A 229,047-nucleotide genomic window follows, 5' to 3' on the forward strand; every position below is an offset into this window, starting at 1 on the left:
TTAATCTCTGCGGGTCAAATTCCCCGCCGCTCTGCGGCGTAAAATGTGAGGAATGAGCGAATATATTCATAAAAGTCATAACGTTACGGTGTTGCTTTACCATTTGGTGTTTCCCGCAAAGTATAGACGAGCTGTGTTCGACGAACAGGTAGATGCAGTTTTGAGGGAGGTGTGTTTAGAGATTGAGAAACGCTATGAAATCAAGTTTGTCGAAATTGGTGTGGACAAAGACCATGTGCATTTCTTAGTACAGTCAGTGCCAACTTATAGTGTGACCAAGCTGGTAACAATGCTCAAAAGTCTCACAGCCAGAGAAGTATTTAAACGCTGTCCGCAAGTGAAACAACAGCTGTGGGGCGGCGAGTTTTGGAGTGATGGGTATTTTGCGAGTACAGTTGGAAAACATGGTGATGAAGGGATGATTGCCAGGTATGTGAAAAAACAGGGGAATGACTATCTCAAATTGCATCGAGATGAGCAATTATCTCTCTTTTGATTCTGATACCCCGTCCGCTTGCGGCGGGGTAGTTCATTTCAATGAGACTTTGTTGTTCGCCAGCTAGATTTACCTTACCAATAGCATTGCGTGGTAAAGATAGCTGTTTAGCCAAAGATTCAATTCGGTCAGCTCGTTTCTGCGTCCGTGTTTTCTTGAAACTACGGTAGCGATGTAAGGGAATTGGACCATCTACCGGAAGAAAAGGACCATAGCGGCGTTCAAGATATTCTACGTATAGTTCGTTATCGAACAATCCCCACCAAAGAACTACAGTTTCACCTGCCAAATCCGGCTCGACTTCATAAGCCACCCCTTCAACCGTAACGCGAGCATCAATGCCAACCTTGCGACGTTCGGGCGAACGTGCAAATGTACAAAACCGCTCCCAGCTACACATTTGCCGGATTCCTACTTTTGGTAGGTTAGCCATCCAGTCCTCACTGCGGGAATGGGGTTCGCTGCGATGCGGTTGACTATTGTAGTGCAGCAAAAACCGCATCAACCAAGCATTCGCTTCGGCTTCTGTCTCCGGCGCGTGCAGGTGGTAAAGAGTTTTGTGCATTTCCTTGACAGTGCGAAACGGGCGCTCTACTTTGCCTTTGGCGCGAGCCGTCACTCTTCGTCCGTCTTTCCCATTCGGCAGGTGGGTGCGTACCTCCACGCCCAAGTATTCCATTACATGAGTGAAACACCAGGCTACGGGCAATCGGTCCGTTATCCATATACAGCATCTGAGGAATACCTTGAAAGGGGAAGTCTGGACTCGACTTCGGCGACATGGCGGCAAACATAAACCGCAATGCTGCTTCGACATCTTCGCCATAAACACCGTGGTATTCCTGATATGCAACACCACTACGGTCATCCACGACACTATAAAGCATCAATAGGGGATGTCCGCGTCCTGGCTCTATCCAAGCAGGTGCTTTGACGTGCTTGAGATCGCTGGGGCTGAGGTCAAAATGCCAGCAAGAGTTGCTATACTCTGCTTGGAAGCGAACGGCAGGTGGTTGCCGCAGGAGAGTATCGTAGTCATAGCCCCACTTTTTGAGGTAACGGTTGACGGTGGTTGCTTTGAGTAAACCGACTGGAACCGTAACGTGACCGTCGGGAGTGTCAATCCCATCTTCTTCCAATAGCCGGATTGCTTGTACGGTAGATAAATGGCGACCTTTGCGGTTGGAGGTCCGGATTTTAATTGCCGCAATGATTTCACAGTAGCGTTCTAGTCTGGCTTTGGGGATAATACGCGGGACATCATAATCGACGCGGCGCACTGACCGGACACAATTAGGCTCTCGTAGCGCCCGATACACAGTATCTTCAGAAATTCCGTACAGTTGTGCTATTTCCTGGACTAACGCTCGACGAGATGAGCTGCGTGGTGGTAGTTGGTCGAGGCGACGGCGCAAGTCTACGATGGCATCAATTGGTATTTGTTTCTTTGGCATCCGCTTCACCTTCCCACGGCTTTCTCGTGGCGTGGGTGGAGATGTTTGCGTGACAACCAGTCGTAGAGAGTGGAAAGAGAGCAATCGACGAGTTTGGCAATTGAGCGTTTGCTGATCCCTTTGGCTAAATAGCTGCGAATTTCTGCTTCCCTTATGTCTAGTTTCAAATGTGCAGATTGCCGTCCTTTGGGTCGCCCTAACGCTTTCCCCTCAGCTTTACGCTTGGCTAGTGCTTCAGTGGTTTTCAGGACAATCAATTCCCGCTCGATTTCTGCTGCCAAGCCCAAAACCGTTGCTGTAATTCGGCAAGGCAATTGAGTCATCCAATACCATTCCTTGTTTGGCAATATGGACGTTGATTCCCCGACGCACGCAGCACTCTAGCATTTCTAATACTTGTAGGGTGGAGCGTGCCATCCGACTGACTTCTGAGAAGATGACTACATCTTAGGCTTGCGCTGTTTGAGTCAGTAGTAGTCCCACACCCCGCGACTCCCATTTTTCCCGTCCAGAAACGGTATCTTCTATGAACTGGATAGGACTCAAAGCATGTATGTTGGCATACTCTAAAATGCCATGTCGTTGATTGTGCAGGTCTTGTTTGTCGCTAGAAACTCTCAAATAAGCATAAATCACCATAGCCACATGGGCTGTTGGGTTTAACAGCTTTGGGGGTTTAATCAAACGGTATTAGTTCAAATTAAACCACAAAAAGCGTACATATATGTCTGGTTAAAAAGTTCGTATTTCTTGGACACTTTTGCCGCTATAAATACTGCAACTTTGACTCTAATTGGGTTACAGCCTATTTGCAGTGAATGTGGTTTGATTTGCAGTGATTGTGGTTTGTATGAGCGCGATTGTGGTTTCATTTGCAAATATTGTGGTTTTGAAACCCCCTTTATTTGCAGTGAATGTGGTTTCAAAATTGCCTTGTTTGCAGTTTTATCTCTCGATGTTTGCAGTTCGCTACATCTAACCCTACCCTGAATGACTTTCCAAGGGTTATCCGGTTGCTTCGTCCAACTCCAACACGCAGGCAGCTAGCAAACCCAATCTCTCCTTGTACACGCGCTCTGACAGCTTGGGCTTCAGGAATGCTGCAAACTCTCTAGCAGCATCGACACCAATAGTAGGTACTAACTTGTTACCTATGGCGTGTCCTTTGATGTGTCCCAGAGTAGACTTGTACTTGCTCAACGTACTAGCTGCTACATCCTCTACCTTGCTATCGATAAATTGCTCGAATAAAGTAGCTACAGTAATGTTTTGAATTAGCGGTGGTTTTTGGGGGCTAGGACGGTACTTCTCTAGCGTGTGGTCAAACGTACCACCCAGTAGGTCTAATTCAATTTGACGGGCTACTAGTGAAGCTCTAATGCGATTTTCTTTGGAGTCGTCTAGGTTAACTGCCAGCGTCTTTTGAATGCCGTCGATTCTAAATCTCAGCCTTAACCTACCCCGAAAACTTTCAACTGAAACAGTGCCTTTTGAGGCTTTCTTCTTGATACTCATTGCGATACTCAAACTAGGCGTATCGCATCGCAAACACAAAAATGGAGGTACGATAGCACCTCCTAGAAAGGGTTTCCGCCGATGGAGAATAGGAGACTCGAACCCCTGACCTCTGCGGTGCGATCGCAGCGCTCTACCAACTGAGCTAATTCCCCGTACTAATTTGGCAGTTTAGCTTTAAGATTTTGGACTGCTAGTCTCAAATTTCTATATGCCACTTGGTATTTTAACATTCAGCGACGGTGGCTTGTGAGTCTGCTTTGGAAAGTACTTGTTGCACCCATTCCAAATCTAACTGGTTGAGGTAATCTACAGCCCAGTTTGCTTGACGTTGCATCATGTGAAATGGATAGGTATTTGCAACTCCAACAACCGGAATTTTTGCTGTCTTCGCTGCTTGGACTCCTGCTGGAGTATCTTCGATCGCAATACACTCCCCAGGCTGTAATCCTAATTCAGGATAGAGTTGGTTAAGGCGTTCTACTGCCAACAAGTAGCCATCTGGTTCTGGTTTACTAGTAGTAATATCATCGCCACCAACTAATACAGAAAAGTATTGTGTCAAATTCAAACGCTGCAAAACTAATTCAATTTCCGATCGCATTGCACCACTAACTACAGCTAACTTTAATTGGTGGCTGCGGGTTTGAAAAATCAAATCTTCTAACCCTGAATAAGTAGGTAAGTTGATGATTTTTTCTAATTCTTGCTGGTATGCTTGCGCCTTGCGCTGCATTAATTGGAGTAAATATGTCTCACTCACAAATCGACCTCGACGTTTGAGCAATTCAGCTAAACAAACGCGATCGCTTCTCCCTAGACAAACTTCCTCAAATTCGCCAGGAATTGGACGTAAATTTTCTTCAATTAATAACTGTTCGATCAGTTGTTTATGAATTGGTTCGTCATTAATAATAACGCCATTAAAATCAAATAAAACTGCCTTTAACGCCATATGATGTTATTACCTTAATACCCAGGAGCCGGAATCCATTCTTCTGTTATTACCATATCTTCTTCTGTCTCCTGTCTCCTAACTCTCGACTCCTGCGTTAAAGGCTTAATTCCGCGAGTGACTTGATTGACTAACCACACATCATCAGTCTGCACTGCTGCAAAGCCTGCTTTAACCATCCAGGCATCTAAATTGCCTTGCGCAAATTCTCGAATATATGGTTCCTCAAACACATTATTCAACCAATCGAGATGGCGTAAAGTCTGCTGATTGCCGTCCAAAACGATCGCCTCGCCGCCTGCTTTTAGCAACCGAAAGCTTTCTTGCAAGATTGCTTGAGTTACCTGTGCTGGTGTTTCGTGAAATAACAAGGATATCGTCACCAGATCGAAACTTGCAGCGGGCAGTTTTGTGTCTTCAGCATTACCATGCAGCCATTGAATCGCTAATCCAGCAGTTTTGGCTTTGTCTTCTGCTCTGACTAACATATAGGGAGATAAATCTAAGCCAATGACTTCTGCTTGGGGAAAAGCCTGTTTTAACATCAGCGTCGTGGAACCAGTACCGCAGCCTAAATCTATAATTCTCGTCGGCTGGACGCGGATGCGTTCTAACAATCCTTGACGGACTGTAGTTTCATTCGGTGGTAAAACATATTGAGTAATCGGATCGTAAGAAACAGCTGCACCAGAATTGAGATATCCGCCCTTAATGCCGTGAAAATTTTGACTGCTGTAGTATGCAGGAATTTCTACCTCCCGACGGCGAAAGCGATCGCTTTCTTTCTCCCAATCTATACTACGGGCGTATCGCCTTAACTCCTCTTCATCAATGAAGAGGCGCGCAACGGGCGCTAAGAACTTTTCCCAAATTGTATCTTGACGCGCTGCCATAAGTCTGCCTTGCTTGGGGATAACTGCGATCGCTATTTCTATTTACAAATTTTAATACATTGTTTCAGTTGTCAGTGGCTAGTGGTTAGTGGCTGGTGGCTAGATTCTTATTTCTAGTCACTAGTCGCCAGCCACTCGCTTTTGACTTATTTATCCAGCTAACAAAACTAAATCGGGAACTTGAAAGAGTGACTGATAGGCAAGTACAGCCCCGCCAATTGCTGCCGCATCTTCGCCAAAGACTGATACGTCAAAACGGGCTTTCGGATCGCTGAAAAACCCACCACCACCATTACCAGGGACGTAGTTTCGCAACATCGAATCCAATTGCTCTTTGACGTGAGGAACCAATACAGTTAGCGGTCCGCCGATCGCGATTCGTTCGGGATTGAGAATATTTGCTAAGTTAATTAATCCCCAGCCCAATACCTGCGCCCATTCAGAGACAATTGCACGGGCGAGGGGTTCGTCTTGGTGGAAATCTGCAACTAAGTCGCTCAGTTCTCCTGCTTGTCCTCCCCGCTGGCGATAGTTTTGCAGCAATGCCTCTCTACCAACAAATGTACCTAAATCGCCGCAGCCAGTTGGCATTGGTAAGATTGCCCCGACTTCCCCCGCAGTGCCGTAAGCGCCGCGAAAGATGCGATTGTTTAACACGATTCCCGCCCCAATTCCTTTATTAATTAATAGATAGAGCAAACTATGACAGTGCATGGCACTACCTAGATACACCTCTGCTAAAGCGGCGGCGTTCGCGTCGTTATCTACAAATAAAGGCAATTGAATGTGAGGTTGAAGATAGCGGCGTAGATCGACACCTACCCACTGCAAAAACGGCGAGTAGATGACCACACCTGCTAAGTTTATGGTTGCTTGGATGGCTAGCCCAATTCCGCGCGATCGCTCTTGTTTGGTCGGCTCGGACTGCTGCACTTGCCCAATTAATTGTACGAGTTGGCTGAGGACAACTTCTGGTTCTCGACTACCTATGAGTGGTGCTTGAATACGGTTGACAACTTGGGCAGCTAAATTCAACTGCACTACCGTTAGCTGTTCGTACTCGATCGCCGCACCGATAAAAAATGCCCCGTCGGGATTCAAACTCAATCCAACTCCTGGTCTTCCCCCTCCAGTAGGCGCGATAATTTCACCGCTTTCTCGAATTAAGCCCTGCGAGATCAATTCGGCTGTAATTACAGTCACAGTCGATCGCGTCAGTCCTGTGGAACGGGCAATCTCAGCCCGAGTCATTGGCGCACGGCATCTGAGTAGTTCCAAAATGCGGGCATAGTTGATTTGTTTTAACAGTGTTGTATTGGTGGCGATCGATGCTGAATGTCGATCTGCGGTCATTTTTCTAACCTTCAGTAAGTTTGTTTTTCTAACAAACAAATTAGCATTATAGAGACGTTACATGTAACGTCTGTACAGGAGGAAAACAACATGAAAAGCTTCGACTGTGAGGCAGTCCTATTTGACCTTGATGGTGTATTGGTCAATTCAAACGTGGCTGTAGAAGGACATTGGCGTAGATGGGCGCAGCAGCACGGTTTGGATGCAGAGGCAATTTTGAAAATCTCTCACGGTCGTCCGGCGACAGAGACAATTCGCGAAGTTGCGCCGCACTTGATAGCAGAGGCAGAAGGTAGGGCGTTTCTGCAACGGGAGGCGGAGGATTTAGCTGGTGTGGTGGAAGTGGAAGGAGTCGCAAATTTACTTGATTCTTTACCAGATCGGCAATGGGCAATTGTCACCTCAGGAACGCAGGCGATCGCAACTAACCGCCTGCGTCATGTTGGTTTATCTGTTCCCAAAGTCATGATTACGGCAGATGATATTAGCCGTGGCAAGCCCGATCCTGAAGGATATCTCAAAGCAGCAGCAAGGTTGGGTGTCGCGCCAGAACGCTGTCTGGTGGTTGAGGATGCTGTAGCTGGAATTAAAGCGGCACGGGCAGCAGGAATGAGTGTGGTGGCGGTAGCGACGACTTATCAGCCAGCAGATTTAATTGAGGCGGATGCGATCGTACCTGCTTTGGTGGGGATGGCGATCGAGCAACAGGTGATGGATGGCGATCGGGTTGGGTTAAGGGTGTTGTTAGCAGCGTGAGGAAGTCAGAAGTTGTAGGGGCGGGTTTAGCAAATAGATCGACAACTCCAACAGTGAGTCTTTGGTTAAAACCCGCCCGTATCCAAGCCAAATAAATTCAGGGGAGTTATGGGTGAGAAGCAAGGATTACGGGAAGGTGTGAAGCGATCGCATTTTGGAAATGGGGCGGTTTGGTTTGGGGTGGCGATCGCGTTTTATGCTTTTGTGGCGATCGCGGTGGCAGAGGCGGGATTGGGGGTTTTGTTGCCTTCGATTCTGGAGGCATACAATTTAAATCCGGCAACTGTGACGCTGCTGTTTATCAGTCAGACGGGTGGTTATGTTGTGGCAGCGTTCTCTAGTAGTCTGATTAGCAGCCGTTTGGGATTGGCGCGGATGCTGTTGGTAGCGGCAATGTTGCTGATGGGGGCGCTGATCATATATGCGTTGAATCCATTTTGGTCGGTGATGGTGGCGGCTGGTGTGCTTTTGGGGTTGGGAATTGCCCTAATTGATGCTGGAATTAATACTTTTATTGTGGATAACCAACGGACTAATCATTTAGTTGGGATGTTGCACGCTTTTTATGGAGTTGGGGCGCTGTTGGGTCCCACGATCGCAACTTCTCTTTTAGCTTTTGGGTTAAATTGGCGATCGATCTATTTAGTATTTGCGGGAGTAGTGGGGCTGTTGGTGGTGGCGGTTGGTTGGGCGATCGTCCAAAACTATCGACCGATGACGCAGAAAATCAAAGCTTCTGGAACGAGTGCTAGGGCTAATCTGCGTGTCGCTTTACGGACACCTGCTGTCCTACTGACGGGTTTGCTGTTGATGGTTTACGTGGGTGCAGAGGTTTGTGTAGGTAACTGGGCTTATGCCGTGCAAAATCTCAGTCGTGGTATCTCGCCAATAGTTGCTGGATATAGTATCAGTGCTTACTGGCTGGGGCTGACAATTGGGCGTTTGAGTTTGGGATATTTCATGCGGCGACTCGGTGCAGTCCGCACTTTGGATATCTCTCTAGTGGTTTTGAGTCTTGGTTTACTAGTTTGGTGGCTAGTACCAAACCTATCTTTGAGCTTACCGCTGATTGGTTTTGGCTTTGCGGCAATTTATCCGGCAACAATTGCCTTATTACCACAGAGGATATCTCCTGCATTAGTCCCAGCTGCGATCGGTTTCGTGTCGAGTGTCGCTAGTTTGGGTGCAGCCAGTTTGCCAAGTGCAGTCGGCTGGATCGCCTCTCGTACTAGTTTGGAAATTATTCCTGTGTTGATGATACCTTTAGCCTTAGTGATGGTAATTGTACATCGATGGTTAGTAGGAACAGGGAGCAGGGAGCAGGGAGCAGGGAGCAGCGAATAGCGATCGATGTAGGGGCGGGTTTCACCCAAGATTGATGTCAGAAACGAAGCGGTTTCACAAACCCGCCCTAACCGCCATATTCGCACAGCAGAGGTTTGACGAGGTGATTTAACAAACCCGCCACGATCGCCATATTCGTCAGGATTGTCTTATTGTATTTTTTGTAGTACGTTGTAATATGTACGGCGAACTTGCATAAGCTAAGTTAGTATTCTCCCCTGTAGAAATAGCAGATCTGGGAATCAAAAACCCAAGTATTCTGTAGGGGCAGCCGTGCGCCCTGGGTCATGTTTCTGTAGGGGCAGCCGTGCGCCCTGGGTCATGTTTCTGTAGGGGCAGCCGTGCGCCCTAGCTGATACATCAGTCATTTTTCCTTAATTTTTAACTAAAAATATGCCATACGAAAAACTAGAAATTAATACACCAGCGCCCGTACTTTCTTGGGCAAATCATGCTTTAGGACATGAAGAAACCCAGATGGCGAAAAATGTGGCATCTCTACCATTTGTATTTAAACATGTCGCATTGATGCCCGATGTCCACTTGGGTAAAGGTGCTTTAGTTGGCTCGGTTGTAGCAACTAAAGATGCAATTTTGCCTGCGGCTGTGGGGGTAGATATTGGTTGTGGCATGGCTGCAATTCAAACTCCATATCATGCCGAACAATTAGAAGGTAAGTTGAAAAAAATTCGCTTAGATATTGAAGCATCAATTCCGGTTGGTTTTAACGAAAATCAAGATGTAGAAAAATCTGTCACAAACTGGCAACGGTGGAATGATTTTAAAGATCTACATCGCGGGGTGCAAGACTTGCAAGGAAAAGCCATGAAACAAATGGGTTCTCTTGGCGGTGGCAACCACTTCTTAGAAGTTTGTCTCGATACTGAAGATCGAGTTTGGTTGATGTTGCATTCTGGTTCTCGAAATATCGGCAACAAGTTGGCACAGTGCCATATTAATACTGCTAAAGAATTAGCAAAATTAGCAGGCGATCGCTTGCCCGATCCTGACTTAGCTTACTTTATTTCCGGTACGCCAGAGTTTGCTGCATATTGGCGAGACTTGCAGTGGGCGCAAAACTATGCCCGTGTCAATCGTGACGTAATGATGGCACGCTTCAAGCGAGTCGTGGAAAAACATATAGCTGGTGGTAAGCCATTCAAGCCTCTGTTAGAGGTGAATTGCCATCACAACTATGCCGAAAAGGAAGTGCATTTTGGCGAAGATGTTTACGTGACTCGTAAGGGTGCGGTAAGGGCGCGGACTGAAGATTATGGGATTATCCCTGGTTCAATGGGTGCGAAATCATTCATTGTTAGAGGTAAAGGTCATGCTGAAAGTTACTGTTCTTGCAGTCACGGTGCGGGGCGTTTGATGTCTCGGAATAAGGCAAAAAATGTCTATACGCTTGACGATTTGATCGAGCAAACTAAGGGTGTAGAATGTCGCAAAGATACGGGAGTCTTAGATGAAATTCCAGGGGCATATAAGCCGATAGATGAGGTGATGAATAATCAGTCAGATCTCGTGGAAATTGTAGCAACCTTGAAGCAAGTTGTTTGCGTCAAAGGATAATGTAGGGTGGGCAATGCCCACCTGACTGTATTTCATTGAATTTATATTATTTAAACAATTTATTCAAACTAGGAAACCATATAAATGTACTGGCGATCGCTGTAATTATAGTTAACACTAAAAGAAAAATACCTCCCTGTATGGCAAGCTCGTTTTGAGTTGCAATTAAATTCCAAGCTTCGGAAAGGGTCAGTGATAAAAGGAATGCCTCTAAAGCCATACCAAATAACTTTAAGGCAGATAACATAACATTTTTAACAAAAAGATTGAAAATTTAAAATTACTCCATTATTTAAACTACCAAACCGGAAAGAGCTAATTCACGAAATACTAAATTTCTTAATATTTATGTTTCGACAGCGACCTAAAATTAGTTAAAAAGTTTAGTTAAAAAGTGCGATCGCAGAAGGCAAACTGCCTCCCACGACTTCTAAGCTCAGTTTAAACTGAAACTGCAACACCTATTTCATGACGATTGTGGGGAGCCTCAAAATCAACTATCGGTCCTTTTGGTACGATGCGAGTAGGATTAACCTTGGGATGACTTCGATAGTAATGTCTTTTAATATGATCCAGGTTGCACGTTTCTTTGACTCCTGGTTGTTGATACAAGTCTTTCAAGTAGTTCCACAAGTTAGGATAATCTACAATTCGGCGTAAGTTGCATTTGAAATGGACGTAATAAACAGCATCGAATCGTAGTAAGGTTGTAAACATACACCAATCGGCTTCGGTGATGATATCGCCACATAAATAACGCTGCTTAGCTAAAACATTTTCCCAACGGTCTAAAGCCTCAAATAACTCCGTTACAGCCTCTTCATAAGCTACTTGTTGAGTGGCAAATCCGGCTCGATAGACACCATTATTAATTGGTTGATAAATCTCATCGATAGTTTTGTCTATTTGTGCCTGTAAATCTTTGGGGTAGAAATTGACATTATTATTAGCAATTTCGTTAAACTCAGTATCAAACATGCGAATAATTTCGCGCGATTCATTATTCACGATTGACTGAGTTTGCTTATCCCACAACACGGGAACTGTCACCCGTCCACTATAATTTGGTTCGGCTTTTAGATAAAGTTGCCAAAGATATTGCGTCCCGTTAACAGTATCGGGAATTGCTCCAGGTTCGCTATTAAACTCCCAACTATTTTGGTCAATCTCTGCTGCTACTACTGATAAGCCAATTGCATCTTCTAGTCCCTTCAGACGACGCATAATTGCTGTTCGATGCGCCCAGGGACAAGCCCAAGAAATATATAAGTGATAGCGTCCTGCTTCTGCTTTAAAACCACTCGAACCATCAGCAGTAATTTTATTGCGAAAGGTAGTAGAAGGGCGGATAAATTTCCCTTGGTTATCTTCTTGTTCCCGTTCGGAAATCCATTTACCGTCAGCTAGAATACCTAAACCCATCGATCGCACCTCTTGCAAATTTGTATTTGTGAGTTTCTAAGTTCGCTCTTCATACATGCTAAACCAATAAAGCAAAGTCAAAAATCAAAAGGCAAAAGTCAAAAGTCTATTTTTATTTTTCAGTAACTATCAAGGCATGAAAATGCATCTATCTTATGGTATAAACATTGAGATTGAAATGAAGCAAAGTTGAAATTTAAGTGTATGGTGGGCAATGTCCACCTAAATGTTCAAATTGCGATCGCCATTCACCTTCTAACCAAATCAGGTGTTGATTTTCACTTTCACTCAGAAGCAGGATGTCCTAAGATGTAACAAAAAGTAAATTTATCTGCATCAGCAACCACCGATCGCCGATCGCTGACTACTGTACGGGCGGGTTTAGTAAATAGATTAACCGCCTCAGCAAGTAAATGTGCTATCAAAATCCGCCCCTACGATAACTGATAACTGATAACTGATAACTGATAACTGATAACTGATAACTGATAACTGATAACTGATAAATCTATGAGCGATCGCATATTTATTGCAGCTACTTTCATTGTTTTTCTAGCTCTGATTATTGGCGTTGGCATCTACTCGTCAACTCATAAGAAAAATACAACTGCTGACTACATCCTCGCTAGTCGCGGGGTAAGTCCTTGGCTGACGGCACTTTCTGCCATGTCAACGGGTCAGAGTGGTTTGTTATTTCTCGGTCAAGTTGGCTTTGCCTACACAGCTGGAATTTCTGCGATTTGGTTAGTTATTGGTTGGGCAATTGGAGACTATCTCGCTTGGTTGTTATTTTTCAAACGTTTAAGAAAAAGATCTGAAGAAACAGCATCGGATACTGTTTCTGATTTCTTAGCGCAAAACACTTCCGGCGCTCGTTGGATCTCGATTGTCTCAGGCATAATTATTGTGGCTTTTCTCGGTGCGTATGCAGCATCGCAACTCGTAGCAGGTAGCAAAGCACTGAATGTCGTCTTCGGCTGGGATTATCGTCTAGGAATTATTCTCGGAGCAGTAATAGTTGTTATCTACTGTTTTTCTGGCGGCGTGCGTGCGGAGATTTGGACGGATGCAGTCCAAGGGATAATTATGATTGGTTCGTTGCTGCTACTACTATCCGTAGCAATTACAGACTGTGGTGGATTTGGGCAACTTTGGACAAGATTGGGCGCAATTGATGCAAAACTAATTAATTTGAGTCCATCTAATCTACCATTGGGCTTTTTGCCCTTTTTTATTGGTTGGATTGTGGCTGGATTTGGTGTAGTCGGTCAACCGCATATTTTAGTCCGAGCGATGGCAATTGACTCGCCCGATAATGTCAATAGGGCGCTGAATATCAAAACCCTGGCTAGTTTAACCACATCTTTTTCTTCCATTACCATCGGCTTAGCAGCACGGGTGTTGTTACCCGACTTGATATCAGGTGGCGATCCTGAGTTAGCATTGCCGTATTTAGCAGAAGAATTGCTACCTGCTGGCTTTGTCGGACTGATGCTAGCCGGAGTTTTTGCTGCTACTATGTCTACTGCCGATTCTCAAATTCTGTGCTGTTCGGCGGCGTTGACTCAAGACATCGCGCCTCAATTTGCTAATTCCTATCGAATTGTCAAGTTAGGCACTTTAACTGTCACTGCGATCGTTTTGAGTATTGCTTTAGTAGGCGATGATAACGTGTTTCTCTTAATTACATTTTCTTGGTCGGCTTTAGCTTCGGGTTTAGGTCCACTGTTACTATTGCGAGTTGGGCAATTGCCCGTCAGTACGCCTGTAGCACTATCAATGATGGCTGTCGGAATTGTCACCGCTATTAGTTGGAACCTGGTATTTAAGTTATCTTCTGTAGTTTACGAAGTCCTACCAGGAATGATTGCAGGTAGCTTAGTCTATGTCATAGCGCGATTGCTGGCTTCTAAGTCTAGATTTAACCAGCATAGATGATGAGAGAATTAGCCTTCGTTGAGGATCTTGGGAACTTTGAAAAATTCCCCATCCTGTTCTGGAGCGCTTTCGAGTATAGCTTGGCGATCGCTATATGGTTCTAGTTTATCCGCGCGGGTGATGTTACTAGCATCAATTGCCCTCATGGTTGGAGGTACGTCAGTTACGTCAAGTTCGCTCAACTGCTCGAAATAATCTAGAATACTACTCAATTGAGTGGTAAATTGTTCCTCCTCTTCGGGAGTGAGTGCTAGGCGTGCGAGATGGGCAACTTTATGAACTTGTTCTTTGTCGAGCATGGATGGTAATTGGTAATTGGTAGTTGGTAATTGGTAGTAGACGCTGGCGCTACACTGCGTGAAGGTAGTTGGTCATCTATAGTTTTTGACTTTTAACTTTTCACTTTTGACTTCCCCATTACCCATTCCCATTAAAAGTAAATATCTTTTGATAAACGTCCGGTGGTTTTGAGCCAGTTTTGCGCTTCGAGATAGTTGTTGGGATCTATTTGGATAGCGCGTTTCCAGTAGTCAGCGGCGAGATCGAATAAACTATCGGCGCGATCGCTATCTCCTTCTTCTTTGGCTTTTTCCCCTTGGAAGTGATAGATCACAGCCATGTTATTCAAGGCTTGCGTCATGTTGGGGTAACATTCGAGTGCCTTTTCGTAGTACTCCAAAGCTATCTCGTGTTCGCCATTATTTGTATAAATTAATCCCATGTTGTAGAGAACGTAGCTGCGATCGTAGGGATCTTCTTCTAGTTCCAAAGCCTGTCTGTAGTTGTCTAAAGCTTCGGCATACTCTCCAGCCCCCTGAGCAGACATACCATCGCGGTAATAGACAAAAGCTTCTTTAGCTTTTTTATTGGTAGGCAGAATCTTCAGAATGATATCTGCCATGACGGTAAATGTTTTATCTACAAAGTTGTCATTACGCTGGCTTCTTGGCATATCGAGTCCGAGCTACCGTTTGGTGTATCGCTTTTGCGATCTATCTTAACGTGAGTGCGACAATTTAAAACAGGACGAGACGCATCGCCGATCTTCAACTCAGTCGCACTCAGCTGGATGGTTGAGAGGATGTCCGATTTCTAACTTATAGCGTTTCCTAATAGGGGTGAAATACATTCGTAGGGGCGCACAGCTGTGCGCCCCTACTACGACAGATCTTATATACCTCATCTAATTGAGAATAGCTAGATCTCATTGCAATAAAACAGCAAAAAATCTTCTTTGATTCCACAACATTGATAAACCGCTAATAGTTATCAGTACAGTTACAAACTTGTGAAACTGCTCGTCGCTCATTTTCTGTAAAATTTGCTGTCCTATCCAGTTCGCCGGAATTGCTGCCATCCCAATGACTAATCCATACCAGAGATACGATTGTGTAAATGCTCCCAAGCTAGCATAGGTACACATTTTGGCTATATGTACTACTAAAACGTGGGCGGATTTCGTGCCGATCATTTTTTCTTTAAATAAACCGTAATTTAAATACAATGGATTTAAGATTGGACCAATACTACCGAGTAAGCCAGAGAGAAAAGCGTGAATAAAACCAGCAGGCAAGAAAACCCAACCCGAGACTTGAAAAGATGGTTTGCTCTCGCCCACAAACAAACTAAAAGCAGAACTCACTAAAAATAGCCCTAGCAGAGTTTGAATCCACTCTAGATGGGTTTGAGTAAACGCGATCGCACCCAAAATCGCCCCTGTCACTGCACCAGGCAAATACCACCAAGTTAGCCGCCAATCTATATCTCGCCAAAAAACAAAAACTCGCTGTAAGTTCCCCAATAACATTCCTGTGGTCACGACTGGCGGAATAGCTGGCGTTTCCAGCAGGAAGTTTACCATCGGAATAATAATAAACGGACTTCCCCCACCAGCTAAGCTACTAATAACCCAAGCAATAAAGCTCGACACTGCCAACAGGAGAACCGTCATAGAGGCGATCGCCTTTAATAAATCTTTATAATCTTAGGTATTTACTTTACCTCTTTACTTGCAGCCATTGCTACTAGAATTTGCACTCTTTACGTTGCTATAGCCAGAACGAGACACAGACATCCGTTAAAGGCTCAATACTTCTCGGTTAGAGTCCATAGTCCTTGGAGATCCCCCTTAGTCCCCCTTAAAAAGGGGGAAACCAAGCCATTCTTAGCCCCCCCTTTTTAAGGGGGTTGGGGGGATCGAATCAAGACCTACGAAGTATTGGTTAAAGGCTTGTCCCCTCTTAAATTTTGACTTTTGACTTTTGACTTTTGACTTTTGATACCTGTACGGGCGGGTTTACCAATTGTCTTTGACTTTAACCAGTATTTCTGGTGAACCCGCCCCGACAATTTTTGACTTTTGACTTTTGACTTTTGACTTTTGACTTTTGACTTTTGACTTTTGAATTGTTCCGGTCACACTGAAATAGGAGAGGGTGCAGGATCGTATTGCTCTACTTCTTGAGCAGAAAACAGACTGCTGCTGAGGGGTACGAGTTGTACCGCACAAGCCTTGAGTTCTGGCTGTCCAGAGTCAGGACAGGCTTCGGGATGGGTGAGGGCATTGGCTTCAGCTTGTTCTGCCCACAAAGCCCCCCAGTGCATCGGGACAAACACCGTCCCAGGAGCGATCGCTTTTGTCACTTTAGCAGGAAACTTAGCTTTACCACGCCGCGATCGCACTTCTACCCAGTCGTCATTGTTAATTCTCAAAGTCGCAGCATCGCGGGGATGAATTTCAATAAACGGGTTGGGATGCATCTGTTGAATTTTTTCAATTCTGCCCGTGCGGGTTTGAGTGTGCCAATGACCATATAATCGCCCGTTTGTCAAGACATAAGGATATTTCGGATCGGGTGGTTCTGCTAATCCCCGCGAGTGGTAGGCGGCGAACTTCGCCCTCCCGTCAGGGGTATGGAATTTAAAATCTGTATACAACCGTTTGGCTTTTTCGTGACGATCCGATTTCCCTAACTCAGATTCAGGACAGGGCCATTGTTGCGGTCCTTCCGCGCGGAGGCGTTCGTGACTCAGGCCTGACATGTCGCAAGGGCGATCGCGCGTAATTTTGGTAAATTCAGCGTAGACTTGGGTAGCAGCAGAAAAAGCAAACTGTTCGGTAAAGCCCAACCTTCTCCCAACTTCAGCAAAGATTTCCCAGTCTGCTTTGGCTTCTCCTGGTGGCTGACGAAAGGCACTACACAGAGTCACGCACCGTTCGGAATTTGTCATTACACCCGTCTTTTCACTCCACTGTGCGGCGGGCAGCAAGACGTGGGCGTAGGCAGCAGTTTCGGTAGGATAATAGGCATCTTGGTAAATGGTAAAAGGCGATCGCAATAGTGCTGCTTTCGTCCTTTCCAAATCTGGCATACTTACAGCTGGGTTAGTTGCTGCAATCCACAATACGCCGACTTCCTCTGACTCTAATCCTGTAATCATTTCCCAAGCCGTGCGACCCATGTAGGGTGAAATACTGCCAGCTGGCACGCCCCAAACTCCCTCTAATTCGGCGCGGTGTTGTGGATTTTTGACGCTGCGGTAGCCTGGAAGCAGATGTGCCAATCCCCCTGCTTCTCGTCCACCCATTGCATTTGGTTGTCCTGTCAGAGAAAATGGACCCGCACCAGGCTTGCCAATTTGCCCTGTCATGAGGTGCAAGTTGATAATGGTTCTTACCTTTGCCGTACCTTCCGAAGACTGGTTTACGCCCATCGACCACATAGATAGGACGCGCTTCGATTCTTTCCAGTATCGCGCCGCCGTCTCTAAATCGGCAGCAGAGATCCCGCATTTTTGCGCCACCATCTCTGGGGTGTAGTGTTGGATCGTCTCTGCATAAGCAGGAAAATTACTCGTACAATCTTCAATAAAATCTAAGTCGATACAGCCCCAACGCATTAACAAATGGGCGATCCCGTTAAGTAAGTCGATATCCGTCCCAGGATGAATGGCAAGATGCAAGTCAGCAGCTTCCGCCGTAGTTGTGTGGCGCGGATCGACGACTACCATTTTGACGTTGCGGTTCTGCTTGCAGTATTTATTGAGGCGGTTGAAAATGATTGGGTGACACTCAGCAGTATTCGTACCGATTAAAAAAGCGCAATCGGTTTGTTCCAAGTCCTCGTAGCAACAGGGAGGACCGTCAGCACCAAAACTTTGTATATAACCAGATACCGCGGACGACATGCACAGGCGAGAGTTGGCATCAAAGTTATTCGTCCCCAAACACCCCTTCATGAGTTTTTGGGCGATGTAATAGTCTTCGGTCTGAAACTGACCGGAACCATACATGCAAATTGCGTCAGCCCCTTGAGTCTGGCGAACTGCTTGAATGCGATTGACAATTTTTTCAAATGCTTCTTCCCAGCTTACTTGGCGGAACTCTTCATTGAGCGCGTCTCTCACCATCGGATAGCGTAAGCGGCTTTTGGCGATCGCTTCTGCTATTGTCGCGCCTTTGACGCACACCATTCCTTGACTGGAAGGATGGGCTTTGTCCCCTCTCACTTTCCAGACTGGATTCCCTTGACTGTCTCGATTGGTAGCTTTGCCAGCAGCGGCTGGGGGTGAGACTTCTAAGCCGCAGCCGACACCACAATAAGGACACAGGGTTTTGGTGGAGTCAGTCATGACAGTGTTACCGCAATTTTTTCGTTAATGGGCTTCAAGTTTAAAGTTGGAGAATTAGGAGAAGATATTCCAGTAAATTTGACAGTTTTTCACCACTTTAAACCACGATTCTACATTACCAGATAACTTACCTACGTTCGGAATTTTAGTCTGTAGAAAATGTTACACAAATACCGTTTTCAGGAGTAAAATTGTCTGAGAGTTCTGACATAATCACAATCGAAATAGATCGAACAGATCCTATTTAATTTTGCTATCAGATGTAGTATTTCCCTCAGTCACTTCCAGTAAAAATTATAACCGTAGAGAGAGGCAAACGAAGTAGTATTTTTCAAAACTTTTGGCGATCGCTGTTATTGGTCATTGGTTGACGGTTGACGGTTGACGGTTGACAGTTGACGGTTAACTGATAACTGATAACTTTGTACAGACGTTACATGTAACATCTCTACACTGATAACTGATAACTGTTCGCTTTCTTTTCTAAGTGTCATTGGTTAATAATAGAAAAATAGGATAATGCAGTTTCAGATTTATCTGCGTTATCCCATGTAAAGATTAGGTAGGTGGAATGCAATAGAAGATTTTACTCTAATTCTTCTGCCAACATAGAACTACTTGGTAGCGAATTTTCTGCTGTCGCAGTAGTTTCGTAATCTTCAGCAAAAGAGCCTTTTGGTTCCTTCAAGCAGAAGGCGCATAAGCTAGCACAAACTAGAGCAGCAATTCCCATTGTGGCAAACAAAGTACGGGCATTGGTCAGGCTAAGAATTGTTAAATAAATTACTCCACCAAAGTTACCATATGCTCCGACGTTACCAGAAATTTGTCCGGTAATTTCTTTTTTAATCAGAGGTACGATCCCATAAGTTGCACCACAACCAGCTTGGGCAAAGTAGGCAGAGAGCATTGTCACGGCGATCGCTAGCGGTAAAGCCCAGCTACCGTTAATTTCATAAGCGAGTAAGTAGCTAATCCCAATTCCAACCGAAATAACTGTCATCGTCCATTTGCGCGAACCTAATTTATCGGAAATTAAACCACCGCTAGGACGAGAAACTAAGTTTAAGAATGGATAGGATGAGGCAAGGGTACTTGCCATATGATGATCTAATCCAAAAGTTGTTTCAAAGAAGATTGGGAGCATAGAAACTGCTGCCAATTCCGAACCAAAATTGGTGACGTAAGTGAATTCGAGTAAAGCAACTTGACGAAATTGATAGCGTTCGGATGGAGCGTAAATTTTTTGTCCGGTTAATAACTCTTTATTGACGCGCCAACCTTGATAAGTTTGGTAAGCATACAACCCTAATAGCCCAATCCAAACAATATACATTTGGCTTTGGCTGAGGAAGTGAATTTTAGGTTGAGCCAAACGCCAAGCTAACAAACCCAGAGCGAAAATCAGACCGAAATTTGACAGCAGCATGGCATAAAAACTGCCTTTGCTGGTGACTTCCATCGCACCATTTTTCTTAGGACGCTTGTAAACTTTACCGCTAGGAGTATCTTGGACAGTATTGAAGTAGATAACACCGTAAATTGCAGCAACAATACCTGTAAGGGCGATCGCTAAGCGCCAGTTAGATGCACCACCTGCAACAAAGCCAGTAGCTACTGCAAGAATTGGGAGAGCAAATTCAGCACCAAAAGCCCCAAAGTTACCCCAGCCGCCATAGACACCTTGAGCAATACCAATATCCTTGGGTGGAAACCACTCAGACACCATGCGAATGCCAATCACGAACCCAGAACCGACAATCCCCATCAGCAAACGACTCCATACCAACTGGTTGAAATCGTGAGACATTGCTGTTGCCATACAAGGAACTACGGCAAACATCAACAGACAAGAGTAGGTAATTCTCGGACCAAACCGATCCAGCAGCATACCGATAATAATACGGGCTGGAATTGTCAGTGCTACGTTGCAGATGAGGAGAGTTGTTTTTTGCGGATCGCTTAAATGAAGTTCTTTCTGAATTAATCCGGCGAACGGCGCAAAGTTAAACCAACAAACAAACGTTAGAAAGAAAGCAAACCACGTTTGATGTAAGATACGGTAGCGACCCTGAAAAGAAATTAAGCCTTTGAGCATGAGATGACTTCCTAAGTCAAAAGAGTAGGAATTGCAAAAGTTGCACTATTGGCAATTCTGAAATTGCCTCAAGAGAAGGTGTACGAGCTATTGGGATTTATGCGTCTGAATTAGGCTATCTTTTACCAGTTTGAAAACGTTCTATCAGCGTCAAACCATATCGGCAAACCATATCGTAAAAATCTGCTAGCTTGAGTTTTTTCTCATCACAAGAATTGCATTCATCGCACTGATAGAAAATTTATTGCATCTGAACTTTTAATTGTCACTTTCAATACTGGTTACTACTCTAGATTGGATTACTAAAGCCAGAAGTTTCGTATATTTTGTAACGGAATTGCATTAATCATGAAATAAACGCATAATAATCATGCATTTTCATACATATTTACCACCCAAAGACAGATTGCAAAAAAAATCGCGATCGCCTAAAGAGCGGGGCGATCGCGATTTCAGTTATCAGTGATGAGTCACTAGTAGCTAGTGACTAGAAAAGAGTCCAGCCACTAGCCACCAGCCACCAGCCACTATCTACTCCACATGAGCATGACGATGATACAAGAAGTCGAGAATGTGGTTGCGCAGTTCGTAATAACGGGGATCTTCGATGATGCGGGCGCGCTCGCGGGGACGGGCGAAGGGAATCTCCACAACTTCGCCAATCGTTGCCGAAGGACCGTTGGTCATCAAGATCGTTCGGTCGGATAAAAATAGGGCTTCGTCAATGTCATGCGTAATCATTAGCACGGTGACGCGGTGTTCTCGCCAAATTGTTAGCAGTTCTTCTTGGAGTTCCTCTTTGGTAATGGCATCCAGCGCCCCGAAAGGTTCGTCGAGGATCAGGATTTGGGGACGAATAGCTAAAGCACGGGCGATCGCGACTCGTTGTTTCATCCCACCAGATAGCTGGCGGGGCTTTTTATCGGCAGCTTCCGTCAGTCCTACCATTGCCAAATGCTCTTTAGCGATCGCTTTTTTCTGCGCCGCTGGCATATTGGGATGAACGGCATCAATTGATAGATAGACGTTATCAAACGCCGTCATCCAGGGCAGCAAAGAGTAATTTTGAAACACCATCATCCGTTCCGGTCCTGGTTCGGTGACGCGATCGTTTTGCAGCCTGACTTCCCCTGTAGTCGGTTTGTTAAATCCTGCCACCATGTTCAACAGGGTAGTCTTACCGCAACCAGAGTGACCGATCAGACAGATAAACTCACCTTCATAAGCAGTGAAATTGACATCTTTTAAAACTGTGTAAGAACCATTTTTCGTCGGATAGACCTTGGAAACATCCTCGATAACTAGAAATGGGTCGCGATGTGAGGAGTGAGGAGTGAGGAGTGAGGGGTGAGTTTCTCTAATTTGCATTGTTTTGTTTAGGGGAGTCGGGAGTGGTAGGGGCGGATTTACCAAGCGGCTTTACTACTAGCAGAGATTTCTGGTGAACCCGCCCGTACAGGAGTAGGGAGTAGGGGTAAAAGGCAAGAGGCGAAAGCTAGATTTTGACTTCTTCTTTGTCTCCCTTGTCCTCCTTGTCCCCCTTGTCTCTCTTATCCTTCTTTCAAACAGTGACTACAGGATCGATCGCGACTTCTTCTACGCGGATTTGATGTTTGATTTCCAAACTGTTGAGGTAGTCGATCGGGCGATCGGGATAGAGGATTTTGCCGTCAAATAGTTTGATGGGTTGGGGATCGTGTCCGATGTCCATGAATCCTAGTTCGCGGGCGGCGATGCCGAATACATCGGTACGGCTGACGCGATCGAGGACTTCCACCCAGTTTTTCGGGAATGGGATCAGTCCCCAGCGTGCCAACTGAGTCAAGATCCACAGCAAATCGGTGCGATCGCGATAGTTGGCTTTGTCTACGTGGAATTGGTTGAAATGCAATAGTTGTTGGGGTGCGGAACCGTCGCCGCGATTGTAGGGATCGAGGAACCCAGGACGGGTGTAAGCGGGATCGGAACCGACGTATTCCGGTCGGCAGAGTAATTCGAGAATCTCTTCCCGATGGCGGCGATCGTCGCAGTAGTCGCAAGCTTCTAGTAATGCTTTAACTAGGGCAACGTGAGTTTGGGGATACTGGTTCGCCCATTCTTCCCGCACGCCTAAAACTTTTTCTGGATGTCCCGCCCACAAATCTAGGTCGGTGGCAACGACAAATCCTAATTCTTCGTAAACGGCGCGGGAATTCCAAGGTTCGCCGACACAATAACCGTCAATGTTACCAGCTCTGAGATTAGCTACCATTTGTGGTGGCGGAATCACGGTTAGGCTAACATCTTCATCGGGGTGGATGCCTCCCGCAGCCAGCCAGTAGCGTAACAGCAGGTTGTGCATTGAGGCTGGGTGTACCATCCCGAAGGTGTGGACGGTATCGGAGTCAGAGGCGATCGCGGCTTTTAAGTCAGCTAGGGTTTTGACTCCTTGCTCAAAAAACTTTTTGCTCAGCGTAATCGCGTTACCGTTACGGGACAGGGTAAGAGCGCTGACAATGGGAACTGGAGTTTTACCACCCGCCCCTAAAGTCATGGCTAAGGGCATCGCTGCAACCATTTGGGCTGCATCTAAGCGTCCCGTACCGACACCTTTAGCGATCTCCTTCCAACTCGGTTCGCGGCTGAGGTGGACATCGGTTAAGCCGTATTTGGCAAAGAAGCCTTTCTCTTTAGCTACTACCAATGGGGCGCAGTCGGTGAGGGGGATAAAACCGATTTCTAAATTGACTTTTTCTAAACCGTTGCCAGCAATGACGACGTGTTGTTTTGCTTTGCGTTGCTTGATGCGTTTTTGTTGGTTGAGGAAGTAGATCAGCTCGTTACGCATGGCGTAGTAGCTGGGATGATTCACGACTTCCATCCGCTGGCGGGGACGGGGAATGTTGACATCCAGAATTTGTCCGATTTGCGCTTCGGGACCGTTGGTGAGCATGACAATGCGATCGCTCAGCAATAAGGCTTCGTCTACGTCATGCGTTACCATCACGCAGGTAACGTGACTTTCTTCGCAGATCTTCATCAACTGTTCCTGCAAGCCGCCTCGCGTCAGAGCATCTAATGCCCCGAAGGGTTCGTCGAGGAGCAGCAACTTGGGGCGAATTGCTAAAGCACGGGCGATCGCTACCCGTTGTTTCATCCCTCCAGAGAGTTCGCCTGGACGCTTATCTCTGGCGTGACGCAAGCCGACTAAATCGATGTGATGTTCGACAGTCGAGCGTCTTTCTGCCTTGGTTTGATTTTTGTAAACTTCATCAACTGCCAGCGAGATATTCTCGTACACTGTCATCCAGGGCAGTAGAGAGTAGTTTTGAAATACCACCATGCGATCGGGTCCAGGTTCTTTCACCTGCCGTCCTTCTAGGATTACGCCGCCACGACTGGCACGGTCTAGACCAGCAATAATATTTAGTAGCGTCGATTTGCCACAACCAGAGTGACCGACTAAGGAAATAAACTCACCCTGTTTAATTTTTAATTCAATATTTTTCAGTGCCGTGTAGGTACTACCATTCGGCAGCGTGAATATTCTGTCAACGTGATCGACTTCAACAAAAACTGACATGGTAATTGGTAGTTGGTGATTGGTAGTTGGTAGTTGGTGATTGGTAGTTGGTAGTTGGTAATTGGTAGTCAGCCACTAGCCACTAGCCACCAGCCACTAGCCACTAGTTCTGTTCTTCTGGAACGACTTTACTAGCAATGAAAGCAACGATTCTGTCTAATAGCAGACCGACAACACCGACATAAATCAGGGCGATGATGATTTGACTTAATAAAGAGCTGTTATAAGCGTCCCAGATAAAGAAGCCGATTCCGACACCACCAACTAACATTTCTGCGGCAACAATTGCTAACCAAGATAAGCCGATCCCGATTCTCAAACCTGTAAAGATGTAAGGCACGGTGGCGGGAAACAGAATTTTAAAGAAATATTTGCTTCCCCTGAGTTTGAGAACTCTGGCGACGTTGCGATAATCTTGAGGCAGCTGTTGTACGCCCACTGTCGTGTTGATGATAATGGGCCAAATTGCTGTGATGAAAATGACAAAAATTGCGGAGGGATTGGATTGTTGTAATGCTGCCAACGATAAAGGCAACCATGCCAAAGGTGGAACGGTTCTGAGGACTTGAAAAATTGGGTCTACAGCGTTGTAAACAAATTCATTCGAGCCAATCAGAATTCCCAGAGTAATTCCGACAATGGCTGAGAGGGAAAAACCGATAGCGACCCGTCCCAAACTAGCAATGATTTGTAATGCTAATCCTTTATCCGTCCCACCATTATCAAAAAAGGGATTGATGATGTAAGGGTCCCATGTTTCTTGAATTACCGCGATCGGGGAAGGTAGAGCGAGGATACCGCTCATTGTAAGTAACTGCCAAATCACTGCAAAAATAGCGATCGCCACGATGGGTGGAATCACTTTTTTAGCGATAAACTTGGCGATCGCTTTCTGCTGTAAACTTTTTCTCGAACGACTCTCTAGCGTTGCGGTCATGCTCCTCCGATTCTGCTGTGGTTGCTAAGAATATTGTGGGAGTCGGGAGTCGAGAAAGTGGTTAGTGGCGCTTTGGCTGGTGGAACTAGAATTGCTTCCTCAGCTCCCCCAGCTTCCCTAGCTCTCTTCTTCCCCTCACTCCTCGCTCCTCACTCCTCACCCCTCATTAAGCTTTCTTAATCTTTAGACTCTTCAAATATGCTGCGGGATTTTCTGGATCGAATTTGACTCCATCAAAGAAAGTTTCCACACCACGGGAAGAACTCTTAGGAATTTCTGCGTCTGGTACACCAATCGCTTTAGCAGCTTCTTTCCATAGATCTTCCCGGTTTACTTGGTCTACGAGTTTCTTCGTGTCTGTATTTGCCGGAATATAACCCCAGCGAATATTTTCCGTCAAAAACCACAAGTCATGACTCTTATAGGGGTAAGAAGCATTGTCTGCCCAAAACTTCATTTTGTAGGCATAGTTTTCTTCTGTACGACCGTCGCCGTAGTCAATGTTGCCCTTAGCTCGCTCGATAATATCTTTAGCTGGGACTCTAAACCACTTCTGCTGGGAGACAATCTGCACCATCTCCTCTTTGTTTTCTGCTTTTTCGCACCATTGCTGGGCTTCTTGTACTGCCATCAATAATGCTTTCGCCGCATTGGGGTTTTTATCTACCCAGTCAGCCCGCATTGCAAAAGCTTTTTCTGGATGGTCGTTCCACAACTCTCCAGTTACCAAAGCCGTGTATCCTCGCTTTTGGTTCACCAGTTGGGCATTCCAAGGTTCTCCTACGCAGAAAGCTTCCATGTTGCCTACTTTCATGTTGGCTACCATTTGCGGTGGTGGAACGGGAACGACTGAAACATCAGAGTTAGGATTAACACCACCAGCTGCTAGCCAGTAACGAATCCATAAGTCGTGTGTCCCGCCAGGAAAAGTCATGGCTACTTTGAGATCTTTGCCAGCAGCTTTAGATTTAGCAAAAGCTTCCTTGAGTGGCGTGCTTTCCTTCGCTACCTTTAACTCCTTGTAAGTTTCAGCAACAGAAATTGCCTGACCGTTGGTATTCAGCCTTGCCAAAATGTACATGGGAATCTTTTTACCCTCAGTAATCGTTCCCAAGCTCATTAAGTAAGGCATTGGCGTGAGGATATGCGCCCCATCAATCCCGCCACCACTAGAACCCAGTGCCAAGTTATCGCGGGTGACGGGCCAAGAGGCTTGCTTTTCCACCTTCACATCAGTCATGCCGTATTTGGCAAACAGTCCCTTTTCCGCAGCAATAATCAAGGGTGCAGAATCAGTCAGGGCGATAAAGCCTAACTTTGCTGTAGTTGTCTCTACTTTGGGAGCGTCGGCGACGGGACTAACATTAGCTGTCGAACTAGTATTCGTAGTAGAAGTATTGTTACTTGCCGTGTTGCTTGAACTGCAACCGTGAACGAAAGCTGAACCTGCCGCTGCTGCACCTGTAGTAATGATGAATTGCCGTCTTGTAAACTTGGTCATTCTGGATTGGTAGTTGGTAGTTGGTAATTGGTAGTTGGTAGTTGGTGAAAGAGTGGTGCGTGGAAGAGAGTTTTGAATGTTGAATGTTGAATTGAACTCAAAACTCAAAACTCAAAACCTTGGTCACTGGTCACTGATAACCGATCGCTGTCCCTAGCTTCTAGCTCCTAATACGGCTTCTTGCCTGGGTCTAGCGCCGAAATGCTCGATGAGTAAATTTCGCAACACTGGCTGCAAATCGTCGCAGGGAATTCCCTTTGTAATGCAGCTACCTAAATGAGCATCCTTGCCGACTTTGCCACCCATATAGATGTCAACGCCTTCTACAGGTTTGCCATCTTTACGGGCTTTGGTTCCCATCAGCCCAATGTCCGCTACCTGGGGTTGTCCGCAGGAGTTAGGGCATCCCGTCCAGTGAATGCGGACTGGTTGAGTAAATGTTAGTTCTGCCTCTAGCGCCTTAATTGTTGCCAGCGCTCGATTTTTGGTTTCAATCAGGGCAAAGTTGCAGAACTGAGCGCCCGTACAGGATACGAGTCCTCGGGTGAGTGTCTCGGGTTCTATAGAGAAGCGTTGTAAGAGTGGTTCTGCCAGGAAGGTTCTAAGACGCGAATCGGGAATGTTAGGAATAATTATGTTTTGTTCTACAGTCAGGCGAATCTCGCCACTGCCATAAACTTCTGCTAACCGCGCTACTTCAAACATATCTTGAGCGTAGAGCCGTCCGATAGGAACGTGTAAGCCGACGTAGTGCAGTCCTGGCTGTTTTTGAGGGTAGATTCCAATATGGTCGCGTTTTTCCCAGTCGATTTCGTCTTTAGCAGCTGCCGATCGCAGAGATTTACCTAATTGGGTTTCTACAGCTAGACGGAATTTTTCCATGCCCCACTCGTCAATCAGCCACATTAAACGCGCTTTTTGTCGATTGGCTCGCAGTCCGTTATCTCTATAGACTTCCAAAACTGCTCTGCATACAGCAACCACATCTTCTGGTGCTACCCAAGCATCAAGAGGAACTGCCGCCTCGCAACGTTTGGCAGAAAAGAAACCTCCTACGAGGATATTAAAACCAAACTCTTTTTCCCGACTCCCGACTCCCGACTCCCGACTCCCTTCCTGAAACGCGGGAACAAAAGCAAGATCGTTGATCTCTGCATGGACTGAGTTATCGCGACCGCCAGTAATGGCAATATTAAACTTTCGCGGTAAGTTGGTGAATTCTGGGTTTCCCTCACCGTAATTGGTGATTGCGTTCTGCACTTGATGCACTAAGTCTCGCGTGTCAAATAACTCTTCGGCATCGAGTCCTGCTAGCGGATCGCCAGTGATGTTACGGACGTTATCCATCCCCGATTGAACGCTGGTTAATCCCACAGCAGCAAACTTGTGAAAGATTTCTAGCAAGTCTTCCATCCGAATGCCCCGCAACTGAATATTCTGTCTGGTCGTGATGTCTGCGCTACCGTCATCGCCATAGCGTTGCAAGACTTCACCTAACACTCGCATCTGCTGGGTGGTGATAATGCCGTTAGGCATCCGCAGCCGCATCATGAATTTACCTGGAGTGACCGGACGAAAGAACACGCCTAGCCACTTAAGGCGATGGTCGCGATCTGTTTCATCCATTGCTTCCCAGCCAATGGATGCAAATTGTTCGATCTCTGCTTTAACCGCAAGACCATCTTTTTCTGCCTTAAATTTTTCAAATTTATTCAGACTTGCCTTGGAGGTTGCTGCGTCCGTCATATGGCTTTATCCCTGTTATCTGCTGTTGTCGTGCTACTACCAGCACTTAAGTTGAAAAAATTAAAAATTCCGCTAGTGCTAAAGTTCCGGATCGGCTCTCAGATTTTGTGACAATCTGCTGCCCGTTGTCTTCCTTGGCAAAATCTTCTTTTCATTGTATGATGGAGCGTTTGCGACGCACCTTCAGTTTGTTTGGGACTGGAATCAAACAAGACACCACGCAGCTGTTTTAAAATGGCATCATATGAAAAGTCATCCCTGTATTTTTGATACATTCGATACTTCGCGATCGCCTTCTTTACTATTAACCCTCCGAATTGAAGCAACAACCTCAGTCCTCGCAGTCTGAATAATAATTTGATAGATCGCAGTTCGATCCAGTGCCGACTCGCGTTGCTTGCTTGCTAAAAACTAAATTACGCGGATTTTTCCTACCAATTCGTAACTTAAGTAACAAATCATTGCTTTTATTGAACTTTTTGCATCACTTCTATGCAGATATGACATGGAAATCGGTACAAAGACGGATGCAGCATGTCTCAATTAGGTCAGACTGAAATCAGTTATCAGTTATCAGTTGTCAGGTGTCGGTGGAGAGACGTTACATGTAACGTCTTGATAAAGTTGTCAGTTGTTAGTTTTTAGCGTATACAAGCGATATGTTGCTCTTGGCATAATTAGCTAGCAGCTAGCGATCGCCACCAGATTTTTCGTACAGAGATTGAGACTTTGTTTTACTAGCACTTTTTATCGCTGCTCCCTACTCCCTACTCCCTACTCCCTGCTCCCTGCTCCCTGATAACTGACAATCATCTAATTCAAATCGCAGTCATTTAACCGTGAATTTACAAACTGCTAATTTGTTAGAACAGGCACGACTCGCCCATGCTGCTTCTAACTGGGCGTTGCTACTCCAATGCCTTCAGCAACTCATCTCAGAATTCGGAATTCGGAATGCGGAATTCGGAATTAAGCCTACATCGAGTTCCCGACTCCCAACTCCCGACTCCCGACTCCCGATTTCGCTGAGCTGGGCAATCGATATTTTGACTTGGGGAGATTTTCATCAACGGTGGGATGTGGCGAAGTTACTGCCTAAATTTGGACGAGAGGCGATCGCATCTTTATTGGAGATTTTGGCAGATGAAGATGCGGATGAAGAATTGCGCTGGTTTGCCGTGCGGAGTTTGGGGACTTTTGACAATCCAGAAGCGATCGCAGCTTTGGTAGAGCTGTTGCAAACATCAGCAAATCCAGAAGAACAGGGAATAGCAGCCGCAGCTTTAGCAGAAATTGGCTCAAATGCTGTATCTGCAATTACAAAGTTGTTAGAGCCAGAGCATACAAGAGCGCTAGCCACGCGATCGCTTGCCTATATTCGTACCAAAGAAACAATCGAGCCTTTACTTAGCGTTGTTCGAGACTCAGATGTGGAAATTAGAGCGATCGCGATCGAAGCTTTAAGTAGCTTTCACGATCCTAAAATTCCGCCCATTCTGGTTGAAGCTTTAAGCGATTTGGGGGCAAAAGTGAGAAAAGAAGCTGTTACTGGCTTGAGTTTTCGCCCCGATTTACGTGAAGAATTGAATTTAGTCGATCTCTTGCTGCTGAGATTATATGACTTCAGCATAGATGTTTGTCTGGCTGCTGCAAATGGTTTAGGTAGATTGGGAACGGATCGAGCTGCAACAGGTTTGTTCCGAGTCTTGCAGTCTCCCCATACGCCGAGCGCTTTACAAATAGAAATTGTCCTGGCTCTGGGCAGAATTGGAACCTCAGCCAGTCTGGAATATTTACGACAAATTTTCGAGCAAATGACTTCCATCGCAATTTGGCAAGAAACAATTCATGCTTTAGGACGAGTCGAACAGTTAAGTTTAAAGCCACAAGCAGCAGAAATTTTACTCGAATTGCTACGGACCGATCGCTTAGCAGCAGAACACGTCAAACTCAAGCAAGCGATCGCTTTGTCTTTAGGTCAATTAGGTGAAATGCAAGCAATTCCATCGCTGATTCAATTACTGGCGGACTCAGATCTTGCCGTTAAATTGCACGCGATCGCTGCTCTCAAACAGTTGAATTCCACTGCTGCCTATCAGCAGTTAATTCAACTTGCTGCTGATGCTAACATTTCACCACAACTACAACAGGGAGTTGCGATCGCTTTGCGAGAATGGGATCTCAATTCTTCTTTTTAAGTAAATATTGACCCCACTCTACAGCAATGGGGATCTCTGTAAAAGGGATTCGCACGGTATCTTGTGAATCTTGCATGATAAATTCTAGCGCGATCGCTTTACCTTTATTTGGTGGTGTCTCCAACGCTACTGGCTTTTCCTCTACTAGTAAGCGGATTTCTCGCACCCGTTCCAAAGAAAAAGTTTTCAGGTCAATGGGTCCTGTGCGTGTTGGTTTTCCCCAAGTTAATTCCTTGCCGTTCTGCCCCAAAACCGCATAAAGATCGTATTTAGATTTTTCAAACTGTTGCGCCCAATTTTGGTAGGCTTCTACTTTTTGAAATTCGTTTCGTCCCTGCCAAGCTAACCAAAAAAATAATCCTAGCAGTGGCAACCAAATCAAACCGCGTTCCATTGTTTTACTGAGTAGCTATCTCTCTCTAATTATAGAAATTGCTATGGTAGTTCTATTTAATCAGTAGGTGCGCTACTTGATTTTGCCCGAGGTTTTTGCTAATATCTACTTTATAATGGAGTTATTTTTGATTTTTAAAAAGTAGTAAATATTCCCATTATAATATAAGTATTATAAAACCAAATTAGGAAAAAATAAAGTGGTTTGCACTCACTACACTTAATTCTTCGCAATTCGCAACTACAACAATCATGACAGAGCAATAATTACGAATTACGAATTACGAATTAACCATGCAATGCCTTAAACAGAGCATCTGTCAGTTCAACCGCTTGCTTGGCTCGTTCCTGGGCGGTTGCACTAGCATCAGTTGCGGCTAGGGCGATCGCAGCAATGTATTCGCGTTTGGTCAATCCCTTATCCAACATGGTTGGGTCTGTAGGATGGGCAGGTGCGTTAGCATCATGAGCAGACATAAATCGAACCCTCCAGTATTACAGGTAGCACGAAGTCAATATATACTGCGTTGGCTACCATTTGTACTCATAGCAATTCTCGATTGCGTACGTGACATCTTTAGGGGCGCACAGCCGTGCGCCCCTACGGTCGTGTGTTTTATCCAATTGAAAATCGCTATCAAGGGAATTGGGGCGTTGCCGATTTTCGCGATCGGACGAGGTTGCTGCCAACCGATCGCCTACAGCTTTTCTAAAAGAGCAAATACAACCCGCGCTTGATTTTCCGCCGCGATCGCAAAAAACGTGCCGATTTGCGTTGCGGCTGCTTCTTCGCCACCCCCAGCTAAATCAGAAACGCTTCTGACAGCAATGAAGGGGACATTGTTGGAATAGGCTACCATTGCCGAAGCGGTGGTTTCCATATCGACAACCAATACATCCGTGTCGGCGTTGCGGTTGCCCTGTTCGTCAAAATTGAGGGTTGTTGCTAGAAATCTCCGATATTGGGCGTTGTCAACGAATGTAGGTCCAGCGACCCCATTTTGACCGACGATGAGTTGAGGTGGTGGATCGATCGGCGTAGTAGCGCAATTTCCCGCCTGGTCAACTTGGGGACAATCTAATAATTTAACTTCCAGCTGACTTGCTTTTTCAAACATTGCCTCATCAACCGCAAACCAGAATTTTAAGTCCTGGTCTGTCTCTGGGTTGACAGACGCACCTGGGAATGGCACTTGACGGATGATTTGTTCGTTATTCTGGTTGAAATAAAATTGCGGTGCGCGATCGGAACTGACATTTGTATTGCGTAAAAAAGCATTCTTAGCATCGGGTTGAAAGATTCCTTCTTGGTTAGCTTGCCCTGGTTCAGATGCTTGTCCTAGTAAAAAATTGCAAGTCTTGGCTTCCTCCAAGGGATCTTGCAAGACGTGATTGAGTTGAAGTCCAGGCGAGAACGCACACGGGACAATTTCTGCCGTGTTATTGAAATACGTTTCTTGGGGGAAACCCCAACGTTTGGGGATCGTCACCGAACCGATGGGTGTCTCGTTCGGGGTGTTAGGGTCGTCGTCGTTTGCCCCAACCCCACCAACTCCACCAGCGATCCCGCTAAAAATTACTTTTGAGACGTTAAATTTGTCTAGCGTTAATTGCGTCACCATTGTAGCGTTGACAATACTGATATTAGTCAGCACGACAACGACGTTCTTACCGCGCAATTTTCCCTTACTAAAGCGATGTCCGTTAATATTGACGCAACCATCGAATTTATTTTTACCGTCATTCAAGCGCATTTCATCAATAAATCGATCTGCCTCACCAGAGAATGCAGAAACGAGAGCAATTCTGGGGACTGCATCAGTATTAGCTTTACACTCCCCCTGGAGCGGTGCGGCTTGAGTGCTGCTGACGGGTAACTGAAACGCAAAAGAGAGCAAAACTGACAGTTGCCACCAACGCGAACTGCCAATGGTCGTATTTCTACTCAATTTCATGGTTTTGCTCTCCTACCCTCTTGTTTTAACGCTCGGTCATTAGGATAGTAGTATTGGAACCCACTCAAAATGGTAGTATTTGCAACTTAACTATGACTTAGGAATTAAACATTGGATTTTGTTGTGAAACTATCGAAAAGTTGACTTATTTGCCAGTGTTTGCTGTCAGAAGCGGGAGTCGGTAGGGGCGCACAGCCGTGCGCCCATACATGCGTACCCGTACATGCCTATCGAGCGGGGGCGTTGCAACGATTGACGATCGCAGGATTCGCGCGACTCCCTTTAGTTTGCAGATCTGCTAGCGTACTTCCGAGTAGATACAGTACACCACAAAGCATGGGTAAACCGATGAGTACAGTTAGCCCAAAAACGAGTACGTGACTCGAATTTGATTCAGTGACAACTTGCCGATTGCTAGGAGTTCGATCGTTACTCAATGGTTTCCCACAGACACTACAGCAATTAGAATGAGTTCCTGCATGGCGAGAGCGTCGTACAGTCACTGCTAAAAGCTGTTCTCCTAGAGTTTTTGCCATGACATGGGGGTAAGTAATAAGTCGTAAGTCGTAAGTCGTAAGTCGTAAGTGAAAAACACGCTTACGGCTTACGATAACTGATAACTGACAACTGATAACTGATTAAGTTATTACCGTCGGTTTTGACATTCCAGTATGTTCGCGGATTTGAGCAACTTCCTGAGCGATCGCAATTGGTTCGGCTAGCGCTTGTTGTACCTCTAGATCTTGTTTGCTAGAGTCACCTTCATAGCTTTCAAAGTAAACCCGCAATGTTGCTCCTTGGGTTCCCGTACCGGAAAGGCGGAAGACGATCCGAGAACCGTCAACAAAACCAATCCGCACGCCTTGTTTGCTGCTGATACTACCATCAATTGGGTCGGTGTAGCTGAAATCATCTCCATATTCGACTTCATATTGCCCGTACCGCTTTCCTTTGAGTGTGGGGACAACGGAACGCAACTTTTCCATTAAGGTGTTGGCGCGATCGCTATCTACTCCTTCATAGTCGTGGCGCGAGTAATAATTACGTCCGTATGTCTGCCAGTGTTCGCGGACGATTTGTTCTACCGATTGTTGGCGCACGGCAAGGATATTCAACCAAAATAACACCGCCCACAGCCCATCTTTTTCGCGAATGTGGTTGGAACCCGTACCAAAACTCTCTTCCCCGCACAAGGTTGCTTTGCCTGCATCGAGGAGATTGCCGAAAAACTTCCATCCCGTCGGAGTTTCGTAACAATCGATCCCCAACTTAGCCGCCACGCGATCCGCTGCTTGACTTGTGGGCATAGATCTGGCAACTCCAGCAATTCCTGAAGCATAACCAGGGACCAATTTAGCGTTGGCTGTCAGCACTGCTAAACTATCGCTAGGGGTGACGAAGAAATGCTTGCCCAAGATCATATTGCGATCGCCATCTCCATCGGAAGCCGCACCAAAGTCAGGTGCATTGTCTCCAAACAGAATTTCTACGAGATCGTGGGCATAAACTAAATTCGGGTCTGGGTGTCCGCCGCCAAAATCTTCTAAAGGCGTACCGTTGACTACCGTACCTTGCGGTGCGCCCAAGCTTTGCTCGAAAATTGCCCGGGCATAGGGACCCGTGACTGCGTGCATGGAATCAATGCAGATGCGTTTGCCAGAGGTGAGAAATTGACGAATGCGATCGAAATCAAATAGCGACTCCATTAGTTTTTGGTAGTCTTGAACTGAGTCGATAACTTCAACCGTCATCTCTCCCAAACGAGACTCGCCTAACGTGTCTAAATCTATATCTGGCGCATCTAGAATTTTGTAGCGATCGATTGTTTTACTACGGGCGTAGATTGCCTCAGTCACCTTTTCCGGTGCGGGTCCACCATTGCCAGTGTTATATTTTACGCCAAAGTCCCCATCTACCCCACCTGGGTTATGGCTGGCAGAGAGAATAATTCCCCCCAAAGTTTTGTATTGGCGAATAATACAGGAAGTAGCAGGAGTAGAGAGAATACCGCGATGTCCGACCTTGATCCGGCTAAAACCATTCGCAGCAGCCATTTTCAAAATAATTTGGATCGCTTTTCTGTTGTAGTAACGACCGTCACCACCCAAAGCTAAAGTTTGTCCCTGACAACCTTCGAGACTATCGAAGATGGATTGGACGAAGTTTTCTAAATAGTGGGGTTGCTGAAACACTTTGACCGCTTTTCGCAAACCAGAAGTACCTGGCTTCTGGTCGGTAAAGGGAGTAGTGGAGACTTCAAGGATATTCATGGAATAGGTTATTGTTCCTGACCGAGCGTTTGCAACTGTAAACTTCTCAAAAAGGGCGATCGCGCTATTTTGAATTTTCGATCTACATTCATTACTGCACTTAGCGCTATGACACTCTGCTTGGAATCGCAATATGTCTGGCGCTATTTTCACATTACCATCCTCCCTTGCCATCACTCTCAAGTCAGTTATCAGTTATCAGTTATCAGTTATCAGTGACTCCTGACCAGTGACTCCTGACCAGTTATCAGTGAATTGCGAATTGCGGATTGTGTGGTGCGATGAAAGCAGTTTGCAATTGGATAAAACACATGACTGTAGGGGCGCACGGCTGTGCGTCCCTACGGATGTCGCGCACGCAATCGAGAACTGCTATTAAATCTACTATTAAAGACATAAATCCAAATATAGCCTGTCTAAACCAATTGTGAAATACCTTCTATCTGTCTATTACCTGCTATTTGTGCTTTCACAAATGACATAGGGCGAAGCCCTTCCCGTAGGCTATGACAAATGACAAATGACACTCCCAAAGAGTGGTTCACAACTCAAATAGACCCGCTATAAAAGTTGTTATTTTGATAAATCGCATCTTGTATTATTATTATGACGAACTATTCAACCTTAGAACTTCAAGGTAAGCTTCTAAATACACAATTTGCCATAGTTTTTGGTAAAGAATCTATGCTAAAGAATGCTAAAAGTAGGTTGAATCTTTTCGTGTTCCTCAGTCTAATTGTTATTATTTTTACACTAAGAACGATTGTTTTTAATGCTCAGTCTCAGGGTTCGACCAGTTTATTTGAACCATTTAAAATCGTAGTTAACTCTAGCTTTATTAGTCCGTTAGATGAGTTTTTCGGTGATGTTTCGATCGGTCGTAAAGTTTTTATTGCTAGTAACACTATCATCCGAGCGGAACCTAACACTCGCATTTGTATTGGCGATCGCACTAATTTTCAAGACAATATTTTATTTCTAGCCCTCCGTAGAAATACGGCTCCCCCAAGTGCTTGTGGGGCAAAATCAAGTAGTACTGGCGAACGAGTGAGTATTGCTCATCAAGCAAATATTGAGAATTCACAAATTGGCAACTTCACTTTTATTGGTTTTCATACTCGCTTGCGCAACGTAGTGTTAGAAGATGGCGCTTTTGTACTGCATGGTGCGATTCTGTCAAACGTGCGGATTGGCAAAAACCGCCTAGTCCCAATTGGGGCAGTTATTACAACTCAAGCGCAGGCTGATGCTCTCCCACTCAAAACAGAAGCTAATTCTAAGTTCCAAGAAGAAGTATTAGAAGTCAATGTCGAGTTTGCTGAAAACTACAGCCACCTATACGAAGAAGCAGGATTTGATGCTGTAACAGGTGTAAGTACAGCCCCAAAAACATCTTGGAATCCGAAACCAGTCAAACCCACGATCGGTCAGAATGTGAAACTTGATGAGTTTGCTCGCATCGTTGGAGATGTCAGGCTTGGCAATAATAGCACCGTGGGACAGAGAACTTCAATTCGTGCTGATGAAGGCACGCCAATTATTATTGGGGAGAATGCTCAAGTTGAGGATCGAGTCACGTTTCATGCGCTCAGAGGTACGAGCATCCGTATCGGTAAAAACTTAGATACGAGCGATAACATTGTTTTTCACGGACCTCTCGAAGTTGGAGATAATCTCACAATTGGAGATGATACTGTATTATTTCGCTCTAAAGTTGGTAACGATGTGACAATTGGTAGCGAGGCTATTGTGGTGGACGTAACGCTGCAAAACGGTGTCAAAGTTCCCGATCGCGCTATTATCACCACCCAAAAGCAAGCAGATGCCTTAGTGCGATAGCCAAGGCTGCAAATCTGACAGCGCAGAAATTGTCCTATGTTGCAAATTCTTTCCCAGTTATTCTCGCAGTGGCGAAAGCAATTTTGGTTATCCATAGCCACGCTCATCGTATTTGCGATCGCCATTGGTTCGATGCGGATCTCTCTAGCTCGAATCGTCACCCCTACTCATCCGCTCGATGCATTAACGGCAAAAGAGATTACAGCAGCAGTTGCAGTCATTAAACAGAAAATACCCCAACGGGAAATTAACTTTCCCATCATTGCTCTGAACGAACCAGATAAAACAGAAGTCTTGAATTTCCAGCCAGGGCAACCCTTCAAACGCGAAGTTTTTACCGTGGTTTACGATCGCTCTCAAAACAAAACCTACGAAGCTGTTGTAACTTTAAAACCGAAAACTAAGGCTGCGGTTTTGTCATCCTGGCAAGAGATTCCTGGCGTGCAGCCAGCCATCATGGGACCAGAATATGAAATAGCAGCGGCAGTCACCAAAGCCGATCCCCGTTGGCAAGCAGCTATGAGGAAGCGAGGCATTACTGACTTCAAACAAGTTGTCGTTGAAGGTTGGGCAGTAGGGCTGGTATCTGAAGCAGAAAAGTCAAGTGGGGCGCGTCTGTGTAGAACGTTATCTTACTTCAAAGGCGATCGCTGGAACTATTACGGCACGCCGATAGAGGGAGTCGTTGCAACTGTCGATCTCAATGCTAAAAAACTGGTTAGTTTTAGCGATACAGGTGTCGTAGCTCTCTCCCAGGAAAATTGGGACTACGATTCGCGATCGCTCGTTCCCCTGAGAACGGCAGCCAAGTTACTCAAAGTTTTGCAACCAAACGGTCACACCTTCAAACTCAATGGTAATGAAGTGAGTTGGCAAGGGTGGAAATTCCGCTACATGATGCATCCACGGGATGGCTTGATCCTTTACCAAGTGCAGCATGAAGACGGTCGCAAATTTCGTCCGCTCATGTATCGTGCCAGTTTATCTGAAATGGTCGTTCCCTATGGCGATCCCAATCCGCAGTGGTCGTTTCGCAATGCCTTTGATATCGGAGAATACAATTTCGGTACGCTAAGTAATACCCAGGAACGAGGTAAGGAAGTTCCAGAAAATGGGGTATTGCTAGATGCAGTGCTAGCAGACTCGCAGGGGAAACCTTATGTCATGCCTGATGTTATCGGGATCTACGAGAAAGATGATGGCGTATTGTGGAAGCACTACGATTATAGATCCGAACGCAAGGATGTCCGACGCGATCGCCAGCTCATCGTCACAACGACAGCAACAATCGGTAATTACGACTATGCCATCAACTGGATCTTTCACCAAGACGGATCGTTAGACGTGCGGATTGATTTGCACGGACTTGTTTTAGCTCAAGGCTCGGATTCTGTCACCACTACAAATCGAGATACCTACGGCAAGTTAATCGCCAAAAATATTGTCGGTGTCAATCACCAGCACTTTTTTAACTTTCGCTTAGACCTGGATGTAGACGGCGAAGCAAACATGCCGATGGAAATGACGGTTCAATCCCTACCCGCTAATGCGAATAATCCTCAAGGGAATGCATTTGTTGCCAAACACGTACCCTTAAGATCGGAGAAAAGCGCCGTTCGGGATTTAAATATAGCAGAACACCGAGAATGGGCGATCGCCAGTACGACTCGCAAAAATCAACTCGGCGCACTCACAAGTTACATGTTAATGCCATCTGGAAATACAGTCTTTTTCCCCAGCCAAGATGCGACAATTCGCGATCGCGCGGGCTTCGCTACTCACCATTTCTGGGTGACTAAGTATAAACCTAAAGAACTTCACGCTGGAGGAGAATACCCCAACCAAAGCAACTCCCAACGGGGATTACCTACCCTTGTTGCGAATGATGAGCCGCTTATAGGTCAAGACTTGGTAGCTTGGTACACGTTCGGTACTACCCACGTTCCTCGCCCTGAAGACTGGCCCGTTATGCCCGTTCACCATGCTGGTTTTAAGTTGATGCCTGTAGGATTCTTCACGCGCAACCCTGCGATCTACCTACCAGAATCAACACCGGTCAAACACTCTTCCTAAAGTGAATAATTATGGGTTGCTAGCAATTTCTCACCTTTATAACAGAGAGCGGATAGATTCGGGACATTTCAATTGTCTACGAGCAATATTAGCCAAGTTTTTTTCTCTGCTCCCTGCTCCCTGCTATATCTAGCAACCTTAAATTACCTCTTGCATTGCATCTGAGGTACGAATATCTATTGTCCTAAAGCAGCTAAATACCCAAAAATACCGTGACCTGTCAATACTTCCATGACAATCAAAGCCACAAAACCAATCGCTGCTAACCGCCCGTTGAGTAGTTCGGCATACTCAGTAAAGCCAATGCGAGGGGTTTCATCTACATACATTTTGGGTTCGACTGCGAAATTGTTGAGCTTTTCGCCTTCGCCAGGTGAAGTAATATATCCAGAGCGTGTCATGAGATTGTTTTTTCTATTTGTTACTTTGTCTTAAACAAACTTAACAAAATTTATTAAGTTTTGCAACATTTATGAACGAGAAACACACGGTCTTTGTCTGTACAACCTGCGCCAGTACTTGGCAGGACGGTAAACGAGTGGGAGTGAGTGGCGGTCAAATCCTGTTCGATCGCTTAACCCAACTTTACGAAGAGTGGCAACTCGCACCAGAATTTTCTTTACAAGCAGTGGAGTGCATGAGTGCGTGTAACTCTCCCTGCGTTGTGACGTTTGCGGCAGCAGGAAAGTGTACTTATGTATTTGGGACAATACCCGCTGAAGATAGTGCTGCTGCCATACTCGACTGTGCCAGCAAATATTATGCTAAGAGCGACGGTCTGCTGCCTTGGTCGGAGCGACCGGAACCACTAAAAAAAGGTATTGTAGCGCGAATTCCGCCAATTACCATGTGAACTGCGTGGTTTTGAATTCTGAGGCTGGTCTTACTCCAGCCAAAGCGCCACTATCCACCCGCCATCTGTCAACTATCAATTAATCATTGATTTTGTAGTCAAAACTACAGTTGAAATGCGATCGATATTCTATTTGGTAAGGTAATTCAACATTAACGACAGACAAACTGCGATCGCTAAAAAGTAGCAAGTCGTCAGCAACTTCTGACTTACGACTTACGACTTACAAATTACGACTTTTCCCCTTACCCCTACCCTTTCTATTGTGCGATTCGACAATTACGAACCAGGAGACTTTTACGACGAGCTATTCGTCGCTAAAGATAAACCTCGTGCGGAGGCAATTCCACTGCTAGAAAGAATTAATTCTCTCCCAGCAGGAGAATTACAACGGCGACATCAAGCAGCGCAAATTGCTTTGATGAACATGGGAGTCACCTTTAATGTCTACAGTGAGGGTGAAGGTACAGAAAGGATTTTTCCCTTTGACATCATTCCCCGCATTGTCTCAGCCGAGGAATGGCAGTCTCTAGAAAAGGGACTGAAGCAACGGATCTTTGCCCTGAATTTGTTTATTAACGATATTTATAACGAACAGAAAATTATACGAGATAGCGTGATTCCGACTGAGTTAATCGAATCGGCTACGGGATTTTTAAAGCCTTGTATTGGACTCAAACCACCTGGTGGGATCTGGTGTCATATTACCGGAACCGACCTAGTGCGCGATCGCGATGGTCGCTGGTACGTGTTAGAAGATAATATGCGCTGTCCCTCTGGCGTTTCCTACGTACTGGAAAATCGTCGCGTCATGAAAAGCACTTTTCCCAAGGTCTTTGAGTCGATGACAATTCAGCCCGTTGAAGAATACCCCAGTCATTTATTAGAAACTTTACTCAACCTAGCTCCTCCTCAACTCTACGATCCAACGGTAGTTGTTTTAACACCAGGAATTTATAACTCAGCTTACTTCGAGCATTCCTTCTTGGCGCAGCAGATGGGTGTGGAGTTGGTAGAAGGACGAGACTTGGTAGTGGCGGATGGCTACCTACAAATGCGAACTACCAAAGGCTTAAAGCGCGTTGATGCCGTTTATCGCCGGATTGACGACGATTTTATCGATCCATTAGCATTTCGTCCTGATTCATTGTTAGGCATACCTGGACTAATGGAAGTCTATCGTGCGGGTAGAGTTGGGCTGGCTAACGCACTAGGAACTGGTGTAGCCGATGATAAAGTCATCTACGCTTACGTTCCAGCCATGATTCGTTACTATTTAGGCGAAGAACCGATTTTATCTAATGTTCCTACATACCTTTGTTGGGAACCAAATCAACAAGCTCATGTTTTGGCAAATCTCGATAAGTTAGTTGTCAAAGCCGCGAATGAATCTGGTGGTTACGGAATGCTGATTGGTTCTTCTGCTACTCCAGAACAAAGACAAGAATTTGCCGAGAAAATTAAGGCTAGTCCGCGCAACTACATCGCCCAACCAACTTTGTGTTTGTCTCGCGTGCCTACTCTTCTGGAAAATCAATTTGAAGGTTGTCACGTAGACTTGCGACCGTATATCCTCTACGGCAAAGACATCTATGTTAACCCAGGCGGACTAACCCGCGTCGCCCTCAGAAGAGGTTCCTTAGTCGTAAACTCCTCCCAGGGTGGTGGTAGTAAGGATACTTGGGTGGTGTGTAAATGAGTTGTCATTTGTTGACGGTTGACGGTTGACGGTTGACGGTAAACCTGCGCTACACTACCCCTTCGGGGAAGCAAGCTACGTGAAGACGGTTGGCTGACAACTGCTAACTGATAACTGCTAACTGCTAACTGATAACTGATAACTGATAACTGATTATGCTAAGCAGAGTTGCTGATTCAATTTACTGGTTAAATCGTTATGTAGAAAGGGCAGAAAATGTTGCTCGTTTTATTGATGTGAATTTAACTCTATTGTTGGACGCTCCTACTGGAGAAGCGCAGCAGTGGAAACCTTTGATTTTGACTACAGGAGATTTATCGTTATTTCAAGAACGCTACGGTGAAGCGACCGCAGAAAATGTGATTCAGTTCTTGACTTTCGATCGCGAATATCCTAATTCGATCGCTTCTTGCTTGTTTGCTGCCAGAGAGAACGCGCGATCGATCCGGGAAATTATTTCTTCGGAAATGTGGGAACGGGTGAATGCATTTTATTTCATGGTTAAAGAAGCGGCTCAATCTCATACCGTCCCTGAATGGTCGAATTTTTTTGCTGAAGTCAAGCTAGCCAGTCACTTGTTTGCTGGGGTGATGAATGCAACCATGACTCACAACGAAGGTTGGCATTTCGGACAAATTGGACGTTTATTAGAACGGGCTGATAAAACTGCTCGAATTTTAGATGTAAAATACTATATTTTGCTACCTTCAGCTAAAGATGTGGGGACGACTCTAGACCAGTTGCAATGGATAGCACTGTTAAAATCTGCGAGTGCTTATGAGATGTATCGTAAATGGGGACGACATCGGATTGCGCCTACAGCTGTAGCGGAATTTTTGATTCTCAACCGCGAATTTCCCCGTTCGATTCAATTTTGCTTACTCCAAGCAGAGCAATCGCTACATCAAATTACTGGAACTCCCATCGGTACTTGGCAAAACCCCGCCGAACGCGCGCTCGGTCGATCGCGATCTGAATTGGAATACATCACGATTGAGGAAATTGTCAATATTGGACTGCATGAATTTCTCGATCGCATTCAGCATCAAATTAATGATGTGGGTGACAAGATTTTTACAACTTTTGTAGCGGTCGATCCTGTTTAACGAGTAGCAAGTAGTGAATCATAGAGTTGAATTTTTAGCATAACCCTTGGCAAGCGCGATCGCCTCGCTCCTCACTCCTCGCTATCCCATTCAAATCGTAAAAGGCTCGATCGCGTATCTGTGCCACCGCTTTTGATATCGTTCGGTAACAAAAGGACGGATAACAAATTTGGGGGGACAACCATCTTGCACGTCAATCCGCAAACAAGTGTAGGGACGACGCTTTTCAGTAGCGTAACCGTTGCGACCGATAAAAAGATGCGATCGCGCTACTAACTTTTCTTCTTCTCCTTCTATTAAATCTGTCCCTTCTTCACGCTGGCGGCGCAAGCTGTACCCGCTTCCACCACAAACAATCCAATTGATATTGGAGTCAGCGTGTCCCGTGTCTGTAGTTTTTAGGTATTCTAAACAGTGCGCGTGACCGTTTAAAACCAAATCGACAATGGGACGACCTTGGGGAAGAGAACCCACAGCCTCAGCCACGCCGTTGAGTACGCTACGCAAGCGATCGCGAATTGCCAGAGTTTGTGCTTGATGCCATTTCGTTGCCTCAGTCACGTAGGGGGGATGATGAAAGTAAAGCACTCTTCCCCGTACCTCATCTGTATGCCACGATTCAATCAATCGCTGTTGCAACCAATCGAGTTGTTCGGTATCGGTCACTACTGTTTTGTTAGTATCTAACTGCTTTTCGAGATCGACGATAATTTCTTCAATCTGGGACAGTTTGACTTGCAAATCGTCCAATTGTTCTGCATCGTCGGGATCGTCGGGATTCAGTTTATCCGCTGCGTCAAGAATTTCTAGCTTTTCTTGTTCGAGGCGATCGCGGCGTTGTAATACCTGCTGACGACGTGCTTCTCCTTCTGGGGTGGTTGATATTGGTAGCGGGTCGTTAAACGTGTTGGAATCTAAAGCAAAGAAATCGATTCCGCCATAGCGAAAAGTATAGTAGCGATTGGGCAAGCGAGTAAAATGCCCGGGTTCGTAGCGCAAGCAATAACCCGTATCCGTTTTCGCCGTGTAGTGCTTATTTAAGTGGCGATCTAATTCACCTGGTAACTTCAATGCTTTAAGATAATCCAGAAATGCCCGTGCATAAGCATCACCCTGTTTCGATCCGTGCCAACCTACATCAAAGTCTCTTCTAAATTTAAGCAGACGGCGCACGGGCAAGGTTGTCAAAGAGATCGCGCCAAATAGTAATGGCAAGTTGTAATAATCGTGATTCCCCAGAACTGGTAAGATGGGTCGGCTAAAGGTCATTTGGTCGTAGGCGATCGCTTTGGGGTTTTCGCCACCGACTAAAAACTCTCGATAAGGCTTGATGAAATTATCCAGGTAGAACTCGCTCGATCCAACTAGATAAATCACATCGCCTGTATGTAGCATAAAACTACTGTCGGCAAGATGCGGCTGTAATAGTCCAGCTACCTCGCGTTGGGGATTATTATATCGGTGCGAACCAGTGCCAGTATCGCCTATAACCAGAAACGAAAACTCTGGATCGTCCGCTCGTTCGTCTTCCAGCACCAGCCGAGTTTGGTCAATTCCTCGGCGCTGAATGACAGGATCTTGCCAGCGCACTCGTTCCTTCATTCTGCTAATTTTGTCAGCGATCGCGGGATCGGACACGAGTTTCAAGGCTGCTACCTCTGGATGCTCAACTACAAACCACAACAATCGTAATTGTAGGTCTAGTTGTAGGACATCTATCAATATGGGAATTTGGTAAGTCATTAGCCGTCTTAGTCTTTATGGTATGCTGATTGAGAACATGTGTTCTATATAAAATGGTTAGCCTTCCTCATCCGGTTCAATATCAAGGCAGTAAAAGAAATCTTGCTTCAGAGATTTTGAAATTTCTACCTGAAACTGTACATAGGCTGGTTGAGCCGTTTGCCGGAACGGCTGCAATTAGTATTGCAGCCTCTTCTAAGAAAATTTCTCAAAATTTTTGGATCAATGACTTAAATCAACCGCTAGTTAAATTACTACAGGCGATCGTAGAAACCCCTGAAGAAATAGCAACTGCTTATACAGATATATGGAACGAACAGCATAGCGATTCTGTAGGGCATTACTATCAAGTTAGAGAGCAGTTTAATAAGACTAATGAGCCGCAACTTTTTCTCTATTTGTTAGCTCGATGCGTAAAAGGGGCTGTACGGTATAACTCTGAAGGTTTTTTTAACCAAAGCCCTGATAAAAGGCGAAAGGGAACTCAGCCTGACAAGATGAGAAAAAATATAGAAGGCGTATCTCAACTGCTGAAAAATAAGTGCAAATTCACCTGTTGGGATTATAAAGACGTACTAGCTGAAGTTAGACAAAGTGATTTCGTCTACATAGATCCGCCTTATCAAGGTGTGTGCGGCGATCGCGATTCAAGATATTTTGCTGGAATCAGTTTTAATGATTTTGTTCTTTCTCTTACAGATCTCAACCAGAAAGAAGTAGCGTTTGTAGTTAGCTACGACGGTAAACGAGGGAACAAAACTTTTGGCAACTCGCTCCCTGAAGAACTAGGGTTAAAAAAAATTGAAATTGAGGTTGGGCGATCGTCTCAAGCAACACTGTTGGGCAGAGACGAAATAACAATAGAGTCTTTATATTTGTCGCCATCTTTACTTGGCAATTACATTTCAGGAATAGAGAGCTATATTAGCAGGACGCATAAACAGCTTACTCTATTAGAAATGCATGGACAGTTCTCAGCCACTACCCTATGATTTCATTCAGCTATGTTAGTCAGTGACTGCAAAAAGACCAAAAGCTGTTATTAATCACATTTTGCAACATGGTTTTGTAACTACGGAAGAACTTAAGAACGTATACGGCTATAATCATCCTCCAAGAGCAGCAAGAGATGTTCGAGAACGTGGAATTCCCCTTGACACTTTCTGGGTTACAGGAAGCGACGGTAGAAGGATTGCTGCTTATAGATTTGGAGATGTTAACAAGGCTCGGTTTTCTAGATTTTCTGGTAGAACTGGTTTATCGAAGCAGCTAAAGGATGAACTGATTAAGAGTTATGGCTGTAAGTGTTTCATTTATTTAGAACAAGTAGATAAACGTGAATTGCAGATCGATCATCGTATTCCTTTTGAAATTGATGGAGAACCGGAACTTTCATCTGAACGCTTTATGTTGCTTTGTGGCTCCGCTAACCGAGCAAAGTCTTGGTCGTGCGAACATTGTGAAAATTGGAAGAGTATTAAAGACAAATCTATCTGCTTATCATGTTACTGGGCTTATCCAGAAAACTATACACATATCGCCATGCGACAAGTAAGGAGAATAGATCTGATGTGGCAGGAAGAAGAAATTAATATATACGAAAATCTAAAGCAACAAGCTGTCGAATTGAATAAAGAAATTCCTGAATTTATTAAGGAAATTATCGAACGAGGAATTACTCAAAATAATGAAAATCGGTAATTATTTCTCTGAATTAACAAAGCTCAAAATCATTGATTTCGTACTCTCTATTAATCGTTTCCATTTTCACAATTCGATCGCAAAACTATCGCGCAGATGAAAGTCAGCTTGCGTACCGCAATGAGTTAATGCCCAATATGTCATTTCACCAGCTTTTGACTGAACTACAGACGCGATCGCAATTTCTATTTTCTGCTCTATTTCTACAACTTTATCTAAATTGAGTTCGAGGTTTAATAACAAATAATTCGGTCGATTATGCACGACAAATGGTAGTGACGTGAAGGCTGCTTCTGGTTGCATTCCTTGACGATAATCTTCAAAATAATAAATATTCCAATCACCAGTAGGCGAGAGATTAAATTCCCAATATTGAGGAGAACCTTCAATTCCTAGAAAGAACTCTAAGCACGTTTGTTGCCATAATTCATCTTTACGAGTAGGCGAATCTGTTACGGCTGGAATGGCTAATTCTGCCAACTGTCCTAAAATTTGATATTGAATGGAAAGTCGATTGAACTGCCGATCTACACTACCTGAGATTTCGATCTGAGGCGCTGGAGTTTGTGAAGGAAAAGGCTTGAGGAAAAAAGTGCGATCGCTCATTGTAAATCTCGTTTTAAATCTCGCACGATCGCGCAAATAGTTGACTCTTGAGTTTCAATACTTTGGGTAAGTTGAAATTGCACTAGCGCTCTAATGAGATTGTGTTCTACATATTTTACCTTAGAAAAATGAACGTTACCTACTAAATAGTCGGTAAAAAAACGCAATCCTAATTCAAAAGCCAAAAGCCGAATTGAGTCGTATATATATTCGTAATCTTTTTCAGTTAAAAAATCTTTTGCTTGTGAAACATAGCCCTGTAAAATAGCTTGAGCAAATTCCGTTTCAAAGCGTACTTCTTGCCATTGTTGAGTTTCTTCACCCAAAAAATTACAACTCGATCGCAGGCAATCACCGATATCGTAGTGAATTAAACCAGGCATGAGCGTATCGAGATCGATAACACTGACGGCTCGCCCGGTATTATTGTCAAATAAGACGTTGTTAATTTTGGGATCGCCGTGCATTAAACGCAAAGGTAATTCTCCCTTTGCTTTTGCATCTTCTAAAACGCTTACCCAATTTCTCCGAGTCTGAATAAACTGCAAGCAGAAATCTATTTCAGGAGATGTGTTTTTGTCATATTTTGCCAGCGCTGCATCAAATTGCTGAAGGTAGCGCGGTGTAATGTGAAATCCTTCTAACGTGACGGCTAGCTTTTCAGGGGGTAAATCGTTAATCAGGTTGTGGAACGCACCAAGGGCGCAACCAGCCTCTCTAGCGCGATCGCTATCTGTAATAATGTCAAAAGATTGTGCGGCTTCGATAAAGCTAATTGCCCGCCAGAATGCTCCTTCAGCAGTCACCCAATATTCCCGATGATCCTGCGTTAGAATGACACTCGGTATTTCCCAACGGCGATCGCTATTCCAATCATGCAAGCGCTGGGTCGCATGGTCGGTAAAGACGCGCATATTCTGCATTACCAGTTCTGGCTGACGAAATACATGCGTGTTAATGCGTTGTAGAATAACGTGTTTTTGAGTTGAGTTCTTCAGCGTGACGAGAAAAGTATCGTTGATATTGCCGTTACCAAAACCTTGAATATCTGTAATTTGACCTGGTACGTTAAATTGGTTGGCGATCGCCACCAAGCTATCTATAGTTTTGCTTTTTAGATCGATCTCTTTTATCATATGTGTTCCGATTGTAGGTGCGTTTCGCCGATCGGTCGAATCACACCATTTGCCTTGCACTAAGACAAGCTGACAACCGGATATTATGCATCTATCTATAGGCTGAAGCGGGTAGCTTTTACTAAACTTTGCAATGTCAGTTATCAGTGGCTAGTGGCTGGTGGCTGGTGACTAGTCACTCAAAAACTACTAACCCAATACAGGTAAGATTATGGGTTCCCCTGAATACAAATGGCTGGAATGGGCAAAAAAGCTAGAGGCGATCGCGCAAACTGGTTTGACTTATACCGAAGGAGTGTTTGACAAAGAACGTTACAAATCCCTCCGGGCGATCGCGGCGGAGATTATGGCAACCTATAGTCATGTCGAATCTAGCTACGTTCTCGACTTATTTTCTCAAGAGGTTGGTTATGCTACTCCAAAAGTAGACGTGCGGGCAGCGGTTTTTCAGGAAGATAAATTATTACTGGTAAAGGAAAAAGTAGATGGTTGCTGGTCGCTACCAGGAGGTTATGCTGACATTGGTAACTCTCCAAGTGAAGTCGTGGTGCGCGAAGTTCAGGAAGAATCGGGATATCTCACCCGCGCCGTCAAATTACTCGCTGTTTACGATCGCGATAAACAGGGACATCCACCTTTCCCTTATGCTGTTTACAAGTTACATTTCTTGTGCGAACTCATTGGTGGTTCTCCAGCTTCTAGTATTGAAACTGATGAGGTAGCCTTTTTTGGCGAAGATGAAATTCCCCCATTGTCTCTGACACGGGTAATGCCTACTCAGATTACTAGAATTTTTCACTACCACCGCCATCCAGATTTACCGACTTATTTTGATTGAAATTGGTTGACGGTTGACGGTTGACTGTTAACTGTCAACCGTCAACTGTTAACTGTTAACTGTTTTTCCATCCACTCAATGCCTTCTTTGAGTTTATGCCGCATTGTTACTACATCTGCATGATAGCGGCGACCGTGACCGGGTAATACCCATTCAAATGAGTAATCTAATAAGCGATAGGTAGACTTAATCAGTTCTGACCATGAATACCAACAAACACCTGGAAAACCTGCCAAGATTTGGTCGTCGTCATCCCAAGCAATATGATCGCCTGTAAATAGAAACTTGTCTTTGTAGAGTAAAACTGTGTGACCTTTGGTATGACCGGGGACGGGAATAATTAGCAAATCTGGTGCTAATTGATAAGGTTCCGTACCAGTTAGCTTGATTTCTACACTGCGGGTACTGCCAGAAATTTCGTCAGCATGAAGGATGCGAAGTGCGCCTCCGCGCCCCGCTTCGCTATCGCACTGAAATTTATCGCGATATTTCTGATGATCGGCAATATCATCGCGGTGGGTGAGATACATATATCGAATTCCCCCCATCTCTTCGATTCGTTTTACCAACGGTGGCGTAAAACGGGGCGAATCTACTAACACGTTGCCCTCTGGACGCACAATCAAATAACTCGCTGCACCATAGGAATTCTCAGCATGATAGCCGCAGTGATAAACATTTTCGGCGACAAGAATGGGAAAACTTTCCTGTGCAGATTTGATATCTTTTGGCTTTTCTACCGTACCAATTGAACTGGTAGGACAAGCAAGTAAGGCTTGTAGCGCCCGCAATCTTTCTGTTTCATTTGTGGGTTGGTGGTAGACTGCCGATTGTTCGCCAGTACGGCTAAATACTTCTGGTGTCATCCAACGACAAGTATCGCAGTCAATACAGGTGGTATCGACATAAAAATCTCCATCTGTATTTTGAGGGCGACGCAAGTTTATATGAGCCATATCAAACCTCTTTACCTATAGCCCAATTCCTAGCTAGGTCATGGCAGTTAGTTATATCATAGTCATTACGAGTATGAATTAACAACGATTTGTAGGGGCGCGCAGCTGCGCGCCCCTACAAATCGATCGCGATCGCAGAGAATTGCTAGTAACTACTAACTCACCAAATCAGGAAATACCTGCTGCACGGCGGGATGGACTAGGCGATGATTTTGAACGTTGACACCAGCCGCTAAGAAAGGATTAACTTCTATAGCCTTCAGAGCTAAATTCGCCAATTGCAACACGTATGGTAGGGTACTGTTATTTAACGCTTGCGTTGCCGTCCAAGGGACAGCCCCAGGCATATTAGGAACGCCATAATGAACGACTCCCTCTTCTACATAAACTGGATTAGTGTGAGAAGTTGGGCGTAAAGTTTCGATACAGCCACCTTGATCGACAGCAACATCGACAATCACCGCACCAGGATGCATCTGTTTGACTAAGTTGCGCGGGACGAGGATCGGTGCTTTGCGTCCAGGGACTAAGACAGCACCGATGAGTAAGTCAGCTTGAGAAACAACAGCTTCAATGTGAGCGGAGTTACTGTAAAGTAGTTCTACCCTAGAACCAAATATAGTTTCTAGATAGGATAGGCGATCGACGTTGACATCTAAAATTTGTACGGCTGCACCCATTCCAACGGCAATTCGCGCCGCTTCCGTACCGACAACACCACCACCTAGGATGACAACTTTACCTGGTCTTACGCCTGGTACGCCACCCAACAGCACACCCCGTCCTCCCTGCTGGCGTTCGAGAAACCGAGCGCCAAACTGTACAGAGAGGCGACCTGCAATAATACTCATGGGAGTGAGTAAAGGAAGTTTATTATTACCAGGTTGTTCTACAGTTTCATATGCGATCGCCGTTACGCCACAATCAATTAAATGCTCAGTTAAAGCGCGATCGGCTGCTAAATGCAAGTAGGTAAATAATAACTGCTCTTTTTGCAAAAATTTATATTCCGGCTGGAGTGGTTCTTTCACCTTCACGACTAATTCTCGATTCCACGCACCCTCTGGAGTAGAAACGATCTGCGCTCCGGCGAGCTTATAGTCTGTATCGGTAAAGCCAGCCCCCGTTCCAGCTTCAGTTTCAACAAAGATAGCGTGTCCATTTTCGTGCAGTACCCGCACGCTAGAAGGACTTAACCCCACCCGAAATTCTTGGTCTTTTGTTTCCTTAGGAACGCCTATTTCCATTTGCTTTTCTTTTTACTTTTCTTTTGGTTGGATACTCCTCTCTCTAGCTTATGCTTGACAACTCTCATCTTGTGTGTAAAACATTGCGATCGGCTTTATCAGTTATCAGTTATCAGTTATCAGTCAACTGTCAACCGTCTTCACGGAGTGTAGCGAGCGCGTTTACTGTCAACTAAGAACCAACTACCCATTACCAATTTCAAATTCCAAACTCTAAGTTACGATTTTCTTAACACTAGCTTGCAGAAAAAAGTGTCAAAATATATGTAATATGGTTAAAAATTGTAAACGAACATCGCGCTAGCTTCTCCAGAAGTTGTTAGACTTTCGAGGCTATTATCAACAGTAAACTTTAATAAATTCGCGTAATTCAAAGGATAAAAACATGACTGCCCAACCTCAACCAACAACTACACCTAGACTAGAAGAACCGAAGTTTGGCTTCAATGAGTATGCCGAGCGCTTGAACGGACGAGCGGCGATGATCGGTTTTTTATTGATGGTGGCGATCGAAGTTGTTACCGGACACGGCGTACTAGCTTGGCTGGGCTTGAAATAACGATTTAGCAGAAGTGCCGCTTGTATTGCTAGATATACCGTTGACAGCAATAAGTTATGTGGGTGAGGTATATTGGTAGTACCTACAGAGCAAGACAGTACCTTACAATACAAGCGGCTTTGAGCAGTAGGTCTTAGAATTGTATCCAATCTGAGATAATAGCTGAAATAAAAGTAACCATATTGAAATGAACGCCGCACTACCTAGATTTTTGAAGTCAGCATATAGGAAAGAGCCGCTACCTGCCTTTTTGATCACAATTGGGGTAGTTGATGCAGTTATCGGCGGGTTTGGCGATCGCTGGTCGCTATTCACGATCGGATTGGGAACTGTAGGAGTTGCGATCGCCCTCCGATGGTGGATAATTTCGCAGAAGCGGCAGCCAGAAGCACCCCAAGCCGTGCCTCAGCATTACTTACCCTACCACTCTTCTAATTCAGAACTACCACCATTAACTGTTTCTAAGCAGAGAAGACGGAGAGAATAAGTCGTAAGTCGGAATTAACTGATAACTGACAACTGATAACTGGTCACTGTCTCAGCGCTGCTTTCAATATTTGCCGCACGCTGTCAAAACCACGTTGTAAGCGATTGGGATGATTATATAAGCGTCCCAGTAGTAAAGTTCCTTCGATCGCGTTCATCAGTTGTTCGGCTAAATTATCGGGATCGATATCAGACCGCAACTGAGTTTGTCCTTGACGCAGTAATTGGGCGATCGCGAAATGCCATTGGTCAAACACCTCGATCAAATGTGTTTGAAATGAGGTATCGTATTTTGCTAAATCGACAATTAAGTTACCTAAGAAACAGCCACCACAATCTGGTTCGGTCAGATGTTTTGCTTCTAGGCGATCGATTATCCAAATTAGTTGTGCGATCGGATCGGTACTATATTCGGCAGCAGGCTCGATAATATGAGTCTTGATTTGCTGCCATTTATAATCAATCAGTGCGTGAGCTAATTCATCTTTGGACTGAAAGTAATTGTAGAAACTGCCAGACGAAGTACCGCTGACACTAAATAGTTCTTTGAGTCCCGTAGATTGAAACCCTTGATGATGAATCAGAGCTAAAACCGAGGCTAAAATATCCTCGCGAGTACGTTTCAGGTTAACCATTGAATCAGTTATCAGTTATCAGTTATCAGTTATCAGTGACTAGTGGAACCAGTGGAACCAGAATTACTCCCTTGTCTTCCTTGTCCTCCTTGTCTGTTCATAACCCTACACCCGCAACTCTTCAACGGCGCGGGTTTCGCGGGATAGGTGTAACTCTAATTCGGCTTTGAGTTCGTGATAGGCAGGGTGGCGATCGAGACTTTCGCGCTTGCGGGGACGAGGGAAGGGAATGTCAAGTACTTCGACAATTTGCGCGGCGGGACCCCGACTCATCATCACAATTTTATCTGATAGTAACAAAGCCTCTTCAATACTGTGGGTGATGAGAATTGCAGTTTTGTGTTGTTGCTCCCAAATTCGCGCGATTTCATCTTGCAAAAAACCCCGCGTCAATGCATCTAAAGCACCAAATGGCTCATCCATTAAGAGAATTTGCGGATTGATTGCTAAAGCTCTTGCGATACCGACTCTTTGCTTCATTCCTCCCGATAGTTCGTGGGGATGTTTGTGTTCTGCACCCCGTAGTCCGACTAAATCGATATATTCGCGCACGATCTGTTTTTGCCGATCGCGAGACAATTTGGGATAAACCGTTTCAATCGCAAAGCGGATATTTTCTGCTACAGTCATCCAAGGCATCAGAGAATAATTTTGGAAGACAACACCGCGATCGGGACCTGGATGATGAATTTCTGTCCCATTCAGCATGACTACACCGCTGGTAGGTGGAGTCAAACCAGCGATGATGTTTAGCAGAGTCGATTTACCGCATCCAGAAGGACCGATAATTGAAACAAAGGTATTAGCCGAAATTTCTAAATTAATCTCAGCGATCGCAATATAATCCGGCGAAGTACGATGCAATAGCCGATCTACTAAGCTCTGTCTCCCAGGAAAGACCTTAAACACATCCTTCAGCACCAACTGAGTCGTGTCTTTTTGAATAGAGTCGAGCGTATGTGTATAGGAAATCATATTGGTAATTGGTAATGGGTGGTTGACGGTAAACGCGCTCGCTACACTCCGTGAAGATGGTTGACGGTTGACAGTTGACAGTTGACTGATAACTGATAACTGATAACTGTTCACTGACCAAAAGACACCCAACTGTGTAGTAGTCCCAAGAGGCGATCGAGGAGAATTCCTACGAGTCCGATAACGACGATCGCGGTAATGATGCTGGTGACATTGAGGTTGTTCCACTCGTTCCAAACAAAGCTGCCAATACCCGTACCACCGACAATCATCTCGGCGGCGACTATCACTAACCAGGAAATACCGATACTAATTCGCAATCCTGCTACGATCTGGGGTGCAGCTGCTGGTAAGATGACTTTGGCGATCGTTCGCCAGCGAGATGCTCCCAGAGTTCGCGCTACGTTGAGGTAGTCGCGAGAAACGTGGCTGACACCAAATTTGGTATTAATTAATGTAGGCGAAATGCTCGTAATTGCAATTACGAACAAGGCTGTTGCTTCAGAACTTTTGAGTATTGCTAGTCCTAATGGCAACCACGCCAAGGGAGAAACGGGACGCAGCAGTTGAATAAACGGATCGACGGCTTTGGAAACGACTTCTGATAATCCGATCGCAATACCTAGAGGAATGGCGATCGCCGAGCCGATGAAAAACCCGATCGCGACTCGTTGTAAGCTTGCGAGTAGGTGCAGACCAATGCCTTTATCGTTGGGACCATTATCGTAAAACGGATCGACGATCCAACTCCAAAAGTCGGCGATCGTCCGACTGGCAGCAGGCATCACAGGAGAAAATAGCTTCAATTGCACTCCCAATTCCCATACGAGTAACAGCGCAGCTAGGAGCAAAAAGAATAAAATTGTGGCTTGTAAATTGGGATTTTGGAGCCAAGGATAAGCTGAGAAATGCGATCGCTGCTTGGATAATCGTCGGGAGTTGTCCACTATTACCTCTAAACCTTGAACTGTTTTTTCTGTTCTTGTAAATAGGCTTCAACTTTACCAGGGTCAAAGTCACCATTTTTCAGTTTTTCGATCCGCGTAGACTCCGCAGGTGGATTTTGTCCTAATTCTTTTGCTAGTTCCCGTGCTAAGTCTGTCATGTAGACTTGGGTGGCAATTTCTTCATATTTTGCCTTTTCTGTCGGCATTAAATCCCAGCGTACCATTTGAGAAGAAATCCACTTGGCAAAGCTTTTCCACGGATAAGGATCGAAGCCGATCCGATCTGGTACGTCTAGAGTTTGCCCTAAACCATTGTCAAATTTACCTGTCAGCACTGCTGTCAGAACTGGTTCCGGCTGGTTGAGATACTTGCGTTCGGACATTGCCTTGGCGACTTCCTGACGGTTTTCGGCGGCGTTGGCATGTCCGGCGCTATCAATAATCGCTTTGTTGACAGCACGAAAGGTATTCGGATGGCGATCGATCCAACTTTGGCTAGCGGCGAAAGCACAACACGGGTGTCCTTGCCAAAGATCTTTGGTGAGTAGGTGAATGAAACCAATTTTCTCAAAGATCGCCCGTTGCCCAAAGTTATCAGGCATGAGGAAAGCGTCAATTTGTCCTGCTGCCATCTTTGCGACTGAATCCGGCGGGGGAACGATTTCAATTTTTACGTCTTTGTCTGGGTTCAATCCCCCCGATGCGAGGTAGTAGCGTAGTAATAAATTATGCATCGAGTAGGGAAAAGGCAACCCGATAGTCATGCCTTTAAAATCTGCCGCAGTTTTGACTTTATCTTGATGTTTGCTGGCAACTGCGATCGATTGTCCGTTAATGTTTTCAATACTGGCAAGTCGAATCGGGAAGGCAGAGGAACCCAAACCCAAAGTCATCGCGATCGGCATCGGAGACAGCATATGGTAGGCATCGAGTTCGCCGGCGATCGCAGATTCTCTTACTGCTGCCCAGTTTGGCATTTTCTTCAGGGTTACGTTTAACCCATGCTTTTGAAAAAATCCCAGTGGTTCGGCGGCGACGATGGGAATCGAACAGGCGATGGGAATAAAACCAATTGTTAAATCTGTTTTTTCTAACTTACTCGTATCTGCGGCATTCGTAGAAGTTGCGGTTGGTGCTTGCGAGTTATTGTTACCGACGCAACTTGCAGCCGTTACGACTGCGGCGGCAGCTGCAACTTTAATTAAAAAATCGCGGCGGCGAAACTTGCTGAGACGGAGTGCATCATTAAAAAACTGGGTTGAGCGATCGCCAAAAGCTGCTGCAAAAGCCTCTTCTAATCCTCCGGCAAGCTGAATCAAATCGTAGCAGATCTGGCGTTGTCCTGGTTCGGCGCGATCGAGCATCTGGAGTACCAGAGTCTTTCTGATTTCGGCTTGAGTTAATGCCCGGGCAAATTCTAGAGTTTCTCCTGAGTAGTGTCCCATTTTACAGAGGTCGTCCACCAAATCTGCTGGATCTTGGGGCATTCCTTCCAGAAAATTTTGATGATCTGCGGCAACGTGCGAACCACCACAGGGACAGTTGGCGATCGCATTTAGTGAATATATAGCATTCTCGCTTGGAGACTCTAGTAGAGCCGTCATATTTGTTTCTACGTTCGGTTAGTTAATGTTATGAATCTATCAAGTATTGGCAAACTTTTTGTATGTTTTAATACAGCAAAGTTTTTGCATTTTTTGTGTCGCGCAAAGACGCAAAGAAAAGACGCAAAAGTTAGGTGGTTGGTAATTCCGAATTCCGAATTCCGAATTCCGAATTCTCTATGTCGTGTAACATTTTTTTTAGTTGTTTTAATGCTGGGGTGACGATCGCGACGAAGTATGATTCGCGTAGTTTTCTTTCGGCTATTCCACCGTGTAAGTAGCCTCTTGCGCCTACGTGTAGCATGGCAGCGTTTGCTGCCCGTAATGAGAGTTCTGAGGCATCAATTCGGGCTTGAATGATTTGTTTTAGTAAGGGGCGATCGCATCCTTGCTGGCTCATCTGGGTGGCGATCGCGTAGGTTTTCTCGCGGGTCGTTGCTAGACTAGCGGCTAGGTCTTCTACTTGGTCGTCTAGAAAGCAGTTAACGTGTCCGTAGCGTTGATTTGCCCGTTCCATAATTTGGATACAGCTAGCGACTAGACCTAAGCCCATACCAACTTGCGTCAAAATAAACCCAGGACGGATACGATTGACGTATTCTTCGCAGGGGGCGGCGAGAATTAATTCATCGGGTACAAAGACATCCCGGAAGATGCAGCTGTAAGTATTGCTACCTTCTAAGGCGATGAAATGGGCATTGCAACGCAGAGTTAATCCTGTGAGTTCGTCGGAAACGATCGCCATGAGGTAATCATCGCTATCTGCTAGTCTTGCAGCAATGCCAAAGTGATGTCCTGCACCTAAGTTGGAAACCCAAGGTAACATCCCGTTGAGTACGTAACCTCCAGGTTGACGTTCGGCGACGAGGGCGATTTTCTCAATTCCAGCAAAGTGTTTCATGGGGTTGGATAAACCCGTACCTCCTAAAACTTTGCCTGTAGCGACTAAGGGTAGAAGGTGCTGTTTGAGGTAGGCATTGTCACTATTCTGCATGTACCAGGTGCAGGCTATCTGACACCAAGTCATAAACCCAGTACACAAACATTCTTGGGAAATAGCTTCGATCGCTTGGACTGCTGTTTTTAAGCCGTTGCCAGCACCGCCATATTCTACCGCAACTGCCTGCTGATAACCGCCTAATTCCCCTACTAGGTGCATGAAGTCACGGGGATATTGTCCTTTGAGATCGATATCTGCAACTTGCGGTGCTAATTGGGTAGCGATCGCTTTTTGCAATTCTGCCAGCATGGTTTCGGGTGCTTGCGTCCTTGCTACTGCGCGATCGGATAGATTTGAAACTGCTTGCATACTAGATACTAGAATTCCTGAGCGACAACACAAACTCATGTATATTTAAATTTCTTAACATTATGGCTTGCTGAGACTAGCAAGTCTGTCTTCTCAGTATCAATTTGCGCTCAATTCAGAGTAGAGACGCAATAACTTACGTATGCATCTCTACACAAATATCTGCTGCCTCTCTGACTGTCCTCTGTCTTCTAATGCTCACTTAAGAGAAACATCTACATTTACAGGCAAGCGAAATGTGTTGGCAACTGGCGACCAGAAATTTGCATGAGCCACTAGATCTTCTAGTTCCTCTTTGCTGGCATCTCCTTCTAAATCCACTTTGACGCGGACATCGGTGAACCCCAACCGCTTTTCTGCTAAGTCACCAATTCCCCAGACACCCGTGATATTGATGTCGCCTTCTAGTTCCAGTTCTAGCTTGGTAAGAGTAATTCCCCGCATGACTGCATTGGCATGAATACCTACAGATAGGCACGAACCCAGACAGGCTAACATTGCTTCTGATGGATTTGGTGCTGTGTCTTGCCCTAGCAGGGTGGGAGGTTCGTCAATGACGTGTTCTGGAAGATCCCGAACGTAGGTTAAATTGCGAAATTGCCCTTCACAAACCGTCTTCACCTTCAAGGACTTGACAACATGAGGATTTGCCTTAGCAGTCGCCGCTAATTTCTCTAGCCCTTCTTTACTCACCGGACGCAGCGGCGCTTTTATCTCTGCCTTGACAGTAGTTTCAGTCATAGCCCTGACTCAATTAGAATGTTCTATCTAATTCAACCAGACTTTGTTTGGTAATGCAGTACACTAAGTTACCAAATGTCAGCGGTCATTTGTCATTCGTCATTTGTCAGTAACTAGCGATCGGTCAACCGTCAACCGCCAACTGTCAACCAATTACTGTAAAATCTTAGAGTTAAAAATGACCCAATCTTAAAGCTATTGTGACTTACTGCCTGGGCATCATTACCAAACACGGTTTAGTCATGGCGGCAGATTCGCGCACGAATGCCGGGGTAGACTACGTATCTACATATCAAAAGCTATTTGATTTTTCCCAGTCAGGGGAACGGGTCATTCTGCTGTGTACGGCGGGGAATCTTTCTGTGACACAAGGCGCGATCGCGCAAATGCATAGGGATATTAGAATCCCAGAAGAGGCGAACCTACACACTCTGCCGACACTCTACGATGTTGCCCGCTACATCGGGGCTAAAATCCGGCAAATTCAAGAACAAGACCGCGTATGGCTGAAGCAAGACGGTATTGATGTCCAATGTACTTTACTTTTGGGGGGACAAATTCAGGGACAACCGCCAGAACTATACATGATTTACAGTCAAGGCAACTGCATTCATGCAACTTCAGAAACCCCATTTATGCAAGTTGGCGAAACTAAGTACGGAAAGCCCATTTTAGACCGCATACTGGATTTTAACACGACATTGGAGGCAGCAGCTAAATGCGCGTTGCTGTCGATTGACTCTACGATGAAGTCAAATATTTCCGTGGGACCGCCAATTAATCTGGTGGTGTACGAGAAAGACTCTTTCAAAGTCCAACACGATCTGCGGTTGCGGTTGGGCGCGCCGTATTTAACCAAAATTCGCAAGCAGTGGGAAATTTCGTTGCGGGAAGCCTTTGAGCGAATGCCCGATATTGACTGGGAACGCGATGCGGGTGGAGATGGAGAAGATTTTCCCGATACTTAAATCGGTATTACGTTTACGGAATCAGGAGATACTATACTGTTGTTAATTTCTAGAGAATGAGTTGGCGATCGCAATTTAATCTACGTCACCAATTCCTCATATTTTCACAAACTATTCATCGAAAGTTTCTACTTCCTTCACAAACTATTCACCTTTTTGGTTTAACTTCAAAATTAATCAACAACAGAGGAGATTTACGCCATGACTTCCTACATTCCTTTTGAAAATGCCCTGCAATTCCTTGCTGCTGCTTATCTAGCTTCTGTTTTCGGAATTATGGCTATTTCTCAATTCTGCTTGGCAGTTATTGAAACTTCAGAACAATCAGTCAAGTAATTTGATAAATAGTATGTCTTGATACAGTATTTTTTGAATTACCGTGCATACTGCGATCGAGAGAAATTAGGCTCTACAATTGCTGGAAAGCTAGCATAGTTGCGCCGCACCCAATCCATACCCACCTCGTTATTGAGTTTAATATGTTGAGGTGTGTTGACATAGATTTTACTCAAGGTATATGCATCTTGCTCGGTGACGACTTCAACTAGTCGCAAAAGGTTTCGTTTAATTGCATGAGCAATCGGGTGATTTGCTTTCACGAACATCAGAACGTAGACGCGAGAGTGAGTTTCTGATTCGGGAAGGTAAAAATGGCACTCTTTTAAGCTCAACAGCGGACTCTCACCGTGTACCATGCCCATAAATGGAAAGAAGTTTTCTAAATGTGCTTCTAGTACTTGAGGCATTGCCAATAGTCCGGGGTTTTTGAGAAAATCTTGCAGATTTGGTTTTTTGCGTACTTGTGCAATGTAAGCATGGGAATGCAACCCATTGTCGATAAATTGTTTGAACGGACATGCGATCGCGCTACTACCATCAGACTTTTTTACACACCATCCTGCTGATAGCATTGCACCCATGTGCGGACAAGCATTCGGTAAGCAACTAATATTACCCGTACTATCTTGCCACAGCACGTAGTCTTTGCCGTAAAGCGACACCTTCATCGGCAGGTTAGGCTTAAGCATAGAACGATGTGCTAACAGCCAAGGTGCGCCTTATAGCATGATAAAAATTGCCTCAAAAATAACTTACTAATTAATTAGTAAGTCTAAAAGAATGAGGAGGCGATCGTCAAGCAATTAGCTATTTTAATAACAGCTTGACAATTGGGAGAGCGGCATAAGCAGCACGAATATCTTCTGAATTACTATGATTATATGTATCTTGCCACGAAAATAAGAAACGAGAACCTATTGTTCTCAAGTTTGCTGGAATAGAAGCTGTGGGGATATCCCAAAACCAATGTCCGTCCAACATTCCTAATCCCACTAGACGCTCAAGAATGACTCGCGTGTAGCCACCATTTCAATGAAAATCAACTCTGACGGGTTCAAACCACCAACATAGGCTCATATGATAAGTTAGGCTCAGCCAATACCTTATGATAAGGGGAAACAAAAACAGTCAGCATGAATATCACCTTAAAACCAGAGCAAGAAAAGACAGTCCAGACGTTGCTAGCATCAGGTAAATTTAAGAATGTTGATGAAGTCATTCAAGCAGCACTGCACTTGCTAGAAGAAGATAATCGTGAATATCAGCAGTGGGTGATTGAAACTCGCGCTAAGGTTGAGGAAGGAATCGCATCGCTCGAACGCGGGGAAGGAATCGATGGTGAAACATTTGTCAACCAGTTGTTAGCAAAATTCAAGCAGGCAAGAGAAACTCAGCAATGAGTCAGTATATTATCTCTCAACCTGCTGTTCGCGATTTGCAAGACATTATTAGCTATTTTGCAGTAGAAAATGTAAATGCTGGTGAGCGTCTTCTACAGTCGTTCAATCAGAAATGTCAGCAACTTGTTAGTTTTCCTAATATGGGACGACAGTATGAGAATTTACGTCTCGGCTTGCGAGGACTACCGTTAGATGGGTATATTATCCTCTATCAAGTTGGGAAAGATAGAATTGAAATTGTCAGAGTTGTGAGTGGTAAGCGCAATTTAAAATCTCTGTTTGCAAGTCCAGAAGAGGAATAGCAAACATGGCTCGATCGCCCTCTATGAAAAAACAGTTTCGAGATGCAGAAGCGACTCAAAAACAGATTCTTGATGCTGCTGAATTAGAGTTTGCGAAGCATGGGATTAAAGGCGCTCGAATGAGCGATATTGCCGATCGCGCTCAAATTACAACTGCAACAATTCACTACTATTTTGAAAATAAAGAAGGTTTATATAAAGCAGTTTTGCAACGTCCAGTAAATGAAGTTCAGGCGATGGTAAGTCAGCTCAAACTTGACGATTTATCACCTGAAGATGCACTCAAACAAATTATTCGAGTTGCGATCGCCTACGAAGCAAAAAATCCTCGTCGTCAGATGCTTTGGTTTCAAGAAGCCAGCCAAAATCAAGGTTTTTATTTTAAACAAAGTAACGTAGAAAGCTTACACGAACATTTAATTAAAGTCCTCAATCGCGGCATGGAAGCAGGCTGTTTTCGTTCCCTCGATCCAGTATTAACATTAACTCATATTTTAAGCGTTTGTATTTTTTACTTTACCGTACACGAAAATTGGAAACATTTAAATTCGGGGAGCGATCGCCTCAGTAAGGAAATGGTAGAAAAACATACTGAGGCAGCAATTAAATTTATTTTGGCAGCGGTAAAAAATTCTACTTAAAATCTAATTTTTTTGAATTGGATCTTCTTGAGGTGGATGTCTTCCAATCTGTCTATCTGCGGCTCGAATTCCAATGACTCTCTCTCTATTTAAAGCTAATGCTTCAACTGTTATTCGTCCAACTTGCGTCACTCCAATAATCAGTAATCCATCTGCAGACCAAATAAAATGTTGGCTCTAATTATCTTATCGAGGATTAAATAGAGGTACTTCTTCTGATGTTTCTGGCAATACTATTGTGACACGATTTGTTTTCCGACGATTGCAATGGAAGCAAGCCAGTGCCAAGTTCTCTAAATTATTGTTGCCACCCAGCGATAGAGGAATTATATGGTCTACCGTAAACTTCACGTACTGCCATTGCTCTGAAGCGTGGCAATATTCACAGAGGTATTTTGCTCGTTGTCGTACCTGTGCTTGAATTGATTCAGGAAACTTACGCCCAGCCAACTTTATTCACTCTGCTGACTTAAATACATATTGCGAACTACTCAATTTACAAAACTTAAGTAATCGTCAATTTCTTCATAAAAATCTAACTCTTGTTCTTCTTCTAAACTTATGTTTGCTTCTTGCTGTTTTACTAGCAGTTTTTCAATTCTTGTTTGAACGGTTGCTGATGCCCGAAAAATCGGAACCCCTTCTTCTAGCTCTATTCGCACAGCCCCTTCCCCTGGTAAACTTGTAGGAAAATCTTTTAGTTTAGGCAGCAACCAACTATTCATCCTTCTTGATCCTGCAAAATAGTTTTTGACACGATCCGTGTTTTCTTGCGATCGCTTTCCGATAATTCCTCTCCTGACTGCAAGCGCGTGGCGTTATCTTGTAAAACAGTAGCGGCACTGCGATCGCCCATTTGCAAGGCAGTTTTAGCCGCAGTTTGTAACATTGTCGCTGCACCTGCGCGATCGCCTTGTTGTAATTTCAGTTCGGCTAGCTGTGTTTGACGATATTTAGCTAATGCCAAAACATATTGCTGTACTTGCGGATTGTTGACAGGTTTATAATCCCGTACCACGTTAATTTCTACCGGAATATTGTCAGAAAGTAAATTAGTTTGGTCAATCGATGGATCGTCGTAACAGATTTGAACGCTAGCAATAGTGTGCCTGCCTTCCGGTAACTGACTGATATACATATTTGCTAACACCACCCGTTCGGAGTCCTTCATCAAGTCTCCCAGGCGTACGGTGTAACGTCCGTAGGTATCTTGTTGTATGGGTAATTCAATTGCATCTGGCGCAACTTGGGCAATTGGCTTGAGTTCTGCAAGTCGCACTTTAGGAATGAACGATAACAGCAGGTAAGCGTTTGTCAATTCCACAGCTTGAATGCGATCGAATAACCGCCCAAACTCTTCTAGAATTTGTTCTGGATGTTGAATGTAAGATAAACCGCCACCGCCCGCATCGGCAATTTTTTCTAAAATATCTTGGTTCCAATAATCGCCAAAGCCTAGAGTGTTGAGGGTTAAGTTGTAGCTAGCTGCCAGTTGTGCCAATTTCAGACAGCGATCGTTGTCGCCGTGTTCGTTTTCTCCATCCGTCAGTAAAAACGCCTGGGAAATGGCTTCTTTTTTGCCTTTTCCTAGTTCCTCAATCCCTAATTTCAGCCCTTCATCGATCGCCGTGCCACCTTCAGCATATAAGCGGTCGATTTGCCGTTTAATGTAGTCAGGATTGTTAACCGTTTGGTTGGGAACGATTACCTTGGCACGGTGATCGAACACGACAATCGAGAGGCGATCGTCTGGCTGGAGGCGATCGACTAGTGTTTGTGCTGCTTGTTTCACCGTTTCAATCGGTTGTCCCTTCATCGAACCACTTTGGTCGAGTATTAAACAAAGATTAAGCGGAACTTGCCGCTGCGAATTATTTGCGAGCGCAGAAATTGACACCGCCAACTGTCGCTGACTTGTAGCTTGATGTGCGTCTAAATTGACATCGTTCAGGGTAGGCTGCAAGCTAACCTTCATACCATTCGTCCTATCTAACCAGATGTGATATCAACTGCTCCACAGCCCCATACTGTTGCTACGGAAAAGTTATGTTAAGTCCATCTCTATTGTCAATTACAGAATATCCTATGTGCTTCTATCTCGGATGCGATCGCCACCTCAAATCCATACCTTAAATTTCCGGGTGAGGAATCCGTACCCCTTTTCAACTCATCCTCAAGCTAGGATTACACTATCAGATAATGTCATTATCGCATTATTGTAACCGTCTGGATTTGCTATGGTTTCACCGATTAAAGCCGTTCAAGCCCCCTACTATGGCGATAACTTCTACCGCACGCCACCGCCAGACTTACCCTCTCTACTACTCAAAGAGCGGATTGTCTATCTTGGTATGCCCCTCGTACCCGCCGTTACCGAGTTAATTATTGCCGAATTACTCTATTTGCAATCTGACGATCCAGACAAGCCGATCAAAATCTACATCAACTCTACAGGGACTTCTAGCTACAATGGCGAACCCATCGGCTTTGAAACCGAAGCCTTTGCCATTTACGACACGCTGAGATACATCAAACCTCCCGTTCACACCATTTGTATCGGCTCGGCGATGGGAATGGCAGCAATGCTGCTTTCTGCTGGAACTCCAGGTTGTCGTGCTAGTCTGCCCAATGCCAACATTATTTTGCACCAACCCAAAAGCTACGCCCAAGGACAAGCTACGGATATTCAAATTCGGGCTAAGGAAGTGTTGGCAAATAAAGCAACGCTGTTAGATATTCTCGCTAAGACGACAGGACAGCCACTCGAAAAAATTGCTAAAGACATGGATCGGTTATTTTACTTGACTCCTCAGCAGGCGAAAGAATACGGTCTGATCGATCGCGTCTTGGAGAAACAAGACTTAGCCAATCCTCCCCTACCAGCTGGAGTCATCTAATTTGTCATTTGTCATTTGTACAGTTTTAACCAATGACCAATGACGACTAACTAGTCACCTAATTTTAAGAACGGAGTCGGAAAAATGCCTATCGGTGTACCAAAGGTTCCCTATCGGATGCCAGGGGAACAATACACTCAGTGGATTGATATTTACAACCGCCTTTACAGAGAACGGATCATTTTCTTGGGGCGAGATGTGGATGATGAAATTGCCAACCAAATCATTGCAGTTATGCTTTATTTGGATTCAGAAGATCCAGGCAAAGATATTTCCTTATACATCAATTCCCCTGGTGGAATGGTGACATCTGGAATGGCAATTTATGACACGATGCAACACATCAAGTCTGATGTAATTACAATTTGTGTTGGCTTAGCTGCATCAATGGGTTCCTTCCTACTTGCTGCGGGTACAAAAGGCAAGCGTCTTGCCTTACCTCACTCGCGAATTATGATTCACCAACCATCAGGTGGGACTCGCGGACAAGCATCAGATATTGAAATTGAAGCGCGGGAAATCTTGCGAATTCGCGGTCAATTAAACCAGATTTATGCTAACAACACAGGTCAACCTCTAGAAAAAATTGAAAAAGACATGGATCGTGACTTCTTCATGTCAGCAGAGGAAGCTAAAGCATACGGTCTAATCGATCACGTAGTCGAAGAACGTCCTTAGTAGTTAGCAATTAGCCATTAGCAATTAGCTGTTAGCAATTCACTAATGGCTACTCTTTTTTTTGCACCTTTGCGTCCTACTCTACGAGCAGCCGCTTCGCGTCTATGCGTGACATTATCCATATGACTAACACCGTCAAAGTCACAATTAAACTTTTCGCTGCCTATCAAGAGGCATACGGCAAATCGGAAATTGCATTAGAATTTCCTCAGAATACACCAGTTGCAGCAGTGCGCGATCGCCTGATCTCCGAACATCCACAACTCTCTCAGTGGCAGGATTTGACTCGCTTTGGTGTAAATTTACAATTCGTCGAACCCGATACTCTCCTTCAAGACGGCGATGAGGTGGTGTTGATTCCTCCCGTCAGCGGTGGCTAGTAAGAGAAGTCAAAAGTTAAAAGTTAAAAGTCAAAATTTGTAGGGGTGGATTCACCAGAGATCTCTATACATATTTGAGTAACTCAATAAACATGCCCTTACAGGATTTGCAATTTTAAATTGATATATAGTGATTCTCATTATGATGCGATATATTTGTAGGGGCGCACAGCTGTGCGCCCCTACAGATCTTGTATTTTATCCAATTGAAAACGGCTATATTTAAATTAAAATAATTTTATTTGTTGCCTGTCCGGTGTTATCCACATCATAAATAATTGGTACACCTGTAGCGAGTTCTAGATTTGGAATGACTTCAGGACTGAGGCGATCGAGTTGCATAATAATAGAGCGTAAAGAATTGCCGTGAGCTGCAACTAAAACATTATCTCCTTGTTTTAACTGGGTAAGAATGCGGCTATGAAAAAAAGGGAGAGTACGCTTCATTGTATCCTCTAAACTCTCGCCACCCGGAGGGCGAATTGAAAAAGATCTTCGCCATGCTTGTACCACATCCGCACCGTATTTCTCGGCTGTCTGCGCTTTATTTAATCCCTGCAAATCGCCATAGAAACGCTCATCTAGTGCCATGCTAGGAATGATGGGAAGTTCGCAACTTGAATCGCCTTGATATTTATCCCAACCGTGCCAATAAGGATCGTCAGCTTCATGTTTTAGCACGGGATTTTTCCCAGCACAAATTTCTTCAAATTCTGTCAGGCAAATAATCGCGGTTTCAATAGCCCGAATTAATAAGCTAGTAAAGCAAATATCAACTCGATAATCTCTTAGTTTATAAGCTGCTTTTGTTGCCTCCAATCGCCCTAATTTACTCAAAGGCACATCTACCCAACCCGTAAATTTGTTGGCAGCATTCCAGATACTTTGTCCGTGCCGGATAAGGATGAGTTTGGACATAATCTTTTGTCTTCAATCTAATTGAAACATTTTCAATAAAATATGTTTAATTATAAAACAGAAACTTTTGTTTGAAATTCTTCTCAAATTTTAATCTAGCAATGTTGTCACTGAAGTAGGAAATTATGTAAATTCAGATATAGAAGATATAAAGAGAGTGCAATCAGAAGTTTTTCTGATTGCTTCTCACCAATGAAAAAACTTCAGTAGCTACAATTAATAAAATATTAGGAGAACTGAACATGAGAATTAGTTCTTCTGCTACTAATCATGCGCGACGATTGTATCAACTCGGCAGTTTTTTTGTTATTCCTGTTTTTTTTCCTATGCTTGGCAGTGCTAGGATTGAGCTTAATTCCGTACTTCAACCAGCTAATAGAAATCTTAGCTCCAACTTTATTGAATATAATGATGTATTCTTGGCTAGGATTTATGGGAAGCTGTGCAGTTGGCTTTATATTTGACTTATCGTATGGACTGAGAAAATACTGGAGCAGTCCTGTACGAAACTATGTTTCTATTTTCGTATTGTTTATTGCAGGATTAATTTCCGTAATGGTATCGCGACAGCTAATTAACTTTATGACTGGGGGTGTCGATCCATCTTCTCTAGCTGGCTCCGTAACTGCACTTGCTAGTTTATTAACACCAATAATATATCTTGGAACGGCTTTCATCGTCTTGCCCCTAATCTTTCACATAGCATACATTGCCTTAATGCCAATCGGCTTTAATTTTGCCCTTCTAGCTAGATCTATCCCTCAGATTTCACGTCGTCTTTCGTTACCAGAATGGGAAGTGTTTATACTTTGGGGTGGTAGAGCAGTAGGTTCGGTTACTTTGGCATTAGTATTATTTTTGTCATCAGTAAATCTTTTGAGGCTAACACACAATCAAGTCTCTTGGCTACTCACAAATATAATAGTTCGTAGTAGCCATCACGAGCTAAGCAATGAGTGTAAGAACTACAAAGTTGGCGAATGGATCGCTTCTATTGGAAACAACAAGATTAATGTAGCAGTACCAGATAAAGTTGTTGGTTTCAGATTTGAGAAGCGAAACTGTAACTAAATTTATCATCAAATACCACATTTATTAGGTAAAAGAATTATGAAATGGCGCGTGATTCTCGAACCAGATTTAGAAACAGGTGATTGGGCTGTTTGGTGTCCAGAATTACCAGGCTGCGTATCAGCAGGAGAAACAAAGCAAGAAGCTTTAGAAAATATTCGGGAGGCAATAGAACTTTATCTTGAGCCTGAACCAATAGAATTATCTACAGGAGCGATCGCTTGCGAGGTTACAATCGAATGACTCGCATACGACGCATGAATGCTGGTGAAGTTGAAAGCATTTTGCAGCGTTACGGTTTTGAATTAGTGTCACAAAAAGGTAGCCATCGTAAATGGAGAAATCTGGCGCGACAACTGCAAGTCATTGTGCCATACCATCGAGGTCGCGATTTACCGTTAGGAACCTTGCGTAGCATTATGGTTGGCGCTGACATTCCAGAGTCGGAATGGAAAAGCTAAAACTTACCGTAGCAGTATAAGAGATCCCCCCAACCCCCTTAAAAAGGGGGCTAGGACAACAGATCCCCCAACCCCCTTAAAAAGAGGGGCTAGGAAAACTTCTAATGTAGGGACGTTGACAAGTAGCGCCTCTACCATTGGTATTTTTATGCTGAGGTAGAGGTGACAAGAGAGTCATCTTGCCGCTGGTTCTGAGTTTGTCCTTGATTTGCTTCTGCCGTGTAGTCTTGAATTGCCTTGACAGTAAGAGATTGAGATTTAAGCGCCCGAATCGCTGCTGCTGTAGCCCGCGCCCCTGCGATTGTCGTGATGATGGGAATTTTGTAGGTGAGTGCCGATCGCCGAATCAACTTAGCATCAGTTTGCGCCTCTTCACCAGAAGGCGTATTGATAATTAACTGAATGTTGTGATTCTTAATCGCATCGAGGACGTGCGGTCTACCTTCATGTAACTTGAGAATTAACCCCACCTTTAAACCATGCTCTTGCAATACTCGACGAGTGCCATCGGTGGCAATGACATCAAACCCTAATTCGATCAAATCTCTGACTACAGGCACGACTAAGGGCTTATCGCGCTCGTTACAAGTCACGAAGACCGTTCCTTGTAGGGGTAGAATTTCCCCTGCACCCAACTCGGCTTTAGCATAAGCTAAACCAAAATCGCGATCGATCCCCATAACTTCGCCCGTCGATCGCATTTCGGGACCGAGTAACGTATCCGTACCAGGAAACTTCTTAAACGGTAATACCGCTTCCTTGACCGCAATGTGATTTAACTTCGGTTCCTCATTTAAGCCCAACTGTACTAAGTTTTGCCCTGCCATCACTAATGAAGCTAACTTCGCAAGTTGTACTCCGGTTGCTTTGGAGACAAATGGCACCGTCCGCGAAGCACGCGGATTTGCTTCTAAGATATAAACTTGCGGGTTATAGGTGTGCGCCCCCACAACGGCAAACTGAATATTCATCAAACCAACAACTTTGAGCGCTTTGGCTAGTTGTATAGTTTGAGTGCGAATTTTCTCTAATACCGGAGTTGGTAAGGAAATCGCAGGTAGAGTACAAGCCGAGTCGCCAGAATGAATTCCTGCTTGCTCGATATGTTCCATTACCCCACCAATGACAACTTTACCTGTAGTATCGGCGATCGCATCGACATCTACTTCGATCGCATTTTCCAAAAACTTATCGATTAAAATTGGATGCTCCGGCTCTACCTGCACCGCAAAGGTCATGTAACGCTCTAATTCGGTGTCAGAATAGACAATTTCCATAGCGCGACCACCCAAGACGTAACTCGGACGTACCACCACCGGATAACCAATCTTCTGAGCCACTACCAGGGCATCTTCATAGCTGCGAGCAATACCATTAGGCGGTTGGGCAATATTTAAGGCGTGCAGGATCTTTTCAAACTTTTCTCTGTCTTCAGCGGTGTCTATCGCTTCGGGAGAGGTTCCCCAAATTTTGGTAGTCGCTCCTCCAACTCCCCCTGCTCCCTGCACCGAAGCGCTCCCTGCTCCCTGCAAATACTGCTGCAACGGTAATGCCAACTTCAGCGGTGTTTGTCCGCCGAATTGGACGATAATGCCGAGTGGTTTTTCGACTTCGATGATGTTGATTACGTCTTCGAGCGTAAGGGGTTCAAAATAAAGGCGATCGCTAGTATCGTAGTCGGTGGAGACAGTTTCGGGGTTGGAGTTAACCATGATCGTCTCGTAGCCAGCCCCTTTGAGGGCATAGGCGGCGTGACAGCAGCAGTAATCGAATTCAATTCCCTGTCCGATCCGGTTGGGTCCACCACCCAAAATCATCACTTTGGGACGGTCTGAGGGACGGACTTCGGTTTCGCCGTCGTAGCTGGAGTAGTGGTAGGGAGTTAAGGCTTCAAACTCAGCAGCACAGGTATCGACAGTTTTGTAAACGGGGACGATACCGAGGCTTTGGCGATATTGCCTTACTTGAACTTCACTGGTTTTAGTGGCAAAGGCAATTTGCTTGTCACTAAATCCCTGTTGTTTGATGGCGTATAGTTGTTTGCCATCCAGCGATTCTAGGGGAGTGCGTTTGAGCAGCTTTTCCGTTTCCAGCAGTTGTTGGAAAGAGTCTAAAAACCAGGGATCGATCCCTGTGAGTTCGTAAATTTCTTCATTGCCCATGCCCAAAAGCATCGCTTGGCGCACGGCGAAGATCCGTTCTGGGTTAGGAGTACGCAAGTTGGCGCGAATTTGTTCGAGGGAAGGCAGTTTTTCTTGCTTGTCACAACCCCAGCCGCTTCTACCTGTTTCTAAAGAACGCAAGGCTTTTTGAAAAGATTCGTTGAAGGTACGCCCAATTGCCATTGCTTCCCCGACAGATTTCATTTGCGTGGTGAGTGTCGAATCTGAGCCGGGAAATTTTTCAAAGGCGAAGCGGGGAATTTTGGTAACTACATAGTCTATGGTTGGTTCAAACGAAGCTGGGGTCTTCTTCGTGATGTCGTTGGCGATCTCGTCGAGCGTGTAACCGATCGCAAGTTTAGCAGCAATTTTAGCGATCGCAAATCCGGTGGCTTTGGATGCTAAAGCTGAAGAACGCGACACGCGAGGATTCATTTCAATCGCCACGACTTCGCCGTTAGTGGGGTTAATCGCAAATTGGATATTAGAGCCGCCTGTTTCCACGCCAATTTCGCGGATGATCCGCACTGAGTAGTCGCGCAGCCGTTGGTATTCTTTGTCAGTCAGGGTTTGAGCGGGGGCGACGGTAATGCTGTCTCCGGTGTGGATACCCATCGGGTCGATGTTTTCGATGCTGCAAATAATGACGACATTATCGGCACAATCGCGCATCACTTCCAATTCATATTCTTTCCAGCCAATTAAGGACTTATCGATCAGAATTTGCGAAACTGGGGAAGCGTCAAGTCCAGATGTGGCGAGTTCGAGAAATTCTTCTTGGTTATAAGCGATACCTCCACCCGTACCGCCTAAAGTGAAGGCAGGGCGAACGATGAGGGGGTATGTACCAATTTCTTGAGCAACACTTTTAGCTTCTTCTAAGTTGGAAGCAATACCACTGGGGCAAACAGCAACGCCTATTTTTGCCATCGCTTCGTTGAATTGCTGTCTATCTTCAGCCTTTTCAATCGCGGCGAGGTTAGCGCCAATCAATTGTACGCCGTATTTTTCTAACGTGCCGTTTTTGGCAAGATTGACGGCGAGGTTGAGGGCGGTTTGTCCGCCCATTGTCGGTAAGAGTGCGTCGGGACGCTCTGATTCAATCACCTGGGTGACCAGTTCGGGGGTCAGCGGTTCGATGTAAGTGCGCTGTGCGGTTTCAGGATCGGTCATGATCGTGGCAGGATTGGAGTTAACCAAAATCACTTCATATCCTTCTTCCCGCAGGGCTTTACACGCTTGCGTACCCGAGTAGTCAAATTCGCACGCTTGTCCGATGACAATTGGTCCTGCTCCCAATAGGAGGATTTTTTTGATGTCAGAGCGCCTTGGCATAGTCCTTTCCTTTGTCAGTTATCAGTTATCAGTTATCAGTTGTCAGAAGACAGGAGCCAGGAGTCGTACGGGCGGGTTTAGCAAATAGATCGACAACCTCAACAGTCATATCTTCGGTCAAAACCCGCCCGTACAGGAGTCAGGAGTAATTGTGAATCGACAACCTCAACAGTATATCTTCGGTCAAAACCCGCTCGTACAGGAGTCAGGGTTTTAGTTGCGGTCACTGTCCCTAGCCCTTAGTTTGTTGCGACCATACACGGGTAGGCAGTCCCCAGACGTAGATAAAGCCTTCAGCGGCTTTGTGGTCGAATTGGTCTGCGGCTCCGTAGGTTGCTAGTTCGGTGTTGTAGAGGGAATTGTCCGATTTACGTCCGACAACGGTGGCGTTTCCTTTGAAGAGTTGGACGCGCACGGTACCGGAGACTCGTGCTTGAGTCTGTAGGATAAAAGCATCGAGGGCAGCTTTGAGGGGGCTGTACCACTGTCCGTTGTAGACGAGTTGGCTGTAGGTTTCTTCAATTCCCCGCTTGTAGCGAGTGACATCAGCAGTCAAGGTGAGACTTTCGAGGTCGCGGTGGGCATGAATTAAAACTGTCATGGCAGGAGATTCGTAAATTTCCCGCGATTTGATTCCGACGAGGCGGTTTTCTACCATGTCAATGCGTCCTACACCGTGGCTACCAGCGAGTTGATTGAGTCGATCGATCAGTGTAACTGGCGCTAGGGTTTCGCCATTTAAAGCGACTGGAACACCACCTGCAAAGGTAATTTCAATATATTCCGGCTGGTTAGGAGTGTCGGCGATCGCCTTTGTCATTTGATAAATTTCTTCTGGCGGTTCTGCCCAAGGATCTTCTAAGATTCCCGCTTCGATCGCCAGTCCCAACAAGTTCTTATCTAAGCTGTAGGGAGAAGATTTTTTGACTGGAAAGGGAATGTCGAACTTTTCGCCATAAGCGATCGTTTCTTCCCGACTCATACCCCATTCTCTAGCTGGGGCAAGAATTTTTAAATTGGGATTGAGCGCGCCAATGGAGACATCAAACCGTACCTGGTCGTTACCCTTACCCGTACAACCGTGGGCGATCGCATCTGCACCATACTTTTCAGCCACTTCTACTAAGACTTTCGCAATTAACGGACGTGCTAAAGCTGTAGCGAGGGGATAGCGATTTTCATACAAGGCATTGGCTTGAATCGCTGGGAAGGCATACTCTCTGATGAATACATCTTGTACGTTTGCCACTAACGATTCATCTGCGCCCGATTGCAGTGCTTTTTGGCGAATTGGTTCGAGTTCGTCGCCTTGTCCTAAATCGACTGCTAAGGTAATGACTTCTTGCACGCCCCATTCATGCTTGAGGTAAGGAATGCATACAGAAGTATCAACGCCCCCAGAATATGCTAGTACAGCGCGCTTAGCCCGACTTGTAGAGTTACTGATACTTGTATTTGTTGCGAGATTAGCTGGGGTTGTCATTTGTCGATCCTCAACATTTTAGTGCGTGGTGCGTGAATTAATAATTAGTAAGGTGAAATTTCGTTGCTAAATTCTTGCAATCTAGATAAGATTTCCCAGCGTTGAACTTGTAAGCGATCGCGATCGGCTTTGACTGCTTGTTTGGCTCTGTCAATCTTCATTTGCTCGATTTGCAGGTTTCTACATTCAACTTCTAAAGCATTTTCCCTATCTTGAATTGTATTGAGTTCGTTTACAAGTAGAGCGGTCATTGCATTAACATTTACCTGGTAGATGAAGCGATCCATGATACACTCCTTGAAAAAGTTAATAGGTAAACGCGGTAGGAGCGGGTTTGTAAAGTATCTCTGATTCCAACAAACATCTCAGGTAAACCCGCCCGTACAAAAGTCAAACCTTGGAAGCTGCTATTGGTTTTTGTTTCATTAACAGTCAAGATAAGCAAAATGAGTGAAGATTTTGTGAACCGAGTTTCACGCCGAAAAATTTTGTTCCAAAGAACTCATGAAAAGCCGATCTTTCAATACCATTGTGGTACTGCTGTTGCATTCAAATCCAATTCGTTCGTAGAACCGTTGCTGATGCGTAGTCATTAAATAAACTCGTTCGACTCGACTCATGCGGGGATGACTCAAGACTGTTTGCACTAGTTTTCGCCCTAGTCCCCGCCCTTGATAATCGGGATGAATCGCCACATCCCAAATCGTAGCGCGGTAAATTCCATCAGAAGTCGCTCTGGCAAAACCAATCAGCCGTTCTTCATCCCAAACACTCACGACTGGTTCGCTATTGGCAATTGCGATGCTCAGATCTTCTAAGCTGCGTCCTTGCGCCCAAAATGCCGCTTGCTCGAATAATGTTTGTAATTGGAGTAAATCGTCTTGCGATTGCTGCGGTTGGCGTAAAGCGTTACCTGTAGCAATACAGAAACAAATTTGACTGCTATCTGTTTGTGATGATGCCTCTTTAGTTGGCGATACGGTAGATGTCATTCTCGAAATGGTAATTGGTAGTTGGTAATTGGTGAGTGGCTTGTGGTTGGTGGCTTGTGGCTAGAATTTTTATCTAGTCACCAGTCACCAGTCACTAATATCTAGTTACTGTTTCGCAATTCCTTCTTCGCGGGCGGCTCTTTGGACGGCAGCTGCAACGGCTGTGGCTACGCGATTGTCAAACACGGACGGGATGATATACTCTGAGTGCAAATCGCTGGGTTTAATTAAAGAAGCGATCGCGCTGGCTGCTTCTAAACACATCGTGGTTGTAATCGTGCTGGCACGACTGTCTAAAGCACCGCGAAATACGCCAGGAAAGGCTAGGACGTTGTTAATTTGATTTGGATAGTCGCTGCGTCCCGTCGCCATAATTGCGACATCGTTCATCACCAGTTCCGGTTGAATTTCAGGGATGGGATTTGCCATCGCCATCACAATTGGGTCTTTTGCCATCGATCGCACCATTTCAGGAGTGACTACACCAGGGGCGCTCACGCCAATGAAAACATCGCTGCTTATCATAGCATCGGCAAGACTTCCAGCTTGACTAACGGCAAATTCTTGCTTTTCCTGATTCAAGTCTGTCCGATGAGTAGAGAGAATGCCTTTAGAGTCACACATTAGTATATTCGTTGCACCAGCTTTTTGTAGCAAGCGGGCGATCGCAACTCCAGCGGCTCCCGCACCGTTGATGACAATCCGAATTTGCTCGATTGGTTTGTTGACAATTTTGAGCGCGTTGAATAAAGCCGCTAGCGTGACAATTGCCGTACCGTTTTGATCGTCGTGAAATACGGGAATATCTAATTCTTGGCGCAGGCGCTTTTCAATCTCAAAGCAGCGCGGAGCCGCAATATCTTCTAAATTGACTCCCCCAAATACAGGGGCGATATTCTTAACTGTAGCAATAATCTCTTCTGGATCTTGAGTTGCTAAACAAATCGGAAAGGCATCAATTCCGGCAAATTCTTTAAATAACATGGCTTTGCCTTCCATGACTGGTAATGCTCCAGCTGCACCAAGATTACCTAACCCTAAAACCGCACTGCCATCCGTGACGATCGCGACAGTATTTTGTTTAATTGTGAGACTATAAACTTGTTCTGGATCTTGAGCGATCGCCGTACAGACTCGACCGACTCCAGGTGTATACGCCATTGCCAAATCGTCTTGACTTTTGAGCGGGATTCTGCTGTTTATAGTAATTTTGCCACCACGATGCAAATTAAAGGTGCGATCGTAGACGCTCATTAACTTGACATCTGCCAATTCTTTCACTGCTTGGACGATCGTTTCGGCATGTTCTGTACTAGAAGCATCAACGGTCACATCGCGAGTCGTGAGTTGGCGAGTTTGGGCAATTAAATCTATTTGTCCCAAATTACCACCACTATTGGCGATCGCTTGAGTCACTGCTGCCAGCATTCCCGCTCGATTCGGAATTTGCAGGCGTAAAGTCAGACTATAACTTGAGTTCGGCGTGAGAATTACCATAGATGGATGTGAGGGATCGGGATAAAAAGAGAGTAGAGGGAACTGGGAGAGAAAAAGCTAACTCTGCCCAATCGTCAATTACTAATAAACAAACTGTAACGATTTTGAAATATAGAGCGTATAAGTGAAAATTTTGTGAATAGGTAAAAAATTATCCATCGCCGCAAACCCTCAGAACTGTCACCAAATCTACCAAGTGAGATCAAATCTTCCTTTATGCTGACGGAAATACAGTTATCAGTTATCAGTTATCAGTTATCAGTGAAGAATGGAGTGTGGGGTGTAGGGTGTAGTGAGTGGTGCGCGATCGTTCTCCCTCCGCTCCCCCAGCTGGGCGACTCTCCCTCAGCTCTCTTTCCCGACTCCCGACTCCCGACTCCCGCATCATGAAAATTCTGCTTGTAGAAGATGATGAAACTATAGTTCAACTGCTCCAGCCAACGCTTGCCAGTCAGCGTTATTTGGTGGAGCTAGCGACTGATGGTCAAGCAGGATGGGAACTGGTAGACAGTTTCGAGTACGATCTGATTTTATTGGATGTGATGCTGCCCAAGTTAGATGGAATTAATTTTTGTAAAAAGCTACGGGCAAAAGGCGATCGCACTCCGGTTTTGCTACTGACGGCTCAAGATTCCAGTACTGACAAGGTTAGGGGATTAGATGCTGGTGCGGATGACTACGCGCTCAAACCGTTTGACATAGAGGAACTATTAGCTCGCATTCGCGCTTTATTACGGCGCAGTAGTGGTACACCATCCCCGGTGTTAGAGTGGGGTTGCTTACGGCTCGATCCTAGTAGCTGCGAAGTCACCTATGACGGTAAACTTTTGCATTTGACAGCAAAAGAGTACGGCATTTTAGAATTACTACTGCGTAACACCCATCGCATCTTTAGTCAAAGTGCGCTCCTCGATCGCGTCTGGACATTTGACGAACCCCCTACGGAAAATACTGTCAGAGCGCATATCAAAAGTTTAAGACAGAAAATTAAAAAAGCCGGAGCGCTAGACCCGATTGAGACAGTTTATGGATTGGGATATCGGTTGAAGGCGGAAGAACGGGAGTTGGGAGTCGTAGGGGCGGGTTTATCAAAAGATTTACGGCTTACATCAGTAGATCTTTGCTCAAAACCCGCCCGTACAGCAGAGTCGGGGAGCAGGGGAGCAGGGGAGCCACAACCATCAACCATCAACTATCAACCATCAACCCAATCCCAAATTCCAGTAGAACTAATTCCATTGTGGGAAAGACATCGAGAGAAGTATATTGAACGGATTGGAGTGATAGAACAGGCGATCGCATCTGCCAAGCAAAAGTGTCTCGATCCTCAAATACAATCCCAGGCAGCGAAAGAAGCTCATACTTTAATTGGCTCTCTTGGTAGTTTTGGCTTAATTGCTGCTTCTGAATTATGTCGCCAAATTGAAAGAGAATTATCTGATGAAACTCAAGTAACTCAAGAGCGTATAGGGCATCTTTCAACATTTGTCGCCGCATTACGGCAAAATTTGAACGCTGTAGAAGAAGTCAAAAGTCAAAAGTCAGAAGTCAAAACTCAAATTCCCCTACCAACTACCAACTACCAACTACCAACTACCAAATTACTAGTCGTAGACAGCGATCGCCAGATGACGCAAGCTTTAACAACAGAGGCTACAACGGCAGGAATGGAGGTAGTTGTGGCACGCGATTTGTCTGAGGCACAATTGGCAATCGCCTCCACCAAACCTGATGCAGTCCTGCTCGACCTCTACTTTTGCCAAAATCGAGAGCATGGTTTGCAGTTTTTGTCAACCCTAGCAAATGCACAACCACCGATCCCTACGGTTGTCCTGACTGCACCACAGAGTTTTGCCGATCGCGTGGAAGCAGCTCGGTTAGGGGCGCGGAGTTTTCTGCAAAAGCCAGTCCCACCAGCTCAAGCGATCGCGGCGATCGCGCAGGCTTTGCAAACATCTACAACTCCAGAAGCCAAGTTAATGCTTGTGGATGACGATCCACAACTACTCGAAAGATTGCAGGTATTACTAGAACCTTGGGGATTTAGACTGACCTTACTTGCCGATCCTCAGCAATTTTGGCATTATTTGGAAAACTTTCGCCCCGATCTGCTGATTTTAGATATAGAGATGCCACAATTGAGCGGGATCGATCTGTGCCAAGTGGTACGCAACGATCCCCAGTGGAGCGAACTACCAATTATATTTCTATCCGCTCGTACTGATGCTGAGACAATTCATCGAGTTTTTATCATCGGTGCTGATGATTACGTAAACAAGCCAGTTATCGGACCCGAACTCGTTGCCAGAGTACTAAATCGCTTAGAGCGCAGTAAAATTCGTCACCAAATGTTGCAGCTTCAGAAGGCAAAATTAATGACAAGCGAGTAGTGAGTGGCTAGTGGAACCAGTGGCTGTTGGCTGGTGGCTGTTGGCTGTTGGCTGAACTCTTTTCTAGTCACTAGCCACTAGTCACTCATCACTGATAACTGATAACTGATAACTGACAAATGACAAATGGAATTGCCAGTCGTCGATTAGGTTTAGCGCTGTTATATTTGCTGACTCTGTTTTGTTTGGGCTGGGTGTCTTTCTACTCCCTCACAGAGTGGCGGGTAACGGTCGATCGCCAAGTCGAGCTGCAAATAGAACTAGCTACATCAACTGCACCAGAGATCGTTGCCCAACAACAATTGTTGCAGCAGACGGCGCGGGAAGCAAAAACACGGGCTGACAATGCGATTGCCGTGTCTCTAGTTAGTTTCAGTTTCAGTGCGATCGGATTTTTATTAGTCTATTACCTCTTAAATTTACAACTACAGAGAGAACTTGCCGAACGCCAGCGTGCGGAAGAGGCTCTACGTCAAGCTGAAACTAAGTATCGCAGTATTTTTGAAAATGCGATTGAAGGAATTTTTCAAACAACACCAGACGGACGATATTTGACAGCAAACCCCATGCTGGCAAAGATTTATGGTTATTCCTCTCCCGCCGAACTAATGGCGAATATCTCGGACTTGGGACAACAACTTTACGTCAATCCCAACCGCCGAACTGAGTTCATTCGCCTACTACAACAGCACGACACTGTAGCGGGGTTTGAGTCTCAAGTCTATCGTCGAGATGGTCAAGCGATTTGGATTGCAGAGCAAGCAAGAATTGTCAGAGATGATAACGGTAAGCCGCTTTATTATGAAGGTATTGTCGAAGATATTACCGAGCGCAAACAAGCAGAAGAAGAACGGGCAAAGTTGATTGCGATCCTCGAAGCAACTTTAGATTTTGTCGCTACTGCCGATCTAGACGAACGAGTACACTATTTAAATAGCTCTGCTTGTAAAGTTTTTGGTTTCGATCGCGATCGCGATTTCATGGGTTTGCATTTGAGCAATCTTCACCCTGCTTGGGCTTACGACCTCTTGCACCGCGAAGCTATTCCCAAGGCAATTCAGGATGGTGTTTGGGTCGGTGAAACAGCAATTCTGAGTCATGATGGACGCGAAATTCCGGTTTCTCAACTATTGATCGCTCATAAATCCTCGCAGGGAAAGGTGAAGCTGCTCTCTACCATTGCCCGCGATATTACTCAGCGCTTGCAAATTGAAGCTTCGTTGCGAGAAGCAGAACGACGTTGGCGGAGTTTGTTAGAAAATGTCCGTTTAGTCGTAGTAGGACTCGATCGCCAGGGAGTTGTCGAGTATGTCAATCCTTTTTTTCTCGAATTAGTAGAATATACCTCAGAGGAGGTTTTGGGTAAGAATTGGTATGAAGTGTTCTTACCACCGCATCAGCGTCAGCGCGTGCAAGAGCATTTTCTGCAATTACAGCAACAAGGCTTGCATAACTATTATCAAAATTCGATTTTGACGAAATCTGGGCAAGAAAGGTTAATTGCTTGGAATAACACGATCTTGCGTGATTTACAGGGTGAGGCGATCGCGACTCTCAGTATTGGGGAAGATATTACGGAACGTTACGCGATCGAACGCATGAAAGATGAGTTTGTTTCTGTTGTCAGTCACGAACTTCGCACGCCTTTAACTTCAATTCACGGAGCGCTAAATTTATTATCTAGCGGTCTAATTGACGCTCATAGCGATCGCGGACGGCGCGTGATCGATATTGCTTCTGAGGGAGCCGATCGCTTGGTGCGGTTGGTGAACGATATTCTGGAGTTGGAACGCTTGGAATCGGGAAAAATTAGTTTATTGCAGCGATCGTGCAATGCGGCTGATTTATTAGAAAAAGCAACGGATTTGATGCAGGTAATGGCAAATCGTGCCAAAGTTACTCTATCTGTTTATTCCCAAGATATTCAACTCAACGTCGATGGCGATCGCATTATTCAAGTCTTAACTAATCTCCTTGGGAATGCAATTAAATTTTCTCCAGAAGGCTCCACAGTTGAGTTAAGTGTTGAAGCGATCGAAGCTGGTGAGAATTCGGAGTTCGAAATTTTGAATCCAGAGTTAAATTCTGCCTCAGCTTCCCTATCAACAAATATTCTCTTCACAGTTAAAGACCAAGGGCGTGGTATCCCAGAGGATAAGATTGAAAGTATTTTCGAGCGTTTTCATCAAGTTGATGCCTCCGATTCCCGAAAAAAAGGTGGCACGGGACTCGGATTAGCAATCTGCCGTAGCATTATACAGCAGCATGGTGGACGAATTTGGGCAGAGAGCGTGTTAGGTGAAGGAAGTCGTTTTTATTTCACGCTACCAAGTATGTAGGGTGGGCAATGCCCACCCTACTAGACTAGGTCTTTTAACTAGATCGAAGCACTGGCAAAGGGATTTTCTCCACCAGCGAGACTAGCAAAAAAGTCTTGATAATTACCGGACAAGGAACTGCTATCACCAGTGACAGGGGCAGCTCCACCAATATCAAAGGTGAATAATGGCTCTGTTTCTCCGTTGACTACAAGACTGAGTTGACCACCAAATAAACCGTCAGTAGCAGGTTCAAAATTGAATTGGAAATTGCTATCGCTGTTACCTTCATTGAGGTTAGTTAAGGAATCATTGCTTAAATTCGCAAAAACATCCTCTACCCCAGTTCCAATCAAGTCTGCCTGTGCGTCAATGCTTGCTGCCACATCATCTGCGAGTTCGGCTGAATTCCCTTCTGTCGTATTCGCATTGGCAAGAATTTCGTCCAACGCTTCTGCAAACCCCGTACTAGCAGACGAGCGAAATTCATTAATAGTATCCTGGGCAAATTGTGGGAGTTCAAACTCCATGATTTATCTCCTATTTTTTGGACAAATTGGCAATACAACCTAAACGCGATCGCATTACCAAGCCTGAAGTTGTTTGCCGAAGATGTTTTGAAGAAGATATTTTGAAAACATGCTACGGCAAAGCTTTAGCCCAAGCCCTCGAACGTATAGTTTGGGTTGTTATAATCTGGAAGGTTTGTAGCAGTATCTATGGTTTCTTGAGTCGCGCCCCCAGAACCAAATAAACTGCTCACGCCCGTGTTAATATCAAACCCGATCGCTTGGCTGGGCTGGCTGCTACCAAGTGAAATCGGTTCGCTGTCACTACTAAGAGGGAAAGCCCAGTCTTCATTACCGATCGCGCTACCATCACTGTCGATCTCAAGACGATTTCCTAGAAGATTGCTGTCACTAACATCGGCAGTGTTACCACTACCAAGGATGTTGTTATTGCTGCCTTCAGGCATATTGGCATTGCCAAGAACGGTATTGCTCTCACCTAATTGCCAGTTGCCATTACCGTTGGTTTGGTTGTCAGTACCAAAATTCCAGTTACCGTTACCAGTACTTGTATTGCCATCGGCATAATTCCAGTTGCCATTACCACTGGTTTGACTGTCACTGCTGAAATTCCAGTTGCCATTACCATCGGTTGTGTTGTTACTTCCAAGGTTCCAGTTCCCATTGCCGCTACCAGTGTTACCAGTAGAATCTGAATCGGACTCTAAGTTATTGACATCTAAGATAAAGTTGTCACTGTTGAAGGGTACGGGTTGGTCGGTTTCAACTTCTGGTAAAGAGGGAAGAGTATCGCCAAACGGCAAATTATCGGGGAGATTGCTAGCTTGGGGGTTGTTTTCAGTATTGCCACTAGCAAAAGGGTTATTATTATCTGATTCGGTATCTCCACCAGAAAAGGGATTGCCACTACCACCAGAGAGGTTACTACTTTCATCTAAGGTGTTGCCTTCACTGGATTGTAACTGACCATCTTGAAATGCCCAGTTACTATTACCTGTAAAGTTGTTAGAGCTAGTTTCCGGTTGCGATGTGGTTTGATTATCTGAAGTTGCCATCAAAAAACCTCCGACTGTTTACACCAATTGCTCACGCTCGAACATCAAGCAGACTAATTAAAGCCCTACTTAAAAAAATGTTCGTCTTAAATCAATTTGCAAACGGATATCATCAATTCATTCAAAAAACTCGCTTTTTAAAGACTAAGAAAATACTGCATCATTTATTAGTTGTCAGTGAGAATGAACTCGCGACAAAACTGATGCGATCGATACATCAAAATGCAATATTCCTTTGTGATTTAAATGATTTGCAAAACGACTCTCTTAGATTTTCCGCGCTGTCTTCTTGAAGAAGAGCGACCTTCAAAACTTGCTGCTAAACTTAAATTTTTTGTTGCAAGAACTTAGCGAATAAATTTGGCAAAATGTCGATCTCATAATACTTTAAAGCCGCACTCTATTAGTAGGCAGATGCCTATTATTCAGAGAGCAAATTCAGCAAGACAACCTAGTGGCTATCAAGCATATGTCCGTTAGTCTATAAAATTTATAAAGTGTGTGAAATGAGTAAAGTTTGGATTGAGTTGTTAATTTTTTCGATTTGAGAAGTTACTTCAGAATGGCTTAATTGATGAGATTGGGTAGTGCTTTGGGGTGATTTACTATTGGTTTTGCAACCCATCATTTGCTACTTTTGTCAACAAACTTTTGGCAATTTCTTCCCATTCTCGATCGAGATCGGTATGAGCGGGCGATCGCCCGCTGCGCTTATACCAATAGCGAGCATTACTCAAGTCACCTTCTTGACGGTGTAAATGAGCGTGAACCCAAGCACTATCAGAGTCGGCTTCATCTTGGATCAGTACGTGCGCTCGTTCCCAATTTCCCTGCTTAGCGTGCCAAAGTGCTTGCAAAGGTAAAGGGAGATCTGGGCAATTTTTTGCTGCTACGAATTGAGCCAAGCGATCGGAACTCATAATCAGTTATCAGTTATCAGTTATCAGTTGTCAGTTAATTCCGGCTTACGACTTACGACTTACGACTTACGACTTACGACTTACGACTTACGACTTACGACTTCGACTAGCCTATCAAACTGCTGGGCGAGTAATTCTCCAGCTGCGGTACTATCTACAGGTTGAGAGAAAAAATATCCTTGCCCAAATTTACATTTGAGTCCTCGCAGACGAGCCAGCTGTTCTAAAGTTTCTATTCCTTCAGCCACGACTTCCATGTCTAGGGCGCGGGCAAGCATGATTGTAGCGCGAACGATCTCCCAACTCTGATAGCATTTACCAATTCGGCAAACAAAGGAACGGTCTAGCTTGAGGATATTTATCGGAAACCGTTGTAAGTAACTTAAGGAAGAATAACCCGTGCCGAAGTCATCTAGGGCTAGTGAGACTCCCAAAGCGTTAAGTTCTTCCATCAAAGCCGCGATCGCTTCAGGATGTTCCATCAGTACGCTTTCAGTCAATTCTAGTTGCAAACTCTTAGCGTCGAGTCCAGTGGCTTGTAATATTTGAATAATCTGTTTTCCTACTTGCGGTTGAGTAAACTGCGGTGCAGAAAAGTTGACACTCATTTTGAACGGCACGTTCAAAGCAAATTGTGCTTGCCAAAGTTGCATTTGCTGGCAAGCTTGCCGCAATACCCACCAGCCAATTGGGACAATTAACCCTGTCTCTTCGGCAATTGGAATAAATTCTGCTGGAGAGATCGTACCTCTTTGCGGATGCTGCCAGCGTAAGAGTGCTTCAAAACCCACAATTTTTTGGTTGACTAGCGAAACTATCGGTTGATAGTGCAAATGCAATTCTTGATTGTCAATTGCTCGTCGCAAGTCAGTTTCCAGTTGAAATAGTGCTACGACGCGATCGCGCATGGAGGTATCGAAAACTTCATACCGTGCTTTTCCGCCAGCTTTGGCGCGGTACATAGCAGTATCGGCATCGCGCAATAAATCTTCTGGTTGGCGATATTCTCTGGTATTCGCGATCGCGCCAATGCTTGTGGTGGCAAAAATCTCGTTACCATCTAATCGAAAAGGTAATTTAAGTGCCAGTTGTATCCGTTTGATCATCTCGGTGGGATCGCTGCAATTCTCTAGCACCATTGCAAACTCATCGCCGCCTAGACGAGCCAGAGTATCTCCCGTGCGGATCTGCGCTCTTAGTCTTTGAGCGATCCCAATCAACAGCCGATCGCCGAGCATATGTCCTAAACTATCATTGATTGCCTTGAAGCGATCGAGGTCTAAAAACAAAACAGCAAAACTATAGTCCGCTTGCTGTTGTTGCAACCTCAGTGCTTGTTCTAACCGCATCATAAATAGGGCGCGATTTGCTAGACCCGTGAGGGAATCGTGAAAGGCTTCGTGTTGTAATTGTTGCTCTATTTGTTTGCGCTTAGTAATGTCGTGGACGATGATACAAAAAACATCTTTGCCGTTGCGAGTAATTAAGTTCGCGTTAATTTCAACATCAACTAGTATTCCATCCTGACGGCGATATTGTTGTTCGCCTGTAAAATAACGCTCTACCTGCAATGCTAAGATAAAGCGCTCTACAACTGCCCGATCTTCAGCAACTAAATCGAATAGTGCCAACTGAATTAGTTGACCGGACTCATAGCCGAGGAAATTTTCAAACGTAGCATTGGCTTCAATAATTTGTTTGGTACTAGCATTGACTAAAAAGATACTTTGAGAAGCCTTGGCAACTAAATGACGGTACTCTTCACTTTCTTGCCATTTACGCTCGGAGGCTACTAATTTTTCTATAAGTTGAAAAATAATTGTTGCAAAAAATATGGCAACGACCGCCAATAAAATTGTTAAATAATACCAACTTGTCTGACCTTGATGATATATTTCCCTGGCGATATCAACGCGCAAAATTGCCGCAGGTTTACCGTAAATATCTGGTAGCAAAGCGTAACCAGCAATTGTATTTTTGTCGATCGGACGTACGAGAATTTTATTGGTCGGTGATAATAAATTTCGCATCACCTGAAAATCGGCAGGCAGATCGGCGCGATCGATCGCCCGCACAGCGAGTGGCAGGCGGGTAGACTTAGATAAAGTAGCGATCGTTCCAGCATTGAGATAACGCCCAAAAATGAGCGAACCGCGAATCGGTCCTTTATCTTCACTAGACAAAATTGGTTGCGCTCCGACTAAAATTAATCCTTCTGGTAGATTGACAATCCCTACCGTGCCATTTTGTATAGTCTTGTGGCGCACCAGTGGAGATTGTGGCACTAGATGAGGTTTCAATGCTGGAGAAATTGACTTGTATTTCTGAGTATTTAAGTCAAAACCAGTCCCGTAGACTATTTTGCCTGAAGGCTGAACGTAGAGAACTAAATTGAGTTTGAGTGCCAGCAATCCTGCTGGATAGAGATTAGAGTTGATATAATCTTGATTCCGATCTAGGACAAAATTATAAGTATCGTTCCAGCTTGCCCAATCATCAATGTGAATGCTCAAATCTTTTTTGGATTGAGTAAAAGCACTTAAAACTCCTTCTACTGCTTGGCGAGTATGTCGTTGTTCTGCTTGGTGCAGATTCTTGAACAAAATAAGTGATGCTGTCGCATACAATACTCCAATCAGACTGGTGAATGCTACACCGATGGGGAATAATGTCTTTTTGGATTTCATGCGATCGCTTTACTTAGTAAAAATATCTCGTTTGGGTTAAGTAAAAATTGAGTTAACTGCTATAAATACTACGATCGTAAGCCGATCTATATCTAGCTATCAAGCGTAAAATTGCGAAGTTCATAGTTAATTTGCTTGTCTTTTTACGTATCTTTACTGAAAGACATGTTGCGCAAAGATGCAAAGAAAGGCTAGTAGCTTTGCATAGAACTTTCCCAGGGGGGGGAACCCTCCCACGGAAGTGCTTTAATTTTGGCGCGATCTCAATTGGCAATCGGCGCTATTTTACGATTGCATCTAGAATATTCTCTGTTCCAAAGCGTACCACATCAGTACAGGGTAAACCAGTCTCAGCTTGAGTTTGTTCGATCGCCTGTCGTGCCGTGGCAAGATCGAGATGAAATGTGTTGAGCGCGATCGCGGCGACTGGGACATCGGCAAATGCTCCTGCTGCTCTAGTTACCATTTCATAGAGTTGTACTACGTCTGTTAAAGCTGGAATCGGGACGTGGGGATGGTTGCGGATGTGAGTTTGTCCGGCGCGATGGACTAACACTAGATGCGTCGGTTGCGTCCCCCGAATCAGGGGTAAGGTTGCGGTCGAGCCTGGATGCAGTAACGATCCCTGCCCTTCTACAAAGACAATATCGCGATCGCTACCGTGTTGCAAGACCATTTGTTCTACTGCCCCTGCGGCAAAGTCAACTCGAATTGCGTCTAGGGGAATGCCATCGCCAGCAATCATCAGCCCTGCTTGTCCGGTCGCGATAAACTTAGAACGCATGCCCCGTTGTTGACAAGCTCGATCCAGTTCCAAACAAGCAGACATTTTACCTACACCCATATCCGTACCCACAGCTAGCACGCGCCGACAAGCTAGCGTTTGTGCTTGTCCGCTGGCGATGGGTAAGTTAGGCGGTTCTTGTCTGACATCCCAAATCCACTGTCTCGATCGCAAATTATCGCGCAACTCGGGAATTGTCGCTAAGGGTGTGTGCAATCCGTTAGCAATTGATAAACCTGCAAATACAGCTTGCTTGACTTCCTGCTGCCACTCTGGAGGTAAAATTCCCCCAGAGGGAGCAATGCCAATGGCTAATATGTCTGGATTGTAAGCTAATGCCTCTTCAACAGAACCGACAATCGGGATGTCGCGCTCGATCCCAGAGACTATAGGTAAAGACTCTCCGGCACATTGGCGATCGATAACGGCGACAATTTGGGCATGACTGTAGCGTAACAAGGCAAGTCCAGTTTTACCTTGACTGCCCTTAATGCCGTCGTGTAAGAGAATGGCTACCCTACTTTCAGCCTGCAACCGCACTGCGTTCTACCCCCAATCCTGGTTTGCAATTTGGCAACAACCGCCCCGATCGGATTATTGCACCTACAAAGGGTTCTGCGGTTAAATTCAAATGACTATCTAAATCGAGATAGTCGGCTAGGGGTGCGAGGTGAGCGGCGGCTGTATTCGAGAGGGAACTGTCAGAATAGCAACCTAACATTACCTGTAATCCTAATGCTTTTGCCACTTGTACCATCCGCATTGCTTCTGACAAACCACCAGCTTTCATCAGTTTGATATTAATTCCGCGCACGCAGTTGGATAACTGAGGAATATCGCGACTTGTCATACAGCTTTCATCGACAAAAATCGGTAGAGGCGATCGCTGTTTTAATTGGGGTAAGTGTTTCTCTTCTCCCCGCGCTAGCGGTTGTTCTACATATTTAACATCATAGTCGGCTAGCCACCGACACATGGCGATCGCGTCATCTAAATTCCAGCCGCCGTTGGCATCGACAAATAACTCTAAAGTCGGAACTTCATCGCGGATTGCTGCTAACATTTCCCGATCCGCCTCAATTCCGGCTGGATTGCCCAACTTAACTTTAAAAACTTTGACTTCGACAAATTGCAACCAGTCTCTTACCCTGGCTACGGCTGCTTCTGGGGTATTAATTCCAATTGTGACCGAAGTTGGCACGATGCGATCGCAGTCTAACCCCCACAACTGCCACAGGGGTAATCCCGCCTTTTTCCCAATCCAATCGTGCAGCGCCATATCGATTGCAGCTTGGGCAGAGGAAGGCATTGTTTGTAATCTCGGACCAATTCGCTGCCGTTCCCAAGGATTCATACTTTGTAACTGCGGTGCAATTGTTTGGATTGCCTCCAACAGCATTTCGGTAGATTGCGGACGATCTCCGAGAGAAAATGGCGATGCTTCCCCCCAGCCTTCAATTCCATCCTGTACGACTTTCACCCACACATTTGTCGTTTGGGCTGTCGTTCCGCGACTAATTGTCAGGGGAAAACGCTTGCGGACGGTGAAAAGTTCGGCGCTGACGTGCATATGGGCGATCGCGTACTGAAATTAGCTCGCACTCATGCAGTGTAGCGTTAAATTAGGGAGCAGGGAGCAGGGGCGATTAGAAATCGCCCCCTTTTTAACTTAGTTGGAAGATCGACAAGCTAAACTTTTACCTTCGGTGTTGGTGGTAATACGACTTTTTTAGCCAATCCTAAAGCTTGTAAAGCCTGAATTGCCCACCATGTCATATCGATTTCCCACCACCGCCGTCCGGCTGGTGCTACATTAGGCTGAGCGTGGTGGTTGTTGTGCCAACCTTCGCCATAAGTCAAAAGTGCTGCCCACCAAAGATTGCGAGAATTGTCCTCTACCTCAAAATGACGATAACCATATAAATGAGTCGCCGAGTTGATCAGCCAAGTGCTGTGCCAGAGTAATACGGCGCGGAGAAAGACACCATAGATGACAAAAGACCAGCCGCCGAGAAGGTATAGCAACACTGCTAGCGGAATTTGCAGCAGTAAGAAGTAGCGATCTAGCCAACGATAATATGGGTCGCGATCGAGATCGGGGGCAAACTTTCGGTAATTATCGTAGATATAGAACTCCGATCGCGGGTACAGAATCCATAGCATGTGACTCCACCAAAAACCCCGCTTAGAAGAGTAAGGATCTTTGTCCACGTCCTCTGTATGAGCGTGATGTTGTCGATGTCCCGCTACCCAAAAGACGGGTCCCCCTTGCATGGCAAGCGCCCCGATGAAGGCGATCGCATATTCCAGCCACTTCGGTGTTATTTGCAAACTGCGGTGACTTAAGAGCCTGTGATAGCCTAAACAAATCCCAATGCTGCCAAATAGCCAGTGAAGAAATATCGTCACTCCCAAAGCCGACCAAGAAAAACACCAGGGAGCGAGCATTGCTACAACATGAAACGTACCGAAAAACGCCACATTGATCCAGCTGAGAGCAAGCGGCTGTTTGCTCTCCGCGACTGAGCCTATAGTCATAATCTCTACTTTCAGTACTCAGCACTTAACAAATCCTTTGTCAAGAAATGCAAGTGCTACTTACACCCTCAGCTTAACAACGCAAAAATAGAATTGCAAGTACTGCTTGCACGATTTAATAAATTTCTATCTTATGGCTACTCAACTAACTTCCACTCGACAGCGATTGATTGACGCGGCTTTGCAGTTGTTCTCGACTCAGGGAATCACCGAGACGACAACGCGGCAGATTGCCGAACTAGCGCAGGTGAACGAAGTCACCCTATTTCGGCATTTTGGCAACAAGCAAGGGTTATTGCTAGCAGCAATCTCAGAATCAGCAGTATTTAAAGATTTTGGCGAATCTCTGCGCGAGAAAGCGAGTCAAACAAGTAGCTTGCATCAGGCACTCAAAGACTATGCTAGCGATCGCTTGCAGGCTTTAGAGCAAGTGCCAGAGTTGGTATTATCTGTAGTGGGTGAATCCAGGCGCTATTCCAGCGAACACCAGCAAGTGATTGGTGAATATTTAACTCAAGCAAATCAATATGTGGCTGAGTATATTGCGACTGTCATCGAGCGGGAACAATTACAAACTAATTTACCAGTTTCCCAGCTAGCTAGCTTGCTCAATAGTTTGCTATTAGGATATGCTGCGATTCAATTCACGACAGGATTTCAAGCGCTTTGGCAGAGTAGAGATGAGTTTTTAGAAAGTTTAGTTGAATTATTCTTAAACCAAGTTGAGTCTGCAAATAGTGGAGAAAAAATTATAGATTTACCAGCAAATTTAGTGCATACAATTCTCCAAAAAGCTAAGAAGATCGATTTACGAGATTATGCATTAATGTATGTCTTATTTGCCACGGGTTTATCAGCGTCAGAAATTGCCAGCTTAGAAAGAGTACATCAAATCGTCGATCGCGATCGCTATTTATTGCAAATTACTCAAGGTTCGGTGCGACAAGTTCCCGTCAATCAATGGATTTTGGGTAAGCGATACGGTTCTTACACTCGCAACCCCTTGACGCAGTGGCTTAAAAGTCGTAAAGACGATCGAGCAGCATTATTTTTAAATGATGCTGGTTTACCAATGTCAGAAATAGAAATTCAGCAGCGCTGGCAAATAATTACTAAAGGACTACTCACGCCAGAAGGACAAGCACCAGCTATCGTCCAAACTCAACAAACATGGTGTGTAGAAATGTTAATGAAAGGCATGACTTTAGAAAATTTGAGTATGCTCACAGGATGGGGTTTAAAACAACTCAAACCTTACGTTCAAAGAGTCAAAGAAAAAATAGCTATAGAACAAGCCATTCAACGCGATCGCGATTCTCAATAGCCCCATATTTACTCGCACAAATTATACTTTTAGCGTTTTTCTTTGCGCCTCTGCGTCTAACGCTACGCTAACGCCTACGGCTGATGCGCGACACAAAACTAATTAATCGATTATTGCGTGTGTGACATTTGTGGTAGGGGCGCACATCTGTGCGCCCCTACAGATCGTCTCTTCCCTACGAATTCACAAAAACCACGCGATCGTTCTGAATCTCTACCCCATATTCCTCCAACCGCCTATACCACCCATCCCGCGTCCCAATTTCGCGAGAATTCCTCAACAACCCCAACTCTTCCTCTTGTCGAGTCAGATTAGCGAATTGTTCGTACAAAGGATAACGTTCGCTGACAAACGTTTCCTTACGGTGCAGAATTGGCGGATTAGCAGCGCGATCGTAATCGCGATAAAATACCTTCAAATCCGGCAAATGAATTTGCATACTTGTATGTAAAGTTGGATGAGGATTTGGATCGAAATCTGGATAAAACAAATAAGAAATCTTGGGCTTATCCGTGCAAAACTTCACCAGCGTTGCATCTTCCAAGCGTCCAATAGTACGACTAGCACAGCCTTCATAAATCCGCAGCAGCGGATCTAATTCTTCAATTGCAGAGACGTGAACGTATAAAGCTGTTGGTAAACGCTTTCCTATCTTGCTTTGCTGGCAGATTTTAGCAATAACTCCTGGCTTACCCAAACTGAAAAGCTTATTATCTGCTACCTCACAGGCTTCTTGATAACTGCCAAAAAAAGCTTTGATATCGTGACGCAGTGCGGGTGATAACTTATTAAAACTGGGACGCTGACTGAATTGAGTTAACGCAAGGTATACCAGAATATCTAAAGAACGACGATAAGCGATCGCATCCCATTCTGCCTCATCTGTGGCTTGTAAGATAACATTATAGGCGCGGCGGAAATTACCAAACTCTGTTAATAATTGCGATTCCTCTGCTAACTCGCCTTTTACAGGTAATCGTCCCCTTTCGGTGAAAAAAGCCATCAAAGGCGCAAGTTGTTCTTGGTAGTCCTCAAATCGCTTGCTAGGAATGCGTACTCTTGGCGTAGTCGCGCGAGAACGAAAGCGTAAAGCCTTGAAACTTTCCCGTTCTTGTTCGTCGCGAAAGACAAAGTAAATACCCAGCGCGACTGGGACTGCATCGACGTTGAGGACTTCATCAATATATTTTTTCAGTTCTTCTTGGTCGTAATATTTCTGAAATGTGTTGCGACTGGTAACAATGCCATCGCCATACGCCATCTGGTTGCTGCTGCGGTCGTTAATCAGGACTTGCGCCGAGACGAGTAAAACTTTGCGGGTGAGTTCCCAGGCATGAATTAAGGCTTGGCGGCGTTCCTCCAAATCTTCAATCACGTTGAGGACGTAGCCTAGATTTACGACATCTGCGGCGATGTGGGGAGTATCAGGACGATAATAAGGGTCCCAACCGCTGCTGGTATATCCCAAGTTAGCAACGCGATCGATATCTCCCCCATGACCGCAACCATAATCGAAAAACGTGGTATCGTTGTTTAAAATTGCGGATTCTATTGCCGATCGCACGGGACGAGATATTTCTACACGATAAATAGCCGCCCGATGGCGTTCGATTTCCGGTACAGTTGCAAGGTAGTTAGACTCGACCATGAGGTTGTAGGGCAATGGCGATTAAGTCTTCTATCTTTTTTATATTAGGATCTCCTGCCAAGTAACCGATACCCCGATGTAGATGCAAGCGAAATTGAGTCGCCATAGTTTCTTTATCTACACCTAGATTATCGTTATAGCAGCGTTGTTTGAGCGCGATCGCCAGGACATCTGACATTTCTCCCCCAAATACCCGCCACGTCATTTCTACTGTACATTCACAAATTGGATGTCGCTATTTCACGCATTGATGTCGCTGTTACTTTGAGCTATATCCTCTGCTATACAAGGGTTTTTATCATTTTGTCTTAGAATTACTCTTCTAGAGCTAATTTCACACACTATACGTCGCAAAATTGATTTCTTCACTTTTTATGAGTCGCTTGTTTAATTATAGGAAGAATCACTTTTTTATCTCATTTCACAAAATTGATGTCGCTATTATATGAAAAAGTTTTTAGGGTGATTAAAGAGCGTAAGAAACTGCTCAAACTTTGTAAAATCCGGTGAAATGGTTAGCAAAGACAAAGAACCAAGTAAGGCTTTTAGTCGCTTGTGTTACTAGAACTGTATCAATTTTGCCGCTTCAAGAAATAGCTATTTTTTGAAGTTTTGTATTGCTTATATTTGTCATGTGTCCTAAGAGTAGGCAGAGGAATAGGTTGTGTGCCTACTCTTAGGACATTCACAGCACAAAAAAAACTACTCTAAATCAATGTTTGCGACTGGCGGCGATTTTCCATTGTCTATTTGGTATGAATGCCGCTCTGGTTTTCCAAAGTTATCCGGTAGTTGCTCAAGATTCACCTCTAAGAGGTTGCATAAAGCCTTAGTTTGGGGGATAGTTAGCTTTGGCACGACTTTACCTCTTTCCCAGTTAGATATGGTATCTTCTGTGACTCCTAAAACATCTGCCAGCTCCTTTTGAGTTATCTGTTTGAGTGACCTTAGTACTACAAAAGATAGCGAAGGCGCTTTTGTCATGTCATTTTTTTTTGCAGGATTCTCTTGCTGCCCGCTCCAGTTCGTGAATGGTGCAGCCATAGGTACTGAGAAGTCATTCGGTAACTCGTCAAGAGTTGCTCCTAGCACTTTACATAAAGTTTTAGTCTGGGGGATGGTTAACTTTGGCACTGCTTTACCTCTTTCCCAGTTATGTATGGTTTGTTCCGTAACTCCTAAAACATCTGCAAGCTCCTTTTGAGTTATTTGTTTGAGTATCCTTAGTACTACAAGGGACGGCAGAGGCGGTCTTGTCATACCTATAATCAATTCCGGTTTGACCAGACTATGTTGCGGAATTTAAGGAGCTATATTATTATTGCTATAGTTCTCCTTCCTACATACTCATCATAAATCACGTAGCCAAGATATACTTGTTTGCTACGAAATAGTAGCTTGTCTTTTATCGAGAAAGTAAGCCTACTACTTCCTCTTGGAAGTAATAGTAGAAAGTCTGTACTCTTCCTACTATCCATGTTTTGCTTCAAAACACTCCTAACCTAATAGGAGAGCGTTTTCTCATGCTCACACATAAAAAATATACATATGCCCGATTTTATCCGATTACCATACCGGATTGTGAATCTTTCTCTAATTCGGGAAATTCAATTCAGTGACGATAGCGTGGTTATTCACTGGCAGGGAAACAGCGTAAGTGCTTTGACTGGTTTCGACGCTGTTGTGTTTCTAGATATTCTAGAGCAACGCTACACGCTTATGACTGATTCGGCAGCAAGACTTTGGAAAGAGGAGATAACATCTGAGGCTAGTCCAGGCTAAACCTCCTCTCAGGTGACTTTGTATCGTTAAAATCGCTCTGGCTTTAGCTTTTTGGGAGCAGACCATATACAAAAGCCGAACGCGGCAACTTGAGGCTACGTTGACGAACGAGGCGAGGTGAAGAATGATTCAAGACTTGCAACAGCCTTTGATATTAGACGAAAACAACAATCATCTTAATATTCAGCTAGATGAAAAGCCTGTAAAACCTCAAAGACTACCCTCTGACGAATTGCTTACTGACAAAGTAAACCGCAGGATAGAGGTGCTTCAAAGCCTTATCGAGCCATGCGATCGCAAAACCTACGGTATTAAAAAGCGGGAGGCTGCGCGAAAACTGGGTGTATCGCTGCGTCAGGTAGAACGCTTGCTTCAGAAGTGGCGAGAACATGGGTTAGTTGGACTAACTGCAACGCGATCAGATAAAGGAAAGTACCGCCTTGAGCAGGATTGGGTAGACTTTATCATCAATACTTATACCAACGGTAACAAGGGCAGCAAGCGGATGACTCGGCATCAAGTATTTATGCGGGTCAAAGGAAGAGCTAAGCAACTCGCGCTGAAAAAAGGTGAATACCCAAGTCACCAGTCGGTTTATCGAATTCTCGACCAACACATCGAGCAGAAAGACAGAAAACGGAAAGCAAGAAGCCCAGGCTACTCAGGAGAGCGGTTGACACACATGACTCGTGATGGGCGAGAGTTGGAGGTCGAGGGTAGCAATGACGTATGGCAGTGCGATCATACTCGCTTAGATATCAGGCTTGTTGACGAGTATGGCGTTCTGGATCGCCCTTGGCTAACGATAATCATCGATTCCTATTCCCGTTGCGTGATGGGATTTTATTTAGGATTCGATCACCCTAGCTCTCAAATTGATGCCTTAGCTTTGCGTCATGCAATCCTACCTAAGTCTTATGGTTCTGGATATCAACTTCGTCACGACTGGGGGACATATGGTAAACCCAATCACTTTTATACTGACGGCGGTAAGGACTTTACTTCAATTCACATTACAGAGCAAGTTGCCGTTCAAATAGGTTTCAATTGCTCTTTGAGAAGACGACCATCAGATGGTGGAATTGTCGAGCGTTTTTTTAGGACGCTTAACGACCAAGTATTGCGTGATTTACCAGGCTACACGGGGTCAAACGTGCAACAACGCCCAGCAACCGTGGATAAAGATGCTCGCCTGACTCTCAAGGGTTTAGAAACGATTTTAGTGCGTTACATAGTAGATGAATATAACCAGCACGTAGATGCCCGTTCTGGAAACCAGAGTCGGTTGCAGCGGTGGGAAGGCGGATTAATGGTAGATCCTTATCTATACGATGAATTGGACTTGGCAATTTGCTTGATGAAGCAAGAGCGCCGGACAGTCCAGAAATACGGACGAATAAGATTTGGAGATCGGGATTTTGCAGCAGAACATTTAAGAGGTCGAGCAGGAGAATTGGTTACAGTACGATTCGATCCTGATGACATCACTACTCTCTTCGTCTATCAACGCAATGCAGATGGTACGGAAGAATTACTCGATTATGCTCACGCTCTAGATTTAGAAACTGAACGGCTTTCTTTACGAGAACTGAAAGCGAGAAATAAGAAGCGTAGAGAAACAGGTGAGGAAATCAACAATTCGATTTTAGACGCGATGCTAGATCGTGACGAATTTGTGGAAAATTTAGTTAAAAGAAACCGTCAGCAGCGCAAGCAGGCAGCGCAGGAACAAGTAAATCCCACACAGTCTGTTGCTAAGAAATTTGCTATTTCCAAACCAGAAGAAATAGAGGCAAAGTCTATGTCAGAAGCAGAACTGGAAGTAGAGCTACCAAGATATCAAGTTCGCTTCATGGACGACTTGTTTGAAGATGATTAGCTAAAGGAAATGATCGACGCTAAGACCATTCTAAATTGAGTTGGAAAGTTACTGAAATGGAAGATTTAAGTCCAGAAATCCAGAAGAAAATTAAAGACTTAAGCCGCCCACCATACTTAGAATTAGAACGAGTCAAACACTGTCATGCATGGTTGACAGAGTTACTTATATCAAGGATGACTGGTCTATTGGTAGGAGAGTCTCGTTGCGGAAAAACTGTTACTTGTAAAGCTTTTACAAAGCAATACAACGAGTTGAAAAAAACACAGGGACAGCGGTTTAAGCCAGTAGTTCACATTCAAATTCCTAAAGCTTGTGGTTCTAGAGATTTCTTTATCAAAATCCTCAAAGCTCTAAATAAGCCTACAAATGGAACCATTTCAGACTTACGAGAGCGAACGCTTGATAGCTTGGAAATACATCAAGTAGAAATGCTAATTATTGACGAAGCCAATCACCTGAAATACGAAACGTTTTCTGATGTACGACATATTTATGACGAAAATGGATTGGGAATTGCCGTTCTCCTAGTCGGTACTACCAGCCGTCTCCATGCAATAGTTAAGCGCGATGAGCAAGTTCTCAATCGTTTTCTAGAGCAATATGAATTAGATCGCTTAGACGAGTCCCAGTTTAAGCAAATCGTACAGATTTGGGAGCGAGATGTTCTGAATTTGCCAGTAGCATCCAACTTAGCAACAGGAGAAAATCTAAAGCTTTTGAAGCAGGGAACTCAGAAATTAATTGGTCGCCTAGATATGCTCCTTCGCAAAGCAGCAATTCGCTCGTTACTTAGAGGGCATCAAAACCTAGACAAAGACGTTTTGAAAGAAGTAATTACTGCAACTAAGTGGTGATATGGCTAAAACACTTAAAGAAACAAAACTCTGGCTGACACGAGTTGAGCCATTAGAAGGGGAAAGTATTAGTCACTTTTTGGGTCGCTTTCGACGAGCAAAAGGAAATAAGTTCTCGACTCCGTGTGGTTTAGGTCAAGTGTCAGGACTTGGAGCAGTGTTGGCTCGTTGGGAAAAGTTTTATTTCAATCCCTTTCCAACATTTGAGGAGTTAGAGGCGCTAGCAAATGTGGTGGAAGTCGATGTTAATAGACTGCGAGAAATGCTGCCTTTAGCTGGTGTAGGGATGAAACATAAACCAATTAGATTATGCGGAGCTTGCTATGCAGAAGAACCCTATCATCTGATTGCATGGCAGTTCAAGACTACAGCAGGATGCGATCGCCACCAGTTGCGCTTGCTATCTAAATGCCCAATCTGTGAAAAACCGTTTCCTATTCCCGCTTTATGGATAGAAGGACGATGCCTGCGTTGTTTGACGTTTTTTGCCGAGATGGTCGATCGCCAAAAAGCTTACTAGCTACAAATTTTGTCTTGTTAGCCTAGCATTTTCAATTCAATTTTATGAGTCAGATTACTATTCAGTGTCGTCTTGTTGCTACAGAATCAGCCCGCCAACAGATGTGGAGGTTAATGGCAGAAATCAACACGCCATTAATTAATGAACTACTCGCGCAAGTCGGTCAACACCCTGACTTCGAGCAGTGGCGACAAAAAGGCAAGCTTCCATCTACTTTCATTAGCCAGCTATCCCAGTCATTCAAGTCCGATCCCCGTTTTTTAGGTCAACCCAGCCGTTTTTACAAATCTGCTTTTAATGCTGTGGAATACATCTACAAGTCCTGGTTAGCTCTAAATAAACGGCTACAGCAGCAGTTAGACAGAAAAAGGCGATGGCTAGAAATACTCCAGAGCGATACTGAATTAGCGGCAGATAGTAATTGCAGTTTGGATGCTATTCGCAGTAAAGCTGCTGAAATTCTCTCTCAAGCTATACAAGCACCTAGCTTGGATTCTTCCCCACCTAGAGGTAAAAAGGGTAAAAAGTCTAAAGGAAGATCCTCTTCAAGCCCTGTCTCTAGCCTGTTTGCTAATTTGTTTAAGGCTTATCAAGAGACAGATGACATTAAATGCCGCTGCGCTATCAGCTATTTGCTGAAAAATAACTGTCAACTCAGCGATCGCGAAGAAGATCCAGAGAAATTTGCTAAACGTCGCCGTAAAGTTGAAATCCGGATTCAACGTCTTACTGAAAAGCTAAACAGCAGGATGCCGAACGGTCGAGATTTGACCAATACTAGGTGGCTGGAGACATTGGCTATTGCCACAACCTCTGTTCCTCAAGACGAAGCCCAAGCCAGACAGTGGCAAGATGTTCTATTAACCAAACCGAAGTCTCTCCCATTTCCACTAATTTTTGAAACTAACGAAGACCTATTTTGGTCAAAAAACCAGCAAGATAGGCTCTGCGTTCACTTCCCTGGCTTAAGGGATTTGGCTTTCCAAGTATATTGCGATCGCCGTCAGCTTCACTGGTTTCATCGCTTTCTAGAAGACCAGCAGACTAAACATAGCAGCAAAAATCAGCATTCTAGTAGCTTGTTCACTTTGAGAAGTGCTTATCTAGCTTGGCAACAAGGCAAGGAGAAGGGCGAACCTTGGAATACCCACTACCTAATTTTGTATTGTTGTGTTGATACCCGCTTATGGACTGCTGAAGGAACTGAGCTGGTACGTCAAGAAAAAACTGCGGAAATTGAGAAAGTTATCAATAGAACCAAGGCGAAGAACGATCTAACTGAGACGCAGCAAGCCTTTATTCAACGTCAAAAATCCACGTTAGCTCGAATTAAGGGTCATTTCGATCGCCCTAGCCAATCTATCTACCAAGGTCAATCTCATATTTTAGTTGGAGTGAGCCTGGGACTAGACAAACCTGCTACAGTAGCCGTAGTAGATGCGATCGCAGAAAAAGTCCTCGCTTACCGTAATACTCGACAACTACTTGGTGACAATTATAAACTGCTCAACCGCCAGAGAAGGCAGCAGCGGTCCTTGTCTCACAAGCGCCATAAAGCTCAAAAACGTGCTGACACCAATCAATTTGGGGAATCCGAATTAGGGCAGTATGTAGAGCGATTATTGGCAAAAGAGATTGTGGCGATCTCGCAAAATTATCGAGCGGGGAGCATTGTTCTGCCTAAACTAGGCGATATGCAGGAGATTCTGACAAGCGAGATTCAGGCTAGAGCAGAAGCTAAATGTCCTAACTATGTTGAAGGACAGCAAAAGTATGCCAAGCAGTATCGGATTAGCATCCATAAGTGGAGTTACGGCAGATTAATGCAAAACATTCAGAGCCAAGCAGCTCAAGCTGAAATTGTTGTTGAAGAAGGAAAACAACTGATTCGAGGCAGTCCGCAAGAAATGGCAAAAGAATTAGCGATCGCTGCTTACCAATCTCGTCAGCCTCAGTAAGATTGTGTCACTAATTGCACCTTGATAATCAAATATTAATTAACAGCGCCGCAGTTTATGCTTTTTCGAGCCTCTGAGCTGTGAAAAATGTGGGTTAGTTTGACTGTTGTGAAGACGGTCTTGCTTTCTGACCCTGGTAGCTGCTCACCCCGATGCTGCTGTCGCAAGACAGGATAGGTGCGCTCCCAGCAAAAAGGGCGCGGATATACTGCTGTAGTGGCTACTGAATCACCCCCGACCAAGGGGGAACCCTCCCCAACTCTTGATTTGCTGAGCTAAAGCGAAGGCAAAAATCCTCTAAAATTCGCGCAAACCTTGAATTATTTATCCGATAAGGATTTTGTTTGCAATCCCCAATATTGGGTATGGCTTGAAAATGATATCTGGGCAGAACATTCAACTAGGTTCGCGCAACCTACGGCTGAAAGTCTTTCTGAACAAACCTTTTAGAAGGGTGGGTCGCTATCACCTTCCTTGAATAGGGTGGGTTGAAAGGGAACTAAATCTTTGCTTTCCTGCGAAAGAGGAATTTGTCGCTATCACCTTCCTTGAATAGGGTGGGTTGAAAGACTGAAAGATTCATAGTTATAGATTGTCACCCGACTAGAGTCGCTATCACCTTCCTTGAATAGGGTGGGTTGAAAGCCGATCGCGTTGCAATCGAGCGACCGCAGCTACAGTCGCTATCACCTTCCTTGAATAGGGTGGGTTGAAAGGAAATGTTTCCTGAAGTTTTGAAGTTACTGAGATGGTCGCTATCACCTTCCCTGAATAGGGTGGGTTGAAAGTTGCCCGATTGACTGGGAAGGACTTGAAGATGCCGCCGAGTCGCAATCACCTTCCCTGAGTAGGGTAGGTTGAAAGCAGGAGCCGATAATTACTGCTGCGCCAGAAGTCTGTTGCGATTACGTTTCCTGAATAGGGTGGGTTGAAAGGTTGGGCTTTTTGTCGTTCTCTCAGTGTACCCGCGTCGCGATTGCCTAGTCAAAAAAGAGTGAGTTGCAGAGCAAACACATCTAAATTCGCTAGAGAATTTACATAAGCCTACGCTATATGTAGACAAATAGATTTTCAACAAAAAGAGATTATTGCAAGTACTCTCAATAGCTCGGATAAAATTTCCTTATTGACGAGATGCTTTTGTCCTGGGTGGGTTGAAAGATATTAATGACGACATCTTGAAAATTATGAAGGCTTGGGTAAGCGGCGATTGCCTACAACAGGATGGGTTGAAAGGAGTATATAAAAATGAAGTAAACCCTGACACGCACAAAAACGTGACTGTTCAGACCAAAATAGGTTGAAAGCCAATTATTGGCTATGATGGCTAAGCTTCTTAATATTACAGTGTTGTAATTGCATATGTAAAAATAACCTGTTCTAGTTCTTACCAAACCATTAGGCAGGTGGAATCGTTCGTAAAAATTACTAGCGGATCTAATGCTTTCAACAGGTAAAGGTTAACCCGTTCGCTCCTGAAGGGATGTTAGAGGATCTTTACACTAGCCGAAACTTGTAGCTTTCTTTTTTATTCAATATATACTGGCTATAGTACACTGATACTATATAAATCCAGAATCGAGGCAATGAATGTTTATTTCCCCCAATTCAGATGGAAAAGCTAGCAGAGCGAAGATGTAGAGTTCTTGATTCAGAATTTCGCGATCAATCTAACGGGTAAGACAATTGCCGAACAACGTCTTTTGGCTTCTTGAAGGAACTAAATCGATAGAATTTTGTATCGTTGTTGTAAAAGAACGATCTAACACTTTCTTATACATCAAAATCTTATGGACGAGCGCATTTTCCTATTAGCCGCGTTGATAGCAATCGTCTACCCGCTCTGTGAAGGATGGTGGCAAAGCAATCGGGATCGACGGCAACGGGAGGAAGAGCAAAAGTTACGCGCCACCAGGGAAAAAGATAAATATCTTTATTCACTAATTAAACGTCAAAAAGGACGAGTGACGTTACTAGAATATGCTCTAGAATCTGGTTTCAGCGCCCAAGAAGCTAGAGCTTACCTGGAATCTAGGGCTACCGATTTTGGTGCTAGCGTCGTCGTTAGCGAGCAGGGTGAAACAATCTATCAATTTCCCACCGGAGAACGGTAATGCTTGAATTTAAAAATCTCAGCAACCGTGCCAGAAAAAGTCTGAACCGTGCCATAGCCGAATCTCGCTTCTTGGGTCATAACTTTATCGGTTCAGAACAACTACGAGCGAAAGCCATCTGCTATCCCGCCGACTTACAGGGCTGCGCCCACGTTGTTAAATATTATGACGCTGCCCCAGGAAAACAGACGATGGGTAGCTCAAGCTAGCACCTGTAGTAGTGGCGATCGCCATAACTTTAGAAGTATCGCTTACGGGAATACTGACTTTGGGGCGATCGCCGACGCGCTCGAAAGCTTGGCTGGGATGTATCGAAATTACAGAGTTTAGCTAAGTGTTGGCACAGAGAAATTGCCTAAATCGGGTGTCAAGGGCGATCGAGCAAATACATCCCAGTTGAAATCGAGCGGCTGTGAAAAAAATAGTAAGGCAGAGGAAGGTATTTAATGACTGCTGGCTCGCTGGACAACTTTTACGTCCGCTTCCTAGAAAGAAAACTCGAACTAATTGACAATCGTTTGATTGTCTCAAACACGATTGCAGGCAGTCGTCTCCTGCTGTGGCAGAGCCTACAAGGGTGGGGCGCAGCTGCGGCTGTGGCATTAGCTCCCATAGAGCGGTGGATTGAGGCACTATTTCTGGGTTTTGAAATTCCCATCACCTCAGCCACAAGTAACGTTACAGAAACTCTCGACTATTTTCAAACTCAAATTACAGGCAGAGAGTATGATGCCGAAGACTTCATCGCCCAGTTTTGCGGTGGCGAGTACGAACACAACCACATTCGGCAGCAGTTGACTTTTGCTTTCTGGAAAGTGAAGAAATTAATGGGTGGGGAGTGCATGGGGCGAGATTTCGTCATGCGTCTGGGTGACAATGGCTTTACCCCAGATTTGCTATTTTTTACTAGCACTGACCGCAACCAGCTCTATTCCTGGTATTTGGGTGGTCCAGCAGAATTAGTGGTGGAAGTCCTGCACTCCGGTTATGAAGATGTTGATCGCATCGTAAAGCGAGATTACTATGCCGCAGCTGGAGTGCCGGAGTATTGGATCTTTGACCCGCAGGCGCAACAGGTGGAATTTAAGCGTTGGCACGATGGCTCGTACCAGCAACAATTCCCCGACTCGGATGGGTACTATCGTCCCAGCAGTATTCCCGATCTAGCCTTTTGCCCGACTCCACTTTGGCGCGAAGAGGATTGCGAGTGTAGCCAAGGGGAGCGAGAAATGTTTATCCTCGAAGCTTCCCAGCCACCCTATCAAAAGAGCCAGAGCATAGACGATGGTTTGGGTTGGGGCTGCTTACCTTTTGCGCCAATATTACAGCTAGAGCCAACCCCCATTAGTTTCGAGCAATATATTTGTTGGTGTCCAGAAGCTAAGTTCGAGTTTGCGGATGGCAAGATCCAAATTGGCGGCGACATGGGCATTCGTAATTTAATCGGGCTACTGTTGATGACCTTTGGTTTGGCGAACGCAGTCAAGGTGCTACCACTCCAAGCTTGGATCGGTGCTTTACAAGAGCGAGTGGGGCTGGAGCAACAGGATAACGAGCGTAAAGCGGCATGGTGGAGATTAGCACGACAAGCTGCCGCATTGTTACGAGAGAACTATGGAGTCACTAGGGTAGGGGTAATTGGTGACTTGGTACGCTCCCAACCCCTATCCTATTGGTCGGATATTACTCTGGTTGCTTGGGACGTGCCGAGAGTCAAAAGCTATGAAATCTACCAGGAATTCTGTCAGTTAAGTCAGCAGCCAAAGCTGCGGTTGCTCAAACCAGATGATTTTATGACAGTGGAAGAGAAACAAGCAGTTGTCAACGAACTCGTTGAAATTTGATTAAGATCGCTGGAAAACTCAGTCTTAATTTCCTGCTAAATGCTTTGAGGAGAATATGTTTTGGAGCATCGGGATGACTTAGAAGCCATGCGCGAGTCTTCGTTCGCCGCAGCAATCCAAATGGCAAAATTATCCTGCGGACTTCAGCGATGAAGGGTTAAGGGAAGCTGATATAGCAATGCGAGAGAAGGTACAATTGCGACAGCGAAGGGCAGAAAATGATTTTTCAGCTATGTTGGAAACTGATAGAGAAAGTGACTTTTAAGTTTCTGGAAAAACAAAATCAGTTTTGGGAAACGGATCGTAGATTGAGCTAGACTCCAAAATTTTGACAAGAATGCGAACCAAGCTGTCTAGGTCGTCTGGAACTCGATACAGGGTCAGCCCTTGTTGAATCTGTTTTTGTTCTCGGTGCAGAATGCCAAACTGCCAAATGTCACCTGTGGAAACTGCACCCTCAACGGTAGTCCGATCTGAGTCTATCCACTTGTCGAGAGCAATTAGCTCAACGGCTAGTTGGGTAAAACCCCTAGTAAGGTCTGCATTCTTGGCTTGAACTACTAAAAGCTTACCTACTGAGTAGAGGTAATAGTCGAGGGAGCCTTTAAGCTGCTCGGTGACGATAATAGGGTATTCGATGCGGAGCTGAGCGCGAGTGTAGTGAACTAGATCTAACAGTAGTGGCGCAATCAGCAGTTCTCGACGGGCAGCTTCACTGGTAAGGCTGATGTAGGGAAGGCTTTCTTCGATTCGAGACTTAAGGTTGTCTAATCGGTCGAGATCTGCGGTAGATTGAGGCAGAGCTAAAAGCGATCGCTCTAAAGTGTAACCAAATTCCGCCAAGATATCGTCTGGATCGTAGTTCATCTCGAAGTATTGCTTGAAAGAATAAGACTCTCCAGGCTGTAAGATCGGCAGTTTAGGCATAAAAAGTAGTTCTTTGCAAAGGGCAGAAAATGATTGACTTTTCAGCTATGACCGGTTGAGAACTACAGAATGGGGCGCTTGCCCACTGACAGGACACAGTAGCTCCAAACCAATCGATGATAGAACTAGTCCAAGGTTTGTGGCTAAAAGGCACGGACAAATAAATCGGCATTGCTTTGGTAAAGAAGTCCACAACGCGCTAGGAATAAAACATAGTTTCTGAGCCTAACCGAGCAATCCTATGAATAGCAAGAATTCCACTTTTGTTTTTAACAAGAGTCTACCTTTTGTCTAGTATTACCCCGCACCATTTTACTTTCAAATGTACGAGTATAGAGACTGGAAGTGGTATAATAAAAACAACAAACATTCAGTAAATGACTGGGCTTAAGATAATGAGAAAAGGTATTTCTAAAATAGAAAATGATAGTAAATTGTTGAGATAATTTTAGGAATATCAGCGTAAATCAAGTTCAGGATAAATATCGGGTTTAGCTAACTTCTCGCGGTTTTGCCAATACCAATCCTCAACTTCCTGAAGTACCTCTCCTAGCGTAAGCCAGTTGTCTTCGCCTAACCAGACAGGGCTATTAGGAAGTTCCTCACCTGTTTTCCAATCAAAAATATGCTTATGATGCTCATCTTGATGATCGGGGCGCAAAAAACCATCATCTTGATTGTCATATCGAAAAATATTGTATTGCCCTCGAATGAAGACGTTGTAGGAATACCACTTGGTCTGCACGAGAGCATTATCACCAGAACCATCAAGAATTTCTATAAACTTTTGGACACTAACAACAATGTTGCCAAGACACGCTATCTCTCCTGCAAGGGAAATTCCATACGCAATGGATTCAAAGTATAGTGTTTCTGCGCCTATAAAGTCCCTAGCTTTAAACTGACTGATTACAGTACTGTGAATCTCTTGATATGACCGAAACCTATTGGGTTGATGTTTTATTCCTGTACGCATCAAGACGATTTCTTAGCTTCAAAAGTATTAACCACGAACAAATGTCAGCAGTTTCTTTTATTTTGCCTTCAAGAAGATTCTGCCGCATGACTACGGATGGCATCTCATATCGACGCTCAAAATCTCTAATTTTAGCATTGATTTCCTCTGACTGCTTTTTAATTTGTTCTTCAGTAGGAGTCAGAGCATCCTGAAAAAGTCGCTTTACCTGCCTTTCCCTGTCTTGAGCAGACGTAGCGGTAAGCTCTGATAATTTAACACCTCTTGCCAGAGTCGCCATAGCACAAGTTCACTTTCCAATACGATCAGACTACCCCAAACTGGAAATAGATAGTACGGTTCTTGTGACAGATTTACAAAGAATTTATGTACAAGCATGAGGGGAAGTACGGCTGGAGAGTTAACATGGAGAGCTAAGTAGACATCTTAGCCTTTACATTTGAAGCATCGATTATATTTCACTACTTCAATAGTTTAGTATCTACGACTACAAATCTTGCATTTGTAATTGTAATTGTTGTGGCTGGGCATCGGCTGCAAGCTGCTGCAAATCTTTTTTAGGGTAATCGTCTGCACTAAGCTCTAAATAAGCTATGAGCTTTTTAATTCCTTCATAAGTTACCAAGCCGTCAAAATGGATACGAGCCTTACAGTCTTGAGAAATTCGGCACACGATAGTTTCTTCAAACAAACTGTGTTCAACCGATGCGTACTTGCCATTACCATTAGCACCAGGGGGTTTAGCATTAGTGGACGGTGAAGAACTAACACTCCTTTCAACGTGGGGTTGCATTGGTATCTCGGTTTGTATTGGTATTTCAGACGACTTTTGCTCATCATCTGAGGCATCTGAGGCAAGCGCCTCTTCTGCGTTTACAAACTCAATCGTATCACGATAAGCACGAATAACACCGTCTACCGTTTTCGGATTAAATCCCTTCTTGACTAGAGAAAACCTTAAATTTTCATCACTAGGTAATTTATCGCCAAAAGAATCACGCAACTCAGAGAATAGGTCGGGAGCAAAAGCTGCTTCTCTCAAAGCATTCACTCGGTCTGACTGTCCTTTACTCAAAAGCAGAATAGTTTCTGCTTTTTCAGTTACCCTTAGCTGATTTCCAACACTCTCTAGAAGTCCATATTTGAGAAGTGCGGATATCGTAGTTAGGGAAGCGCCGTTTATCCCCCCGTAGCCTATGGACTTTGCAATTACCTCCTTGTCAGCAGGATGCCTATGTTCTTTGTCGTAGACTGCCTGCACCTTTGAAACTGCTTCAACAAGACTAATTCCAGGATAGTTTGGACTTCTAACCTTCGCCATAAGTAACTTCCAAAAGTTTATACGATATCAAGGATAATTTATCGCGTTATAAAACGTCAAGTTCTCGATAAATTGTCTTATAAATTCCGTTATTAGCCGGAATTTTATCGTGAATTATTTTAACGAGCCGCGATTGTAGGTAGATTAGCTGAGCCGACGCAAGTAGTTTCTCAGCTTGCAGCAGTTCAGTCACAGTAGAACCAATGGCGACTACAAAAATATAGGATGCCTTACAGCATCCTTCTAAAACTGGTTTAGAGCTTATATTTAAGCTGTCCAGTCAATTGCCTCTTGACACTTTTACTTCTCTATTCTCCAAATCTGGAAACAAAAGCTTTGTAGCTATAACCTGTCTCGGCTTAGGGTAATCAATTATTCCTAAAGAACGAAGTGTACCTAGGTTATTGGTGTACCCGCTTGATGTCGCAGATTGTCCGGTTAACTCAGCAAGAGATTGCCGATCAATAGCGTCAGGATATCGTTCCACTAATGCTTTAAGGATTCTCGCTTGAGATACTGGTAGTCTATTATACCAAGCTGTATGTAGTTGAGCAAAAGATTCGATTGAAGCAATAGGTCTAGCAAGTATCCGTCCGTGATCTGTAAGTGCAATATAGCCTCCAACTGGGTATTCAATCAATCCTTGGCTTCTCAATCTACTGAGGTTATTTGTAAAGCCAGATGATTTAGGGGATTGACCAGCGAAAACTGCAACGTTATTTCTAGCTATATCAGTTTCTCCTAAAGAATCAAAGGCAGCTAGAGCATCGAGAATGCGCTGTTGTGACGCTGAAAGTACTATATATCTATCATCAGAATTTGACGAGCCTGCAACAGTGGCTTTTTTGGTCTTTTTTGCGCTAGTAGTTATTATATGGGTGGAACTTTGCCTAACTTTTGATGTGCTGACATGAGACAAAGCACTATGTAGATCTTGAGCAATCTTCAACATTTGATCGCCTGCGTACTTCAAAGACCGAATGGCACTTTCTAGTCTCTCCACTTCCCCGTCTTGAAAGATAGGATGCGCTGTATACTTTTCACCTAATTTCCTTTCAAGTTCAACCACAAGATGTTTTAGTCGTTCTAGCTCACCTTGCCTATTTACTTGATGTGGCGTAGAAGTTGCTGCAAAACGTTGCCTGAGTGCAGATAAATCTACCTTTGCTAAAACTTTTGGAGTCTCCAAAGCTACACCAATTTTAGGTGTTGCAGATGAATCGAAGGTTCTACGCTGCCGAACTTGTACACGCTGAAAAATGTTTAGCCAACCTGGGGACCATACCCATGCTGTGCCAATAGATAAAGAGGGTAATGAGTTTAATAACTGATTACGCTGTTCCTGAGTGCCATGTACCTCAATCCAATTCTCTATTGCTCCACGATCCTGTGGAGAAACGGTTCTCAAGGCGACAAGAACTTCTATTTGAGTTAAAACATTTTTATTAATGACAGCGGGACGTTGACTCACTAGAGATACACCTAACCCTCTAGCACGTCCCCGCCTCACGATTTTGTCAATTGCTCCCAGCATACGTTGTTCGCCAGGTAAAGGTTTTTGAGGAGCAAAGGAGTCAGCTTCATCTAAAACAAGATGCAAGGGAGTGCGATTCTTTTGATAAAGTCTTTCAGCAAAATCAGCGATCAAGTGTACCATTTCATTATTACTGAAATTGGAGAGATCGATAACAACCGATTGCTTTTCTTGAATTATAAAATCTGCAATTGCCGCTCCCCATGTTGCTTCAATTTCTACATCACCACGATCCCCACCAAGTACAATTATTGGAAGTCCTGCGCTCTTGCCATCAACAGATGCACGTAGTCCCCAACAAACTCCAACAGGGTCAATAACTACTACCTGTAGTCCTGCTTCTAGCATTTCCTCAACTATCACTAAGGCAGTGTAGGTCTTGCCAGCACCACGTTTAGCGAGAATTGCAAAAGTTTGAGTTACCGCTTCTAGAGGGATGGATAGGTTAGGGGCTATATGAAGTTTAGACATGGCAACCTCTGTTTCTCAAGCTATTTCACTCCAACTGACAGAATTGATGATTTACTATTTAGTAAGGCACATTTCCAAAACTGACTTGCTTTTGCTCTTTGAGGATATCAATTTCTGCCATAGCCTAGGTTAGTAAATTTAATAGTTGCTGATTCTATTTTTCTAGCTCTCTGTTTCTTGTTTGTAACTTATCCAACCCTAGCGCCTGAGCGTAAGCGTCTTCAAGCTCTCTTTTCAGCTTTTGGTTTTCAGCCTTGCCTCTTCTTCTGTGCGGCTGCTTTGATACCTTCAGTGTTGCGCTTCCAGCCTAGATGAGTTTCTTTACTGCTCATTAGCCATTACTCTCCAAAGTCACAATCATGTTACGTGAGTTGGCGGCTACCTTCTCGTTTATCTCGACTGGACGAGATTAGCCGTTTGCTTCCGCTTATCAATCAACTATTCGGTATGCTCAAGCTGCTTTTTGTACTCGTTTAAAAACTCCACAGTGGTGCGGAAGTAGGTGCAGGTTAAACATGCATTTGCATGAGGACAGCCCTGAGAAATGCCTGGTGCAGCTCATGAGCCATTTGGGAGTGCTTGGGCTTGAATGCGTTTAAACCATTCCACTCCAGAATTTCTACTTCCAGCGCATTTGAATCGACTACTTGACCAGCGATCTCAATAATCTTGCCCTGAAACTTGGCGATTTCCTCTTTCATCGTAGAGTCGAATATGTGAGCGTAAACTGCTGTCATGTTCATTGAGTGACTCATGCCCTAGATATCGCTGAATGATATGCCGTGGCACACCGCTATCGATCGCACTTGTCCCTACAGAGTGGCGGAACTAATGAGCCTGAAAGTACTACAGCTTGCCGAAAGCATCACAGATATTCTTGTGCCGTTCTGCCAATTTGTTAAGGTATCTTGAGAAAGCGTAAGCGGTCATGTTCTTAGGAGATGGCGTAAACGCTCCCTTGCACTCAGTGCCTTCATTGGGGCGGAACAGATATTCAAATTTTTCTAGCGAGAGAGTATCGGTGATGTAGCGTTTTTGTTCCTGAATTACCCCGATCAATTCTCTTAAGATGGATAAGGTATGCGGATTGCGGAACAAGCATTGCGAGAACGGTTAGGAATTTTGATTCAGGGACAAATTAAAGGACGATATTCAATCAGGTGCGGTTTTTCAGGTTTGAAGCTACTGGCATAGTAAGGTTTGGGGTGACGGCTATTAGGAACAGCAAGACCACGCAGGGCTGAAATCGCAAATCGTTCCGCTTCCGGTAATCGCATCAGGCTTTCAACTTCCCAATAGATCAGCCAATGCCCAGGTGTGTCATGGAGAAATGCTCTTTGAGGACGGTAGGCATCGCCGTGGGGATGAGCTTTGTTTTTCCCTACTGCCTGCACTTGACCGATATACACGCCAGTCCACGAAATTTGTGGCGGACGGATTGGGTTGGTAGAGTGCGATTCGTAAATCAAAACTCGAACTTTGTTACCTTTACGTAGGTAGTCAGCTTCGGCAAACACTTCTCCAGCTCGGCTACCGAAAGCTACTTTTGGTAGGCACTCAAGCCCGTCTTCAAGATGTTCTTGCGGTACTGATGCCAAAAGTGCAAAACCTGTGGTGATGCTCATGTCTCTCCTATGAAGTGCTGATTAGGGCTTGAGTAGCAATCAAACTAAAATTGTACGGGTAGCAAAACTGTGCTGAAAATCAAAGCGATTATTGCTGCTCGCGAGCGTTTTTACACAGATCTAGACCCATGTGAATCACTGAACCGAGGCTAACTTTGGCATAGCCAGGACGAGGATCGTCCTTCCAAATTGGATGAATATCTTTAAATTGTTTTGAAGCATCTGCCGTGCCATTTACCCCGTACTCAGTGCCGTCTGGAGTAACAAATACTACTGCTGCTCCATACTCGGTAGCACATCTGACAGTCCCTTCCGGCACGGTGAATGGATATTTCTCTCCCAGCTCTGCCTCTGATATCGCTCTGCTTGTAGCCGGAACTTCCGATGCTGTAGCGATCGCACTGGGTTGTGTGGGCGGTGGAGAAGTCAGGGTGTCACCAGGAGATCGAGGTCGTCCAATTTCACCACCAACTGCTTTGGCAAACTCTAATGCTTTCTGACGCTCGCTAAAGCTAGCTAATTGCACCGTATACTTTCCTGTCTCAGTCCTAGTAGTGCTAAAAGCATCTGCACAGTAATAACGGCGTAGAACAGCTAGATCTCCGTAGTCGATGAAAACGGCAACTTCAGAACCCTCTGCCCCTGCTTCCCGATCCCCACAAGAAGCTTGAGGAAACTTGAAAGCAACATCTGATGGTCGATTAAACGACGTGCATCCAGCTACTAATGCCAGCAAGATTGTAGACATAGCAGCAGTCGAGCAAAACGACTTGAACATAACGCGATTGGCAAATTAAAAATACAAAAATCTGTAGAAATTAAGATGAATGGCATCCGATGCCACCGGACTCATCCGCACATGAATTGGTCGCGATCGCCCGCCTGCTCCGGTACGTCCTAGACTAGCTAAAGACATTTCTGGAACAGTAATAGCTGGTCGCGTATGGATAAGCGAAATTAGTAACTTGGAAGCAGCCGCAACAGTAGCAGTGCGCGAAAAACATTCCTGTAGCAGACTAAAATACTGGTTTTGGCTGACATAGATCCATTGACAGTCAAGCCGCTCGATCTAGGAGTAACACCCAACTTTGTCATTGGGTTAGCTTTCTCTCATGTAAAGTTAGAACGCGATCGCGCCCCAACAGCAGATTTGATTTAATTAACATATTTTTAACTTTAATGGGCGTTTGTCGGTTGATTCACCTAGCAACTCGTGCTACCTTTAGATAGCATAAGCGAAAAAATTTGCGATGTCATCACCTGCGTACAAGGTAAACTTTGACACCGCAATTAGACTGTTACTGCCAATGCACGATAAGAGTGCTGCTAGTCGGAATCAAGTGATTCCAGCGCGATGAAAAGTTGAGCCAAGGACAAACCAAGAGCCTGCGCTAGCTTGCTAGCTGTTTCGATGGTGATTGTTTTTTCGCCACGTTCGATAAAGCCGATGTAGGTACGATGCAGCCCACATCGCTCTGCAAACTCTTCCTGCGACAAACCCTCCTCTAGGCGAAGTCGTCGGATCAGTCTCCCTAGCCGCTTAGCCAGCGGTTCTTCTTCCATAATTTATAGAAGATAGGGAGGTGCTATCTAAAGATCTACATACTAGAGATAGCAGGCACTACTTGCGTTCTGCGTTTAGCAAGCAACTGGTTAGGAATGTCGTTGAGCAACGCTTAAGGTTTCTCTTCTTCACGCAAAAGCATTCCCGCGATTATACAGTAGCGAGCCACAGAAAATGAGTATTTTTTGGCAGAACGATCCCCCAAACTGGCACTGGCTAACTCAAGAGGAAAGATACGCTTACGACCTGTGTGAATGGGTAACTTGCACTTGGAAGCAACTACCCTTACCGCTCAACCGCTACCAACTGCCTCAATTACCAGGACTGTATGCTCTCTACGGCGAGTTCCAGCCATCCCATCTGGAAATCGATATTTTGTATAGACAATCGCAATCAACCATTGCAGAAGTACTACCTGACTCAATTTCACCAGCACAAAGGCAACGTGAATTTAACGTCTTTCTCTACATTGGAACCAGCCATAGTCTTTATCAGCGATGGGAGTCGCATCCAATCAGACTGCCACTCCAGCATTTGCTCGATCGCGGTGTAGGTGTAAGTTTTTACTTTCATACTACGATGCTGCCGTTCGCAACTTCTTCTCGTCTGGAAAGCGAAAATGAGAAGAAAAGCAGGCGGGAATTAGAAAAAAAGCTAATTCAGTGTTTATGTCCGATTTTTGGCAATGGTCGTAGATGGAGAGCGTAAGGCAAGTGACTATAGAGTGGTAGATCGGCAAGCAAAGTTGACAAAGGTTCGATTGCTAGATGGTAGTACAGGCAAGGTGATATATGAGGATCGAAAATCCACGTTATGTTCTGAACCAAGGACATCCTGAATTGCATTTCGAGCTACTTGGACGCACTGCTCAACTGTCCACGGAAACGAAGCCGACGCTGAACAAGGCTGGTATTGTCTCCCTTGGCTCTGACTTTGACGATCTCGTACCGCCCATTGAACTCAATGGCACTGTGTTGCGCGGCTGTACGAACAATCCAGAAATATTTCGCCTGTACGACCAGTTCGGTCATGCTGTCATGAATCGCACGTTCAAGCCTGGGGCGATCGAGTATCCACCAGCTAGGTAGACATGACTTGCTCGATCTATCCGTTTTCTCAATAGTTGACGCAACCCGATCTACCTAACTTTTATACAACTACATTTCCCGCAAGAGTTTTAGCGCATCGATCGTCAACAATACAATAATACTAGTTAAACTGACGCGATATATGTTTGCCACGACTCGGTTTTATCCCGTGAATGAAAAAGACGGGACGATCTACCTGGACACTCAAGCAATCAAGCGCGACTGTTTAAAGTTTCCTGGCTGCACGGGCATGACTGGCTTTGAATTAAACCAGAAATTTCCCATGATGCAGCAATTGGGATATAAGCTCGTCCGCCTCACGCCAAAACGACGTGGTGGAGCCAGGGCTGGAGCAGGGCGACCCAAAGGAGAGTCGCAAAAAACCAGCACAATCCAAATCGATCGCCGCCTGCACGAAGAACTAAAAGCTAGGACGGCACGACTGAAGCAAATACTAGGTAGCTACTCGTTGCAAGATTATGTGGCGAGTGCGATCTTCGAGTGCGATCCTGACTTACAGGAGTTAGCTTCATTCGTACAGCCAATGGAGGCGGATGCTACTACCATCACTACTGTTATCCATGCCATCGAGCGCCTCAAAATCTGGCAGGTAGAACTTTCCAGTATTTGTCAAGAAGGAGTTGCTCTTGGAGCAGTGCTTGCAGCATTACTGAAATACCAAAAAAGTATCGAAAAGAACATAGTCAACCAAACTTAGGAGTGCGATGCCATTGTGACAACACCAATTGAGAGCCGCCAGCTCTTTATCCTTCCCGATCGGAGTGGATTGCTCAAACTCGACGAAAGTTCCACTGATTGGGAAATTTGTCATGACTGATTTCAAAAATTTCAGCGAATCCGCCATCAAAATTATCCCTCTGGCGCAGGAAGAATCCCATCGATTGGGTCACAACTTTATTGGCAGAGAACAGCTTTTAACTGGATTGCTGGCGACAGACAATGGAGCAGCTCGACTATTGAAAGCAGCAGGTGTGACATTGGAGGCTGCTAGAGCAGAGGTGGAGAAAATTATCGGTCGCGGTTCTGGTTTTTTGGCTGTGGAAATTCCTTTCACTCCCAATGCAAAACGTGCCTTAGAAGAGGCGATTGACCTAGCCCGCGAATCTCGAATGTACGTAGAGCCAGAACATATACTGCTGGCAATCGCAAATTCTCCGCCTGGGTTTGCACTTAGAGTCTTGGAAAACCTTAGTGTTTCCGTTTCCGCACTAAAAGAGGCAATTCTTACCCAACTTTCTAGCTTGTCCCAACAACAATCGCTTCAACCGGATACAGAGTTTGAATCCCCAACCAAGATAATGCCTTCCATCCCAAGCGTAGATAGGAATGCACCAACAATGGTGGATATTGTGGCGTTACCACAGGAAGATGGGCGCTGGGTTGCCCAAGCCAGAGCTGGTGGTACTCGCCTAGAACACCCTAGTTTCCGTAGTATTGGTTACGGGAGTAGCGACTTCGAGGCGATAGCTGTTGCCCTAGAAGGAATGGCGCGAATGTATCGGGACTATAAAGCTTGAAATGAGAGGAGGTAGCAGAAGATGAGCGATGAGGAGTTGCAAATGTTGGTAGCTTCAACTGCCCAGAAAATTCGGATGCTGGGAGGCTATGATGTGTCGAAAGTAAATCTATTGGTTGATTCCCGCTCCAGGCAGATAATTCACCTCCAACGGCAATCAAACGCGCTTCATCGCCGGATGGATGACACAATGAGCGAGATTCGTAACCTGCGTGTTGATACGCGAGAGTTACAGATAGAAAACAACCGCATTCTTTACAATTTGGAGCAACGGATAGCAATTGATAAGTAGATTCGACTCCAGAAACGATTACCGCCAGAGGTGTAGGTTCTAGCTTATGTCTGATGTTGTTTTCCCGTTTTATATTCGGATTTACGAGCGTCGCGGTACAATGTGGTCTGCCAAATCTGGTACGCCATTCTACAATGGCACGGACAAACCGATGCCCCGTGAAAACATCGAGCGGTATTTTAAGTTGACACCCTTACAAGTTGTGATTGAATTGTTTCGGATTAACGGTGGCAGAGCTGGTTTCTACATAGCAAATTTACGCGATCGCAAATATTACTACTGCGGCGCGGAGTGGGATGATGTTAAGACTACGCTTCATAAAATAGGTATTGGTAGACCAGATCCATTTGACACCGCAAAGGGCTGAAGATGAGAAGGCAAGGAGAACTGGGAGTTGATCGATGAATAAACCAGATTTTGGTTCTCTGAATAGAACCGAACTTAAACGCTATGTTTTGGAGCATCGGGATGACTTAGAAGCTATGCGCGAGTTTTTCGTCAACCGCAGCGATCCGAATGGAAAGGTGTATCCGTTCACTCTAGATGAAGAAGGGCAGCGAGAAGGGTTTGAGGCACTACGCCGCAAGGTTGAGCAGTTACAGCAAGAAGAACAAAATTGACACCGCAGCAATAGTTGATGCAGCAATAGTTGATGAATAAAAGACAGCAAGAAGCTCGCAAGGCAATAGCTTGGAGTACAGACGCGCTTATTCCTGGCATTTATGTATGGTTGGGTAATTGGTTGTTCCGACTTGGTGGCACTGAAGCCCAAGAGAGTTATCCTGGCACGATACATAGCAAGTTTGGGCTAGCGGTCGTACTGCCTGGATACCATATTTGGACTACGTATCAGGGTTCCTATGACCCTGAATAAACATCGGACTGACCAAACGAATTCGGAACTCGGAATTCGGAGAAGCTCGGAATTAAAGAGGTTACAAGCCCCTGCGACTTTAAGGCTTGTCCAGAAATAGCTGTTTTTGGGGAGGTTTCAGTCAATTCCAGGAAATTTTTCGGAAAGCTTTGCTGGACAATGTTTTTAGACGTTACGTGGCACTTGGATGCAGCTTCGCTACCTTTACGCCAATTACTGTCTGGTCTTAGGGTTCATCTTGAGTTATCGGGGTGTTAGTATCATCGGAACAAAAAACAGAGTTAAGAATTTTATTCCTGCGAGCGCGATAAAAAAGCGATCTTTTTAGATCTTTCCTGTATCCCTTGTTCCAGCAGGGATTCTGCGTTTTTTCCTGTGATAAAAATCCCGAAGAGCTGGAATTCTGGTTGAACGAAGCTACTATTTTAGCGTCTGCCAGAAAAACCGTACAGCAAGGTTTTCAAGCTTAACCATGAAAACTATTCCATTGCGACTCGCACGCCAACTTCTGCTGGGTAAAGCGTGCTATTCAGGGAAAAAATTACCGATCTCAATTTGAATCTCTGGGAAAACCAAGACTGTAAGTGTATCCCCTGGCTCTACTGAAAACTGTTGGAGATATTCGGAATTCTGGGGGCGACGAAAGACGCGGACTACTTGGGCATTCACGTCCACTACCCAATAATCGCTAAGCCCGCTACGCGCATATGCAGCAAGTTTTTGATTGGTGTCAAACATCAGAGTCGTATCTGAGACTTCAACTATCAAAAACAAATCCGAGGGCAGAGGATGGCGATCGTAGTAGTTGCGTGCGTCAATTCGCGCTAGGGCAAGATCTGGTTCGGGTTCGGTGCGATCGCTCAACACAATTGGTTTTTGACTTCTCACCGCAGCTACGCCTTCAAACAGCACCCTGAAATATTTTTCGATATTATCGCTCACTGCTGCGTGTGGTGGTCTTTGCGCTGCCATCAAAATTATCTGCCCATCGATTAACTCTGTGCGCTCTTCAGGTTTGAGAATGCCACATTCTGCCATTTGACGATATTCGTCAACGGTGAAAAGCCTTGTTGTTTGTATGGCGTTCATCCTGGCAACCAGCCCTCGTCTAGTATCTGCTCAATAGTGTAAGGGCATTCAACAGGGAAGTTTTCCAGAAAAACAGTACTTTCCTGGCTCGCTTTTTCCCTGGCTTCTTCATATGCTTCGGGAAGTAGCTCTAGTAGAAAATCACCTGTCAGACTGGGGCTATCATCTAATACTTGCTTCAAGTCCCGCCTTGCTATCCTAATAAATGCACGCCATTTCCGACACTGATACTCTACCTGCTTCTCCCACTTGAGTAGATTGGTTAACAAAACTACCAGGCGACGATTAATCTCTTGTTTTTCCGCTCTCCCCAAGCCTTCTAGTTCTTCAATTAAGTTATCCCAGTCTACCAAATCAAATTGCCGCTGTTTCAAATAGTCAGCAGTGGTTTGAATCCATTGGGAAAAATCACTATCGTATAGTGAAGTCAATCACTACTCTCCTGCCGACCTGCTAAGTTTTTTGCAATGAGGATTGCTTCCTCCTCCGTAAATTCAATTGAAAGACCTCCAGCGTCTTCTCTCACGGCAGTTCTTACCTGGATGCTGTCTCCAGTAAACCTATAAGTTATGGCATATTTCCAGCGGTCTATACCCCTGTATTTGGTTCTAGCCAGAGTAGAAATAGCATCCTTCAGCTCTGGGGATATAGCTGGTTCGCCTTGAAGCGGTTTGTATGGGTCCACGAAACCTATCCTCGTTTCTTGTACTTGCTTTTGCAATTCTTCTACTTGCTTTAGGATTTCACTGGCTTCGGAGCTAAGTTGGCGCGATTGTCTCGATAAATTCGGTATTTCTTGCCTAATTTTTTCTTTCAACTGCTCTACATTTACCCCTAAGTTTTCTACAACTCTCAGTGCAACACCTTCTGAATTCAAGATGGAGAGTAGTATCTGTTCTGGGTGTATGGGGGTTCGATATTCCAGAGAAATATCGACCGCATCTTCTAAAGCCCGTTTTGCATTTGGAGTAAAAGGAATTTCAACACCGACAAACCCAGAACCTAAGCCAATAATTTTCTGTACCTCAGCCCTAGCTACTTTTAGAGTTACCCCCGCCGCATTTAGTAAAGTCGTAGCGTTATTCTTTGCACCCAAGCAACCGAGTAATAGCTGCTCTCTTCCTACAAAGTTATGTCCCATCCTCCGAGATTCCTCTTGGGCAAGCATGATAACCTTGATGGATTTTTCTGAGAAGTTTCTGAAGTCAACCATTTTTCACATCCGCAAAGATTTTCGTTAAATCTGCTTCCACAAAACAAAACCTAAAGGGATGACGAGAATAATAACGGTCAACCAAGTCGTGGCAATAATGGTTCCCGCTACTAAAAGCAGCCAACGGCTCCAGCTTTTAACTTCAGCTTTAATTTCAGCTACCTCTACTTCTAAGTAAGCGATTGCAGCTTTCATCTCCTTTGATTGGGTTGGTTCGGGTATCATTTCTTTTCTCCCAAATGCTCTTGTAGGTACTTCCGTTTTGCATCGCCAAACAAATACACCACATCACCCAATTCATCTACTTCGCGCATCGCATTGAACTGCCGTGCCTTTGAGTTGAGATACCACTTGGCGAATGCTACATGGATTCCACAGCTAATAGCAAATTTATCGAGCCGTATTTCTCGGTCACAACGAGTTAGTATTCTTAGCTCGGTGTCCATCTCGCCTAACTTCCACATCAACCCAATAAGTCCCCAGATCCCGAAGAAAAGCCCGATAAATAAAACTATAGTAATCAGATCGGCTAATGCCTCAGACATAAATTACGCCGACTCCTAAAGTAGTGTATGAAAGACTTGCTCTAACTTTCCAATAGCTGAGACGATTATTGTCTGTCTAACTCCTTGAGTGTCGCCAACATATAAATCAGCTTATCTGACTGCTCTGGCAGTAGTTGCAGATCGGAACGAAAAACAATTTCAGCTAATTCTGCCAGCTGGCGGCGCAACCACTTTGTTTCTCTTTGCAAAGACTTGAGCAACTTATCTTGGTCAGTATCCTCTAATTGGGATGGCTTTTGAAGGGGGACTACCTTAGCGATCCCTTGTTCCTCATCTAAATTTCTTTTATTCACTCCACCTGGATAATAACTATTTGCCCACAATTTCAGTAGATTCAGTTGGGATCTCTTGCGGCGTAACGCCCCCCACGCTTTACTCAACCACTCGCTGTCTATTGCCTTATGTCCAAACCGCGAATCTTCAATTGCTATGCGGATTTGAGCATTGATGTCTTCAATTTCTGCCTTGAGGCTAGTCGTCATCTCCAACCAGCTTTTTACCGTTCCATCAAACGCAGCTAGAGATTCATACACCCAAGGCGGCATGGAGTCCACTATTGGCAATGGTTTGTTCATGGGTAGAACTAGTTGCTATGTACTATGTGATAAACAATACCACAACTACTATGAATTTCTCCAGTTCGTACAAACGATCGAGTTGCGATCGCACGCCGCCCATCGTGAGTGCTTTTGCAAGTAACATAAAGACCTCTTGAGAGCGTTGTCAACTACGTTACAACGATTTGTACGTTGGTATATAGAAGCAGCTAGCTCTATTATGAGTTAAATTATAGCAATTTTGGTAGATTTACCGATGCTTTTGCCAAGAATTAGCAGTACTACCAAAACTTAAAAATAAGCGTATTTATCGCAACTATAAAATCAACCAATGTTTTGAGCTTTAACTTATTTCTCACTAGACTGTCCTCAGTAATTTTAGGAATGTATATATATATTAATTTTTATATTTTAAGAGATTTTCCCGATCTCATTAACCATTTTAAGAAAATAAAATCTGAGAATATTTAATTTCTACACAATATGTAGTTTTGCTGGAGCTTTTTAATGGATATTTATGATTGATTTTTTATGCATAAAAAATCAATACATAACTGGTTTTCTATATGTTTTTCAGTTGAATTGGGAATTCATAAAATTTTCCGATTATTTATCATTAAATTCTCCAAGATTAGTCACCACTTACATATCTAGTATTGCATTGATTCTGGAAAACTTTGAATGCCGCGTATTTTTGATAATATTGAACTATCGCTTTTGCCTACACTGCGAGAAACTCTAAAAGTTTCGTATTGCGCTGATTTTTGTGTTGGCTACTTCAACCTCAGAGGGTGGCAAAAGATTGACGATTTGATCGAGCAATATATAGGTGGAGAGAAAGCTTGTTGCCGTCTTTTAATTGGGATGCAAAGCTTACCCGAAGATGAAGTTCGTACCACCCTCACGCTCGGTAATGGTATTCAAAGAATTGATAACAAAGCTATTATTCAGTTCAAAAAACGGATAGCAGCAGAGTTTCGCCAACAACTTATTATTGGCGTGCCAACTAATCAGGACGAAGCTGGATTGCGTCGGCTTAGCATTCAAATCAAAGCTAAAAAACTTCAAATAAAACTCTTCCTACGCCATCCGCTCCACGCCAAGCTTTATCTGATCCACCGCAACGATCCCAATACACCAACTGTTGGATTTTTGGGTAGCAGTAACCTTACCTTGCCTGGACTAGCTAAGCAAGGTGAGCTGAACGTTGATGTCCTAGATCATGATGCTTGTAACAAACTGCATAAATGGTTTGAAGACCGTTGGGAAGACTTTGGATGTGTAGATATTTCTAAAGAACTGGCAGAACTAATTGATGAAAGCTGGGCAAGAGAAGAACTAATTCCTCCTTACTACATTTATCTGAAGATTGCCTATCATTTATCCCACGAAGCAATCGCAGGACTATCAGAATTTCGCATTCCCTCGGAATTTAAAGATCGCCTATTCGAGTTTCAAAAAGCAGCGGTTCAGCTTGCTGCTCGCCATGTGACTAAACGGGGAGGCGTGCTAGTTGGTGATGTAGTTGGTCTAGGAAAAACTTTGGTAGGGACTGCTCTCGCTAAAATTCTGCAAGAGGATTGCCTGCTAGAGACACTAATTATCTGCCCAAAAAACCTTGTGGATATGTGGCAAGGATATGTGGAGCAGTATCGACTGATTGCAAAAGTTTTATCCATCAGCAAGGTATTGAAAGAATTACCTAACCTACGCCGTTACAGAGTAGTTCTGATTGATGAAAGTCACAACTTACGTAACCGCGAAGGTAAATGTTATCGAGCAATACAGGAATACATTACTGCTAACGAAAGTCGTTGCATTCTTCTGTCTGCTACTCCATATAACAAGACCTATCTCGATCTTTCTGCTCAGCTAAGGTTGTTTGTGCCAGAAGACCAAGACTTGGGTTTTAGACCAGAGCAATTATTGAATCAACTTGGTGGGGGAACAGCAGGAGAACTTGAGTTTATCAGGCGACATCAATGCTCCGTGCGGTCTTTGGCTGCTTTTGAGAAAAGCGAATCCCCTGATGACTGGCGGGATCTGATGAAGCGTTACATGGTGCGACGGACTCGCAGCTTTATTCAAGAGAATTATGCCGAAACGGATGATGCAGGTCGTAAGTATTTAACATTTTCCAATGGCGGACGTTCTTATTTTCCAGAGCGATTGCCCAAAACGATTAGGTTTTCCCTTGGCGATTCTGGTAGCGATCTATATTCGCGCCTTTACTCAGAGTCGGTAGTAGATGCGATCGACAATCTTCACCTACCTCGATACGGGCTAGGTAATTACGTTGCTCCTTTGCATGTACAGCCACCTACAGAGGCAGAGCGTCGTCAGTTAAACGGCTTATCTCGTGCTGGAAGGCGGTTAATGGGTTTTTGCCGCACTAATTTGTTCAAACGTTTGGAAAGTAGTGGCATTGCTTTTATTCAGTCTCTAGAGCGGCACATCCTACGGAATTTCATTTACCTTTACGCAATTGAAAATGGACTAGATATCCCTATTGGTTCTCAGGAAGCAGATTTACTAGACACGCGCATCAGCGACGAAGATTCAGACTCTATTGCTGCCACATTGTTTGACACTGAAATAGAAGACGATGATGAAGCGATATTAACACCAGAAGCACTACTTTTACAGCTAGAGGATGGCTTTCGTCAACAGGCAGGAGCGGTTTACGCAGAGTATGCCAGCCGCTACAAGCGCCGCTTCAAGTGGCTGCGACCTATATTATTCGATATCGAAGCATTGCAACAAGATTTGCTAGCCGATGCAAGATTGCTGCTCGGCATCCTACGAACCTGTGGCAGATGGAATCCGCACCAAGATGAAAAACTAATAGCTTTAGTTAAACTGCTACAGCAATCTCACCCTAAAGACAAGGTACTAATTTTTACCCAGTTTGCCGACACCGTGCGCTATCTGGTGGATAACCTTGAAGCCAGAAACATTACCAGTGTTGCAGGAATTACAGGACAATCTTCAAATCCTACAGAAATAGTTGGGAGATTTAGCCCTGTAAGCAATGAAAAACGCGATCGCGTTTCCCCAGCAGATGAACTTCGTATCCTCATTGCTACGGATATTTTAAGTGAAGGTCACAACCTCCAAGACTGCGCTACGATTGTCAATTTCGATTTACCTTGGGCAATCATTCGCCTTATTCAGCGTGCTGGAAGGGTAGACCGGATCGGTCAAAAGGCTGAAAAGATTCTCTGTTATTCATTTCTACCTGCTGAGGGCGTGGAGCGCATTATCAACCTACGCGGTCGTCTAAGAAGACGGCTGCGGGAGAACGCTGAAGTCGTCGGAACCGATGAAGCTTTCTTTGAAGATGACGACGCTCAAGTAATTCTCGATCTCTACAACGAAAGATCGGGAATTTTAGATGGAGAAGATGACACGGAAGTAGACCTAACATCTGAAGCCTTCCAAATCTGGAAGAACGCTACAGAGGCTAATCCAGCTTTGAAAAAGACTATTGGGGAGATGCCCAGCGTGGTCTACTCTACCCGCGCTTATACCCCCACTCCACCAGCTCCAGAAGGGGTGCTGCTTTACATGAAGACAGCCGAAGGCAACGACTCCCTGATTTGGGTCGATCGCAATGGTAACAGCGTCACTCAATCTCAATTGGCAATTTTGAAAGCAGCAGCGTGCGACCCAGACACGCCAGCAATTGCCAGGGACGATCGGCATCACGAGTTAGTCAAAAAAGGTGCTGAGTTGATTGCCCAAGAGGAGAAGAATGCAGGCGGTCAGCTAGGTCGTCCTACAGGGGCGAGATTCCGTACCTACGATCGCCTAAAGCATTATGCCCGACAGATGGAAGGAACCCTTTTCGTAACAGAGGAACTGCTGAGGGCAATTGACGAAATTTACCGCTACCCACTGCGCCAATCGGCAACTGATACCCTCAACCGCCAACTCAAAAGCGGGATTAGCGACCAGCAATTAGCAGAGTTGGTAGTCGCTCTACGAGCAGACGATCGCTTAAGCATTGTCAGCGATGAAGCCGAACAGCGGGAGCCAGAAATTATTTGTTCGCTCGGACTCTTCGAGCCAAAAGGAGTATAAGCAATGCCCATCAATCGCAAACAGGCTCGCAGTTATTTGAAGCAATTTGAGTTCGAGCCACTATTCGTTCAAGAACTAGGCTGGGATTACTATACTGGTCAAACTCTACCCATCAGTGTCGAAGGGCAAATCTACAGCCTTACCCCCCTGGTTGAGAAGCGGGGAGTGATAGTTTACTGTTGCGCTCCAGACGCACAGGGTAGGATTCCAGAATACGCTACACGTCGCCAGATCGAGCGGCAAGTTGCCAAATACGTCCACGAGCATTTGATTATATACGTCGATGCTGCCCAGACCGAGCAAGTTTGGCTGTGGGTCAGGCGCGAGATTGGTAAACCTGCTGCTTGCCGAGAGCATCGGTTTCATACAAGCCAGTCTGGGGCTGCCCTACTCCAGAAACTAGAGGCGATCGCTTTCTCCCTAGAAGAAGAGGAATCGCTTACCCTGGTCGAGGTGACAGGTCGCACCCGCAGAGCCTTTGATGTCGATCGCGTTACCAAAAAGTTTTACGACCGCTTCAAGAAAGAACACGCTGCTTTCCTTCAGCTCATCCAAGGTATTGACATTCCTTCGGATTTGGAATGGTACGCATCCTTAATGCTCAACCGCTTAATGTTTATCTACTTTATCCAGAAACAAGGCTTTTTGGATGGGGATAGAGACTATCTGCTTCGTCGGTTGCGGATGTGTCAGCAGCAGAATGGACGAGATGCGTTCCACTCCTTCTACCGCTACTTTTTACTCCGGCTATGTCACGAAGGTTTAGGCAAGCAGGAGCGCACTCCCGAACTAGAAAAATTACTGGGCAAAGTTCCCTACCTGAATGGGGGTCTATTCGAGGTACACCCTTTAGAGATCGCTCACCCAGATATTCAAATTCCAGACTCAGCTTTTGAGAAAATTTTCAGCTTTTTTGAGGAATACCAGTGGCATTTGGACGAGCGCCCGTTGCGGAACGACCAAGAAATCAATCCTGACGTTTTGGGTTACATATTCGAGAAGTACACCAACCAGAAGCAAATGGGGGCATACTACACCAAAGAAGACATTACAGAATACATTAGCAAGAATTGCATTATTCCCTTTATTTTTGAATCTGTAGACAAGCAAGTAGGCGACTCTCTATTCAAACCTAATGGTTTAGCCTGGAAACTGCTGCGAGAAGACCCAGACCGCTACATTTACAAAGCAGTTCGCCAAGGAGTGGATACTCCACTACCTGATGCGATCGCTGCTGGTATTGATGATGTCTCAAAACGGGATAGTTGGAATCGACCAGCCGCTCCAGAGCTTGTCCTACCTACTGAAACCTGGCGCGAACACGTAGCTCGTCGTAACCGCTGTCTGGAACTACGCCAAAAGCTAGCATCTGGAGAAATCCAATCCATCAACAATCTAATTACGTATAACTTAGATATCCGTCAGTTAGCTCAAGACGTGATAGAAAACTGCTTCGATCCAGAACTACTGTCAGTTTTCTATCAAGCTATCTCTGAAATCACTGTTTTAGACCCCACTTGCGGCTCTGGGGCTTTCTTATTTGCCGCTCTCAACATTCTCGAAGCATTGTATGATGCCTGCTTGGAGCGGATGCAAACTTTCTTGGATGAAAATTATCGCTTTAGCGACGATAAGTACGTTCAAAAAATCCAACAGTTTAGCCAAATTCTTCAACAAATCAACCAGCACCTTAATCGTCGCTATTTCATTCTCAAGTCAATCGTCATTAACAACTTGTATGGCGTTGACATCATGCAGGAAGCGACGGAAATTTGCAAGCTCCGCTTGTTCCTAAAATTGATGGCTCAAGTCGAACCTGATGCTTCACGACAGAACTACGGCGTAGAACCACTGCCTGATATTGATTTCAACATTCGTGCTGGTAATACGTTGGTTGGTTTTGCTAGCTACGATGAGGTGAAAAAAGCTGTTGAGGGAGAGAAGCAGAAAAAGCTAGATCTATTCGGTGACATGGCTCGGATCGACGAAAAGGCAAAGGCTGTCGATCAAAGTTTTCAAAATTTCCGCAAACTTCAGACTGAAAGAGCTGATGGGCGCTTAACTTCTCAAAAGAAGGCAGAACTTAGTAGCAAGCTTCAAGAGCTGAGAAACGAGCTTGACCGCTACCTAGCCGAGAAGTATGAGATGGGGCTATCTAAAAAGCTAGCAACTTTCAAAAAGTGGAGGGAAAGTCACCAACCGTTTCACTGGTTTGTTGAGTTCTACGGCATTGTCAACAGGGGGGGGTTTGATGTGATTATCGGAAATCCTCCGTATGTAGAGTGGTCAAAGATTAAGGGATACGAACTACTCGCAGGTATTTACAAAACTAGAAGCTGTGGCAATTTATATACCGTTATATGTGAGCGATCTTACAGACTTCTACAAAACCAAGGCTGCTTTGGCATAATTGTGCCGATAAGTTGTATTGCTACTAATCGAATGGCTCCCTTTCGAGACTTATGGAAGGAAGAACATTTAGATACGTATGCTAGCCATTACTCTGGTGATGCACATCCTTCGGTACTCTTTCAAGGAGTTAAATTTAGGTTATCTATCTTACTACAGCATAAAGGTCTATTAACTTCAAACATATACAGTACACAGTTTCAAAAATGGTTGCCGGAGGAACGAGAAAATCTGTTTCAGTTAATTGAATATGTTGAGGTTGAACCAACTTGCATTCGCCTTAGCCTTGTTCCTAAAGTTGCCACAAAAATACATGCTTCTGTTTTGTACAAACTCTGTAGCAGTCACTCCCTAGTTCAGACCAGTATCTACTCAAATTCAGAATATACGGTTTATGCTCATAGAATTGTGGCACACTTTGTCAAAGCCTTTGATTTTATTCCATTCTTCAAAAATGAGCGAGATGGCGAGAAAAAATCTGAAGACTACAAGACTTTTCATACTAATACCAAATTGAACAGCGACACTTTAGCTGCCTTACTAAATAGTAGTCTATTCTATATCTGGTTTGTGTCATATTCAGATGTCTATCACTGCGGGCGTGAAGTCATTCTTGACTTCCCTTGCGACATAGCACTTCTGGCAAAAGCCCTGGGGAAGAAACTATCTGAGGTGAAAGATCGCCTCATGAAAAGCTTACAAGCTCATAGTATCCGACGCTGTATTCCTTACAAAGCTACTGGATTAGTAGAATATGATGAATTTTATCCTCGACTCTCTAAGTCAACTATGGATGAAATAGATCGCATTCTAGCTCAACACTACGGCTTTACAGACGAAGAACTAGACTTCATCGTTAACTATGACATCAAGTATAGAATGGGGCGGGATTTAGAGGATGAAGATTAATAAATACTGGTTTTTATGAAACGAGTTTTTCTATAAAGAAAAGCTACTATAATTTTCCTAAAATTGTAGAAGTAGTAGGTTAAAAAGAATTGTTTTGAAACTCAAGCTACTGGAAAAAAACACATCGAACTTTTGACTAGAATTCCTGCCACCTACTAATTCACCAACCAAAATTTATTTTCAGCATGATGCGCTAATGACAGAAATTCTACAACAAAGATGTGTTTTGAGTGCGGCTTCTATAGATGATGGAATGATTGATAAGTTTGTTTGCAGTATGTTTTATCACTACTAATGAACCGAAAAATACTTTTATTTTCTACCATTTTAGCCTTAGAACTCTTTGATCTATATCTAAGAAAGCAACCACTGCTCATCAACCTACACTCTCAACTTCTAATGCTACTCCAGTTCAGGCAACCTATCGAGTTAAACGAATTGCTGATGGTGATACGATTACTGTTGTTGATGTGCGAGGTGCTGATGTTAGAGTGAGATTTTCTTGCTTGGATGCACCAGAGGTTCCACACACGAAGCAGGAACGGGCAAGCTACGATCCTATTGACATCGACCAATTTAAATGGGGTCGCTTAGCACGTAATCGACTCACTCAACTGATTCACCAAGCAGGCGATCGCGTAGCTTTAACCGTAGTAGATACTGACCGCTACGGGCGTAAAGTGGCGGATGTTCGATTGTCTAATGGAGCATTGGTACAAGAGATACTGATTCGTGAAGGACTAGCAGTAGTTTACAAGCAGTACATTAAAAGCTGTTCTAATGCCACACTAGTTGAGCAGGCAGAAATTCAAGCTAGACAGCAAAAAATAGGAGTCTGGGGCGATCCTAGTTTCATTCCACCGTCAGAGTGGAGACACAATAATAAGTAGCTTAGCAATTTGTTTTAAAGTCTTATTGCTTCTAGAACTTGCACCAAAATAATTAAACATTATATGCGATTAGGAGTTCTAATTTTCTACTAAGATGAGATATTAGCCTCATTCTTGCTACTTAGCTGTAAGTCAATTTTTTTTAAAAAACTAATAGATTCTAACCAGTGATAAATTCTTTACATTTAGTTCATTAAAAATTCATGCTTGTCGTAATTTCTCCTTTTTTAAATGGGATAAATAAAAATAATGTAATAATAGTAGCTTTATGACTATAGCTAAATACGATCAAGTCTCCATAGCTCATAATCGTGATTCCGATCCCTTAGTGTATCGATTACAGACAACTCAAATGCTAAAAATGCTGTCAAGACTTCTCCCAGGACACGAATGGAAGTCAAATTGGCTGCACGATAACGTTAGAAGAAATGGCTCTATCTCTTTTGATATGGGTATAACACTGAGTTATAAGGGGCAATCCTTGGGTGCAGGGCATGAACATGAATGGGAAATTCAAGTCAATCCTAGATGGGCAGAGAAATTGAACCAAGCCTATAGAGAGATAACTGCTCTAGTCATCGGTCAAGGAGTGGTAAAAAAAACAGAGAAGACATCTAAAGCTCTACCTGGAAAAGTAGATAATGGCAACCATCTTAGAGCGGATGACACGTATACTTGGAATAATTTATCATTTCGCTCTCCAGCAGAAATTGTCGTAGCTAAGGCATTAGAGAGTAGGGGGTTACTATTCTTTCCTAATGCTAAGTGCCGGATTCGCAATCGACTAGGGATCGCAGAGACGAAAGAAACAGACTTCTTAGTTTTCTATAAAGGAACTTCACGAATTTTAGAGGTAGACGGAAAAGAATACCATCAGCAAGCAATAGAAGATTATAGAAGAGACAGAATGTTTGATAAATATGGAATTCGGTCTACTCGTTTTACTGCTTTAGAGTGCCTTAACAATGCCGAGCAGGTAGTCGAAGAGTTTCTGGAGCTATTTTGATTTATTAGACTAAGTTTTGAACAAGGTCATATATGGTTAGTATCTTGTGTATTATATCAACTACACATTACTGTAATTTTGTGATAAATTTTCAAGTTTAGCCTTTGATTTCTTAAGTATTAAATATATTTTCTGATGAGAGCGGCAATACTGTTTAGATTTTACTTACCTAACTGTTTCGGCACACCCATAGCATCGTTTGCTTTGCTATAGTTGCCTGATAACAAAAGGCAGCAGAAAATGAGTAGTAAAGACCTTAACTACTATGTCACCAAATTCACTAAGCTACGAGTAGACCGCGCTCACGGTAGCGTAGCACCCCACAAGCCTATTTTGCTATTGTCAGTCATTGAGCTAATCGAGCAGGGTTTGCTGAGTCACAATCAAATTCCCTTATCTGCCGAGCTAATTGCTGCTTTTCTAAAGTTATGGCAACCGCTAGGCTCAAATGCACATAATGCGGATATCGGAATGCCATTCTTTCACCTTAAAAGTGATGGATTTTGGCACTTTAAACCTAACCCAGGATTTGAAGCACTACTGTTTTCTGGAGCCAGAGTTAGGGCAGTTGGGGTACTGCGGCAAGCAGTAGAATATGCTTACTTAGATGACGAGCTGTTTGAGTTACTACAACAACCCGTATCTAGAAACTCTCTCATTGCTGTCTTGCTTGACAATTGGTTTGCTGATAAAAATCAACAGATCGAGGAGATTCTAAGCAGGAATGCCCTTGAAGATTTTCAGAAAGAGCTATTAGCTACTGGTGGAAAAGTCTACCAGGAAGCTGAGTTGAAAGACGAAGCCAAAGTAGTTGTTAGAGATGCCACATTTCGCAGGGCTGTTATTTCAGCATATAATCGCCGCTGTGCATTCTGTGGGCTGCAAATACTCGACTCTCTATGTCAAAACGTCGTAGACGGAGCGCATATTATGCCCTTCTCTCAGTTCTACGACGACCGGATCGATAATGGTATTTCACTTTGCAAAAATCACCACTGGGCGTTTGATAAGGGTTGGTTTAGTATCGGTGATGACTTTACTCTCTTGGTGAAGGACGACCTACATGAAGATGCTCCCAACTGTAGACCTATGAAGCAGTTCAATGGCGATCGCATTCGTCTGCCAGTTCACACGCAATACTATCCGCGTCTAGAAGCTTTGCGCTGGCATCGTCAGCACGTATTTGGAGCAGCTTGAAATGGCTTGTTGTAACAACCGCTATGCTGTCATATGTTAGAGTCTGATTGCCAGGGGGTTGAAGAGGTATGAGTAAAAAACCTAAAGGTTGGTACGAAGCGATCGCTATCCGTCCTGTCATGCACGTCGATGGTTATGAGAGTTCTGAAAAGGTATGCAGCTACGTTGCCGAGATCTACTTTTCTAGTACCGAAGAAAAGCTTCACCAAAAGCTAATTACTAATAGTAAAAACTCTACATATGTCAGTCTTTACACCCTATATAAAGTAGGGGAAGCTAAATGCCCTACTTATTGGGTAGGTAAAGACTTATTAACTGCTCTGATGCAATCAGACTTGACTATTGAAGCTGATAGCTTGCATTGGGCAATGAAGACTGGAATTTTTATGCTACCCAAGAATGTAGTTTTTTCTCCAGAGAAACGTAGCATTCAGGCAATTTTTTGGCACTTCGATCCAAGTAACGGCTATCTTTACTTGACTGCAAGCGATGGAGCCAGCTTCTTTTGCCGTAGATTTAAAGCTTACGACAATTTAAGAAAAATTACTTATGCCGATGTTCAAGATATTAATCCACAAGCAGTTGTAGAATTTAACGAATATTTGCAATCAATCTTTCTGCGGCTAATCCTGATTATGGAATGTCGCTCTGAATTAGTAGATACGGAATCTAAAGTAATCAGAGTTAATCAAGGATTTGCTAAGGATAAGGCAAAGGATTACTACGAACCTCTATGGGTTGGGAGAAACTATCGCGTTCAGAGGGAAGAGACACAAGATAAGGGTGGTACTCATGCATCTCCCCGCGTCCACTGGCGCAGAGGTTATTTACGCAATCAGCCATATGGAGAAGGTAGGCAGCAGAGAAGATTGGTTTGGATTGAGCCAGTCTTAGTTATAGGAAAAGGATAAGTTTTTAAAAACCTTGGTAAATTAACCTGAGTACAATCAATTAAAGTCTATAAGAACTTAGGTTGTTGCAAGCGGTGGAAAACTGAGCGGAGTGCTAAGAATAATATTGACCCCTACAACTCTCCTTGGTAGTTTAAAAGTAAAGGTAGTTATCTTTGAGTTGAAATAATACCAGAAATGTCTGAACCAGAATTTCAAAATAAATATTATCAGTCTTCAGATGACGAGTTAGGAAACAAGTACGAATCCGCTAAAATTAACCTGCTTCAACGGCACGAAAGAATCAAGCTACCGATATTAGCCCATGATATCTATGCTAATCCTAATTACACAACGATTGATACTGATTGGTCATCTACTTGGAATTCAGTCAAGCAGTCAAGATTGATAGAATCATTAATTGTCAATATACCCGTGCCACCAATTATTCTATATGAGGAAAGCTACGGAAAGTACAAAATTATTGATGGTAGAGAAAGACTGAAAGCGAGCGCTGATTTTTACAGCAATCGATTAGCTCTGACTGGGTTAGAAATTGAGTTAGAGCTAGATGGATGCACTTGTGCTACTCTTCCTACAGAAATTCGATGTAAACTCGACCGTCGCTCTCTATCTCTTATAAGTGTTATCCCTAAAAGTGAACTAAGTCCAGATCAAGTAGCTAGTTTAATAAAAATTGTTACTGAGCGTTTGGGAAATAAGTAAAGGTACGGAAATGCTATGAACGATAAGGTAGAGGATTTGTTAATAAAAATAAATCAACAAGCAAAAATAATTGATAATGCTGTTAAAAATAACCAACAGTTTCGCTACAAGAGTCATCAAAAATTAATATTAGAAACTGGAAAACCTTTTCTAGAAAGAGTAGATCCTACTCCATTTCAAGGAAAACCTAAAAATTGTTTTCAAAATTGTTTTGAAGCGTTACTAGAGTATCCAAAGTTAATCTATTGTGAAGGATACGCTACTGATGATAGTTTGCCAATAGCGGTTCTTCATGCTTGGTTAGTCAATGATGAATTTGAAGTCATAGATCCTACATGGAACAACAAAGCTACTACAGAATGTACTTATTTTGGGGTAGCGTTAAATCACGAATTTGTTATAGATTTTTCTATAAAAACTAAGCATTATGGAATTCTAGACAGTGATTATTTAAACGATTATCAGCTACTAAAAAGTGGGTTTCCTGAAGGCGCACTCTATACTAAGTTTCATTCTCAATATAAGTGAGAGTATCAGCCTAGAAAGTAGTAGCTTTAACGCGATCGCTTGTAATTTAGTGTTTTTATAAGTTTATCTGAATCTAAATGAGGATTGTATAAGTTAGAAAAATAAATTTTCAAGGTTAAGTTAGATTAATACTCACTCTCAGTACTAAACAAAAGTCAGCGGACTTCCTCAATGAGAGTTAGGCTATAACTAGATTGTAATTAGTTATTCACTTGCCCCTTTGAGCGACATTAATTTGTGAACGATAAAATTGAATTCTCGTAAGACACAAATTTGTGAAAAACGTCATCAATTTGTTAAAAGCGACATTAATTTGTGAACAGCGACATCTAATTTGTGAATGTACAGAAGTGAGCTTCATTACTGCACCTCTTCTTTGATAATTTTCACAATATCGTCATTAATATGACCTTGACTTTTGCGGTCTAGTCTATTTTTCTCTAGTTGGCAGACTCGCTCGATAATTTGCCTAATCTCTGGCGCAGCAGTTACTATCGGCTCCTGCACGTCACTCATATTTGATTCTGTTATCATGCTAGTACAAATGAATGCTATGCAATATTTTATACATGTGTACTACCGTTTGGCTACCGATCGGTAAGTCAAAAGTCAAAAGCTAAAAGTCAAAAAAGTAAGCCTCGTAGCTGCTCCAGCTTGGGCTGCTGCACAAATACAATCTTTATGTAAAACAAGCGTTAAAAAACTTGTAGAGCGTAAACTGCACTACCTTTATCTGCGTTTAACTAAATCTCTTTACAAGAGTGTAATACTGGCAGAAAAATTTAAGCTGGAAAAATCTTGTATTTTTACTTTTCTGATGATATTATTACTTTAACCAAGATGGTTTTCTTAATAATCAAAGTATAAACGTTTCAAAAAAAAGAAATAGCATTTCTAGTATAAGCAATAAATATCACGATCGCAGATTGAAAGTCAATCCACCATAGCTAAATAAATTTATTTTTGCGATCGCAAGTAAAGAATAATTAAAGTTTACTTTTGTTCTTGCTGGGGAACTGCGGGTGCAGAAGTTGCAGGCTGAGGATTAGCTAACTTGTTGATTTGCTCTTTTTCTGAGGGACTAGGTGCAAGGGCAGCAGCTTGCTCGAACAAGGGCTTAGCTAGCTCTGGCTTACCCTGTTCTTGAAGTAGCAGTGCCTTGCCTAAAACAGGACGATAATCTTTCCGATCGATTTGCATTGCCCGATCGAAAGCGGCATTGGCGCGATCGCTATTTTTCTGAGCAGCATAAACTTGACCCAATACCAAGTGATATAAACCTTCATTAGGGTTGAGAGCAATCAGTTTTTCCAAAGGTGCGATCGCACCCTGAAAGTCTCTTTGGCGGACGCGAACTTCTACTAATCCCTTCAGTGCTGCTTGGTTATCTGGCTCCTGTTTCAGAACGAGTTCGTACTCCTGTGCCTGATTCACCAGTGGAGATGAAGACTGCGATCGCGCTGTCTGACTAGCGGTGGGCGTAGCTTCCTGCGCTGGCTGACTATCTTTGACTATGCCCTCTAACAGGGGTAACATCGAAGCCCCAATAAAGAAAACGGCTCCTAGCGCCAAGACGAGATTGATGAACCAACGACTGCGGGATGGCTGTGACACGATATCGCTTTGAACTCTACTTCCATATCTTAAAAGCTAACATTCAGAATGCTAATTGCTCATTGCCGAGCGCTAGGGGTTAATTTACCTAGTTGCTTGTACGAGTGCAGATTTTGTAAAATAGCGATTTTCCGATCTAGGGTAACATCACAACCAATTGGGGTTGTAGTGATATGTTATGCTGCGCTCACGCTTAGTTTACTTCTTACCAATGAGCTACGCTTGCCGACAGCATACAAAACGTAACTTAAATTATCCGCCGCTCGAATTTGCGAGCAGCAGGATAAAAATAGTCCCAAATGGGATTTGTCTCCGCCGCTAAGGAGTTTTTATGAATTCCGACCTGATTCCGTCTTCCCAAGTTTCCGATTCCGATTCCCAACAGCCTCCAACCGAGACTGTAGCAGAGGAAAACCAAGCAAGCCGCCAGCAGCCAATTCCACCCCCAAGCGAACCAATGCAGTATCGTGCCATTGGTCTAGTACGCGGTCGCTATCAACCCAGCACCGAACAATTCACGCAAGGAACATTACTGGCGCATGATGGTACTCAGTTGCAAGCCGTACTGCTGGGACGAATTATTAGCTTAGTCAGAAAGCACATAGATTTAGAGGCAGAACACCTTTGGGTGGTTTACCCGCGTACGGGACAAAAAGATAATCAATTGCACCTTCAGATTGTCGGAGTTTGGGAACCAGAAACCCTAGCAAAGCAACCAACCCCAGAAGAAACTCCCACCAGCGAAGCAGCACCATCAGAAGCGGATTCTGCACCAATCGACAACGCCGAAGATGGTTATTTTTCTGTACGCGGTGAAGTCGTTTTTCAGTCTGCGGGGGATAGTCGGCTGGTCGTGAAAATCAAGCAAGCGCCACGCAAAGAATCAGATCGACCCAAGTTTTTTAAAGTCAATCTTCAAGGCGTGCTGAAAACAAAAGCTGTAGGTCAGTTTTGGGAGTTTCACGTTCTCAGACAAGCTGACGATCTCGTCGTACAAGAAGGTACATCGATCGCTACTTTGCCTAAACCCTTCCGAAAACCGATGAAAAAACCCTTCGGCGCGCGAGCGGGAGGAGGATATAACAAAGGTGGAGGTAGAGGTAAATTCGAGACCCCACGTCCCGTCCGTAAGACTGATGGCTCTACACCCATGCCTCAAAAACCCATACCCAAAGCCCCCATTCCCAAACCGACAAAACGTCCAAAACCACCGCAAGAATAAATAGTAGTTGGTGACTGGTGATTAGCAAAGAGGAAAAAACACCAGTCACCAGCCACCTCGCTAAAACGCCACTAACAACTCATCAACCAACGCACAACTCACTGAATTCCGAATTATCATAGAAACAGTGAAGCTATCTGGGTTGAGTCAAAATTTTCTGGGAAAAGCGTAGGTGAGAGGAAAACAGTGGTTGACAATAAGTTAGTGCGGACTTATCACCAAGAAGATATTCAACAAATTCTCCAAATAGCGATCGCTCGTCAAGCCTATGAAGGAGAATTTTCTCGCCAACAATTATTAGAAATCGCCGCTGAATTAGAAATTTCCCCAGAATGCCTGCAATTAGCAGAACAAGAATGGCTGACCCAGCAATCTGAGAGTCAAGAACGGCAGAGATTTAATCTGGATAGACGGAAAAAGTTGCAAAAGAGATTTGGTAACTATGGTTTAGTTAATATCTTTTTTATCCTTTTAGATCTGGTCAGCGGCGGCGGTCTGTCTTGGTCACTTTATATTTTATTATCTTTAAGCTTTCTCTTGGGTCTTGATGTGTGGAATAAGTCACAGATTCAAGGCGAGGAGTATGAAAAAGCCTTCCAGAATTGGAAACGTAGGCATCAAATCAAGCGTTCGATTGACTCTCTGCTAGACAGACTGCTCAAAGCTTAGTTAATAAATTATATTTTCACCTGTAGTATTTATTAGCGATCGCCCGTACCTATCCCCGGTTTCAGAGGCGCGCTTAGAGGGCGATCGCTAGTTTTAAACTACACAATTAAAAATTTTTATCTAGCCTAAGATAGACAAACGATCGAGGTTCAAGACTAAATTTTCTAACCTAAGGAGAGTTGATTTTATTTCGAGTATCTCTTTAGAAATACTCTAATTTTTGCTTGTTACTACTATTGATATATAGTTGCTCTTAATCCAACAAAAATGAAAGTTTTTTGGTAAAAATAGACGTAACGATGAATTTTTATCATTTTTCTGAGCTAAAACCACAAAATGCAGAAATCAAACATAACTTCTGAGAATTAATTTTTTCTAACCTAAGTCTAACCTAAGGTAGATATGCGAGTTTTAGAACTAACTATACAAAGCGCAAGTTTACCAGTAAAAGACAATTAGAATTCTGCTGGGAGTGCCAAATCTGGTGCAGAAATTCGTTTAATAGACTCCAAAAAAAGCAAACTGTATGCGAGGATGACAAAAATGAATGTTAAATTTTTCCATTCAACTGCTATTGTATTTAGTATTGCAACAGTTGTAGCAGTTGCTAGCAAACTTCCGGCATCAGCGCAGACCTCAAACTCTAAAATTTCTACTTCTGCTGCTGCTTTGAAGGATAGATCGAGAGTTAACACGATCGCGCAAGTCGATCCGACCTATCCCAGCACTCAACCATCTACCCCCACTACAGATCCGACCTATCCCAGCACTCAACCATCTACCCCCACTACAGATCCGACCTATCCCAGCACTCAACCATCTACCCCCACTACAGATCCGACGACTCCTACTACAGAACCAACTACCCCAACAGAACCACCAGCAACTAATCCAGATCCCATTGAACCAGGATCGTCTACCCGTGGTGGTTCTAGCTACGTAGGTGTGGGAGCGAATATTGGTATAGACGGTAGTACGGCTTTAGGTGACACTAACTTTACCGTCATCAGTAAAATCGGATTAACTAATGCTGTCTCTGCACGTCCGTCAGTCATCATTGGGGACAACACCACCATCTTGATTCCCGTGACCTACGACTTTAACTTGCAACCTACAGGAATCGATACAGGTTCGGAAGCTGGTTCGATTTTTGCACCCTATGTCGGCGGTGGTTTGGGTATTTCTACGGGAGACGATAGCGATGTAGGACCAATGTTAACTGCTGGTGTAGATGTACCAATAGGCGAGCAATTTACAGCTAACGTAGGTGCGAACGTAGGCTTTTTAGATGATACAGAAGTAGGTATTCAAATTGGTGTTGGCTATAACTTTGCTGGCTTTTAATCAGTGACTAGTGACTAGTGGTTGGTGGCTAGAAAAAAGTCCAGCCACTAGCCATTCACAAGCAACCAGTTATCGCAATAGCTATAGCGCCTGGAGAATTGTCTTCTACAGGCGCTATGCTGGTTAAGTTATAGAGTTTCAACTAGTTATCTTCTGTATATAACCATAGAATAATCTTTAAATTTAGGTTTTAGGTAAAGCCAACGTAAATATCTATCTAACTTATGTGAAAAAAGTGTTAATCGATCGAGGCGTAAGACAACTTCTGGCTTGGTACGATCGCGATCGCAGACCGCTACCGTGGCGACAGCAGGTCAATATTTATCACACTTGGATCTGTGAGGTCATGAGCCAACAGACAACTCTAGCCGTTGTCTTACCCAAATTTGCTCAATTTATTCAACAACTGCCTACGGTAGACGATCTAGCCAACTGCGATGAAGAGATATTACACCAACTCTGGGCTGGATTGGGATATTATGCGCGAGCGAGAAACTTGAAAAAAGGTGCAGAGTTCATCGTCAACCGCCTCAACGGTCGTTTTCCCCAATCTTATCGCGAATGGTTGCAAATTCCGGGTTGTGGCGATTATACTGCTGCCGCGATCGCCAGTATTTGCTTGAATGAAAAAGTTCCTTGTATTGATGGTAATGTCATACGGGTGGTGAGTCGCTTGCTAGCCTTACAAGATGTGTGGAGTACAGCAGGGCGATCGCGCATCCAAGATTATCTCACGCAAGTCATTCCTAGCGATCGTCCTGGTGATTTTAATCAAGCGATGATGGAGTTGGGTGCAACAATCTGCCGAAAAACGAAACCCCGTTGCGATATTTGTCCTTTACAAATGCAATGTTTAGCTTACGCTAACAATTGTATTGAAATTTGTCCTCCTAAAAAACCCCGCCGCGTTTTAGTAGATACGGAATTATTCGTGCTAATTTTCTGGCATCGAGAAACTGATACTTTTGCAATTGTCGAAAGAACAGATGGATTTTTAGCTAAAACAAGGGGATTTCCTTTGACGATCGCGCATCAATTATCAAAACTCGATCGCTGGCAACCGCTTCAACTACCAGGAAAATTTACCCATGCGATCGCTCATCATCGTATTACTGGAAGGATTTGCGTTATTCAATTAAATAGTAATGACATTGATATCTCCATGCGGCAGCATTTGGCTTTATCGAAAACCCTACACTGGATGAATCGTCTAGACCTAAGCGCAAAACTCTCAACCGCACTCGATCGAAAAGCTTTTCAGTTATTTCAAAATTACACTTATTCTGATTCAATTTGCGAACAACTCGCACTAAATTTATAGCATGAAATTTAAGTGTAGGGTGGGCAATGCCCACCTGATGATATCGCTATTTCCAACGACAAGACTTGCGCAAATTTTCAGTTTCAGGTTCTTGCCAAGAAAAAGCAAAATGGCTCATCCCTTTGACTTGAGGTGCAGCACGCTCGATCGCGCTCATTTGAGCTTCGAGAGAGGGGCGATTGCTGATAGACTGTCCCCATGTACCAGCGATCGCCGGAATAACTTTAGCTTCAGGTGGCGCGTATTTAAACACTCTTTGCACCAAAGCCGCAATGCAATCGGCGTTACCGCAAGCAGCATAGGACATGGGATGCCACTCCGCACTGGTAGGAAACCGATCCCAAGGTTGCAAGCGGGAATCATACCCCTCACCTACAACTTGGTTGCCATCAGGAAAAAACACTAACCCTGTCTGTATTCCCTGTTGTTGTACTGGTGAAGCTGCCAAGGCGACAAAATCGAGAATTCCTTGTAGGGCATGGGCTACACTCAACCGCCACAACTCCAACTGTAGCAGCGGACGACGCGCCGCAGCACTCGGTAACACTTTTTTCTCCTCTTGAGTGGGTGGAGTGCGTCCCTGCCAAAGTGGTTCTCCTTCATCGGGATAAAGCTTATCGACCTCATCAACATCTGAGGCTGATAACGCACCCTTAGCAACATAGCGTTTAATCAGTTCTCGCCCCTTTTTGTTCAACGCCCGTTGTTCTAAAGCTTGACGGGCTGCTTCGCTATAAATCCATAAATCTTGTACTTTAGAGACTACAGAAGCACCACCCAAACCGCGTGGATAACGCACGTAGTCAAATAAGACTCCATCAGGGCGGCGGCGTACCACTTGTTGCACCAACTGATAGAAGTCCCGCTTTGCCTGGACGTTGTAAGGATCGATAAATACTTGACTGGCGTTATCTACAACATTTAAGCTCGTATCGCCCTTAAAATTCCTGGCTAATACCGATTGGCGATCGCTGCGTTGCCCGTAAGAATAGCCGAAGTTCATCATAAACATCCAAGCGTAGACTTTCAAGCCTCGTTCGTGGGCTTTTTGAATTGCTTCGGCGAGTAAATCTGTATTTTCCGTCCCAGGGGTACGCACCATCGCAGGCCATGCTGTCGGGTTAGCCGATGCGGGTAATAGCACTTGCCCATCCGCAAATGTCTCGATGTAAACGTAGTTATAGCCTCGGCTGACAATCCGATCCATAATCTTGTCTAATACCCCTGGCTGAGTATCGCAGGGATAAAGCCGCAACCAAATCGCTTGATGTTGAGGCGGAGTGCGATCGCGGCACTCTGCTAATTGCTGTGCTTGTTGGTTTATTAGCTGTTTATAGCGGTTTTGCGCCTCTGTGTCACCTTGTAATGCTTTCTGGAGTAAACTTTCTTTCTCTTGCCTTACTGCTTCTGATTCCTGACAGTAGGCAGTTGTTTGGGCTATTACAGGATGGTTTCCCAAGCTCATTACCAGTAAGCTACTCGTAAAGGCGATCGCCGCTAGGTATCGTTGTAATCGGCGCAGTTGCAAGAATTTTAATTGACTTAATTTGCAATCGGACATTCCTAAAAACAAGAAATAGGACAAAAAAAGTCGTAAGTCGTAACTCGTACCTCGTAAGTTAGAAAAATATCTGGATAACCTTAAATAAAGTTGACAAATTATTGACTTAGCTGATTCTATGTTCTAGTTCGCAGAAGATAACTCTTCCACTTACGACTTACGACTTACGACTTACGACTTAGTTTGACGTTAGTATTCGACCTTTGGTTGCTGCCATTACTCAGAATAATTCGGAATTTGTCCCGTGTAATTCGTAATTATTCGGAATTCCTGTCACTGATGTTTCCTTTATCCGTTTCCTGGTAGGCGATCGCCTGCTTTGTTTGTGTAAAAAAATACTGGCAAGCAGTAACCTGCTTGCCACCAGCAAAGATACATATTTCTTAAATATGCCACTAGTAACTAAGCTTAATTTCCCCGAGCAACCGCCATCTCTACTTGTTTGAATTCTAATTCCAGGCGTTGCTTAAGTTTTGCTGGTAGAGGACGGTTAGGATAAGAACTGTAGTGACCAGCCAGGGAATTTAAAGCGGTGCGCATGGTGGTAAAAGAACTTAAACCTGTCAAACTACCATTACGCTGATAGCGGGCAGCGAAATCATTAATTTTTTTGCGGGCTTCTGCTTGGACTTCGCCTTTGTTCGGTGCATCCTGCGGCATTTCGATAGCGTTGCGCAATATACCTATCACATCCAAGGTATCTTGACGATAATCTCCAGAAAGCCCACCGCCACTAGAGCAGCCCATTAAACCAATAACGACTACCAAAACCAGGGCAAGTAGACGTGACCAATAGTGCTTCATATACAATCCATTCACATTCATACTTAAATCACAGTCAATCCTACCGTGGAATGGGATCATCTAAGAAGCCGACTGATAACTGATAACTGATAACTGATAACTGACATGGGTTTACCGCAATTTGTTTTGGCTTCTGCTTCTCCAGCGCGGCGGCGCTTGTTACAAATGGTTGGCATCGAACCATTTGTGCGCGTCAGCAATTTTGATGAGTCTCAAATTCAAACCGAGAATGCAACTGAATTGGTAGAAACTTTAGCGCGTTGTAAAGCGGAAGCGATCGCACCTCAATTTGATTCGGCTTTAATTGTGGGCTGTGATTCTGTCTTGCTGTTAAATGGAGAAATTCATGGTAAACCGGAGAATATAGAAGTCGCGATTGCCCGTTGGCAGCACATGAGCGGTCAAATAGGGGAACTATATACAGGTCATGCTATTATCGACCAGCCACAACAACAAATACTTGTCCGCACTCAAGTCACGCGGGTTTATTTTGCTCAAATGAGCGATCGCGCTATTAGAGCTTACGTTGCTACCGGAGAACCCCTCAAGTGTGCTGGTGCTTTTGCTTTAGAAGGGCGTGGGGGTCTATTTGTCGATAAAATTGAAGGCTGTCACTCAAACGTCATTGGTCTCAGCTTACCCCTACTGCGCCAAATGCTCTTGCAACTCGGTTATGAGGTGACGGATTTTTGGGATAGGTAAGTCAAAAGTCAAAAGTTAAAAGTCAAAACTACATTTGCAAAAGATTAGTGACTGACAACTAACAACCGACAACCAACAACTACCAATTACCATCCACCTCAAATTGATGCGTGCGTAATACCGCTTCCCCATGATCTGGAACCCAAGCTAACCACTCGTCTTTTCCCACCTGGCACAGGAGCAATGCTTCATCATGACTGTAAGTACTGGGAAGTTCTCGCAACTTGACCCAACCATTGCGTTGACATTGCTCTAATGAATTGTCGTAAATTTTGTTCAACCAGTCCGAATGGGTTCTATCGGCGGTTTTGTGTTGTTTGTGAGAATTTAGTTGCACTGCCTTTGCCCTCTTTACTCAGAAAAGTCGATCGGCAATCTGTAAAAATTGCTTTTCTGTAGTTTATGCTACAGAAAATTCGAGAGAAGCTGCATCTATCGTTGGATAACTTTACGTTTGTTCCAGCCAGATATACGATCGCCTTTTAAGTTCCGAACCACATAGAGTAATAGAATGAGAAGTTGTGAGTGATGAATTTAGCATTCACAGTCCGGTATTGAGTATTTTTCCATGACACCTGCTTCTACACCTTCATTGCGATCGCAACAGCACTATCTAATTCGGCAACTAGCCGACGCGATCGAATCTGTTTGGCAAAACCATTTAGAACTCTCACCCTACGTCATTCCCGCAGAGTTAGGCTATGTTGAAGGCAGATTGGAGGGAGAGAAACTGACAATTGAAAATCGTTGTTACCAAACTCCCCAATTTCGTAAACTACACCTAGAATTGGCGAAAGTGGGAACGAGTCTAGATATTTTGCACTGCGTCATGTTTCCCCGTGTAGAATACGCTCTACCGATGTTTGGCTGTGACTTAGTGGGAGGAAGAGGACAAATTAGTGCTGCGATCGCAGATTTATCGCCTTTAAATCGAAAACGGACTTTACCATCTGCCTATACTGCTGCACTTTCTGCTTTACCAAATCCGAATTTTTCTCAACCCCGCGAACTTCCAGGTTGGGGAGATATCTTTTCGCCATTTTGCACGTTTATTCGTCCTGGTTCTCCAGAGGAAGAAGAGAAATTTCTGGCGATGGTACGAGGATTTTTAGAAATACATTGTACCCGGGCGATCGCATCTCAACCTGTTTCAAAAACGCAACAAGCTGAAATTTTTGCCGCACAACAATATTACTGTACAAAACAGCAGCAAAATGACAAAACCCGTCGAGTGTTAGAAAAAGCCTTTGGCGCAGAGTGGGCAGAACACTATATGACGACGATATTATTTGACTTACCCCCAAACGAGTAAATTGGGATGATATTCGGTAGCTAAGACCTGCATCTATCTGATTAGCAATTCACAAATCAATTAGAAAGGAATAGACATAATCTGATTTATCCATTCTTCAGCTTCAGATGCTTCCCAAATTAGAATAAGAGATTCAATCGCATCACTAATTGACAGATTTTGAGAAATAATTATGACTCCAGTACTAGTTTGTGTAGTAATAAACTTACCAAATTCAATTGACATAGTTTTGCGATCGTGAGTTACGAGTAATCCCTCGTCTCGCGCAGCTATAGCTAATACTTCTTGGTCTGTCTTACCTTCCAAGCCTGCTACATAAGCCGATTGAAAATCAATATTTGTTTCTCTTCGGATTGTGCTAGCCACAATTGCCTGTTTCAAGTCGGCATCTGCTTGAAATCGAATTTTCGTCATGCTTTGCCCTGCTTTTGGGCTTTAGCAGCTATTAGTTTTTGATGCAAAGCTGAATTTCTTTCTCTTAAAGAGAGCCGCAGCTTTTCAAATTCTTCTTCTCCCTTTTCAAGATAGCTATTAATTAGTTTTTGATTAGCAAGGTAAAAAGTAATCGCTCCATAAACCTGCTCTAGTGAGAGCAAAGGGAAGTTTTGGGCAATACTCTCAGGTGATTCTCCAGCTAAAAAAGCATAAACAACTGAATCAAGAGAAATGCGAGTTCCCAAAATCCAGTAACCTTCATCTCGCTGTTCGATATATTGTTTGGTAACAGATGGTGTGTTTTTCATAAATTATCGATTGTTCCTTTGTCTAACAATCCCTTTTACCCGCCACCAGTCATATCTCGAACTCAACCGACCAAGTCTGTACAGTTGAAGTGCAACAGGATTGTTATGCTGCGTCTGTCATTCGTTTTTCTAACAACCTAACATCATTCCCTGAAGATCTCATTAAGTTTGTGCGATATATTTGTGACTGAATCGAATTCTCTAATATATCTTTCTACAACTTGTGGATCGGTGTCTACGCATGAACCCGTACAAACTCCAGTATCAACATCTACTATTCCTACTGATACTTTCTTATTACCGAAAATGACGATATCAGTATTTTCAATACGACTCTTTAACTTAAATTTCTTCTTGCTCAACCTCGTGTTCGCTACCTCATTAATACTCTACCAGCGTCACAATTGGCACGTCGGGCAAATTCTGTCGCCCTGCTAAATCTTGTAACTCGACAACAAACCCAAAACCCACCAACTCGCAGCCGATTTGCTGTACTAACTTCGCCGTCGCACAAGCAGTCCCCCCAGTGGCGATCAAGTCATCTACAATTAACACTCGACTACCAGGCTGTAAGGCATCTTGATGCACTTCTAACTTATCCATGCCATACTCTAGTTCGTATTCAACCGAGTGAACCAAAGAGGGTAACTTCCCAGGTTTACGCACGGGAATGAAGCCAATGCCTAATTTATAAGCCAAAGCTGCACCAATGATAAAGCCGCGTGACTCAATCCCGACAATATATTCAGCATTTAACCCCGCACCATCCAGCTTATCAGCCAGACTATCTATGGCATGGCGCAGTCCTGCGGCATCGCGCAACAAAGTAGTAATATCTCGAAACAAAATACCAGGCTTGGGAAAATCGGGAATATCGCGAATCAGGGACTTGAGATCCATATGTTGTCAGCGAAGATGGCTAAGTATAACGGCAACTATCTATATTGGCAGACTTAGGAAGACTTTGAAAAATCGTACACTAGAATTCCAGATGTTTTAAATTGTTACGCGCGATCGCTAATTTCAAGCGAGAATCAGGGAAACCTTATTATCAGTTATCAGTGACGAGTGGCTGGTGACTAGTGACTAGAATTGCTCCCTTGTCCCCCCTTGTCCCCCTTCTTCCCGACTCCCGACTCCCGACTCCCTTCTATGCTAAAAGTAGACAGTCAGTCGCCAATTTTGCCAATCTAGTGAAGGCTTGTTTTAATTATTTACCCGTATATCTTTGGTTAAGATGAATGTCTCCGCAAGCGCGAATCCGTTAGATAGTTCAACCGTCCCATCCCTCCCCCTGATGCTGGAAAGTTTACCTAACCCACCTGTTGATGAAAGGGCGTGTCCTCAAAGGGTGAGGTTGCAAATTGATTTGATGTTACTGGCGATTGAAGCCCTAGAACTTGGTGGTTCGGAATTATTCTTGGCAATAGCGCAGGAGCTAGAACTACAAGATATTGTCAAAAATCGCGTAAACTTGTGGCGAATGCGCTGTACGAACCCACTCAGGCGATCGCACGCTCGGCGCGATCTCAGTTTGCTAGAAGCTAAAGCACTCGTCGTTATCGCCGCCGATTTAGCCCGCAGGTTGACAGCTGTGATTCGACAGTTGCTATTGACATATCAGCAAATGCGCGATAAGCAAATTCCTCTCGAACAAAATTTACGGTTGTCTAATTATCTCGAAAGGTTTCGATCGCATTTTCGCAGTCGGATGAATCCTCGTCGTTCTGGGGTACTGGCTTACAATTCCCCCGAAAAGTTGGATGAACTAGCACTAACGCTGTTGCAACAATTGCTATTTTGTACGGGGACAGCGGGAATGCAGCGGTTGTGGATCAGTTTGTTTGATGGGGAAGTAGAATGACGACGATTCAGCGCAAGTATAGTCTGCCAAATTGCACGCTAGTTTTAGAAGGATTGAGCGATCGCCCGACCGACTCTCAATCTCTCGATGGGCGACCTGTACTCACAATTTTGACCTATGTTGAGTGCCAACTGATTCAGGCAAAACAAACCTTGACTGGTGGTAGAGATTTTTTTGAAAGTTTGGTGACAGCTGTTAGCGGTTACGCCCAAGAATTTTTGAGTCACGTCACGCACCCAGAAGCGCACAACAAAGAATCTAGCTTGGTACATCTGCAAAAAATCGATCGCGATCGTCATCGTTTGATCGTCCAGCCAGAAAGTCATAAAGAATCAGAGGCAAATAGCCACACCGAAAGCACGACGCAGGAAGTCGAGCTGACAACAGTACAGTTATTTGACTTAGTAGAGGCAATCGATCAGTTTTTTGCTGACACTCAAACCTTACCAGATTTAACGCTGCAACTAGCTCCAGTTTCGCGGCGCTACGTGCGATCGGGACAGCAGTTAGTTAAGCAAGCCGTACCCGCCACCGTAGGCGCATCGGGATTAGCCCTAGCTGCGATCGCCTTTTTCTTAATTCCCATTCCCGAAGCTGTCCGCCGTCCTACAGAACCCACATCTCCATCCGCCCAATCTACCAACATTGCTAACGCACCACCCATCACCGACCCGTTGCAATTGGTGCAATTACAGCAAAAACTCACCGACCAACTCCGACCGGCGTGGAAGCCTAACGTAGCCCTCGGTCAAGATTTAGTCTACCGTGTCGGCGTGGCTGCTAATGGAGCTATTAAAGGCTATGTTGCGACTAACGACGTATCCAACGGGCAGGTTCAACAAACTCCCCTCCCTCGCCTGTTGTCTCAACCTGTTGCTAGTAGTGCTGTGACACCAGAATCCTTGGCTCAGTTTCAAGTCACCTTTACACCTAAGGGAGAAGTACAAGTTAAGCCTTGGGAAGCAAAGAAATGAGATAATTAAGTCGTAAGTCGTAAGTCAGAAGTTGGCATTTCACATCTTGCCAACTACCAATTACCAACTACCAATTACCATTGTTTATGAATACTGTGGTATTGAATTTAGAACCAATTATTCATTTGACTCAGGAACAGTTTTATCAACTCTGCATGGCAAATCGCGAGTTGAATTTAGAGCTTAATGCCAAAGGAGATTTAATTATTGTGCCACCCGTAGGAGGAGAAAGCGGTAATCAGGAAGCAGGATTGATTACAGATTTGGAAATTTGGAATCGTCAAACCAAGTCAGGAAAAGTCTTCAGTTCTTCGACAATTTTTCGCCTCCCCAATGGTGCTAACCGCTCTCCTGATGCAGCTTGGATAGGATTGAAACGATGGGAGGCTTTGACTCAAGAGGAACGAGAAAAGTTTCCTCCCATCTGTCCAGATTTTGCAATTGAATTGCGCTCTTGCACCGATACGCTGAAACCATTGCAAGAGAAAATGCAAGAATATTTAGCTAATGGTTTGCGTTTGGGTTGGTTAATTAATCCTCAAAACAGCCAAGTAGAAATTTATCGACCGAACCAGTCTGTAGAAGTCATATCTTTACCTGCTGTTCTTTCTGGAGAAGATATTTTACCTGGATTTGAATTACCTCTCTAAGTAGGGCGATCGCTACCTTCTCATATACGATCTAAAACCCTAAAACCTAAACTTGTCCAACCAGCCTTACCAGCCAAACGACAACAGCTACAGCGATCGATAATGGTGTCAGCCAATCGCCCCACTGCACGTACAAAGTCTTAGTTTGACGGCGATAAATAGTTTCGGCATGGGTTTCATAAGTATCGTGTCCCGATATCCAAACAGTTTTACCGTGAGGATCGACAAAAGCAGAATATCCGGTATTGACGGCACGCACAGCCCAGCGATCGGTTTCAATTGCTCGCATGATATCTAAAGCATGGTGCTGAGCTGGCATCGCAGCACTGTAATGAGCATCGTTGGAAGGACTGAGGATAAATTGCCCTCCAGCAGCAGCTTGATAGCGAAATCGTTCGGGAAAGGCAGATTCGTAACAAATCCCTACAATTGCTCGACCGAAAGGAGTATCGAATAATTGATTTGGCGCACCTGCTAGTTGATGCTCGTCAAGGGGTGAGAGTCGAGAAATAATTCCACCTAAAATTTCTTGAAACGGAACGTATTCGCCAATTGGCACTAATTTTGATTTGTCGTAACGACTAAAAATCTGTCCGTTACTCAGTAGGGTGAAAATACTGTTTGTATAGCCTCCTTCTTTATCGCCAAACAATCCCAACCAAGCAACTACACCTCTTTCTTTAACCGCTGAGTAAAAAGAAGTGCGTTGAACGTCATGCCAGCGAAAAGGTAAAGCTCCTTCTGGGGTTAAAACTGCATCTACCCCACGATCTGCTAGAGTTTGGTAGCCGGTAGTATAACCTTCGATCGCCTTCCGAAAGCCTTCGGGATAAAGTTTGATTTTGTTAGGGACGTTACCCTGGACAATTCCAACTCTAAGAGCTGTATCTGGTGGTTGAGCTAAGGGGCTGCTGTACAAGCTGTAGCCCAAAAGGTGTAATAGAAGGCAAAAGGTAAAAGGCAAAAGGCATAAAACGAGAGTCTTCCGACTCCCCTGGACGGGCGCACGGCTGTGCGCCCCTACGACGGCAATCCAAGCTTCGGCAAACAATCCATTGACAGCTACGATCGCAGCCGTAACAGCACTCGCTCCAGAAAGTTGACCGAGATGGAGAATGGGCAGATTGTGAGGACTTTGGGTGTAGGAAAGCGAAGACCACCACAAGGGTCCAGCACTCCACAGGCTTTCTAAGCCACACCAAAAGGCGACACCGATTGAGAGGCGGATAAGATGAATTGGAATTTTGTCACGCAAAGGCGCAAAGGCGCAAAGGGTTTTTTGTGCTTTTACGTTTGGGAGTGGAGATTTGAAAGTGGGAATTTTCCAATTTAGGAGCGCTCTCATGCTAATGCTCCAGGTAGCGACGAGGGCGACTCCCCAGAGGGTGATGAAGATCCAGCAGAAAAGGGCGATCGCCAGACTACTCAACCACGGTACACCCATCCAAGTCATAGGATGAATGCCCGTAATCCAAAATAAAGCGACACCGTGATAGCCAATTCCCCAAAGGAGGGGTAAGGAGTGAGGAGCGAGGAGTGAGGAATGTTTGGGGGTTGTAACTACCAATACCCACAGAGGAGCTAAGGCAATCCAGGCAAGATACCAAGCTCCTACGGGGGCAACACTCAGCCCCATTAAGATCCCACTGACAAGAGCAATAAGGAGCGAAGAACGAGAGGTGAGATTCCCCTCACTCCTCACTCCTCGCTCCTCGCTCCTCTTAACACGCAGCCGCTTCATCACTGACATCAGATGGAACTAGAGCTACAGCCGCGATCGCATCGTCTTCGTCCAAGCGTTGTACTCTTACGCCTGTCGCACTGCGAGATTGACGGGGGATCGCATCGGTGGATTGACGAATGATAATGCCGCGAGTCGTGATTAACATCAATTCATCGCCTGCATTCACCACCATCAAGGCTGCTAGTTTGTCTTTAAATTTGCGATTTTGCTTGAATTTCGTTGCAATCTTGCCTTTGGTGGCGCGATTGTACAACTTGAATTGGGAGACGGGAACGCGCTTGCCATAGCCTGCCATTGTCACGATTAAAACCCAAGGACCCTCGCCAGCATTCGCTATTTCGCCATTTTCCTCGGTTTCGGTTTCGACGATTTCGGTTTCTTCGACTTCGGCTTCAGCGGGATCGGCTTCTTCCATGTGCGAAGCAGCGAGTACGGCACTGGCAATGATATCCATGCCGATTAGTTCGTCTCCCTCCTTCAGTTTCATGGCTTTTACGCCACGAGTGGCTCTACCCAAAGGACGCAATTGTTCGTGGCTGGTTCTAAAGTGAATTGCCATGCCGAAGCGAGAACCGATGATAATACTATCTTCGACTCGCGCCCTACGCACCCAACGCAATTGATCGCCCTCTTCTAAGGAGATTGCAATCAGTCCGTTTGCCCGAATATTGGTGAAAGCTGCGAGTTCGGTTTTCTTGATGTAACCGCCTTTAGTTAGCATCACCAGATATTCATCGCTGCTAAATTCGCTGACTGGAACGATGGAAGTAATCCTTTCTTCTTTGGGGATCGGTAGCATTTGCACGATCGGTACACCCCGACTGGTACGCGATCCCACGGGAATTTGATAGGCTTTGAGCGAGTAGACGACACCGCGATCGCTGAAGAATAAAACGCTGTCGTGGTCGCAGCAGGTAAGGAAGTGATCGACACCATCATCCTCTTTCATTCGCGTCCCCGATTTACCCCGCGTGGCTCGACTTTGAGCTTCAAAGGTATCTAAGGGCATCCGCTTGATGTAGCCTTGTTCCGTCAACAGAATTACTGCTTTCTCGTTGGCGATTAAGTCAATCGCATCGAATTCCCCTTCAGCAGGTTCGATTTCCGTGCGGCGAGGGGTGGCGTGGGCTTGTTTGATTTGGGTGATTTCAGTTTCGATGATTTCTAAAATCCGTTCCCGTCGTGCCAAGATATCTTGTAAATCGGCAATCTGGACTTGTAAATCTTCGTGTTCTTGACGAATTTTCTCTGCTTCTAGTGCTGTCAGTCGCCGCAACTGCATTTGTAAAATTGCATCGGCTTGGGCTTCCGATAGTCCATGAGTATCGATTAATTGCTGTTTTGCCGTAGTTGTATCGGCAGCACTGCGGATTGCAGCAATGATCTCGTCTAGGTTGAGTAAGGCAATCAGTAACCCTTGCAGGATATGATCCCGTTCTTCAGCTTTCCTCAGTTCGTAGCGGGTGCGGCGGGTAATCGACTCGACGCGGAACTCTAAGAAGACGTGAAGAAACTGTTTTAAAGTCAATAGCTGGGGTTCGTTGTTGACCAACGCCAGCATATTCGCGCCAAAGTTAGCTTGAAGCGGAGTTTGCTTGTAAAGGTTGTTGAGGACGACACGGGGATAGGCATCGCGCTTGAGTTCGATCACAACTCTCATGCCATCGCGATCGCTTTCATCCCGAATATCGGCAATGCCTTCAATTCGCTTGTCGTTAACGAGTTCGGCAATTTTTTCAATTAAGGCTGCTTTGTTAGTTTGGTAAGGCAGTTGAGTAATAATAATTGCTTCTCGTTCCGGTCGTCCTCGTTGTTCGACCGTTTCGATCTCCGCCACGCCGCGCATCGTAATCGAACCGCGACCGGTGGTAAACGCTTCGTGAATCCCCGACGTTCCCAAGATTTTTCCCCCCGTAGGGAAGTCGGGACCAGGGATATATTGCATCAACTGGCGATCGCTAATTTCTGGATTGTGGATCAGCGCCACTACACCGTCGATCAACTCGCCTAAGTTATGCGGCGGAATGTTTGTCGCCATCCCCACGGCAATTCCCGAAGACCCGTTGAGCAACAGTTGGGGAATTCTCGCAGGTAAAACAATCGGTTCCTGCTGGGAACCGTCGAAGTTGTCGATAAAGTCTACAGTTTCGGCTTCAATGTCCTGCAACAAAGCATTTTCAGTTAATGCCTGCAAGCGACATTCGGTGTAACGCATTGCCGCTGGGGGATCGTTATCCACCGAGCCAAAGTTACCATGCCCTGCAATCAGGGGCGATCGCATGGAGAAATCCTGCGCCATCCGTACCAAGGCATCATACACAGCCGTATCGCCGTGGGGATGATATTTACCTAGTACCTCCCCCACAACACGGGCGCATTTACGGAACGGACGGTCTGCCGTTAATCCCAACTCATGCATGGCGTAAAGAATTCGGCGATGCACGGGTTTCAGACCATCCCTGGCATCTGGTAGCGCCCTACCTACAATTACGCTCATGGCGTATTCCAGGTAAGACCGCGACATTTCGTTCCGCAGATCGGTTGGAATGATGGTCATATCTTTGCAAAAAACTCCAAATTTGTCGATTTTCAGCAGATAATGCCCAAGATGTTGCTAAATCTTCGGTTTAGCTGCCAAAAAGCTGTAAATTATATCAAAATTTTATCATATTTTGCTAGGGATTGGTTGGTCATTGGTTGACAGTTGACGGTTGATGGTTAACTGTCAACTGTCAACTAAATTTAAGTCTCAAGATAGTGTGGGTGAAAGGGCGATCGCTTTTAGGCTGGGGCGTGTAGAGGTGAGAATTAGATATGAGCAGTGAAACGGCTCCAGATCGAGCAGAAAAGCAAAATCCCCCAGGAGATCCATCGCAACTCGATCCAGAGGTACTGGACAAGATTAAACATCCGCCTTCGATACACGACCAAATGAAGCAACTCAGTCCTGAAGAATTACGGGCAAATCAAGCTGTATCGCCAGAAATGCTTAATAGTGGCGAAGATTTGCGCGATGACATTATGCCCACAGATGAGCCTGAAGAGAGTGACTAGTGGTTAGTGACTAGTGGTTAGTCTCTTTTCTAGTCACCAGCCACCAGCCACTTTGACAAATGACAACCACAACGCGCTAATCTGATGAATCAATAAGGATTGCTAGAGATATGCTGGCTGTCATCTATTCTGACGAGTTTCTCGAACACAAAACGGGACGATTTCACCCAGAAAAACCAGAACGCATCAGCGCGATCGCATCTGCTTTACAAGATACAAGTTTTGCTCACCAATTAGAATGGCGATCGCCTGTTACAGATTCTCAAAGGGCGATCGCGTGGTTGAAAAAAGTCCATTCACCCCATCACATCCAATCTGTTCGAGAACTCGCCACTCAAGGCGGTGGCTATTTAGATCTCGATACTCCTGTATCTCCCCGCAGCTACGATGTAGCGCTACTAGCAGTCAATGCTTGGTTGGACGGGATCGATTACACGTTGGCGACAAATAACCCTGCTTTTGTCCTCTCTCGTCCGCCTGGACATCATGCCGAAAGCGATCGCGGCATGGGATTTTGTTTATTTTCTAATGCGGCGATCGCTGCCCATTATGCCTTAGAACAGCCCAACATCAACCGCGTGGCAATTTTGGACTGGGACGTACACCACGGTAACGGAACTCAGGCGATCGTCGAGCATCACCCCCAAATTGCTTTTTGTTCCTTACATCAGTCTCCCTGCTATCCTGGCACTGGTGCAGCCGCCGAAACAGGCGCGTACAACAACGTCCTCAACCTACCCCTTCCCCCAGGTAGCACGATTGCTGACTACCAACCAGTGTTTGAAACTCAAGTGATGCCATTTTTAACTCAGTTTCAACCCGATCTGCTGATTGTCAGCGCTGGATACGACGCTAATGCCGCCGATCCTCTAGCAGAAATGTACCTGCAACCGCAAGATTACGGATTATTTACGGAATTTTGTCTGAAGATTACTCACCGGATTGTCTTCGGTCTAGAAGGAGGTTACGATCTCCCTGCCCTGTCTCAATCTGTAGTAGCTACAATCGAACGGTGTGTTTTTTAGGGAGCCGGGAGTCGGGAGTCGGAATTAACTAGTCACTAGCCACTAGCCACTGTCAGCTTCCCTCCGTACAATCACAGAGGTGGTATCTAAAAAGAAAATTAATTACAGTAATCTCTCGGTGGAACTCTCACCCAGACAGATGGGTAAATAGAAATGTCAATCGCATCAACTCCTAAGTTGAGCCAAAGCAAGTAAAAATGACTACGTACATTTTTTTCGATACAGCCTTACGCATTTTTGTCAACGCTTATCTGGTTTCTGTAGTACTGCTTTTATCGGCTTCTGTCATTGGATTAGCAGTTATCGAATCAATTGAAAAAGAGCCTCATCCATTCCTTAAGTCAAGATAATCTCTTCCCAGCAGGGGTGTAATGGCTGTATAGTATTCGTCTGATGCGATCGAGTTGGGATCGGCGCAGACACTTACAAAAAGGCTTCGACTCGATCGCCAGAATTAAGCACGTTTGTGACTCAAGAGCTTGTAAAAGCTCTTCTATGCTGCAACTAACTCGGCGATTTTCGCTTGAGCGTTGGCAATCGATTGAGCCAAACTCGTGCCACCAAACTCATCATTCTCGACAGAAATAAAACTGATGTCGGTGATGCCAAGAAACCCAAATATTGTTCTTAAATAAGGGTCTTGATAATTCAGCTTTTCATTACGTTCGCCACTTCCAAAGCCAGAATCACCTCGCGCCGTAATGATAAACATTTTCTTACCTAGTACTAGTGGTTTGTAAGGATTTGTTGCATCCTCTGGTTCAAACACAAATGTTCGTCTGGGGCGGACAATTTGGTCGATATAAGCCTTGAACGTACTGGGAACGCAAAAGTTGTACATGGGAATGCCAATGATATAGAGATCGGCAGCTAAGAATTCATCCACCAAGCGATCGCTAATTTGAATTGCCTCTTGTAGTTCAGGGGTTCGTTGTTCTGGTGGTGTAAAAGCAGCAGCAATCCACGGTTCGTCAACATGAGGAACGGGATTGCGACCGACATCTCGATAAGTGACGATATCAGATGGATGAGTTTGCTTCCAGGTTTCAACGAATTCTCTGGTGAGCCTGCGAGAATGGGTTAGCGAAGCTTAACGAAGTTATCGCTCTCCTCTCGGACTGGAATCAATGTGTAGAATACGTGCCATTAGACTGTCTCCTAATGCTTTATTGCTGTAGTAGTTGGTCGTACCCTACAATTTAGCCAAGTTGAAAATTCTGGACTACTCAAACCTTGCGCGACTATCACAATCTTGCGGCGACTTTGAATCAGTTATCAGTTATCAGTGACCAGTGACCGATAATTGAAGGTGTAAGAGATTGGGTAACTAGATGCAAGGTTTAGAGATACCACTGGCGCAGACGGTTCAGCTTAACACCGATCTATATCCGCCAATCTATTCCAGTCAAGCGTATGGTTGGAAAAATATTTTGGTTGAGGAATTTCGATATCCTCCAGGGCAAGAAACCTATCAAAATTTAACTAGTCATACCCTTTGTGTATCTTTAAATCGTCGTCCGTCCCGTCTGTCACTAACACTTGGAGATCGTCGTCATAGCGGTCTTTTCAGCCAAGGCGATATTTCTATTACGCCTGCTGAAGCCGTGCTAATCTGTCAGGGAAATGACGAAGACAGAATTTTAAGAATTCAGCTAGCGTCTCAGTTTTTCCAACAGGTTGCCCAAGATACACTTAAGCTCGATCCCGATCGCGTTGAGCTATTGCCTGAGTTCCGCGCTCGAAATCCTCAGATCGAACAAATTAGCATGATGTTGCTTGCCGAACTTACAACTGGGGGACTGGCAGGAACACTTTATGTTGAGTCGCTGACAAATGTATTAGCCGTGCATTTACTCAGAAATTACGTGGCTGTCGAGCGTAATCTAGCTCTATATGATGGGGGATTGAGCGATCGCCAACTGCTAAAAGTCGCGGACTACATTAATGCTCATTTGGCTGACGATATTGCCTTATCGGATTTAGCTCAATTACTCGGTATGAGTCCATTTCATTTCAGCCGCCTCTTCAAGCGATCGATACAAGTTACCCCTCACCAATACGTGCTTCAGCAACGGGTGGAACAAGCAAAGCAGTTACTCAAACAAACCGAACTATCCATTATGGACATTGCTTTGCTGTGTGGTTTCAGCAGTCACAGTCATTTAGGCAAATGGTTTCGGCAACAAACAGGAGTCACTCCTAAAATGTACCGCATCAATTTTCGTTGAAGCTTGGACAAACCAATTTCGCAGCTACACAAATTAATCATCTATCTTAGGGTCTATTTGTCTCCTAATTTGGATATACTTAGCAAAACCATCAGCACGTTTTTGCTCGGTTTAGCTTCAGCTCTATATCCCAGGAAGTCAAATGCTCGATCGCAACCCTTTACAATTGGAAACAGAAATTGCCAGAATTGCTAGAGTCATGATGAGTCGTAATTCAGAGATTGGTAGCGATATCATTAGCGATTTGAGAACAAAACTGACAAGTGAAGAATTAGCTGGTTTGTTGCTTGTCGGTATTGAGCGTATCCTCTGGTTTGATGTCGATGCAGTTTTCTGGACTATAGAACAGATGATTCCTGCCGATCTGATGCAGGAAATTAGAAAAATTACTAATTTAGCGTTTTACAAGCAGCTTATTAACCAAAAATTTATTCCTGGTGTAGACTTTAGCATTGATGCCGATGGCAAACTGTTACTGAATCACAAGGCAAAAGCAGCTTTAGTGAAAAGTAAGGGATAAGGGTTAGGGAAGAAGTCAAAAGCCAAAAGCTAAAAGTCAAAATTTGCCTACACCCCCTATAACCTTTCCCAACTTACAACTTACGACTTACGACTTACGACTTCTCCAACATGTCTTTCCACGCCACTCTCGATCGCCTCGTTACTCTCTTAGCTGCTAAGCCACAACATCTTGATGACAATGCATTAGCTTCAACTTGTACGGGAATTAACACCGATACGCGCAGCCTCAAGCCTGGTGATATATTTGTGGCTTTGCGCGGGGAAAAGTTCGACGGACATGAATTCGTTGCCACGGCAATTGAAAAAGGTGCGATCGCGGCAATTGTTGACGGACACTATCAAGGGGATTTACCTATATTGCAGGTACGAGATACTCTCCAGGCGTATCAACAAATTGCCTCTTGGTGGCGCAGTCAGTTTCATATTCCCGTCATTGGCGTAACTGGCTCTGTCGGTAAAACCACCACTAAGGAGTTAATTGCGGCTGTCTTGGGAACTCAGGGCAACGTCTTGAAAACTCATGCAAATTTCAACAACGAAATCGGCGTACCCAAAACATTGCTAGGACTAGATGCCGAGCATGATTTTGCCGTGATTGAAATGGCAATGCGAGGAAAAGGCGAAATTGCCCTACTAACTCAAATTGCTCGTCCTACTATTGGTGTCATTACTAATGTCGGCACGGCACATATCGAACGCTTGGGTTCTGAAGAGGCGATCGCCCGGGCAAAATGCGAATTATTAGCTGAAATGCCTCAAGATAGCGTGGCAATTCTCAACTACGATAATTCTCGCTTAATTTCTATTGCTAACATCGTATGGCAGGAAAAAACTGTGACTTACGGTTTAGAAGGGGGAGATGTTCGAGGGGAATTACTCGATTCTCAAACTTTAAAAGTAGCAGGATTAGAGTTACCTTTACCCTTGCCTGGACGACACAATGCCGTCAACTTTTTGGCAGCTCTGGCAGTAGCTCAAGTGTTACAGATCGATTGGTCGGTGCTAAAAGCAGGTTTAACTGTCGATATGCCATCAGGGCGATCGCAACGTTATGAATTAGCAAATGACGTGGTAATCTTAGATGAGAGTTATAATGCTGCACCAGAAGCTATGCTGGCAGCGTTACAACTATTAGCGCAGACACCAGGAAAGCGACACATCGCAGTGTTGGGTGCGATGAAAGAATTAGGAGAGCGATCGCGAGAATTACATCAAAAAGTCGGGGCAATGGCACGGCAGTTGAATTTAGATTTACTGCTGGTTTTGGTAGACAGTACGGATGCAGAAGCGATCGCGCAGAGTGCGGCGGGTATACCTGTAGAATGTTTTGCTACTCATGCAGAATTAGTTGAGCGGTTAAAGATAGGAGTGAAAGCAGGCGATCGCATTTTATTTAAAGCCGCGCATTCCGTAGGTTTGGATCGGGTGGTAGAACAATTTCGAGCGGAGTTTTGCACCTGAAATCTGAGATCTCGATCCCCCAACCCCCTTCAAAAGGGGGCTGCTAGTTTCTCTTTTTTTAGAGATGCTTCCGTAAATTGTCGCGCTTGGCTATCCAATTTGAATAGAGGCAAAAGTTCCCCCCTTTTTTAAGGGGGGTTAGGGGGGATCTTGTCTCAGCTAAAAAGTCAATGGTTAAAGTGCTTCACTCGATAAAAATGGCTCAAATTGACAATATGCTTCGTAATTACGAAAATGTCGGGCATAGATTTCCGTAATGTCGCCAAAATCATCGTACAAAACTGAATTTACATCAATTATCTGCTTGCAAGTCCAAGTAATAGTGTCTTTGTCCTGATTTTGATAGCTGCATTCTTGCTGGTGGCTGTAGAGTAAAGCCTTTTCTCTAGCTTCCTCTAAAGAATTGGCTTGAATGAGTATAAAACATTCCTCGTATAAAGGGCAATCGTTTGGCACACTTGATGATGATTCAAATAGAACCACAGCAACGTACAAAGACGCTTCTCCGCTATTGCTATCAACTCTCATAAACATCTCGCGTCATCCTTTCCAACCAAACAATGACATAATGTTAGTATTAATTAATACTTTGCAATTCAGTAATAACTCTATTATTTAATGCGATCGCCGATTATACAAAAGCCATTCAACTCGCTCCAGAATCGGCTACTACAACATATGCTAAAAGAGCTATGGCAAGCGATCGCATTGGTGACAAAAAAGGTACAGCCGCAGATCGAAAAGCAGCCGCTAGCTTACCTCCAGAATCAGAACAGCGCGTGTTTCAAACCATAGGTTTTAGATCTAGACAATGCGAAGATAAATCTCATTCTTTCCTGCCATAGTTGTTGTGTGAAATGAGGCGATCTCTTCTCTTAAATCATATATAGCTATTCTCAATTAAATGAGCTACATAAATCTGTAGGGGCGCACGGCTGTGCGCCCCTACAGAGGCATCTCAACTACATAGGAAACGCTATACATCAAGCAAATTTGGTTTGACGATCTAATAAGACAATAAAATGGCGGCGGGGGCGATCGATAATGCCTTCTTGTTCGAGCTGAGATAGCAGGCGCGTCACCGATACGCGAGTCATACCAATAAATTCTGCAATTTCTTGATGAGTCAGGCGCAAGTCAATTAACCGTCCGCGTTCCACAGGACGGGCAAACTTACGCGCTAACCACAGTAGCGTTTGTAGCAAGCGATCGCGGGCATTAGTTTGGCGAATAATACTCAGTAATTCTTCTGCTTGCTGTACGTGCTGACAAATTGCCCCCAATACCCGTTCTGTTTGATACGAGGAAACGTAGCTGACTTCTACACTCGTAATGCACTCAACTTGATAAGGTTGGATATTCGACAAAGGCTGACCGACAACATCACCTGTACCCCAATACCCTAATGTCATTACTGTTCCCTCCTCACTCCAAGTGACAGTGCGAACTACTCCCCGCTCGATATGCAACAGCACTTCCGATTTTAGAGGAATTGAGTCATGACGCTTGAAGGTCTGCTGAGATAAATTCTCAGCTATGGCGATCGTGGACAAGAGAGATGACATAAGCAGTTCCAGGTGTAGATTTCAAAGTTCAGGTATGGTAGATGGCATTATTAGCGAGCGTAATATATATTTTCTCAATGGATTTGGTAGATTTGTACATGTGTGGAAGTTAGAAGAACGAGAGTTGCCTCACAAGAGAGTATAAAGTCATTCAAATTTTGTTGCAAGTTAATTGAGAAAATCTATCATTTATCTTGAGGAAGCTGAGGAAAGTTTCTTCTCCTTTGGTTTATCTTTCTTGGCTAGTTATTTCTAGGGTAGAAATACCCAAAATATACTGAAAAAAATGTACTCCTTGTCAAATGACGAGCTGTCACAGTTGTCAGTTATCAGTTATCAGTTATCAGTTTTACCAACGTGCGCCCATCGGGGCTGAATGCCACAGCCCAAACTTACGATCGCGTTCTACTTACCATTCATCCGATATATCTTTATAAACGATATAAACGAATCGAATACCAACTACCAATGACCAACGACCAAATTCAAATCGGAATAGTAGGTACTGGCTATGCAGCGAAGTTAAGAGCAGAATCTTTTGGACGAGACGAGCGATCGCGTGTCGTTGCAATTACTGGGCATACTCCTGAAAAGACAGCAACCTTTAGTCAGACGTATCAAGCCCAAGCAGTTGATTCTTGGCAACAGTTGGTAGCACGGGAAGATATCGATCTCGTTGTTATCTGTACGATTAACTCAGATCATGGAGCGATCGCCAAAGCTGCTTTACAAAGCCACAAGCACGTCGTTGTAGAATATCCCTTGGCTTTGGATGTGGCGGAAGCAGAGGAAATTATCGCTCTAGCTAAAAGTCAAAATAGACTTTTGCACGTCGAACATATTGAGTTGCTCGGTGGCTTACACCAAGCCCTAAAACAATATTTACCACAAGTTGGTAGCCCGTTCTACGCCCGTTACAGCACGATGAATCCCCAACGCCCCGCGCCGCGACGTTGGACTTACAATCAAGAGATGTTTGGCTTTCCTCTATGTGGAGCGCTATCGAGAATCCATCGCCTTACAGATTTATTCGGTACGGTTGAGACTATCAGTTGTCAAAATCGTTATTGGGGTACAGATCCCGAGTCATTTTTTCAAGTGTGTTTGTGTACGGCACAAATTCGATTTACTAGCGGAGCGATTGCCGAAGTTAGTTATGGTAAAGGGGAAACTTTGTGGCAAAACGAGCGCAAATTTGAGGTTCACGCTGACCGAGGTGGTTTGATTTTTGATAAGGATGATGGTGTTTTAATTCAAGTAGAGGAAACAACAAAAATTGAAGTTGGTTCGCGACGTGGATTATTTGCTAAAGATACAGGTATGGTATTAGACCATTTACAGACAGGTGCGCCTTTGTACGTGTCTCCACATGAAAGTTTGTATGCTCTGAAAGTTGCAGATGCAGCGCGGCGCTCGGCTCAGATGAAGGAGACGATTGCGATGTAGGAGTGGGTTTGCTAAAAATGATGTCACGCAAAGTCGCAGAGGCGCAAAGAAGAGTGCTGAAGGTCTTTTGCGGGAGATTCTAAAGATTTAATTAAGGAATTGGTAGAAAAGCGATCGCTGATTTAATGCTGTTGTATCTGATGGGAGTCTTTGAAAGTGACAGCAATGCGATCGCTGCTACAAGTTTTTCAAAGTCGCAAGATGGCGGCTTTACTACTGCTAGGTTTTGCTTCGGGTTTGCCTTTGTTTTTAACGAGTCGAACTCTGCAAATCTGGATGAAGGAGGCAAATATTGATTTAGGGGTTATTGGCTGGTTCAGCTTGGTGGCTTTGCCCTATTCTTTAAAGTTTTTGTGGTCGCCTGTATTGGATCGGTTTGTACCCCCTTTTTTGGGGCGTAGGCGGGGGTGGTTGGCGATAACTCAAGTTGGGTTAATTGTAGCGATCGCAGCTTTAGCGTTACAACAACCTGCCCAGGATGTACGAGTATTAAATTTATTGGCAATTACTGCTTTAATTGTGTCTTTTTTCAGTGCGACTCAAGATATCGTCGGTGATGCTTATCGGACTGATGTTCTGAAGCCACAGGAATTAGAAACTGGGGCATCTGTTTGGGTACTTGGCTATCGCATGGCTTTGTTAGTCACGAGTTTTTTAGCTTTAGTTTTAGCCGATTATTTACCTTGGCAAGTCGTGTATTTGTTAATGGCTGCTTTGATGGGAGTCGGACTATTTACAACTTTTTGGTCGCCCCAACCAGAAACCGATATTTTAGAGGAGCGATCGCCTCCTACGGTTAAAGATCTAGTTTTCTTAATTGGAGGAGGCTTATTAATTTCAGGACTCCTCTTAGCAGTAGGGATGGGTTATCTACCTTTGCCGATCTTCTATTGGATAGTCGCAGCCCTAATTGTTGCGTGGTTAGCTACCTCATTTTTATTGCCAACAAAATCTAGGGAAATAGCCACAGAGCGATCGCCACAAACATTACAAGAGGCAGTTTATTTGCCCTTCCAAGAATTTTTTCAGCGTCAAGGAATTGGGGCAGGAATTCTAATTCTACTATTTATCTTGCTTTATAAGTTAGGAGATGCCTTAGTGGGAAATATGGCAAATCCATTTTTAGTAGATTTAGGTTTTAGTAAAAGCGCAATTGGCGCAATTCAAGGAGGAATGGGCTTTTTAGCCACAACTGTAGGAGTATTAATCGGTGGCGTAATTTTAACCAAAATTGGAATAAATCGTGCCTTATGGGGATTTGGAATTCTGCAACTGATGAGTAATTTAGGCTATTATGCCCTAGCGATCGCGGGAAAAAATAGCTCGTTACTAGTCATAGCAATTAACATCGAAAATTTCTGTGCTGGCTTAGTCACAGTCGTAACTGTTGCCTACTTAATGAGCCTGTGCGATCGCCGCTTTACCACAACTCAATTTGCCTTATTTTCGAGTTTAATGGCAATGAGTAGAGATATTTTAGCTGGACCTGCTGGTGAAATTGCCAAAGCAACAGGTTGGGCAACATTCTTTTTACTGACAATAGTTGCTGCCATACCAGGACTGTTACTTTTACCTATCGTTGCCCCTTGGAACTCGAAGTATATATTACCCAGACCAGGACTCGATGAAGAAGACTGGCAACAGTTGTAGGATGGAATAGTTGACAGTTAACCGTTAACTGTCAACTGTCAACTGTCAACTATCAAGTCTCAAAATGGCTATCTTCCGTCAATACATTGCCCCGCTATTAGTCGTACTCGTATTCTTAATTGCTTTGGTTGCAGTCAGCGCCCGCATATTCATTCCGGCTGATATGGCTGCACCCGCACCTACCGAAGAAGTCAGTCCTCAACTAGATAACGCTCAAGTTAATTTATCAGGAGCGATCGCCATTAGACTGGAATGCGTTAGCGAAGCGCGAGGGTAGTTATCGCACCTCACATACTTTGAAGTGACTCAACAGCTACTACCAGACTACTCGATTTGTCCCGGCACGAATCAGGATCGATCGCTACTGATCCAATTCATGCAGGAGAGTTATCGAGAAATCTTTCCCGAACAAAACTTTGCTCATCTCACCCGCACCGTCGAGCAATATTTTTCTAGAGATACACCCCTGTGGTGGGTAGAGGAAAGTCAAAATTCAAAATTCAAAATTCAAAATTCAAAATTTCCCGACTCCCCTGTACGGGCGGGTTTTGAGCAAAGATCTATTGATGTAAGCCGTGAATCTTTTGATAAACCCGCCCCTACGACTCCCGACTCCCGCCAAAAAGTTGCTTGCTTGTGGGTAGGAAATGCCGTAGATCAAGTCAAGGGCGATCGCCATACATATATATTCTTACTCTACGTCAAACCAGAACATAGACAACGAGGTATCGGTAAAGCATTGATGAGATATCTCGAAGATTGGGCGCGGACAAAAGGCGATCGGCAAATTGGTTTACAAGTCTTTCAATCTAATACCCTAGCCTTAGACTTATATCACAAACTAGGCTATCAAATTCAGTCCCACTGGATGATCAAAACCCTAGAGGAAGGGAGCAGGGAGCAGGGAACAGGGAGCAGGGAAGAATAACCAAATACCAATACCCATGACTCATTACCACCTCTGCGATCGATAATTCTTGTCAATCTCACACCAGCCAGATCCTCAAACTGCCATACACCCTTTAACCTAGTAAAAGCCGTATTACTAAAAAACCTCATGGTAGAAGCAATTCTAGAGCGATCGCGCCAACTCAAACAAGACTTAACCGATTTCGTCCTCGATGCAGAAGGAGAACTCGCTGAGGCTTTAGAGGCTTATGCTGCTGCCAATGCGCGTAAAGATCGCTATGATGCGGTTCAGCAAGAAATAGTCGTCGATACGTTTATTACTGAAGGACAGGTTGGCGACAAAACACCGATAGACTTATTGATCGAAAACCAACCTGAGTTGACTAAGAGCGATCGCCAATTGCTAAATAGTTGGAAACGTAGTTTTATCGGCTTATTTACTATTACTAAAATTCTACCTGATGGTTTGGAATTGATGAACTGGCTGACAGCAAAACACTACATTGTGAAGCCAAACGACGAGAAAACATTACAAGAGATGTCTCGGTGGAAAGAGGGAGAAATCTTACTGACTCGCATCGCACCCATCACGGATGACTATTGGACATTTTCTTGTGCTTACACGCTGATGGGTAAATTAGGTAAACCCAAACTTGCCGTAGCAATTGGTAATTTTAAAGACAACTATAGAAAATATCTTTATAGCGATGCTCCAGATTTATTAGCTGAAGCTTGGCAATCTGTGGCTAACTATCATCAAGAATTTATCGATTTCTTTGGCAATGAAGAAGTGACGATGCCCGGTTATCAGCTCAATAAAAAAGTCGCTGAATTTCAAGAAATACTAACTCAACAACGCCTCAAAGCAGCTGGAGTTGATGAATCTAAAAGCTTATCAGAACTGGCTGAAGAAGCGGGAGTAGGAGATGAGGAAATCGCAGCAGCCGCTAAGGAAGCAGGCGCGGACTCGCAAGCAATTTCTCAGCTTCTTGGCGATCGAAGCAAGACCAAAATGGTAGCACCAAAAGTAGAATTGCCAGCAGATCTGAAAAAAGCCGATCAGGTAACGGCGATTTCTCATCCTCGCTGGGGACAAATGTTTCTCCCTACATATACTAAATTTGTGTCGCTGTTAGAAGCTGAAGATTGGCGATCGCAAGAAGGTGCAGAAAAATTAGTTAAGTATTATTTAGAAAATGCCACTATCAACACTTTTATCTGGCAGAAATTAGCACAACAGTACCCTAAGCAGCTAGAAACAGTTTTGCAAACGTTCTTAGAACGTCCCCAATTTAAACTCGATCGCGACTTAGAACCTCTGTTACAAGAATACAACAAACCAATAGAACCCGAATTACCAGAAATTGCTAGCGTTCCCATTCACTTGCACAATCTGTTTGAAGAAGCTTTTGTAGAAGTGAATAAATCTAGTGCGAAAAATAAAGGTGGTAGTAAGAAGAAAACGGGTTTTGGGTTAAAAAAATAAAACATGACATGTATAGAGACATTACATGTAACGTCTCTACAATACATATAGCAATCCTATATGATTCGTAAATTTTGGGTGTTGTTTGTTGACAGTAAACGCGCTCGCTACACTCCGTGAAGACGGTTGACAGTTAACTGTTAACTGTTAACTGTCAACCACCATAACGATAAGTTTATAACTCAAGTAGGACTGCTATATTTCTATTGTGTCCCAATCGTTAGAACTTGTGGTGGTGTTGCATCTGGCGGATAAAGAAAGTCTAATTGAACCAAACGGCGATCGCCTGGTTTCATCTGTAAAGTGACTAACAGTTCTCCTTGCTTTCCCCTCGTTTGGACTAAATGCACGTACTTCGTCCGAGGTAAGTTTTGGTCGTCGTTGTAACGCAGCCTTACCGTACCGCGAAAGAAAACTTGCTTTGCTGGCGAACTAAAGAAACGCAACCCGCCTTGGCTGAGTTTGTCTTCCTTCAGGGGTGTTTCTAAAGATACGGTGACAGTTCGATCGCGATCGCTATTGTTTTGTAGTGGCAAACTCAGACTATATTGAATCCCATAGTTACCGTGAGCGCGATAAGCTGTATCTGGGTAACGAACCATCATCGGCGCACTTTGAATTTGACTCGTTCCCAACGTCCCTTGGTTCAGCAGACTCAAACCATAGGAAAAAGCTTCACCTAGCGACGGAACACTTAAAGAAGAAGCACCCGAACTATCTACCAATTGCGATCGCCATTGAGAACCCTGCGCCACCCCAGCAACGCGACCGTAAACCACTTTACCGCTCGTTTGTTCTGGTGGTGTGGGAGTTTTATCGCGGGGTCCAGCCAAATTCCCACGCTCTAACATTTGCTGCCATTCTTCTAAGGTAGGCGATCGCTCTTGACCAGTAGAATCAGTAGGCGCGTACATTGCTAAACTTGCAGCATATACCGTTCCACTACTCCGCAAGCGCATGTATGTAGACCGTCCGTTAATTGGCGGTTCTAAACCCTGTACCGGAATCGGCAAATTGAATAACATCTGGCTTTGTCCGGGGGGAATAATCAGTTGCGGCGGAAAACTCGTCTGTCGCTGTCCGCGCAAAATCTCATTCATGACGCGATCGCCAGGTCCCGCAAATATCGTACCTAAATTATTTTCAGCTACAGGTGGTAGTTCCGCAAACGGTGCATCCGGCTGACTTAAATAACTGGCTGCTTGCAAAATATCTACCCGTACCGCTCGCTTGCCAGGATTGTGTAAGATGACTCCTAAATAGAGCGATCGCAGATCGTCCGGTGTAATCGGTTGAAAAACGTGATGGGCGAACAGATCGAATCTGCCCCTAAAAGGAAAATTTAGATGTGCAGACTTAGTTTGTTTCCCATCAGGCGGAAAAGTCGAAAGTAAAATTCCTTCTGTCTGGACTTTTTCAGGACTATTGCTATTAAATACTGGTACTGCATCTAAACTGCCAGCTAATGGACGCACAATTCGCGGTTGTACGATTTCCTGGGGTGGGGGAGTAGCTTGTGCGATCGGGAGAATTGGTAACAAAGGTAGCATAAGCAAGTCAAAAGTCAAAAGTTCAAAGTCAAAAGTTGTAGAGGCGGGTTCACAAAGTATCTCTGACTCCAACAAATATTTCCTGCAAAACCACCCAGACTAACGGTTAAAAGCTGCTAAGACGCGAGGAATAAATTGTTGGCGCGTTCTGTTTTTATTCCTGCCAAGATGAACGATAACGAGTTGGTGTGAAGGAATAATCGCAGTGTACTGATCTTGAAATCCTTGAGCGGTCATAATTTCGCTATGTCCAGACGGTGTAGAAACATTCATCAACCAAAAATGAGCGCCATAATTTTTCTGAGGTGCTGCTGGAGCTGGCGTGCGACTGTATTTTACCCAGCCTTCGGGGAGAATGCGTTGCCCTTCCCACATGCCATCTTGTAAATAAAGCAAACCAAACCGCGCCCAATCCCTTGCTGTAGCATACATGAAAGCAGAACCGATAAAGGTTCCCGATGCATCCGGTTCGATCGCAGCACTAGACATTCCCAGAGGATTGAACAGAGTGCGACGGGGAAATGTAAGATAATCGGCATCGCGATCGCCGATCGCACGGCGCACAATCCGAGAGAGAATATTGGACGTACCGCTAGCATACTGCCATTTACTACCTGGATCGGCTTCTAAAGGTTGATTTGCCGCATAAGCAGCTACGTTACTCTGACCGAATAGCATTTGAATCAGATTACCCAGAGGGTTGCCCTCATTTTCATCAAACTTCAAACCGCTACTCATACGGAGCATTTGATCCAGTGAAACTTGACTGCGGCGATCGCCTGGATGATTCCACTCTGGCATCAGATTTTTGTCGCTAAGCGACAGCTTACCCTGCTTGACTAAAATTCCTACAAGTGCATTCATCACGCTTTTAGTCATCGACCATCCCAACAAAGGCATTTGAGCTGAAAAGCCTGGAGCGTAACGTTCTGCTACAATCTCACCTTTGTAAACAATGACAACAGCTCTAGAGTCACGCTGGGAATTGAAAATCCAGTCCATAGCGGCTGCAAGTTGTTTTTGGTTGATTTCGGGTGGAATTGAGTCTATCTTTCCTGACAACCATCGTCGATCTTGTCGTGGAGTTAAGTTGAGTTGCTGAGTCTGCGATCGCAATTCTGTTTCAGAGCGATCGATAACCAAAGTACAACCAAGTCCAGGACGAAAGATTGCTTGGTGTTTTACCAAGCCAAAAATACTTGCCGTAGTAGATTGCTGCGGGCGATCGATATTGACTTTAATTGACTTGACAATTGACTGTTCTAAAGCCGACAAATCTGCAATCTCCGCTAAAACATCTCGATTGAAAATAGATTCTGGAGTGCGTTGAGAGATAAACACGCCCGAACAAAATTGTTTTGCTTGATAAGCCGTGCCGATCTTCAAGATCTGCCACAGGCTGAAGCTAATATAGCCAATAATACTGGCACTAATTAATCCGAAGCTCCACAAAACATATTTAAAGGCTGGTTTCATCTAAGTAATTACCCAATCGTTGCAAAATGAATTCAAAGTCGTTTAAAACTAAATTGAAATTTTGCTCGGTCAATATCGGGACGTGAACAAAAACACAGTTTACTGATAACTGATGGCGTTGAATCCACTCTAAAATTGCATAATAAAGTCCTTCGCAGACAAACTTTCCTGCATCGTGACTAATTTTGACTCTGCTATTCTCCCTCACTAACTTTTCTAGATCGATGTTGGTCCGTAAAATACTACCATTACAAGTTGCCTTAGATTCAATACTCAAATACTGTCGGCGTTCTGCCATACCACAACAAACAATTAAATTAGGTTCTACGACCTGAGCTTTTTCCATGACTATATTGCTGGCAAGTTGAATGTTGACAGGCAACTGACGCAAAAAGTTGAGAACAGCAAATGTATAGTTAAGTTGAGATATTTTTTCTAATAGATCGTCAGAAGAATTCGTTGTGTGATGGGGTAGCCAGGTTGTAAAGGAAGTTAGCAGAATCTTTTTTGTCATAAAATAAGAGAATGCCACGATCGCAGAGGATGAATTAATGGCAACGATCGCAGTAGTAGATTATGACATGGGAAATTTGCACTCAGCCTGTAAAGGACTGGAGAATGCAGGCGCAACCCCAAAAATCACCGATTCCGCCAGAGAAATACTACAAGCAGATGCGATCGTCCTGCCAGGAGTCGGCTCATTCGATCCAGCCGTGCAACATTTGCGATCGCGGGGTTTAGAAGCACCCATCAAACAGGCGATCGCTAGCGGAATACCATTTCTAGGGATCTGCCTTGGTTTGCAAATCTTATTCGACAGCAGCGAAGAAGGCAAAGAGCCAGGGTTGGGAATCATTGCTGGTACTGTCCGCCGCTTTACCTCCGAACCAGGAATTACCATTCCCCACATGGGTTGGAACCAACTGCAATTCACCCAACCAGAATGCACGTTATGGCAAAAATTGCAACTGAATCCCTGGGTTTATTTCGTTCATTCCTACTACGTCGATCCCGTTAATCCCCAAGTCCGCGCCGCTACAGTAACTCATGGTAGCCAAGTTGTCACAGCTGCGATCGCCCAAGATAATCTCGTAGCCGTCCAATTTCACCCCGAAAAGTCATCTACAGCAGGTTTGCAAATTTTATCTAACTTCGTGGCGCAGGTAAGGGAAACAGTTCTTGTATAACAGGGAGCAGAAAGGAGCGAGGAGCGAGGAGTGAGGAGCGAAGGGGACAAGAGAGTAGAGGAGCAGAGGAAGTTGAGGAACCTGAGGGAGCATTACAATCCAAAATCCAAAATCTAAAATTAATTCACTCACCCCTCACTCCTCGCTCCTCACTCCTCATTTATGAGTCTCAGAATCTCTGGTAATCGCCAGTTAAAAACCCTTCCAGGCAGAGACACGCGCCCTACTAGTGGTAGAGTGCGGGAGGCTGTATTTAATATTTGGCAGGGAAAAATTACCGATTGTCGCTGGTTAGATCTCTGTGCTGGAACTGGATCGATGGGTGCGGAAGCGTTATGTAGAGGCGCTAATTATGTAATCGGTATCGAACAATCCAGCCGTGCCTGCACCATTATTCAACAAAACTGGCAGAAAATAGCCAAACCAGAACAACAGTTTCAAGTATTGCGCGGTGACGTATTGAAGCGGTTGAAAACTTTAGCCGGACAGCAATTCGATCGCATCTACTTCGATCCACCCTATGCCAGTGGATTATATCAACCAGTATTAGAGGCGATCGCTCTTTATCATCTTCTGCATCCAGAGGGAGAACTCGCTGTAGAGTACGATCCCGCTCTTTGGCAACCCCAAGCCTTACCTGGTTTAGAAATTTGTCGCCAAAAAATTTATGGCAACACAACTTTAGCTTTCTATACTAGGGAGTCGGGAGTCGGGAGTCGGGAGTCGGAAGAAAAATGAGAAAGATAGTAGTACTCTCTTCCTTGTCTCCCTTGTCCTCCTTGTCTCCCTTGTCTCCTGAAACGCTCTTAGTCAATTCCCAGTTTTTTACCGCGCTTGAATTGCTCGTAAGCTTTGAAAAACAGCCCTGCCAGGGTAACAAAAATTAGACCTAGTACCATGCCATCGAGTAAGGGTTCAACCACGTCAAATCTCCTGAATGTCAGATGTAGTAATATGTTTGCTTAGATTAAGTTTTTCTGCACGTCTTTAATCATACCTCTGTTTAGTTGTACGTAGGGGGCTAACTTAAAACTCTTTAGCTGACTGAATGCCAGTCGATTTTAACAAAAATTTAATGGGTATAAATTAGCGCTACTTGCTTGCCGATAAGGTCAAGAACTTTTAAGCTATGTGTAGGATATAGAAAAGATTTGTCAATTTGACTTTTAGTGAAACCTTTTGGATAACCAGCACGTCCTCAGTCAAAATTCGCTCCAGCGGTTCGCGACGATCGCTCTAGCGCTGTTATTGGCGATCGCAATGGCGATTGTGGGCGCTTACCTACTCAGTCCCGCCGACCCTTATATTAAGGGCGTTTTATCTTTACCTGGCGACTCCGTTCAAGGTAACGCGATCTTCCAGATGAACTGTGCTGGTTGTCATGGCTTTCAAGCAGAAGGTAATGTTGGTCCTAGCCTGCAAGGAGTTTCCAAACGAAAGTCCGGTTACAGTCTGATTCATCAGGTGATTAGTGGGGATACACCACCAATGCCGAAATTTCAGCCCAGTGAGAAGGAAATGGCTGATTTGCTGAGTTATTTGGAAACGCTTTGACTGGTAATGCTTAGCTGTACTCATAGTGTTAAAGTTTGGTTTCACCACCTCGGAGCTAGTCAACTGATGACACTAAATATGGTGTTATATTAGTGCTATATTTATAGCTTTCATGTTACGAGTAGTTATTGATACAAATGTTGTTTTTGCAGGATTAACTCAGCAGGGTAATGCCGCTAGTCTAATTATTGATGCTTGGCTGGCTAACTTACTTCAAGTTTATGTCTCAAATGCTCTAGCTTATGAATACGCAGATGTTCTATCTCGTATGCTTTCGGAAACTCGTTGGCAAAGCATTAAACCCGTTTTAGGAACCTTGCTATCTCAAGCAAATTTTACAACCATTTATTACTCGTGGCGACCTGCTTCACCCGATCCAGGAGACGAACACATCATTGATTGTGCTATGAATGCAAGTGCCATTGTTATTACATCAAATATACGAGATTTTAAAACTGCAAAAGAATCATTGGGATTGCAAGTGATGACACCTTTAGAGGTTGTTATTGCTCTAACAAGTTAGACACATTTTGATTTTGTTAGGAGTTAGAAATGAGTAGGTTAACAGTACGTCTACCAGAAACATTGCATTACCAGTTAGTGCGTTTAGCCCAAAGCGAAGGTGTTTCTTTAAATCAATACATTGTTTATGCTTTGACTCGTCAGGTGACATCTGCTTACACAGTTGAGGCTCTTTCTGAAACAGCAGATCGCCAAAAAGAATCTTTTAATACTCTATTACAGAGTTTAGGACAAGCTTCAGATACTGAAATTGAGTTATTAATGGCTGAACGAGAACCTGTCGAACCAGAAGAAAGTTTAACTTCTGAAGTTATTAGTCGCTTGCAAGAGCGTATGAGTAATAAAAAATTGTTAAGCTAGGAAAGCTGCTGACTAGCAACATCTAACCATCCTTGAATCGCATCTTTTAGCATCTCTAATAAATGCTCGTAACTTTCACCCCAAGTATGGCAACCTGGTAATGCTGGCACAGAAGCACACCATACGTCGTCCTCTTGCCAAATAACAGCTTTAATTTTCATGTATATTTTTGTATCCCATAGATTTAAATTTTAGCGTGTGACGCGATCGCCATTATTTAGCTACTAAACTGCTGAGCATAAAACCGCGCATACCGTCCTTCTAATGCCAACAACTCTTCATGCGTACCCGATTCAACAATTTGTCCTTTTTCCATCACCAAAATGCGATCGGCACGGCGTACTGTGGTTAAACGGTGAGCAATAATAAATACGGTGCGATTTTGCATCAATCGTTCTAAAGCTTCTTGTACTAAAGCTTCCGATTCTGAATCTAAGGCGGAGGTAGCTTCATCCAATATTAAAATACGCGGATCGAGCAAAACTGCACGGGCGATCGCGATTCTTTGTCTTTGTCCTCCCGATAAATTTACGCCTCTTTCTCCTACTTGGGTGTAATAACCATCAGGTAATTGCGTAATAAATTGATGGGCGTTGGCAATTTTGGCGGCTGTTTCTACATCTACTAAATTGTAGCTAGCCTGTCCAAAAGCAATATTCTCGGCGATCGCGCCTGAAAATAAAACTGTTTCTTGGGGGACAATTCCGATTTGTCGTCGCAGACTTTTCAACTGTACGTCACGAATATCAATGCCGTCGATTAAAACTTTTCCCGACTGCGGATCGTAAAAGCGGGGGAGTAAGTTAACTAAAGTTGTTTTGCCCGCCCCAGAAGCACCAACTAAAGCAATTCTTTCTCCTGGTTGAGCAATTAAATTTAAGTTTTCTAGTATTGGTTGTCCTAGTTTATAGGCAAAACCGATCTGGCGATATTCTACTTTACCGCTGACTAAAGGTAGGGCGATCGCCTGAGGCTTTTCTTCTACTGTCGGTTGAATTGCCAATAATTCAAACACGCGATCGACGGAAGCCTCTGCTTGTTTAAATTCGTTGTAATTATTAGTTGTATGGCTGATAGGATCGATAATCGATACTGCTGCTGCTAAATAGCTAAAAAATCCGGCTACTGTCAAGTTATTTTGAGAAATTTGCCACGCTGCAAATAAGAGCACAAATAGAAAACTTAAAGCTTGTAAAAACCCCACTACTGGAATTTGAATAGCTTTGAGGCGTTCTGTAGAATATTTTGCTTGTAAAGTTCGTTCGGCTTCGTGACTGAATCGAGCAATTTCTCTATCTTCCGCTGCAAAGGCTTGAATAATCCGAATGCCACTAAAAACTTCCGTTAAAATTGCCGATAAATCTGAAATACGATTTTGACTTTTGAGCGAAAACTTTCTAACTCTTTCGCCAAACCAAGTAATTAAAATACCTATCAATGGCACGACTAAAATAATTGCGATCGTCAACTGCCAATTTAGGTACAGCATATAGATCGGAATTGCCACTAACTGCAAAAGACAAGGAATAAAATCGTGAAAAATTTTATTGACGACTTCCCCAATGCGATCGATGTCTTCCGTAAGTCGATAAGATAAATCGCCTGCTTTCGCAGTTTCAAAATAGCTGAGATTGAGTTTTTGTAGGTGACCGTAGACTTTTTTACGCAAGTGAAAAGCAACCTTTAAAGCTGCTTTTGCCATATAAACATCTTGGATTGCTTGGGCAATTCCTCTAATCAAAAAGACAGCAGCACATAAACTAGAAAGTTGAGCGATCGCAACGACGTTACCTTGTCCAAATGGTGTGGTTAATCTTCCAGCTAAATGAATTAAGGCTAACGTAGCGAGGACAAAGCCTAAAATTCCCACGCCACCCTTAGCTAGATTTTGCCATTGGGGACGGATGTATGGTAGTAGCTGCCAATAGTAAGAACGAGTTTTCAAAGTTGCGATCGCACAAATCAGTTGTTTTCTAAATTATATGTAGGGTGCGTTATTAACGCACCCTATCTCGATCTACTTAAGAGGCGATCGAAATAAAAATACCTTATCGCCGCTGATTTCGTCTGATAATGATAATGACTAAACCAATAAGCAAAGTGGCAAGGACGATTTTAGAAACAGGCGCGAGGTATTCTTCTACTAGCGTATAGTTATTACCCAAAACGTAGCCAGCAGCGGTTAATAGTCCTACCCACAATATCGTTCCCACAGTTGAGTAGATCAGGAACGGTACTATATGCATATCGCCGATTCCAGCAGGGAGAGAAATCAAAGTTCGCACCCCAGGAACCATACGACAGAAAAAAACTGCTTTAACTCCGTGTCTGTCAAACCAGTGTTTCGATCTGTCAATATCTTTACCAGTAATAGTTATCCATTTACCGTACTTGTCTGCCCAATCTCTTAATCGTTCTTCTCCCAACAATTTACCTGCATAATACCAAGGTAATGCCCCGATAACAGTTCCTATCACTCCAGCCGCGATCGCACCTGCAATATTTAAATTGCCTTGTGCTGCTGTAAAACCCGCCAATGGCATGATCAATTCTGAAGGAATAGGGGGAAAAAGGTTTTCTAAAAACATCAACAACCCGATTCCCAAATAACCAAGGGAAGTCATGATATTTACAATCCATTCAGTCATTGAACTGCCTCGACAAGAACGTTGAATATGCAATAGGGTGGGCAATGCCCACCCTACATCTAGATCCCTAAGAGAATCTCAACTCAATTATGTTCCAGAAGTCCAAGAATTGATGTATTCAACTTGTTCTGGTGTGAGGGTGTCAACGCTGATACCCATTGCTTGCAGCTTCAATCGAGCAATTTCTTTATCAACTTCAACTGGGATGGAGTGCAAGCCAGGAGCGAGTTTACCCTTGTTTTTCACTAGATATTCGCAAGCCATAGCTTGGTTAGCAAAGCTCATATCCATAACAGCGCTGGGGTGTCCTTCTGCTGCTGCCAAGTTTACAAGTCTGCCTTCACCGATGACGACAACTGATTTGCCGCTATTGAGTTTGTATTGTTCGGTGAACGGACGAACGTTTTTGACTTCTGCTGCTTTAGATTTTAAAGACTTGAGGTCAATTTCGATATCAAAGTGACCCGAGTTACAGACGATCGCACCATCTTTCATCACGTCGAAATGTTCGCTTCGGATAACGTGCTTGTTACCTGTAACCGTGATGAAGATATCTCCTTGAGGTGCAGCTTCTGCCATTGGGAGGACGCGGAAACCATCCATAACTGCTTCAATTGCCTTAATTGGGTCAATTTCGGTCACGATGACATTAGCACCCATGCCACGCGCCCGTAGTGCCGTACCCTTACCGCACCAACCGTAACCAGCAACAATTACAGTCTTGCCAGCGAGCAGAATATTGGTAGCGCGAACGATCCCATCTAGGGTAGATTGACCCGTACCGTAACGATTATCAAAGAAATGCTTAGTATCGGCATCATTAACATTCACCGCTGGGAATGTCAGTACGCCGTCCTTTAACATCGCTTGCAAGCGAACGATACCCGTAGTGGTTTCTTCGGTTGTACCGATTAAGTCAGCGATTTGGTTTTGTCGCTCTTGGATTAAAGTTGCAACTACGTCGCTGCCGTCATCGATGATAATGTTGGGGCGATGATCGAGGGCGATTTGGACGTGTTTGCTATACGTGGCGTTGTCTTCCCCTTTGATTGCAAAGACGGGAATGCCATGATCTACAACTAAGCTAGCTGCTACATCATCTTGAGTAGACAGAGGGTTGCTAGCAATTAAAACGGCATCTGCACCACCAGCTTTGAGGGCGATCGCCAAGTGTGCTGTTTCTGTAGTAACGTGACAACAAGCGACCAAGCGAATTCCGGCAAAAGGCTTTTCTTGGGCAAAGCGATCGCGAATCTGCCGTAACACTGGCATCTCGCGCCCAGCCCATTCAATCCGCTGCTTACCTAAGGTTGCTAGAGCAGGATCTTTGATTTCGTACTTTAGTTTATCGAGAGCAACCGTCATGTAGTTAATTCCTAAAGAGTTAATTTAGGTGGTCTTACTTAGCTTAACTGCATTTTTCTAGAAGGGGAATTATTCACTGAACATTCGGTACAGCACCTATGTCCCCCGCACAAATACCTGTATAGACTATGAAGATTCGGTCAACAGCCGTCAATCCATCAATAGCTGTTATCCGCAAAATTTACATTTATTTCATACTTTAGCGAACAAACTTCATGTTTTTTTTAATCAGTGGCTAGTGAGTAGTGACTAGTGACTAGAAAAGAGTCCAGCCACCAGCCACTAGCCACTAGAGTTTCTATACCTGTTTTATGGCGCGATTAAACATCTAGAAAAGAGTCCAGCCACCAGCCACCAGCCACTAGCCACTCACTCCTCACTCCTCCCAACTACCAACTACCAGCTACCAAGTAGTAATGTGTATAAATGTGAAAAGTAGGAGGTGTGGACGTGCGCTCTCAAATTCAGGCGATCGCTAAACCAAAAAGCAGACGACGGCTAGTCATGTGTTTCATTTGCGGCATTTTGGGATCGAGCGTGCTGAATACTTCAGTTATTGCTCCCACTCTAGCCAAACCGACACAGCCAGCGAATTTACAGCAATCGTTCTCTATTCCAGGTTTTAATTCACTCGATCTCCCAGGAATAGACAATTTTCTATCTGCTTACCAACCAACTCGCGATCGCAATAATCCCCAAAGACAGATCTATACTGACTGGATTACCTTAGATGGTCGCCGTTTGTTTCAGGTTACGGCATCTTCTAGGGAGGAGTTAGCCAAGCGGATCAATGAGGTGCAGTCAAACTTAGAAAAAATCAGCGAAGCTTACTTTGCTCAAGATTCTGAAGCGGAACCGGAAGTCAGATCTCAACGACAAACGATTACGGATGCCAATAGCCCGACGGGTGTATCTCAAACTCTGCCAACTATTTCGATTAATCAGCAGTATCTCTTCACCCCTACCGATTTAGATGCTGAGGTTCAAGGAGAAACAAGCGTTCAAAATTTGGCAAGCAAATTAGTCAAATCCCTCAAGCAAGACTTGATTGCAGCCAAACAAGAACGAAAACCTCCAGTTTTGATCCGCCGAGGTACGATCGCCGCTGGAATTTTTGTGGGGATCGTAGTGGCTAGCTGGGGAATTCGCCGTTGGCGCGATCGTTTAGATCGAGTCATCCCGATGCCGACGACTCCCACAGATCCCTCAGAGTCAGTCACGACACAATTAACGCAGCAACAGCAAAATAACTTACGGGAAGTCAGACGAAGAATATTTCAACTATCCCAAACTGGCGTATGGGTTGGCGGAACGTTAGTCATTTTAGGGTTATTCCCTTACACGCGGTTTATTCCAGTTTGGATTTTGGCGTTACTACAAATTCCAATAATTAGAATTCCTACCGTAATTGGGCTGGTTTCAATTGGAGTTTACGTCGCCACTCGCGCCAGCTATGTGGCGATCGATCGCTTTACTCATGCGCTGGCAAATAATGCGTTATTAGGCGCTCAAGACTACGTGCGCTTACAACTACGAGTCATGACAATTTCTAGCGTAGCTAAAAGCGTCGCTACTTTTGGTATCGTTGCTTTAGGTGTACTACTTGCCCTTTCAACTCTGGGTGTAGATTTAGTTCCCGTGTTAGCCGGTGCGGGGCTACTGGGTGTAGCCATATCTCTAGCTTCTCAAAGTTTAATTAAAGATGCGATTAATGGCTTTTTGATTATTGTAGAAGACCAGTACGCTGTAGGTGACGTGATTAACGTCGGTACTTTTGGTGGATTGGTAGAAAATCTCAATCTGCGAATCACTCAGTTGCGCGACGCTGAAGGTAGATTAATTACTATTCCCAATAGTGAAATTAAAATTGTGGCAAACCTTTCTAGTCGGTGGTCGCGTGCCGATTTAAGTATACCCGTTGCCTACAATGCCAACCTCGACCAAGCATTATTTTTAATTGAAGAGGTGGGTGTAGAAATGGATCGAGATCCTCAGTGGCGAGATCAAATTTTAGAACGACCAGAAGTATTGGGAGTAGATAATTTTGGCGATCGCGGTTTAATTATTCGGGTTTGGATTAAAACCCAACCCCTCAAACAATGGGATGTAGCCAGAGAATATCGCCGTCGATTGAAAAAGGCTTTCGATCGCGCCGATATTGCCATTCCCGTACCGCAACAAGCTGTCTGGGTACATACTCCTCATACATTGCGATCGCACCTGGATACTAATGATACTTCTAAGGTTGGAAAGTAATTTTTGTAGAGAAGCGCTACAGCGCTTCTCTACCTATTCCCCAGAATGTCCTCCTGTTACCTTGCCTCTAAACACGACATGTTGATAACCGCTTGCTGATTCCTCACAATTTCCTCAAATTATTTTTATATATTGAACATTGACTCGATTCATAAATAATTACGAATTACGAATTACGAATTACGAATTGCAAAGGCGGTTGTTATGTTCCAAAAAATTTTGGTCGCAGTAGATACGTCAAAAAGTAGCAAACAGGTATTCGATACGGCTTTATCTTTAGCTAAGGCAAACAACGCTAGCCTGTTGTTGTTGCACGTAGTATCAGAAGAAGAACTCGGCAGCCCTACACCGATTTTACCTAGCTTGGAATACTATCCATCGGTGTATGAGAAAAATATGGAATTGTACCAACAGCAGCGAGAAGCTTTTACTAAGCAAGGTCTGGACATGTTGCGATCGCGCCATCAAGAAGCAATGGCTGCTGGGGTTAATGTGGAATTTCGGCAATTATCGGGTAGTCCTGGGCGGCTGATTTGCGATTTTGCTTTGGCTTGGAAGGCAGATTTAATTGTCACCGGACGCAGGGGACGCAGAGGTTTATCTGAATTTTTTATGGGTAGTGTCAGCAATTACGTCTTGCATCACGCTCCTTGTTCTGTCTTAACGGTTCAGTCCCCAGTGCAGCCAGCAGAGAAATTACAGTCGGCTGAACGTGAAGTATCGGTAGGATCGAAGTCTAGCAATTGAATGCGGAAAGAATTTGTACATGAATCCAATCTAGTAGGGGCGGGTTCACCCGAAATCTCGGTAGAGGTCGGAGTTTTTTGGTAAACCCGCCCGTACAAAACATTCGCGCAGGAAGTCTAGTGTGTTGAGGCGATTTCCGCGCCCTGTAGCAACTAGCGGGCAATGTCCGATCGCCAAGGTTCCGATCTATTAGGCGATCGGCTTTTCCCATGTAACAAATTCTTGCTACTTGTAAACTTAAGCGATTCCTATAAAGTAGCTTGATTAAAGATCGGCTTGGTAGCAATTTTTGGATTGCATTTCATCTGTATTTTGCTCGTTAATTGCTATCTTCTATCGCCAGGGAAAAGCTAGTTAGCAATGAAAATCTTAGTTGTAGAAGATGACGAGTTAGTAGCCCATGCCCTTACTGCCGTCCTCACCAACCAAAACTATGCTGTTGAGGTTGCTATTGATGGTCTTGCTGCTTGGGATTTAGTCCAAGCTTTCGATTACGACTTAATCGTACTGGATGTCGTCATACCTAAACTGGATGGCATTAGTCTTTGTCGTCAAATCAGATCTAAAGGTTTGTCAACGCCAATTTTATTGTTAACTGGTCGAGATAGCAGCCACGATAAAGCGATTGGACTAGATGCGGGTGCAGATGATTACTTAATTAAACCTTTTGATGAAGAAGAATTAGTTGCTCGGCTCAGAGCGCTGTTGCGTCGTAGCGGTTTGGTTTCTCAACCAGTGCTAAAGTGGGGCAATTTGCAGCTAGACCCTAGTAGTTGTGAGGCAACTTATAATCAAAAGCATTTGTCATTAACTCCCAAGGAATACGCGCTTTTAGAGTTGTTTTTACGTAACAGTCGCCGCGTTTTTAGTTGTGGCACGATCTTGGAACATCTTTGGTCTTATGAAGACATTCCCAGCGAAGAAGCCGTGCGGACTCATATTAAAGGATTGCGGCAAAAACTCAAAGCCGCAGGAGCTAATAGCGATCTGCTCGAAACTGTTTACGGGATTGGTTATCGTCTCAAGCCATTGGAAAATAAGGGAGCAGGGAGCAGGGAGCAGGGAGCAGGCGGGAGAAGAGAGCTGGGGGAGAAAAAACAACCGTCTTCACGCAGTGTAGCGCCAGCGTCTACTGTCAACCAACAACTAACAACTCCAAATCTCACATCAGAACAACAGACACTATCGGCAGTTGCAGGAATTTGGCATAAATTTAAGCCCAGGGTTGCAGAACAGATTGGCGTGTTGGAGCAAGCATCTGCTGCTGTCAGTACAAATAATACCTTATCTTCAGAACTGCTCGAATCGGCACGAAAAGAAGCGCACACTCTAGCAGGCTCGTTAGGAACTTTCGGCTTGGCGCAAGGATCGAAACTGGCGAAAGAAATTGAGCAGATGCTAAAAGGCGATCGCGCTGTCTTGCAATCTGAGGCAACAAATTTTTGCCAGCTAGTGTTGGCTCTGCGTCAAGAAATTGAGCAGAAAGGAGAAGTAGGTAAGCCACAAGCAGATTCAGAGCAACCATTGCTACTGATAGTCGATCGCAATGGCTCGATCGCCCAACAGTTAACCGCAGCAGCTCCAGACAGAGGATTCAGGGTGGCGATCGCTAACAACCTCGATACTGCTAGAAACAAACTTTATCAAGAGCATCCCAGTATTGTCCTGCTCGATCCCGATCTCTGTCCGCGTCATGAAGAGAGTTTGAGCTTGCTAGCAGAACTGAAGCAGCGTCAGCCACCCGTACCAGTGCTAGTTTTGACCGAGCAAACAGACTTGAGCCATCGGCTACAGATTGCTCGTAGTGGTGGATGCACTTTTTTGCAAAAGCCGATGCCTGTTGCGCAAGTACTAGAGGCGATCGCGCAATCATTAGAAAATGCACCCCATGCAGAAGCCCATCTCCTTGTTGTGGACGACGATCCAAAAATCCTCGCCGTGTTACCAGCATTGCTCAAGCCTTGGGGAATGAAAGTGACAACTCTAGACGATCCGCGTCGGTTTTGGGAAACTTTAGAAGCCACTGCGCCGGATCTGTTGATTCTAGATGTGGAAATGCCTTATGTCAATGGCATCGATTTATGCCAAGTGGTACGTAACGAGCCGCGCTGGAGCGAACTACCAATTTTATTTTTGACAGTCCATCACGATGCCGACATTGTAGATCGGGTTTTTAGTGCTGGTGCAGATGATTTTGTGAGTAAGCCGATTGTGGGTTCCGAACTCGTGACTCGGATTGTCAATCGCTTAGAGCGGATGAAATTACTACACCGGATTAACCAAGTCAGAGCAACCAAAAATGTCGAAAGCGAAAATCGCTTCCAGCCGAACGAGCAACTCCAGTCAGAGTTAAACGATCGCCAGCGCACCCAAGAAGCATTACAAAATTCTCAAGCCTTATTTGCTGGAATCGTAGAAATAGCTGATGACGCGATTATTTCAATCGATAGCAATCAACGCATCACCTTGTTTAACTCTGGAGCCGAGAGAATATTCGGCTACTCGGCAGCAGAAGCGATCGGACAACCGCTTGACTTGTTGCTACCAAAGCGTTTTGCCATAGCACATCGTCAGCACGTAACGGAATTCGGTCAATCTCCAAATTTAGCTCGCCGGATGGGAGAACGACGCGAAATTTACGGTTACCGCAAGGATGGGACTGAATTTCCTGCCGAGGCAAGTATCTCCAAGTTAAATTTGGGAGGAGAAACAGTTTATACGGTTTACTTGCATGATGTGAGCGATCGCAAGCAAATCGAGCGGATGAAAGATGAGTTTATTTCCGTCGTCAGCCACGAACTCCGCACGCCTTTGACTTCGATTCACGGTTCTTTAGGAATGCTTGCGAGTGGTTTACTCCAGCCAGACTCACCGCAGGGACAACGCTTATTGCAAATTGCCACCGATAGCACCGAACGCTTGGTACGCCTGATCAACGACATTCTCGATATCGAGCGGATCGAGTCGGGTAAGGTGAAGATGGAAAAAGAAAGCTGCGATGTTACTGAGTTGATAACTCAAGCCGTAAACGTGATGCAGCCTCTTGCCGACAAAGCTGGGATTACCTTATCTGTTTCTAGCCTACCGATTCAGGTATGGGCAGATCCAGACCGCATCGTTCAAACTCTCACCAATCTACTTTCTAACGCGATTAAATTCTCGCCTACTGGTAGTACTGTTTGGTTGAGTGTGGAAGCAGGGAGCAGGGAGCAGGGAGCAGGGAGCAGGGGGAAGAGAGCTGGGGGAGCTGAGGGAGCAATTCTAGGCACTAGCCACCAGTCACTAGTCACTGATAACCGTCAACTGTTAACCAACAACCAACTACCGACTACCAACGTTATATTCCAAATTAAAGACACCGGACGCGGTATTCCAGCCGACAAGCTCGATAGTATATTTGAACGATTTCAACAAGTTGACTCAACAGATTCTCGCAAACATGATGGGACTGGTTTAGGGTTGGCAATTTGCCGCAGTATCGTACAACAACATGAAGGACAGATTTGGGTTGAAAGCGTTTTGGGTGAGGGCAGTACTTTTTACTTTACGCTGCCTGTCTTGCAAGCTAAATCTAGTATTGAAGCGGATGATTTAACTAACTCTTTACTCCTCGCTGCTCAAAGCCAACTGCTGCAAGTTGCGACTCAACACGGTGGTTCTTCCTCTCCCTTGGTATTAATTTGTGACGACGATCCTGATGTTGGAGCTGAACTACAAACCCTGCTAGAAAATCAGGGCTATCGCACGGTCGTCGTGCATTCTGGACAAGAAGCGATCGCCTCTGCTGCTACCTTACATCCTGATGCAATTTTACTAGATTTGCTGATGCCAAAAATGAATGGCTGGGAGGTAATGGCAAAGCTGAAAGAGCGATCGGATACGAAAGACATTCCCATCGTTATTTGTAGTATTTGCGCTCCCAGTCAGAGTTCGCTCAGTCAAAATTCGAGCGCTTGGGTGAGTAAGCCAGTCGATGAAAACTCGCTGTTTGACTCTCTCAAGCTAGCTTTAGCGAAAAATGCTCGACCAGTCCGTGTATTGTTGGTTGAGGATGATGCCGAGTTAGCCGACCTTTTGCTCGCACTGCTGAAAAGTCATAATATTGAAACTTTTCTTGCCAAAAATGGACGCGAGGCAATTCGCTTGAGCCAGGAAATCAAACCCGATTTACTAATTCTCGATCTGATTCTGCCTCAAGTGGATGGATTTGGTGTCGTTGAGTGGCTGCACCAGCACGATCGCCTTTACAGTATTCCTTTAGTCGTCTATTCTGCCCAAGATCTCGACCAGTCGGAGCGAAATCGGCTGAAGCTAGGACATACGGAGTTTCTGACCAAAGGACGAGTCTCTCCTCAAGAATTTGAGCAAAGGGTATTGGAGTTAATCGGACAAATGACTCAAAGCAAACCGCACAACGCTAACAATGACCAATAAGCAATTTTTGGGGCTGGAAAAGCGATCGCTATTGGCATATTAGTAATAGTAAGATGGCGATCGCTCTTTACTCTCTATTTCGCCGTTATGCGCGTCATCATTCAGCGAGTTAAATCTTCTTACGTCACCGTTGGCGAACAAACTATTGGCAAAATTGGACGGGGTTTAAACTTGCTGGTGGGAATTGCCGATACTGATACGGCAGCAGAACTCGACTGGATGGCGCGTAAATGTTTGGAATTGCGTCTATTCGGTGCAGAGGAAGGGAACGATCGCTGGCAAAAATCCGTCACAGAAATCGATGGCGAACTCTTAGTTGTCAGTCAGTTTACTCTGTATGGCGATTGTCGTAAAGGTCGCCGCCCTTCCTTCGACCGCTCGGCTGCACCAGAAGCAGCGAAAAAGCTATACGATTTGTTTGTAGATAAGTTACGCGACAGTGGTTTAAAAGTAGAAACGGGAGAGTTTGGCGCGATGATGCATGTTTTTATTGATAATGATGGTCCCGTGACTTTGCTATTAGAGCGAGAAGCCATATAAAAAAGTCAAAATTCAAAAGTCAAAAGTCAAAATTATTGATTCATGATGTTAAATAAAGTTATCGTGAAAAGAATGCAGATATTTTTTGCATTCTTATTTTTGTTTGCAGTTTTAACAAAATTAGAGACAAATTCTTGGAATGATGCTTCCAGAATGGCAACGATTGAATCATTAGTGGACTTTCATACTTTTAGTATCGATCGCTCTGCTTATATCTGGACTGGCGATAAATATTTCTACCAAAATCATTTCTATTCCGACAAGCCACCAATTATGGCGTTGTATAGTTCGGTATTTTATTTATTTCTAAAATCTGTTTTTAACCTGACTATTGCCACGCATCAATCTGCAACTTACTTTTTGCTGACCGTACTCATTATGGGCGTTATGTCCAGCTTAGGACTAGTTTGCTTGTACGAAATTTTCAAATTTTTTCGGATTGACGAGCGGTGGACAAATATTGTGCTGCTACTAGCAGGGGCGGGAACGCTAGTTCTGCCATATTCAATTGTCTTTAATAACCATGCCTTTAGTGGTAGTCTTTTACTCTTTAGCTTTTACTTTTTATTACTCAGACGACACGAAGTGAAAAATACCGCGATCGCTGGATTTTTTATTGCTTTCGCTGGCAGTACTGATATTACAATGTTCGCCTTAATTCCGTTGTATTCTATTTTGCTCTTTAATAAAAGCCATCAAGCTAAGCTTTCTTTCATTTTGGCTTGTATTCCCGTCATATTACTTTATGTATGGTTGAATTTTTATACTTCTGGCAGTATCATTCCTCCAGCAATGAATGCTAAGTTATGGGACTATCCAGGCTCTTATTTTGGTGCAGGTAATCTTTCAGGATTGGTAGGACACGATTTACAAAGTCTAGCTATTTATGCTTTTCATATGCTCGTTGGTAGTAGAGGATTGCTATCATATACTCCAATTTTATTGTTTGCAATTTATGGCTGGAGTAGAGCGATAACGCAACCAGGTTTTAAATATAAAAAAGAGTATTTATTTATTGCTGCCATTTGTCTAGCTTACGTGATGTTTTATATTTTTCGGAGTAACAACTATAGCGGTCATAGCTATGGAGTCAGATGGTTTGCTTCAATTATGTTATTAGCGTGCGTGCCTTTAACTCACGTTCTCGAACCAATTCAAAAATCAAAGCTACTACGAGGAATTTTTCTAGCGATCGCCTCAGTTTCAATTTTAATTTCCCTAGTAGGTGCGATCGCGCCATTTGGGGGAATTAATGTTAACGGTTACAGTTCATTTTTTCTGAATCTAGAACTGTGGCAAAAACAACTGTTATGGGACAAAGTGAAAGTTATCGTAGCTGCGATCGCAGTATATGCAACATTCGCTTGGTTTTGGAGACAGTTTAATCGAAATTTGGGCAGGCGATCGCAATCTCTGTAAAGGCAGGTTCGCAACAATTTGTCTTGTTTGATTTAAATATATCGGTAAATTCGGTGTGGCGATCGGGCGGGTCGATCGAGCATGTTTGTTGTTTGCCCATCAAATCGATAAACCCGTCCCTACAAATGCACTGATAACTGGTCACTGATAACTGGTTACTGATAACTGTATGCCTCGAATTGCCAAATCTAACAATTCCATCGGATGCATGACAGAAATCTTTTTCCCTTGTAATTTCAAATGCTTGCTAATTTGCAGCGTACAACCAGGATTGGCAGATGCAATCAAATTCGCGCCTGTATTTAATAAATTTTGGACTTTTTGCTGCCCTAATTCATCGGCAACATCTGGTTGCAGCATATTGTAAACTCCGGCGCTACCGCAACACAAAGCTGCGTCGATTGGTTCGCGCAACTGCACTCCTGGGATTTGTCGCAACAACTGACGGGGTTGGACGCTGATTTTTTGCCCGTGTAATAAATGACAAGCATCCTGATAAACCAGAGTTAAAGGTTTTTCAGATAGGGGTGAAAGTTGTGTAGTCAAGCCAACAGTAGCAAGAAACTCTTGTACGTCCTTGACGTTGGCTGCAAATGCTTGTGCTTTCTCCCGATATTCTGGATCGTCTTGTAATAGATGTCCGTACTCTTTCAAAGTATGACCGCAGCCAGCAGCGTTAATAATGACAGCATCTACATCTGTATCGGCAAAAGCATCTATCATCTGTCTTGCTAGTGCTTTCGCCTGTTCTTCTTGTCCCTGGTGATGGGGTAGCGCCGCACAGCAGCCTTGAGATTTGGGAATCACGACTTCACAGCCATTTGCTGTTAATACTCTGACAGTAGCTTCATTAATGGGAGAGAAAAATAGCCGTTGGACGCAACCTAAAATGACTCCTACCCGATAGCGCTTTTCTCCCTGTGCTGGAATAACTGTGGGTAAATCGTCCCGAAAAGATTTCAGCGTAATTTTGGGCAAGATTGATTCCATCGCCGCCAATCTGGGAGAAACGTATTTCAAGATTTTGGTAGCGCGGACGAGTTTTTGCACGCCTAACAATTGATACAGAAACAAAGGCACTAGCATCCACCGTAGGCGATGGGGATAGGGAAAAAAGGAGAAAATTAACTTTCTGTAGAGGCGATCGCCTAAACTACGGGGATAGTTGCGTTCTACCTGGGGACGAGTGGCAGAAATTAATTTGTCATACTGCACGCCTGAAGGACAAGTCGTAACGCAAGCAAGGCATCCCAAACAAGAATCGAAGTGCTGTACTGTAGCGGTATTGAGGGCAATTTCGCCTTCGTTAATTGCGTCCATCAGGTAAATTCGACCTCTAGGCGAATCCATCTCTTTACCGATGACACGATAACTGGGACAGGTAGATAAGCAAAAGCCGCAGTGAACGCAGGTATCGATGAGTTTCGGATCGGGGGGATGTTGTGGATCGAATCCTTTTAAATTCTTAATTGACCCCGTTTCTGGATCTAGTAAATGGTTATTTAAAGGATTTTCTGAAGTTTGCATACATTTAATGGTAGTTGGTAGTTGACGGTTGACGGTTGACAGTGACTAGTGACTGGTGGCTAGTGGCTAGAATTGCTCCCTTGTCCCCCTTGTCTTCCCCAGCTCTCTTCTTCCCCCTGCTCCCTGCTCCCTGCTCCCTGCTCCCGCTTAAATCTCGCCGACAAACCTTTGCGGACTCAAAACATTTTTTGGATCGAACTGTTGTTTGATGCGTCGCATTAAATCTAAAGCATTGCCTCGATAACCCCAGACATCAAGCTGCTGCTTAAATGCTGCTGGTGCTTCTAGAACAGACAAATAACCTCCTTGATTTTGGCAGTGAGTTCTCATATTTAAAACCGTGTTTGCCTTGACATTGGTATTGTCAAATCTGATAACTCCCAAACCGCTACCAACATGGATTGTACCGATCGCCGATCCTAAAGCAATCCGATCTAAATAGAGCAAAGTTGCAACAGCAGTTGCTGGTAATACTCCTATTTTGCAAGTAACTGCTTGCATTGGTTGAGGAGAACGTATTTGTGTTTGTAATTGTTGCCATAAGTCAGCTTCGTCCGCATCTGAGTAGGTGGTGCTGTGCAATCCCAATTGTTGTCCCATTTCTACTAGCCGTGCGGTTTGTTCTCGGACGCTAGCACTCAGGCTTTGGAAGCGAACCATTAATCCTAGTCCTTGACCTATTCCTATGGTAGTGACTAGATGAGAAGATAGCAGGTCGGCTTGGGTGGGAGTTAACGCCGAATTCCTGAGTTTGGTTGTCGCTTGGGCGATCGCCTCAGCTGTGCCTGTCAGCGTCACTGTCCCCGATGCGGATGGTAGGGGGTAAACTCGTAGCGTTACCTGGGCGATCGCGCCTAGCGTGCCGTAAGAGCCTGTAAATAGCTTCATCAAGTCGTACCCAGCGACGTTTTTAACGACTCGTCCCCCAGCTTTGGCAATTTCTCCGTCAGCACGGACAAAGGAAATACCTAGCAGTTGATCGCGCACGCCGCCGTAACGTTGTCGGAGTGAATTGGTATCAGCCGTGGCGACAATGCCCCCGATTGTAGCTGATTCTGGTGCGGTGGGGTCGAGGGCAAGAAATTGTCCAGTAGGGGCTAACACTGCTTGTAGATCGGCAAATTTCATTCCCGCTTCTACCGTTACGGTTAAATCTCCGACAGCGTGTTGGATGAGTCGGTTCAGGCGTGCGGTACTGACAAGCACCTGGATATTTTTTGCCAGTCCTCCCCAACTGAGTTTTGTACCGCTGCCATAGACTAGAATGCGCCAGTTGTTGCTGTCGGCATATGCCATCACTGCTGCTAGTTCGGCTGGCGTTTGGGGATAGACAATGCAACTAGGTGCGATACTGGAGGCGATCGCCCCCTTGATGTGTTCTTGTCGCATCGCATCTATATCTTCCCATTCCAAGACAGATTCTGGGCTGACAATAGCTGCAAGTTGGGTCGCGATCGCTTTCATCAGTAATTTTACTCATCCTGAAAATTTCGGAACTGGACTAATCTAACAACAGTGGTTTTGCTCGTAATCTCTACGAGGCGATGCTAAAAAGCCGCAGTAACTAAAAGTTAACCATGTTACTACCCCCAATTCCTAGACGCTCGTGGTTGCCAATGGCGATTTTGCTATTGGCAGGGTATGCAGGTAATTATTTCAGCTTGCCGCTCTTTTTTGGCGTAGATTTTTTGTTTGGTAGTATTGCTGTCTTATTGGTGGTGCGCTTTTTCGGCATTCGCTGGGGAACTTTTGCAGCGGCGATCGCCTCCGTACACACTTTCTTTCTCTGGAATCATCCCTATGCCGCGATCGTCTTGATTGGCGAAGCCTTGTTTGTTGGTTTACTGTGGCGCAACCAAAAACAGAGTTTGGTGCTGTTGGATGTCTTGTACTGGCTAGTGTTGGGTATCCCGTTGGTGTGGCTGTTTTATTCCCGCTTGTTGCACGTCGATTCGGCTCAAACTTGGTTAGTAGTGTTGAAACAGTCTGTCAATGGCATTTTTAACTCTATTATTGCTAGCTTGGCAATTAATTACTTCCCTATTTCTACGTCGTGGATGAGTCGTTATCCAGTCAGACATACTCCATCCATGCGACAGGTTTTGTTATCTCTTTGTGCGACTTCCTGTTTTTTACCTGCACTGATTTTAGTTGTTTTAGATTGTAATTTGGTTTTCCAGCAAATCCAAACCGCAATTCAAGTTGAACTTAAAGATACCGCTCAAGAAGCGATCGCTGGTTTGGAAGATCGCCAGCGCGAATACTTCAATACTTTAACTCAACTCAGTCAAGTGGCTGGTAATCATGCGAATGCACCTTCGCCACAATTACAGCAAAGCCTGGAGTTGCTACAGCGAGTTTATCCTGAATTAGTTCTACTACAAGTTATTGATGCTACCGATACTATTGTTGCTTCTGCATCCCAAATCGATCCAGCCTTAACTTCACCTGGTAAATTAGATGCACAGGATATAAAGACTTTAAAGCAGATCGAAACTAGTCTCAAACCTGCTATAGGCAATGTCCGCGTCCATTCAACTTTAAAAATTCCCCAACTCGATCTTGGCGTACCGATACTAACCGAAAATCGCTTGTCTGGTGTAGTATACGCTCACCTCAATCTCTCCTATTTGGAGAATTTTTTGCGCTCGCAGCTTTCTCACAGAGTTCACCAAATTATTCTGCTCGATTCTTACAATCGAATCATTGCCAGCAGCAATTCTCAATCAAAGCTGATGCAAACTTTCGATCGCCTGCGTGGGGGAGAAATGCGATCGCTGAGTCAAAAAACAGCTAGTGGGAATACATATTTTGAAAATACATACTTATGGTTACCACCTAAAGAAAAACTTCCGGCAATGGTACGCTGGCGACGCTCTCTATATGTTAAAGAACAGCCGCTAAGTGGTAATTCTCAATGGAAACTTATTTTAGAAATTCCGGCTGCACCTTATATTGACCAACTACAACAAACTTACATCAACGACCTTGCTTTCATGCTAGCTACGGTATTGATTATTTTAATTTGCGGTCTTCTACTCAGCCGTAAATTAGCAAATCCATTAACTCAATTAGCCACTGTAACCACAGATTTATCCTCTCGATTGCCAACAAAGACTTTTCTGCAATTTCCTACTAGTTCGGTCGTAGAGATTAATTCGTTAATTGGTAATTTTCAGTTCATGACGGTTGCCCTAAATGAAAAATTTCAAGAAGTGCAAGCAGCTAACCAATCTCTCCAAGAAAGAGTTCAAGAACGGACTAAAGAATTATTGCGAACCAATCAACAATTAGAGCGTGAAATTAACGAACGTCAGCAAGCTAATGTGGCTTTAAGAGAGAGTGAAGAACGCTATAGAGATTTATTTGAAAATGCTAGTGATTTAATTCAAAGCGTTACACCGGACGGTCGTTTAGTCTATGTAAATCGAGCCTGGAAAGAAACTTTAGATTATAGTGAAGATGAAATTTCTCGTTTGACAATTTTTGATATTATTCATCCCGATAATTTAGAACATTGCCAGAAAACTTTTCGAGAAGTCATGGCAGGAAAACAAATCTCGGAAATTGAAACTGCCTTTGTCACTAAACATGGTGAAAAAATTTGGGTTGCCGGTAGTATTAATTGTAAATTCATCAATGGTCAACCAATCGCTACTCGTGGTATATTTCGCAATATTACAGAACGGAAGTTAGCCGAAGCTGAGATGATTTATGCCTTAGAAAAAGAGAAACAGTTAGTAGAATTGAAATCGCGATTTATTACCACAGCATCTCATGAATTTCGGACTCCGCTCACGACAATTCTCATGTCAGCCAAGCTACTCGAACAATTTGGCGATCGCGCTTCAGAAGATAAAAAACGCCTGTATCTCGATCGAATCCAAATTGCTACCAAACGCATGACACAACTGTTAGATGATATCTTACTGATTGGTAAAGCTGAAGCCGAAAAGCTCGAATTCAATCCTACACCAGTCCTCTTAGAAAAATTTTGTCACGATTTAGTAGAAGAAATGCAGATGAGTGCTAGTAACAAACACTCAATTATTTTTACCAGTCAAGCACAACAGATATCTGCTAATGTCGATGAAAAATTGCTACGTTATATTTTGAGTAACTTACTTTCTAATGCTATTAAATACTCGCCTAAAGGCGGCGATATCGATCTAAACTTATCTATTGAAGCCGAAAAAGCAATTTTTTACATCCGCGATCGAGGTATCGGTATTCCTACCCAAGATACAGAACAACTCTTTCATTCTTTTCATCGCGGTAGTAACGTAGAAAATATCTCTGGTACGGGCTTGGGAATGTCTATTGTCAAACAGTGTGTAGACTTGCACGGCGGCGAAATTAGCGTTACCAGTGAAGTTGGAATAGGAACAACTTTTGTTGTGACTCTACCGATATAATCAGTTATCAGTTATCAGTTATCAGTTGTCAGTGACGTTACATGTAATGTCTGTACGTAAGTTATCAGTTAATTCCAACTTACGACTTACGACTTACGACTTACCAATTATCAGTTATCAGTTGTCAGTTAATTCCAACTTACGACTTACGACTTACGACTTACGACTTACCAATTATCTTTCCATCTGTTGCAAAATCTGCTCTACATGACTTATGCCTGTGGGGTTGTTTTGTGTGGAGTAGAGATCTTTGGCTTTATGCAAAGATGCTTGTGCTTCGGGCAAACTTCCTTGACTCCAAAATGCTACGCCGAGGTTTTGGTAAGAAGTTGGATCGTTGGGTTTGAGTTGAATTGCTTGTCGAAAAGCGGCGATCGCCTCTGCAAATTTGCCTTGACTACCGAGGGCAATTCCTAAGTTATTATAGGTTTCAAAATTACGCGGATCGATCTCCAGGGCGTGTTTGAAGGCGTTCTCTGCTTGAGAATATTGTTGCAGATTACCAAAAGCAAGCCCTAAATTATTGTGAGCGTTTTCGTACTGAGGATAAATCTCAATTGCTTGATTGAAAGCCGCGATCGCTTCTGAGAATTTTCCCTGTTCGGCTAACTCTACGCCTCGATTATTGTGCGTTGCTGCTGCCTGTAAGTTTACTTGCGGTTTGACTTGCCTCGGTAACGTTTCCACAGCATAGCTGGGTTGCACTCCTAGCATCAGTATGCTGACACCGACAAATGCAGCTTGGAATTTTGTCAAGAAAGCCTGTGGTACTCTCATCGCTACCTTCCTAGCAACTTCTCACCTAATTCCATTGTAGGGCTTAGACAGTTATCAGTTATCAGTTATCAGTTATCAGTTATCAGTTATCAGTGACCAGTGACCAGTTAACAATCTACTACACCCTACACCCCACACCCCACACCCTATTTACTAGCCACCAGCCACTAGCCACCAGCCACTCCCGACTTACGACTTAGAAATTTGTGGCTTTTCTACCGAGGTTTGGGCTTTACCGTTCTTAGCATTACCGTGCGTATGTCCGTTGCCGTTGCGGGGCTGAATTACGCCATAACCACCATGATTGCGTTCGTAAATGACGTTTATTTCTCCAGTTTCGGCATTGCGGAACATATAAAAATCGTGATCGACGAGTTGTAGTTGTTCTAGGGCTTCATTCAGTGTCATTGGCGGCATGGCGAAGTATTTCGTCCGAACGACTTCGCTGGGTAATTCGGGAGTGCGATCGCCAATCAAATCGGTAACAACAGGTGGTTCTACTGCCTCTAAGCTAGTTTTTGGCTGAGTTTTCTTGTCTTGCAGTCTTTCTTTATACTTGCGTAGCTGTCGGGCAATTTTATCGGCAACTAGATCGATGCTGGCGTATAAGTTCTCGCTACTTTCCTCTGCCCGAATTACGGTTCCGTTGGCGTAAATTGTGACTTCCGCTGCTTGTTTTGGATTGATCCTGGGATTGCGGGCTACTGACAAATGAACATCTACTTCAGTGGTTAGAGTTTGAAAATGATTGACTGCCTTTTCTATTTTCTGATTCACGTACTCGCGAATGGCATCGGTGATTTCGATGTTTTTGCCATGGATCACAAGCTTCATATTTAATTCTCCCGATGGATACGAACCAAATTTGTGTTAGGTTAAATACAAAGCAGCAACAATTTGCTGTCAGTGTCTACTTACTAAAAGCCCGAATTCTGGTGTTTTAAGGACTCCAGAAATCAATCGATTGGTGCGCTCTTTGTCACCATTTCACCACGCTTTAGTTTATCAACTTCGCTATTTTGCGATGAAAATTTACCAGTCGCACTTCCTACCGAAAAGGGTTTGTTCCTGCTGATAAACTACAGGTATTTCCCAGTTGGAGGGCGATCTGGGATTTTTCCTAGTAGAATCTCGATTTCCACATCGAGTCTGGCGTGGTGGTAAAGCCTTCCTCCCTGCTGTGTTTGTGTTTCTACTTTCAAGTTAGCACTTTGTATTCTGGAAAACAGATAGGTTTTAGTTCTTTTTAATATCCTTCGCATTCCTTGACATTTCTTGATGTAGTTAATCGCAAATGCAATAAAATTTGGTAAAAAATACGCTTGAATTTTTCTGCGATCGCTTGTAAACATCTCCATGAAACGCCGTCAATGCTATCTTTATAATTACGGACTCGTTTGTTATGCTGAGGCTTGGAATTGGCAAAAACATCTGTTGCAACAGCGCCGCCAAGACCCCGATTTACCTGATGTCTTAATTTTGTTGGAACACCCGCCAGTCTACACTTTGGGACACGGAGCTAGTCTAGATTTTCTGCAATTCGACCTTGACAAAAGTGCAGACGAAGTATACAGGATAGAAAGAGGTGGAGAGGTAACTTATCACTGTCCCGGTCAACTGGTAGGCTACCCGATCTTAAATCTGCAATTCCACCACAAAGATTTGCACTGGTATTTGCGGCAGTTGGAAGAAGTCATAATTCGCGTATTAGCAGTTTACGGGTTGCAGGGCGATCGCGTACCTGGGTTAACTGGGGTATGGTTGGAAGGATACAAGGTAGCAGCGATCGGAATTAAAGTCAGTCGGTGGGTGACGATGCACGGCTTTGCTTTGAATGTCTGTCCCGATATGGCAGGTTTTCGGAAAATTGTCCCCTGCGGTATTGCCGATAAACCCGTGGGTAGTTTGCAAGCGTGGATACCAGATATTCAAATAGAGCAGGTAAACTTGCAAGTTGCGCGATCGTTTGCAGAGGTATTTGAGGTAGATTTAGTAGAGCAGATTACTCATTTCTCATACCGTCAGGTAAATAAACCCCTTTAAGATCTGCACCGCGCAGATTCGTTCCTGCTAATTTTGCCCCTTGCAAATTTGCATCTTGTAGAGAAGCATTTCGTAAATCGGCATTTCTTAAATTCGTATTTCCCAAATAAGCATCATCGAGTACAGCATCTCGGAGAATAGCCCGTTGAAAATTAGCATCTTGCAGATTAGCATTTTCTAATATTGCTAGTTGTAAATCGGCATCTCGAAAATTAACACCTCTAAGATAAGCAGTATCAAGGTTCGCACCCCGAAGATTACTTCCTTCAAGATTGGCATTTTCTAAATTGACTTTTTCTAAGTTGGCATTATTCAAGTTAGCATTGTCTAAATCGACAGATCTCAGGTAAGCATTTTCTAATTCTGCACCTCGAAGATTGCTACCTGCTAAATTAGCATTTTCTAAATTTGTATTTTCTAAGTCAGCATTTTCTAAGTTGGCATAACTCAGATCGGCATTTCTCATATTTGCTCCTCTCAGTTTTGCCCCCCTCAGTTTTGCACCTTGAAGATCGGCATTTTCTAAGTTACATCCTTCACATTCATTAGTAGATAGTAACTGTTCGATCGCGCTATTTTGTTGCTTGGCTAATTGAACGCTGCGATCGCCGTGCCAGCCACTGGAATTGGATAAATCGCTCGGTGTAAGGGTAACCGATGTTGTGATGTAAGTCAGTAAACTGAGTATAGGAGCTAACATTGCGTGTAGAATCCTAAAGCGATCGGTTGGTAATTTTAGTCTAATCTTTTCGGAAATAGACGGTATATATTTCCTACCAAAATATTATTTTTACGATTTTTCGCTTGACTCCAACAATTCTTTAGCTTGCATACATAGAAAAAACTAATTAACTCAAAAATTAACAAACTGCGGCTATGTAGAAGTGATACAATCGACAACCATAGCTAGGGGTGTCTGGGAAACCAGGCTGAGACAGTCCCTTAGAACCTGAGACTGGGTAATACCAGCGGAGGGAAGCTGTTTATGCGAGGAACTCGAAATGCGTACAGAATGGATCGCGAAGCGTCGCGGGCAAGATAACGTGTCTCAAATGCACTTTGCCCGTAAAGGTGTGATGACAGAAGAAATGCATCATGTCGCCCGACGGGAAAATTTACCCGTGGAGTTGATTCGAGATGAAGTGGCACGGGGCAGAATGATTATCCCTGCCAATATCAATCATCCTAATTTGGAACCGATGTGTATTGGCATCGCCTCCAAATGTAAGGTGAATGCTAATCTTGGTGCTTCGCCCAACTCTTCCAACTTAGATGAAGAAGTTGCCAAACTTAATTTAGCGGTAAAATATGGAGCCGATACCGTCATGGACTTATCCACAGGCGGCGGTAACTTAGATGAAATTCGCACTGCAATTATTAACGCTTCTCCCGTGCCAATTGGCACTGTGCCAGTCTATCAAGCTTTAGAAAGCGTCCACGGTAGCATTGAAAAGCTCACTGCTGACGACTTTCTCCACATCATCGAGAAACACGCCCAGCAAGGTGTAGACTACATGACAATCCATGCTGGAATTTTAATCGAGCATTTGCCATTAGTCAAAAACCGAATTACTGGAATTGTCTCCCGTGGTGGAGGTATTTTAGCGCGGTGGATGTTGCACCACCACAAACAGAATCCGCTGTACACGCACTTGCGCGACATTATCGAGATTTTTAAGAAATACGACGTGTCTTTTAGTTTGGGTGACTCTTTACGCCCTGGCTGTCTCCACGATGCATCCGACGAGGCACAGTTGGCAGAGTTGAAAACTTTAGGACAACTGACTCGTAAAGCCTGGGAACACGATGTCCAAGTCATGGTAGAAGGACCAGGACACGTACCGATGGATCAAATCGAGTTTAACGTGCGCAAGCAGATGGAAGAGTGTTCGGAAGCACCCTTTTACGTGCTGGGACCACTGGTAACGGATATTGCTCCAGGCTACGACCATATCACTTCTGCGATCGGGGCAGCAATGGCTGGTTGGTATGGTACGGCAATGTTATGCTACGTCACGCCTAAAGAACATTTGGGTTTACCCGATGCTGAAGACGTGCGCAATGGCTTGATTGCCTATAAAATCGCCGCCCATGCTGCGGACGTGGCAAGACACCGCATCGGTGCTAGGGATAGGGATGACGAGCTTTCAACCGCCCGTTACAATTTCGACTGGAACCGTCAGTTTGAATTATCCCTCGATCCAGACCGGGCAAAGGAATATCACGATGAAACTCTGCCAGCAGATATTTATAAAACTGCTGAATTCTGCTCGATGTGCGGTCCCAAATTCTGCCCCATGCAGACAAAAGTTGATGCTGATGCGCTGACGGAACTAGAGAAGTTCTTGGCGCGAGAAACTGTGAAAGGATAAGAAAACGGAGTCAGCAAGGAAACAGGAGACAGGAGATAGAATGTCTGATTGTTCTCCTGTCTCTTCTCATTTTGGCTATTGTTTCCTGTCTCCTCAGATATAAGACAAGTTTGCCCTCATGGCTTTAAGATCTTTGCAGAACATAGGGTAGGATCGTCTGACTCGCCCTCATTGTTGCGCGTTAAATTGACTAAAAATGCTTTCTTTATCCGAACAAGTTGTATTAATTACTGGTGCTTCTACTGGCATTGGGGCAGCGTTGGCAAAAATTTTAGCAGAACGATTTAATACGATTCGCTTGGTCTTGGCAGCTAGAGATGCAGACAAGCTGGAAAAAGTCGCTAACCATTGTCGGCAATTGGGGGCAGAAGTTCTCGTCGTTCCCACAGATTTAGAACAGATCGACCAAATTGAAGCCCTAGCCCAAGTTGCGATCGCCAAATTCGGTCGCGTTGATGCTTTAGTGAATAATGCTGGCTACGGACAGATGGGACCAATAGAACTCATTCCCCATCAAGCTGCTGCCAGACAATTTCAAATCAACGTGCTAGCACCCTTAGCGTTGATCCGCAGCTTAATCCCCCTGATGCGCGATCGCGGTGGTGGCAGAATTATCAATATCAGTTCGTTGGGTGGCAGGATGGCTTTCCCGTTTGGCGGCTTGTATAGTGGCTCAAAGTTTGCTCTCGAAGGACTCAGCGATGCTTTGCGGATGGAACTAGCACCATTCAATATTAAAGTCAGCGTCATCGAACCAGGACCAGTCAGCACAGATTTTTTTGTCGCTGCCGCCCAAGCTGTAGAATCAACCGTAGCGACTCCCGAACGCACGCCCTATCGCGCTGCTTTTGAAAAATTAAAAGATTTAGAGAAACACACGAGTAGCCGTGCTTGGAGTGCCGAACGAGTTGCAGAAGCAATTGTTAAAGCACTGACAGACTCTCATCCCCATCCGCGCTATATTGCAGCTACAGGGGGAAATTTTTTGGTGTTTATGATGACAAAAGTTTTATCAACTAAAATTGTCGATCGCTTTTGGCAGCGATTTTATGGCATCAACCTCGTAGCGCAAGACTGGCAAAAGCATCGTTTAGGCTTGAAGGATGAAGTATAAATAAATTGGTAATTGGTAATTGGTAGTTGGTAGTTGTTCGTTGCTAATGGCTAATTGCTAATAGTGGTCTTTCACAAGCCGTTAGCCATTAGCTATCTTTACTGACAACTGATAACTGATAACTGATAACTGATAACTGATAAAAAATGGATCTACTAGAGTATCAAGCTAAAGAATGGTTTCGCGAGATTGGTATTCCAGTTTTACCTTCCCAAAGAATTGACCGTCCGCGCGATTTGAAGGGTTTGAAGATTCCCTATCCAGTGGTACTCAAATCGCAAGTGCGGACGGGAGGTAGGGGAAAAGCTGGGGGAGTAAAGATTGTCACGAACACGATCGACGCGATCGCCGCGGCACAAACAATTTTTAATTTACCAATTTTAGGGGAATTTCCTGAAGTTTTATTAGCGGAGGCAAAATACAACTCCGATCGCGAGTTTTATTTAGCCATAGTTATCGATGCAGTTGCTCGCCGTCCGTTGCTTCTGGGTTCTACGCAGGGGGGAGTCGATGTTGAATCCAATCCAGAAGCTTTACAACAAGTCGTAGTCGAACGAGAGTTTTCACCCTTTTATGCCCGCCGATTAGCAGTCAAAATGGGCTTGCAGGGAGATGCATTGGGATCGGTCAGCGCTATCGTGGAAAAAATGTACGGTTTATTCGTGCAGAAAGATTTGGATCTGATCGAAATCAATCCTTTGGGGGTGAGTTCGACTGGGGAGTTAATGGCATTGGATGGTAAAGTTACTGTCAACGATCAAGCGATCGCCCGCCATCCCGATATTTTGATGATGGCAGAAAAAAAAGCTAGCCGTCCCAACGGTTATCCCTCAGTCGCTCAAGTTGGCAAGTGGAATGAGGTAGACAAGTCGGGAAATATTGCGATTTTGGGCAATGGTGCGGGGTTATTGATGGCAACTTTAGATTTGATTGCCGCAGCCAGTCACCGCAAACCATCTGTTTGCTTAAATGTGGGACATGGGAGAATTGGCGCAAATGGGGGGTTGAATTTTTGCGATCGCGTCACCCAAGGTCTAGAATTGATCGCTCAAGACAAATCTATCCATGCGATCTTAGTTAATATTCTTTGTAGCGTGCCGACAACTGTAGAAGTGGCTGAGGCGATCGCAACTTTCGTACAACAGCACGACAATAAGACACACAAAACCCGTTCTCATGCCCAATACCCCAAACTAGTCGTGCGTTTGGCAGGAACGGATTTAGCAGATGCGAAAGCAAAGCTAGATGCGGTACAAGTCTCATCAATGGAAGATTTAGATGAAGCGATCGCCCAAGTCGTCCGTGTTGCGAAAAGTTCGTTGCCTAGAAGAAGTGAGTGATGAAATTAAAGCCTGATAGTAAAGTTTTAATTCAGGGCATGACAGCATCGCTCTGGTCGCCCTACATTGCTCGTATGCAAGCCTACGGGACGCAGATTGTTGCCGCAGTTAGTCCCGGTCAAACGACATCCATTGACGATTTACCCGTGTTCGATTTGGTTGAACAGGCAGTAGCGGCAGTTGGGGCGATCGATACGACGATTATTTTCGTTCCTCCCTATCAAGCTTTGGATGCTGCTTTAGAGGCGATCGCTTCTGGGATAAAACAAATTATTATCATCTCTGCTGGCGTGCCTCCTTTGGATATGGTGCGCTTGTTGCGTAAAGCAGAAGCGAACGAAACCATAATTTTAGGACCGAATAGTCCGGGGATTATCATTCCAGGCAAATTACTCTTGGGAACCCATGCCAGTGAATTTTATACTCCAGGCTCGATCGGTCTTGTCAGTCGCAGCACAACTCTGACTTACGAGATTGCCTTAGAGTTGACTAAAGCCGGGTTAGGGCAGTCAATTGCTGTCAGTATTGGCAGTGATGCAATTATTGGTTCTTCTTTTCTACAATGGTTGCAAATTCTCGATGAAGACGACACCACAGAAGCGATCGTTTTAGTCGGGGAACCAGGGGGAAATAGCGAAGAAGCTGCGGCGCGTTACATTGCCGAGGCGATCGATAAACCAGTTATTGCATATATTGCTGGTTGTCATGCGCCAGCTGGCAAACACTGGGGTCATACTGGGACGCTAGCAGCCGTGGTTGGCAGAGGTGATAATGTCGGTACGGCAAAAAGCAAATTAGAAGCTTTCCAAGCGGCAAAAGTTCCAGTCGCAGAACGCCCTTCGCAAATTGCTGAATTGGTGAAAAAGGCATTGAAGAAAAAATAAAAGGAGCAGTTTGATAAACAGGGAACAGTCAAGGATATGAAATCTAGATGACTCAACCCAAACTGAACGGTCAAGGCTTAATGGCGGCTCTATGTGCCGCAGCTACTTGGGGTATGGTAGGTGTATTTGTCCGTTGGCTTCCAGGATGGTCTGCTTTTGCAGTTTTGGCAGGTCGCTTTCTGGTTGCCACTGTTGCAATGCTGCCGATACTGTTTCTAGCCCCAAGTGTCCGACACGATCTGACTCGTTCCCTTCGCACGCCACCGATCTGGTGGTTGAGTTTACCAGCGATTGGAGGTTATGTTTTAGGTACGACAGCATTTCAAATAGCACCTGTGGGAGAAGTGACATTATTATTCACAACCTCACCCTTATTTATCATTGCCTATAAATATGTTGTGCGCTTAGATGTTAAACGAAGTGAAGGTTTTGGAATGCTGCTGGCTATGGCTGGAGTCAGTGTTATCATGCTCCCTCAGCTATCTAGCGATCGCGCTGTCTCTTGGGAAACTCTGGCAGGCTACCTTTTGGCATTAGGTGCTGCTGGTTCAATCGCACTCTATACGCTTTGGTTTAATGCATTTGCTAAGCAAAACATTGCGCCAAAACCGATAAATGTTGTTTTTCTCACCTGTTTACTAGGAAGTATTCTATCTTTTTTGTGTGCGGTCTTCTTCCAAGCGTCAATTGAAATCGAAATCGATCGACAGGTTGTTCTCGTATTATTAGGGTTAGGAATTTTGTCCACTGCTTTACCATTTTTGTGCTATACAGTGGCAGCGCAGCGATTACCAGTCTTACTGACAACTGCAATATTATTGTTGGAGCCAATGTTTGCAGTGTTATTTGCATCTGTCGCTTTACAAGAAATTCCGTCACTTTGGTTTGGCGTTGGCAGCGTACTAGTTTTCTGGGGATTGCTGTCGATCGCTGGCTTCGCTTCTAGGTGGTGACGTACACCGCTTGGATTTAAGGTTAGAACATCCGAAGACTACTGGCAACGGCTAATTAAGGAGGGGGAAGCAGTATGGCTCAAATAAAGGTGTTTTACGAACCAGAGACAGAGCTATTAAGCGTATTTTGGCAAGTTCCCAGAAGGAACCAAATTGGGACTGAGCTTGGAGACGGTGTAATTTTGATTCAGGATGGGGTGAGTGGTGAGCCAATTGGTTTAGAAGTTTTGTCCTACCGTCCTGCGGCTTCTGCTCAATTGCGGTAACAATCGTAAAAGAGCGATCGCAATAGAGCAATTATCAGGAGGCAAGTATGGTGACAACAACAGCTAGTCAACCTCAAACGCAACTACCACCGTTGATTCCGCGTGAAATTCTGTTTGGCAACCCAGAACGCGCCCGTCCTCAACTCTCCCCAGATGGCAAGTATTTAGCGTATATTGCTCCAGATGAAAAAAATATCCTTCAAGTGTGGGTGCGTACTGTAGGACAACAAGACGATCGCCAACTAACCCAGGATAAAAAACGGGGTGTCCGCATGTACTTCTGGACGTTTGATGGCGAACAGTTAATCTACCTCCAAGATGCCGATGGCGATGAAAATTGGCACTGTTATGCAGTCAATATCAATACGAATATCGTCCGCGACCTGACTCCGTTTCAAGGGATACAGGCGCAACCCCTCGCCTTAGACCATAACTTCCCGCATGAATTTTTGGTGGGGTTAAATTTACCAGATTTAAGCAAGCACGATGTCTACCGCATTAACCTCAAAAATGGGGCAGTAGAGTTTGACACGGAAAACCCAGGTAACATTGTTTCTTGGACTGTGAATACTCAGTTTCAAGTTCAAGCTGCGATCGCGGCTACGGCTGATGGTGGGTACGACCTACTTTACCGCGAATCCCAACAGGGAGCTTGGGAAAATTTGCGCCATTGGAGTTCCGAGGATGAAGGCTACGCTGTTAGTTTTTCCGCTGATGACAAAACTTTGTATATTGTCGGCAGTCACGATGCTAACGCCCAACGCCTCCTCGCCCTAAACTTAGCAACTCGTCAAGAAACCGTTATTGCTGAAGATCCAGAATACGATGTTGATAGTGTCATCGTTCACCCAACTTCTCATGTTCTGCAAGCGGTTTCCTTTTACCGCGACAAACAAGAGTGGCAAATTCTCGACCAAAGTATAGCCGCCGATTTAGCAGCAATTGCTCAAGTCCGCCCTGGAGAATACAACATTACTAGCCGTGACTTGGCGGATAAAACTTGGTTAGTGGCTTACATCACTGACAATGGACCAGTCTACTATTACACATACGATCGCGCGACCAAAAGTAGCGTTTTACTTTTTAGCAACCAACCCAAACTCGAAGAGTTGCAATTAGCAACTATGCAACCCATTTCTTACCCTGCTAGAGATGGGTTAACTATTCACGGCTACCTCACAACACCTGTAGGAATTGCAGCCAAGAACTTACCGACAATCCTTTTAGTTCATGGAGGTCCTTGGGTGCGGGATACGTGGGGTTACGATCCAGAAGTGCAATGGCTGGCGAACCGAGGCTACGCAGTGTTGCAAGTCAATTTTCGCGGTTCTACTGGCTACGGTAAGGCTTTTCTGAATGCGGGAAACCGCGAATGGGGCGCGAAAATGCACGACGATCTGATCGATGCAGTCAATTGGTTAGTAGAACAAGGGATTTCTGACCCTCAAAAAGTAGCGATTATGGGTGGTTCCTACGGTGGCTATGCGGCGCTAGCAGGGTTAACTTTCACGCCAGAGGTATTTGCAGCTGGAGTTGATATTGTCGGTCCCAGCAATTTAATCACGCTGATGCAGAGTATTCCGCCTTACTGGGAACCGATGAAAGCTATGTTTGCCCATCGCCTGGGAGATTTAGAGACAGAACCAGAATTTCTCAAATCGCGATCGCCCTTATTTTACTGCGATCGCATCCAAAAACCTTTGTTAATTGGACAGGGAGCCAACGATCCGAGGGTAAAACAAGCAGAAAGCGAACAAATTGTGGCAGCAATGCGACAGTCGAATCGACCAGTTGAATATCTGCTGTACGCGGATGAGGGACATGGTTTTGCCCGTCCCGAAAATCGCTTGCATTTCTATGCTAAAGCCGAGGAATTTTTAGCAAAATACTTAGGCGGGCGATTTGAACCTGTGGGCGAGCTTGTAGGGCATTCAGGAGTGGAGAAATAAGGTTTGTCATTGGTCATTTGTGAGCAGCCAAAATTTGTTTTGTCATCTCAATCTGCTGCTGACTGAAACCAGCTTGCTGGAGATGGTTGAGAAAAACGCGATCGCGATACCGCCCATCTAGATTGTATGCTTGTCGGTAAGCAGCTTGAGCCGCAGCGCGATCGCCCTTCTGCCAGTAGGCTAAACTCAAAGCAACTAAAGGATGAGGGTTGGTTGGTTCTAGCTGGGCGGCGCGTTTTGCTGCGCCAATCGCAGGTTTGTAGGACTGCAATCGCTCAAAAGCTAAGCTGAGATTGTAATAAGCAATCTCATTGTTTGGCTCTAAAATTGCTGCCCAAGCGTGAACGAATACAGCAGCATTCAATTTACCACCGACTAAATAGACAATTCCCAAAGCGTTGAGAGCTGGAATAGAATTCGGATCGCAGTATAAAACTTGAATTAAAGACTCAGCCGCCGCTTCTTTTTGTCCGGCTAGGTGTTGCGTCCAGCCTAACAAAACTCGTCCAGAGAGATTTTGCGGTTCGAGTTCTACAGACTTTTGCAAAGCCGCGATCGCCTCTGGATATTTTGCCGCAGCACGATAGGATAATCCCAAGGCACGGTATTCGCTCGCAGGGATTGCTAATGTTGGTTGAGCGACAAACAAGCTGCTAGCTGTTAATACAGTTATGACATGACGGGCGATCGCTGCACCCATATTTGGCAGCCCCAATTCTCACAGAGATTTTCGTCAGCAGCATAACATAAGACTAGTCTCAGCAGCGAGCAGATAATCTCTTTTTGAATCTCCAAGAGTAGCTACAATGCATTTATTCAGGCACTTGCTATTTTTGCTAGGATGATGCAGAAAAGAAAGAATCTTGTCGGGAAGCATCTCTAGCATCGCCACCCCAATTGATATCTGGGTGTTGACTTCAAAGCGAAACCTATTGACATTAAATGCGGTCAAGGGGTTGACACAATGAGCCTTAAAGAGGCTTCTAGCAACCTCAAAATAGGTGCTTGCTAACCCAATGGATGATGTACCATAATATACTGTTGACCTAACAGCTTAAACCTATCTAATGATGTATTGCTTTAGATAGAGGATTTAGTTATTTTCGTGTCATGAGGGTGCGTCTTCAATTGGCGATTTTCAACATGAAGGAAAATTGCAATTTACAATGCTGTCTAAAGCATCCAATAGTCTTAGCAGTTGACGATGATGAAGATAATTTAGAGTTACTTACTCAACTACTTCAATTCGTTGAATGTTCTTTCATCACTGCTGAGGATGGTGAAACAGCAATAAATCTTGCACAACAATACCACCCAGACATGATTCTGTTGGATATGATGTTACCTGGCATCAGTGGTGTAGAAGTTGTCAAAAGTCTTCAAAAAAATCCTCGAACAAAGGATATTCCCATCGTTGCTGTTACTGCTATTACTAGGGCAGAATGTCAACAACGATTTCTAGAAGGAGGTTGTCTAGAATGCGTTACCAAGCCTTACAGCATTGATGAGTTAGAAAACCTTATTCGTTACTATCTCTCCAGCAAAAACTAGGCAATAGAGTATATACTGTAAAAATTAGTATGTGTTCTAATTAACAACCACTTGTGACAAAGAGTTCAGCCTATTGGTTAATGAAAATTGCCTATTAGTAAATAAGTATTGGATAAGGCAACAATATAGGTTTTTCATGTCCTTCCTACCAGCCGTTCCTACCGCAACGCTAGTTGGTGGGAATTTTATTGGTGCATATCAAATAATCAGCCGATTGCCAGATGAGCAGAAGCAGACACCAGGGCTACACTAGACAAACTCAGTTATCTATAGATAGGTTATGTCTGGGGTGTCAGAAGAGAATGCAAAGGCGGCTGAGAAACACGCCATAGCCTCACAGAAACAAGCTAAGTATACGAAAGAAACTGGAAAGCTCCTACAAAATCTTGGACAGCCACAAAGTACGCACGGAGAGTTAATCGAAAAATACGGTGAGGCGGCTCAAAAACATGCTGATGCTTCACTGAAACACGCCCAGGCTGCTAGGAAGCAAAATGAGAACTCAACAGAGGAGTTTATCAAAGCTTCGCAGGAACACGTTAAGGAAAATCAGGAACACCTAAAGGCAACAAAGGAATGCATGAAGGTAGTGAAAAATTGGAAATGTCGGTAGCTATCCGGTAGCTAACTTGATGCAGGATATGAGATGATGGACGTAGCCGAGCTAAGTTGCGGGTGTAGTTCAGTGGTAGAACGCTACCTTCCCAAGGTCGATGTCGTGGGTTCGAGTCCCATCACCCGCTTACTAAACTTTAGAATTATACGATTTTTTCACCCGTCCTACTTATTAAAAAAACTATCCTTCGAGTCATACTCTTTACACCAGCAACGCTCTAAAAGCTGGATTCTATGTTGCGCTTCAAACTGTTGAGGATGGAGAACTAATTTTGTATTGGCATCAAATATAGGCTGAGTCAAATATTGCCATAGTGGAAACTTTAACAAGTTAAATTGGAAATTCATAGAAATTCTCAGATGCGAAATTATACAGTAAACTTCAGACAAGTTCTCATAGCTGACGAACCCAGTACAATTAGCAGTACTAGTCAAGACCGCTCGCAAGTCTGCTAGATTAACATTGCCACAAGCAACAGCTAATCTTCTTGGTGAAGATTGCGGAAATAATTTAAGACGCTGTTGGGAAAAATCTGTATTATTGCGGTGGCGATCGCACCATTTTATATTTAGAGTTACGCCAAAAAATCACCCACCCCGAATCTAACTTCAAGGTGGGTAACACAGTGTTGGTTTTTAAGTGGAGCTTACGGGAATCGAACCCGTGTCCAAATTGGGTATTAACCCCCTACTCGTTCGCAGGCTTAGCCTTTCTGACCCTCAAGACGGGGATCGTGCATTATCCCGCACGTAGGATGCTTCGATTAAGTCTTAGCTAGCAAGTAAATCGAAGAAACCTTGCTAGAGCATCCGTTGGGGTTTGCCTGTAGTCCTTAACGGAGTCAAACTACAAGCGCTCGAATCTTTGAGAGATTATTAGGCAGCTACAGGAGCAGCCTTACGAGCAAAAGGAACGATGTTGTTCGCAGTTACGTTTTTTTGAGTCTTTGATTTACGAGAGGAGACTCGCTCTCGACCTGATCGCAGAGCAGCTTTCGCCAACCTGTCGAAACCTTGAAAGCCCCATGTACTTATTCTCCTATTATAAGCCGCTATGGAGATTTTGGCAGGCAGATCCAAAAAACGATCCCCCCAACCCCCCTTTTTAAGGGGAACAAAGAAAAATACCCCCTCAGTAAGGAGATAGTAGACGAGTGGCTTGGTAAGGGGGGCGAAAAAATACCTCCTTGGTAAGGAAGACAAATAAATAAACACCCCCCTTGTTAAGGGGGCAGGGGAGATCTTATTTCAAAGCTTCCGCACCGCCGACAACTTCCAGAATTTCCTGGGTAATGGCGGCTTGCCGTGCTTTGTTGTAAGACAGGGTGAGGGTATTGATCAATTCGCTGGCGTTATCGCTGGCGTTGTTCATAGCTGTCATCCGCGCCGCTAATTCGCTGGCAGCAGATTCTTGCAATGCTCGCAATAGTTGGTTATTCAGGTACAAAGGCAACAAAGCATCGAGAATTTGTACGGGATCTTGCTCGAATAGCATATCCTTGGGAAAACTCCGTGCAGTGGCAGAAACTTTCTGTCTTTCCACTTCAAATTCACCACCACGGGTAGTCAGCCGGAAAACTTCATCGTCTGCGGCTTCAAAACCTTGAGCGTCTAATGGTAACAGAGTTTGTACCACTGGGCGAGAACTCACTAACGAGACGAATTTGGTATAAATTAACTCAACTCTGTCTACGCTTTCCGACAAAAATAGGGAAAGCAACTCGTCAGCAATATTAGAAGCTTCTGCTGCTGTAGGAATTTGCTCTAAACCCGTATACGTTGCATCAATGGGTTGGTTGCGGCGTTGAAAATACTGGATGGCTTTGCGTCCGACAAGGATATATTTGTATTCCAAGCCTTCAGCTTGAAGTTCTTTAGCGCGATTTTCTGCCCGTTTAATTACGTTGGTATTATAAGCACCGCACAAACCGCGATCGCCTGTAATTACCAGCAAACCAATGGAGCGAATGTCTCGTTTTTTGAATAGCGGTAGGCTGACATCTTCAAACTGCAAGCGAGTTTGTAGATTATACAGTACTTGTGCCAAGCGATCGGCAAACGGACGAGTAGAAAGTACCTGTTCTTGAGCGCGACGCACCCTAGCCGCTGCCACCAGACGCATCGCTTCTGTAATTTTTTTCGTATTTTTGACCGACTGAATGCGATCGCGGATTAGTTTGAGGTTAGCCATCGTCTTTTGGTAATTGGTAGTTGGTAGTTGGTAGTTGGTAGTTGACAGTTGACAGTTAACCGTCAACCGTCAACTGTCAACTGTCAACCATTACCCATTACCTACGCTGTTGCTAAGAAGGTTTGTTTGTATTCGGTAATTGCTTCTTTCAATAACTTCTCGGCTTCATCGGTAAGTTGCTTCTCGCTGCGGATGATTTCACCGTACTTGGGTTTGCTGGTTTTCAGGTATTCCCGCAGTCCTTTGGTGAAGGTGGTGACTTTATCTACGGCGATATCGTCCATATAGCCGTTAATCCCAGCGTAGAGGATTGCTACTTGCTCAAATACCCCTAATGGCGAGTTTTGCGGCTGTTTCAACAACTCCCGCAAGCGTACACCCCGTGCCAATTGGTCTTGGGTGGCTTTATCCAAGTCGGAGGCAAATTGCGAGAAAGCTTGCAATTCGTCAAACTGTGCCAATTCCAATTTCAGCTTACCAGCAACTTTTTTCATTGCCTTGGTCTGAGCTGCCGAACCTACCCGCGATACGGAAATACCAGGGTTAATCGCCGGACGAATACCAGCATTAAATAGGTCGGAAGTCAAGAAGATTTGACCGTCTGTAATCGAAATTACGTTGGTCGGAATATAAGCCGATACGTCCCCTGCTTGGGTTTCGATAATTGGTAGGGCTGTCATGCTACCTTCACCGAGTTCGGTGCTGAGTTTTGCCGCACGTTCTAACAAGCGGGAGTGGAGGTAGAATACGTCTCCTGGGTATGCTTCCCGTCCTGGTGGACGACGCAGTAACAATGACATTTGGCGATAAGCAGCGGCTTGCTTGGACAAGTCATCGTAAATGATTAGAGTTGCCTTGCCTTTGTACATGAAGTACTCTGCCAATGCTGCCCCCGTGTATGGCGCGAGGTACTGGAGGGTAGCAGAGTCGCTGGCGTTAGCTGCAACGACGATGGTGTAGTCCATTGCGCCCTTCTCTTGTAAGGTCTGGACTACATTAGCAACGGTGGAAGCTTTTTGTCCGATCGCAACGTATACACAGATTACATCTTCGGTTTTCTGGTTGATGATCGTGTCAATCGCGATCGCGGTTTTACCTGTTTGTCTGTCACCGATAATTAATTCCCGCTGTCCTCTACCTACGGGAATCATTGCATCGATTGCGGTAATTCCTGTTTGCATTGGTTCGTATACCGAACGCCGCGCTACGATACCAGGTGCGCCAGACTCGATCAAACGGAAGTCAGAAGTATTTATATCTCCCTTACCATCAATCGGACGACCGAGAGCATCCACAACACGTCCGATTGTGGCTTCTCCAACTGGAACCTGAGCAATTTTACCTGTAGCGGTAACGGAACTGCCTTCTTGGATGTCGCGACCTTCACCCATCAATACCGCACCTACGTTGTCTTCTTCTAGGTTCAGGGCGATACCAACGGTTCCATCTTCAAAGTCTAGGAGTTCGCCAGCCATAGCTTTTTCTAAGCCATAGATCCGGGCAATACCATCTCCTACTTGCAATACCGTACCAACGTTAGCAACTTTAACTTCTTGGTCGTATTGCTCGATTTGCTGCTGAATAATACTGCTGATTTCGTCAGGTCTGATACTGATCATGGTGAGTTTGTGTTTAGGAATTTGGGAGTCAGGAGTCGGGAGTCGGGAGTCGGGAGTCGGGAGTCGGGAAAATTCAAAATTTTCTCTCTCTAGCCCCTAGCCCAAGCGCCCCTAGCCCCTCATTAAGTGCCACTTGTCAAACGTAAAGAAAGGCGGCGCAGTTGTCCTCTGATACTAGCGTCGATCACTTGAGAACCAACTTTGACGATCGCACCACCGATTAAGCTCCGGTCGATTCTTGTTTCTAGTTCTACCTGACGGGCGTTGGTCATAGCAATAACTTTATCCCGCACAGCTTGCTTTTGTGCTTCAGTCAGTTCGACAGCGGAAGTAACTTCGGCTAAAACAGTTTGATTCAGTTCCCGCAGCAGGGCGAGATATTGTTGACAAATCCCTTCTAGCAAAATAATGCGGCGGCGGTCTACCAACAGCATTAAGAAGTTACGCATGTAGGGGTTGACATTATCGCCGACAACTCGTCCCAATACTGCCTTCTTGTCGCTGATGCTGACGAAGGGGTTAGCGAGAAAGTTACGAAATTGCTCTGATTCCCGCAACAAAGTAGTTAAAGTACGGGCATCTTCGCCGAATTGTTCCGTGAGGTTATTACTACGCGCCACAGACATCAATGCCTGGGCGTAAGGCTGCACTACCTGTTCGTTCATGGCATTACTGCTCATTTACTGCCTCCTAGTAGTGCTATGCTGCGATCGATTGTTTGTTGTTGGATATTTTCGTCTAATCCCGATTCCAACTGGGATTCTACCTTTTGTAAAGCCATTGCAACTACAGAAGCTCGCAGTTGAGCGATCGCTCGTTCTCTTGCTGTGTTTAAATCTTGCGTTGCTGTCTCTTTTAAGCGTTGAATATCTACTCCCACCTGAGCCAAGATTTGCTCTTTGGCTTGCTGAGCATTTGTGGTCGCGCTTTGGCGAATTCTTTCTGCTTCCGCCTGAGCTTCTGTCAATCTTTGCTGCTGTTTTTGCAGTGCTGCTGCTGCTTCTTTGGCGCGGTTTTCTGCCGCTACAATTTCTGTTTCTATGCGTTCGCGGCGATCGCTCAAGGTTTTTCCGACTACCTTGCTGCCAAAATATACTAGTACGCCAACAAGAATAGCCAGGTTAATTAGGTTTGTTTCTAAAATATCAAAATTAAGACCAAACCCGCCTGCTTCTGCTTCTGCTTCTGCTGCTTCAGCAAGGAGTGGGCTACCTTGTGTCACCAACCAGATAAAACTTCCCATCATATCCCATCCACTTTTTCAGTTGTCAGTTATCAGTTGTCAGTTATCAGTTATGAGTCAGGAGCCAGGAGTCAGAAATTAGAATTAACTGGTCATTGGTCACTGGTCACTGGTCACTGTTCAACTGGTTACTGTTCCTAACAGCTTTCCTACGATTTGGCGACTGAGGGCATCTACCTGTTGCTGCAACGAAGCCATAGCTTCCTGTTGTTGTTGCTCAATTTCTTGAGCTGCTTGTTCTCGTTGTGCTTGGGCTTCTTTCTGTGCCTCTGCTATTTTGTCCGCCGCTATTTTTTGTGCATCTGCTTGAGCGTCGGCAACAACTTTTTGCGATTGTCTGCGAGCATCTGCTATTTGCTGCTCGTATTCTTTTGCTAATCGCTCTGCTTTTGCCAAGCGTTCTTTTGCTTCAACATTGTTCGTGCGGACGTAATTATCGCGGTCGTCCAGTGCCTTTGTTAGTGGCTTGTAGAAAATGACATTCAATACAGATGCCAACAGTAGGAACTGCAACGCCATTAAGGGCAAGGTAGCATCAAAATCAAACATTATTTCTCCCCTTTGGCTTGAATGGCTGTTTTCATGCCAAGCAACATCATCCACCCTTTCATATTCTAAAAATCCTCTGTTGTTTGAGAGGCAATTTACACGCGATCTGAATTGAAAAAAGTTCTCACTCAGTTGTAGAGACGTTCTTAAGAGCGTCTCTACTAAAGATAAGAATTTAGGTTTTAGGAAAAGGGATTAGCAAACAGTAATACTAAGGCAATTACCAAACCGTAAATGGTTAGCGATTCCATGAATGCTAGAGTCAACAGCAGAGTACCGCGAATTTTTCCTTCTGCTTCGGGTTGACGAGCAATACCTTCTACTGCTTGACCCGCAGCATTTCCTTGACCGATACCAGGACCGATTGCAGCTAAACCGATTGCTAATGCGGCAGCTAGAACTGAAGCAGCAGAAACTAATGGATCCATTTTGATTTTCCTTACTTTGAGTACACAACGTTATCAGTTATCAGTTATCAGCTATCAGTTATCAATTAATTCTGACTTCTGACTTCTTTTTCAGTTATCAGTTATCAATTAATTCTGACTTCTGACTTCTGATGCATCATGAGTTGCTCTAATGAGCCTCATGTTCTTCACCACCATGACCCTCCATTGCCTCATGAATGTATGCTGCTGCGAGGGTAGCAAAAACCAGGGCTTGGATCGCACTAGTAAACAAACCTAATGCCATCACTGGCAGAGGTACAAACAGAGGTACGAGTAGAACTAAAACCGCTACTACTAATTCATCCGCTAAAATGTTACCAAATAGTCGGAAGCTTAGAGAAAGAGGTTTGGTGAAATCTTCCAAAATTGCGATCGGTAACAGAATTGGCGTTGGCTCAATATACTTTTTAAAGTACCCTAAACCGCGTTTGCTAAAACCCGCGTAAAAGTACGCTAAAGAGGTTAACAACGCCAGCGCTACTGTTGTATTAATATCGTTAGTTGGAGCGGCTAATTCACCTGATGGCAACTTAATTAACCGCCAGGGAATTAAAGCACCAGACCAATTCGATACGAAAATGAACAGAAATAGCGTGCCAATAAATGGAACCCAAGGACGATACTCTTTCTCACCAATCTGATTCTTGGTCAAATCCCGAATGAATTCTAGCGCGTATTCCATTAAATTTTGGATACCACTAGGAACTTTCTGGATGTTCCGAGTAGCTGCTATGGAAGCAACTACTAGAATGCCAATCACAAACCACGAGGTGAGAAAAACTTGCCCATGAATTTTGAGATTGCCCAATTGCCATAAAAAATGTTGACCTACTTCCAACGAGGCAAGAGGGAATAAATTAAAGGTGTTTGTGACGCTAAGCATTTGCATTCAAGCAGTTTTCCCAAAAAGCGAGAATGGGGCGATTAATTTTGCGGTTTCCTAACTTATTTAGAGTTAGGAATGAAAGCAGATTGAATCGTATAGATGATGAGTGTGGCTTTGTAAGTCAGAAACCCCAAGAATATCGGCAGAATCTGTAGTTGACGCAATTGAGTTGCGACTACAATCACTCCAATAAATATGGCAAACCGAGATTTACTCAGTTGTCTTTTTTCTTGACCTAGCCGCTCAACGTCTCTAGCCAACATTTTTAAGTAAACCATACCTGTGACTGCTCCGAGCAAATAGTTCAGGGCAGTGTTGAGGGAATAGAAAATCCACACGGAGATAAAAATAACCCCCGTCAATCCAAGGGTGATTGACAATAATCCTTGGAAGAGTTGATAAAACTCTTGCATTGAGGAAGTCTTTTCTTGTGTGGTAGTGGAACCAGGTTGAGATTCCTCAGTTGCAGGTGTTGGTGTTGTTGATTCGTCTGACAAGTTCACAAAAACTCGCAAATGACGCTGACGCTAATGTTTCGACTCTAATGAGCCACGTAGAATCATACCACGTTGCGGTAACAATACTTAAAAAAGAGTTAACCAGGCGAAAGTACGATTAATTGTTGGGAAAGGAGCGATCGCACTCCTTCTAAGCCCAGTTCTACGTTAGCTAAAATTTCACCGATTGTTAACTTGCGATCGCAAGCCTGTAAAAATTCCAGTTCGGTTTCTGTTAAATTGACTATTTGGTAGTCGTAGTTAAATAAGCAGCGACTCGGAAAGCCGTCTATACAAGGATTTAGTTCGGGAATAGCTGCGAGTAAGGCTGCATCTGACGACCAATCGGCTTGCGGTAGCGGCGGACGACCCAAGAAAAATTCGTAATGGGTAACTTCTGGATCTAATAGTTCGATTAAACGATATGTGTTGCGATCGCTCAATGCGTTACTTCTTTCCAATAAACTCGGATCTTTGCCCAAAAGTCGTTCGATTTGCCAGAAATTCGGGTTAGAAAAGCCCAAGAAAGTTAACCCAGAAGCATCAATTAAATCGAATAAAGTATCAATATTGTAGTCAATCTCTTGCGGATGAACGTACATATCTGCAAAACATTCATCTCGCTGATTTTCCATCGCCCAGCGCGATCGTTCGCGTTTGACAATCCGATTGTTTTCTGGTAAAGAAGCGAATAGTTTTCTACCAATTTGGACACCATCGCGGTAATCGCCCTGCTTATCATTTTGCAGGAGTGCGATCGCCTGTTGCATTAATTTGATTTCCCAGCGCCCCAATTCTCCATACACGAAAATGTGCATGATTCCACCTGGGGCGAGTTTAGATGCAATGGCTTGAATCCCACGGATCGGATCTGGTAAGTGGTGCAGCACTCCCACGCAGTTAATTAAATCGAATTCCCCTGGTAGTTGTTCCGCGTCGTACAAACTCAGGTGATGAAACTCAACGCGATTTGCACCCGAACGCTGACAGCGTTCCCGCGCCACAGCCAAAGCACCCGCACTTAAATCGATTCCTACAACTTGGGCGTGAGGGTTGAGGTGGACTAAATATTCCGTTCCTACCCCCGTACCGCAGCCAGCATCGAGAATGCGGATATCTTGTTTTTGCGGTTTTTGTCCGGTACAGAAGCTATAGGCGGCTAGCCAATTCCAGCGCCAGTTATAGCCAGGGGGCGGTTCGTCGAGTAGCGGTTCTGGAGGAAAGGGATACGTATCGTAGAGTTTAGCGACAGCAGCACTAATGTGGGAGTCTGACATGGATGGGCTATGAGGGCAGCATCAATGTAGTGTAGCGGAATACGGGTTACAGGTGCTAAGCAAGTCAAAAGTTAAAAAGTGAAAATGTAGTTCAAGTAAAGCTGTTGTCTGCTGTCGGGCGAGCGAATCAAATATGAAACAACATAGTAGTCTTAGTAGTTTAGAGTATGAAACTGGTATAACTGAGATAAATCGACTACTTTGAGGAGTTAGTTGTGAAAACCGCTATTTCTCTTCCAGGTGCAATTTTTGAAAAAGCTGAAGCACTTGCTCAACAATTAGGAATGTCTCGGAGCGAACTTTATACTGAAGCATTGAAAGCATATTTGCGACGATATAACAAAGAACAAATTTTAGCGAAACTGAATGAGGTATATTCTAAAGAATCTTCAGAGTTAGACCCAGTGATGGAAAAAATGCAATATCTGTCTCTACCGCGTGAGGATTGGTAGTGTATCGCGGCGAGATTTGGTGGGCAGACTTACCGAACCCAGTTGGTTCAGAACCAGGCTATCGTAGACCTGTTTTAATTATTCAGGATGATACTTTTACGCAAAGTCTTTTGAGGACAGTTATTGTTGTTATTATCACTTCATAATATCGAACTGGCAAACGCACCAGGCAATGTTTTATTACCGCAAAATATCACAGATTTGTCTAGAGATTCAGTTGCTAATGTCTCTCAGATATTCACTGTAGATAAAGCCTTTTTAACCGAGCGTGTTGGTTCGTTACCCGCGAGTTTACAAGAAGAAGTAGATGAAGGTTTAAGGACAGTTTTGTACCTCTAGCGATCGCTTCTTCGTGAGCTTGAATTAGATATTAACTAGGGCAGTATCCATATATTGTAGCGGATACCGTGACACAGGTACTATTGGGCAATTGCCTAATTCAAACTATGACGAATACGAAAGACAACTAATTTATATTCAATAGTGATTAATCTTCTTTAGTTTGGGGAACACTATAAATAAGCAAGTTTGGTTAGCTGTCTCTTGGTTGAACGAATAGTTTAATCGACTAGTGTTTATGTACTGTATCCAAGTATGTCGATCATATTTAATTTCCTCTCCTGGGTGACTCAATAGATTTGGAGCCTATGGAACCGTTTGCCGGAAACTGCAAAACGTGAAATTATTGAAGCAATTATTCAAGCAATGACAGAGTTACTACGTAGTTTCCATAGATCTTACAGAAGTAAAGGAAAAAATAAAGATGAGTAGCTTTAAAGACTTTATGGATAAAGCTCAAGAGTCACCGAATCAAAATTTGCCTGCATCAACTACTACTCTTGCAAGTATTCAATACTCTCTAACTGCGGCTTCTTGCATAATATCCTCTCCATTTCTCTCAATTAATGAAGAACAAAAGTTATCGCAGAAGGTATCCAATTTAGTTCATGACAAAGCTTTTCTGTCTGAATTGAGCGACCAAATTGGTAAACCACAAGTAAATGAGTCTGAGGATAACTTTGTAAAGTGTAGTAGTGATGTACTAAAGAAAATGTTATACAAGCATTTTTGTATTAAAGGATAAGCTTGTTTGTGTAGCCATAGGTTTTAACTTATTACTTACTTTTGATATGAGCTAAAAATGCGTTAGCGAAGCTTAACGTAGTTATCGCTTTTAGAGAAGGATATCGGATTTTGCGATCGCGCTGTCGGGGCGATCGGTTATCCTGAGAACAAGAAGTAGTATAGTGCCTGGGAGGATCGAACGTGTCTAGCGTTGAATTTCAAGCCAAAGTTGAGAATGGCAATATCGTGATTCCTGAAGAATATCAGCAAGAATTATTACAAGTTGAAACTGTAAAAATTGTGATATCAAATAAGATACAATCAAATACTGCTGAAGCTTGGGCAAAATGGTTTGAATCCGTCGAGCGATTGGAAGTAACCTCAAATGAACCAGCTAGAGAATATCAGCAACTCTTACTAGACAAATATCGGCAACAAGGTCTAGAACTGTGATTTTCTGCGATGCTGGAGTCTTGCTGTGTTTGGTAGATCGCACTCAACCTCAGCATAGTGCTTATAGAAATGCAATTTTACGTCTTGCATCTCCACTGATTACAACTTGGTCTTGCCTGACAGAAGCTATGTATCTCGCTCTCCATCGTGGCGGATGGAATATGCAAAAACAGTTGGGACAGCTTCTGTTAGATAAACTGCTAGTGATTCATGAAATTCAGGAAAACGATTACGATCGCCTATTAAAAGTGATGGAGCAGTATCGCGATCGACCGATGGATTTAGCTGATGCAACCTTAGTTTTGGTTGCTGAGAAGACGGGATATAAGCAAATTCTCACAATTGATTCTGACTTCCTATTTTATCGTATTTGCGATCGCGATACTTTCGACATCATTCAAGTTTAGCGATCGCAAACAAAGCAGATATTGCTATTACTAGGAGCAATGTATGACACAGATAGCAGTAGAAAAGCTGACTTTAGAAGAGTTTCTGAAGCTACCAGAAACAAAACCAGCTAGCGAGTATATTGACGGACGAATTATTCAAAAACCTATGCCCCAAGGAAAACACAGCATAATTCAAGGCGAATTAGTATCCACAATCAACATTCTTGTGAAGCCTCAGCGCATTGCTGTAGCTTTTCCTGAACTACGTTGTACCTTTGGCGGACGCTCAATCGTACCGGATGTAGCTGTCTTTGCCTGGGATAGAATACCTGTGGATGAAAATGGAGATGTTGCGAATGTATTTCAGGCTGCTCCAGACTGGACGATAGAAATTCTCTCCCCAGACCAAAACCAAACTAAAGTAACTGGGAATATTCTTCATTGTCTGGGTCATGGTAGCCAAATGGGATGGCTAGTCGATCCTGACGAGCGCTCGCTTTTAGTTTATCCTCTAGGACAGCAACCGCAATTGTTGCAAGAACCGAATCAAGTGCTACCCGTTCCTGACTTAGTAGCAAGTTTACGTTTAACAGTAGATGAATTGTTTGGCTGGCTCAAACTTTAACCTAACGCGATCGCCTCCCTACCCTTAATTCTACAAAACGCGATCGCCTCTCACATAAATTCAGTATTTGTTACAAAATTTATAACTTTTCTCGGTACTTATGTTGTATGCAAGGCTACATTCGACGGTATTGAGATTGAGAAAACTACACACTTCTTAATATAGCGGTGTAAAGAACCCAAAACGTTCTAATCTAAAAGCTGACCAGGTTGATTTCAGGCGATCGTCACCTCATATAAGTGAAGAAAAATTCCCTTTCTGGGGAGGGAAAAACCTAAAATAAACAAACGTGAATTCATTCACACCCTGGTCAGACTTAACACAGTAACGATTATTGATGGGAGCTTAAGAAATCTAATGAGTGTTAAGGCAAGTGGTGGAAGCTCAGTTGCACGTCCGCAACTATATCAAACGCTAGCAGTCGCAACCATTTCCCAAGCCGAACAGCAAGACCGCTTTTTAGGGCGGGGCGAACTGGACGAGTTAGCCAACTATTTCGCCTCTGGCAATAAGCGGCTAGAAATTGCTGAAACTTTAACAAAAAATTCTGAGATTATTGTATCCCGTGCCGCTAACCGCATCTTTGTTGGTGGTTCGCCAATGGCTTATCTGGAAAAACCCAGAGAAACAGAAATGGCGATGGCAGCAGCAGTGCCGGATGTCAAGGAAGGCATGAAGCTAGGAACTGTCACCTACGTTGAGAGTCGGGGCGGCGGTTTCTTAGAGGGATTGCGATCGCTTTTTAGTGCTAGTCCTGGTGGTGGCGGCGGTGGTCCTACACCTCCTGGTTTTCGCCCCATCAACGTCGCCCGCTACGGTCCTGGGAACATGCAAAAATCCCTACGAGACTTGTCGTGGTTTTTGCGTTATGCGACTTACGCGATCGTGGCTGGAGATCCTAATATTATCTCTGTCAACGTACGAGGTCTGCGGGAAATAATTGAAAACGCCTGTTCTGGCGAAGCAACCATTGTCGCATTGCAAGAAATGCGGGCATCGGCGCTGTCTTATTTCCGCCAGAATCCTGAAGCAGCAAATATTGTTGCTCAGTACATGGACGTATTGATTACAGAATTTAAAGCCCCTACACCTTCTAACAAGCTGCGTCAGCGTCCTTCGTCCGACCAGCAAGGGTTACAACTGCCACAGATCTACTTTAATGCGGCAGAAAGACGACCCAAGTATGCGATGAAGCCAGGGCTATCGGCAGCAGAAAAGAACGATATTGTTAAAGCTGCTTATCGCCAAGTCTTCGAGCGCGATATTACCCGCGCTTACAGCCAGTCAATTTCTTACTTGGAATCTCAAGTTAAGAACGGCGATATCTCCATGAAAGAGTTTATTCGCCGCTTAGCAAAATCGCCCCTGTATCGCAAGCAATTTTACGAGCCATTCATCAACAGCCGCGCCCTGGAATTAGCTTTTCGTCACATTTTGGGTCGGGGTCCGAGTTCTCGCGAAGAAGTCCAGAAATATTTCTCGATTGTTTCTAACGGTGGCTTATCAGCACTGATAGACGCGCTGGTAGATTCCCAGGAATACTCCGACTACTTCGGGGAAGAAACCGTACCTTATATTCGCGGTCTGGGACAAGAAGCGCAAGAGTGTCGTAACTGGGGTCCACAGCAAGACCTACTCAATTACAGCGCCCCCTTCCGTAAAGTCCCGCAATTCATCACGACATTTGCGGCATACAACAGACCGCTACCCGACCAACATCCGTATGGTTCCGGTAACGATCCGCTAGAAATTCAATTTGGGGCAATCTTCCCGAAAGAAACTCGCAACCCTAGCAGCAGCCCTGCACCTTTTGGTAAGGATACCAAGCGGATTTTGATCCACCAAGGACCGGGTATCAATAACCAAAACAGCAATCCGAGAGCGCGGGGTGAATTTCCTGGCACTTTGGGCGCGAAAGTTTTCCGCTTAGATCAAATTCCCGCCACAGGTAGCAGAAAATCTCCGACAACTTCTAGCGTGAGATTCTCGGAAAGTTCGACTCAAGCCGTGATCCGCGCTGCTTACCTCCAGGTATTCGGACGGGATGTGTACGAAGGACAGCGGTTGAAGGTAGCTGAAATCAAACTGGAAAACGGTGAAATTTCGCTACGGGAATTTATCCGCGCCTTAGCTAAATCGGATCTGTTCCGTAAGCTGTACTGGACACCATTCTATGTCTGTAAGGCGATCGAATATATTCACCGCCGCCTGTTGGGTCGTCCAACCTATGGCAGACAAGAAAACAACAAATACTTCGATATTTGTGCCAAGAAGGGCTTCTACGCTCTGGTAGACGCAATTATTGACAGCCCTGAATACGGCGAAGCTTTTGGGGAAGATACCGTACCCTACGAGCGCTACCTGACACCTCAAGGTCAAGCACTGCGATCGCTGCGTACTGGTAGCATTCGTGAAGATGTCGGCGCAAGAGTTGATAAGGAAGAAACCCCCCGCTTTATCGAACTGGGTGCTGTTACCGAAATGCGGACGCAGCCAGATATTCAGACTCGTGTGGCTCAAGGTGTTACCAAACAGCGCGAACAAACGAAGATCTTCAAGCTAGAAGAAAACAGCGATAAAACAGCCGTACAAACGGTTATCCGTGCTGCTTACCGTCAAATCTTCGAGCGCGACATCGAACCCTACATCGCCCAAAACGAATTCACCGCCCTAGAAAGCAAACTAGGCAATGGTGAAATTACTGTTAAGGAATTTATCGAAGGGTTAGGAAACTCAAACTTATATCTCAAAGAGTTTTACGCTCCTTATCCCAACACCAAGGTCATCGAGCAGGGAACCAAGCATTTCTTAGGACGCGCCCCCATCGACCAAGCCGAAATCCGCAAATACAACCAAATCCTCGCAACTCAAGGTCTGCGTGCCTTTATCGGGGCAATGGTTAACAGTGCGGAATACGCTCAGGTATTTGGGGAATTCTACGTGCCTTACCGTCGCTTCCCCACCTTACCAGCGGCTAACTTCCCAAATACCGAGAAGTTGTACAACCAGCTGACCAAGCAGAACGATGATATCGTCGTTCCCAGCTTCGAGCCAGTACAACCGCGCATGGCAACGGAAAATATGCCATTAATGGCAAAAGCGATCGCGGATATGGCAGCCAAAGCACGGCAAGTCGATCGGAGCAAGCCGCTATTTATCGAACTCGGTCGCTCTTACAACGACGGACGCGGACAATCTGTAGAGGTTGGTGTCGGTACGACTCGTCGCAAGCCAGCGCGGATCTACCGCATGACGCAGGGAGCAAATCAAGGGGAAACCGCCCAAGTTATCAACGCGATCTACTGTCAAGTCATGGATGTATTTAGCGGTCAAGTACCCGTTTACTTCCGCCGTTCTGACCTAGAGAGCAAATTGCGTAACGGTGAAATCTCAGTACGCGAGTTTATCCGTAGCTTGGCTAGCTCCGAAATTTACTGTCGTCGCTTCTACACCCCCTATCCCAATACCAAGGTGATTGAATTCCTGTTCAGACACTTGTTGGGACGCGCACCTGCAACTCAGGGTGAAATTAGACAGTACAACAAATTATTGTCTGAGGGCGGCTTAAAAGCGGCTGTAGAGGCAATGGTTGATTGTCCAGAGTATGCCCAGTACTTCGGTGAAGACGTAGTGCCATACCGTCGCTATCCGTCTCTCCCTGCTGGCAACTACCTGGGTAGCGTTAAGGCTGCGGCTGACCTTGTGAAGCAGTCTTGGTCTGACTTATCTCCTTCATTATTGGCGCAGTCATTTGGGCAGCGGTAATTGACGGAAGATCCCCCCTAGCCCCCCTTGAAAAGGGGGGAACAAGAGTTACAAGTCACTCTATGGTTAGGAGAGAATCAGATCCCCCCTAGCCCCCCTTAATAAGGGGGGGATAAGAGTTACAAGTCCCCCTTTTCAAGGGGGATTTAGGGGGATCTGCTTTTGCTTGCGAAGAATTGCATAATTTCAATTGCAATCCCGACTCCCGACTCCCCAATTCTGAAAGAGAATGTTACAAACTGTTAAGAGCTGAATCAGAAGATGAACGCAATGCCGCAAAATATTTGCGGTAGGTAACTGAGATTAACAACTTGTGTAGATGCGATCGCGCAAGTCTTCTGCGAAGCGAAATAACTCTGATAGCCTACAAGCTGTTGGGTTACGGTAAAATCCAGAAGTGGCAATCAGTCACCCCCACGATTACACCAGTTATATATAAACCTGGTTTCATTTTTTTGGAGGAATCAGTTAAATGAGTATCGTCACGAAGTCTATCGTGAATGCCGACGCAGAAGCTCGCTACCTCAGCCCTGGCGAACTCGATCGGATCAAGAGCTTTGTTACCAGTGGCGAACGCCGTCTGCGTATCGCTCAAGCTTTGACCGACAACCGCGAGCGGATCGTTAAGCAAGCTGGCGACCAGTTGTTCCAAAAGCGTCCTGACGTTGTTTCTCCTGGTGGAAATGCTTACGGTCAAGAAATGACCGCTACCTGCTTGCGCGACCTAGACTATTACCTCCGACTAATCACCTACGGAGTTGTAGCTGGCGACGTTACCCCCATTGAAGAAATCGGGATTGTTGGCGTGCGCGAAATGTACAAGTCTCTCGGTACACCCATCGAAGCAGTAGCAGAAGGCGTTCGCGCTATGAAGAACGTAGCTACCTCGATGATGTCTGGTGAAGACGCTGGCGAAGCTGGTTCTTACTTCGATTACCTCGTCGGAGCTATGCAGTAGAGCGTTTGCTCTCTACTTGTCGATCTTTTTACGTGTGACATAAGGAAGCAAAGAAATGCAAGACGCAATTACCTCTGTAATCAATACTTCAGACGTTCAAGGTAAGTACTTGGACACCGCTGCTATGGAAAAGCTAAAAGGCTACTTCCAAAGTGGCGAACTGCGAGTTCGTGCTGCTACCACCATCGCTGCTAACGCTGCTGCGATCGTTAAAGAAGCTGTAGCTAAGTCCCTGTTGTACTCTGATATCACCCGTCCCGGTGGTAACATGTACACCACTCGCCGCTATGCTGCTTGCATTCGCGACCTCGACTACTACCTCCGCTATTCCACCTATGCAATGTTGGCTGGCGATCCTTCCATCCTCGACGAGCGCGTACTCAACGGTTTGAAAGAAACCTACAACTCCCTCGGCGTACCCGTAGGTGCTACCGTACAAGCTATCCAAGCGATGAAAGAAGTCACCGCTAGCTTGGTTGGTCCCGACGCTGGTAAGGAAATGGGCGTATACTTCGACTACATCTGCTCTGGCTTGAGCTAAGAGTTGGATCTTTAAAATAGTAGCTGCGATCGCAGGCTACTAAGGCAATCGTCTAAATCAAGTCTGGGAGTCGGTCGTGAGTGCTAGAACGTTCTATCGCCTGTCTGACTCAGTGGTGAGAGTATAAGCGATCGCGCTTTAGTATTGACGATTTACTCCCAGCCTTCGATTAATTCAGTTGTCAGTTATCAGTTGTCAGTAATTGCTGTTAATTGAAGAAAATTACACGTCAAGTCATTAAAAGTTTTTGAGAAAATCTACCTGGCGCTCTCGAATAGCAGTGAAACTTATGGGAGAATTAAGGGTAGTAAATAAATAGAGTGCTAATTCGGTAAGAACGTTGCAGCACTGACAAGCACTCGAATAAGTTGACATCAAAAATTTTCTACATTCTTTACAGGAGATTTTGAACGATGCGGATGTTTAAGGTAACAGCTTGCGTCCCCAGCCAAACTCGGATTCGGACGCAGCGCGAACTACAAAATACCTATTTCACCAAACTGGTTCCTTACGACAACTGGTTCCGCGAGCAGCAACGGATCATGAAAATGGGTGGCAAAATTGTGAAGGTACAATTAGCTACTGGAAAGCCTGGAATGAATACAGGTTTGCTGTAATTGCAGCTTTCTTCATAGGTTTCAATTAGTAGGGGCGTACCGTTGTGCGCCCCTACTAGTTTTATATATATGTATCGGATCGCCAGCGCGATCGCCCCTTTTGCAAAAACATCCGCTATACTCCTACTGTCCTCACACAACCATAGCTGTCGTGAAGCTGCTACGCCGGATCGTCACCTTTTTCTTCCCTCCTGTTTCCCAATGGGCAATCCTGCCAAGATTACTGCATTGGATGACCTTTCTCTGGTTATTCGTTGGATTAGCGGTTCTCTTTTCTGCTTCCTATGTCGAAGGCGAAACTATGGGAGATGGCTTTTACTATGTCAAGCGTCAACTGGCATGGATAATAATTGGATTAATTGGATTTAACTACATCATCCATTTCCCACTGAAAAAAATCTTAAATGTTTCCCATTGGTTCTTTCTCATCCTACTAGGATTGCTTTTTCTCATCTTTGTCCCTGGAATGGGAATAAAAGTGAATGGGGCTATGCGCTGGTTAAATCTGAGGATTATCGCAATTCAACCATCAGAATTAATCAAGCCATTTTTAGTCCTCCAAAGTGCGAAGATTTTTGGTAGGTGGCATCAAATTAGCCCAGGAAATCGTATTCTCTGGGTATTAATTTTTATTTTAATGCTAGGGGGGATTTTACTCCAGCCAAATCTGAGTATGACAGCTCTGTGTGGTATGAGTATATGGTTGGTAGCGCTAGCAGCAGCCGTACCCTATCTTTACTTAGTACCTGCGGCATTATTAGGAGTTGGAACTGCGGCGCTGAGTGCAATGCTGCGACCCTACCAAATGAAGCGATTGATGTTGTACCGTAATCCTTGGCAAGATGCATCAGGACATGGATATCAATTAGTACAAAGTTTAATTGCTATTGGTTCCGGTGGAATTTGGGGTAAGGGATTTGGCTTATCACAACAAAAGTTATTTTATTTGCCAATTCAATACACCGATTTCATTTTTGCTATTTTTGCTGAAGAGTTCGGCTTTGTTGGTTGCTTTTTACTATTATTAATGTTGATGGTTTATGCAACTCTGGCTTTACTTGTAGCATTGAATGCCCGCAATCCAGTTTTTAGATTAGTTGCGATCGGGGCAATGATATTGATGGTAGGGCAATCTTTACTTAATATTGGTGTAGCGACAGGAGCGCTACCAACTACAGGTTTACCCTTTCCACTCATGAGTTATGGTGGAAATTCAATGATGACAAGTTTAATTATTGCTGGATTACTAATTCGTGTCGCCCGAGAAAGTAGCGAAGCAGAAATTGTACCTTTTCAAGAGCGAAAACAAGAGCGGTTTGTTTAAAACCTCTATTCTTCACCTTGTAAAAAACCCATGCCAGCAACAATAAAACTGACACCAATGACATTGATGTAAGACAAACTTTCTTGAAATAAAACAACCCCAAATAAAACTGCTAGGATTGATTCTAATCCTAGTACGACAATATATGTTACTCCTAGCGTAGCCTTACGCATGGCAACAGTCTGTATACTAGCTCCAGCAATAAAAAAGATGTAGACCAATAAGCTAGGTAAAGGCTGAGATAACCCTTCAGATAGCTTCATAAATACACCACCAATGGTGAAGAGAATTGCTGAAATCAAAACCATTAATAAATACATATCTAGCTCGTATTTGAAATTGTAATTGAGGTTTTATTGACTCATAACGTTGCTTGACTAAAGTATTTTTAGTCGAGCGATATCAATTGCGTTAAACAATCTAAAGTCATGATTCATAAATTTTTTATTAAGAAACTGTGTATCGTCAAGGCTAACCAATAGATTATTCCTCCGTACATCTGCTGTACATCCGCAACTTTACGGAATATTCACTAGGGAAGTCTTCAGATGTAATTACAATTTGTAAAATAAAATGAGTCAGAGTCAATTATTCAGCTGTGGTATGCCAGCGTTTTTTCCAGTCGGGCGATCGCCTCTAGCGCCAGGAAAAGGTATGAATTAAGCTAAAATGCAAGCATAGTCAGCATTCCATCACGTAGCTGTCCATGCTGGAAACCATTCAAACTCAGCTCTACAAACTCGAACAATTTGCCGATCTCTTAGTCGCCGAGCAGTTATCTCATTTGGGCTGGGTCAGCATAGGTATTATCTTTACAGCAGGGTTGCTGACTAGTCTCACACCCTGTATGCTTTCCATGCTGCCCATCACCATCGGTTACATTGGTGGTTATGAAACTAAAAGTCGCTGGCAAGCCGCAGCTCAATCAACATGGTTTGCATTGGGATTAGCCACAACTTTAGCAGCCTTGGGAATAGTTGCGGCACTTGTAGGCAAGGTTTACGGTCAAGTAGGGATTGGTCTGCCAATTATTGTTAGCATCATCGCAATTTTGATGGGGCTGAATTTATTAGAAGCCTTACCCCTACAACTACCATCGTTTGGGGGGATGGATTGGATTTCTAAAGATTTTCCCCCAGCGGTACGCTCCTATTTCATCGGTCTGACCTTTGGTTTAGTCGCCTCTCCTTGTAGCACCCCAGTGCTAGCAACACTCCTTGCCTGGGTCACAACTACACAAAATACCATTCTGGGAGGAGCGTTGTTACTGGCATACACCGCAGGCTACGTAACACCACTGATCTTAGCTGGTACGTTCACCGCTAGCATTAAAAAGTTGTTAGAGTTGCGGCAGTGGTCGGGATGGATTACCCCTGTGAGTGGGGCGTTACTGGTAGGATTTGGAGTGTTTTCGCTCTTATCTCGAATTCAACTGAGTTAATAGTTAATAGTCAATAGTTAATTGCAATTAACTATTGACTATTAACCATTGACCATTAACAAGTAATACATAACATGACTTTAGATAATTCTGCGACTAATTCAACACCGCGATCGCATTTAGGCAAATTTCTGCGTGCAGAACTCTTACCCATCCTCACAGATTTACGGTTGGCGATCGTCTTATTATTAGCGATCGCCTTATTTAGTGCTAGCGGTACGGTCATAGAACAAGGACAATCAATCGAGTTTTACAAAGCTAACTATCCTACAGACCCAGCTTTATTCGGTTTCCTGAGTTGGAAAGTTATCTTAACTATAGGCTTAGACCACGTATATCGTACGTGGTGGTTTTTATCGTTACTGATTTTATTTGCTACCAGTCTCACAGCCTGTAGCTTTACACGCCAGTTACCCGCTCTTAAAGCTGCTCGTAATTGGAAATTGTACGACCAACCCCGCCAGTTTCAGAAATTGGCTTTGAGTGCAGAACTCGACAACGCTTCTCTTTCCTCTCTCACGCAACTGTTGCAACAAAAGCGCTACCGTGTCTTTCAGGGCGAACAAGATAACTTATATGCCCGTAAAGGTATTGCCGGACGGATCGGTCCGATTATCGTTCACATTGGTATTGTCATCATTTTAGCTGGGGCAATTTGGGGAGCCATGACGGGTTTTGTCGCTCAAGAAATGGTTCCTAGCGGTGAAAGCTTTCAAATACATAACATCATTGATGCTGGTCCACTAGCAGCACCCCAAATTCCCAAAGATCTATCTTTAAAAGTCAACCGCTTTTGGATCGATTACACTCCTACTGGTAGTATCGACCAATTTTATTCTGATATATCTGCACTCGATCGCCAGGGACAAGAAGTCAAACGCAAGACTATATTTGTCAACGAACCTTTTCGCTACCGAGGCGTAACTTTTTATCAAACTGATTGGGGAATTGCCGCAATTCGGATTCGGTTTAATAACAGTCCAACCTTGCAGTTACCAATGGCAGCTTTAAATACCAACGGTAACGGTCGTTTGTGGGGAACTTGGATTCCCACGAAAACAGACTTGAGTGAGGGCGTTTCTCTGCTAGCAAAAGATTTACAGGGAACGCTATTGATTTATGATGCCAAAGGTCAGTTAGTTGATACTCTGCGGGCGGGAATGGCTACCACTGTCAACGGTGTGACGCTGAGAATTGTCGAGGTGGTTGGCAGTACGGGCTTGCAAATTAAAGCTGACCCTGGAATCCCCATTGTCTATGCAGGTTTTGGCTTGCTGATGCTGGGAGTTGTGATGAGTTATGTTTCCCACTCACAAATCTGGGCTTTAGAAAAAGACGGTCGCTTTTACGTTGGTGGCAGAACCAATCGGGCGCAGGTGGCTTTTGAACGAGAAATGCTAGAAATTCTAGACCAAATCACCCAAAAACAAGAGATTAAATTGTAGAGAAATTCTATGGAACTTCTCTACCAACTCATTAGGAACACCCTAAAGACTCGCGGGTGTCAACTCCAGTGATGGGATTAACTCCACTGGCATATTTACACAACTCTACGACTTGTTCTCGATCCAGCACGGCTTCGCTAAAATCTGCACCCGTCACTTTTGCTCCCTTAAAATTCGATCGCAACATCATGGCTGATGTGAGAATTGCATCGCTGAGATCTACCGCTGATAAATCGCTGAGATAGGCAATACCATAGCTGAAGTCAACGCCGTGCAAGTTAGCTTTACGCAAAACCGCACTATTAAAAACCGCCCCTCGCAAGTCAGCGCTACTAAAATTAGCCTCTGCAAGCTTGGTATTATTAAACTCTGCTCTTACTAAATTTTGACCGGAATAATCTTTAGTCTGAACTTGCACGTCATCGTAGGCTCGGATGGCTGCGGAACTAGCAGCTTGAGCAGGTAAAGGCAAGGTGACAAAGACAAGTAAGGCGATCGCTATTCCTAGAAAATACCGAAATCCACGCATGGTAAGCTGAATGAGTCAGTTACAGAACTGCATCAAAAGTAACATTATTTAACTTTATTTTCTCAATTCTGCGGAAAGATTTTTAGTAAGAGGCGACTAGAAAACTTTGCTACACTCAAAACGCTTCTGGAGTTTGGTGGTGGTGTACCTCAACAACTGTATGTACGTTGCCACGGGGAGCAAAGTCACCTTTAATATGCGCTTCTAAAGGATCGCAAGCTGCTACAAAGTCGTCGAGAATCTGATTGACGCTCTCTTCGTGAGAAATGTAGCGATCGCGATAGCTATTAATATAAAGTTTAATCGCTTTTAGTTCTACTACCCGTTGGTCGGGAACGTAGGTAATGTGAATCGTGGCAAAATCAGGATAGCCAGAAAAAGGACACTTACAGGTAAATTCCGGTAGAGTAATGTGAATCTCATACCGTCGTCCGATCCGTGGGTTGGGAAATGTAATTAACTTTCCCTCGGCAATCTGGCGTTCGCCGTACTTAATTTCCTCTACTGACATTTCTTCTGCTGAGTGTGATGTGAGATCGGGGGAAGGGTTCAAGATTGACTCAAATTTTGGGTTCTTTGTAATATGATATTACACTTAAAACTCAAACTCTTCTGCTTCCCAATCCGGGCAATTGCTATCGTCCCAACCGTAGGGATGCATGGCACAGACCATGAGATTGCCACCATAAACTTGTCCGTGGTAATGCTGGCAACCCATACAAGCGGGATGTTGTTGTGGAGTAGGTTCGACTGAATAAGGAAAAGAGATTTCCGCATCGTCCATTAAGTCATCCAGATGCCAATATGAATCGAGATCCACATCGTCATTCAAATCGGCTAGATATTGCTCGACCTCGGTAACGATCGTATTGTGTAGATGCTCGGAAAATTCTCCAGATAGCTCAAACAGAGTTTCCACAGTTGTCGTCACTCCTAGAAACAACCGTTCTACTTCATCCACTGCCGTTTCAATTAATTCCAAGAAATCTTTTTGCCACTTTTCCATAGTCTTATGGGGGCGATCCACTCTAGTTGCAGTCTCAATCTTGATGTTTGAATAAAATTAGACAGCACTTACTATCCAATCTATTTTGCAATCTATTTACTTATAGATCTAAAAATTCTATTTTGAACGGTTATTCAAGGCGATCGCAGTCGAATCGAAACAAATATTAATCAATCAATGACTGACAAACTCACGGGTAATATATTCTAATTTGACTACTCCCGTTGCAGCCGCCTGAGTTCGTCTTGCAGTTTTTGTACTTGCTCCCGTAACCGATCTACATTATCATCGCCAGCAGTTTGAGTCGTTGAGGTTGTGGGTTTTTCTTCATCATCGGACAGAATTTCAATCCGACGCGGTTCGCTAGAAGCTTTACTACCATCTACTTCAGTTGGTGGCTGTTGAGCTTGCCTCATCAGATCATCCACATACCGCTTTGCTTCATCAGCAGTCATCTCACCCTTCGCTACTAGCTCGTCTGCCAGTTTTTGAGCTTGCGATCGCAGTTCTGCTAGCTTACCTGTCGCCTTCTCGCTGGCATAAGAAGCTAATCCAACGCCGAGATAAAACGCTTTTTGCACGATATCCCCTAAACCAGGCATGGCTGCAATTGCTCCCATAAACTAGGCGACTCGGAGACCACGCCTATCACAAGCATCCCGTATTGCTGCTACCTTCCGGTTCTGACAAAGTTTGGGCGTTGAGATCGCGTAGATCCGAGTCTTTTTCATCATAGCAGTTTTTTTCAGTTATCAGTTAATAGGGAGTAGAGAGTAGAGAGTAGGGAGTAGGGAGTAGGGAGCAGGGAGCAGGGAGCAAGAACCAATGACCCTTCATCATTCAACGACAATTCGCCATTCGTAGAGTTTGTATTTGACGCAACCAGATTTTACGAGTGGGTCTTGTGCCACAATTGCTTCAGCCTCAGTCATGGAGTTTGCCTGAAACAGCATCATTCCGCCACCCAAACATCCCCAATAACCAGTTTTGGCTTGGTGTCCTCGGTCGATTAAATCGCGAACGTAAGCTTTATGGGCAGGTACGTGTTGGTCAAAAATAGTTTTGTCAACTATGCCTTCTTCAATCTTGACAAACCAAGGCATTCACGCTCATCCTTTAAACTTAAATATGAATATGTAACATTTAGTATTTTCAACTGCGATCGCCAAAATTTTAACTTCACATAACTTTAAAGTGCATTTCAAACAACCTTGAATACCGAAACCAGTTTATTCTTTGTTGCCCTACTACCTCCACCAGATATTCAAGACTATGCCACCCAGATTAAACAATATTTTGCCACGCAGTATCACAGCCGCGCCGCGCTGAAATCTCCTCCCCACATCACGTTACAACCGCCGTTTGGGTGGTTAAATACTGGCTTACCTACTTTAGAAGAGTGCTTGCGGAAGTTTGCCAGCGATCGCGTCTCAATTCCAATTACGCTCAATGGTTTTGCAGCGTTCCCTCCGCGCGTAATATATATAGACGTGGTGCGATCGGCTGAATTACTAGCTTTACAAACCGATTTGATGGCACAATTAGCAGCAAAATTGGGAATCGTCGATCGCGTATCCAAAACTCGTCCCTTTGCACCCCACATGACAGTAGGGTTTAAAGACTTAACCAGACAAAACTTTCGCTTAGCATGGCAAGAATTTCAGACGCGACAACTCTACTTTGAGTTTACGGCTAGCTGTTTAACGCTACTGCGACACGACGGCAAAAAGTGGCAGATTCAATTGGAATTCGGTTTTGGTGGTAATTAGCGATTGGTCATTTGTCATTTGTCATTTGAGAGTGGCTGGTGGCTAGTGACTAGTAACTAGACTCTTTTCTAGCCACCAGCCACTAGTCACTTTTGACTACTCCCTGCTCCCTACTCCCTCAAAAAATGAGACAATAACAAGGGCAGCGCTCAACGTCAAACATGGCAACTAAACCGAAAATTATTGTCCTCGATGACGATCCAACAGGCTCTCAAACCGTCCACAGTTGCTTGTTGCTAACGCGGTGGGATATCGATACTTTGCGGCTAGGGTTGCAAGATGACGCACCAATTTTCTTCGTGCTGACAAATACGCGATCGCTACCTCCCGATAAAGCTGCAACTGTGACTAAGGAAGTCTGCCATAATTTAAAACTAGCTTTGGCAGCGGAAAAAATTGCAGATTTCCTCATCGTCAGTCGTTCTGATTCTACACTGCGGGGACATTACCCGATTGAAACTGATGCGATCGCTGAAGAACTAGGACCTTTTGACGCGCATTTTCTAGTTCCAGCTTTCTTTGAAGGCGGACGAGTCACCCGCGATAGCGTGCATTACTTAATTGTGGATGGCGTTCCCACTCCAGTTCATGAAACCGAATTTGCTCGTGATTCTGTCTTCGGTTATACATACAGTTATTTACCCGATTATGTAGAAGAAAAGACTAAAGGACGCATTCCCGCGCTCTCAGTAAAAAGGTTTTTACTCTCAGAGATTCGCAGCGGTACAGATATTACGAATAGCTTCTCGACACTGGATAGATTGATGCAATTAGAAGGGAATCAATGTGTCGTGGTGGATGCAGAGACTCAAGACGATCTCAATCGCTTTGCTACCAACGTTCTCAACGCCGCTAGTCAGGGAAAGCGTTTTTTGTTTCGCAGTGCAGCTAGCTTGTTGACGGCTTTAGCAGCTTTACCAACCCAACCGGTTCCTGCTGAAGCGATGTCTCGATATGTACGGGGTGGAAAGCCAGGTGCAGTTATTGTAGGTTCCCACGTTAAAAAGACAACTCAACAGTTAGAAAGGTTGCTGCAAGAACCGGATGTTGTCGGGATTGAAATTGATGTAGCTCATTTGTTAGAAGACTCTACAACCCAAAAACATCAATTACGCGATCGCACTTTAGAAAAGATTAACTCCGTTCATAACTCTGGAAAAACTCCAGTTGTTTATACTAGCCGTAAAGAATTAGTCTTTCCAGATATGCAAACTCGCTTGCAGTTTGGTGCGG

234 protein-coding genes, 2 tRNA genes, 2 other RNA genes, 4 pseudogenes and 1 riboswitch (1 of these 243 running past the window's edge) are annotated in these 229,047 nt (G+C 44.4%); of the genes and pseudogenes, 116 read left to right on the forward strand and 126 right to left on the reverse strand.

Annotated elements, in window-relative coordinates:
* Window positions 1-52 precede the first annotated feature (52 nt).
* Window positions 53-496, forward strand: a complete 444-nt coding sequence (gene tnpA, locus QH73_RS19500) for an IS200/IS605 family transposase (protein WP_039711384.1) — start codon at window positions 53-55, stop codon at window positions 494-496.
* Window positions 497-575: 79 nt separating this feature from the next.
* Here tnpA and QH73_RS19505 read toward each other — a convergent pair.
* The 8 genes and pseudogenes from QH73_RS19505 to QH73_RS19535 all read right to left on the reverse strand — a co-directional run.
* Window positions 576-1,935, reverse strand: a pseudogene (locus tag QH73_RS19505) (transposase family protein); the annotation flags it as partial.
* A gap of 20 nt (window positions 1,936-1,955) precedes the next feature.
* Window positions 1,956-2,273 (reverse strand): helix-turn-helix domain-containing protein, encoded by a 318-nt coding sequence (locus QH73_RS27890; protein WP_236147098.1) that lies wholly within the window; start codon window positions 2,271-2,273, stop codon window positions 1,956-1,958.
* Window positions 2,185-2,589, reverse strand: a pseudogene (locus QH73_RS29340) (recombinase family protein). The gene QH73_RS27890 and the pseudogene QH73_RS29340 overlap by 89 nt, the downstream one beginning before the upstream one ends.
* Window positions 2,590-2,955: 366 nt before the next feature.
* Entirely contained in the window at window positions 2,956-3,465 is a 510-nt protein-coding gene (locus tag QH73_RS19515; RefSeq protein WP_039714148.1) for an Arm DNA-binding domain-containing protein, read from the reverse strand.
* 82 nt (window positions 3,466-3,547) lie between these two features.
* Window positions 3,548-3,620 (reverse strand) — tRNA-Ala (locus QH73_RS19520).
* A gap of 71 nt (window positions 3,621-3,691) precedes the next feature.
* Complete coding sequence (locus tag QH73_RS19525; protein ID WP_039714147.1) at window positions 3,692-4,420, reverse strand: HAD family hydrolase; 729 nt, start codon at window positions 4,418-4,420, stop codon at window positions 3,692-3,694.
* Between the two features lie 14 nt (window positions 4,421-4,434).
* Entirely contained in the window at window positions 4,435-5,313 is an 879-nt protein-coding gene (locus tag QH73_RS19530) for a class I SAM-dependent methyltransferase (RefSeq protein ID WP_039714146.1), read from the reverse strand.
* Between the two features lie 150 nt (window positions 5,314-5,463).
* Window positions 5,464-6,666: an ROK family transcriptional regulator gene (locus tag QH73_RS19535; RefSeq protein WP_039714145.1), complete on the reverse strand. Its 1,203-nt coding sequence runs from the start codon at window positions 6,664-6,666 to the stop codon at window positions 5,464-5,466.
* Between the two features lie 90 nt (window positions 6,667-6,756).
* Between QH73_RS19535 and QH73_RS19540 the strand changes: the two genes are divergently transcribed.
* Together QH73_RS19540 and QH73_RS19545 are read left to right on the forward strand one after the other, a co-directional pair.
* Window positions 6,757-7,422, forward strand: a complete 666-nt coding sequence (locus QH73_RS19540) for an HAD family hydrolase (protein WP_039714144.1) — start codon at window positions 6,757-6,759, stop codon at window positions 7,420-7,422.
* Window positions 7,423-7,530: 108 nt separating this feature from the next.
* Complete coding sequence (locus QH73_RS19545) at window positions 7,531-8,766, forward strand: MFS transporter (protein ID WP_052289843.1); 1,236 nt, start codon at window positions 7,531-7,533, stop codon at window positions 8,764-8,766.
* Window positions 8,767-9,008: 242 nt separating this feature from the next.
* Here QH73_RS19545 and QH73_RS28910 read toward each other — a convergent pair whose 3' ends face one another.
* Window positions 9,009-9,134, reverse strand: a complete 126-nt coding sequence (locus QH73_RS28910) for a hypothetical protein (RefSeq protein WP_286194135.1) — start codon at window positions 9,132-9,134, stop codon at window positions 9,009-9,011.
* A 25-nt stretch (window positions 9,135-9,159) separates the two neighbouring features.
* Here QH73_RS28910 and QH73_RS19550 point away from each other — a divergent pair, with 25 nt between their 5' ends.
* Window positions 9,160-10,341 carry an RtcB family protein gene (locus tag QH73_RS19550; RefSeq protein WP_039714143.1) on the forward strand — a complete coding sequence of 394 codons (1,182 nt, stop codon included), beginning with the start codon at window positions 9,160-9,162 and terminating at the stop codon, window positions 10,339-10,341.
* A 46-nt stretch (window positions 10,342-10,387) separates the two neighbouring features.
* Here the strand turns inward: QH73_RS19550 and QH73_RS19555 are convergent, their stop codons facing one another.
* The 3 genes from QH73_RS19555 to QH73_RS19565 all read right to left on the reverse strand — a co-directional run bounded on the left by QH73_RS19555 (window position 10,388) and on the right by QH73_RS19565 (window position 12,188).
* Window positions 10,388-10,561 carry a hypothetical protein gene (locus tag QH73_RS19555; RefSeq protein ID WP_236147099.1) on the reverse strand — a complete coding sequence of 58 codons (174 nt, stop codon included), beginning with the start codon at window positions 10,559-10,561 and terminating at the stop codon, window positions 10,388-10,390.
* A 221-nt stretch (window positions 10,562-10,782) separates the two neighbouring features.
* Window positions 10,783-11,763, reverse strand: coding sequence for a glutathione S-transferase family protein (locus QH73_RS19560; RefSeq protein ID WP_039714141.1), 981 nt, complete (start codon window positions 11,761-11,763; stop codon window positions 10,783-10,785).
* Between the two features lie 284 nt (window positions 11,764-12,047).
* Complete coding sequence (locus QH73_RS19565) at window positions 12,048-12,188, reverse strand: hypothetical protein (RefSeq protein WP_165587741.1); 141 nt, start codon at window positions 12,186-12,188, stop codon at window positions 12,048-12,050.
* An 85-nt stretch (window positions 12,189-12,273) separates the two neighbouring features.
* On the opposite strand from QH73_RS19565, the gene QH73_RS19570 reads away from it, so the two are divergent.
* Window positions 12,274-13,701 (forward strand): sodium/proline symporter, encoded by a 1,428-nt coding sequence (locus tag QH73_RS19570; RefSeq protein WP_039714140.1) that lies wholly within the window; start codon window positions 12,274-12,276, stop codon window positions 13,699-13,701.
* A gap of 8 nt (window positions 13,702-13,709) precedes the next feature.
* On the opposite strand, the gene gatC is transcribed toward QH73_RS19570, so the two are convergent.
* From gatC to QH73_RS19630, 11 genes are all read right to left on the reverse strand, one after another.
* Window positions 13,710-14,000 carry an Asp-tRNA(Asn)/Glu-tRNA(Gln) amidotransferase subunit GatC gene (gene gatC / locus QH73_RS19575; RefSeq protein ID WP_039714139.1) on the reverse strand — a complete coding sequence of 97 codons (291 nt, stop codon included), beginning with the start codon at window positions 13,998-14,000 and terminating at the stop codon, window positions 13,710-13,712.
* 131 nt (window positions 14,001-14,131) lie between these two features.
* Entirely contained in the window at window positions 14,132-14,653 is a 522-nt protein-coding gene (locus tag QH73_RS19580; RefSeq protein WP_015155576.1) for a photosystem I assembly protein Ycf3, read from the reverse strand.
* 252 nt (window positions 14,654-14,905) lie between these two features.
* A complete protein-coding gene (locus tag QH73_RS19585; RefSeq protein ID WP_039714138.1) occupies window positions 14,906-15,652 on the reverse strand; it encodes a sulfite exporter TauE/SafE family protein in 747 nt (248 codons plus the stop codon).
* Window positions 15,653-16,116: 464 nt separating this feature from the next.
* Complete coding sequence (locus QH73_RS19590; protein ID WP_039714137.1) at window positions 16,117-18,333, reverse strand: molybdopterin oxidoreductase family protein; 2,217 nt, start codon at window positions 18,331-18,333, stop codon at window positions 16,117-16,119.
* Between the two features lie 353 nt (window positions 18,334-18,686).
* On the reverse strand, window positions 18,687-18,827 hold the full coding sequence (locus QH73_RS19595; protein ID WP_165587742.1) for a hypothetical protein: 141 nt from the start codon (window positions 18,825-18,827) through the stop codon (window positions 18,687-18,689).
* A 92-nt stretch (window positions 18,828-18,919) separates the two neighbouring features.
* A complete protein-coding gene (locus QH73_RS19600) occupies window positions 18,920-20,431 on the reverse strand; it encodes a NarK family nitrate/nitrite MFS transporter (protein WP_039714136.1) in 1,512 nt (503 codons plus the stop codon).
* Between the two features lie 531 nt (window positions 20,432-20,962).
* Window positions 20,963-21,799: an ABC transporter ATP-binding protein gene (locus tag QH73_RS19605; RefSeq protein WP_039714135.1), complete on the reverse strand. Its 837-nt coding sequence runs from the start codon at window positions 21,797-21,799 to the stop codon at window positions 20,963-20,965.
* A gap of 193 nt (window positions 21,800-21,992) precedes the next feature.
* Complete coding sequence (locus QH73_RS19610) at window positions 21,993-23,993, reverse strand: ABC transporter ATP-binding/substrate-binding protein (protein ID WP_039714134.1); 2,001 nt, start codon at window positions 23,991-23,993, stop codon at window positions 21,993-21,995.
* Between the two features lie 103 nt (window positions 23,994-24,096).
* Window positions 24,097-24,930, reverse strand: coding sequence for a nitrate ABC transporter permease (ntrB, locus tag QH73_RS19620; RefSeq protein WP_039714133.1), 834 nt, complete (start codon window positions 24,928-24,930; stop codon window positions 24,097-24,099).
* 166 nt (window positions 24,931-25,096) lie between these two features.
* A complete protein-coding gene (locus QH73_RS19625; RefSeq protein ID WP_039714132.1) occupies window positions 25,097-26,431 on the reverse strand; it encodes a CmpA/NrtA family ABC transporter substrate-binding protein in 1,335 nt (444 codons plus the stop codon).
* A gap of 153 nt (window positions 26,432-26,584) precedes the next feature.
* On the reverse strand, window positions 26,585-28,177 hold the full coding sequence (locus QH73_RS19630; protein WP_039714131.1) for a ferredoxin--nitrite reductase: 1,593 nt from the start codon (window positions 28,175-28,177) through the stop codon (window positions 26,585-26,587).
* Window positions 28,178-29,016: 839 nt separating this feature from the next.
* Here QH73_RS19630 and QH73_RS19635 point away from each other — a divergent pair.
* Window positions 29,017-30,375 (forward strand): HEAT repeat domain-containing protein, encoded by a 1,359-nt coding sequence (locus tag QH73_RS19635; RefSeq protein ID WP_039714130.1) that lies wholly within the window; start codon window positions 29,017-29,019, stop codon window positions 30,373-30,375.
* Here the strand turns inward: QH73_RS19635 and QH73_RS19640 are convergent.
* The 6 genes from QH73_RS19640 to QH73_RS19665 form a co-directional block, all read right to left on the reverse strand.
* Window positions 30,359-30,769 carry a hypothetical protein gene (locus QH73_RS19640; RefSeq protein WP_039714129.1) on the reverse strand — a complete coding sequence of 137 codons (411 nt, stop codon included), beginning with the start codon at window positions 30,767-30,769 and terminating at the stop codon, window positions 30,359-30,361. The two genes, QH73_RS19635 and QH73_RS19640, sit on opposite strands and share 17 nt — an antisense overlap.
* Window positions 30,770-31,056: 287 nt before the next feature.
* On the reverse strand, window positions 31,057-31,245 hold the full coding sequence (locus QH73_RS19645; RefSeq protein ID WP_015155565.1) for a hypothetical protein: 189 nt from the start codon (window positions 31,243-31,245) through the stop codon (window positions 31,057-31,059).
* A 221-nt stretch (window positions 31,246-31,466) separates the two neighbouring features.
* Window positions 31,467-32,723 (reverse strand): 5'-methylthioadenosine/S-adenosylhomocysteine nucleosidase family protein, encoded by a 1,257-nt coding sequence (locus QH73_RS19650; protein ID WP_039714128.1) that lies wholly within the window; start codon window positions 32,721-32,723, stop codon window positions 31,467-31,469.
* A 227-nt stretch (window positions 32,724-32,950) separates the two neighbouring features.
* The gene (locus tag QH73_RS19655) at window positions 32,951-33,259 is read right to left on the reverse strand and encodes a hypothetical protein (protein ID WP_132867396.1); all 309 of its coding nucleotides are present in this window, start codon (window positions 33,257-33,259) and stop codon (window positions 32,951-32,953) included.
* Window positions 33,260-33,361: 102 nt separating this feature from the next.
* Window positions 33,362-34,993: an alpha-D-glucose phosphate-specific phosphoglucomutase gene (locus QH73_RS19660; RefSeq protein ID WP_039714127.1), complete on the reverse strand. Its 1,632-nt coding sequence runs from the start codon at window positions 34,991-34,993 to the stop codon at window positions 33,362-33,364.
* A 247-nt stretch (window positions 34,994-35,240) separates the two neighbouring features.
* Window positions 35,241-35,390 (reverse strand): hypothetical protein, encoded by a 150-nt coding sequence (locus tag QH73_RS19665; RefSeq protein ID WP_165587743.1) that lies wholly within the window; start codon window positions 35,388-35,390, stop codon window positions 35,241-35,243.
* 209 nt (window positions 35,391-35,599) lie between these two features.
* Between QH73_RS19665 and QH73_RS19670 the strand changes: the two genes are divergently transcribed.
* Together QH73_RS19670 and QH73_RS19675 are read left to right on the forward strand one after the other, a co-directional pair.
* Window positions 35,600-36,832, forward strand: coding sequence for an LbetaH domain-containing protein (locus QH73_RS19670; RefSeq protein ID WP_236147100.1), 1,233 nt, complete (start codon window positions 35,600-35,602; stop codon window positions 36,830-36,832).
* Window positions 36,833-36,868: 36 nt separating this feature from the next.
* Complete coding sequence (locus QH73_RS19675) at window positions 36,869-38,905, forward strand: primary-amine oxidase (RefSeq protein ID WP_039714126.1); 2,037 nt, start codon at window positions 36,869-36,871, stop codon at window positions 38,903-38,905.
* Window positions 38,906-39,081: 176 nt separating this feature from the next.
* On the opposite strand, the gene QH73_RS19680 is transcribed toward QH73_RS19675, so the two are convergent.
* Window positions 39,082-39,306 carry a CAB/ELIP/HLIP family chlorophyll-binding protein gene (locus tag QH73_RS19680; protein ID WP_039714125.1) on the reverse strand — a complete coding sequence of 75 codons (225 nt, stop codon included), beginning with the start codon at window positions 39,304-39,306 and terminating at the stop codon, window positions 39,082-39,084.
* Window positions 39,307-39,377: 71 nt separating this feature from the next.
* On the opposite strand from QH73_RS19680, the gene QH73_RS19685 reads away from it, so the two are divergent.
* The 3 genes from QH73_RS19685 (at window position 39,378) to QH73_RS19695 (ending at window position 42,563) form a co-directional block, all read left to right on the forward strand.
* On the forward strand, window positions 39,378-39,758 hold the full coding sequence (locus QH73_RS19685) for a DUF1636 domain-containing protein (RefSeq protein ID WP_039714124.1): 381 nt from the start codon (window positions 39,378-39,380) through the stop codon (window positions 39,756-39,758).
* A 265-nt stretch (window positions 39,759-40,023) separates the two neighbouring features.
* Complete coding sequence (locus QH73_RS19690; RefSeq protein ID WP_039714123.1) at window positions 40,024-41,457, forward strand: circularly permuted type 2 ATP-grasp protein; 1,434 nt, start codon at window positions 40,024-40,026, stop codon at window positions 41,455-41,457.
* A gap of 155 nt (window positions 41,458-41,612) precedes the next feature.
* Window positions 41,613-42,563, forward strand: a complete 951-nt coding sequence (locus QH73_RS19695; protein ID WP_039714122.1) for an alpha-E domain-containing protein — start codon at window positions 41,613-41,615, stop codon at window positions 42,561-42,563.
* Window positions 42,564-42,653: 90 nt separating this feature from the next.
* On the opposite strand, the gene QH73_RS19700 is transcribed toward QH73_RS19695, so the two are convergent.
* A complete protein-coding gene (locus QH73_RS19700) occupies window positions 42,654-44,210 on the reverse strand; it encodes a metallophosphoesterase family protein (protein ID WP_039714655.1) in 1,557 nt (518 codons plus the stop codon).
* Between the two features lie 149 nt (window positions 44,211-44,359).
* Here QH73_RS19700 and QH73_RS19705 point away from each other — a divergent pair, with 149 nt between their 5' ends.
* The gene (locus QH73_RS19705) at window positions 44,360-45,298 is read left to right on the forward strand and encodes a DNA adenine methylase (protein ID WP_039714121.1); all 939 of its coding nucleotides are present in this window, start codon (window positions 44,360-44,362) and stop codon (window positions 45,296-45,298) included.
* Window positions 45,299-45,320: 22 nt separating this feature from the next.
* Window positions 45,321-46,007, forward strand: a complete 687-nt coding sequence (locus QH73_RS19710; RefSeq protein ID WP_236147101.1) for a helix-turn-helix domain-containing protein — start codon at window positions 45,321-45,323, stop codon at window positions 46,005-46,007.
* A gap of 66 nt (window positions 46,008-46,073) precedes the next feature.
* Here the strand turns inward: QH73_RS19710 and QH73_RS19715 are convergent, their stop codons facing one another.
* Complete coding sequence (locus tag QH73_RS19715) at window positions 46,074-46,613, reverse strand: DOMON-like domain-containing protein (protein WP_039714120.1); 540 nt, start codon at window positions 46,611-46,613, stop codon at window positions 46,074-46,076.
* On the reverse strand, window positions 46,610-47,749 hold the full coding sequence (locus tag QH73_RS19720; RefSeq protein ID WP_039714119.1) for a phosphotransferase enzyme family protein: 1,140 nt from the start codon (window positions 47,747-47,749) through the stop codon (window positions 46,610-46,612). Before QH73_RS19720 ends, QH73_RS19715 begins: the two co-directional genes overlap by 4 nt.
* 211 nt (window positions 47,750-47,960) lie before the next feature.
* On the opposite strand from QH73_RS19720, the gene QH73_RS19725 reads away from it, so the two are divergent.
* The gene (locus QH73_RS19725; protein WP_039714118.1) at window positions 47,961-48,587 is read left to right on the forward strand and encodes an NUDIX hydrolase; all 627 of its coding nucleotides are present in this window, start codon (window positions 47,961-47,963) and stop codon (window positions 48,585-48,587) included.
* Window positions 48,588-48,628: 41 nt separating this feature from the next.
* Here the strand turns inward: QH73_RS19725 and QH73_RS19730 are convergent, their stop codons facing one another.
* Both QH73_RS19730 and ald read right to left on the reverse strand, forming a co-directional pair.
* Window positions 48,629-49,543 carry an MBL fold metallo-hydrolase gene (locus tag QH73_RS19730; RefSeq protein WP_039714117.1) on the reverse strand — a complete coding sequence of 305 codons (915 nt, stop codon included), beginning with the start codon at window positions 49,541-49,543 and terminating at the stop codon, window positions 48,629-48,631.
* Window positions 49,544-49,698: 155 nt separating this feature from the next.
* A complete protein-coding gene (gene ald, locus QH73_RS19735; RefSeq protein ID WP_039714116.1) occupies window positions 49,699-50,790 on the reverse strand; it encodes an alanine dehydrogenase in 1,092 nt (363 codons plus the stop codon).
* A 385-nt stretch (window positions 50,791-51,175) separates the two neighbouring features.
* Between ald and QH73_RS19740 the strand changes: the two genes are divergently transcribed.
* Both QH73_RS19740 and QH73_RS19745 read left to right on the forward strand, forming a co-directional pair.
* Window positions 51,176-51,349, forward strand: a complete 174-nt coding sequence (locus tag QH73_RS19740; RefSeq protein ID WP_015154741.1) for a CAB/ELIP/HLIP family chlorophyll-binding protein — start codon at window positions 51,176-51,178, stop codon at window positions 51,347-51,349.
* Between the two features lie 187 nt (window positions 51,350-51,536).
* Window positions 51,537-51,836 carry a hypothetical protein gene (locus QH73_RS19745; RefSeq protein ID WP_132867398.1) on the forward strand — a complete coding sequence of 100 codons (300 nt, stop codon included), beginning with the start codon at window positions 51,537-51,539 and terminating at the stop codon, window positions 51,834-51,836.
* Window positions 51,837-51,879: 43 nt separating this feature from the next.
* Here QH73_RS19745 and QH73_RS19750 read toward each other — a convergent pair whose 3' ends face one another.
* The 6 genes from QH73_RS19750 to QH73_RS19775 form a co-directional block, all read right to left on the reverse strand.
* On the reverse strand, window positions 51,880-52,470 hold the full coding sequence (locus QH73_RS19750) for a TetR/AcrR family transcriptional regulator (protein WP_039714115.1): 591 nt from the start codon (window positions 52,468-52,470) through the stop codon (window positions 51,880-51,882).
* A 105-nt stretch (window positions 52,471-52,575) separates the two neighbouring features.
* Window positions 52,576-53,559 carry an ABC transporter ATP-binding protein gene (locus QH73_RS19755; RefSeq protein ID WP_309476513.1) on the reverse strand — a complete coding sequence of 328 codons (984 nt, stop codon included), beginning with the start codon at window positions 53,557-53,559 and terminating at the stop codon, window positions 52,576-52,578.
* A complete protein-coding gene (gene ntrB, locus QH73_RS19760; protein WP_039714113.1) occupies window positions 53,556-54,392 on the reverse strand; it encodes a nitrate ABC transporter permease in 837 nt (278 codons plus the stop codon). The genes QH73_RS19755 and ntrB (QH73_RS19760) overlap by 4 nt, the downstream gene beginning before the upstream one ends.
* 8 nt (window positions 54,393-54,400) lie before the next feature.
* The gene (locus QH73_RS19765; RefSeq protein ID WP_039714112.1) at window positions 54,401-55,996 is read right to left on the reverse strand and encodes an ABC transporter substrate-binding protein; all 1,596 of its coding nucleotides are present in this window, start codon (window positions 55,994-55,996) and stop codon (window positions 54,401-54,403) included.
* A gap of 130 nt (window positions 55,997-56,126) precedes the next feature.
* On the reverse strand, window positions 56,127-57,305 hold the full coding sequence (locus QH73_RS19770; RefSeq protein ID WP_052289842.1) for an acyl-CoA dehydrogenase family protein: 1,179 nt from the start codon (window positions 57,303-57,305) through the stop codon (window positions 56,127-56,129).
* Window positions 57,306-57,503: 198 nt separating this feature from the next.
* Complete coding sequence (locus QH73_RS19775) at window positions 57,504-58,046, reverse strand: OsmC family protein (RefSeq protein WP_039714111.1); 543 nt, start codon at window positions 58,044-58,046, stop codon at window positions 57,504-57,506.
* Window positions 58,047-58,246: 200 nt separating this feature from the next.
* On the opposite strand from QH73_RS19775, the gene QH73_RS19780 reads away from it, so the two are divergent.
* On the forward strand, window positions 58,247-59,014 hold the full coding sequence (locus tag QH73_RS19780; RefSeq protein ID WP_039714110.1) for a proteasome-type protease: 768 nt from the start codon (window positions 58,247-58,249) through the stop codon (window positions 59,012-59,014).
* A 201-nt stretch (window positions 59,015-59,215) separates the two neighbouring features.
* The gene (locus QH73_RS28915; protein WP_286194138.1) at window positions 59,216-59,350 is read left to right on the forward strand and encodes a hypothetical protein; all 135 of its coding nucleotides are present in this window, start codon (window positions 59,216-59,218) and stop codon (window positions 59,348-59,350) included.
* Between the two features lie 38 nt (window positions 59,351-59,388).
* On the opposite strand, the gene QH73_RS19785 is transcribed toward QH73_RS28915, so the two are convergent.
* Together QH73_RS19785 and QH73_RS19790 are read right to left on the reverse strand one after the other, a co-directional pair.
* Complete coding sequence (locus QH73_RS19785; RefSeq protein ID WP_286194152.1) at window positions 59,389-60,060, reverse strand: Rieske (2Fe-2S) protein; 672 nt, start codon at window positions 60,058-60,060, stop codon at window positions 59,389-59,391.
* Between the two features lie 100 nt (window positions 60,061-60,160).
* Window positions 60,161-60,346, reverse strand: a complete 186-nt coding sequence (locus QH73_RS19790) for a hypothetical protein (protein WP_132867402.1) — start codon at window positions 60,344-60,346, stop codon at window positions 60,161-60,163.
* Between the two features lie 140 nt (window positions 60,347-60,486).
* Between QH73_RS19790 and QH73_RS19795 the strand changes: the two genes are divergently transcribed.
* From QH73_RS19795 to QH73_RS19805, 3 genes are read left to right on the forward strand one after another with little or no spacing between them, the layout of a single operon-like run.
* On the forward strand, window positions 60,487-60,753 hold the full coding sequence (locus QH73_RS19795; RefSeq protein WP_039714109.1) for a ribbon-helix-helix domain-containing protein: 267 nt from the start codon (window positions 60,487-60,489) through the stop codon (window positions 60,751-60,753).
* The gene (locus QH73_RS19800; RefSeq protein WP_039714108.1) at window positions 60,750-61,055 is read left to right on the forward strand and encodes a type II toxin-antitoxin system RelE/ParE family toxin; all 306 of its coding nucleotides are present in this window, start codon (window positions 60,750-60,752) and stop codon (window positions 61,053-61,055) included. The genes QH73_RS19795 and QH73_RS19800 overlap by 4 nt, the downstream gene beginning before the upstream one ends.
* A 5-nt stretch (window positions 61,056-61,060) precedes the next feature.
* Window positions 61,061-61,696: a TetR/AcrR family transcriptional regulator gene (locus QH73_RS19805; protein WP_039714107.1), complete on the forward strand. Its 636-nt coding sequence runs from the start codon at window positions 61,061-61,063 to the stop codon at window positions 61,694-61,696.
* A 186-nt stretch (window positions 61,697-61,882) separates the two neighbouring features.
* On the opposite strand, the gene QH73_RS29215 is transcribed toward QH73_RS19805, so the two are convergent.
* From QH73_RS29215 to QH73_RS19820, 3 genes are read right to left on the reverse strand one after another with little or no spacing between them, the layout of a single operon-like run.
* A complete protein-coding gene (locus QH73_RS29215) occupies window positions 61,883-62,146 on the reverse strand; it encodes an HNH endonuclease (protein ID WP_309476514.1) in 264 nt (87 codons plus the stop codon).
* A 41-nt stretch (window positions 62,147-62,187) separates the two neighbouring features.
* A complete protein-coding gene (locus QH73_RS19815; RefSeq protein WP_039714106.1) occupies window positions 62,188-62,421 on the reverse strand; it encodes a hypothetical protein in 234 nt (77 codons plus the stop codon).
* Complete coding sequence (locus QH73_RS19820) at window positions 62,418-63,671, reverse strand: vWA domain-containing protein (protein ID WP_039714105.1); 1,254 nt, start codon at window positions 63,669-63,671, stop codon at window positions 62,418-62,420. Before QH73_RS19820 ends, QH73_RS19815 begins: the two co-directional genes overlap by 4 nt.
* 262 nt (window positions 63,672-63,933) lie before the next feature.
* On the opposite strand from QH73_RS19820, the gene QH73_RS19825 reads away from it, so the two are divergent.
* The 3 genes from QH73_RS19825 to QH73_RS19835 all read left to right on the forward strand — a co-directional run bounded on the left by QH73_RS19825 (window position 63,934) and on the right by QH73_RS19835 (window position 65,651).
* The gene (locus QH73_RS19825; protein WP_039714104.1) at window positions 63,934-64,593 is read left to right on the forward strand and encodes an ATP-dependent Clp protease proteolytic subunit; all 660 of its coding nucleotides are present in this window, start codon (window positions 63,934-63,936) and stop codon (window positions 64,591-64,593) included.
* 84 nt (window positions 64,594-64,677) lie between these two features.
* On the forward strand, window positions 64,678-65,271 hold the full coding sequence (locus QH73_RS19830) for an ATP-dependent Clp protease proteolytic subunit (RefSeq protein ID WP_015154722.1): 594 nt from the start codon (window positions 64,678-64,680) through the stop codon (window positions 65,269-65,271).
* 122 nt (window positions 65,272-65,393) lie between these two features.
* Window positions 65,394-65,651: a MoaD/ThiS family protein gene (locus tag QH73_RS19835; protein ID WP_039714103.1), complete on the forward strand. Its 258-nt coding sequence runs from the start codon at window positions 65,394-65,396 to the stop codon at window positions 65,649-65,651.
* Window positions 65,652-65,873: 222 nt separating this feature from the next.
* On the opposite strand, the gene QH73_RS19840 is transcribed toward QH73_RS19835, so the two are convergent.
* Window positions 65,874-66,569, reverse strand: a complete 696-nt coding sequence (locus tag QH73_RS19840; protein WP_039714102.1) for a 2,3-bisphosphoglycerate-dependent phosphoglycerate mutase — start codon at window positions 66,567-66,569, stop codon at window positions 65,874-65,876.
* A gap of 408 nt (window positions 66,570-66,977) precedes the next feature.
* Here QH73_RS19840 and QH73_RS19845 point away from each other — a divergent pair, with 408 nt between their 5' ends.
* The 3 genes from QH73_RS19845 to QH73_RS19855 are packed head-to-tail and all read left to right on the forward strand — an operon-like array spanning window position 66,978 to window position 68,101.
* Window positions 66,978-67,640 carry a hypothetical protein gene (locus QH73_RS19845; protein ID WP_132867404.1) on the forward strand — a complete coding sequence of 221 codons (663 nt, stop codon included), beginning with the start codon at window positions 66,978-66,980 and terminating at the stop codon, window positions 67,638-67,640.
* Window positions 67,641-67,679: 39 nt separating this feature from the next.
* Window positions 67,680-67,883, forward strand: a complete 204-nt coding sequence (locus QH73_RS19850; protein ID WP_039714100.1) for a type II toxin-antitoxin system HicB family antitoxin — start codon at window positions 67,680-67,682, stop codon at window positions 67,881-67,883.
* Window positions 67,880-68,101, forward strand: a complete 222-nt coding sequence (locus tag QH73_RS19855; protein ID WP_039714099.1) for a type II toxin-antitoxin system HicA family toxin — start codon at window positions 67,880-67,882, stop codon at window positions 68,099-68,101. The genes QH73_RS19850 and QH73_RS19855 overlap by 4 nt, the downstream gene beginning before the upstream one ends.
* 146 nt (window positions 68,102-68,247) lie before the next feature.
* Here the strand turns inward: QH73_RS19855 and carB are convergent, their stop codons facing one another.
* From carB to QH73_RS19880, 6 genes are all read right to left on the reverse strand, one after another.
* Window positions 68,248-71,598, reverse strand: a complete 3,351-nt coding sequence (gene carB, locus QH73_RS19860) for a carbamoyl-phosphate synthase large subunit (RefSeq protein WP_039714098.1) — start codon at window positions 71,596-71,598, stop codon at window positions 68,248-68,250.
* A 98-nt stretch (window positions 71,599-71,696) separates the two neighbouring features.
* Window positions 71,697-71,825, reverse strand: a complete 129-nt coding sequence (locus QH73_RS28920) for a hypothetical protein (protein WP_286194139.1) — start codon at window positions 71,823-71,825, stop codon at window positions 71,697-71,699.
* A 5-nt stretch (window positions 71,826-71,830) separates the two neighbouring features.
* The gene (locus QH73_RS19865; RefSeq protein WP_052289841.1) at window positions 71,831-73,081 is read right to left on the reverse strand and encodes an argininosuccinate synthase; all 1,251 of its coding nucleotides are present in this window, start codon (window positions 73,079-73,081) and stop codon (window positions 71,831-71,833) included.
* Window positions 73,082-73,125: 44 nt separating this feature from the next.
* Window positions 73,126-73,368, reverse strand: a complete 243-nt coding sequence (locus tag QH73_RS19870; protein ID WP_039714097.1) for a hypothetical protein — start codon at window positions 73,366-73,368, stop codon at window positions 73,126-73,128.
* 186 nt (window positions 73,369-73,554) lie between these two features.
* Window positions 73,555-74,073 (reverse strand): GNAT family N-acetyltransferase, encoded by a 519-nt coding sequence (locus tag QH73_RS19875; protein ID WP_199316908.1) that lies wholly within the window; start codon window positions 74,071-74,073, stop codon window positions 73,555-73,557.
* Between the two features lie 105 nt (window positions 74,074-74,178).
* Window positions 74,179-75,570, reverse strand: a complete 1,392-nt coding sequence (locus QH73_RS19880) for a malic enzyme-like NAD(P)-binding protein (protein WP_039714096.1) — start codon at window positions 75,568-75,570, stop codon at window positions 74,179-74,181.
* Window positions 75,571-75,786: 216 nt separating this feature from the next.
* On the opposite strand from QH73_RS19880, the gene QH73_RS19885 reads away from it, so the two are divergent.
* The 3 genes from QH73_RS19885 to QH73_RS19895 all read left to right on the forward strand — a co-directional run bounded on the left by QH73_RS19885 (window position 75,787) and on the right by QH73_RS19895 (window position 80,299).
* Entirely contained in the window at window positions 75,787-75,960 is a 174-nt protein-coding gene (locus QH73_RS19885) for a hypothetical protein (protein WP_165587745.1), read from the forward strand.
* On the forward strand, window positions 75,957-77,960 hold the full coding sequence (locus QH73_RS19890) for a response regulator (RefSeq protein ID WP_039714095.1): 2,004 nt from the start codon (window positions 75,957-75,959) through the stop codon (window positions 77,958-77,960). Before QH73_RS19885 ends, QH73_RS19890 begins: the two co-directional genes overlap by 4 nt.
* A gap of 119 nt (window positions 77,961-78,079) precedes the next feature.
* Window positions 78,080-80,299 (forward strand): PAS domain-containing sensor histidine kinase, encoded by a 2,220-nt coding sequence (locus tag QH73_RS19895; RefSeq protein WP_052289840.1) that lies wholly within the window; start codon window positions 78,080-78,082, stop codon window positions 80,297-80,299.
* A 38-nt stretch (window positions 80,300-80,337) separates the two neighbouring features.
* Here QH73_RS19895 and QH73_RS19900 read toward each other — a convergent pair whose 3' ends face one another.
* The 7 genes from QH73_RS19900 to QH73_RS19930 all read right to left on the reverse strand — a co-directional run bounded on the left by QH73_RS19900 (window position 80,338) and on the right by QH73_RS19930 (window position 88,792).
* Entirely contained in the window at window positions 80,338-80,808 is a 471-nt protein-coding gene (locus tag QH73_RS19900) for a hypothetical protein (RefSeq protein WP_039714094.1), read from the reverse strand.
* A 125-nt stretch (window positions 80,809-80,933) separates the two neighbouring features.
* Window positions 80,934-81,863 carry a hypothetical protein gene (locus QH73_RS19905; RefSeq protein WP_052289839.1) on the reverse strand — a complete coding sequence of 310 codons (930 nt, stop codon included), beginning with the start codon at window positions 81,861-81,863 and terminating at the stop codon, window positions 80,934-80,936.
* Window positions 81,864-82,468: 605 nt separating this feature from the next.
* The gene (locus tag QH73_RS19910; protein ID WP_039714093.1) at window positions 82,469-82,783 is read right to left on the reverse strand and encodes a hypothetical protein; all 315 of its coding nucleotides are present in this window, start codon (window positions 82,781-82,783) and stop codon (window positions 82,469-82,471) included.
* An 80-nt stretch (window positions 82,784-82,863) separates the two neighbouring features.
* Entirely contained in the window at window positions 82,864-85,470 is a 2,607-nt protein-coding gene (locus tag QH73_RS19915; protein ID WP_052289838.1) for a bifunctional diguanylate cyclase/phosphodiesterase, read from the reverse strand.
* A 280-nt stretch (window positions 85,471-85,750) separates the two neighbouring features.
* The gene (locus QH73_RS19920) at window positions 85,751-86,794 is read right to left on the reverse strand and encodes an N-acetyltransferase DgcN family protein (protein ID WP_039714092.1); all 1,044 of its coding nucleotides are present in this window, start codon (window positions 86,792-86,794) and stop codon (window positions 85,751-85,753) included.
* On the reverse strand, window positions 86,778-87,824 hold the full coding sequence (locus QH73_RS19925) for a dipeptide epimerase (RefSeq protein WP_039714091.1): 1,047 nt from the start codon (window positions 87,822-87,824) through the stop codon (window positions 86,778-86,780). The genes QH73_RS19920 and QH73_RS19925 overlap by 17 nt, the downstream gene beginning before the upstream one ends.
* Before the next feature lie 119 nt (window positions 87,825-87,943).
* Window positions 87,944-88,792: an acyl-CoA desaturase gene (locus QH73_RS19930; protein WP_132867406.1), complete on the reverse strand. Its 849-nt coding sequence runs from the start codon at window positions 88,790-88,792 to the stop codon at window positions 87,944-87,946.
* A gap of 133 nt (window positions 88,793-88,925) precedes the next feature.
* Here QH73_RS19930 and QH73_RS19935 point away from each other — a divergent pair, with 133 nt between their 5' ends.
* Entirely contained in the window at window positions 88,926-90,116 is a 1,191-nt protein-coding gene (locus QH73_RS19935) for a TetR family transcriptional regulator (RefSeq protein ID WP_039714089.1), read from the forward strand.
* A gap of 175 nt (window positions 90,117-90,291) precedes the next feature.
* Here QH73_RS19935 and QH73_RS19940 read toward each other — a convergent pair whose 3' ends face one another.
* The 3 genes and pseudogenes from QH73_RS19940 to QH73_RS27905 all read right to left on the reverse strand — a co-directional run bounded on the left by QH73_RS19940 (window position 90,292) and on the right by QH73_RS27905 (window position 93,024).
* Window positions 90,292-91,764 carry a DNA phosphorothioation-associated putative methyltransferase gene (locus QH73_RS19940; protein ID WP_039714088.1) on the reverse strand — a complete coding sequence of 491 codons (1,473 nt, stop codon included), beginning with the start codon at window positions 91,762-91,764 and terminating at the stop codon, window positions 90,292-90,294.
* Window positions 91,751-91,984 (reverse strand): annotated as a pseudogene (locus tag QH73_RS19945) (DndE family protein); the annotation flags it as partial. The pseudogene QH73_RS19945 and the gene QH73_RS19940, both read right to left, overlap by 14 nt.
* 482 nt (window positions 91,985-92,466) lie before the next feature.
* Entirely contained in the window at window positions 92,467-93,024 is a 558-nt protein-coding gene (locus QH73_RS27905) for a helix-turn-helix transcriptional regulator (RefSeq protein ID WP_201278248.1), read from the reverse strand.
* A 288-nt stretch (window positions 93,025-93,312) separates the two neighbouring features.
* Here QH73_RS27905 and QH73_RS19960 point away from each other — a divergent pair, with 288 nt between their 5' ends.
* The 8 genes from QH73_RS19960 to QH73_RS19995 all read left to right on the forward strand — a co-directional run bounded on the left by QH73_RS19960 (window position 93,313) and on the right by QH73_RS19995 (window position 102,718).
* Window positions 93,313-93,546 carry a hypothetical protein gene (locus QH73_RS19960; protein ID WP_039714087.1) on the forward strand — a complete coding sequence of 78 codons (234 nt, stop codon included), beginning with the start codon at window positions 93,313-93,315 and terminating at the stop codon, window positions 93,544-93,546.
* A gap of 124 nt (window positions 93,547-93,670) precedes the next feature.
* Window positions 93,671-95,425, forward strand: a complete 1,755-nt coding sequence (locus QH73_RS19965) for a TnsB C-terminal domain-containing protein (protein ID WP_052289837.1) — start codon at window positions 93,671-93,673, stop codon at window positions 95,423-95,425.
* A gap of 56 nt (window positions 95,426-95,481) precedes the next feature.
* Window positions 95,482-96,282 (forward strand): TniB family NTP-binding protein, encoded by an 801-nt coding sequence (locus QH73_RS19970; protein WP_052289836.1) that lies wholly within the window; start codon window positions 95,482-95,484, stop codon window positions 96,280-96,282.
* Between the two features lies 1 nt (window position 96,283).
* A complete protein-coding gene (locus tag QH73_RS19975; RefSeq protein ID WP_039714085.1) occupies window positions 96,284-96,802 on the forward strand; it encodes a TniQ family protein in 519 nt (172 codons plus the stop codon).
* Window positions 96,803-96,846: 44 nt separating this feature from the next.
* Window positions 96,847-98,760, forward strand: coding sequence for a type V CRISPR-associated protein Cas12k (cas12k, locus tag QH73_RS19980; protein ID WP_039714084.1), 1,914 nt, complete (start codon window positions 96,847-96,849; stop codon window positions 98,758-98,760).
* Window positions 98,761-100,550: 1,790 nt separating this feature from the next.
* Window positions 100,551-100,874, forward strand: coding sequence for a hypothetical protein (locus tag QH73_RS19985; RefSeq protein WP_039714083.1), 324 nt, complete (start codon window positions 100,551-100,553; stop codon window positions 100,872-100,874).
* On the forward strand, window positions 100,874-101,083 hold the full coding sequence (locus QH73_RS19990; RefSeq protein ID WP_039714082.1) for a hypothetical protein: 210 nt from the start codon (window positions 100,874-100,876) through the stop codon (window positions 101,081-101,083). The genes QH73_RS19985 and QH73_RS19990 overlap by 1 nt, the downstream gene beginning before the upstream one ends.
* Before the next feature lie 237 nt (window positions 101,084-101,320).
* Window positions 101,321-102,718, forward strand: coding sequence for a Uma2 family endonuclease (locus QH73_RS19995; RefSeq protein WP_052289835.1), 1,398 nt, complete (start codon window positions 101,321-101,323; stop codon window positions 102,716-102,718).
* Between the two features lie 261 nt (window positions 102,719-102,979).
* Here the strand turns inward: QH73_RS19995 and QH73_RS20000 are convergent, their stop codons facing one another.
* The 10 genes from QH73_RS20000 to QH73_RS28925 all read right to left on the reverse strand — a co-directional run bounded on the left by QH73_RS20000 (window position 102,980) and on the right by QH73_RS28925 (window position 110,488).
* Complete coding sequence (locus tag QH73_RS20000) at window positions 102,980-103,645, reverse strand: hypothetical protein (protein ID WP_052289834.1); 666 nt, start codon at window positions 103,643-103,645, stop codon at window positions 102,980-102,982.
* Between the two features lie 457 nt (window positions 103,646-104,102).
* Window positions 104,103-104,624: a DUF6516 family protein gene (locus QH73_RS20005; RefSeq protein ID WP_201278249.1), complete on the reverse strand. Its 522-nt coding sequence runs from the start codon at window positions 104,622-104,624 to the stop codon at window positions 104,103-104,105.
* Window positions 104,590-104,901, reverse strand: coding sequence for a hypothetical protein (locus QH73_RS20010; RefSeq protein ID WP_039714080.1), 312 nt, complete (start codon window positions 104,899-104,901; stop codon window positions 104,590-104,592). Before QH73_RS20010 ends, QH73_RS20005 begins: the two co-directional genes overlap by 35 nt.
* A 207-nt stretch (window positions 104,902-105,108) precedes the next feature.
* A complete protein-coding gene (locus QH73_RS20015; protein ID WP_039714079.1) occupies window positions 105,109-105,942 on the reverse strand; it encodes a hypothetical protein in 834 nt (277 codons plus the stop codon).
* A gap of 280 nt (window positions 105,943-106,222) precedes the next feature.
* Window positions 106,223-107,947: a helicase HerA-like domain-containing protein gene (locus QH73_RS20020; protein ID WP_039714078.1), complete on the reverse strand. Its 1,725-nt coding sequence runs from the start codon at window positions 107,945-107,947 to the stop codon at window positions 106,223-106,225.
* 509 nt (window positions 107,948-108,456) lie between these two features.
* Window positions 108,457-108,702, reverse strand: a complete 246-nt coding sequence (locus QH73_RS20025; RefSeq protein ID WP_132867408.1) for a hypothetical protein — start codon at window positions 108,700-108,702, stop codon at window positions 108,457-108,459.
* Window positions 108,703-108,793: 91 nt separating this feature from the next.
* Entirely contained in the window at window positions 108,794-109,045 is a 252-nt protein-coding gene (locus QH73_RS20030; RefSeq protein ID WP_132867410.1) for a hypothetical protein, read from the reverse strand.
* A gap of 29 nt (window positions 109,046-109,074) precedes the next feature.
* Window positions 109,075-109,572: a hypothetical protein gene (locus tag QH73_RS20035; protein ID WP_052289831.1), complete on the reverse strand. Its 498-nt coding sequence runs from the start codon at window positions 109,570-109,572 to the stop codon at window positions 109,075-109,077.
* A gap of 88 nt (window positions 109,573-109,660) precedes the next feature.
* Entirely contained in the window at window positions 109,661-110,320 is a 660-nt protein-coding gene (locus QH73_RS20040; protein ID WP_165587746.1) for a DUF2511 domain-containing protein, read from the reverse strand.
* Window positions 110,321-110,365: 45 nt separating this feature from the next.
* On the reverse strand, window positions 110,366-110,488 hold the full coding sequence (locus tag QH73_RS28925) for a hypothetical protein (RefSeq protein ID WP_286194141.1): 123 nt from the start codon (window positions 110,486-110,488) through the stop codon (window positions 110,366-110,368).
* Between the two features lie 114 nt (window positions 110,489-110,602).
* Here QH73_RS28925 and QH73_RS28930 point away from each other — a divergent pair, with 114 nt between their 5' ends.
* A complete protein-coding gene (locus QH73_RS28930) occupies window positions 110,603-110,731 on the forward strand; it encodes a hypothetical protein (RefSeq protein ID WP_286194142.1) in 129 nt (42 codons plus the stop codon).
* A 167-nt stretch (window positions 110,732-110,898) separates the two neighbouring features.
* Here the strand turns inward: QH73_RS28930 and QH73_RS20045 are convergent, their stop codons facing one another.
* Window positions 110,899-111,135 (reverse strand): helix-turn-helix domain-containing protein, encoded by a 237-nt coding sequence (locus QH73_RS20045; protein WP_039714077.1) that lies wholly within the window; start codon window positions 111,133-111,135, stop codon window positions 110,899-110,901.
* A gap of 175 nt (window positions 111,136-111,310) precedes the next feature.
* Between QH73_RS20045 and QH73_RS20050 the strand changes: the two genes are divergently transcribed.
* From QH73_RS20050 to QH73_RS20085, 8 genes are all read left to right on the forward strand, one after another.
* Window positions 111,311-111,844 carry a hypothetical protein gene (locus QH73_RS20050; protein ID WP_132867412.1) on the forward strand — a complete coding sequence of 178 codons (534 nt, stop codon included), beginning with the start codon at window positions 111,311-111,313 and terminating at the stop codon, window positions 111,842-111,844.
* Between the two features lie 83 nt (window positions 111,845-111,927).
* A complete protein-coding gene (locus tag QH73_RS20055; RefSeq protein WP_039714076.1) occupies window positions 111,928-112,224 on the forward strand; it encodes a hypothetical protein in 297 nt (98 codons plus the stop codon).
* A gap of 142 nt (window positions 112,225-112,366) precedes the next feature.
* Window positions 112,367-112,942, forward strand: coding sequence for a hypothetical protein (locus QH73_RS20060; RefSeq protein ID WP_039714075.1), 576 nt, complete (start codon window positions 112,367-112,369; stop codon window positions 112,940-112,942).
* A gap of 112 nt (window positions 112,943-113,054) precedes the next feature.
* Complete coding sequence (locus tag QH73_RS20065; RefSeq protein ID WP_039714074.1) at window positions 113,055-113,762, forward strand: Clp protease N-terminal domain-containing protein; 708 nt, start codon at window positions 113,055-113,057, stop codon at window positions 113,760-113,762.
* A 21-nt stretch (window positions 113,763-113,783) separates the two neighbouring features.
* Entirely contained in the window at window positions 113,784-114,053 is a 270-nt protein-coding gene (locus QH73_RS20070) for a hypothetical protein (RefSeq protein WP_039714073.1), read from the forward strand.
* A 46-nt stretch (window positions 114,054-114,099) separates the two neighbouring features.
* Window positions 114,100-114,420 (forward strand): hypothetical protein, encoded by a 321-nt coding sequence (locus QH73_RS20075; protein ID WP_039714072.1) that lies wholly within the window; start codon window positions 114,100-114,102, stop codon window positions 114,418-114,420.
* Window positions 114,421-114,454: 34 nt separating this feature from the next.
* Complete coding sequence (locus QH73_RS20080) at window positions 114,455-114,673, forward strand: DUF6887 family protein (protein WP_039714071.1); 219 nt, start codon at window positions 114,455-114,457, stop codon at window positions 114,671-114,673.
* 32 nt (window positions 114,674-114,705) lie between these two features.
* Window positions 114,706-114,927, forward strand: a complete 222-nt coding sequence (locus tag QH73_RS20085; RefSeq protein ID WP_039714070.1) for a hypothetical protein — start codon at window positions 114,706-114,708, stop codon at window positions 114,925-114,927.
* A 525-nt stretch (window positions 114,928-115,452) separates the two neighbouring features.
* On the opposite strand, the gene QH73_RS20090 is transcribed toward QH73_RS20085, so the two are convergent.
* From QH73_RS20090 to QH73_RS20115, 6 genes are all read right to left on the reverse strand, one after another.
* Entirely contained in the window at window positions 115,453-116,016 is a 564-nt protein-coding gene (locus tag QH73_RS20090) for a Uma2 family endonuclease (protein WP_052289829.1), read from the reverse strand.
* The gene (locus QH73_RS20095; RefSeq protein ID WP_039714069.1) at window positions 116,013-116,447 is read right to left on the reverse strand and encodes a DUF29 domain-containing protein; all 435 of its coding nucleotides are present in this window, start codon (window positions 116,445-116,447) and stop codon (window positions 116,013-116,015) included. The genes QH73_RS20090 and QH73_RS20095 overlap by 4 nt, the downstream gene beginning before the upstream one ends.
* Window positions 116,444-117,229, reverse strand: coding sequence for a Clp protease N-terminal domain-containing protein (locus QH73_RS29440; RefSeq protein ID WP_039714068.1), 786 nt, complete (start codon window positions 117,227-117,229; stop codon window positions 116,444-116,446). Before QH73_RS29440 ends, QH73_RS20095 begins: the two co-directional genes overlap by 4 nt.
* Before the next feature lie 24 nt (window positions 117,230-117,253).
* On the reverse strand, window positions 117,254-117,454 hold the full coding sequence (locus tag QH73_RS20105; protein ID WP_039714067.1) for a hypothetical protein: 201 nt from the start codon (window positions 117,452-117,454) through the stop codon (window positions 117,254-117,256).
* Window positions 117,451-117,774, reverse strand: a complete 324-nt coding sequence (locus QH73_RS20110; RefSeq protein ID WP_039714066.1) for a hypothetical protein — start codon at window positions 117,772-117,774, stop codon at window positions 117,451-117,453. Before QH73_RS20110 ends, QH73_RS20105 begins: the two co-directional genes overlap by 4 nt.
* Before the next feature lie 65 nt (window positions 117,775-117,839).
* A complete protein-coding gene (locus QH73_RS20115; RefSeq protein ID WP_039714065.1) occupies window positions 117,840-118,370 on the reverse strand; it encodes a hypothetical protein in 531 nt (176 codons plus the stop codon).
* A gap of 663 nt (window positions 118,371-119,033) precedes the next feature.
* Between QH73_RS20115 and QH73_RS20120 the strand changes: the two genes are divergently transcribed.
* From QH73_RS20120 to QH73_RS20155, 8 genes are all read left to right on the forward strand, one after another.
* Window positions 119,034-122,435 (forward strand): helicase-related protein, encoded by a 3,402-nt coding sequence (locus tag QH73_RS20120; RefSeq protein WP_039714064.1) that lies wholly within the window; start codon window positions 119,034-119,036, stop codon window positions 122,433-122,435.
* 3 nt (window positions 122,436-122,438) lie between these two features.
* Window positions 122,439-125,753, forward strand: coding sequence for an SAM-dependent methyltransferase (locus tag QH73_RS20125; RefSeq protein ID WP_039714063.1), 3,315 nt, complete (start codon window positions 122,439-122,441; stop codon window positions 125,751-125,753).
* A 491-nt stretch (window positions 125,754-126,244) separates the two neighbouring features.
* Window positions 126,245-126,643: a thermonuclease family protein gene (locus tag QH73_RS20130; RefSeq protein WP_165587747.1), complete on the forward strand. Its 399-nt coding sequence runs from the start codon at window positions 126,245-126,247 to the stop codon at window positions 126,641-126,643.
* A gap of 268 nt (window positions 126,644-126,911) precedes the next feature.
* Window positions 126,912-127,649: a DUF559 domain-containing protein gene (locus tag QH73_RS20135; protein WP_039714061.1), complete on the forward strand. Its 738-nt coding sequence runs from the start codon at window positions 126,912-126,914 to the stop codon at window positions 127,647-127,649.
* A gap of 240 nt (window positions 127,650-127,889) precedes the next feature.
* Complete coding sequence (locus QH73_RS20140) at window positions 127,890-128,846, forward strand: HNH endonuclease (RefSeq protein WP_039714060.1); 957 nt, start codon at window positions 127,890-127,892, stop codon at window positions 128,844-128,846.
* A 68-nt stretch (window positions 128,847-128,914) separates the two neighbouring features.
* Window positions 128,915-129,757 carry an AcrVA2 family anti-CRISPR protein gene (locus tag QH73_RS20145; protein WP_039714059.1) on the forward strand — a complete coding sequence of 281 codons (843 nt, stop codon included), beginning with the start codon at window positions 128,915-128,917 and terminating at the stop codon, window positions 129,755-129,757.
* A 177-nt stretch (window positions 129,758-129,934) separates the two neighbouring features.
* Complete coding sequence (locus tag QH73_RS20150; RefSeq protein WP_052289827.1) at window positions 129,935-130,462, forward strand: DUF262 domain-containing protein; 528 nt, start codon at window positions 129,935-129,937, stop codon at window positions 130,460-130,462.
* Between the two features lie 15 nt (window positions 130,463-130,477).
* On the forward strand, window positions 130,478-130,990 hold the full coding sequence (locus tag QH73_RS20155) for a hypothetical protein (RefSeq protein ID WP_039714058.1): 513 nt from the start codon (window positions 130,478-130,480) through the stop codon (window positions 130,988-130,990).
* A gap of 360 nt (window positions 130,991-131,350) precedes the next feature.
* Here QH73_RS20155 and QH73_RS20160 read toward each other — a convergent pair whose 3' ends face one another.
* Together QH73_RS20160 and QH73_RS20165 are read right to left on the reverse strand one after the other, a co-directional pair.
* The gene (locus tag QH73_RS20160; RefSeq protein WP_015154691.1) at window positions 131,351-131,524 is read right to left on the reverse strand and encodes a hypothetical protein; all 174 of its coding nucleotides are present in this window, start codon (window positions 131,522-131,524) and stop codon (window positions 131,351-131,353) included.
* A gap of 459 nt (window positions 131,525-131,983) precedes the next feature.
* Window positions 131,984-132,604 carry a tetratricopeptide repeat protein gene (locus QH73_RS20165; RefSeq protein WP_132867416.1) on the reverse strand — a complete coding sequence of 207 codons (621 nt, stop codon included), beginning with the start codon at window positions 132,602-132,604 and terminating at the stop codon, window positions 131,984-131,986.
* Window positions 132,605-132,935: 331 nt separating this feature from the next.
* Between QH73_RS20165 and patR the strand changes: the two genes are divergently transcribed.
* The 4 genes from patR (at window position 132,936) to QH73_RS20185 (ending at window position 137,160) form a co-directional block, all read left to right on the forward strand.
* A complete protein-coding gene (gene patR, locus QH73_RS20170) occupies window positions 132,936-133,826 on the forward strand; it encodes a heterocyst master regulator PatR (protein ID WP_039714056.1) in 891 nt (296 codons plus the stop codon).
* A gap of 186 nt (window positions 133,827-134,012) precedes the next feature.
* A complete protein-coding gene (locus QH73_RS20175) occupies window positions 134,013-134,495 on the forward strand; it encodes a 2TM domain-containing protein (protein WP_039714055.1) in 483 nt (160 codons plus the stop codon).
* Window positions 134,496-135,038: 543 nt separating this feature from the next.
* Window positions 135,039-135,839, forward strand: coding sequence for a hypothetical protein (locus QH73_RS20180; RefSeq protein WP_132867418.1), 801 nt, complete (start codon window positions 135,039-135,041; stop codon window positions 135,837-135,839).
* Window positions 135,840-136,065: 226 nt separating this feature from the next.
* Window positions 136,066-137,160 carry an A/G-specific adenine glycosylase gene (locus QH73_RS20185; RefSeq protein ID WP_039714053.1) on the forward strand — a complete coding sequence of 365 codons (1,095 nt, stop codon included), beginning with the start codon at window positions 136,066-136,068 and terminating at the stop codon, window positions 137,158-137,160.
* A 46-nt stretch (window positions 137,161-137,206) separates the two neighbouring features.
* Here QH73_RS20185 and QH73_RS20190 read toward each other — a convergent pair whose 3' ends face one another.
* A complete protein-coding gene (locus tag QH73_RS20190) occupies window positions 137,207-138,721 on the reverse strand; it encodes a family 10 glycosylhydrolase (RefSeq protein ID WP_039714052.1) in 1,515 nt (504 codons plus the stop codon).
* Between the two features lie 408 nt (window positions 138,722-139,129).
* On the reverse strand, window positions 139,130-139,525 hold the full coding sequence (gene psb27 / locus QH73_RS20195; protein ID WP_039714051.1) for a photosystem II protein Psb27: 396 nt from the start codon (window positions 139,523-139,525) through the stop codon (window positions 139,130-139,132).
* A gap of 105 nt (window positions 139,526-139,630) precedes the next feature.
* Between psb27 and QH73_RS20200 the strand changes: the two genes are divergently transcribed.
* A complete protein-coding gene (locus tag QH73_RS20200) occupies window positions 139,631-140,227 on the forward strand; it encodes a Maf family protein (RefSeq protein ID WP_039714050.1) in 597 nt (198 codons plus the stop codon).
* A gap of 79 nt (window positions 140,228-140,306) precedes the next feature.
* Here the strand turns inward: QH73_RS20200 and QH73_RS20205 are convergent, their stop codons facing one another.
* Window positions 140,307-140,564: a hypothetical protein gene (locus tag QH73_RS20205; protein WP_039714049.1), complete on the reverse strand. Its 258-nt coding sequence runs from the start codon at window positions 140,562-140,564 to the stop codon at window positions 140,307-140,309.
* 231 nt (window positions 140,565-140,795) lie between these two features.
* On the opposite strand from QH73_RS20205, the gene QH73_RS20210 reads away from it, so the two are divergent.
* On the forward strand, window positions 140,796-141,539 hold the full coding sequence (locus QH73_RS20210) for a phycocyanobilin:ferredoxin oxidoreductase (RefSeq protein ID WP_039714048.1): 744 nt from the start codon (window positions 140,796-140,798) through the stop codon (window positions 141,537-141,539).
* 60 nt (window positions 141,540-141,599) lie between these two features.
* Here QH73_RS20210 and QH73_RS20215 read toward each other — a convergent pair whose 3' ends face one another.
* The 3 genes from QH73_RS20215 to QH73_RS20225 form a co-directional block, all read right to left on the reverse strand.
* Complete coding sequence (locus tag QH73_RS20215; RefSeq protein WP_039714047.1) at window positions 141,600-141,953, reverse strand: DUF5615 family PIN-like protein; 354 nt, start codon at window positions 141,951-141,953, stop codon at window positions 141,600-141,602.
* The gene (locus QH73_RS20220; RefSeq protein WP_039714046.1) at window positions 141,950-142,282 is read right to left on the reverse strand and encodes a DUF433 domain-containing protein; all 333 of its coding nucleotides are present in this window, start codon (window positions 142,280-142,282) and stop codon (window positions 141,950-141,952) included. Before QH73_RS20220 ends, QH73_RS20215 begins: the two co-directional genes overlap by 4 nt.
* A gap of 381 nt (window positions 142,283-142,663) precedes the next feature.
* A complete protein-coding gene (locus tag QH73_RS20225) occupies window positions 142,664-143,182 on the reverse strand; it encodes an adenine phosphoribosyltransferase (RefSeq protein WP_039714045.1) in 519 nt (172 codons plus the stop codon).
* A 182-nt stretch (window positions 143,183-143,364) separates the two neighbouring features.
* Between QH73_RS20225 and QH73_RS20230 the strand changes: the two genes are divergently transcribed.
* The 4 genes from QH73_RS20230 to QH73_RS20245 all read left to right on the forward strand — a co-directional run bounded on the left by QH73_RS20230 (window position 143,365) and on the right by QH73_RS20245 (window position 145,770).
* Window positions 143,365-143,523: a hypothetical protein gene (locus QH73_RS20230; RefSeq protein ID WP_165587748.1), complete on the forward strand. Its 159-nt coding sequence runs from the start codon at window positions 143,365-143,367 to the stop codon at window positions 143,521-143,523.
* A complete protein-coding gene (locus QH73_RS20235) occupies window positions 143,520-144,146 on the forward strand; it encodes a DUF3038 domain-containing protein (protein ID WP_039714044.1) in 627 nt (208 codons plus the stop codon). Before QH73_RS20230 ends, QH73_RS20235 begins: the two co-directional genes overlap by 4 nt.
* Window positions 144,143-145,120, forward strand: coding sequence for a DUF4335 domain-containing protein (locus QH73_RS20240; RefSeq protein WP_039714043.1), 978 nt, complete (start codon window positions 144,143-144,145; stop codon window positions 145,118-145,120). The genes QH73_RS20235 and QH73_RS20240 overlap by 4 nt, the downstream gene beginning before the upstream one ends.
* A gap of 86 nt (window positions 145,121-145,206) precedes the next feature.
* Complete coding sequence (locus QH73_RS20245) at window positions 145,207-145,770, forward strand: Uma2 family endonuclease (RefSeq protein ID WP_039714042.1); 564 nt, start codon at window positions 145,207-145,209, stop codon at window positions 145,768-145,770.
* Between the two features lie 46 nt (window positions 145,771-145,816).
* Here QH73_RS20245 and lnt read toward each other — a convergent pair whose 3' ends face one another.
* Both lnt and gyrA read right to left on the reverse strand, forming a co-directional pair.
* Window positions 145,817-147,406, reverse strand: coding sequence for an apolipoprotein N-acyltransferase (gene lnt, locus QH73_RS20250; RefSeq protein WP_039714041.1), 1,590 nt, complete (start codon window positions 147,404-147,406; stop codon window positions 145,817-145,819).
* Window positions 147,407-147,491: 85 nt separating this feature from the next.
* Entirely contained in the window at window positions 147,492-150,071 is a 2,580-nt protein-coding gene (gene gyrA, locus QH73_RS20255) for a DNA topoisomerase (ATP-hydrolyzing) subunit A (protein WP_039714040.1), read from the reverse strand.
* A gap of 257 nt (window positions 150,072-150,328) precedes the next feature.
* Between gyrA and QH73_RS20260 the strand changes: the two genes are divergently transcribed.
* The 3 genes from QH73_RS20260 to QH73_RS20270 all read left to right on the forward strand — a co-directional run bounded on the left by QH73_RS20260 (window position 150,329) and on the right by QH73_RS20270 (window position 151,943).
* On the forward strand, window positions 150,329-150,568 hold the full coding sequence (locus tag QH73_RS20260; protein ID WP_015154673.1) for a hypothetical protein: 240 nt from the start codon (window positions 150,329-150,331) through the stop codon (window positions 150,566-150,568).
* Window positions 150,569-150,678: 110 nt separating this feature from the next.
* The gene (locus QH73_RS20265; protein WP_039714039.1) at window positions 150,679-151,593 is read left to right on the forward strand and encodes a histone deacetylase family protein; all 915 of its coding nucleotides are present in this window, start codon (window positions 150,679-150,681) and stop codon (window positions 151,591-151,593) included.
* A 197-nt stretch (window positions 151,594-151,790) separates the two neighbouring features.
* Entirely contained in the window at window positions 151,791-151,943 is a 153-nt protein-coding gene (locus QH73_RS20270; RefSeq protein ID WP_165587749.1) for a hypothetical protein, read from the forward strand.
* Window positions 151,944-152,086: 143 nt separating this feature from the next.
* Here the strand turns inward: QH73_RS20270 and QH73_RS20275 are convergent.
* A pseudogene (locus tag QH73_RS20275) lies at window positions 152,087-152,740 on the reverse strand (FMN-dependent NADH-azoreductase).
* 184 nt (window positions 152,741-152,924) lie between these two features.
* Between QH73_RS20275 and QH73_RS20280 the strand changes: the two are divergent.
* The 3 genes from QH73_RS20280 to QH73_RS20290 all read left to right on the forward strand — a co-directional run bounded on the left by QH73_RS20280 (window position 152,925) and on the right by QH73_RS20290 (window position 155,804).
* Window positions 152,925-153,821 carry a helix-turn-helix domain-containing protein gene (locus tag QH73_RS20280; protein ID WP_039714038.1) on the forward strand — a complete coding sequence of 299 codons (897 nt, stop codon included), beginning with the start codon at window positions 152,925-152,927 and terminating at the stop codon, window positions 153,819-153,821.
* 142 nt (window positions 153,822-153,963) lie between these two features.
* The gene (locus tag QH73_RS20285; protein WP_039714037.1) at window positions 153,964-154,341 is read left to right on the forward strand and encodes a hypothetical protein; all 378 of its coding nucleotides are present in this window, start codon (window positions 153,964-153,966) and stop codon (window positions 154,339-154,341) included.
* 110 nt (window positions 154,342-154,451) lie between these two features.
* A complete protein-coding gene (locus tag QH73_RS20290) occupies window positions 154,452-155,804 on the forward strand; it encodes a UDP-N-acetylmuramoyl-tripeptide--D-alanyl-D-alanine ligase (RefSeq protein WP_039714036.1) in 1,353 nt (450 codons plus the stop codon).
* A gap of 174 nt (window positions 155,805-155,978) precedes the next feature.
* On the opposite strand, the gene QH73_RS20295 is transcribed toward QH73_RS20290, so the two are convergent.
* Complete coding sequence (locus tag QH73_RS20295; RefSeq protein ID WP_039714637.1) at window positions 155,979-156,332, reverse strand: DUF4288 domain-containing protein; 354 nt, start codon at window positions 156,330-156,332, stop codon at window positions 155,979-155,981.
* A gap of 164 nt (window positions 156,333-156,496) precedes the next feature.
* On the opposite strand from QH73_RS20295, the gene QH73_RS20300 reads away from it, so the two are divergent.
* Window positions 156,497-156,649: a hypothetical protein gene (locus tag QH73_RS20300; protein WP_165587750.1), complete on the forward strand. Its 153-nt coding sequence runs from the start codon at window positions 156,497-156,499 to the stop codon at window positions 156,647-156,649.
* Window positions 156,650-156,787: 138 nt separating this feature from the next.
* On the opposite strand, the gene QH73_RS20305 is transcribed toward QH73_RS20300, so the two are convergent.
* Window positions 156,788-157,369 (reverse strand): Crp/Fnr family transcriptional regulator, encoded by a 582-nt coding sequence (locus tag QH73_RS20305; RefSeq protein WP_039714035.1) that lies wholly within the window; start codon window positions 157,367-157,369, stop codon window positions 156,788-156,790.
* Between the two features lie 468 nt (window positions 157,370-157,837).
* Between QH73_RS20305 and QH73_RS20310 the strand changes: the two genes are divergently transcribed.
* From QH73_RS20310 to QH73_RS20330, 5 genes are all read left to right on the forward strand, one after another.
* Complete coding sequence (locus QH73_RS20310) at window positions 157,838-158,815, forward strand: Gfo/Idh/MocA family protein (protein ID WP_039714034.1); 978 nt, start codon at window positions 157,838-157,840, stop codon at window positions 158,813-158,815.
* A 165-nt stretch (window positions 158,816-158,980) separates the two neighbouring features.
* Entirely contained in the window at window positions 158,981-160,465 is a 1,485-nt protein-coding gene (locus QH73_RS20315) for an AmpG family muropeptide MFS transporter (RefSeq protein ID WP_039714033.1), read from the forward strand.
* 64 nt (window positions 160,466-160,529) lie between these two features.
* Window positions 160,530-160,742: a DUF8624 family small hydrophobic protein gene (locus tag QH73_RS20320; RefSeq protein ID WP_039714032.1), complete on the forward strand. Its 213-nt coding sequence runs from the start codon at window positions 160,530-160,532 to the stop codon at window positions 160,740-160,742.
* A gap of 24 nt (window positions 160,743-160,766) precedes the next feature.
* On the forward strand, window positions 160,767-161,393 hold the full coding sequence (locus tag QH73_RS20325; RefSeq protein ID WP_039714031.1) for a GNAT family N-acetyltransferase: 627 nt from the start codon (window positions 160,767-160,769) through the stop codon (window positions 161,391-161,393).
* 129 nt (window positions 161,394-161,522) lie between these two features.
* Entirely contained in the window at window positions 161,523-162,860 is a 1,338-nt protein-coding gene (locus QH73_RS20330; protein WP_039714030.1) for a DUF7986 domain-containing protein, read from the forward strand.
* A gap of 203 nt (window positions 162,861-163,063) precedes the next feature.
* Here the strand turns inward: QH73_RS20330 and QH73_RS20335 are convergent, their stop codons facing one another.
* The 3 genes from QH73_RS20335 to QH73_RS20345 form a co-directional block, all read right to left on the reverse strand.
* Complete coding sequence (locus tag QH73_RS20335) at window positions 163,064-164,410, reverse strand: DUF3370 domain-containing protein (RefSeq protein ID WP_039714029.1); 1,347 nt, start codon at window positions 164,408-164,410, stop codon at window positions 163,064-163,066.
* Between the two features lie 99 nt (window positions 164,411-164,509).
* Window positions 164,510-165,886 carry a serine hydrolase domain-containing protein gene (locus tag QH73_RS20340; protein WP_039714028.1) on the reverse strand — a complete coding sequence of 459 codons (1,377 nt, stop codon included), beginning with the start codon at window positions 165,884-165,886 and terminating at the stop codon, window positions 164,510-164,512.
* Window positions 165,870-166,400 (reverse strand): pyroglutamyl-peptidase I family protein, encoded by a 531-nt coding sequence (locus tag QH73_RS20345; RefSeq protein WP_039714027.1) that lies wholly within the window; start codon window positions 166,398-166,400, stop codon window positions 165,870-165,872. Before QH73_RS20345 ends, QH73_RS20340 begins: the two co-directional genes overlap by 17 nt.
* 37 nt (window positions 166,401-166,437) lie before the next feature.
* Here QH73_RS20345 and hisH point away from each other — a divergent pair, with 37 nt between their 5' ends.
* Window positions 166,438-167,073 carry an imidazole glycerol phosphate synthase subunit HisH gene (hisH, locus tag QH73_RS20350; protein ID WP_039714026.1) on the forward strand — a complete coding sequence of 212 codons (636 nt, stop codon included), beginning with the start codon at window positions 166,438-166,440 and terminating at the stop codon, window positions 167,071-167,073.
* 162 nt (window positions 167,074-167,235) lie between these two features.
* Entirely contained in the window at window positions 167,236-167,811 is a 576-nt protein-coding gene (rsmD, locus tag QH73_RS20355; protein ID WP_039714025.1) for a 16S rRNA (guanine(966)-N(2))-methyltransferase RsmD, read from the forward strand.
* Between the two features lie 68 nt (window positions 167,812-167,879).
* On the opposite strand, the gene petG is transcribed toward rsmD, so the two are convergent.
* Entirely contained in the window at window positions 167,880-167,996 is a 117-nt protein-coding gene (gene petG, locus QH73_RS20360; protein ID WP_015154651.1) for a cytochrome b6-f complex subunit V, read from the reverse strand.
* A 256-nt stretch (window positions 167,997-168,252) separates the two neighbouring features.
* Between petG and QH73_RS20365 the strand changes: the two genes are divergently transcribed.
* The 3 genes from QH73_RS20365 to QH73_RS20375 all read left to right on the forward strand — a co-directional run bounded on the left by QH73_RS20365 (window position 168,253) and on the right by QH73_RS20375 (window position 169,509).
* Window positions 168,253-168,627 (forward strand): c-type cytochrome, encoded by a 375-nt coding sequence (locus tag QH73_RS20365; RefSeq protein WP_039714024.1) that lies wholly within the window; start codon window positions 168,253-168,255, stop codon window positions 168,625-168,627.
* Between the two features lie 112 nt (window positions 168,628-168,739).
* Complete coding sequence (locus tag QH73_RS20370) at window positions 168,740-169,150, forward strand: PIN domain-containing protein (RefSeq protein ID WP_039714023.1); 411 nt, start codon at window positions 168,740-168,742, stop codon at window positions 169,148-169,150.
* Window positions 169,151-169,179: 29 nt separating this feature from the next.
* A complete protein-coding gene (locus QH73_RS20375; RefSeq protein ID WP_039714022.1) occupies window positions 169,180-169,509 on the forward strand; it encodes a toxin-antitoxin system HicB family antitoxin in 330 nt (109 codons plus the stop codon).
* Here the strand turns inward: QH73_RS20375 and QH73_RS20380 are convergent.
* From QH73_RS20380 to ahcY, 4 genes are all read right to left on the reverse strand, one after another.
* Complete coding sequence (locus QH73_RS20380; protein ID WP_132867422.1) at window positions 169,506-169,670, reverse strand: type II toxin-antitoxin system HicB family antitoxin; 165 nt, start codon at window positions 169,668-169,670, stop codon at window positions 169,506-169,508. The two genes, QH73_RS20375 and QH73_RS20380, sit on opposite strands and share 4 nt — an antisense overlap.
* Window positions 169,671-169,726: 56 nt before the next feature.
* Window positions 169,727-171,454 (reverse strand): ABC transporter ATP-binding protein, encoded by a 1,728-nt coding sequence (locus QH73_RS20385; protein WP_039714021.1) that lies wholly within the window; start codon window positions 171,452-171,454, stop codon window positions 169,727-169,729.
* A 103-nt stretch (window positions 171,455-171,557) separates the two neighbouring features.
* Window positions 171,558-172,157: a DedA family protein gene (locus tag QH73_RS20390; protein WP_039714020.1), complete on the reverse strand. Its 600-nt coding sequence runs from the start codon at window positions 172,155-172,157 to the stop codon at window positions 171,558-171,560.
* Window positions 172,158-172,244: 87 nt separating this feature from the next.
* Window positions 172,245-173,522 carry an adenosylhomocysteinase gene (gene ahcY, locus QH73_RS20395; protein ID WP_039714019.1) on the reverse strand — a complete coding sequence of 426 codons (1,278 nt, stop codon included), beginning with the start codon at window positions 173,520-173,522 and terminating at the stop codon, window positions 172,245-172,247.
* 444 nt (window positions 173,523-173,966) lie between these two features.
* Here ahcY and QH73_RS29220 point away from each other — a divergent pair, with 444 nt between their 5' ends.
* The 5 genes from QH73_RS29220 (at window position 173,967) to QH73_RS20420 (ending at window position 182,918) form a co-directional block, all read left to right on the forward strand.
* Entirely contained in the window at window positions 173,967-175,778 is a 1,812-nt protein-coding gene (locus QH73_RS29220; RefSeq protein ID WP_309476515.1) for a mechanosensitive ion channel family protein, read from the forward strand.
* A gap of 204 nt (window positions 175,779-175,982) precedes the next feature.
* Window positions 175,983-176,525 carry a universal stress protein gene (locus QH73_RS20405; protein ID WP_039714018.1) on the forward strand — a complete coding sequence of 181 codons (543 nt, stop codon included), beginning with the start codon at window positions 175,983-175,985 and terminating at the stop codon, window positions 176,523-176,525.
* A gap of 360 nt (window positions 176,526-176,885) precedes the next feature.
* Entirely contained in the window at window positions 176,886-180,959 is a 4,074-nt protein-coding gene (locus QH73_RS20410) for a response regulator (RefSeq protein WP_039714017.1), read from the forward strand.
* 87 nt (window positions 180,960-181,046) lie between these two features.
* Window positions 181,047-181,499, forward strand: coding sequence for a D-aminoacyl-tRNA deacylase (gene dtd, locus QH73_RS20415; protein ID WP_039714016.1), 453 nt, complete (start codon window positions 181,047-181,049; stop codon window positions 181,497-181,499).
* Window positions 181,500-181,571: 72 nt separating this feature from the next.
* Entirely contained in the window at window positions 181,572-182,918 is a 1,347-nt protein-coding gene (locus QH73_RS20420; RefSeq protein WP_039714015.1) for a hypothetical protein, read from the forward strand.
* On the opposite strand, the gene QH73_RS20425 is transcribed toward QH73_RS20420, so the two are convergent.
* The 3 genes from QH73_RS20425 to QH73_RS20435 form a co-directional block, all read right to left on the reverse strand.
* Window positions 182,881-183,063: a hypothetical protein gene (locus QH73_RS20425; protein ID WP_132867424.1), complete on the reverse strand. Its 183-nt coding sequence runs from the start codon at window positions 183,061-183,063 to the stop codon at window positions 182,881-182,883. The two genes, QH73_RS20420 and QH73_RS20425, sit on opposite strands and share 38 nt — an antisense overlap.
* Window positions 183,060-184,445, reverse strand: a complete 1,386-nt coding sequence (locus tag QH73_RS20430; protein ID WP_039714014.1) for a (Fe-S)-binding protein — start codon at window positions 184,443-184,445, stop codon at window positions 183,060-183,062. Before QH73_RS20430 ends, QH73_RS20425 begins: the two co-directional genes overlap by 4 nt.
* Window positions 184,446-184,592: 147 nt before the next feature.
* Window positions 184,593-185,909 carry an FAD-binding oxidoreductase gene (locus QH73_RS20435; RefSeq protein WP_039714013.1) on the reverse strand — a complete coding sequence of 439 codons (1,317 nt, stop codon included), beginning with the start codon at window positions 185,907-185,909 and terminating at the stop codon, window positions 184,593-184,595.
* Between the two features lie 113 nt (window positions 185,910-186,022).
* On the opposite strand from QH73_RS20435, the gene QH73_RS20440 reads away from it, so the two are divergent.
* Window positions 186,023-188,860: an ATP-binding protein gene (locus QH73_RS20440; RefSeq protein ID WP_132867425.1), complete on the forward strand. Its 2,838-nt coding sequence runs from the start codon at window positions 186,023-186,025 to the stop codon at window positions 188,858-188,860.
* A gap of 174 nt (window positions 188,861-189,034) precedes the next feature.
* On the opposite strand, the gene QH73_RS20445 is transcribed toward QH73_RS20440, so the two are convergent.
* The 3 genes from QH73_RS20445 to QH73_RS20455 form a co-directional block, all read right to left on the reverse strand.
* A complete protein-coding gene (locus QH73_RS20445; RefSeq protein ID WP_039714011.1) occupies window positions 189,035-189,637 on the reverse strand; it encodes a tetratricopeptide repeat protein in 603 nt (200 codons plus the stop codon).
* Window positions 189,638-189,826: 189 nt separating this feature from the next.
* Window positions 189,827-190,471, reverse strand: coding sequence for a ribosome hibernation-promoting factor, HPF/YfiA family (gene hpf / locus QH73_RS20450; protein WP_039714010.1), 645 nt, complete (start codon window positions 190,469-190,471; stop codon window positions 189,827-189,829).
* 245 nt (window positions 190,472-190,716) lie between these two features.
* Window positions 190,717-190,995: a hypothetical protein gene (locus tag QH73_RS20455; protein WP_039714009.1), complete on the reverse strand. Its 279-nt coding sequence runs from the start codon at window positions 190,993-190,995 to the stop codon at window positions 190,717-190,719.
* Here QH73_RS20455 and lipB point away from each other — a divergent pair.
* A complete protein-coding gene (gene lipB, locus QH73_RS20460; RefSeq protein ID WP_052289826.1) occupies window positions 190,994-191,680 on the forward strand; it encodes a lipoyl(octanoyl) transferase LipB in 687 nt (228 codons plus the stop codon). The genes QH73_RS20455 and lipB overlap by 2 nt on opposite strands.
* Here the strand turns inward: lipB and QH73_RS20465 are convergent.
* Window positions 191,640-192,380 (reverse strand): pentapeptide repeat-containing protein, encoded by a 741-nt coding sequence (locus QH73_RS20465; RefSeq protein ID WP_052289825.1) that lies wholly within the window; start codon window positions 192,378-192,380, stop codon window positions 191,640-191,642. The genes lipB and QH73_RS20465 overlap by 41 nt on opposite strands.
* A gap of 198 nt (window positions 192,381-192,578) precedes the next feature.
* Window positions 192,579-192,674: riboswitch (TPP riboswitch) on the forward strand.
* A 7-nt stretch (window positions 192,675-192,681) separates the two neighbouring features.
* Between QH73_RS20465 and thiC the strand changes: the two genes are divergently transcribed.
* The 7 genes from thiC to QH73_RS20500 all read left to right on the forward strand — a co-directional run bounded on the left by thiC (window position 192,682) and on the right by QH73_RS20500 (window position 200,558).
* Complete coding sequence (gene thiC / locus QH73_RS20470; protein ID WP_039714008.1) at window positions 192,682-194,052, forward strand: phosphomethylpyrimidine synthase; 1,371 nt, start codon at window positions 192,682-192,684, stop codon at window positions 194,050-194,052.
* A gap of 196 nt (window positions 194,053-194,248) precedes the next feature.
* Window positions 194,249-195,166 carry an SDR family NAD(P)-dependent oxidoreductase gene (locus QH73_RS20475; RefSeq protein ID WP_039714007.1) on the forward strand — a complete coding sequence of 306 codons (918 nt, stop codon included), beginning with the start codon at window positions 194,249-194,251 and terminating at the stop codon, window positions 195,164-195,166.
* 146 nt (window positions 195,167-195,312) lie between these two features.
* Window positions 195,313-196,506 (forward strand): succinate--CoA ligase subunit beta, encoded by a 1,194-nt coding sequence (locus QH73_RS20480; RefSeq protein ID WP_039714006.1) that lies wholly within the window; start codon window positions 195,313-195,315, stop codon window positions 196,504-196,506.
* Window positions 196,506-197,390, forward strand: a complete 885-nt coding sequence (locus QH73_RS20485) for a succinate--CoA ligase subunit alpha (RefSeq protein WP_039714005.1) — start codon at window positions 196,506-196,508, stop codon at window positions 197,388-197,390. Before QH73_RS20480 ends, QH73_RS20485 begins: the two co-directional genes overlap by 1 nt.
* 47 nt (window positions 197,391-197,437) lie before the next feature.
* Window positions 197,438-198,343 (forward strand): DMT family transporter, encoded by a 906-nt coding sequence (locus QH73_RS20490; protein WP_039714004.1) that lies wholly within the window; start codon window positions 197,438-197,440, stop codon window positions 198,341-198,343.
* Between the two features lie 74 nt (window positions 198,344-198,417).
* Window positions 198,418-198,609, forward strand: coding sequence for a hypothetical protein (locus tag QH73_RS20495; RefSeq protein ID WP_039714003.1), 192 nt, complete (start codon window positions 198,418-198,420; stop codon window positions 198,607-198,609).
* A 47-nt stretch (window positions 198,610-198,656) separates the two neighbouring features.
* Complete coding sequence (locus QH73_RS20500; protein ID WP_039714002.1) at window positions 198,657-200,558, forward strand: S9 family peptidase; 1,902 nt, start codon at window positions 198,657-198,659, stop codon at window positions 200,556-200,558.
* A gap of 13 nt (window positions 200,559-200,571) precedes the next feature.
* On the opposite strand, the gene QH73_RS20505 is transcribed toward QH73_RS20500, so the two are convergent.
* Window positions 200,572-201,273: a tetratricopeptide repeat protein gene (locus QH73_RS20505; protein ID WP_236147102.1), complete on the reverse strand. Its 702-nt coding sequence runs from the start codon at window positions 201,271-201,273 to the stop codon at window positions 200,572-200,574.
* 395 nt (window positions 201,274-201,668) lie between these two features.
* Between QH73_RS20505 and QH73_RS20510 the strand changes: the two genes are divergently transcribed.
* From QH73_RS20510 to QH73_RS20520, 3 genes are all read left to right on the forward strand, one after another.
* Window positions 201,669-202,109, forward strand: coding sequence for a response regulator (locus QH73_RS20510; RefSeq protein ID WP_236147103.1), 441 nt, complete (start codon window positions 201,669-201,671; stop codon window positions 202,107-202,109).
* Between the two features lie 280 nt (window positions 202,110-202,389).
* Window positions 202,390-202,722 carry a hypothetical protein gene (locus QH73_RS20515; protein ID WP_039714000.1) on the forward strand — a complete coding sequence of 111 codons (333 nt, stop codon included), beginning with the start codon at window positions 202,390-202,392 and terminating at the stop codon, window positions 202,720-202,722.
* Window positions 202,723-202,780: 58 nt separating this feature from the next.
* Window positions 202,781-202,852: transfer RNA gene (locus QH73_RS20520), tRNA-Gly, on the forward strand.
* A 510-nt stretch (window positions 202,853-203,362) separates the two neighbouring features.
* Here QH73_RS20520 and ssrA read toward each other — a convergent pair.
* The 10 genes from ssrA to QH73_RS20570 all read right to left on the reverse strand — a co-directional run bounded on the left by ssrA (window position 203,363) and on the right by QH73_RS20570 (window position 211,435).
* Window positions 203,363-203,749: a transfer-messenger RNA gene (gene ssrA / locus QH73_RS20525) on the reverse strand.
* A gap of 218 nt (window positions 203,750-203,967) precedes the next feature.
* A complete protein-coding gene (locus QH73_RS20530; RefSeq protein ID WP_039713998.1) occupies window positions 203,968-204,915 on the reverse strand; it encodes a F0F1 ATP synthase subunit gamma in 948 nt (315 codons plus the stop codon).
* Window positions 204,916-205,016: 101 nt separating this feature from the next.
* Window positions 205,017-206,534 (reverse strand): F0F1 ATP synthase subunit alpha, encoded by a 1,518-nt coding sequence (gene atpA / locus QH73_RS20535; RefSeq protein WP_039713997.1) that lies wholly within the window; start codon window positions 206,532-206,534, stop codon window positions 205,017-205,019.
* 122 nt (window positions 206,535-206,656) lie between these two features.
* Window positions 206,657-207,214 carry an ATP synthase F1 subunit delta gene (atpH, locus tag QH73_RS20540; protein ID WP_039713996.1) on the reverse strand — a complete coding sequence of 186 codons (558 nt, stop codon included), beginning with the start codon at window positions 207,212-207,214 and terminating at the stop codon, window positions 206,657-206,659.
* The gene (locus QH73_RS20545; protein ID WP_201278264.1) at window positions 207,211-207,777 is read right to left on the reverse strand and encodes a F0F1 ATP synthase subunit B; all 567 of its coding nucleotides are present in this window, start codon (window positions 207,775-207,777) and stop codon (window positions 207,211-207,213) included. Before QH73_RS20545 ends, atpH begins: the two co-directional genes overlap by 4 nt.
* A 120-nt stretch (window positions 207,778-207,897) precedes the next feature.
* On the reverse strand, window positions 207,898-208,326 hold the full coding sequence (locus QH73_RS20550; RefSeq protein ID WP_039713994.1) for a F0F1 ATP synthase subunit B': 429 nt from the start codon (window positions 208,324-208,326) through the stop codon (window positions 207,898-207,900).
* Between the two features lie 182 nt (window positions 208,327-208,508).
* Window positions 208,509-208,754 (reverse strand): ATP synthase F0 subunit C, encoded by a 246-nt coding sequence (gene atpE / locus QH73_RS20555; protein ID WP_008233924.1) that lies wholly within the window; start codon window positions 208,752-208,754, stop codon window positions 208,509-208,511.
* A 148-nt stretch (window positions 208,755-208,902) separates the two neighbouring features.
* Entirely contained in the window at window positions 208,903-209,664 is a 762-nt protein-coding gene (gene atpB, locus QH73_RS20560) for a F0F1 ATP synthase subunit A (protein ID WP_015156240.1), read from the reverse strand.
* Window positions 209,665-209,720: 56 nt separating this feature from the next.
* Window positions 209,721-210,164, reverse strand: a complete 444-nt coding sequence (locus QH73_RS20565) for an ATP synthase subunit I (RefSeq protein ID WP_039713993.1) — start codon at window positions 210,162-210,164, stop codon at window positions 209,721-209,723.
* 92 nt (window positions 210,165-210,256) lie between these two features.
* The gene (locus tag QH73_RS20570) at window positions 210,257-211,435 is read right to left on the reverse strand and encodes a class I SAM-dependent methyltransferase (RefSeq protein ID WP_039713992.1); all 1,179 of its coding nucleotides are present in this window, start codon (window positions 211,433-211,435) and stop codon (window positions 210,257-210,259) included.
* A 215-nt stretch (window positions 211,436-211,650) separates the two neighbouring features.
* Here QH73_RS20570 and QH73_RS20575 point away from each other — a divergent pair, with 215 nt between their 5' ends.
* The 12 genes from QH73_RS20575 to QH73_RS20625 all read left to right on the forward strand — a co-directional run bounded on the left by QH73_RS20575 (window position 211,651) and on the right by QH73_RS20625 (window position 221,624).
* Window positions 211,651-211,887 carry a hypothetical protein gene (locus QH73_RS20575; RefSeq protein WP_039713991.1) on the forward strand — a complete coding sequence of 79 codons (237 nt, stop codon included), beginning with the start codon at window positions 211,651-211,653 and terminating at the stop codon, window positions 211,885-211,887.
* The gene (locus tag QH73_RS28935; protein WP_309476516.1) at window positions 211,887-212,033 is read left to right on the forward strand and encodes a type II toxin-antitoxin system PemK/MazF family toxin; all 147 of its coding nucleotides are present in this window, start codon (window positions 211,887-211,889) and stop codon (window positions 212,031-212,033) included. Before QH73_RS20575 ends, QH73_RS28935 begins: the two co-directional genes overlap by 1 nt.
* Window positions 212,014-212,226 (forward strand): type II toxin-antitoxin system PemK/MazF family toxin, encoded by a 213-nt coding sequence (locus tag QH73_RS28940; RefSeq protein ID WP_286194147.1) that lies wholly within the window; start codon window positions 212,014-212,016, stop codon window positions 212,224-212,226. The genes QH73_RS28935 and QH73_RS28940 overlap by 20 nt, the downstream gene beginning before the upstream one ends.
* Before the next feature lie 424 nt (window positions 212,227-212,650).
* Complete coding sequence (locus tag QH73_RS20585) at window positions 212,651-212,971, forward strand: hypothetical protein (RefSeq protein WP_052289824.1); 321 nt, start codon at window positions 212,651-212,653, stop codon at window positions 212,969-212,971.
* A 182-nt stretch (window positions 212,972-213,153) separates the two neighbouring features.
* Complete coding sequence (locus tag QH73_RS20590) at window positions 213,154-213,405, forward strand: hypothetical protein (RefSeq protein WP_052289823.1); 252 nt, start codon at window positions 213,154-213,156, stop codon at window positions 213,403-213,405.
* Window positions 213,402-213,812, forward strand: coding sequence for a type II toxin-antitoxin system VapC family toxin (locus QH73_RS20595; RefSeq protein WP_039713989.1), 411 nt, complete (start codon window positions 213,402-213,404; stop codon window positions 213,810-213,812). Before QH73_RS20590 ends, QH73_RS20595 begins: the two co-directional genes overlap by 4 nt.
* Before the next feature lie 43 nt (window positions 213,813-213,855).
* Window positions 213,856-214,419, forward strand: coding sequence for a Uma2 family endonuclease (locus QH73_RS20600; protein WP_039713988.1), 564 nt, complete (start codon window positions 213,856-213,858; stop codon window positions 214,417-214,419).
* 357 nt (window positions 214,420-214,776) lie between these two features.
* Complete coding sequence (locus tag QH73_RS20605; protein ID WP_039713987.1) at window positions 214,777-218,184, forward strand: phycobilisome rod-core linker polypeptide; 3,408 nt, start codon at window positions 214,777-214,779, stop codon at window positions 218,182-218,184.
* Window positions 218,185-218,656: 472 nt separating this feature from the next.
* The gene (apcA, locus tag QH73_RS20610; RefSeq protein ID WP_015156256.1) at window positions 218,657-219,142 is read left to right on the forward strand and encodes an allophycocyanin subunit alpha; all 486 of its coding nucleotides are present in this window, start codon (window positions 218,657-218,659) and stop codon (window positions 219,140-219,142) included.
* A gap of 55 nt (window positions 219,143-219,197) precedes the next feature.
* On the forward strand, window positions 219,198-219,683 hold the full coding sequence (gene apcB / locus QH73_RS20615; protein WP_039713986.1) for an allophycocyanin subunit beta: 486 nt from the start codon (window positions 219,198-219,200) through the stop codon (window positions 219,681-219,683).
* Window positions 219,684-220,096: 413 nt separating this feature from the next.
* Window positions 220,097-220,300, forward strand: a complete 204-nt coding sequence (locus tag QH73_RS20620; RefSeq protein ID WP_015156258.1) for a phycobilisome linker polypeptide — start codon at window positions 220,097-220,099, stop codon at window positions 220,298-220,300.
* Window positions 220,301-220,451: 151 nt separating this feature from the next.
* Window positions 220,452-221,624, forward strand: a complete 1,173-nt coding sequence (locus tag QH73_RS20625; RefSeq protein WP_039713985.1) for an FtsW/RodA/SpoVE family cell cycle protein — start codon at window positions 220,452-220,454, stop codon at window positions 221,622-221,624.
* A gap of 5 nt (window positions 221,625-221,629) precedes the next feature.
* Here the strand turns inward: QH73_RS20625 and QH73_RS20630 are convergent, their stop codons facing one another.
* Entirely contained in the window at window positions 221,630-221,944 is a 315-nt protein-coding gene (locus tag QH73_RS20630) for a DMT family transporter (RefSeq protein WP_039713984.1), read from the reverse strand.
* A 386-nt stretch (window positions 221,945-222,330) separates the two neighbouring features.
* On the opposite strand from QH73_RS20630, the gene QH73_RS20635 reads away from it, so the two are divergent.
* The gene (locus QH73_RS20635) at window positions 222,331-223,065 is read left to right on the forward strand and encodes a cytochrome c biogenesis protein CcdA (RefSeq protein WP_039713983.1); all 735 of its coding nucleotides are present in this window, start codon (window positions 222,331-222,333) and stop codon (window positions 223,063-223,065) included.
* Window positions 223,066-223,139: 74 nt separating this feature from the next.
* Window positions 223,140-224,510, forward strand: a complete 1,371-nt coding sequence (locus tag QH73_RS20640; RefSeq protein ID WP_039713982.1) for a cytochrome c biogenesis protein — start codon at window positions 223,140-223,142, stop codon at window positions 224,508-224,510.
* 31 nt (window positions 224,511-224,541) lie between these two features.
* Here QH73_RS20640 and QH73_RS20645 read toward each other — a convergent pair whose 3' ends face one another.
* The 6 genes from QH73_RS20645 to QH73_RS20670 form a co-directional block, all read right to left on the reverse strand.
* Entirely contained in the window at window positions 224,542-225,039 is a 498-nt protein-coding gene (locus QH73_RS20645) for a pentapeptide repeat-containing protein (RefSeq protein ID WP_039713981.1), read from the reverse strand.
* Between the two features lie 115 nt (window positions 225,040-225,154).
* On the reverse strand, window positions 225,155-225,550 hold the full coding sequence (gene queF, locus QH73_RS20650) for a preQ(1) synthase (RefSeq protein ID WP_039713980.1): 396 nt from the start codon (window positions 225,548-225,550) through the stop codon (window positions 225,155-225,157).
* Between the two features lie 84 nt (window positions 225,551-225,634).
* Window positions 225,635-226,045 carry a hypothetical protein gene (locus tag QH73_RS20655; protein WP_039713979.1) on the reverse strand — a complete coding sequence of 137 codons (411 nt, stop codon included), beginning with the start codon at window positions 226,043-226,045 and terminating at the stop codon, window positions 225,635-225,637.
* Window positions 226,046-226,260: 215 nt separating this feature from the next.
* Window positions 226,261-226,647 (reverse strand): phasin family protein, encoded by a 387-nt coding sequence (locus QH73_RS20660; RefSeq protein ID WP_039713978.1) that lies wholly within the window; start codon window positions 226,645-226,647, stop codon window positions 226,261-226,263.
* 24 nt (window positions 226,648-226,671) lie between these two features.
* Window positions 226,672-226,768, reverse strand: an RNA gene (gene ffs, locus QH73_RS20665) — signal recognition particle sRNA small type.
* A 113-nt stretch (window positions 226,769-226,881) separates the two neighbouring features.
* Window positions 226,882-227,148 carry a YciI family protein gene (locus tag QH73_RS20670; RefSeq protein ID WP_039713977.1) on the reverse strand — a complete coding sequence of 89 codons (267 nt, stop codon included), beginning with the start codon at window positions 227,146-227,148 and terminating at the stop codon, window positions 226,882-226,884.
* Window positions 227,149-227,256: 108 nt separating this feature from the next.
* Between QH73_RS20670 and QH73_RS20675 the strand changes: the two genes are divergently transcribed.
* Complete coding sequence (locus tag QH73_RS20675; protein WP_039713976.1) at window positions 227,257-227,814, forward strand: 2'-5' RNA ligase family protein; 558 nt, start codon at window positions 227,257-227,259, stop codon at window positions 227,812-227,814.
* 161 nt (window positions 227,815-227,975) lie between these two features.
* Window positions 227,976-229,047, forward strand: partial view of a four-carbon acid sugar kinase family protein gene (locus tag QH73_RS20680; protein WP_039713975.1) — the 5' portion only. It continues 278 nt past the right edge of the window; only the first 1,072 of its 1,350 coding nucleotides appear in the window; it begins with the start codon at window positions 227,976-227,978; the stop codon falls past the right edge of the window.

The sequence above is a fragment of the Scytonema millei VB511283 genome (assembly GCF_000817735.3).
GTDB lineage: Bacteria > Cyanobacteriota > Cyanobacteriia > Cyanobacteriales > Chroococcidiopsidaceae > Chroococcidiopsis > Chroococcidiopsis millei_B.

What these genes read in the sequence shown, in the direction of transcription:
- QH73_RS19765 (WP_039714112.1), bottom strand. Translation starts at nt 55,996, where the DNA reads ATGACGGCTCTACTAGAGTCTCCAAGCGAGAATGCTATATATTCACTA.
- QH73_RS20010 (WP_039714080.1), bottom strand. Translation starts at nt 104,901, where the DNA reads ATGGCGACTCTGGCAAGAGGTGTTAAATTATCAGAGCTTACCGCTACG.
- QH73_RS20670 (WP_039713977.1), bottom strand. Translation starts at nt 227,148, where the DNA reads ATGCCTTGGTTTGTCAAGATTGAAGAAGGCATAGTTGACAAAACTATT.
- QH73_RS20300 (WP_165587750.1), top strand. Translation starts at nt 156,497, where the DNA reads ATGGCAAGCGATCGCATTGGTGACAAAAAAGGTACAGCCGCAGATCGA.
- apcB (WP_039713986.1), top strand. Translation starts at nt 219,198, where the DNA reads ATGCAAGACGCAATTACCTCTGTAATCAATACTTCAGACGTTCAAGGT.
- QH73_RS19645 (WP_015155565.1), bottom strand. Translation starts at nt 31,245, where the DNA reads ATGTCTGCTCATGATGCTAACGCACCTGCCCATCCTACAGACCCAACC.
- QH73_RS20310 (WP_039714034.1), top strand. Translation starts at nt 157,838, where the DNA reads ATGACCAACGACCAAATTCAAATCGGAATAGTAGGTACTGGCTATGCA.
- QH73_RS19670 (WP_236147100.1), top strand. Translation starts at nt 35,600, where the DNA reads ATGACGAACTATTCAACCTTAGAACTTCAAGGTAAGCTTCTAAATACA.
- QH73_RS19680 (WP_039714125.1), bottom strand. Translation starts at nt 39,306, where the DNA reads ATGACACGCTCTGGATATATTACTTCACCTGGCGAAGGCGAAAAGCTC.
- QH73_RS19795 (WP_039714109.1), top strand. Translation starts at nt 60,487, where the DNA reads ATGAATATCACCTTAAAACCAGAGCAAGAAAAGACAGTCCAGACGTTG.
- QH73_RS19910 (WP_039714093.1), bottom strand. Translation starts at nt 82,783, where the DNA reads ATGAGTTCCGATCGCTTGGCTCAATTCGTAGCAGCAAAAAATTGCCCA.
- QH73_RS20285 (WP_039714037.1), top strand. Translation starts at nt 153,964, where the DNA reads ATGCTCGATCGCAACCCTTTACAATTGGAAACAGAAATTGCCAGAATT.
- QH73_RS19600 (WP_039714136.1), bottom strand. Translation starts at nt 20,431, where the DNA reads ATGCTCAAAGGCTTAATTTCTTTTCAGGGTCGCTACCGTATCTTACAT.
- gyrA (WP_039714040.1), bottom strand. Translation starts at nt 150,071, where the DNA reads ATGACCATCATTCCAACCGATCTGCGGAACGAAATGTCGCGGTCTTAC.
- QH73_RS20180 (WP_132867418.1), top strand. Translation starts at nt 135,039, where the DNA reads ATGAATGTTAAATTTTTCCATTCAACTGCTATTGTATTTAGTATTGCA.
- queF (WP_039713980.1), bottom strand. Translation starts at nt 225,550, where the DNA reads ATGTCAGTAGAGGAAATTAAGTACGGCGAACGCCAGATTGCCGAGGGA.
- QH73_RS19750 (WP_039714115.1), bottom strand. Translation starts at nt 52,470, where the DNA reads ATGGTTAACCTGAAACGTACTCGCGAGGATATTTTAGCCTCGGTTTTA.
- QH73_RS19985 (WP_039714083.1), top strand. Translation starts at nt 100,551, where the DNA reads ATGGACGAGCGCATTTTCCTATTAGCCGCGTTGATAGCAATCGTCTAC.
- QH73_RS19940 (WP_039714088.1), bottom strand. Translation starts at nt 91,764, where the DNA reads ATGGTCGAGTCTAACTACCTTGCAACTGTACCGGAAATCGAACGCCAT.
- QH73_RS19665 (WP_165587743.1), bottom strand. Translation starts at nt 35,390, where the DNA reads ATGTCTTTAATAGTAGATTTAATAGCAGTTCTCGATTGCGTGCGCGAC.
- atpE (WP_008233924.1), bottom strand. Translation starts at nt 208,754, where the DNA reads ATGGATCCATTAGTTTCTGCTGCTTCAGTTCTAGCTGCCGCATTAGCA.
- QH73_RS19935 (WP_039714089.1), top strand. Translation starts at nt 88,926, where the DNA reads ATGGCTACTCAACTAACTTCCACTCGACAGCGATTGATTGACGCGGCT.
- QH73_RS20055 (WP_039714076.1), top strand. Translation starts at nt 111,928, where the DNA reads ATGAGGATCGAAAATCCACGTTATGTTCTGAACCAAGGACATCCTGAA.
- QH73_RS19995 (WP_052289835.1), top strand. Translation starts at nt 101,321, where the DNA reads ATGACTGCTGGCTCGCTGGACAACTTTTACGTCCGCTTCCTAGAAAGA.
- QH73_RS19720 (WP_039714119.1), bottom strand. Translation starts at nt 47,749, where the DNA reads ATGATAAAAGAGATCGATCTAAAAAGCAAAACTATAGATAGCTTGGTG.
- QH73_RS20390 (WP_039714020.1), bottom strand. Translation starts at nt 172,157, where the DNA reads ATGACTGAATGGATTGTAAATATCATGACTTCCCTTGGTTATTTGGGA.
- ntrB (WP_039714133.1), bottom strand. Translation starts at nt 24,930, where the DNA reads ATGACCGCAACGCTAGAGAGTCGTTCGAGAAAAAGTTTACAGCAGAAA.
- QH73_RS19880 (WP_039714096.1), bottom strand. Translation starts at nt 75,570, where the DNA reads ATGGTAATTCTCACGCCGAACTCAAGTTATAGTCTGACTTTACGCCTG.
- QH73_RS19835 (WP_039714103.1), top strand. Translation starts at nt 65,394, where the DNA reads ATGACTAACACCGTCAAAGTCACAATTAAACTTTTCGCTGCCTATCAA.
- QH73_RS19965 (WP_052289837.1), top strand. Translation starts at nt 93,671, where the DNA reads ATGATTCAAGACTTGCAACAGCCTTTGATATTAGACGAAAACAACAAT.
- QH73_RS19685 (WP_039714124.1), top strand. Translation starts at nt 39,378, where the DNA reads ATGAACGAGAAACACACGGTCTTTGTCTGTACAACCTGCGCCAGTACT.
- QH73_RS19590 (WP_039714137.1), bottom strand. Translation starts at nt 18,333, where the DNA reads ATGACTGACTCCACCAAAACCCTGTGTCCTTATTGTGGTGTCGGCTGC.
- QH73_RS20305 (WP_039714035.1), bottom strand. Translation starts at nt 157,369, where the DNA reads ATGTCATCTCTCTTGTCCACGATCGCCATAGCTGAGAATTTATCTCAG.
- QH73_RS19855 (WP_039714099.1), top strand. Translation starts at nt 67,880, where the DNA reads ATGACTCGCATACGACGCATGAATGCTGGTGAAGTTGAAAGCATTTTG.
- QH73_RS20160 (WP_015154691.1), bottom strand. Translation starts at nt 131,524, where the DNA reads ATGATAACAGAATCAAATATGAGTGACGTGCAGGAGCCGATAGTAACT.
- QH73_RS20335 (WP_039714029.1), bottom strand. Translation starts at nt 164,410, where the DNA reads ATGCTACCTTTGTTACCAATTCTCCCGATCGCACAAGCTACTCCCCCA.
- QH73_RS20110 (WP_039714066.1), bottom strand. Translation starts at nt 117,774, where the DNA reads ATGTCTGAGGCATTAGCCGATCTGATTACTATAGTTTTATTTATCGGG.
- QH73_RS20445 (WP_039714011.1), bottom strand. Translation starts at nt 189,637, where the DNA reads ATGAGAGTACCACAGGCTTTCTTGACAAAATTCCAAGCTGCATTTGTC.
- QH73_RS20510 (WP_236147103.1), top strand. Translation starts at nt 201,669, where the DNA reads ATGAGGGTGCGTCTTCAATTGGCGATTTTCAACATGAAGGAAAATTGC.
- QH73_RS20045 (WP_039714077.1), bottom strand. Translation starts at nt 111,135, where the DNA reads ATGGAAGAAGAACCGCTGGCTAAGCGGCTAGGGAGACTGATCCGACGA.
- QH73_RS19595 (WP_165587742.1), bottom strand. Translation starts at nt 18,827, where the DNA reads ATGACACTTAGAAAAGAAAGCGAACAGTTATCAGTTATCAGTGTAGAG.
- QH73_RS20225 (WP_039714045.1), bottom strand. Translation starts at nt 143,182, where the DNA reads ATGGATCTCAAGTCCCTGATTCGCGATATTCCCGATTTTCCCAAGCCT.
- QH73_RS20125 (WP_039714063.1), top strand. Translation starts at nt 122,439, where the DNA reads ATGCCCATCAATCGCAAACAGGCTCGCAGTTATTTGAAGCAATTTGAG.
- QH73_RS20585 (WP_052289824.1), top strand. Translation starts at nt 212,651, where the DNA reads ATGAGTAGCTTTAAAGACTTTATGGATAAAGCTCAAGAGTCACCGAAT.
- psb27 (WP_039714051.1), bottom strand. Translation starts at nt 139,525, where the DNA reads ATGAAGCACTATTGGTCACGTCTACTTGCCCTGGTTTTGGTAGTCGTT.
- carB (WP_039714098.1), bottom strand. Translation starts at nt 71,598, where the DNA reads ATGCCAAGGCGCTCTGACATCAAAAAAATCCTCCTATTGGGAGCAGGA.
- QH73_RS20655 (WP_039713979.1), bottom strand. Translation starts at nt 226,045, where the DNA reads ATGGAAAAGTGGCAAAAAGATTTCTTGGAATTAATTGAAACGGCAGTG.
- thiC (WP_039714008.1), top strand. Translation starts at nt 192,682, where the DNA reads ATGCGTACAGAATGGATCGCGAAGCGTCGCGGGCAAGATAACGTGTCT.
- QH73_RS27890 (WP_236147098.1), bottom strand. Translation starts at nt 2,273, where the DNA reads ATGACTCAATTGCCTTGCCGAATTACAGCAACGGTTTTGGGCTTGGCA.
- QH73_RS20330 (WP_039714030.1), top strand. Translation starts at nt 161,523, where the DNA reads ATGGTAGAAGCAATTCTAGAGCGATCGCGCCAACTCAAACAAGACTTA.
- QH73_RS20465 (WP_052289825.1), bottom strand. Translation starts at nt 192,380, where the DNA reads ATGTTAGCTCCTATACTCAGTTTACTGACTTACATCACAACATCGGTT.
- QH73_RS19885 (WP_165587745.1), top strand. Translation starts at nt 75,787, where the DNA reads ATGCTGACGGAAATACAGTTATCAGTTATCAGTTATCAGTTATCAGTG.
- atpA (WP_039713997.1), bottom strand. Translation starts at nt 206,534, where the DNA reads ATGATCAGTATCAGACCTGACGAAATCAGCAGTATTATTCAGCAGCAA.
- QH73_RS20630 (WP_039713984.1), bottom strand. Translation starts at nt 221,944, where the DNA reads ATGTATTTATTAATGGTTTTGATTTCAGCAATTCTCTTCACCATTGGT.
- QH73_RS20090 (WP_052289829.1), bottom strand. Translation starts at nt 116,016, where the DNA reads ATGAACGCCATACAAACAACAAGGCTTTTCACCGTTGACGAATATCGT.
- QH73_RS20405 (WP_039714018.1), top strand. Translation starts at nt 175,983, where the DNA reads ATGTTCCAAAAAATTTTGGTCGCAGTAGATACGTCAAAAAGTAGCAAA.
- patR (WP_039714056.1), top strand. Translation starts at nt 132,936, where the DNA reads ATGAATTCCGACCTGATTCCGTCTTCCCAAGTTTCCGATTCCGATTCC.
- QH73_RS20345 (WP_039714027.1), bottom strand. Translation starts at nt 166,400, where the DNA reads ATGACAAAAAAGATTCTGCTAACTTCCTTTACAACCTGGCTACCCCAT.
- QH73_RS20075 (WP_039714072.1), top strand. Translation starts at nt 114,100, where the DNA reads ATGTCTGATGTTGTTTTCCCGTTTTATATTCGGATTTACGAGCGTCGC.
- QH73_RS20660 (WP_039713978.1), bottom strand. Translation starts at nt 226,647, where the DNA reads ATGCCTGGTTTAGGGGATATCGTGCAAAAAGCGTTTTATCTCGGCGTT.
- QH73_RS19545 (WP_052289843.1), top strand. Translation starts at nt 7,531, where the DNA reads ATGGGTGAGAAGCAAGGATTACGGGAAGGTGTGAAGCGATCGCATTTT.
- hpf (WP_039714010.1), bottom strand. Translation starts at nt 190,471, where the DNA reads ATGAAGCTTGTGATCCATGGCAAAAACATCGAAATCACCGATGCCATT.
- rsmD (WP_039714025.1), top strand. Translation starts at nt 167,236, where the DNA reads ATGAGTCTCAGAATCTCTGGTAATCGCCAGTTAAAAACCCTTCCAGGC.
- QH73_RS20240 (WP_039714043.1), top strand. Translation starts at nt 144,143, where the DNA reads ATGACGACGATTCAGCGCAAGTATAGTCTGCCAAATTGCACGCTAGTT.
- QH73_RS19525 (WP_039714147.1), bottom strand. Translation starts at nt 4,420, where the DNA reads ATGGCGTTAAAGGCAGTTTTATTTGATTTTAATGGCGTTATTATTAAT.
- QH73_RS20620 (WP_015156258.1), top strand. Translation starts at nt 220,097, where the DNA reads ATGCGGATGTTTAAGGTAACAGCTTGCGTCCCCAGCCAAACTCGGATT.
- QH73_RS19675 (WP_039714126.1), top strand. Translation starts at nt 36,869, where the DNA reads ATGTTGCAAATTCTTTCCCAGTTATTCTCGCAGTGGCGAAAGCAATTT.
- QH73_RS20640 (WP_039713982.1), top strand. Translation starts at nt 223,140, where the DNA reads ATGACTTTAGATAATTCTGCGACTAATTCAACACCGCGATCGCATTTA.
- QH73_RS20220 (WP_039714046.1), bottom strand. Translation starts at nt 142,282, where the DNA reads ATGAAAAACACACCATCTGTTACCAAACAATATATCGAACAGCGAGAT.
- QH73_RS20235 (WP_039714044.1), top strand. Translation starts at nt 143,520, where the DNA reads ATGAATGTCTCCGCAAGCGCGAATCCGTTAGATAGTTCAACCGTCCCA.
- QH73_RS19740 (WP_015154741.1), top strand. Translation starts at nt 51,176, where the DNA reads ATGACTGCCCAACCTCAACCAACAACTACACCTAGACTAGAAGAACCG.
- lnt (WP_039714041.1), bottom strand. Translation starts at nt 147,406, where the DNA reads ATGGGGCTGAGTGTTGCCCCCGTAGGAGCTTGGTATCTTGCCTGGATT.
- QH73_RS20050 (WP_132867412.1), top strand. Translation starts at nt 111,311, where the DNA reads ATGAGTATTTTTTGGCAGAACGATCCCCCAAACTGGCACTGGCTAACT.
- QH73_RS20475 (WP_039714007.1), top strand. Translation starts at nt 194,249, where the DNA reads ATGCTTTCTTTATCCGAACAAGTTGTATTAATTACTGGTGCTTCTACT.
- QH73_RS20410 (WP_039714017.1), top strand. Translation starts at nt 176,886, where the DNA reads ATGAAAATCTTAGTTGTAGAAGATGACGAGTTAGTAGCCCATGCCCTT.
- QH73_RS20440 (WP_132867425.1), top strand. Translation starts at nt 186,023, where the DNA reads ATGTTACTACCCCCAATTCCTAGACGCTCGTGGTTGCCAATGGCGATT.
- QH73_RS28910 (WP_286194135.1), bottom strand. Translation starts at nt 9,134, where the DNA reads ATGACTGATGTATCAGCTAGGGCGCACGGCTGCCCCTACAGAAACATG.
- QH73_RS19960 (WP_039714087.1), top strand. Translation starts at nt 93,313, where the DNA reads ATGCCCGATTTTATCCGATTACCATACCGGATTGTGAATCTTTCTCTA.
- QH73_RS20265 (WP_039714039.1), top strand. Translation starts at nt 150,679, where the DNA reads ATGCTGGCTGTCATCTATTCTGACGAGTTTCTCGAACACAAAACGGGA.
- QH73_RS20000 (WP_052289834.1), bottom strand. Translation starts at nt 103,645, where the DNA reads ATGCCTAAACTGCCGATCTTACAGCCTGGAGAGTCTTATTCTTTCAAG.
- QH73_RS20485 (WP_039714005.1), top strand. Translation starts at nt 196,506, where the DNA reads ATGAAATTAAAGCCTGATAGTAAAGTTTTAATTCAGGGCATGACAGCA.
- QH73_RS19975 (WP_039714085.1), top strand. Translation starts at nt 96,284, where the DNA reads ATGGCTAAAACACTTAAAGAAACAAAACTCTGGCTGACACGAGTTGAG.
- QH73_RS20120 (WP_039714064.1), top strand. Translation starts at nt 119,034, where the DNA reads ATGCCGCGTATTTTTGATAATATTGAACTATCGCTTTTGCCTACACTG.
- QH73_RS20190 (WP_039714052.1), bottom strand. Translation starts at nt 138,721, where the DNA reads ATGTCCGATTGCAAATTAAGTCAATTAAAATTCTTGCAACTGCGCCGA.
- QH73_RS20645 (WP_039713981.1), bottom strand. Translation starts at nt 225,039, where the DNA reads ATGCGTGGATTTCGGTATTTTCTAGGAATAGCGATCGCCTTACTTGTC.
- QH73_RS20015 (WP_039714079.1), bottom strand. Translation starts at nt 105,942, where the DNA reads ATGGCGAAGGTTAGAAGTCCAAACTATCCTGGAATTAGTCTTGTTGAA.
- QH73_RS19925 (WP_039714091.1), bottom strand. Translation starts at nt 87,824, where the DNA reads ATGCACGTCAGCGCCGAACTTTTCACCGTCCGCAAGCGTTTTCCCCTG.
- cas12k (WP_039714084.1), top strand. Translation starts at nt 96,847, where the DNA reads ATGAGTCAGATTACTATTCAGTGTCGTCTTGTTGCTACAGAATCAGCC.
- QH73_RS20145 (WP_039714059.1), top strand. Translation starts at nt 128,915, where the DNA reads ATGAGTAAAAAACCTAAAGGTTGGTACGAAGCGATCGCTATCCGTCCT.
- QH73_RS19550 (WP_039714143.1), top strand. Translation starts at nt 9,160, where the DNA reads ATGCCATACGAAAAACTAGAAATTAATACACCAGCGCCCGTACTTTCT.
- QH73_RS19840 (WP_039714102.1), bottom strand. Translation starts at nt 66,569, where the DNA reads ATGTCCAAACTCATCCTTATCCGGCACGGACAAAGTATCTGGAATGCT.
- QH73_RS19625 (WP_039714132.1), bottom strand. Translation starts at nt 26,431, where the DNA reads ATGACCAAGTTTACAAGACGGCAATTCATCATTACTACAGGTGCAGCA.
- QH73_RS20635 (WP_039713983.1), top strand. Translation starts at nt 222,331, where the DNA reads ATGCTGGAAACCATTCAAACTCAGCTCTACAAACTCGAACAATTTGCC.
- QH73_RS19535 (WP_039714145.1), bottom strand. Translation starts at nt 6,666, where the DNA reads ATGACCGCAGATCGACATTCAGCATCGATCGCCACCAATACAACACTG.
- QH73_RS19775 (WP_039714111.1), bottom strand. Translation starts at nt 58,046, where the DNA reads ATGACTGAAACTACTGTCAAGGCAGAGATAAAAGCGCCGCTGCGTCCG.
- QH73_RS20060 (WP_039714075.1), top strand. Translation starts at nt 112,367, where the DNA reads ATGTTTGCCACGACTCGGTTTTATCCCGTGAATGAAAAAGACGGGACG.
- QH73_RS20260 (WP_015154673.1), top strand. Translation starts at nt 150,329, where the DNA reads ATGAGCAGTGAAACGGCTCCAGATCGAGCAGAAAAGCAAAATCCCCCA.
- QH73_RS20515 (WP_039714000.1), top strand. Translation starts at nt 202,390, where the DNA reads ATGTCTGGGGTGTCAGAAGAGAATGCAAAGGCGGCTGAGAAACACGCC.
- QH73_RS19970 (WP_052289836.1), top strand. Translation starts at nt 95,482, where the DNA reads ATGGAAGATTTAAGTCCAGAAATCCAGAAGAAAATTAAAGACTTAAGC.
- QH73_RS20380 (WP_132867422.1), bottom strand. Translation starts at nt 169,670, where the DNA reads ATGAAAATTAAAGCTGTTATTTGGCAAGAGGACGACGTATGGTGTGCT.
- QH73_RS20200 (WP_039714050.1), top strand. Translation starts at nt 139,631, where the DNA reads ATGGGTTTACCGCAATTTGTTTTGGCTTCTGCTTCTCCAGCGCGGCGG.
- QH73_RS20135 (WP_039714061.1), top strand. Translation starts at nt 126,912, where the DNA reads ATGACTATAGCTAAATACGATCAAGTCTCCATAGCTCATAATCGTGAT.
- QH73_RS20020 (WP_039714078.1), bottom strand. Translation starts at nt 107,947, where the DNA reads ATGTCTAAACTTCATATAGCCCCTAACCTATCCATCCCTCTAGAAGCG.
- QH73_RS20375 (WP_039714022.1), top strand. Translation starts at nt 169,180, where the DNA reads ATGAGTAGGTTAACAGTACGTCTACCAGAAACATTGCATTACCAGTTA.
- QH73_RS19830 (WP_015154722.1), top strand. Translation starts at nt 64,678, where the DNA reads ATGCCTATCGGTGTACCAAAGGTTCCCTATCGGATGCCAGGGGAACAA.
- QH73_RS19695 (WP_039714122.1), top strand. Translation starts at nt 41,613, where the DNA reads ATGCTAAGCAGAGTTGCTGATTCAATTTACTGGTTAAATCGTTATGTA.
- QH73_RS19870 (WP_039714097.1), bottom strand. Translation starts at nt 73,368, where the DNA reads ATGGATCGCTTCATCTACCAGGTAAATGTTAATGCAATGACCGCTCTA.
- QH73_RS19850 (WP_039714100.1), top strand. Translation starts at nt 67,680, where the DNA reads ATGAAATGGCGCGTGATTCTCGAACCAGATTTAGAAACAGGTGATTGG.
- QH73_RS20035 (WP_052289831.1), bottom strand. Translation starts at nt 109,572, where the DNA reads ATGAGCATCACCACAGGTTTTGCACTTTTGGCATCAGTACCGCAAGAA.
- hisH (WP_039714026.1), top strand. Translation starts at nt 166,438, where the DNA reads ATGGCAACGATCGCAGTAGTAGATTATGACATGGGAAATTTGCACTCA.
- tnpA (WP_039711384.1), top strand. Translation starts at nt 53, where the DNA reads ATGAGCGAATATATTCATAAAAGTCATAACGTTACGGTGTTGCTTTAC.
- QH73_RS19610 (WP_039714134.1), bottom strand. Translation starts at nt 23,993, where the DNA reads ATGTCAGTTTTTGTTGAAGTCGATCACGTTGACAGAATATTCACGCTG.
- QH73_RS19570 (WP_039714140.1), top strand. Translation starts at nt 12,274, where the DNA reads ATGAGCGATCGCATATTTATTGCAGCTACTTTCATTGTTTTTCTAGCT.
- QH73_RS20430 (WP_039714014.1), bottom strand. Translation starts at nt 184,445, where the DNA reads ATGCAAACTTCAGAAAATCCTTTAAATAACCATTTACTAGATCCAGAA.
- dtd (WP_039714016.1), top strand. Translation starts at nt 181,047, where the DNA reads ATGCGCGTCATCATTCAGCGAGTTAAATCTTCTTACGTCACCGTTGGC.
- QH73_RS19705 (WP_039714121.1), top strand. Translation starts at nt 44,360, where the DNA reads ATGGTTAGCCTTCCTCATCCGGTTCAATATCAAGGCAGTAAAAGAAAT.
- QH73_RS20025 (WP_132867408.1), bottom strand. Translation starts at nt 108,702, where the DNA reads ATGAGTCACTCAATGAACATGACAGCAGTTTACGCTCACATATTCGAC.
- QH73_RS20245 (WP_039714042.1), top strand. Translation starts at nt 145,207, where the DNA reads ATGAATACTGTGGTATTGAATTTAGAACCAATTATTCATTTGACTCAG.
- QH73_RS20455 (WP_039714009.1), bottom strand. Translation starts at nt 190,995, where the DNA reads ATGGAGATGTTTACAAGCGATCGCAGAAAAATTCAAGCGTATTTTTTA.
- QH73_RS20495 (WP_039714003.1), top strand. Translation starts at nt 198,418, where the DNA reads ATGGCTCAAATAAAGGTGTTTTACGAACCAGAGACAGAGCTATTAAGC.
- QH73_RS20315 (WP_039714033.1), top strand. Translation starts at nt 158,981, where the DNA reads ATGCGATCGCTGCTACAAGTTTTTCAAAGTCGCAAGATGGCGGCTTTA.
- QH73_RS20210 (WP_039714048.1), top strand. Translation starts at nt 140,796, where the DNA reads ATGACACCTGCTTCTACACCTTCATTGCGATCGCAACAGCACTATCTA.
- QH73_RS19515 (WP_039714148.1), bottom strand. Translation starts at nt 3,465, where the DNA reads ATGAGTATCAAGAAGAAAGCCTCAAAAGGCACTGTTTCAGTTGAAAGT.
- QH73_RS19580 (WP_015155576.1), bottom strand. Translation starts at nt 14,653, where the DNA reads ATGCCAAGAAGCCAGCGTAATGACAACTTTGTAGATAAAACATTTACC.
- lipB (WP_052289826.1), top strand. Translation starts at nt 190,994, where the DNA reads ATGAAACGCCGTCAATGCTATCTTTATAATTACGGACTCGTTTGTTAT.
- QH73_RS19815 (WP_039714106.1), bottom strand. Translation starts at nt 62,421, where the DNA reads ATGAATAGTTGGTTGCTGCCTAAACTAAAAGATTTTCCTACAAGTTTA.
- QH73_RS19915 (WP_052289838.1), bottom strand. Translation starts at nt 85,470, where the DNA reads ATGAAATCCAAAAAGACATTATTCCCCATCGGTGTAGCATTCACCAGT.
- QH73_RS27905 (WP_201278248.1), bottom strand. Translation starts at nt 93,024, where the DNA reads ATGACAAGACCGCCTCTGCCGTCCCTTGTAGTACTAAGGATACTCAAA.
- QH73_RS19900 (WP_039714094.1), bottom strand. Translation starts at nt 80,808, where the DNA reads ATGGAGTTTGAACTCCCACAATTTGCCCAGGATACTATTAATGAATTT.
- QH73_RS20490 (WP_039714004.1), top strand. Translation starts at nt 197,438, where the DNA reads ATGACTCAACCCAAACTGAACGGTCAAGGCTTAATGGCGGCTCTATGT.
- QH73_RS19845 (WP_132867404.1), top strand. Translation starts at nt 66,978, where the DNA reads ATGATGTATTCTTGGCTAGGATTTATGGGAAGCTGTGCAGTTGGCTTT.
- QH73_RS20530 (WP_039713998.1), bottom strand. Translation starts at nt 204,915, where the DNA reads ATGGCTAACCTCAAACTAATCCGCGATCGCATTCAGTCGGTCAAAAAT.
- QH73_RS20215 (WP_039714047.1), bottom strand. Translation starts at nt 141,953, where the DNA reads ATGACGAAAATTCGATTTCAAGCAGATGCCGACTTGAAACAGGCAATT.
- QH73_RS20080 (WP_039714071.1), top strand. Translation starts at nt 114,455, where the DNA reads ATGAATAAACCAGATTTTGGTTCTCTGAATAGAACCGAACTTAAACGC.
- QH73_RS19820 (WP_039714105.1), bottom strand. Translation starts at nt 63,671, where the DNA reads ATGAAGGTTAGCTTGCAGCCTACCCTGAACGATGTCAATTTAGACGCA.
- QH73_RS20600 (WP_039713988.1), top strand. Translation starts at nt 213,856, where the DNA reads ATGACACAGATAGCAGTAGAAAAGCTGACTTTAGAAGAGTTTCTGAAG.
- QH73_RS19875 (WP_199316908.1), bottom strand. Translation starts at nt 74,073, where the DNA reads ATGACATCTACCGTATCGCCAACTAAAGAGGCATCATCACAAACAGAT.
- QH73_RS20150 (WP_052289827.1), top strand. Translation starts at nt 129,935, where the DNA reads ATGTCTGAACCAGAATTTCAAAATAAATATTATCAGTCTTCAGATGAC.
- QH73_RS20340 (WP_039714028.1), bottom strand. Translation starts at nt 165,886, where the DNA reads ATGAAACCAGCCTTTAAATATGTTTTGTGGAGCTTCGGATTAATTAGT.
- QH73_RS28925 (WP_286194141.1), bottom strand. Translation starts at nt 110,488, where the DNA reads ATGTCTTTAGCTAGTCTAGGACGTACCGGAGCAGGCGGGCGATCGCGA.
- QH73_RS19555 (WP_236147099.1), bottom strand. Translation starts at nt 10,561, where the DNA reads ATGGCTTTAGAGGCATTCCTTTTATCACTGACCCTTTCCGAAGCTTGG.
- ald (WP_039714116.1), bottom strand. Translation starts at nt 50,790, where the DNA reads ATGGAAATAGGCGTTCCTAAGGAAACAAAAGACCAAGAATTTCGGGTG.
- QH73_RS20115 (WP_039714065.1), bottom strand. Translation starts at nt 118,370, where the DNA reads ATGAACAAACCATTGCCAATAGTGGACTCCATGCCGCCTTGGGTGTAT.
- QH73_RS20085 (WP_039714070.1), top strand. Translation starts at nt 114,706, where the DNA reads ATGAATAAAAGACAGCAAGAAGCTCGCAAGGCAATAGCTTGGAGTACA.
- QH73_RS19585 (WP_039714138.1), bottom strand. Translation starts at nt 15,652, where the DNA reads ATGACGGTTCTCCTGTTGGCAGTGTCGAGCTTTATTGCTTGGGTTATT.
- QH73_RS19990 (WP_039714082.1), top strand. Translation starts at nt 100,874, where the DNA reads ATGCTTGAATTTAAAAATCTCAGCAACCGTGCCAGAAAAAGTCTGAAC.
- QH73_RS19905 (WP_052289839.1), bottom strand. Translation starts at nt 81,863, where the DNA reads ATGGCAACTTCAGATAATCAAACCACATCGCAACCGGAAACTAGCTCT.
- QH73_RS20545 (WP_201278264.1), bottom strand. Translation starts at nt 207,777, where the DNA reads ATGGGAAGTTTTATCTGGTTGGTGACACAAGGTAGCCCACTCCTTGCT.
- QH73_RS19825 (WP_039714104.1), top strand. Translation starts at nt 63,934, where the DNA reads ATGGTTTCACCGATTAAAGCCGTTCAAGCCCCCTACTATGGCGATAAC.
- ahcY (WP_039714019.1), bottom strand. Translation starts at nt 173,522, where the DNA reads ATGACGGTTGCTCTCGATAAACTAAAGTACGAAATCAAAGATCCTGCT.
- QH73_RS20320 (WP_039714032.1), top strand. Translation starts at nt 160,530, where the DNA reads ATGGCTATCTTCCGTCAATACATTGCCCCGCTATTAGTCGTACTCGTA.
- QH73_RS20070 (WP_039714073.1), top strand. Translation starts at nt 113,784, where the DNA reads ATGAGCGATGAGGAGTTGCAAATGTTGGTAGCTTCAACTGCCCAGAAA.
- QH73_RS20435 (WP_039714013.1), bottom strand. Translation starts at nt 185,909, where the DNA reads ATGAAAGCGATCGCGACCCAACTTGCAGCTATTGTCAGCCCAGAATCT.
- QH73_RS19650 (WP_039714128.1), bottom strand. Translation starts at nt 32,723, where the DNA reads ATGAAATTGAGTAGAAATACGACCATTGGCAGTTCGCGTTGGTGGCAA.
- QH73_RS20040 (WP_165587746.1), bottom strand. Translation starts at nt 110,320, where the DNA reads ATGTCTACAATCTTGCTGGCATTAGTAGCTGGATGCACGTCGTTTAAT.
- QH73_RS19715 (WP_039714120.1), bottom strand. Translation starts at nt 46,613, where the DNA reads ATGAGCGATCGCACTTTTTTCCTCAAGCCTTTTCCTTCACAAACTCCA.
- QH73_RS19540 (WP_039714144.1), top strand. Translation starts at nt 6,757, where the DNA reads ATGAAAAGCTTCGACTGTGAGGCAGTCCTATTTGACCTTGATGGTGTA.
- QH73_RS19605 (WP_039714135.1), bottom strand. Translation starts at nt 21,799, where the DNA reads ATGCAAATTAGAGAAACTCACCCCTCACTCCTCACTCCTCACTCCTCA.
- QH73_RS19530 (WP_039714146.1), bottom strand. Translation starts at nt 5,313, where the DNA reads ATGGCAGCGCGTCAAGATACAATTTGGGAAAAGTTCTTAGCGCCCGTT.
- QH73_RS19895 (WP_052289840.1), top strand. Translation starts at nt 78,080, where the DNA reads ATGACAAATGGAATTGCCAGTCGTCGATTAGGTTTAGCGCTGTTATAT.
- atpH (WP_039713996.1), bottom strand. Translation starts at nt 207,214, where the DNA reads ATGAGCAGTAATGCCATGAACGAACAGGTAGTGCAGCCTTACGCCCAG.
- QH73_RS20550 (WP_039713994.1), bottom strand. Translation starts at nt 208,326, where the DNA reads ATGTTTGATTTTGATGCTACCTTGCCCTTAATGGCGTTGCAGTTCCTA.
- QH73_RS19800 (WP_039714108.1), top strand. Translation starts at nt 60,750, where the DNA reads ATGAGTCAGTATATTATCTCTCAACCTGCTGTTCGCGATTTGCAAGAC.
- QH73_RS29440 (WP_039714068.1), bottom strand. Translation starts at nt 117,229, where the DNA reads ATGGTTGACTTCAGAAACTTCTCAGAAAAATCCATCAAGGTTATCATG.
- QH73_RS20480 (WP_039714006.1), top strand. Translation starts at nt 195,313, where the DNA reads ATGGATCTACTAGAGTATCAAGCTAAAGAATGGTTTCGCGAGATTGGT.
- QH73_RS20570 (WP_039713992.1), bottom strand. Translation starts at nt 211,435, where the DNA reads ATGTCAGACTCCCACATTAGTGCTGCTGTCGCTAAACTCTACGATACG.
- QH73_RS19805 (WP_039714107.1), top strand. Translation starts at nt 61,061, where the DNA reads ATGGCTCGATCGCCCTCTATGAAAAAACAGTTTCGAGATGCAGAAGCG.
- QH73_RS20500 (WP_039714002.1), top strand. Translation starts at nt 198,657, where the DNA reads ATGGTGACAACAACAGCTAGTCAACCTCAAACGCAACTACCACCGTTG.
- QH73_RS19560 (WP_039714141.1), bottom strand. Translation starts at nt 11,763, where the DNA reads ATGGGTTTAGGTATTCTAGCTGACGGTAAATGGATTTCCGAACGGGAA.
- QH73_RS20295 (WP_039714637.1), bottom strand. Translation starts at nt 156,332, where the DNA reads ATGAGAGTTGATAGCAATAGCGGAGAAGCGTCTTTGTACGTTGCTGTG.
- gatC (WP_039714139.1), bottom strand. Translation starts at nt 14,000, where the DNA reads ATGCTCGACAAAGAACAAGTTCATAAAGTTGCCCATCTCGCACGCCTA.
- atpB (WP_015156240.1), bottom strand. Translation starts at nt 209,664, where the DNA reads ATGCAAATGCTTAGCGTCACAAACACCTTTAATTTATTCCCTCTTGCC.
- QH73_RS20420 (WP_039714015.1), top strand. Translation starts at nt 181,572, where the DNA reads ATGCAGATATTTTTTGCATTCTTATTTTTGTTTGCAGTTTTAACAAAA.
- QH73_RS19630 (WP_039714131.1), bottom strand. Translation starts at nt 28,177, where the DNA reads ATGACGGACGCAGCAACCTCCAAGGCAAGTCTGAATAAATTTGAAAAA.
- QH73_RS20105 (WP_039714067.1), bottom strand. Translation starts at nt 117,454, where the DNA reads ATGATACCCGAACCAACCCAATCAAAGGAGATGAAAGCTGCAATCGCT.
- QH73_RS19865 (WP_052289841.1), bottom strand. Translation starts at nt 73,081, where the DNA reads ATGACAACCCCAGCTAATCTCGCAACAAATACAAGTATCAGTAACTCT.
- QH73_RS20155 (WP_039714058.1), top strand. Translation starts at nt 130,478, where the DNA reads ATGAACGATAAGGTAGAGGATTTGTTAATAAAAATAAATCAACAAGCA.
- QH73_RS19890 (WP_039714095.1), top strand. Translation starts at nt 75,957, where the DNA reads ATGAAAATTCTGCTTGTAGAAGATGATGAAACTATAGTTCAACTGCTC.
- QH73_RS20370 (WP_039714023.1), top strand. Translation starts at nt 168,740, where the DNA reads ATGTTACGAGTAGTTATTGATACAAATGTTGTTTTTGCAGGATTAACT.
- QH73_RS20605 (WP_039713987.1), top strand. Translation starts at nt 214,777, where the DNA reads ATGAGTGTTAAGGCAAGTGGTGGAAGCTCAGTTGCACGTCCGCAACTA.
- apcA (WP_015156256.1), top strand. Translation starts at nt 218,657, where the DNA reads ATGAGTATCGTCACGAAGTCTATCGTGAATGCCGACGCAGAAGCTCGC.
- QH73_RS20290 (WP_039714036.1), top strand. Translation starts at nt 154,452, where the DNA reads ATGTCTTTCCACGCCACTCTCGATCGCCTCGTTACTCTCTTAGCTGCT.
- QH73_RS19725 (WP_039714118.1), top strand. Translation starts at nt 47,961, where the DNA reads ATGGGTTCCCCTGAATACAAATGGCTGGAATGGGCAAAAAAGCTAGAG.
- QH73_RS19930 (WP_132867406.1), bottom strand. Translation starts at nt 88,792, where the DNA reads ATGACTATAGGCTCAGTCGCGGAGAGCAAACAGCCGCTTGCTCTCAGC.
- QH73_RS20270 (WP_165587749.1), top strand. Translation starts at nt 151,791, where the DNA reads ATGACTACGTACATTTTTTTCGATACAGCCTTACGCATTTTTGTCAAC.
- QH73_RS19770 (WP_052289842.1), bottom strand. Translation starts at nt 57,305, where the DNA reads ATGCAAGCAGTTTCAAATCTATCCGATCGCGCAGTAGCAAGGACGCAA.
- QH73_RS19745 (WP_132867398.1), top strand. Translation starts at nt 51,537, where the DNA reads ATGAACGCCGCACTACCTAGATTTTTGAAGTCAGCATATAGGAAAGAG.
- QH73_RS19655 (WP_132867396.1), bottom strand. Translation starts at nt 33,259, where the DNA reads ATGGCAAAAACTCTAGGAGAACAGCTTTTAGCAGTGACTGTACGACGC.
- QH73_RS19730 (WP_039714117.1), bottom strand. Translation starts at nt 49,543, where the DNA reads ATGGCTCATATAAACTTGCGTCGCCCTCAAAATACAGATGGAGATTTT.
- QH73_RS20065 (WP_039714074.1), top strand. Translation starts at nt 113,055, where the DNA reads ATGACTGATTTCAAAAATTTCAGCGAATCCGCCATCAAAATTATCCCT.
- QH73_RS19640 (WP_039714129.1), bottom strand. Translation starts at nt 30,769, where the DNA reads ATGGAACGCGGTTTGATTTGGTTGCCACTGCTAGGATTATTTTTTTGG.
- QH73_RS20280 (WP_039714038.1), top strand. Translation starts at nt 152,925, where the DNA reads ATGCAAGGTTTAGAGATACCACTGGCGCAGACGGTTCAGCTTAACACC.
- QH73_RS20140 (WP_039714060.1), top strand. Translation starts at nt 127,890, where the DNA reads ATGAGTAGTAAAGACCTTAACTACTATGTCACCAAATTCACTAAGCTA.
- QH73_RS19660 (WP_039714127.1), bottom strand. Translation starts at nt 34,993, where the DNA reads ATGAATATCCTTGAAGTCTCCACTACTCCCTTTACCGACCAGAAGCCA.
- QH73_RS28915 (WP_286194138.1), top strand. Translation starts at nt 59,216, where the DNA reads ATGACTTCCTACATTCCTTTTGAAAATGCCCTGCAATTCCTTGCTGCT.